This is a genomic window from Brucella sp. (assembly GCF_032066345.1).
In the GTDB taxonomy this organism is placed as follows: Bacteria; Pseudomonadota; Alphaproteobacteria; order Rhizobiales; family Rhizobiaceae; genus Brucella; species Brucella pseudogrignonensis.
Map to the genome: position 1 here is coordinate 173,015 of NZ_DAMBKZ010000003.1, position 192,790 is coordinate 365,804.

The window sequence follows — 192,790 nt, forward strand, 5'->3', positions numbered from 1 at the left end:
GCCAATCTCTGGGCTGACGGCGCTGTCATGCTGGGCAAGCTCAACATGGACGAATTCGCCATGGGCTCGTCCAATGAAAGCTCCTATTACGGCCCTGTGAAGAACCCTTGGCGTGCGAACGGCTCAGATGTTGATCTGGTACCGGGTGGCTCTTCAGGCGGTTCGTCGGCAGCAGTCGCTGCACATCTCTGCGCAGGTGCTACGGCAACCGATACCGGTGGCTCGATCCGTCAGCCAGCGGCTTTCACCGGCACTGTCGGCATCAAGCCGACCTATGGCCGTGTTTCGCGCTGGGGCACCGTTGCTTATGCATCCTCGCTTGATCAGGCTGGCCCGATCGCTCGTGATGTACGCGATGCCGCGATCCTGCTCAAGTCGATGGCATCGCTCGATCTGAAAGATACAACCTCGGTTGATCTGCCAGTGCCGGACTACGAAGCAGCTATCGGCAAGTCGCTGAAGGGCCTCAAGATCGGTATTCCGAACGAATATCGTATCGATGGTATGCCGGAAGAAATCGAAGCGCTCTGGCAGAAGGGCGTCCAGTATCTCAAAGATGCTGGAGCGGAAATCGTCGATGTTTCGCTGCCGCACACCAAATATGCGCTTGCTGCCTATTACATTGTGGCACCTGCGGAAGCCTCGTCTAACCTCGCACGTTATGATGGTGTGCGTTACGGTCTGCGCGTACCGGGCAAGGATATTGCCGATATGTACGAACAGAGCCGTGCTGCAGGTTTTGGCAAGGAAGTGAAGCGTCGTATTCTGACCGGAACCTATGTTCTGTCGGCGGGCTATTACGACGCATATTATCTGCGCGCTCAGAAGGTTCGCACACTGATCAAGAAAGACTTTGAAAATGTCTTTGCAAGCGGCGTTCATGCAATCCTGACGCCTGTTACGCCTTCCGCTGCGTTCAGCATTGGCGACAAGGAACTCGCAAATGATCCGGTCAAGATGTATCTCAATGACATCTTCACCATCACGCTTAACATGGCCGGCCTGCCGGGCATCGCGGTTCCTGCGGGCCTCAATGATCAGGGTCTGCCGCTTGGTCTGCAGCTGATCGGTCGCCCGTTTGAAGAAGAAACGCTGTTTCAGGCTGCTGGCGCAATTGAGCAGGCCGCAGGACGCTTTACACCGAAGAAATGGTGGTAAAATCTGAAGTTCTCATTCGCCGTGCCCGGCTTCGATCCGAAAATCGAGATCGATTTTCAGGGGGATCGAAGCCAGAATATAAAAAACTAGAGCGACCTTTGTGCGTCCAAGTGGACGCACAGCGCTCTATGACCGGCGAATTTGTTCTTATGGCTGAAATCGCGGTGCGCGCATGGCAAACCGCAGCGCGCGACATTGTGCTGACGGATGAAAGCCGGTCGGAACTCCAGGCCAAATTCCTGCGCGATTTGCGCGAGAATGCCGACGGTGTTTTGTTGGCGGAACGATGCGGCGAAATATACGGTTGGGGCGCTCGCGTCCCGAAATCAAACTACATTTCCGACCTTTGGGTTGATCCCACGCACCATGGTCAGGGCGTAGGCGGCGCATTGCTTGGTGCGCTGATGGCGCAGATTGTTCTTGATGGTTTTGCGGAAGCTGAAATCGGCACCCATGCCGAGAATTCTCCAGCAATCGGGCTTTATGAAAAAGCTGGATTCAAGACCTATCACCGCAGCGAAGAATGGTCGGAGAGTTTTGGTCGCAAGGTTGAAAAGGTCAGAATGCAGGTAAAGCTTTAGGTGAGCATTGCCATTTCAAGAAAAGCTCCTATCCTCTTCTATAGCAACTATTTTCAGGAGGAGGGGCACATGTGGATCATGCTTACGGATGTCAGTGGCGAACGGGTTGCAGTGAACTTCAACCACGTCCTGTCATACAACGCTTACGGTACTGGAACCCGTATCGTTACGCTCAGCGCGGACCTGACATTCTTCGTTAAAGAGTCGACCGAGGAAATCGAAACCAAGCTTGGCATCGACGTCAAGAATTGAGTATTTGCCGCAAAAGATTATCCATTCCCCTTAAAAAATTGGGGGAATGGTGAAGTTCGAATCTCTTCCGATCTTTCGGAAAGCTCAGGATCGGAAGAGATAAAGTTTAAATATCCAGTTTTTCCACAAAAGCGGCACGATCCTGAATGAAGCGGAAGCGGGCTTCCGGTTTTGTACCCATCAGATCATCAACAGTGCTGCGTGTTTCATCGATATAATCTTCATCGACATGAACACGAAGAAGCGTGCGCTTTTTCGGGTCCATAGTCGTTTCTTTCAACTGCTCGGCGCGCATTTCGCCAAGGCCTTTGAAGCGGCCTATTTCGATTTTGCCACGTCCGGTAAACATCGTGCGAAGCAGCTCGTCCTTGTGCGCGTCGTCACGAGCATAGGCGACCTTGCCACCCTGGCTCAGACGATACAGCGGCGGGACTGCCAGATACAGGTGGCCGTTGCGGATGAGATCCGGCATTTCCTGATAGAAGAACGTGATGAGCAGCGATGCAATATGCGCACCATCCACGTCAGCATCGGTCATGACGATGACGCGATCATAACGCAGATCGTCTTCACGATAATTCTTGCGCGTGCCGCTACCCAGCGCCTGCACGAGATCGGCAATCTGCTGGTTGGCTGTCAGCTTCTCACGGCCAGCACTGGCAACGTTCAGAATCTTACCGCGTAGCGGCAGGATCGCCTGATTAGAACGATTGCGTGCCTGCTTGGCGGAGCCGCCAGCCGAGTCACCTTCGACGATGAAAAGTTCTGCACCTGCTGCAGCATTCTGCGTGCAGTCTGCAAGCTTGCCCGGAAGGCGCAGTTTGCGCGTCGCGCTCTTGCGGACGGTTTCCTTTTCCTGACGACGACGCAGGCGCTCTTCCGCGCGATCGACAACCCAGTCGAGCAAGCGGGATGCTTCCTGTGGTGAAGCTGTAAGCCAGTGATCGAACGGATCGCGGATGACATTTTCCACGATACGCTGCGCTTCAACGGTCGCAAGCTTGTCCTTGGTCTGGCCGACAAATTCTGGTTCGCGAATGAAGACCGAGAGCATAGCGGCTGCCGAAATCATCACGTCATCGGTGGTGATGATCGAAGCGCGCTTGTTGTTAGTTAGCTCCGCATAGGCCTTGAGGCCACGTGTCAATGCAATGCGCAATCCTGCTTCATGCGTGCCGCCGTCGCCCGTCGGGATCGTATTACAATAGGAATTGACGAAGCCGTCACCACCATACCACGACACGGCCCATTCAACGGCACCATGCCCGCCCTGCTTTTCGGTGCGGCCCGAGAAAATCTCGCGCGTCACCTGATGTTCTTTGCCGAGCGAAGCAGAGAGATAATCCTTGAGGCCGCCGGGGAAGTGGAAAACAGCCTTTTCCGGTGTTTCCTTCTTCGGGTCGAGAAGCGCGGGATCGCAGCTCCAGCGAATTTCTACGCCGCCAAACAGATAAGCCTTTGAGCGCGCCATGCGATAAAGCCGGTGCGGATCGAATTGTGCGGTTTTGCCGAAGATATCCGGGTCAGGATGAAAGCGAACGCGCGTACCACGACGGTTGTGGACTTCGCCGACATCTTCAAGCCCGCCCTGCGGAATGCCGCGCGAAAAACGCTGGCGATAAAGGCGGCGATTGCGCGCGACTTCGACTTCCAGAACATCGGAAAGTGCGTTGACCACCGAAACACCCACGCCGTGCAGACCGCCGGAGGTTTCATAGGCTTTGCCGTCGAACTTACCGCCTGCGTGCAGCTTGGTCATGATGACTTCAAGCGTCGATTTTCCCGGCACCTGCGGGTGCTCATCAACCGGAATGCCGCGTCCGTTATCGCTGACGGTCAGAAAGCCTTCGGCGTCGAGATTGACTTCAATGAAATTAGCATGGCCTGCAACGGCTTCGTCCATCGAGTTATCGATGACTTCCGCGAAGAGGTGGTGCAGGGCTTTTTCGTCGGTGCCGCCGATATACATGCCGGGGCGCAGACGGACGGGCTCCAGCCCCTCGAGAACGCGAATGGATGAGGCGTTGTAATCATCCGCGCCTGATGAAACAGGTGGAGCCTTGGTTGCAACAGGGGCTGGCTTTGGTGCAGATGGTGTCGTTGCCGTTTGCGCAACAGGCGTCGATGCAGGAGCCTTTTTGGGCTGCTGCTCCATCTGCCGTTCACGGGCATTGTTGACTACTCTGGAAAAGAGATCGTTGCTGTCGTCCATCTTTGTCCGAAAAGCTTTCTGTCTGAAACCGAAAGAACCGCCCCCACTGAACGGCACGAAATAAAGTTAGCTGCGAATCACACAGATAATGCCACGGGAATACCCGCAATGCGAACAAAGTTCGCCTTACGTTCCGCTTTTGCCCGAAGTTATCAAATGGTTTTGCTCGTAGCGAAGCCGATTTGCACCAGAAACATGGCGAAAGTCAAACCGGGCGCTTTTCTTGCGTGAATTAAGATGGAAACGGGCAGGCCATTCGCGTAAGCGCAATGGGAGTGAGAAAATTGCGAGTAGTGAGATGCAGGGCAGGGTAGCAGGCGGCACAGAAGCGCACGTAAAGGGCATGGCGATCATGGTCCTCTCGGTACTGCTGCTGCCTCTAATGGATGCCATCGGCAAATGGCTTGCCATGATGGATAATATGCCGCCGGCCACTGTCACCTTCATGCGCTTTTTCATTCAGTCAGTGCTGATGTTTTTCGTGTTGATCGTCATGAGTGGTTTTGCGTCTTTACGGACCGCGCATCTTGTCGGCAATCTTGTGCGCGGCGCGCTGATGGGCTTTGGCGGAACGTGTTTCTTCACCGCCGTCAAATACATGCCTCTGGCAGACGCCATGGCTGTGTTTTTTGCTGAACCATTGATCCTGACTCTGCTTTCGGCCGTCTTCCTGAAGGAAAAAGTCGGCTGGCGTCGTTTTAGCGCTGTGGGTATCGGTCTGATCGGAACGATGATCGTTATTCAGCCAAGCTTCGAAATTTTTGGTGCGGTTTCCTTGTTGCCTCTCGCAACCGCCGTAACTTTTGCGATTTATCTGATCCTGAACCGTAAATATGGCGCAAAGGAAAGCCCGGTCGTCATGCAGTTTTATGCTGGCATCGGTGGGGCAGCGCTGGCAGGATTGGCGATGGTATTCGGCACAGGTTTGGGCATTGAAGATTTGAGTTTTGCACTGCCACATAGCCTGCAGCCCTGGCTGCTTCTGCTTTTGCTGGGTACGATCGGTACTGTCAGTCATCTGCTCGTGGTGCAAGCATTCAAACTCGCACCGGCATCTATGCTCGCACCTTTCCAGTATCTGGAAATCGTCAATGCAGTTCTGGTCGGTTTGATTGTGTTCGGCGATTTTCCGACGCCGTCCAAATGGTTCGGCATCGCGATTATCGTGGGATCAGGTTTCTATGTCTTCATGCGCGAGCGGCGCGTGAAGAGCGTCTAATTATTTGGGCTGGCGAGGTCCAAAGACGTTTTCGAAGGCCTTGCCCAACGCAACATCGACATCGCCCATCGTTACCGGAAGGCCGAGATCGACGAGGCTTGTCACACCGTAATCTGCAATGCCGCACGGAACGATGCCGTCAAAATGTTCGAGCTCCGGCTCGACATTGATGGCAATGCCATGGAAGCTCACCCAACGGCGCAGACGGATGCCAATAGCAGCAATCTTGTCTTCGCACATGCCACCATTGGCAAGCAGCGGCTTTTCCGGACGGACAACCCAGACGCCAACGCGATCTGCGCGCCTTTCACCTTTGACATTGAACTGCGCGAGCGTTTCGACAATCCATTGCTCAAGCGCAGTCACAAATGCGCGCACATCTTCACGGCGCCGCTTCAGATCGAGCATGACATAGGCCACACGCTGGCCGGGACCGTGATAGGTATATTCGCCACCGCGTCCGGTGTTAAACACGGGAAAGCGATCCGGTGTCAGCAGGTCTGCTGATTGAGCACTGGTGCCGGCCGTATAGAGCGATGGATGCTCGACGAGCCAGACGAGCTCGTTCGCCGTTCCTTCACGAATAGCTGCAACGCGCGCTTCCATAAAAGCGAGCGCTTCGTCGTAATCCGTCAAACCGTCCGATATCAGCCAATCAACGGGCGGTGAGTCGGCCATGACTGGGAAGAAGTGCGTTTCCTTCTCCTGCGCGGTGACTTCGGATTGTTCGGAAAAAAGAGCAGAGCTATCGTTCATGATCGCAGCATATGGCGCTTTTTATGCTCTACCGCCAGATGTCAAAATGCCTCTACGCGAAAGCATGATGTCAGGTGATCGTTGGGCCTGCGCTCATCCTATGATCAAAGCCCGGAAATACATCGGCCGTGATCGGCGCGAGCACATTGATTTTCAAGCCTGTGGGATCAAAGTCGATGTCGCAGCGTGCCTTGAGTTCTTCGGCAAGAACAAGTCGGATAAGCCGCTGGCCAAAGCCGCGTCGTGAAGGTCGCGTAACGGAGGGACCATTGGTTTCCAGCCAACGCATCTGGAATTTCTTTTCGCCCTGATCATCGACAATATCCCAGCTGAAATCGATGCTGCCGTGCTCATTGGACAGGGCACCGTACTTCACCGCATTGGTTGTAAGCTCATAGAGACCGAGAGAAAGCGAGACCGTTACCCGGTCACTTACAAAGAGCGAAGGGCCACTCATGCGGATGCGATTGCCAAAAGTTCTGTTAAACGGAGCCAATGCCGTATTGGCGATCTGCGTAATCGTTGCGCCACCCCAGTCATCTTGCAACAGCATGTCATGCGCCTGGGCCAGCGCATGAAGGCGCTCGTTGAACAGCTGGCTTGCCTGTTCGGAACTGTCTGCATTGCGTAAAGTCTGGTTGGCGATGGATTGCACCATGGCCATAGAGTTTTTGAAGCGGTGGGAGATTTCCCTCGTCACCAATGCCTTGTCAGCTTCGGTCTGCTTGCGTTCGGTCACATCCAGCATAACGCCAAGCAATGTCGGATTGTCGCCGAGCAGCGCTTTGGCTCGTGTTTCCACCCAGATTGTCTGCCCGGTTCTGTTTACGATCCGATATTCCATGGAATACGGCTCGCCAGTTAAAAAAGCAGCTTCCGTCTGTTGAATCACCGACATACGATCCTCAAGCGCGATCAGCTCAAGAATCTGGTCAAAATTGATGTGTTCGTCGTCCCTAAAACCAAAAATCCGGCGGCACTCAGCAGAACCGGTCACGCTCCCTGTCTTCAGATCACGGGTCCAATAGCCGATATTTGCGGCATTCACGATGTAATCAAGATAGTTCTGATGCCGTCTGGTCTCACTGGAAAGCGTGTCACGCTCTTGTTGCAGCTCAACCAAACGCTTTAGCTCGAGCGTGACATCGAGTTGTGTGGAAACGAAATGCTGGATTACACCATCAGAGCTTCTGACTGGTGAAATATGCAGCCGGTTCCAAAAGGCTTCGCCGGATTTCTTATAGTTTAATATGTCGATATCGATTGAAGTGCCCGCTGCAATTGCTGTTTTTATTGCAATCACATCATCTGTATTGGTTCCAGAACCTTGCAGGAAACGGCAATTTTGGCCGATCACCTCATCTGTCGAATATCCCGTCAGCAGCAAAAAAGCTTTGTTCGCAAAGACAATTGGGTTGTCGGAAAATTGCGGATTGGTGATGAGCATAGGTGTGGGTGTATTTTCTACAGCCGCCAGAAAAGGATCGGCTTCTTTGGAAATCATGTCTGCAGCATAAAATCTGGATGCTTCCAACTCAGTTGACACGACAAACCCCACCATAAACGCGCTGTTACGACGCCCATCACCCAGGGGCAAAACTAACTGATAATGTGAACCATGGCGAACAAAATCGATTTGAGACTTAAAGCAGTTCCAGCAAAAGTGGGAACCGGTTTTGCGTCGGATAATGCTTAAAAAAGTTCACAGCGGTCCCTGCGGTTCAGTCTTAACTGGAACCGCCGTAAGTATGATTGGGGGCAACCTGACATAGGTCTCAACTCACGAGATTGCTTTTCCCTAAATCATGCCAATCACTTGTCAGATGTATAGGGTGCTATATATTCCTCACTATCATTCAGCACACGTTCATCTAGCATCGATAATGATGTGTGCAGTTGAACTGGAGAACAAGATGATAAACACCTTGAAGAAAATGATGGTTGGCTTAGTCGGCGCAACTTTTATGATCGGTGCGATGGCGCCTGTCTCTGCTGCTCCGGTCCTGCCAACTGCTCAGGTTGTTGATGCTAATAACGTCATGCAAGTGCGTGACCGTTGGGACCGTCGTGGTCATGGCAATTGGAACGGTCATCGTCCCGGTCGCCCTGGCTGGAATGGGCACCGTCCCGGTCCGCGCCCGGGTTGGAACCATCATCGCCCGCGTCCAGGTTATTGGAATGGTCATCGCGGCTATAACCACTATCGCCATGGCTATCGTCGTCATAATGATGGCTGGTGGTATCCGCTGGCAGCTTTCGGCGCTGGAGCAATCATCGGTGGTGCAATCGCTCAGCCAGCACCTCAGCCGGTTTACCGCGCTAGCAATAGCCATGTTCAGTGGTGCTATAACCGCTACAGATCATATCGCGCTTCGGACAATACGTTCCAGCCATATAATGGTCCGCGCCAGCAGTGCTATTCGCCTTACCGCTGATAGAAGTCGAAATCCGAAAAAACAGCCGCCTAAAAAGGGCGGCTGTTTTCATTTGAAGGTCAGATTATACCAAGACCATATTTGTGCGATTAGCCGCCGCGCTGGTCATAGCCTTCAACGTCGTCGCCAGTCATTTTATGATGTAAATACTGTTTCAGGCGGTCAATTTGCTCCGCACTCCAGCCATCCACATCGGCGACTTCGATCCAAGCATCGACATAATGTTCGGGTGCGTAAACGTGACCGTGTCCAATAGGCGTTGCGGTTGCAAACGCCATATCCAAGGCCAGCTGCAGCATGGTCACGACTGGATACCAGCGTAACTGTGGTGAAACATCGGGACCACGCGGTTCGTTCATCCAGTCCGGCTGGCGGTAGAAAGAATGGCTGTCAAAAAACACGACTGCATCGCTGGCATATTGCAGATAGACGATGCGTAGCGGTCCCCAACGGTCGCCGTTTCCAGGTGCCTCACCATTCTGGTTCATAAACCGAGCAAAAGAGCCGTCTTTGAAGACCGGCAACCATTCCGGAGTGTCAGGATTACGGTCGCGCGTGATTTGCTTCCAGTCGCGGCTAGGGAAGGGAGGACCGCTCCATAATGCGCCGTTGATCGGGTCTGCCAGCATTTCGAATAGCGAAACTGATTTCTCGGAATTCATCGCCCCGAGGCTTAAACCATAGAGATAGAGGCGAGGTCGTTTATCTTTTGGCAATGCCTTCCAGTAGTTGTAAACGGTGGTGAACAACGCACGCGAGGCCTCAGCGCCATATTCCGGCTGAAACAGAAGGGAAAGCGGGCTGTTGAGATAGGAATATTGCATCGCGATGCTGGCGACATTGCCATCGTGAAGATATTCGAGTCCATCCATGGCCGCAGGATCGACCCAGCCGGTTCCTGTGGGAGTAATGATTACCAGGATCGAGCGATCAAATCCGTTTTGTCGTTTGAGTTCATCCAATGCTCGCTCAGCACGCTGCTTGGGGGTATCTGCAACATTCAAACCCGCATAAACGCGGATAGGGTCAATGGCCGGGCGTTTTGTGAACGATGATATTTCAGCGCCCGTTGGACCCGACGACACAAATTCGCGCCCTGCTCGGCCAAGCTCATCCCATTGAAGCAGTGATGCAGCACTTCCTGTTTTATCAGCCGCCAAAGGCTGGGGGCGATCAGGCTCGATTAGCGCGTCATATTCGCGAAACGAACGATCAAGCACTTCGAATGTGGATTGGATCAACAGGCCGTTTGCGATTGTCCAGATGAGGACAACGGTCACTGCAACACCAATGACGTTAGCTACTCTGCGAGGTACGACACGGTGTATTCGTGTAGAAATAAATCGGCCAAGCCCGATAAGACCGCGTGCCAAGAGCAGAAGGATCAAAAAGGTTATTACAGCTAGTCCGCAGACGCTTGCAGGATAGGCGCTGGGCACTGGCTCCATGCCCATCACGGCGCGGACTGAATTTTGCCAGCCGGCCGAAAAATAAAGCGCAGCTATAGCAACTGCAAGACAGATAAGGCCAACGAGTAAATTAACACGGCTGCGCAACCATTCCCCCGGCTCGGGCAGCTCCAGATAGTGCCAGACCCAACGCCAAAATACGCCCAGGCCATATCCAGAACCAAATGCGACGCCGCATAATATGCCTTGCATGACATAGGTCCGGGGAACAAGGCTTGGTGTCAGTGCCGCTGCGAACAATAAAGTTCCGAGTGCAAGCCCTATGCCAGATAGGGAATGCCTGAATCGATAGAATGCATTGGCAACGAAGGACATGAAAAACCAAAATGCTGGAATGAGTTACACCCGTGAGCCTACAGTAACATTTCAACAACAGGAATCGCTTTTTCAAAGCTCGAAATTTTTGGCTAGTTCGTCAATTCCGACGCGATTCTTTGTCGTCTTGGATGGGCGGGCGCGGAAATTTTGTTGATAAATGCGCTTTTTGACGGTGGAAAATCGGCGGCGCACCCAGCTTATCGTGGAAATCTGCCGATTGGTGTCGTTTTTTTGAATTTATGTTGAAGAAACTTGATTTTATGGTGTTGACCATTCTGAAAGTCGCCCGTATGTTCCGCCGCACTTCCAGGGACGATTTGTTCCCCTCTGGGAGCGCGTAGCTCAGCCGGTAGAGCAACTGACTTTTAATCAGTAGGTCCAGGGTTCGAATCCCTGCGCGCTCACCAAAAATCTCCAACAATATCAAATGTTTGAGTTCGGTGTGGCATCACAGTCCATGTGCCGCAAATGTTCAGGAATTTCCCAGAAAAACACGCATTTTCAGGATTGCACGGGGAATCGACGGCACATGGTTTGACACATGGCACATGACTTAAGCGGCGTGCTCTGCTTCCAGATTTTCCATCCATTTTTTGAGACTGGATCGACGAGCAGCAACGGTGCCACCGAGCTTAAAGCTAGGCATAATTTTATCGTAGACCAGCCGATAAGCTTGGCGCCTTGTGACGCCTAGATACTTGGCGATAGGCTCAACGCCCATCAGCAAATCAGCTTCGTTATCGTTTTCATGATGCATGTTGATTCCTCACTTTTCTTGATTTTTTTGGAACAAAGATTCCGGGTCGGCGTTATCGCGGCGGTTCCCCAAAACTGAGGAAATTGAGATGACGCCGCAGTTCGCAATGGCAGCTAACTTCTATTATCTGGACGAACAGCCAAATGGTCTTTGGGCCGTAAAGGAAACCGTCAGCCAGAATCCGGTTTCGCTCAATGGGCAGCTATGCTGCTCGCTTAAGAAGCGCGATGCCGAAGAACTGATTGATTACCTCAACGGATTGGATGAGGCGCTAGCGGCTTAGTGGGCTATTGACCAAACGGGATTTGAAATTAAACTTCGTCTCGTGATTGGAAAGTTAGTCCACATGGAGGGTAGTGGCATGGCTGACCTTAGATATGATGTCCGCAGAGAGCAGGACGGTAGCTGGACGGTTGTTAACACAAACAATGCTCTGCCAGCAGCCGTGAATGGAACGCTGCTTCACGATTTGTCAGAGGACGAAGCTAGCGAGATGGCTTATCTGTTTAATAACTGCGACATTCGATGGAATAGGCATCCGATACGTCATCATTAGTTCTGACTAGTCGCTTACGAATTTCTGTGACTGGCAACGCCAGCTCAATGCGCTCTTGGTTGCGGAATCTATTTCGCAACCAACTTTGTAATTTGTTTCTGTTTCGTTCCTGTTGTAATTGCCACCTGACAGGAGAGCGGAATGAGCTACATCAGCACGAACAGAACGATTGGTGAGTGCATCAAGTACGGATACAGGATCACGGCTTACTGCAATGGCTGTCATCACAACGTTGCGCTGGACTTGCCCGCTCTTGCTGAAAAGCTTGGTGCGGACCACGGAGCAATGCACAATGATCTTGTTCCAAAGCTTCGTTGTGTTGAATGCAGAGGTAAGAATATCGGCATTATCCTCACGCATCAGAGCGCCGAGGTTGAGGGCATGGCGAAGTTCCCGAAGTATTAGGGTCATTCGCCACCGCCTTTCAGGGTTTGGCGGCCTGCTCTTGTGATTGATAGAAGCCCTCGACCCATACGGATATTCGACCATTTAGCCAGCCGCAGTTTTACGATCTGCGCGGGCAGTTCTTCACTTGTAGTGAAGAACTCGGATCTATCCTGTAGTGATTTCAAGAGCTTCTTTTGTGCGGCGGTCAGCTTCATTCTGCCTTCTCCCCTAGTGGGCTGGCGTTGAGGGCTTCGATTATCTCCTTCGCAACCCTGCCAACATCGTGATGGGTGAACTTCCAACCCAGAAACTTCAGACGGTCATAGGCAATACGCAGCGCTTCTGCTTGTGTTCGGTCTCCGTACGCCACCTTCTCGATCAGTTCCTTACTCGCCATGGCTGGACCTCCCGCGAACAACGATTTGCGTTTTGGTGCGATAGATATAGAGCGAATAATCAACGCAGTCCTTGGTGAAGGCCACGCCATTCCTAAGCCCCATTCGATCCGGATATTGACGTACGAAATGAACCGCTAAGTTGGCCGCATAGGCCAAATCATGCTCATCAACGTTCACGAGCTTAATCGTTGCCATTTGCTGCCTCCTGTCGGGCGCGTGAGAGCTTCAATGAGAGCGTCGGCATTGATGACAGCAACACGGGCATGGTCATGCGCGTCTCGCAATGCGCATTGAATGCCGTCAGCCTCGATTATCGCGGCCATGAATTTAACGGCAGCGTAAGCGCGAAAAGTCATGCCTACGCTTGGTTCAATGCCGTTGTTGTCCCCGCCTTCAAACGGGAATGCTGGTCTGTCTCTCATTCCGACGCTCCCGGTGAGGCTGGGAGGCGGTCATTGTTAAACATTGTGATATCTCCACAACCTTGAAACCTGGCTTCTCCAGCTTATCTGTCTCGCATAGCAACAAACTGCTGATGCCATGCCGATATTTCATTTTGACAAGCGGCAAGAGCCGGATGGAACATGGACCGTCGTTAAGCTCTCAACGGGCGAACCTGCGAAGCTGAACGGCCAATTCTGTTGCAATCTCCGGCGCGATGAAGCCGAAGAGATAACCAGTTATCTTAATCTGTTGGCGGACCCTGACGAGCCGCTGCCTTGATAGATCGCACCTCATCACCAACGACAACGGCCCGACCTGTTGCCGCCAGACGGCGAGCAACGGGCAGGGGAACCCCAGTGCTTCCAACAGAAGCCCGGCCTATGCGCTGCGGGCCTAGCCGCAACGCGTTGAGATAAGCAGCGTCGATACTGTTGCCGCGACTGTCTGGGACGAGCGCGTCCATCACGCCGCCCTCCGCCTGAAAGGACGGCGATTGTCATTGGCCGGGCGCACGCGGCGCATACGGAACTGCTCGCCCGTTTTGCGCGAGACTTCATATGCAATGTCTTTGATCTTTGCGGCAGTCGCCGGGTCGCTCACGCGATACCAACGGGCAATCGAAAGGATTGCTGCTGCTGTGGTGCCCTGAGCAATGAACTCGTCGGCGGTAAGGATGTGCGTGTGTCTGTTAGACATGAATAAATGCTCCTCGTGTGGTTTTGGTAAGCGTGACGACCCGTGGCGTGAAAACGCTCGGATCGTCGATGGTTGGAAAATTCTGGGGCGCTACGCCCCGTCGCTATCTTTCGCGGTAAATCATGTGACGCCGAGGCCCACTGCGCCCACAACAACGCAAAATCCGACAACAACCGTCATCTCAACGGCTTCGCGCGCTGCGTATCGTATCCAGGGCATTGGGCGAGCGTGCTTCTTTGCACGGTGGTCGGGACGACGCATTGGTTCGTCACTGCCTGCGCGATGCACTTCGGTGTGCAGCTCAGGTTCCATATCGGCGAGCATTTCCAGCAGGGCGCGGTTCATCACGCAGCCTCCGCCAGCTCGGGGTCTTCACTAGCGACAGTCTCAACGCTGGCACCGGCCTCGCGGAGTTCGGCGAGAAACACATCATGGTTGGATGTGGCGATCGCGCCACTTGTCTGGAAAACTTCGTATGTTTCGCCTGGGCAGAGCTTGGCGAGGCGCGTTGCCTCCGCCAGTGCTTGCTCAAACGACCCGTGTTCATACGGTAGGGTAGTGGCTACGCTGACGCGGCCGGTTAGTTTGCCGCGGCGGAATACAAAGAATCCGCCGCCGATTACTTCGTTAATGCGAGGTGCTGGCGATCTTCTTCTTCTCGGGGTTTTCGCGTTCGTCATTGGGTTACTCCTCGTGTTTGGTTGGTTCAGCAGATCGAGCTGGTGAGGCTGTCTTCGTGCTGTTCTGTCACCTATATATGCTTATCAGTCACCGCATGTCAACATCAATGATGACAAAAACACATCGAAGAAACTCACAGGGTTAGCCAAACATGAAGAATGTTCTTGAAATGTTCTCATTATGATGGAATCATAATTTCAGTGTTAAGGGTGTGAGGTGTCATGTATCCGCTGTTTGTCGTGCAAGGATTTACTGCGTGCAGGTGGGGTGTAATCCCTGACACTCCGATCCAGGTTGATACGGAAGATCATGCGCTGAGGCTGGCTCATCGCTTGGCGTGCGAAAAGCCTGCTGTCCTTGCTTTATATAGATGGAATAATGAGACGCAGATCATCGCAGCTATCGGCCGGGTACCTGATAGCGCGCTTGAGGCCGTAGTTAATGGCTAGTCTTTAACGGGTGTTGTATTTCCCAACAACGCGATGGCAGACAGGCCAATCAGCGCGAAATTCCTTGAATTCCTTATGCGGGTTGTACTGTTCCAGCATCCATTCTCGGTCATTGAAGCCGACGAGTCGCTTGATGATCGCTTCGTTCTCGTCCATTGCGCTTGTGTGATAAAGAATTACGTCTTCATCGCGAACTGGCGGCAAGTTAGGGTTTACGAGTGCAGTTTCGCCTGGTCGATAGGCGGGAACCATTGATTCCCCAGATAATAGAAGGCCGTAACCACCCTTAACGCCCTGCAGGACTGCAGGCATTTTCATATAGCTGATTGGATCAAAGGTGATGATGACGTGTCCATCGCCGCCCTTCGCCGCAGCGTACACAGGCAGGCCTCGTTCTTGGCTTACGAGCTGATCGCCGGGGATTGGTGTTGGTGTGAACGTATCAGAAGTTGGTTTCACTGACGTCGCAGTCATCTCGCCGTTGCCAAAGGCAAGCCAATCCTCATTAAGATCCAGCGCGCGAGCCAGGCGGGCAACAAACTCAACGCTGGCCCCACGCTTCCCGCCTTCCAAAAGACTGATCGACGACTTGTCGCGCCCAATAAGGGCGGCAAGGTCAGCCTGGCTCATTCCTTTAAGGTCACGCGCCAAACGAAGGCGCCGCGCGAAATCTTTGTCCATGTTGCGCTTTTCGCATATTGTTGTGAAAATGTAACGTGCGAAAATGTCACCGAGTGTTGACATAGATGCGAATTTGTCATATATAGGTGCCATCAACCGGCGCATAAGACGTTGGATAGTTCGAAGGAGGGCCTACCTCATGATGCCAGAGAACATCCTCCCAAGGATATCGGCACTCAATAGATAGAAGCCGCGCTGAAGCGCAATTGAAACTGAGGAGAGAGCAAATGACCAATTCCGCCGAAAGAAGCGAACCGGCTCTCGTTGAGGCGCCGCCTTAGACATACCAGGGACACTGGTCGCTTAACCGCGGCCGGTGCTTTCGGCGTTTCTGAATGTCGAGAGATTTATAGGACGGCGTTGTGAGCCGGCACCACCCGCTGCTCCGCCGTCCTCGTAATACCCCGGCTTACACGAGGAGGGCTTGCGCCACTTCTACACCGGGGGTTCCTTCGCGAGTACCACCCCGCGCAGGACAACAGATGGCTTCACCAATGCCATTTGTCAACCAACACCAAACACGAGGAGAGCATGAAAGATTATGAAACCATAGAAGAAGTGCATCGAATGCACGAGGTGGGCGCCAACCCGACTGAAATCGGAAATGCGCTTAGCCTGCCGAGATCGACGGTAGCTTCAATTCTCCGCCGACCGATCCCAAAACCTACAGCCGACCGCATTGTCGTGCGGTGTGTTTCTAACGGTGGCTGGTCCACGGCCAATCACTGCGTCAGTTATATCGCAATGCCACGCATTCGTGCGCTGGAAGCCGCGAACGATAACTTCGAGCCGGGCGCAATCGCAGCCTGAGCCACGTTGGCCCGCATGTGCAGGCCACAGATCAACCTCCTGACAGGAGGAATATCAATGAAATCTCATAACTTGCGTGAGCCCCACAAGGCTTACGAAACCAAATTCACGCGGACTGGTGAGCGGGACACGACAAACCGCAAGCCTTATCGAACAGTCGCGCAGAAGCAGCATGCCCGCGACACTGCCGTCCTTAAAGACGGTCGGTATGTTTCTAACGCACCTGTGTCGTTCAGTAGAACGAAGCGGGGTGCAGCGTGACTTGCGAATGTGGTGACTGCTGGGATCTGCCCGGCTCAATTGTGACCCACAAGCTGACAGGCTGGAAGGGGATCATTATCGGAGATCGAGACGGCTGCATGTTCCTCACAGTGCGGTTCTGGATACCAGGTACCGGCCTTGGGACGATCGAGGTTTCGCGCTTCGAAGTTGAACCACCGGCCCTCAATGGCGACGGCGGTGGCGGCTCTGAGGTCGTAACAGAAGAAGACAATGTCATTCCGGTCGACTTCACCAAGGGCGTGAAATTGACAAAATCAACAAAGACGAGGGGAGTAGCTTGATGGGTAATGTGAAAGTTGGAGATAAGGTTAGAAGCCTGGTAACACAGATCGACGTTCGCGCAGGCGGACTTTACGAGGTAAAAACCGTCGATGGTGGTGATGTTTGGGTCATCGATGACGTTGGCGACAACTGGTATTTGGCGTCAGATGAATTTGAAACTCTGCCTGTAGTTGCGAAGGCGCAGACATTCAAGGTCGGTGATCGGGTGCGTTTGACTGCCAATGAGGGCGATGGTCGGTATAGCGGTTCCATCGGTGTCATCGAGAAAATCAATAATAATTATGCGCGCGTATTGTTCGATGCGCCCTTTACTGGATGGGGAGAAACAGGGCGCAATTGGCACGCACAATTATCTGACCTTGTCGCCGCCCCCCTCAAAATCGAAGCAGGCAAATACTACTGCACGCGTGATGGCCGTAAGGCTGGGCCATTGATGGCACGAAATAATGATTCATATGCATTTGCTGCTGATATAGCCGGTGATATCGGGATCCGCATCTTCCAGAAAGACGGTGTTCACGGCTCACGCTGGATAGGCAATGAGCCAAATCTCGACCTCATCGCCGAATGGGTCGACGAGCCTGTCAAAGCTGCTGCACCTGTTGCAAACCCCGCCATCGTCGCGCTGATTGAAAACGGCCAGCCAAAGCCGTCGGTGGCGCCGTTCCTTCATGCAAATGAAACGTTGGCCGCAAAGGAAGCAACGCGTCTAGCCGGTATCCATAAGGGCCAGGAGTTCGGCGTTTACGTGCTGACGCAGAAAGTTAGTGAGCCTGCACCATCCTATAAGCACGAATGGCAACGGTTCGCTGCGAAAGGCGAGAAGATTTCAGCGATCAAAGAGCTGCGATCTGTGACGGGTCTCGGGCTTAAAGCGGCAAAGGATGCCGTCGAACACTGGATCGCGCACGACGAGCCGTACTCGCGCATCGCCGCCTAACCAGCAAATCCCACCGTTAGACCAACCAGCCCCGCTGCAATCGCGGCGGGGAATGAGGAGGTATTATGCTCAGATTTAATAAGGGCGGTGCCGAATGACGGCGCCCTTCAAAGACTACATCGGTGAGGACGACCGGATCTTGTCCAGCGAAACTACGCTGGGCCTTGGTGATCGCTTCGTCATGGGGCTGGCAGTTGTCGCGGCTTTAGCGCTGGGCATCGGCTTTTACTCATGGGTGCTGTTGTGAACGCCGTCACGCCAGCCGGTAATGGCAACGGGAAGATTGCACGTTCGTTGGCTCTCACGGGGTTTACCCTTGGGCTTTTACTGGTCGTGGCAGGCTTCATTTTCTGGAACGCAGTGCTGCCTTTCTACGGCCTGCTTTATTTGTGGGGTGGCCAATGACCTACCCACGGTTTCCCACGCTGGCCACATCGGCGCCAGTCTGGCTGATCGGCTCGATCATCCTGCTGGCCATGATGATCGTCATTCAACTTACCCACTAACCACACACGAGGAGTTACTTATGGCTATCAGCCTATCAAGCCTCAAATCGACGAAGAGAAACGACCCGCCGGTCATGCTTTTGTATGGCGTCGACGGCATCGGCAAGACCAGCCTTGCATCTGAGTTTCCAGATCCGATTTATCTGGCCACAGAAGGCGAGCGTCCGCCATCTGATATCGAAATGGCAACGCCAGGCACAATTAAAAGCTTCGAAGATTTGCTCAACATTATCGGCGAACTGCTGACTGTTGAGCATGATCGGCGCACCGTGATTATCGACAGTGCCGACGGCCTCGAACCGCTTGTCTGGGCTGCGACATGTGCCCGCCTTGGTATCAACAGCATTGAGGAAGCTGGGTTCGGTAAAGGCTACGTGGAAGCCGACAACGAATGGAATGAGCTCATGTCTGCCCTGTCTGCGCTCGCTCAAGCCGGCATTTATGTGGTCATCCTCGCTCACCCCGAGATTGTGCGCTTCGACAGCCCGACGACAGATCCATATTCGAGGTACCAGCCGAAACTGCACAAGCGCGCTAATGCACTTGTTCGAGAAAAGTCTGATGTTGTGGCGTTCATGAACTACCGAGTTTCCATCAAGGAAAAGGAAGTCGCGCGCCAGACAAAGGTCGCCCATGCCGAGGGCGGCAAAGAGCGCCAGATCCATCTGAATGAAGGCGCAGGCTTCAACGCCAAGAACCGGTATTCAATGCCCGACGCCGTTCCATACCGCAAAGGGCAGGGCTTCACCGAGCTGGCGAAGTACTGGCCGGACACGATGCAGGAGGTTGCTTGATGGAAAAAGCACTAGCTGGACTGGTTACCGTTGCCGCCATTCTTTTCTTTGCACCGCTGATCGGCGTTCTCTTTGGCGCGTTTTCGGGATGGGTTGTCGGCTTCTTCTTCACTGAAACAGTGCAGGCATTCCTCACCGCTTTAAGCATCAATGCTGGACACATGTCACTTTGGCAGATCGGCGCTGCGCTTGGCTTCATCGGAGGGTTTGTCCGACCCACCGTGTTTCGCGCAAAGTCTTAACCTGCGCATTCACCACACCACCAACACGAGGAACTAACACATGGCGAGACTTGGAACGGCGTTTGACGCCACCCAACACGACACAACGCAGTCGGACTATTCCGAACTGCCGAACGGCACATACAAGATGGAAATCGAGGCGGCCGACGTGGTGCCGACTTCGACCGGCAGCGGCACCATTCTGAAAACAACGCTGAAGGTGCTCGAGCCCGCTGAATATGCTGATCGCAAGCTGTTCAACAACTACAACATTGAGAACAAGAACCCGACCGCTCAGGAAATTGGTCAAAGGCAATTTGCCAGCCTTTGCCGCGCGCTCGAAATGTCTTCGGTAGAAGACACCGACGATCTGCTCTTTAAGTCGTTCACGGTGCGAGTAGCCCTCGGCAAGCCTTCAAAGGACGGCCAGTATCCGGCGCGTGCCGAGATCAAGAAATACTTCTTCCCTGACGAAAACAACGTGCCTGAGCCGAGCATTGACGCTCAACAGCCTGCGGCGGCAGCGCAGCGATCAGCCAATGACAACCGCCCTGCAGCGGCAAACAACAACAAGCCATCGCAGCCTGCAAAAGCTGCGGGAAGCCGTCCTTGGTCTAAGTAAGCACCAAAAAGCTGCCGGTGCTTTCGCGCCGGTAGCCCACCGAACCAACACGAGGAGTTTTTATGGCTTACGAATCCGAGCGCAGACAGATCGATGGTGCGCTTCCGATACGCTTCGACGGTGCGTTTGTTGCTGGTGGCGCAGTCACAAGCGTCTTTACCGGGACTGACATCAATGACGTTGACTTGTATTTCAAATCTCGCCGCGCATTCGAGCGAGCTATTTATGACGCATATGAGGAAGGCCTATGGTGCGTGGCTGCCAGCAAGCGCGCCGTGACCTTCACCGATCAGAGCAACAATATTGCTCAGCTGATGTATTTTGACTTCTTCCCAAGTGCCCAGTCTATTTTTGACGCTTTTGACTTCACCATCTGCATGGGCGCGGTGGATCTGGATGCAGGCGCCAACAGCCCAGATTCCGGATTTACCTTTCATCCTGACTTTCTGAAGCACAACAGCCAGCGCTTTCTGAAATTCAATGCTGGCACTCGCTATCCACTCGCGTCAGCTACACGCGTCCTGAAGTATCAACAGCGTGGCTACACGATAGGCAAAGGCGACATTATGAAAGTTGCCTTGGCCGTTCGGGGTGTGAAAATTGAAACTTGGGAAGATCTGAAAGACCAGATCGGCGGCGCGTATGGTGACAAGGTTGTGTTGGGTAATGAGGACAAGCCCTTCACCATTGAGGCGGCTATCGAGGCACTGACTGTTGACGATGCCGAAAGCGAACCATGGGTGCAACCGGCCAACGATAACATGCCGGGCAGTGCCGAAGCGCTGCTGAACCACCTTGCCGATCTCAATGGCATCGAATTTGTTCCGCCTGAGCTTGACGAAGACGGCTGGCCTCTAGCAGCCAAAACTAACCACGGCGCGGTCACCAGCCGCGCCTAAACCACCAACACGAGGAGAAGCCCATGCGGGTAACGCTTGACCGAGCGCAGCTTGCGCACGCCTTGTCGACAGTGACAAAGGCAGTTGAGGCCAGAACGACAATCCCAATCCTTGGCAACGTGCTCTTGTCCGCGGACAAAGGACAGCTGAGCATCACAGGCACCAATCTTGACTTGGAAATCAGCACCATCTTGCCGGTTCTGGATAGCCAGGACGGCACTGTCACGGTTGCAGGTAAGCTACTTCTGGATATTGCGAAGCGCGCCACAAGTGACATTAGCTTGGAATCCGACGGCAATCATCTGATCGTTAAATCTGGCAAGAGCCGTTTCAAGCTGGACACGCTGCCAGCCGCTGACTTCCCGTCCTTCAATCACGGAAGCTTCGATACCACGATCGAAGTGGATCTCGCTTCGCTCGTGCAGACAGTCCAGTTTGCGGTCAGTACCGAAGAAACCCGTTATTACCTGAACGGCGTATTTCTGGAAGCCAAGGACGGACATATCGTTGCCACAGCGACAGATGGGCATCGTCTCGCGTCAACACGCATTGAACAGGAGGCCGCGTTTGCTCCGGTCATTCTGCCTAACAAGCTGCTGTCATTGCTGCCGACAGGCGTAGTGTCGGTTTCGCTATCGTCAAACAAAGTGATGGTCGAAAGCGGTTCGACTGTCATCGTGTCGAAGCTCGTCGACGGCACATATCCGGATTACGAGCGCGTTATTCCAAAGCCATCGGAGCGTTTCGCTACGCTGTCGGCAAAAGCATTGCGCGAAGCGGTCGGCCGCACATCAGTTATCGCCACCGAGCGTGGTAAAGCCGTTCGGTTCTCATTTGCTTCGGATGCTCTCACGCTGAACGTCGCTAATCCGGATCGCGGCGATGCAACTGAGGAGATGGAGGTCAACTTCAGTAGCGAGCCGCTGACGATCGGCTTCAATGGTCAGTATGTCACGGAACTCATGGCAGCGTTTGGTGCGGATGAAGTCACCATGTCGATGGCGGACTCTGGTTCGCCTGCGCTGATCACGTCAACCGGTCGGCCGGGATACAGGTGCGTAATTATGCCCATGCGCGTGTAGGACAATGGCTCCACTCCCCAAACCACAATCGACAACAGTCGGCGCGATCTACGCTGCTTACGAGGCCCAGGCAAAATCCTGGGACTCGTGGGGCATCAGCGTGGGCGAGGCGGGCGCAGAATGCGACAGGGCGCTTTGGTATGGCTTCAGGTGGGCTTCCGCCCACGAGGTGCACAGCGGCCGCCAGCTGCGCTTGTTTGAAACGGGCAACATCGAGGAAGACCGGCTGGTCGCTGATCTCGAGCGCATCGGCGTCGACGTTTACGGGCAGCAAGACAAGATCCGGCTTGTGTCGGGCTTTGTGCGCGGCAAGTGCGACGGTAAGGCAATGAATGTGCCGGAGGCGTCGAAGACAGAGCACCTACTAGAGTTTAAATCGAGCAATGCCAAGGGCTTCGCGCTGATTGTTAAGGACGGCTGCCAGAAAGCAAAGCCGTTGCACTATGCGCAGTGTCAGCTTGGAATGCATGCCTTCGGTTTAAGCCGGTGTCTTTATCTCGTCTCGTGCAAGGACAGCGACAGTCTCTATTCAGAGCGCATCGAATACGATCTGGAATTCTGCCTGCGATTGGTAGCGCGCTGCGAACGCATCGTGTTTTCGGACATACCGCCGAGCAGAATTAGCGAAAACCCGGAGTTCTTTGGATGCATGTTCTGCAAGCACAAAGCTGTCTGCCATCATGAGGCACAGCCGCGCGTGAACTGCCGCACATGCCTTCATGCTCAGCCTGAGAGCGGCGGCGATTGCCATATCTCATGCGCACGATGGGCAAAGCCTTTGTCGATCGATGAACAGCGTGACGGGTGCCCAGCGCACTTGTATCTGCCGGGCATGGTGAATGGTGAGCAGATCGATGTCGATGAGGACGCAGAAACGATCACTTATCGCATGAAGTCGGGAGAGGTTTGGGTTGATGGTGAGGGAAGGAAGGCGGCGTGAGTAAAAAGGCACGACCAATTTGCCCACTTTGTGACGAGAGAGCAACGCGTAGTGAAACCCGTTTCGGTATCCGCCATGACTGTTGTGGGCTTTGGTCATGGGGAAATAAGCCTCTCGCTAATGCTGAGACCCACGCGGCCCGTCGACAAGCGCACGATGTCTTTGACCGCCTTTGGAAAACTAAATCGCTATCACGGGGAGAGGCTTATCTTGCTCTTTCTTGGGCGACAGGCTGGCCCGAACCCGAATGCCACATGATGCACATGCCAAAAGAAATGGCTGCACAAGTGCCCGCCGCTGTCGCAAAGATTTGGAAGGAATTACAACAACATGGCACTTCGATACTATCAGCGCGAAGCTGTTGATGCCGTTTTTGACTACTGGAAGGAAGAAGCGGGCCATCCTTTGGTTGATATGGCCACAGGCACTGGTAAGTCGATGACGCTAGCCACGTTATTTCAGGAGTTAATCACCGGCTGGCCAGACATGCGTCTCTGTTGTGTTACCCATGTCGTGGAATTAGTCGAAGGCAATTTCAAAGAATTGCTCGGTATCGCTCCATTTGCACCTGCTGGCCTTTATGCATCAGCGCTGGGGCAACGAAGTGCGCGTGCACAAATCCTGTTCGCTCAACTCCAGACGGTCTACGACAAGGCCAGCCAGATCGGTCACGTCGACGTTCTTGGCATCGACGAAGTGCATCTGGTGCCGAACGACGCCAACACAATGTATCGACAGTTCATTGACGCTCTACTAGCGATCAATCCTGAAATGAAGATCGTCGGCCTCTCTGCAACTCCGTATCGCCTAGATAGCGGACGATTGGATGAAGGAGAGGATCGCCTTTTCGACAAAACTGTTTACACCTACGGCATTCGCGAGGGAATTGACGATGGCTATTTGACCCCCATCACATCGAAGCCGACAGAAACCAAACAGGATACGTCTCATGTGCCGATGCGGGGTAATGACCTTGCAAAGGGGGCACTACAGAAAGCTGTGGATCGTGACGATCTCAACCGTCGCATTATTGAAGAGGTTTTCGACACTGAAGGACACCGCCGCACGAGCCTTTTCTTTTGTGCCGGTGTTGAGCACGCCACCAACGTCAGGGATATCATTCGGCAGGCGGGACGGACATGCGAAGTGTTACATGGCAAGACGCCTCGCGGCGAGCGGCGAGATATCATTAACGCTCTGAAGAACGGCGAAATCTGGGGCGTCAGCAACGACAACGTAATGTCGACTGGGACGAACGTGCCGCGAATTGACTTGATCGTGGATATGGCTCGCACGAAATCGGCTAGCCGTTACGTTCAGCGAGTGGGACGCGGTACGCGCATCATATATCCACCTCGATTTGATCCAGAAGCGGCGACAGCAGATGAGCGTAAAGCAGCGATTGCGGGCTATCTGAAGCCAAATTGCAGATACATGGACTTCGCTGGTAACATTTCCGAGCACGGACCAGTCGATATGATTGAGCCGCACAAACCAACCAAGGGCGATGGAACCGCACCGATAAAAATCTGTCCTGGCTGCGAGGAGCAGCTGCATGCGTCTTTGCGTAGATGTTGGTGCTGCGGCCATGAATTTGAAATTGATGATACACCTAAGCTTCAAGAGCGCGCAACGGATGCACCTATCATCAGCACTGCCGAAGCAGAATGGCGCAAGGTAACCGGAAGGACGTTTCACTTTCACGAAGGTAAGGGCGACAAGCCACCGTCGGTCAAGTGCAGCTACATCGCGGGCTATACGCAGATCAATGAATGGCTTTGCCCTCAGCATACCGGTTTCGCACAAACCAAGGCGCATCGATGGTGGACACAACACGGAGGCCAGCGGCCGTTTCCAAAGACGGTGATGGAATGGCTCGAACGTCAGCGTGAGTTGCTCACCACCGACGAAATCAGCGTCGTTCCGAATGGCAAATACTGGAATGTGAAAGACGTAAGGGCAGGAACCGCGGCCGATAACGACAACGTTCCGGAGTCTGCGAACGACAATGTGTCGGTAGGCCTTTCGGAGATGCTGGACGACGAGATTCCGTTCTGAAGCAAGCCCCAAAAACAAGAAAGCCCGCTGCACTGGGAGGAGGAGTGTGCAACGGGCTGATCTGGAAAGCGCGACTGGGAGGAGGAGTGCCGCGCTTCGAGTTCAGCCTCTGGGAGGAGGAGTGAGACTGAACAACCCGAAGATAGGTAGCTGGTATGATGATTACAATGGGCGATGATGCACATCAGTTATGCAGCATATGCATGGCCCTAAAAATGGAAAACCGCCCGGCAGCGCAGAAGCGCGCGCAGGCGGTCTTGTCCTCCCCGACGACGATCGTTTAGCAGTATTGATTTAGTAAAGCAACAAGTACCGATAAATACATAATCCCACAAGGTTAGTGGTATTTGATTTGTTCTTATGAGTACATGAATGGCCCAGCGTTCTTCTTCAGAAAAGGCCCGTATCGCGCTTGGGCGGGGGGCTTGGGTCGCGCGATACGGGTGCCGTCCTGCGAACAGGATGCCGATATTAAATAGGTACGAGCGCTGAATTCGGAAATGACAGTTTGTTGCAGTTGCAAATTGTTAGTGCAGCAACCAAAAAAGTCGCCCTGCAGCGAGGGCTGTCAGAGCGACTGCGTACGGCGCCCCCACCCGGAAGCCAATACGCAATTCAAACGTAACATCAAAGGCATGCAAGTAAAGTTACATTTACTTTAGATTCCTATTGCACCGACTGACGACCCCACCACAATGAGCATTACCCGGCCTCACCAGCCAACCACACGAGGAGCACAAATGAAAAATCCTGACACTGAAACATACGATCCGTACAACGCCACAACCACAGCGCAGGCAGGCCACAACAACCCGCCGACTTCCCTGTATGAAGAGATCAAGCAGGAAATCGAAGACCTGTTCGACGAGGCGAAGAACTTCGCGGACGGCGAAGAGATCGACAATCAGGCGTTGGCAGACGCTGTGACTGAGTTGCACGATAAGCTTCACGATGCTGGCAACCGTGCCGATACCGCTCGCAAGACTGAAGCCAAGCCACACGACGATGCGAAAGCTGAAATCCAGGCGCGCTACAATAAGCTGATCGGCAACACCAAGACGTCAGGCAAGGGCAAGGTCGTGCTCGGCAAGGAAGTGCTGCAAGGGCTGCTGACTCCATGGCGCAATAAGGTTGCCGCCGAAAAGGAAGCTGCTGCCAAGGCAGCGCGTGAAGAAGCCGACCGCGTAATCCGCGAGGCGCAGGAGGCAATTCAGGCGAGCGCGGGCAATCTGGAAGCTCGCGAGCAGGCCGAAGAACTGGTCAAGGAAGCCAAACAGGCTGAACGGTGGGCTAAGCGTGAAGACAAGGCGGCAACGACTGGCACTGGCCTTCGCTCTGTATGGCATTGCGATCTGGTTGATGAAGGCGTGGCTTTGGATTGGGCATATGGCCGTGCGCCGGAGCGTTTCAAAGCTGTCGTGCAAGCAATGGCCGAGGAAACCGTACGCGCCGGTATGCGTCAGGTGCCGGGCTTTAATGTGCGAGAGGAAAGGGTGGCGCGGTGAGGGTATCGGTCTTTAGACTTTAAGATCGTATTGGGCGCGATAATGGTCGCGAACTTCTTCGAATTTGTGAAGAAACTCTCTCGAGGCCGCTGAAATTGCAGGGATAGCGCTCCAACCATCGTCTTGCGTCACAATCCTGACGTCAACGTCGAAACCCAGCGCGATCAATCTCGATTTGATAATTTCTACCAATTCATCAGCGGTCTTCAATTCTTTAGTCATGGCAACTCCTAACTAAAAATTAAGTCTATCACACACCCCGCCAGCCACCAACTGGCGGGTTACCACACACGAGGAGAGAATGAATGCATGCACCGCTACCCAGCGGGCCTTTCGGCTGCGTCCTTGCGGACCCGCCTTGGTCTTTCAGAACATATGGTAAAAAAGACGTCGCGCCAGCACGAGGTCGCCAGCCTTACGGCGTGATGTCGCTCGACGATATTAAAGCGCTGCCTGTCGAACAGGTCTGCGCTCGCAACTGTTTGTTGTTCATGTGGACCGTTTCCCATCTGCAGGCTGCTGCAATCGATGTGGCTGCCGCATGGGGCTTTAAGCCCGTCAGCGTTGCTTTTGTCTGGGACAAAGGCCGCATGGGCATGGGGTATTGGACACGGCAGGAAGTCGAAATCTGTCACCTGTTCAAGCGAGGTATGCCTCGCCGTCTATCGAAAGGCGTGCGCTCCCTTATCAAAGCTCCACGCCGCGAGCATTCCCGCAAACCAGATGAGCAATACGGACGCATCGAGAAGCTGGTTGACGGTCCTTATCTCGAACTCTTCGCGCGTCAGGCGTGGCCAGGTTGGTCTTCATGGGGCAACGAGTCTGAGAAGTATTTGGCCGCAAACGACAATCTGGATTTGCTAGGGAGGGTGGCTTAATGGCGAAACTCACGAAGGCTCAAGCAAAGGCGCACTCTCAAGCAGTTGCCCTCCTTCAGCAAGAACGATTGTCGGAAGACGATAAGGAATTCGTATATCGCAACTGGAACGAGGGCGCGAACCACGTAAACGGCGCAGCTGGTGCTTTCTTCACCCCATTCGATATGGCGTTTGATTTTGCGATAGATGCTGGCGGCGGTCGCATTATTGACCTGTGCGCTGGGATTGGAATGCTCTCTTACGCAATTTGGCAGCGTAGCCGTTTCAACGATAATAGGCCGCAAATTACCTGTGTAGAGCGTAATGCCGAGTATCTTGAGGTCGGGAAAAAGTTGCTGCCAGAAGCAGAATGGATTCACGCTGACGTATTTGATGTTCTCGATATGGGACTGGGGCACTTCGACACTGCGATTAGCAACCCTCCGTTCGGAAACATCAAGCGGACCAGAAACTCTCCGAGATACAGCGGCAAGGATTTCGAATTCCACGTAATTGATATTGCGTCCCACCTAGCAGACTGCGGCACGTTCATCGTCCCCCAAATGTCGGCAGGCTTCAATTATTCCGGACGGAATAGCTATGAACGTCAGACCAGTGGCAAAGCCGTTAAGTTTCAGGAGTTGACCGGTCTGCATTTCGATACAGGCTGCGGCGTCGATACTGCCTATTTCATCGATCAGTGGAAAGGCGTCTCTCCAATGTGCGAGATCGTTTGCGTTGAATTTACAGATACGCCAGTCGTTGCCGCGAAAGCGCAACCGGCGAACGACAACCAACCGCTTGTGCAGCCCAGCCTCTTCGGTGACGCAGCATGACCCATCCAGATCAATGCCACATCTGCTCCCGCCACGCCGTAGGGCTCGGCGTGCAGGGGCACAAAGAACCGATCCGCTGGCTATGCAAGGAATGCGCAGACATTGCCGAGCATATCCGTACCCGCCGCAGGCTAGATCCGTACGAACAGCGCGCGCTTGATACCGGCGTTGAGGCGGTTGGGGAATTTTTGCAGTCCATACAGAAAACCGACCTTGCTGAGTGCGACGAGCTGGAAGCACGCATGCTGGTCAAGGCCGCATGGGAAGGCTGCGGGCGAGGGATGCGGGAAGCTTTAAAGGAGGCTCCGTTTTAGGAAAGGCGCCCTAGTTCGTCGACGGAGGCTCAATCGATGGCATTCTACGAAGCAGAACGTCGTTATATTCCGCCCCGTCTCGACCATGGTGGACGTTCCTATGACAAGTCGGACAAAGCGCGATCACGAATGCAGGATCATCAGGGCCGCCATCACTCACTCGACGAATATGATGAGGTTCTAGATACGGTTGGCCATTCACTCGTATAAAGGGTGCTTCGCAGCCACAACCTTCACAATGACCGTTGGCCCGAGCAAGGACGTAATCTCTAACATGCCGGCTTCGCTCATAGATCGTTCGGATTGATGCCTTACCCTCGCGGATGCCGGCGGCTTCTTTTGCAAGGAGCCGCATGGCAGCGAGGTCGGCTGTCGGTGTGGGTTGATCATCCTCGACTAACTCTTCAACAATGTTTTCTAAGTTTCGGAGTTCAAAAATGATCGCTTTACGCATGTCATTGTTGCGATCGGGTGATTGTCCCCATCGCCAGCCTTCACAGATAAAGCCACCCCGAAAAACTAGGTCTTTGCCTTTTCCGAGGTTCTCGAAAAGTAGAAGGTCGTTGCCTGATGCGGCGTGGTCGCGAATGGCTTTGTTTCCACGTACCATTTCCATATCGCCGACCTGGCCCTCGCCATAGTAGTCAAAACGACCATCTGGAAGATGCTGATCTTCATAGCCGTAATGGCTTCCAGCTTTGCCGGTGATGATGAAGATTACATTGTGGCCGGACGGAGTGATGATGCCGCCCTGCCGCTGGCCGGCAAAGTGTTCGTGGATGTCCTTCCGGCGATTGTACTTCCTACCGACGATAAAACCCAAAGTCATGCTGCCCCCGATTCAAACATCAAGATCAGCATTACATTATCGTTGAAAAGTGTGCCAGCTCGTCAGGAAGCCTGACGCTTTGCCTCGAGCGTGTTGAGAAGGTCGCTAAGTTCCTTGGCATCGCGGTAGTTCAGACCTACCGCCTGCCTTGATCCCATTTCGACTAGCTTTTGAGCTTTCTGATCAAACACTGACCAAGTGTCGTTTACTCCGTTCGATGTCTTGTAGCGTCCACCGATGTACCGTCCACCCGTTAATGTCGATCTGCTCATGCGAGTCCTTTCAAGGAACGAATCAATTGAAAACAATGAGTACAGCTATGGTTAATTCAGCGCAACCTTTGGTCAATGATGCTGACCCAATGCTCGACGTCGCGCTGTCGTTCGCACACCAGCAATGGCCAGTCTTTCCCTGCCGCCATCGCGACGAAGAATATGTCGATCAGGACGGTTGTATTGAGATCCTCGCCACCAAGACCCCCCTCACAAGCAACGGGTTCCGTGGCGCGACGCTCAATGAGCGCATCGTTCGCGAATACTGGCGCCGCAATCCATCTGCTATGATTGGCGTACCAACCGGTGCGCCGATTGGCGCATGGGTTCTTGATATCGATCCGAAACACGGCGGTGACGAAACGCTTGCATCGCTGGAGGCCAGCCATGGCGAGCTGCCAGCGACGCTAACAGCGGAAACCACGAGCGGTGGCCGTCACTATTTCTTTCGTCACCGTCAGGGCGTTCGCAACCGCGGCGCGCTTGGCTTAGGCGTCGATGTGCGCGGTGACGGCGGTTATGTCATTGCGGCCGGGAGCGTGCCGGAGGTTGGACTGCCTTATCGCTGGATATCAGAGCAAGAGCCAGTCGACGCGCCAGACTGGTTGCTGGAACTGGTACTGCCGCGCTCATATGAAAGCACGTACACCGCAGCGCCGTCTGTCGGTGGCAAGATCAACGACCGCTATGTCGAGCGTGCGGTTCAATCAGAGCTGGACGATCTGGCGCTTGAACCGATGGGCAATCGCAACAACCGGCTGAACGACGCGGCATTCCGTTTGGGCACCCTCGTCGGAGCGGGCGCTCTGGCTGAATCCGAAGCGCGCGCTTTGCTACAAGACGTAGCCAGAGGCTGGGGCCGCGATTGGCCACGCTGCGTCAAGACCATCGACAACGGCCTTGCTGCTGGTGCCCGCAGCCCACGCAGCGTGCCGCAAAATGACAACGACAACACACGTCTGGTCGATATCAGCCGCATGATCGCCAATGGGCTGGCCAAAGCTGAGGCGCGCAGCGACGTTGTTGCCGAGCAAGTTGCGGACTTCGATTTATCTGTAAGCGAAGCGGAGCAAACTACTGAAAACAAACGTGCAATCATTGCAACGCCTTTTGTCTGGAAAGACCCGTCGACGCTTCCACGGCGCGAGTTTGCGTTTGGTAAGCACTTCATTCGCAAGTATGTTTCAGTGACGGTCGCGCCGGGCGGTCTTGGCAAAACTGCTAACAGCATCGTCGAGGCATTGGCCATGGCATCGGGTAAAGCTCTGAATGGCACTAAACCGCCGAAGCGTCTAAAGGTCTGGCTTTTCAATGCCGAAGATCCGCGCGACGAACTTGAGCGCCGCATCATGGCGGCATGCATTCATTTCAATCTGAAGCCAGCTGATATCGATGGACATCTGTTTCTGGACAGCGGCCGAGAACAGGAATTGGTCATTGCGATCGATGACAAGAAAGGCGTGCGCATTCAGGAGCCAGTCGTCGAAGCTGTCGTCGAAACGATCTCTGAGCTCGGCATTGACGTGATGATTGTTGACCCGTTCGTGTCGACGCACCAGGTCAATGAAAACGACAACGGCGCAATCGACAAGGTGGCCAAGCTTTGGGCGCAGGTCGCTGACCGGACGAACTGCTCAATCGATATCGTGCATCATCTGCGTAAGGTGAGCGATCGTGAAGCGACAGTCGAAGACGCTCGCGGTGCTGTGTCCCTGATCGGTGCGGCGCGCTCGGTGCGTGTGCTCAACCGCATGTCGGAAGCGCAAGCCAGTGAGGCAGGCCTTACACACGAAGCGCGATTTTCATATTTCAGCGTGGTCTATGGCAAGTCGAACTTGTCGGCGCTTTCGCACAAGGCTGACTGGCGCAAGCTGGAAAGTGTGGCGCTCGGGAATGGGCAGGGACTGACCAAGCCTCAAGACCATGCGCCGGTCGTGACGTCATGGGCATGGCCGACAAGCGAGGAAGTTGCAGAAACGCTGACCGAAGACGAACGCGACGCAATCCGGGGTGTCGTTAACGGTGGCATGTATAAGCCGGCGCCACAGGCCAAGGATTGGGTAGGCCGTGCAGTTGCGTATGCGCTGCAGCTGGACGTCGACGAAGAGGCCGACAAGAAGCGCGTCGGGATGATCACCAAGGCGCTGTTCGCGGAGGGCTTCTTAATGAAGGTGGAAGACCGCGACCCTGTTCAGCGTAGGGCCACGACGTTTGTTCGAGCTGTATAATAGTGTAGCCTCAAACGAGTGAATCGTGCGGGGCTTTAAAGATGAATATAATTTGGACGATAGTACTATCTAGTCTTACAGCGATGGTCGTTCCGGCGGCCGTCGCTTTTGTGTTTAAGGATATTATTGCGAAATGGATTGGTGGAAGATTGCAGCACGGTTTTGATGTGAAGCTAGCTGAACTAAACGGGCGCATTAAAGCTCAGCAGGATTCCCATACAGCCTTGCGGACTGGGGCGCTTTCCGTGCTTTCTAAGCAGCATGAATTGCTGAATGAACGCATAAGATTGGCTTGCGAGAATTTGTGGGCAGATGTGCAGTATGATAAGAAATATGATTTCTTTTTGCATACAATGTCTAGGGTAAATTTTAGTAAAACAGTTGAAATTTTAAATAAGAAAAATGATGAGGCTAATAAAATTAAGTTGTTTTTTGATACTATATGGACATCATCTGGAATTGATAAATTGCAAAAAGATGAGAGGGCAAAAGTGAGCATAGATAGGATTTATATCCCTGATGATATATATTCTGCTTATGTTGCGTATACGTCTATTTCATCTCATGTTGTTGCTAGAGCAATGATGGTGAGGAATGACTTGCCTCCGACTCTCGTAAAGGAGAAGGAGGATACAGCCAAAGCAATCAAGGTGGCCTTGCCAGACAGAGCAGACTTTGTAGACCGTTATGACTTAGAGTCATTTGTATACCTGAGAGATGACTTAGAGCGTTTCATGCTTCAAAAGATTTCCGCAACACTTATGGGTCCGACGCGCGCTCTAACAGTTGTGCGCAGTTCCGCCGAGGTAATGAACGAAGCGATAATCAATGGAGTTGGAACTCCACCTGATGTGCCAGAATCAATATTCAAACCGCTGTGATACAACTCGATGGCACAATCAAAATACAACCATAGGTAACGCGTAAGTCATACTGCGTAAGTCTCAAAAAACCTAAAAAGACTTGCGCAAAAGCACGCTGCTTTTAGTGCGTAAGAGTTCTTATATAGAAACTTACGCACAAAGCGCGCAGCGCGTAGTTCTATGCGTTTGAGAACTACGCACTTTTTAGAAAATTTCCTGATTGAAAAATACAACCTGATTTGAGGTTGGTTGAAATTTTGCCGGTTGCGCTTGACCGACCTGTCACTCCCACCATGATGTGAATTGTCAGCCCACCAAGCTGACGAACCATGAACACGAGGAGAGACCATGACACGAAGACGTGCGCTGAAAGGCGCGTCATCCAGCAAGCTCGAACCAAGCAAGCTCAAATCTACAGCCGGCACCAAACCAGCAGCAAAGACAAAAGCCACGACGCAAACCGTCCGCATTAATGGCGTCCGCACGATCATCACGACACGCGATGGCAAGGTGACTACAAAAGCAGCCCTGCCTCTGGAATGGGAACTGCAAGCTGCACAGGTCCGGGCATTACGCAGATTGCCAGAATACGTTCACACAGCGAGAGACGTGAGGCCAGGAACATTCACACTGGCTGGAGATCAGAACGCAGCTAAGCGTGGTCTTAAGGCAAGAGCCGAAGCATTAGCGGCAGGACTGACGCCGGGAGAAGCAGACGTCCGGATCTATCTCTACGGTGGTGTACTGCGGCAGATTGAAAACAAGGTCGGCAAGGCCAAGCTCGAACCAAGTCAGATAACCCGCCATCCATTACTTGAAGCTCTTGGCTTTCCCGTCGTGGTCGTCAGGGCTGTCACCGAAGACGATGCAGCAGAGCAGGCAGTGATTCTGGTTAAAGGCTGGCTGCTGGAAGCTTCGAACGAAAACCAACCAGAACCACACGAGGAAGCAGCATGACCAAATCAACCCGTCATGGATCGCTATCTGAGCAGCTTAAGGCGCTAATGGCGTACCGTAATCGCCCTGAAGAAGAATATGAGCCCATGCAGACGAACTGGTCTGTTACACCAGCTGCGAACGACAATGATCCTGAAGAAGTTGCTGACATGGGTTTCGAGCGTAAGCGTCTCGTCACACCATCGGTGCAAGCCATCATGGAATGTGTTGCAACCGGTGAAGTGGAAACAAACGACCGTGGCCAGACTGTAAGTATCGGTCGTTTGCGTTTCAGCGACGGCAACCAGACAGAGGTTGGTTACGTGCTGGGAATTGATGGTGACGTCATCCAGGCAGATATCAGGATGCCGACCGGTTCAATGCTTGGCTGTCGTGACAAAACGGATGTGCAGTCAGGCGGCAGTGCTGATCCACGGCACATCGTCGACAGCAATCACTATTTCGCAGCTACGCTGGATACTCAACCATCCCGTTACATTCCTTCAAAGAAACGTCGCAATGGGCAGAGTTTTACAGCTGAGCAGTCAGCAAAGACGCTCGCTGAAGCTTACGCGAACACAGACATGTCAAAGGTCACATACACTCGGTATCCGAAAGGCCTGCCGTGCGGGTCGCCAAAGGTAGCTGATAGCTTCCTTGGTATGCGAAAGACAACATGTGCAGGAGGCGGAGGAGAGGCATGGGAAGATACGCTGTCAGCAATGATCGAACGCAATGTCTGGTTTGATGCGTTACAAGATTTGAAGGACAGGGATCGAGACATCCTTGACGCTGCAATGACGGCGAAGAACTTTACCAGTGTGTCGCCCGGTGGAAGTGATCGCGGCGCACGGAAGCGCGGACGTCGGGAATTGTTAGCCGCCAACGATAATCTGGCAGCAGCAATCAAAAAATACGCAGCTTAGGTTCCGATTATACGATCTCACGGAGAGTATAGTGAAGGGGTTCAACCGCATAGCGGTTGCCTCACACTGTTCCGTGCGCAATGGCGACGGACCCGAAGACATGCTGCAGTCAGGTGCAGTCTCTGAGCTTCGGGTAACTACCCGACGATAGTAGAAAGCACATCGACCCCAGTGGCTTTGCCATGCGTCGCTTGCGCTGTCGTCAATCTGACAAGCAAGCGCAATCCCCTGCAGTCAACGGCTCGCAGACATAGGTAGTGCACGCCTGCATTGCGCTTGCCAATCTATTCAAATCCCCGGCGCCGTTTCTCCTCCGGCAGACGGGATACGGCGGGTTGAGCTCATTCCTGTGGGCTCCCCGCCGATCAATAAAAGGAAGGTTGGCATAGCGGCTTAATGCAGCGGGTTGCTAACTCGTCGGGCGGCAACGTCCCGTAGGTTCAAATCCTACATCTTCCGCCATTCATAGCAGGATAGAGAAGCAGCATCTCATCTGGTTCATACCCAGAAGAATGCCGGTGCAAGTCCGGCTCCTGCAACCAATTGATCTGTTCTAGGGCGTGGCCCGCGAAATCGCCTTTGCGGTTGCAGATCATCCAAAACGAGACCGGCAAAGCTTCGTCGTAACCTACGGGAAAATTATCAAAAGGTCTGAACTGAATAGTTGTTGAGGGAATAAGATCCTCTCTCTACTCGGATAAAAAGCGCAACTTCTAAGGGTAAGTTGTAATCACTGTTGTAAGCTAGAAAGCCGAAATAATCGGTGTAATTCCAACCTGGTATAATTCGACGTAAATCACGAGCCGTAAATGGTTCTAAAAGGGTTCCATCGACGTACACGGCAGTTAGAACGAGCTGATAGGCGTTCTTCGCCGAAATTTTCATCATACAATGGTATACATAATCACCAAACTAGCAAGCAAACCTAAGTCCGCGCTCATAAAAAGGGGCGATCCAGCTTAGAGTGATGTGAAATGCGGCCACAAAAAATCCTTTGAATCGGCTCGTCGGGGCGTTTTCATTTGAGAAAAGGCAGGCGGTAAACGCCTACCTCAAGTTCGTATCCGGCAGTATTGTGCAAGAGCTTTAAATTATTTCTTTTGCTTCTCGGTATCTTTGATTTGGGTGGTGAAGCCACCTCCTGTTTTGCTTGCAGACTTCTCAGCAGATGCTGATTTATCCTTCTTCGGTTTGCGCACTTCACGATTACTGCGTACTTGGCCTTTTGCCATGACGGAAACTTTCTTGTTCAGAGCGGATTGTTCCAAACCTGCACAGATATCCGTTCAGGTCATTTTGCTCTAATTTAAGCCTAGCACCTATGCCTTGCGCCCGTACGATAATTCGACAGTTCAGGCCGTTTTGTTTGGAATGAGTATAGATTACCTGCAAGCATCGGCGCGCGATCTAAACGTATTTGTCAATTGAAACTGCTCATTGATAAGTCCCCTGCTTTTTGCCGGATCTCTATGTTTGGTTTCACACTATGACACAACGCACATGGCTCCGCCTCTATAAGACTGCCCGTTGGCAACGAATGCGCGAGCGACAACTGACCGAGCAACCGCTTTGCATGTTCTGCTTACGGGTTGGCGACGTCGAACCAGCGACGGTTTGTGATCACGTCATCGCTCATAAGGGCGACGAGTTCCTATTCTGGGATGCAGGCAACCTCCAGTCACTATGCAAGACATGCCATGACAGAACCAAACAGCGTTTGGAGCGAGGTCAGGACATCGTGACCTTCGGGGCCGACGGGTGGCCGGTTTGACCCCCGGGGGGCACGAAAAAGTCGACGAAGGTCGAAAACGCCGGAACGGCGAGGGTCCACAGCGCACGCATCCACAATTCAAAATATGACCCCTGTGAAGGATTTATGCCATGGCGAGGCCTAGAACGCCTCGCGCCAAGGGGGCAGTCGAGGCAAGCGATAAGAAAAACCCACAGCGCTTCAAAAACCGCACCGATGTCAAGGCCGATGGCCCGCTCGGCAATCCTCCCGCATGGTTGAAGGATACGCCGGAGCTAAAGGCCAAGGCTGCATGGAAGTTGTTTGAAAAAGAGCTTCCGTGGCTGAACCAGTCGCACCGCACTCTGGTCGGTATGGCAGCCAATATTCAGGGCCGCATCATGGCTGGGCAGGAAGTTGGCGTGCAAGCGATGAACTTGCTGCGTCAGATGCTTGGCCAGATGGGTGCAACGCCTGCGGACGCTTCTAAAGTTGCGACTGGCGACGACGGCGATGAGAAGGACGATCTGCTTGACTGATATGCCTGCGCTGGAGCGTGTGAGCGCTTACGCGCAAGCTGTCCTTGACGGCACTGAGATTGCAGGCCCGCACGTTCGGAACGCTTGCCAGCGTCATTTCGACGATTTGGCGACAGGTCATGAGCGCGGGCTCTGGTTTGATGACGAGGAAGCGGATCGTGTGTTTCGTTTCTTCGAAGAGCGCTTGAAGCTCTCAGAAGGCCAGTTTGAAGGCAAGCCCTTTAAGCTACATGCATCACAAGCCTTCAAGCTTGGTTCGCTGTTCGGTTGGAAGCGTGAAGACGGTTCCCGTCGTTTTCGTCGTGCGTACATCGAAGAAGGCAAGGGTAACGGCAAGTCTCCATTCGCTGGCGGTGTCGGTCTATTTGGATTGATCGCCGACAAGGAAGCTGGCGCACAGATTTATGCCGCCGCTGCCAAGAAAGAACAGGCAGGGATTCTATTTCAGGACGCTGTGAAAATGGCCCGGGCTGCACCTGCATTGATGCAGCGTGTGAAGTTCAGCGGCGGTATCGGCCGAGAGTTCAATATCGCGCACCACAAATCGCAGTCATTCTTCCGTCCGATCTCAAAGGATTCAGGAAAGTCGGGTTCTGGTCCTCGTCCACACTTCGCGCTTTGCGATGAGGTGCACGAGCATCCTGACCGATCGACGATGGAAATGCTTGAGCGTGGCTTCAAGTTTCGTCGTCAACCGCTGCTTTTGATGATTACGAACTCTGGCAGCGACAAGAATAGCATTTGCTGGGAAGAGCACGAGCACGCAGTACGGGTTGCAGCCGGGACGCAGACGCCAGACGAGGTGTTTAGTTACGTCGGTGAAGTCATCGATGATACAACGTTTGCATGGGTTTGCGCGCTCGATAAGGGCGATGATCCTCTGAACGATCCGACTTGCTGGAAGAAAGCTAATCCACTTCTCGGTGTGATTCTGACGCACGAATATCTGGCAGGCGTTGTTGCTCAGGCAAAACAAATGCCTGGCAAGCTGAACGGAATCCTGCGCCTGCACTTTTGCTGCTGGACCGATGCCGATAAGGCATGGATGCCGCGTGAGACTGTCGAAAGCGTCATGGACGACTTCGACCCAGAAGAGGACCACGCTGACAAGCCTGTTTTCATGGGCGTCGACCTTTCCGGCAGTAAGGATATGACTGTTCTTGCCTGTGTGATTCCTACGGGTTTCATGGAAATGGAACGTGATGACGGAGATACCGTCAGTCTGCCGACCTTTGACGCGTGGGTTGAGGCTTGGACGCCACAAGAAACTCTGCAAGCCAGAGCGCAGGCCGACAAAGCGCCGTATGAACTATGGGTGCAGCAAGGCTGGCTCAATGCTACGCCTGGTAAACGTGTCCGATATGACTTCGTTGCAGCGCGTCTCCAACAGCTTGATCAGCAATTCGAAATCAAAGCGATTGCTTACGACCGCTACGCTTACGACAAGTTTCGCGAAGAGGTAGACGCGCTCGGCATTGAAGTCGACCACGTTGCCCATCCGCAGGGCGGTAAGGTCAGGGCTAAGCCTGAACCATCCAAGGTCGAAGCCGCTAAAGCCGCTGGCCTGCCATCTCCGCAAGGCTTGTGGATGCCGGGTTCAGTGCTGGCACTAGAAGATATGATCATCGACGGGCGCATCCGTTTACGGCGAAACCCGGTGTTGATGACTGCCCTCATGGGCGCCACGTTCGATCACGACCCGCAAGAAAACCGCTGGTTTGTAAAAACGAAAGCTTCGGTTCGTATCGATGCGGCGGTAGCTTTGGCGATGGCTATTGGTGCTGCGATGGACACTCCGATTGAGCCAGAAGAAAACCTCGATGACTTTATCAATAACATGGTCGTCATCGCCTAACTAACGACGGAGCGAATATGGGCTTCATTGATCGATGGGTCGGAAAGCCCATCAAGCTCACCGACGGCGAGTTCTGGCGAGGTTTCTTCGGCCTTGGAACGACTTCAGGTGAAACAGTCACTTACGAAAAAGCACTTGAGCTTGATGCAGTCTGGGCGTGCGTAAATCTCGTAGCGAACTCCGTTAAAACGCTGCCATGCAACGTGTTCAAAGACGACGGCGTCACAATCGATCGTGAAAACGTTCTGTACGAACTGCTCCACGACATGCCCAATCTCGACGACACCGCGTCTGATTTTTGGGCCATGGTTGCGATGTGCCTTTGTCTTGACGGTAACTTCTTTGCAGAAAAGAAGATGAACGGCGGTCGACTTACGGCTTTAAATCCTTTTCATCCTCTCGCAGTCAAGGTTTGCCGCGACGACAGGAACAATCGATACTACGAAGTGACTGAAACCTCCAAAGGCAAGTCAGGCACAATCCGTCGTATCAGCGAAGACAAGATGTTTCATGTCCGCGGCATGGTCATTCCCGGCTGTGATCGCGGTCTTTCGCCAATTGGCGTTGTCCGGAACACTGTCGGCAACGCACTTGCGGGTGAAAAGACGGCTGGCAAAATGTTTGCCAACGGCATGCAGGTTGCGGGCGTTCTTTCATCTGACCAGATCCTAAAATCAGAACAGCGTAAACAGCTTGGTGAAGTTCTTGGCCAGTTTGCTGGGTCTGAAAAGGCCGGCAAGATTGCTGTTTTGGAAGCTGGGCTTAAATACCAGCAGCTAACGATCAATCCTCAAGACGCACAAATGCTAGAAACGCGACAGTTTAGCGTTGAGCAGATCTGCCGCATCTTTGGTGTGCCCCCTGTTATGATTGGCCATGCTTCGAACGGGACGACGACGTGGGGCAGCGGGATTGAGCAACTGATCCTGCAGTTTACTAAGACCTGCCTCACTCCTTTGCTGCGCAGTATTGAATCAGCAGTCTATCGCGATTTGCTGGACGCAAAAACGCGCAAAACGACTGTCGTGAAGTTCAATATGGAAGGCTTGCTGAGAGGCGATAGCCAAGCGCGCGCTGACTTCCTGCAGAAGATGGTCAATAACGGCATTTATACGCCGAATGAAGCTCGATCCTATGAAAACAAGGCTGAAATGCCTGGCGGTGACGAGCTCATCGTCAATGGAACAATGCAACCTTTGCACGGCATCGGCCACAACGGCGGACCATCGCTTGATGGCGCGCCGGACACGCGCGCTGCTTAAGGATACTTTATGAAATTCGAACACATTTTGACAGCCTTTGAGGCTGAACCGTGGGCGATTCAGCGCGAAAAACTGGCAGTCCTCGCGGATATTATCGCAGCTCGTGCTGCCGGTGATAAGTTTGTGACGTCTGAGTTTGCTGCTGCTGTTTCTGATGCTCGGGCGAAAGAGATTGCGGAAACCGACGGTAAGGTTGCAGTAATTCCCGTTTACGGGGTCCTTTCTGACCGTATGGACATGTTTTCTGCGATGAGCGGAGGCACTTCGTATGCCGGCATCAAGCGGCAGCTTCACAAGGCGCTGTCTAATGACGATGTAAAGGCCGTCGTGCTTGACGTTGATAGCCCGGGCGGTTCCGTTCCCGGTACCGACGAGCTGGCCACCGAGATCCGCAAGCTACGCGGTGGCGAAAAGCCGATCATTGCGCAGGTCAACAGTCTTGCCGCAAGTGCCGCATACTGGTTGGCATCGTCCGCTGACGAAATCGTTGTTACGCCTTCGGGCCGAGCTGGTTCGATCGGTGTCTACACCGCGCATGATGACATTTCGGCAGCTTTGGATAAGGCGGGCGTTAAGCGGACGTATATTTCCGCGGGCAAGCACAAGGTCGAAGGCAACGAAACCGAGCCGCTTGGCAAGGAAACACTGGCGTATATTCAGGAAAGCGTGAACCGTTCGTATGAACGCTTCCTAACAAGCGTTGCCGATGGTCGCGGTATCACAAAAGCCCGTGTGGAAGCTGACTTCGGTCAGGGCAGAGTTTTCTACTCTGAAAAGCTTATCGAGCTGGGTATGGCTGACCGTGTCGCAACGCTTGACGAGACACTGGCACGCTTTGGCGCCGAAACCGAGCCAGCATATGTGCGCCGAGTGAAAGCATCTAACGCCGCAAAGGCCGATGCAGCCACGCTTCTTGCCTCGAAAATGGCAACAGGCGAACAGATTACCAAACGCGAATTCGAGAATGGTTTGAAGGGTCTTCTAAACCTATCGAATTCTGAGGCAGAGCGGGCCGCTCGGCTCTACCTCAAGGAAGGTCAGGGGGCTCCTGACGTCGAGACGGATGCTGCTGCTTTGGCAGCCCTAAACCGGCTTTTGGCCGAAGCAAACACACCACTCTTCAAAGATTAAGGAGCCACACATGGCTGATAATGTACTTGCCGATAAGATCGGCGAGCTTGGTACTTCGCTTGCCTCCATCAAGGAACAGGTTGGCAACCTTGCCGTAGACTTTACGTCGAAACTTGCTGCTAACGGCGAGGTTTCTGCTGAGCTCAAGGAAAAGACAGACAAGGCCCTGTCTGAACTCGGCGACATGACCACGCGCCTTGGCGATCTCGAAAAGCGTGCTGCGCGTGAAAAGGAAGAAGGCGCGAATGAACAGAAGTCGCTGGGCGATCTGGTTATCGACTCTGCCGATTACAAGGCTGGCATGCTGACAGGTTCGTCTCGCGGTTCCATCAAGGTGACAGCAGATCGTGCTGCAATCACTTCAGCCAACACGACGGTAGGCGCTGGTCGTAGTCAGGGCACTTCACTCGTTCCGGGCGCACGCGTGCCGGGCATCTTTGGTCTGCCAGAGCGTACTCTGACGATCCGCGATCTCGTGCTTCCGGGTCAGACTTCTTCTAGCTCTATCGAGTACGTGAAGGAAACCGGCTACACGAACAATGCGGCTCCTGTCGCTGAAACGACCGCAAAGCCATATTCGGACCTGACGTTCGATATGACTTCTGCGCCGGTTCGCACTATTGCTCATCTGTTCAAGGCTTCGCGCCAGATCCTGGACGATGCTCCGGCTCTTCGTTCCTATATCGATGGCCGTGCTCGTTACGGTCTGCGCTTTGCGGAAGAAAATCAGCTACTCAATGGCTCTGGTACTGGCCAGAACATTCATGGTCTGGTTCCGCAGGCAACCGCGTTCAATCCGGCGTTCGCCGCAGAGAATGAAACCGGCATTGACCGACTGCGCCTTGCGATCCTTCAGGTCGTACTCGCTGAATACCCGGCAACGGCATTTGTCCTCAATCCAATCGATTGGGCAAAGATCGAGCTGACCAAGGATCTTGGCGGGAATTACATCATCGGCAATCCGCAGGGATCGTTGACGCCAACTCTCTGGAACCTGCCAGTGGTTTCCACTCAGGCTATGGCTGCAGGTGAATTCCTCACTGGTGCGTTCAGCTTCGCTGCACAGATCTTCGATCGTCTCGATATCGAAGTGTTGCTGTCGAGCGAGAACGTCGACGACTTCGAAAAGAACATGTTCACGATCCGCGCGGAAGAGCGACTGGCATTCGCCGTCTATCGTCCAGAGTCGTTCGTAACCGGCGACGTCGAAGGCGCTTAATGGGGGACGGGGAGCTTCGGCTCCCCTTTTCCAGATTGGAGAGAACATGACTGATTTTTTAGAAGTTAAAGCCCTAAAGACTTTTGCGCTCGGCAAAGAGCTAAAAACCCGCAAGAGCCCGCCGTTCAAAGTTGAAGCTGGTGAAGCTCGACAGTTGGAAGCGCAGGGACTTGTCGCGCTGGGCAGTAAGACTGACGTGATTAAGGAAGCGGACGGCGGCGCGCCAGAGAATGGCACCAAGCCTAAGCAGAAGGCGAAATTAGATGGCAGTATCGACAAAGACGCGTAAGAGGCGGGTAGCCAGCTACATCGGCGCCGGGGTCGTTATCCCAAATCCTCAGCCCGAACCGGAGCCGGAAGTACCACCTGAAGGTGGTGGCGATGGCTCTGATTGATCTTACTGTATTCAAGCGTCACCTTCGTGTTTTTCACGACGACGAAGACGACGAGCTGACGCTTTATCTCGTCGCCGCAGAAAATGTGGTCACTGAATACCTCGATCGCGAGGTCGTAGCGGCGGGTCAAACGCCGTCACTTGCTGACGGCATCGTCATTAATGCCGCTATTTCGGCGGCCATTCTGCTTGTCGGTGCAGACCTTTACGAAAATCGCGAGCCTGACACCGCATCCAGCGGAGACGCAGTTTTGCCGAGACATGTTCGAGCGCTGCTCTCGGCGTACCGAGTTTGGCGGGAATAAATAGTCAGCGCGGCAGAGAGAATGGGCAGCCAATATTGGCTTTTGCCCATTTGTTCCAAACATTCTCAAAACGATCATGCGGAAAGGCCTGCCGGTCTTTGTAAAATGATGCATCGGCATACAGAAGCTTGGTTCTCAATAGCTCCATCATGAAGTTCAGAAGCAAGTGCTTCCTTTTTGTGAGCAAATCGACGACTGGTTCATCTAGATCGGATTCAAAAAATTCACCTGCTTTGTTCGGCAGGTCAAAAATCCTGACGCGCACAAGATGCCTCATGATTGGATCTGGATTCAATCTCCAGACTGATCCACCCGGCCGATCGTAAAACGGCTGAGTATGTTGATGATTGTCGATGACTGCTTCGCAGCATGTAAGAATATTGTTGACGATGTCGGAAAATACGTCGGTCACAACTGAAGTATGTGTGCTGTTCGGCAAGCTAAGAACAAGATTTGACCATCCATGCTTTCTGACAAGCAAGGAAATCTGAAACTCATCAAAAATTTCGTTTTGTTCTGCAATCATCGATACACGCGCGCGGCTGATTGGCGTTTGAATTTTGCTCTAACCGCGCTTCTCCAGTCTTTGCCGCCATATGATCAGACTCGTTCTTTGCTGTCGAGCGAAGGAGGGAAAAATGCCCCACGTCCGCTTCTCCGAAGACTTCGACTGGAAGCCACTCCCGCAAGTCACGATTGCTTATAAGGCTGGCTGGTCCGGCCTTGTGACAACACCGTGCGCAAATTCTGCCGTTAACGCCAACAAGGCTATGCGTCTGAAAACCCCGAAAAAAGGTGAGAAGGATGGCGAAACGTAAGGGCGCAGGCGCGCTCAACAACATCGTCGTCTTTCAACAGCGTGAAGCGGTGCGGGACGAAGGCGGTGGCACTAGCCAAGATTGGGTAGACAAGTTCGAAACTTCTGCTCGTTTACAGCCACGCCTAGGTTCCGAAACGGACATTGCGTCCCGTACGCAGGGCATCCAGCCGTATACGCTCGTTGTCAGAAGCGAAACGCGAACAAGGGGCGTTACGCCGTCTTGGCGGGCTAGGAACAAGCGAACCGGTGTTCTTTACGAGATCCAGTCATGTGCCAACCCGGACGAAGTTAATCAGTACATCGAAATGCGCGCTGTCGTGCAGGGCGGTGGCTGATGGCTATCGGTGCTCGTATTCTGGGGCTTGCTAAACTCGAACAGAAGTTCAAGCGCTTGCCGAAAGTCGCTCGCGACATGGTTCGCGGGGCTATGGAGCAAGGTGCCGACGGTATCGTCGACATGATGAAACGTCGTGTTGCTGAAGATGACGGAGCACTACGGGAAAGCATAGGCTGGACGTGGGGTAAAGCTCCAAAAGGCAGCATGGTGATCGCGACAGTCGAAGCTAGCCTTGCAGCTGATTGGACGATCACGATCTATGCAGGCAACAAAGAAGCTTACTACGCGCGCTGGGTTGAGTTCGGCACCGTAGGATTTGCCAATAAAGGCATGTTTCCAGGCACAAAGAATCCCGGTCAGGGAAAGCAGCCATTCTTCTACGTGACGTGGCGGGCCAAAGATAAAGAAACAAAACGCCGTATTCGTCGAGCCATCACCAAAGCAGCGAAAACAGTAGCCGCAGGAGGCTGATGGATGGACCCTGTATGGGAACTTCAAACCGCGATCTATGCGAGGTTATCGCAGAATGCCGCGCTGACAACGCTAATCGGCACGGACAAGGTCTATGACAACCCTCCCGCAGATCCGAATGGCAACATACCGGCCGCAACGTACCCGTATGTTTCATTCGGCAGCGCTTCATCTTCTGATGACAGTGCCGATTGCGTTGATGCGGTTGACGTCACTTTTCAAATTAATTGCTGGTCGTCTCTTCCAAGCCAAAAACAGGTTCGGCAAATCGCCGACGCTGTCACCAAGGCACTTAGACGATGGGAACCCCCACTTACGGTAAACGCTCTCGTCACATTCGACCCTTGGCGCACCGACTATATCCGCGCTCCCGGCGTCAATCAGGCGTCACTCCAGTACACGGCCGTGATTGAGACGCCGTAGCCCGCACAGTCGGATTTCACCACTTATTCTGTTGTAAGGTCGCCATAGGCGGTCTTTTTTGTTGGAGGCCGCATTGGCTCAAGCAACGACTATCAAGGGCGGCAAATTCCGCGTCCTTATCGGCAACGATGCCGACCCAATTGTATACGAAAACCCATGCGGCTTCACGCAGCGGTCTATTACAATCAACAAGGGCCTCGAAGAGGTCAATGTTCCTGACTGTACCGATCCTGATAAGGTCGATTGGGTTGGGCGAGATGCAACCAGCCTTTCGATGAGTATCAGTGGTGAAGGCGTACTTGCCGCTGAAAGCGTCGATGTTTGGCTAGATGCGGTCGACAGTCTCGAATCCATTCCAGTGAAGGTAGAGTGGGAATTCCCTGCAAAAACCATTACGTGGACCGGCTTCATGCATGTTGAAAGCATTGAGGCGGGCGCAACCAACGGCCAGCGCGCAACGCTGAATGTCAGCTTGCAGTCTGACGGTGTTATGGTTCGTACGTCTACCCCGGCTACACCATAATGAGCCGTGACGCATCGATCGAACTAACCTGGGCGGATGATGATTACACCTTCCGCCTTGGGTGGAGCGAACTCGAAGCACTTCAGGAGGCCTGCGATGCGGGCCCCTGGGTTATTCTTGAGCGGCTTCACAACAAGCAATGCCGGTCTGGTGAGATTGCTGATGTTATCAGGCAGGGGCTCATCGGTGGCGGTTTGAAGCCGCCTGAAGCCACAAAGCTGGTTCAGAGATACGTCAAAGAGCGTGTGTCTGATTTGGCTGAGAATCTCTTATTTGCGATAGCTATTTTGCAAACCGCCCTTCAGGGAGCGCCTGACGAGCCATTGGGGGAGCCGGGGGCGGCAAGTCAGGAGGGGAACAACTCGACAGTCTCCCCAATGGAAAGATCAGATTTGCCGCAATCTACGGAAACGGTGCAGTCCTAGGATTTACGCCGCAAGACGTTGGGAAAATGTCTATGTGGCAATACATGGCTGCGCTTGATGGTTACATCAAAGCGAATACGCCAGACGAGCCCGGTAAGCTTTCAGAAACCGAGAAAGACGATCTTTGGGATTGGATTAAGGCTGGGTGATGCTGGCCCTTACCAATACTTTACGCCGATGTTTTTGTCATGCCAAGGCCGTCCGACTGTGAAGTTTAGACACCGGTCAACTTCGCCTCGGGCTTTGGCAAAGCTATCAGCGCGACCGTCGGGGCTGCCTTTCTTCCAAGAATTCAGGGCTTTTACCCAAACATCGCAATCGGCCTCGTAGTCCCTAAGCGCTTGCTCTGCGCTAGCTGAACGCGCTGCGGCAACATACTGCGCACCACGATATTCATTCCAAAAATAGTAGCCGACGAACGCTATAATCGCGATGCAGGCTGCACCAATCAATAATTTCATCAGGCTCCCCAAGCTCGCATTCGTGCGGGCTTTTTCTTATCAGGACATCGTTGAGTATGGCAAGAACCGACCTCGAAAGTCTGGTTGTTCAGCTTTCTGCTGACTTCAAGTCATTTGAAAAAAGCCTGGCTCGCGCCAACGATGTTTCTAATCGCCAATTTAACGCGATTGAACGTCGCGCCCGCCAGATGAACAAGAATCTGGATAGTATTTTCACACGCTCATTTAGTGGACTTACGGCACCGCTCGCCGGAATAGGCGCCGCGCTGGGTGTCGATCAGCTTCGCAAGATGACTGATACGTGGACGGATATGACGTCCCGCGTCAACCTTGCCGCAGGATCGATCGATAAGGGCACGGAGGTGATGGGGCGTCTCGGTGAGATGGCTCGCCGTACCTATTCGGATCTTTCACAGACTGCTGAAAGCTATCTCTCTAATGCCACAGCCCTTCGTGAGCTCGGCTACAATACTGATGAATCTCTGAACTACACCGAGGCTTTAAACAACGCTCTCGTGGTGTCAGGAGCCAAGGGCGATCGAGCTGCACGAGTTATTGATGCGCTCGCTAAAGCTATGGCGACTGGTAAGTTGCAGGGCGATAACCTCAATACCGTGATTGAATCCGGTGGCCGCGTTGCGGAAGCGTTGGCAGCTGGACTTGATACGACAGTTGGCGGCCTGCGCAAGCTTGGCTCGCAGGGCAAGATCACTGGTAACGACATTGTTCGCGGCCTCTCGAGTCAGATGGAAACGCTTCGTAAGGAAGCCGCCGACATGCCTGCCACGATCGGCGACGGCTTTACACTTCTGAATAATGCTCTTCTCCAGTACGTTGGCAATGCTGACAGCGCAGCTGGCGTATCTGCGAAGATTTCCGAAGCACTGGTCATGATTGCTGACAACTTCGACAAGATCGCAGATGGCGCTTTGCAGGTTGCCGCGGTAATTGCGGGTGCTTTGGTTGGTAGATCGCTCCTTGGCATGATCCGTACGCTCGGGACCGCTGGCGTGGCTCTTGGCCAGTTCAGGCAAGCTTTAGCTGCTGCAAGCACAATGGGCGGTTTGGCTACAGCCTTCGGTGGCCTTGGTGCCGCTGCTGGACCTGTAGGCATGGTCATTGGTGGCGCGGTTGTTTCGTCGCTTATTCTCTACAATTCAACAGTCGGCGAATCGAGCCAGGGAGCCACGCTATTTGCTGAGCGGCTAAAGAAGGTTGAAGAGGCTGCTAAGGCTTCGGGTCAGGCTGTAGAAGCGGCGGCCAATAGTAACAATGCTTATGCAGAAAACTCGCTGACGAAAGAAGTTGAGGCCGCCAAGAAGGAACTTGAAGACGCAACAGAAGCTGCGGTCAACATGTTGGCCTCTTTTGCTCAAGTGTCGTCGATGAGCCTCATCACTCCAGAGCAGTATGGTGAATTGGCTCGTCTTCGTGATGGAGTAAACGAAGGCACTGTTTCGGCAGAAGATGCCAAACAATCGTTGTTCGCTATGGCGAACGCTGACTACAACTTTCAGGAAGTTGCGGACGCAATTGGCCCGATCCTTGATCGTTTGGCTATGGTTTCTAGCGCTGCGCGTGGCGCTGCAGCTGACCTAGCTGCTGTGTCTGGCGCTCGTGCGGTCATCGAAGATCGCTCAACGCGTTCAGCCAAGGATCCATACATCATGCAGCGCGAAGCTGCGAATGAGTATGAACGCGACCAGCTCCGCCTAGCTGCTCTTAGCAAGAAAGAACACACGCTCGAAATGGAGCGGCAGAAAGTTCGCGACGCAGCAACTAGAGACGGAATTGCTCTTGAAGAAGATGCGATTAACCGCATCGCGAAAGCCAATATTGCAGCACAGGAAAGCCGCACAGCTGAAGGCAAAAAGCCGAAGAAAGAGAAGGCGGTCCAAAAGTCCACGGATCAAAAGATTGATTCCGATATTCAAGCTGTAAAAGATAGGACGTCCGCGCTTCAGGCCGAAGCACAGATGGCTGGATTGTCTTACCAAGAGCAGGAAAAGCGGCGTATATCCCTTGAATTGGAGCAGGCAGCACTAGCTAAACTCAGAGATGAAGCGATAAAGAAGGGGCAAACTGACCTTTCGAGCATCAAGCTTTCGTCTGATCAGGTCACAAAGATCGATGCAGTTTCTGAGGCGTATGCGCGTCAGGCTGACGAACTGCGCAAGATACAAGAGGCGCAGGATAGGGCTGAACATGCGGCTGCTGAGTTTGCCGATACGATAAAGTCCGGTTTCGTGGGCGCAATCACCGGAGCTAACAGCCTTCAGGATGCACTTAAAGGCATTCTCAGTAAACTTGCAGAAATGATCCTGAATAGCGCATTCGACAAACTATTCAACGGAGCCTCGTCGTCTGGTGGATGGCTCACTGGCATTATGAAATCTATCGGCTTTGCTGACGGCGGTGGCGTCAAAGCGGCGACAGGCGGCTTGATCCGTGGCCCCGGTGGACCTCGTACAGACAGTATTCCAGCGCGTCTATCTGACGGTGAGTTTGTTGTTAACGCCAAAGCGACCAAGCAGAACAGATCATTGCTTGAACGTATCAACAAAGGGCAGTCTTTGGCACTTGCAACCGGAGGGATGGCGACACTACGTGCGCCCTCAATGTCCATTCTCCGGTCCTCTTCTGCATTCCATCAAGCGCAGGCGGGCGGAATTGCTGACGTGCGTGTTTTCATGGATCGCGACGGAAATTGGCAAGCCGAGGTTGAGCGTATTTCACAGAGATCAGTCAAGCAAGGTCTTGTGACATACGAAAAGGGAAGCACCGTGAGAACGGCAAGGGATCTTCGTCAGGTTAGTTCGAGAGGAATGGCAAAGTAATGGCTGAACTTCTCCCATCTGGTCTTCGATATGAAGTGACATTCCCTGTACTCAATCGTTCGGTTTCCATGTCAAAATATGGCGAGCGGGCGATAGCATTTATCGAGAATGGTGATCCCTTTTGGACGTGGACTGCAAAGGTCATCAAGATGTCCAATGCTGACCGAAATCGGCTTGAGGCATTTATTGATCGCTGCCGGGGTGGACAGGTGACAGTGCATTACACGCCCAAGCACGTTTGCATTCCGCAGGCTTATTGGGGCGATCCAAATAATCCAGCAATCATTGGCAATCCGACACTCACAGCCATCAACGGCAATACAATTACCCTCGGAACTATCGTTGTCGGATTAAAGCTGAAAGCGGGTGATCTGATAGGGTTGTCGAATGGCGATTATAACCTGATCGTTCGAGTCGCTGCCGATGCGACAGCAGTCACAACAAACTTGCAGGTTCGGATCGAGCCCTTTCTGCCTTCCTACATCACGACAGGTTCAGTGGTGCGATTGAAAAATCCGATCATGAACATGCGTCTAATGCCGGGCAGTTGGAGCATTGCGGAGGGTAAATTCCCCGAGGCAACCTTCCAACTAGTGGAGGTTCCGAAATGACAGAGCCGTTGCACGAAGCAACTCGGACGTGGATGAAGGACGGAGTGACTGTTCTTGACAGTGACGAAATTTACATCGCTTGCTCGGACACTGATGATTACCATGCTGAAAACACTCAGCGTCAAACTGAAGTCCAGAGAATACGGGAGGGTGAAGTTATCGCACGAATGTGGTGGGTCCGTTAGACAAGAGGCTCAGGATATTCTTTTGCTGCTCCCAGTGCTCTAAGCACCGCAGCGCGGCCATTGAAGTCGATATCGTTTGGCGGCATCTTGTCGAAAGCGCTCAACATAATCTCTTGTACATTGTTGGCTCGGAAGATCGCTTCGATCATTTGATCGACATATTCAGCTCCTCGTTCTTTGTTGATCACCCTCAGGGCCTCCGACAGAGCAAACCTCAGATAGAGGTGCTCGGCTTTAATCTTGTCACTCATACTTTCCTCCCGGGTAATGCCCTGCAAGATGATTAAAACTTCCAAGATTGGAGAAAACAATGGAAAAGAACAAAAAGGCGGACATCAATCCGCCAGTTTATGGTTTTTTTGACCAGATCAGCCAGAACGTTGTTTCACTTCTGAAATGGCTTCAGCCGAAGAGCTACTAACTCTGAAACTTCTGCAGGAGCTTTGTCTATTATCTTCTGCACATCGGCTGAGCCAAAAATACCCTTCTCAATTAGCAGGGCGATTATCATAGAGGTGGTGTAATACTCCGAGCCGATTGAGAGCCGAACTCGCAGTTCGTGTGGCGTATCTTTCGGATATTCCTTCATATCAAGCCTCCCTTTTTGTTAGGCTGCCATATAAGCCGATAACAAAAAGAATGGCGATCCTGACTGAAGTTGAGCCTATTTCAGCCGCGGGAAACCTTTGAAGCGTTCATTTTTGTCGCCCGGTGTTTCACTGTGATAAATCATACGTACTTTTCCGAGGATTTTATCCTTCGGTAACGGTCCTGACGTGAAGCGGCTATCGTCTGAATTATCTCTGTTATCGCCCATCATAAAATAGTGGTTCCCCGGGACATGAAAGACCTCTGTGTTATCGCCAAGTGAGTCATCATTCTGGCTTACAACGATATGGCTTTCGGAATTATTTGGCGCGAACTCACGAAAGAAAGTGCAACTTTGTTCCGTACCAAACACGTCAACCGGGCAGTTGATATCGGGAAGGTTGTCAATCTTCACCAACTTAAGAGGTTGATCGTCGATGTAAACAACACCTTTCTTTATCTGAATTTTCTCACCGGGCAGGCCAATAACCCGATGTACAAAGATAGTGCGTGTATCATTCGTATTTTTCGTGCTGATGATAATATCGCCCCGCTTGACAGATTCATCCTCAAGGTAAGTGCTGGATCCAATAAGGTCGCCCATTATCAAAGTCGGATACATACTATTACTTGGTACGACATTATTATAGACCTCTGCCATCGCAGCCATAGGAATGAAAGTAATCATAGCCACCAATAGTGAGCGCATGTGGGTCATCTCCGATTTTCTGCCACCCCCCTTTAATCTTACTACGATTGAGAAATTACAACCCTATTCGGAGGCTTCATGGCCTTTCCAGCACGTCTTCAGCAGCTTCTAAACGAGGGCAGAGGCAAGATCGCTTCTGCCGTCAAATTCGAGTTTGGCACTGGCACATATGGCTTCTTCGCGGGCAAGGGCAGTATCGATTATGGCGGTTTGACCTATCACGGTAATACGCTGATTGATATTGACGAACCTGTCTATGCGCTTGGAACAGCGGCACAGCCGATCACAATGAAGCTGCCCGCAAAGGCTGACTTTGGCCTAACACCGGACAAGCTCGGTTTGATCGAACAGGAAGATTACAAAAACCGTCCTGTCACATTTTACGACTTCTACTTTGACCCGGACAACAATGCCTTTCTTCACGCTGAGGCGACCTTCTACGGCTATGTGGATGTCATTGATCATCGCGAGGAAGGCGACGAAGTCTGGCTGGAGGGGCATATTGAAACCGGCGCAGTCGATAACTTCCGTGAAGGGTATCGATATGCATCGCATGAGGATCAGCAACTCGTTGCACCGGGCGACATGTTCTTCGAATATGCAGCAAGGATCAAAAATGAATTCTTCAAAATCAAATTTGGCTAGGGTGCCTGGTTGGGACCGGGCGGTTGAAGATCTTGCCTCTCAGCATGTAAACATTTTGCCAGAATGGGGAACATCTGACTGCCTGATGTCTGCGGCCGATGCGATCAAGGCGGTTACTGGGATTGATCCACTCTCGAAGTTTCGCGGGAAGTATCAGACTGAGGCAGGTGCTGCGCGTAAGATGCGCCAGAACGGCTGCGAGAACGTCAAAGATGTGTTCGAGACCTATCTTGGCCTTGAGCCTGTCAATCGCCTCTCGGCGCGCCGTGGCGACGTTGGCGTCATGAAAATGAACGGTGAGTATGTTGCCGGTTTCATTTGCAGCTCTGGCTTTGCAGTCAAACAGCCTCACGGGCTGACATTTTTTCCGGTTACGGAAATCGAGCAAGCCTACGCCGTAGGCGAATAACAGCACCGACAATTTGCAATGACCAAGGCTCGCACTAGTTGCGGGCCAGCTTTGTTGCATTCATTTGCAAGGTTTATCTCATGCCATTTCTTGCGCCTGTCGCTGCTTGGATCGGCGGAATTGTCTCGAGCGTGGCAGCTTGGGCTGCGGCTAGTCCAATTCTTGCTGGTATCGCACAAACAGCTTTCGGCATTGCGCTGAAATATGCGGTCAACGCCCTTTTCCCGCCAAAGACACAAAGCCGTGCATCCGAGCTGGAAACTCAATATGGCGCGAACATTCCGCGCTCAGTCATTCTCGGTACATGCGGCATTGAAGGGCATCATATCTACCGGAATAGTTATGGCTCTGGTGGCCGGCTTATCCAGGACGTTTTTGCTCTTGCGAGCTTTCGCATCACAGCCGTTCCGCGTGTTCGATACAACGGCGCATGGCGCGTGCTGGCAGAACAAGATGCTGATGGTTATTGGCTGGTTCCGAACGAAGGCACGAGTGGCGATGACCATGACAACTTGCGCGTCAAATTTTACTACGGCACTATGGATCAGCAGGCCGATGCGACACTGATTAATCGTGCGCGTCCCGCTGGCCGTTGGACCGCTAACCACCGTGGCGCAGGCGTTGCTTATGCGATTGTTTTCTCCGAACTGCGCAAGAACGGCGATGGCCTCACTTCTCCGGCAAAGTTGCTGTTCGAAGTCGTCGGCGCTCCTCTTTATGATTGGCGGAAAGACAGCACGATGGGCGGTTCTGGTCCTCACCGCTGGGATAATCAGAACACTTGGGAATACAGCGATAATCCCGCGGTTCAAATTTACAACCTAGAACGCGGCTTCTTCAATGGTTCTCAGCGCATGGTTGGCAAAGCCGTTCGCGCAAGCCGACTACCTTTGGCAGAATATACGCAAGCTGCGAACATCTGCGACGAAGTGATGTCCGACAACACGAAACGCTATCGGTCAAACGCAATCGCAAAAGACGGTCCCGGTGCCAACCACGATGCGAACCTCACGCCAATTCTGGAAGCGATGTGCGGTTCTTGGGTAGAGCGTGTGGATGGTGAGTTCCCGATTGCTGGCGCGCCACAAGCTATCGTGGCGACCATTACAGACAATGATGTCAAGAAAGGCGCACCGCTCCGCATGAGCGTAAAGAGAAAGCGGACTGAACTGATCAATACGGTCGCTGCATCTTATATCTCAGCAGAGGATTTCTATGAAACGAAAGACGCCGCAACTCGCATCGACACAGGCGCTTTAGCAGAAGACCGCGAAACGCTTGCCAGTGCTATCCCGTATGGTGCTGTCACCGATCCTAAGCAGGTTGACCGTCTCGCAGATATTGCCATTCGGGGCGCTCGCTATCAGGCGTCTGCCGAGATTACCGTTCATCCGAAGTTTCTTGATATGATCAAGGAAGGGCGGTGGCTTCGTTGGAACAGCGCGAAGTATGGCGACAGGACGTTTCAGGTTCTCACGCGCCAGCTCGGCGGCATTAATACCGATGGTGCGCGTGATATCTCAATTGCGTTGCAGCAGATCAGCAACGGCGTTTTCGATCCGACAGCGTATGAAACCAACCCTCCGAATATCGTGGTTGTTCCTCCGCCTCACTATCTTGCTGAGGTCCAAAATTTCGATGTTCTGCCGATTATCGTTAAGGCGGATGGAGGCGGGGAGCTTCCGGGCGCACGTCTTCTCTGGGATCCGATTGATGATATTTCAGTGGTTGGCGTCGATATTGAATATTGGCCTGCCAATGATCCCTCTCAGGTCTTCAGGAAGTTTGTGACCTGGGATGTTATCAATGTGCCGATTGTTGAAGGGCTGACATCGCTCACGGACTGGTTTGTTCGAACCCGACTTCGTGTTGACAACGGGCGCTCTGTGGCTTGGTCTGCGGCAACACCATTTCGTACACTTAATGCGAATAACGGTAATCCCATCGATTATGATGGGCTGGCGGATGACCTGAAAGGCTATCTCGGCTGGATTGGTCCGCAGATGCGCGAAATCATCCGTCAGGCGGAAGAACTCGCAACAACGACATCTGACAACCACAATGCGAACTATGCAGATATCCAGCGCTTAAGCCGTCAGCTTACCAGCACGTTCAACGGTGCGCAGGCGAGCTGGCAAGAAGACATCCTCGTCGCAACTGGTCCAAACAGTGCAATAGGTCAGCAGCTTATACGCATCAATGCGCAGCTCTGGGATAATACCGGCGCTAGCATCGTTCAACTTCTTCAGGCCAGAGTTGATGGTGTTGAAGATGAGGTTGAAGCTCAAGCAACGGCAATCACCAGCCTCACGACTGTTGTGAACAATGTCAGCGCAAATGCGACATTCAGAATGGCAAGCTCGGTTGCGCCGTCTGGCTGGAATTCTCGTATCGGAATGCAAGTCGAAGGCGGGACAGTTGGCGACTGGAAGAGCGCAGGGCTTTTTCTGGACGTGAACAGTACACAAGCTCGCATAGCGCTGATGGCTGCACAGATTGTTTTCACCAACGGCGCGGAGTTCTTTCACCCCTTCGTCATTCAGAACAACGTCATGTATGGCGAAGGCTTCGTCATGGACTGGGCGAAGATCGTTAATGTCTCGATCGAGTGGGCGCAAATTCAGAATGCCGTGATCAACAATCTGATTGTCGGAACAAGCAATCTAGACTTCAACGCTGTGACGGCGACGACTGACACGTCGTATAATATCAACACGTCAGCCAATGACGTTACCCTAAGCTCATTCGTGATCAATAGCCCGCAAGGCAACACGATTTTGCTGGATTGGTTCATCAATGCATCGTTGAGCATTATCGGTGGTTCGACACAGTCAACAACTACGATCTGGTTGATCAATACCACTACAGGGGCTGTCATTCGACAGTTCAGCTATGGTCTCACCACTGGTCAGAGTACAGCTGTATCCATCAACACGGCGGCTATTGATAGCAGTGCTGTTCGTGGAAACAATACCTATCAGGTCAGAAAGACCAACAACCAGAGCGGAACGAACTTGAGCGGTTCAGGAAATCTGAAATCGCTCGTCTGGAAACGCTGAACGTCTCAATCAAACAATCTGACTAACCAGACCGTGCTTTTGCATGGGGAGGCAAATCTATGGCCGTTTTACCTGATTACGTGTCCGGAACGATTACCGTCACACAAGGTGACGTCAATTTTACCGGCACCAATACGCTTTGGCGAACGATGGGATTTCGCGAGGGTGATACTGTGCAATTGCAGGGCTTCACAGCGATCATCAAAGGAACAAGCGAATTCGGCAATCCCATCGACAGCAATGTAGCGGGTCAGTTCGTTGAGCCTTGGCCGGGACAGAGCGGAACATTCGCGTACCGCATGCGCTTTTTGCCAGATGGTGCGAGATTTGCAGGGAAGTCTACAAACCTTATCGAACTTCTCGGTAACGGCGTCCTGGCAAATCTTGCTGAACTTGGCGTCGAGGATGGCAAAACACCAGTTGGCAATGCAGCTGGGCAGTATGAGCTGAAGCCAACATCAGGCTTCGGCATCCAAGACCCTACTGGAAGCCTTGGTCAAATCGCCGCTTTAACGCTGGCTGCAAACAAAGCTCTCGCTACTGACGGCAGCGGCAATGCTCAACAGATAGATCTCGGAACACTTGGCCGCGCATTGTTAGCTTTAGCCAATGGGACAAGTGCACAGTATGTCCGGGCTGATGGCACTTTACAAACGCTCAACGCTGCTACGGTAGGCTTGGGAAACGTCAATAATACTTCAGATGCCAACAAGCCAGTAAGTACAGCCACACAGACCGCTTTGGATGATAAGTACAGCAAATCTGGAGGTCAGCTTTCTGGTAGTATTACCATGAAAGTCAATGAGACTTCAGGAACAACAATAAGATTATTCAATGGAAATACTGCCAACTATGGCTTTTATATCTTTTTTGATCACGGGGGTGGTGTTGCAGACAATGGATTGAAATTCGCCCATACGTTTTCCGGTGTAAGAGCGACGCTCACGCAAGCTGGTAATTTCAACATTGTCGGTACTCTTTCAAAAGCTGGTGGAACCTTTTTAATCGATCATCCTCTTGACCCCTTCAATAAGAACCTGCGTCACGGCTTTGTTGAAAGCACGGAATACGTCAACATCTATCGCGGTATGGTCGATCTTGTTGATGGTCGGATGATCATCGATATCGACGCGGCGTTTGGCATGACCGACGGTACATTTGCAGCGCTGAATTCTGACGTGATGGTTACTTCACTTCAAAACCAATATGGACCTGACCGAGTTTGGGTGGAAGCGCCAGCCGAAAGCGGCAAGTTCACTATCGTCTGTGAAGATGAGCACAGCACTGCAACGATTGCTTGGATGGTGACTGGGCGTCGTAATGATGCCTTTGTGCGATCTGATCTTGATCCGAATACCGACAGCGAAGGCCGGTTCATTCCAGAATTTGACAAGGAGGATGCATAATGTCGGTAACCCAACAAATTCCAGATTTGTCAGGTTTAGGAAAAAAAGGTCTGCCGATGCATTATCAAGCATTCGGTATTGAGCCGCCGATGAAGACGGTTCCTGTTGAAGATGGGGAACCTGTCACTAAACACCCTGGCCTTAACCCGGTTGACATTTACCGCCTCGAAATTCAGTCGATGATCGACGCCAAGGCCAGTGAACGCCAGTACGACAGCGGCGCGACCTTGGCGAGCTACGTGAACTCGACAATTGAACAGTGGGCCGCGGAAGCCCAAGCCTTCGTCGGGTGGCGTGATGCTGTCTGGGTCTATGCACTGGCCGAATTGGACAAGGTGCAAAAGGCGGAACGTGATCAGCCAAGCGTCGAAGATTTCTTGGCAGAACTTCCCACTTTCGAATGGCCGGAATTTATAACTACTGCTTGAGCCGATCTCAGCTGAACTTCCGGCGGAATAAAAGCCCCAACAGACCCCCATCTGCCGGGGCTACGCAGTTCGATAGTCACGTCTCTATATTGACCTGCGCCAGTAGAATTTACACTGGCACCAAAACAAAGAAAACCCCGGCACGTATTGCGACCATACCGGGGCTTAGTGCGCTGAAGGTCTGATATTCACCAACGCTCGAACAGAATAACAAGGCTACCACAAAAAGAAAACCCCGAACGACGGTAGGTCAAATCCGGGGCTGCACCTCCGGCAACTATGACGGGCGGCCTTTGGTGCGGCTTCATAATCTCATAATAATGCCAAAAGAAAAGCCCCGGCGTGTTGAATGAAGGAAGCACGAGCCGGGGCTGCACCAAGACAGCTTGCGGACAATCTCAGCGCAAAATCTCAATAACAAATAACGCGGAAAAGAAAACCCCGACCGGTGTTGAGTTCGGTCGGGGTAGTACACTTTGATGGACCTGGAGGGGTTTTCACTGCGTACCAATTATAAGGTAAGTCAGCTGCTGTCGCTTTGCCAGCGCGCATCGCATCACTAATTCTTTAACATCGAAACGAAAAACCCCGGCGCTTCCACTCGATGCACCGGGGTGCCGCACCATTCAAACGCAAAAAAACGGTGTGCGTGAAAAGATTAGCAAACTTATCTGAAAAGAAAACCCCGGCAGGATCGCACAACCATGCCGGGGTTGCGTTCAAAAGCAATTATCAGGACCCGTTGAACGCAGCCTCTAAATTAGCAACGCTATACAAAAAGAAAAGCCCCAGAGGCGCTTGAAATCTCTGGGGCTAACCCCGGCAGGCGGGCAGCCATGAACCGGGGTTACTCACTGGTGCAACTCGAGCAATGCTTCGATCCGGTGAATAACAAAGATCTAGTGTCGCACATCTCAGCGTCAAGCGTTCGATACTAAAAACCCCAGCCGGAGGGAACCAACTGGGGTTACTCACTTTGCATTCAAGCGGGGGCTGTGATGCTGTGAACAGATGGAAAATTAGCGTTCATTCTCTCAACGTCAAGAGTTGAAAAGTAAAAAGCCCCAGCTCGTGGGTATCACTACCGAGCTGAGGCTCTGCATACGACCTGTCTGCGGTGACGTCCTTATGCATTAGCATCTTCTCATAAAAGTTCTGCAATGCAATGAACGGTAGCGTACAGAGAGGTGATAGTTTCAATCTCGCTGTACCCACAAAATCACGAGACATAGTAGGCCGAACCCTGCCATCGATATTGCCAAGGCCATATTGATAACGCTGATCCAGTCCATGATCCCCTCCTGATACAAAAGACGATGCTACAGTTTGCAGTTGAAGTGCACAAGTCGTGCAGCGAACGAAACCACACCCAGAAGTTGATGGCCGAGCAATAAAAAAGCCCCGACGAGAGGGATCAAGTCGGAGCTTTGCGCTCAGCAGTATTTGGCAGACCGTCTTTGCGCCACCTCATCATCTCATAAATCCACGCCTAATCAATGTACGACACCGTACAGTTAGGTGCATTTCCTGCCGAGGGCCGTACCAAAACTGCGTGCCATCCGCATATACAATTCCAAGGACAACAAATGAACAAAACAACGTTCTTCGCGTATGCGAGGCGCGCGCCTTTTGGCGGCCGTTTGAGCCAGGCTCAGGTTGATGGCACATCGGCTATCTTGGCCGAAGCCGAGCGCCGCAATCTACCCGACGAGCAGATTGCTTATATTCTTGCAACGGTCTTTCATGAGACAGGCGGCAAGATGCAGCCTGTTGTCGAAAATCTGAGTTACACCAGTGCGGCGCAAATTCGAAAGACATGGCCGAAGCGTTTTTCGTCGATCGCGGCAGCCCAGCCGTTTGTGAAGAATCCGCAGGCCCTTGCGAATAAGGTCTACGGCGGTCGCATGGGTAACGACAGCGTTAACGACGGCTGGACTTATCGCGGACGCGGCCTGCCTCAGATCACTGGCGAAGACAATTACAAAAAGTTCGGCATTGCCGATGCACCAGAGAAGGCGCTGGAGTTAGCCACGGCAATCCGCATCCTCTTTGAAGGCATGGTGTTGGGCAAGTTCACGGGCCGCAAGCTGAGTGACTTTTTCGGTAAAAGCAAAGCAGATCCGGAAGGTGCGCGTGTCATCGTCAACGGCACCGACAAGGCCACGCTGATCGCCGGCTATTACCGCAACTTCCTCGACAGTCTGATTGCTGCGCGGGAAATGAAAGCCGCTGCTCCTGATGACGCCAATCCTGACGACGTGCCGTTGCTCAAAGATAAGACGGTGCAGACCATTGTCGCAGCAGGTGGCGGTACGTTTTTGACCGGCCTTATCAGCGCCGTGTCGAACCCGTGGGCATTCCTAACCGTTGCGCTTGTGCTCGTCGCCATCGGTGGCGGCTTCTGGCTGTGGCATACGGGAAGGCTCGAACTGAAGAGGGTGGCGGCGTGACGTGGCTTGCAATCATAAAGGCACGCATGACAGGCTACGCCGTGGCAATCGCTGCGGCGCTTGCTGTCCTTGTCAGCGCTTATCTCAAAGGACGGTCTGACAGCAAATCAGTCCAGACCGCGCGCGACGCACAATCCGCAACCAAAGCAAGGAAGATAGAAAATGAAGTCAGCCGTCTTGATGACAGCGCTGTTGACGCTCGGCTTGCTAAGTGGATGCGCGACAAGCGGTAACTATTGCGACGTGGCGCGGGCGATATATGCCAGCCATGACGACACGTCAGAAACCAAACGCCAGATTCTGGCCGAGAATGAGAAAATGGAAAAGCTGTGCGGGGTACGGCCTTGAGTTCAGTTGCCCAAAGGCTCAGTCACTCCTGGGGTTTGCTCTTTCGGCACGAACGCCCGTCTTTCTTCGTACTTCACAATGAAGACTATAGCTGCCAATGCAACAACCACCGGCACCGCGATGCATAAAACCCGCAGAACCGCACCGAAGATTTCGCCAATCAAACTGTTCGACACCTGTCTCATGCCGCAATCATATCAGCAAAGACCTTAAGCGAACACAAAGGGGCACATTAACTATGTTTAATCTAGAGAGAAACGAAGCATGACCGGGCCTGAAATCATGGGCGTTGTCGGCTTCATCGTGATGCTGTTTGGCTTTTTCTTTGGCCTTTGGAAGTACGTCGACAGCAAGATAAACGCCGCGAGAAACGAAACAGCCGCCAAAGCTGACGCAGCCACAGCGCTCGCCGCACTAACGCGGCAGGAGCTGTCAGATTATAAACTGCGCGCGGCCGAAACCTTCGCGACAAAGGCCGGGATGCAGGAACAGACGTCGCAGATCATGCGCGCAATCGAAAGCGTTGCAAACCGCATTGATGGACTCACCGAGCGCATGGATCGTGTGTTTGAGCAGAAGACGACTAGGGCCAGGGGGTGAGAGGATACGTGTACGAAATGAACAAGAATGTACGTTCTGTTGGCATTTAAATGTACAAACTAACTTGACGGGCCCGTCATACAGCATTACTTACATAATCAGTTGAGCGGCTCCGTGTGCGTTTGGATCCTTCTGCTCTTGGTGTGTTCGAAAGAACATGAGCGTTGAAACGGTCGCAAATCGGGACGAGTTACCAAGCTCTTAGACAAGGTTCGCTCTTGTCAGCCCTCACTAAATTATCTTTTCCAACATATTTTTAGGTTTCGTTCAGCTCGCTTGGCGATTGCTGTAGTCACGCTCCAGATTTTTAGATCTTCATCCCAGAGACAGATTACTTGGTGAATAAGTTGGTCTCTATGCCGTTGGAATACAACCTTACCGTCATCTTGCACGCCGAATTCGTCGTATTCTTCCGCTACAAATCTAACGAAATCAATAATTTCATCAAAACCTAACTTCTTAAAATGTTCAACCCTTTGCTTGCTTTCTATGTGGGCCAAACCAAATCCACCGTTTCTGCCCTCAACTCCATTTAAAAGTTTAATAACTCCAGCAGGTATTCCTGCTGCCTCAGCTGCTTCTGGAGATACAACGCCCAAATCACCTTTACCATTGCGGGTGAAAACTGTACGCTTTTCTTTTGGTAAGGGCACTACGGGCCCAACAATCACGTTCATTCAAATAGCCCGCTTTAGTTGTATATAAGTGATATGACACCAAGCGGGGGTGCGTACAATCTATAAGAATGTATTTGAAGCCCGTTAGCCACAGCTTGTGAGTTGGCAATAGGTTAAAGGCGAGAATACTACGTTCGCATCATTCTCGCCGTCACACTTGACGCCTCTTTCACTTCCACCACAATGACAAACTGCGGGCCACCAACCCGCAAACCAACCAACACGAGGAGACTGTATGTCCAATGACAGACAGCGGGCGAACACGCGCCTTTCAAACCAAGAACTAACCCGCCGTGTTGCTGCTTATCAGCAGCACGGCACGATAACGAAGGCCGCTGCGGCTTGTGGCGTCAAGAAGTCTGCATTCCACGACAGTATTAAGCGCGCTGCTGAGCTCGGGTTGATGGGCCCGAAGGAAACGCTGCCCGGTTATGCAATCAAAAGCCTGACCGAGACACCTAACGGCACCTACATGCGCCAGACTAAAGAGGCTGGCCCTGTTTATGAAGCGACTGCCGGTTTGGCCGTTAAAGGCAAGACGACGCTCGTTAACAGCGAAGGCCGCATCGTCACGCAACACATCATGGAGCGTGCGGACGCCGACCAGCAGCGGGCTGCAATCACGGCCATGGTCGAAGCGCTCAAAGAAGACCTGCCGCGCGTATCTATCATGCCTGCTCCGAAGGGCTGTCGCGAGGATTTGCTTAATCAGTTCACAATCACAGACAACCATTTTGGAATGATGTCTTGGCGCGAGGAAACTGGCAGCGATTACGATCTGCGGATTGCCGAGCAGCTATTGCTTGATTGGTTCTCTGCGGCTGTAGCGCAAGCGCCTGACGCTCACACGGCCATTCTGGCACAGCTCGGCGACCTGATGCATCACGATGCACTTGAAAGTGTCACGCCTGCCCACAAGCATGTTCTGGACGCGGATAGCCGCCTGCAGAAAGTCATTCGCATTGTGATCCGCACGATCCGCCGCATAATTGATATGCTGTTGCAGAAGCATGAGCGGGTTCATGTAGTAATGGCGTCGGGCAACCACGACCCAGCCTCATCTGCATGGCTGCGTGAAATGCTGGCCGTAATGTATGAAGACGAGCCTCGCATCACCGTCGATAATTCACCTTCGCTCTATTACGCTTTCGAGTGGGGCAGCACGATGCTTGCCTATCACCACGGGCATAAGCGCGGTGTCACGAATATCGAAGGCACAATTGCTGGCATGTTCCGTGGAATGTTTGGCCGCTCGCTTCACGCCTACGTGCATCTAGGACACAGACACAGCGACGATGCCAGAAAAGGCACGCTGATGTATGTCGAGCAGCATGAAACGCTCGCGGCACCAGACGCTTATGCAGCTGGCGGCGGGTGGCTGTCAGGCCGATCAGCAAAGCGAATAACCTATAGCAAGCAGTTCGGTGAAGTCGGTCGCGATATTCTCCGGCCTGAAATGGTCGCTGGGAAGTATGCGGCGGCTAATGATAATGCGGCAAGCGAGAGGAGGGTTGCTTGAATACTGATGATATTTGGGATTCAGCACGGTGCGAAGCGGAGGGGCAGCTTGGAAAGGCGGCGATTTCGGGATTGCCGTCTGAATTCATCGCCAACAATCCGTATGCCATCGGCACGCAAGAGGCTGAGGAATACGAAGCCGCATTTGAACACTTCATAATGTCTGGCCTTGGCTACTAACCAACCACGCCGCCCAACAAGCGGCGTTTCACCACAACACGAGGAGAGAACATGCTTGAAGAAGCTGAAGACAAAGCCGCGCGAGCGGCTGTTGAAGGGCGCCCCGACGAAGGCCCTGTCACGCGCGTTACGCTGCGGGCTGACGGAATCGTACTCGGCACTAAAGGCGACGACGGTATCTGGATAGACACATATTTCATAAACACTCGGCCGCCCGTCGAGCAGCCTGCCGACCTCATCATCATCGAAACACCTTACAGCGGCGACGTGGACGGCAACATAGCATATGCACGAGCGTGCCTCTTAGACAGCCTGCGGCGAGGCGAGGCACCGATTGCTAGCCATTTGCTACACACACAAGTGCTGGACGATATGCAGCCCGATGAACGGTCCTTGGGGATAGAGGCAGGCCTTGCCTGGTATAGCGTGGCGACGAAATGCGTTGTTTACACTGATCGTGGTATCAGCGGCGGAATGAAGATGGGCATCGATCGAGCGATGCAGCACGATGTGGCAGTTGAGTACCGAAGCATTGAGAATAGGGCAGCGGCGTGATGGGCGAAAATATTGCAGCAATTAAACTTGAGCGTCACATCGAGGAGAGAATTGCAGCAGCCGTCCTTGCAGAAAGGCAGCGATGTGCTGCGATAGCGATCTGCGTATTCGACGATGAGGATGCGTGGTCGGATATACATAGAATTGCAGGAGGCATTATTGCCGAAGCCATTATTGAAGGAGAGACAGCATGAACCAATTCCATGTTGGGCAAAAAGTGGTCTGCATCGATTCAGTCGTTGGCTTTGAGCAATACCTCGAGGTGAAGGAAGGCGAGATTTACGAGATCGAGTGGATCGGACCTTTTGAGCATTATATTCATGGCTCTTATATCGGCGTTCGTCTCAAGGGTGTCGATCGCGGTACTTGCCCGCAGTTTGGTTATGAAAACCCGCCTTTTGCAGCGCGACGCTTCCGACCGCTTGTGGAAGATAAGCTGTCAGCGTTGCGCGGATTGCTTGCTGGCGGGCCTCTGACAGAGAGCTTCGAAGAGCCAAAGCGTAAGGTGAGGGAGGGTGTATGACGCCAATCAAATCCGACGGCGGTTCAACTAGCTATTATGAGCTGCCCGATGGCGCGAGCGAGCTAAACGACCTTATTGAGCACAAAGGCATGTCCTTTGCGCTCGGCAACATCTTTAAGGCTTGCTATCGTTTTGGCGAGAAAGACGCAGCCAGCCGCCTTTACGATCTGAATAAGATCATATTCTTTGCCGAGAGATTGAAGGCGCTCGAACTGCGCGCCAAAAATCGCACGGCTATAATTACAACCTAAGTTGTTTTAACCACACGTTAACCCTGATAGCATTTACTAAGTTGGCTGGCTGATCCAATCCGTACCGATCCCTCCCGCCAGCGAAAACCCAAAAAAACCCGCTCAGATCATTCACTGGGCGGGTTTTTCGTATCCTTGCAATAAAATAACCCTACCGAGGCAGGTCAAATTATCAGGTTACTTTTTCGGTGGGCCAACGCGATCGAGCAACTTGTAAACGATCTCAGCACAGTCATTCATTGACTCATCCTCAGAGCATTTCACATCTACCTTGAAGCCCTTATCCTCAACTCGAATGTGTGCTGACTTTTCGGGAGGAGGCGGACCTCTGTGTGGCGGAGGTGGTGGTGGCGTGCCCGGCGCTTCTGCAGATGGAGGTGCAGGTGGCTTAGGAGGCTCCTGCGCTAGTGCAGCGCTTGAAATCATAGTGAGTGCAGCGGCAGCAATAAGAACGTTCTTCATTGCATTACTCCTAGGGGTGTTTGCGCAAGAGAAACATGCGGACGAACCTTAGGTTCCTAGGCGAGTTGATCATATTTTTATGATTGCTGCCTGCAATAAAAAGCCCCGGCACGTCTCCCAACGTCACGGGGCTGCGCACGTGGGCATGACCCGTATTCCTCCACGCGGCGCGGCGATAATTTATCAAAGAGAATTATCGTTGAAAAGTGTATTTTAACTCTGTTGGACCGTGCCAGAGATGCGATGCCTGAATAAAACTAACCCCGCTTTGGCGGGGTTTTCTGTTTCATACGCTTTGTTATTCCATGTCAGGGATCTCGCCAAATTGGAAAATAATGGCTGGAGGTCCATATTCACCAATATCTGGGTCGGCTTCCCGGCTCCAGGCAACAATCCCTGAATGTTTACCTTCGAGGCCTGTCGCAGCTTTCATTGCGCGGCCTTCGGTCTCAAACGACATGGGATCGAATGCAGGAACGAGCTCACCGTCATCATTCTTATCAAAGGCAGCAACCACGATCAGACGCGCATTAGCCATTTAGGTCACTTCCCGTTGGTATCTTTGTCGAGATCGGAATTATCGCGGTTCGACGGTCCACCTGCTTTTTTCGAACCTTTGGCTTTACCTGTTTTAGGCTCTACTGGGCGGACAGGGGTGTTCGTAAACTTAATTGCCATGAGTCTTTCTAATTCGTCTTCGCTTCGGATGTTCTTATAATGTTCTCATTCTGCTCGAGAGTCAATTGGCGTTATCATCGCTAAGATATCACTTAGGAAACGCGCCGATGAATGTTCGAATGGGATTATGTTCGATGCCATAGCCAGTTTTGCCGCGATTGCATATCGACTGGCCGGAATTCGAGGGTGCAGATATCCAACTCAACAACAAAAAGCCCCGGCACGAGAGGTGTGATCGAGTGGCCGGGGCTGCGCTTCGCCTGGACCCAGCTTCCTGTCACGAAGCGCGGCAAAATTTTATCAAAATGATCTCGTTTTGGAAGAGAAAAAAGCTCATAAGTCTACACGCACATACGCGGATTATTTCTCTTTTTTCTCGACCTCATCCAACTTTCTTAAGAGTTCATCGAACTTGTCTGCTGCATTATGCTCTGCAGCGTGAATTTCTACTAACCCAAGGCCGATTGCTCGACCTGCTTCAGTCAGATGAACGTTTTTAAGTGATTTGGTCTTTTTGGCCGCGTGAATTAGTTCTCTATGGATAGGCATCAGCATGCTTTCAGCTGGAGGGCGCGGGCTAAACGTCCAGCAGAAAGCTTTGTTCCAAACTAAAAAAATAGTTAGCTAATTAACCTGTTTTGGACCAGTTGGCGTTATCTAAGTCCATATTCAAAAACTCTTTCGAATGCTTTTCTGCAAGCCTTGCAGCTAGTTCCGCACACTTTTCCATATCTCTAAGTCCACCATCGTACAGTTTGATGATAGTCTCTGCTAAGTGCGCTTCATCGTATTCCCTGCCGCTTTCTTCCAACATAATGGCGGCAATTGAGAAGCAACCTCTCATCGCTTCCAGTTCATCAGGGGCATACACTTTGCTGGATTGACTAAACAATGGCATCTTATCCTCCTCGGGATAGCGGAAGTCTCCTGTCCATTTTTACGAGCGAAAGTGCATACTGATACTTAAGGCGTAGCATATCAACCTTTATGTGCCTGAGTGACTAATTGCTCGGATCGGTTTGCTCCTATCATTCCATCAAAACAGGCTTCCTTGCCCTTCCTTGTTGTCATTACTCGGTGTCAGGTCGATCAAGTCGGTATCCGGCAATGGCTTCTGCATTACCTTCGCTTCATCCCATGGCGCACGTAACCAGGTATCTATTTCCTCAGTGGTGCGCAGAATGACCGGCATTGCCTTGGGATGAACTGGCTTAACCACGGCGTTAGGTTCGGTGGTCAGGAAGCCGAATAAATCGACCTCGACCGGCCCTTCTTTTTTCTTCCTCACGCCCTTCCATGTCGTCCAGATGCCCGCAAAGGCAAAGAGCGACTTTTCGTCGTTTAGAGCGAACCAGTGCAACGGCTTACGTTTCGTCTTTGGATCTGGCTCTTGTCCATATTCGGAAAATGATGTGGCTGGCACAACGCAGCGGCTTTCAACGCCTTGCCAGCGTCGCCAATGAGGGGAGGTGAGGTTACGAATGTTTGTCACGCCGCTGTCAGCTTCGCCCTTCACGTACATAGGCGGCGTCGGCATTCCCCACCGAAGATGTGCAAGCTCGTGCTCACCATCTGCCATGTTGCGCAGGACCGGGGCTGGGTAGTCTGGATAGACATCTAACTGCGGATCAACACGGTTCGTTATATCTCCGAACTTCGGAAACAGACGGCGCATGGCCTCATGTGTTGTGGTTATATTATAAAGATTGCACATGCGCTCCTCCTGCCGAAGGGAGGTAGCGCGCAATCTATCGCCGTCCAGCTATGTTGAAATACGGCATATGTCGTATGGCGCTCTAAATGGAATTGCCGTCCTCTGGATCTGGATGGCGCAACACGCCTGCGCGTTCATATTTGTGTTTCAGGCGAATTGCTGGCGAGGCCAGTAGAGGAGGGCATAATGAAAATCATTGCGATTTTAGCAATCGGATCAATCATGGCGTCGGGGACTGCATTCGCAGCTGTTCCACCGTCCTCGGATATCAAGCAAACCGTCAAGCAGGATCAGGCATCTGGGCCGGTATTCGCTGGCGGACCAGGCAGAATGCTTTCCCCATCCATCCCTCGTGGAGGCAAAGGCATTTATATACGATAAACGTCTAAAGTCTGCCTCGTTAATTCGAGGCAGGCATGCCTTTCACTTCCGTCCAGCTAGCGCGTCTTCACCTTGCTGCTTGTGTTCGTAGCAGAACCACAGCTGCCCAAACTTGGTTTTGTATCCGTAGGTGCCCCAAGCTTCGCATCCGTCCGCGTCACACCAATGCTCAAACCTTTTAATGCTTGTTCCAGCGACACCGCTTTCAGACTTATATCCGGACATATTTACCTCGGCGCTCTAAAAACAACGAACTCACTTTGCCCTTTCACAGTGCAAGCTCTGCATCTAAGTTTCCATTGCTGAGTTTTGAGAAACTCATTGGGCCCGATTTTTCGGCTAATTTCACCAATGTTCAAGTCTCGAACATGGCCGCACCTTGCGCAAAGGCCGCAGAGAACAGCCCACGGCTCCAGGTCGGCTATGCAAGTGAATTCGCCAATTTTCTCATAAGACGTAGGCCTGGGCATGCTGATTACCGAACGACGGTCCGTTCCCAATTACCATCACCAAATGGCTTGCCGCCGTGACGCCCCATGAAGACGCTCATTCGCCTTTCCGATGGAAAACTGAATACGCAGAAGTCGATACCCGACTTGCGTGCCATGCGGTGAGGTAGGCGAGCACCAAGCCGGCCGGCATCTCGGTGAACTTCACGTCGAGCGCATTTCAGTGCGTACGCTTCTGGAAGAGCAACTTGGAACGTTTTCATCACGCAGCCCTCTTGAAAGAACTGCCACGCTGGCCGTGGGTGAGAGCAAGGCGCGAAAGCTCAATTTCACGCGCTAGGAAATCTCGGTCTTTTAAAAGCGCTTCAATTGACGCACGAACGTCGCCCTTGTGGTAGGCTAGTACCAGATCTATCTCAGCGTCGTAGTTTCCCGAAACTCCATTCATGGCGCTCTCCATCGTTGAATTGCCACCCGTCAATGTTCTTGTTATGTTCTAGTTTTTGTGAGATGTCAATAATCCTGGTTAAATTGCAGCCGCGTGTGCCATGCGGTATCATGTGACGCGATTATCAGGAGATCATTTTGGCTAAAATTAAGAAGCGTTCGTGGGAAAACGCGAGCGGAAAACACGAAGCTTGGCAGTTGGATTTCACTGACAGGCATGGGAAGCGTCATCGAGAACAGTATGCAAAGAAACGCGAAGCCGAAGCTCGTCTTTCTGACCTTGTGACTGCGACAGGTGCCGCGACATACAAAGAAGCAGCTCAAAAGACGACGGTTGCTGACGTATGCGTTGATTATTATGAGGAGATGGAGAAGCGCAACAAACGTGGTGAAAGCGTTGTTCAGTCGTATCTCCGCACCACAAAACAGCACATCGATAATTGGATTGATCCAAAAGAGGAAAGCGCTGTTGGCTTCACCAAAGGAATCGGAACCAAAACACTGTCGGAACTGACGACGGCGGACGTGATAAAGCTTAGGAATGAAATGCGCGATGCTTCAGCCGGCGTTGTCACGACACGGCGTGTTCTCGGAACGCTGAGTCGTATTCTGAAACATGGCGTTGAGACGGATAAGGTGGGCGTCAATGTCGCCAAAGGTGTTCGAGTTATTGGCAAGCGCGATGAGGCCGGAGATAAGGTAACGCCACCTTCAAAGGCAGCTCTCGCTAAGATCCTTAAGAAAGCTGATGACAAATTAGCGCTACGAATCAGGTTCGCTGCTTCGTCAGGCCTGCGAGCTTCCGAGCAATGGGCGATACGTTGGGTGCATCTCGATCTGAAAAAAGGCTTCGTCTCGGTCGAAACGCGCGTGGATGCGTACGGTGAATTCGACACGACGAAATCATCTGCTGGTCGTCGCACTGTCCCGATCGGGAAGGCGATGCTTGAGCAGTTAAAAGCTTGGAAGGGTGAAACGAAGCACAGCGCGCCTGACGACTTCGTTTTCACTGACAGCACGGGCGGCTTTGTACGTCATACCAATTTTATGAAACGCGATTGGAAGCCGACGATCGAGCTGGCAAAGGTTGAAGCTATCGGCTGGCACGCTCTTCGACACTTCGCTATTTCGACTTGGATTGAGGCTGGCCTTACACCCAAAGCGGTGCAGACATTGGCCGGTCATGCGAGCTACGCAATCACTATGAATCGCTATGGCCATCTCTTCCCCTCAGACGATCATAAAGCCGCGTTCGACAGGATTGCGGAAACTCTCGCGTGATGATAGTTTGGCACATGAATGACACATCATGGTTATAAAGCATTGAAAAATAACACTTGATATACTGACTTTTAATCAGTAGGTCCAGGGTTCGAATCCCTGCGCGCTCACCATTTTCAATGACTTAGCAAACTTTAAGACTAGCTGTTTTACCTTTATTTTTTTATTTTAAACTTGTTCGTCAGTTTATTTGCTTAGCTTTACCCTCCTTCGAAATATTAGTTGCTACCCCAATCAATGGGTCGCGAAGCTTTGCGATACCGCCAGCTGTTAATCTACTTAGATTGCGTATGATTGTTTGGAGAATGATCATGCGCTTAACTTTAAAGCTTTTTATCATTTCAATTATTGCAATTTTGAGCGGTTTTAGCAGCCCTGCTTTCGCAGGAGTGGTGAGTTGCAACATCGTTCCGTTAGAAGGAACAGGTGCTCTGAGCAAAACTGTTACTCGGCCTGCTTGGCGCATTAAACCAGAACTGCCGGCATCGGAAGATTTTCCCTGGTATCCGCCTGCAAAGTCGCCGCAGCTTTATCAGTTTGATTGCTCTGACAATCCCAAGGGTAAACCGTTGTCTGGAGTTTCACCAAACATTCCTGTTCTCCAATTGAACAGGAAATAGCTCAGAGCAGATTCTGGTGCTCGGCTCTCGCATTTGTCGCAGTGACAATCCCGCCAAGGGATGAGATGAGCGATTATGAGCCTTAAAGCCAGAATTATCGGCGATAAATTTGAAGCTGCCCTTTGGGTGGCCTCAATTGCGCTCGTCATTCTGTTTCAGGGCATCGTAACATCCTATGCTCAGGCCTCGATGGTTGCATGGTCCAATGGTCCAACCGCAATCATCTGCTCGATCCATAACAATCAGGGAACGAGCGACGACGCGCCACTCAAGGATCTGGCGCGGTCCTGCTGCTCGACGCTTTGTCAGGCTGCGTGTGCCATAGGCACAGGTCTTGCGGCTCAGACGCTTTCATTTGCCTATCACGCCGTTTTCATTCCCTCGCACCATGTCGTGCGACTTGCGGTTCTTGGTCCACCGGATCATGTTGCGGAAACACATCTTCCCAGAGGCCCGCCCGCATTTTCAGCTCAAGCATGAATCAAATCCGACGTTACGTAGTTTTCGCGCATTCTAAGTGAGGCGCGATCGCGTGGCGTCCGGCTGTTTCACATAGGCTGGAGATGCCAATGTTTTCTATTCGTTTATTCGCAGATGCTGCACGATATGGGGTGCAGCTATGACAGATACTGTATTGTCGAAGCCCAAGTCCCGTTCTGCTGAGGCAACGCGCGTTGCCAGTTCAAGCTTGAAGGCTTTCATTACACGGCTGCACTTTTATGTCGGGCTGTTTGTGGGCCCGTTCATTCTGATTGCAGCGATTACGGGCACGCTTTACGTGCTGACGCCACAACTCGAAGATATGATCTATCGCGACCAGTTGCGCACGTCCTCTCTGGGGACCGTGCAGCCGTTGGCGGATCAAGTTAAGGCTGCGCGCGATTTTATCGGTGACGAACCAAGGCTCTTTGCTATGCGGCCATCAACCGGTCCGGGCTGGAACTCGCGTATTATGTTCAGCGAGCCGGGTTTGGGTGAATCGGAAAGTCGAGCGATTTTCGTTGATCCGATCACGCTGGCGATCAAAGGCGATCTCGTCGTCTATGGAACGAGCGGTATTTTGCCGTTGCGCGCGTCGATTGACTATCTGCATCGCAATCTCATGCTCGGCAATTTCGGGCGCTATTATAGCGAGCTTGCTGCTTCCTGGTTGTGGGTCGCCGCACTTGGCGGGGTTCTGCTCTGGTGGTGGAAGCGTGATGTTCGGCGCAATGCAAAGGCGAATGAGAACAAGCACCTACGCACCCGTCGCCTGCACGGACAGATAGGAATCTGGATCGCCGTCGGACTGGTCTTTCTTTCGGCAACGGGTATGACCTGGTCGCAACTGGCTGGTGGTCGGATTGATGACTTCCGTGCCGCTGTCGGATGGATCACGCCATCTGTTTCGGTGGCACTTGATAAGCCTGCTGTCGCGGCTGATCCCCATGCTGAACATCACGATCATGCAGATCATCAGGATCATGATGCTGCATCTGCAACGATTGACTATATTGGTCAGCTGGACGCCGTAAATCTTTTGTCGCGACAATCCGGCCTTGAATCGCCGATGCTGGAAATTCGACTGCCGCGCAATGCCGATCAGGCCTGGCTGGTTTGTGAATATGATCGTTCATGGCCAACGCAGGTCGACACGATTGCAATCGATCCGCGCGATATGCAGGTCATCAGCCGGGCCGATTTTGCAACCTTCCCGATCATCGCCAAGCTGATCCGCTGGGGTATTGATTTGCATATGGGTGTCCTGTTTGGCGTCGCCAATCAAGTCATCATGACTGTGCTGGGTTTGGCGCTGATCGGCACAATCATCTATGGTTATCGCATTTGGTGGCAGCGACGTCCGCCCGCGGGCAGCACACCGCGGACACTGATCCAGAGCTGGCTCTATCTTGGCATATCGCAGAGGTTCGTTGTTGTGCTGATTGCGGCTGTCATCGGATGGACCTTGCCGATGGTCGGTCTAAGCCTGTTGGTATTTCTGGCTATAGATTTGGTGCGCTGGAAACTGGCTACAATCGCCAAAATCTGAATTATAGAGGCACCGGCCTTGGCCGGTGCCTTTTATGAGCGTTAGCTCGCAGGGCGTGGCGGCAAGCCTGCGCGTGCCCGCATTTTGTCGAGCAGTGCTGCTGCAATCGGTTCATAGTTTTCATCGAAGTGATGCCCGCCCGACAGCTTCATCAGGTCAGCGCCTTTAAGCTCCGGCGCGGTGCAGGCGGTATCGTCTTCCTCTTCGCCATAGACGCAGACAACGCGATCAAGCGGAATTGTCGTGATGGCTGGAACAACGTCTTTGTCGCCATCCATACCAAGCCAGCCTTCAATCGAAACCTGGAATGTTGTGGTTGTTTCGACGCCAAGGAGCCCGATCATTTTCGTGCGATCCTGCAGCGCAGGATCGAGATATTTCCACGCAAAGGGGAACGTATCGGCACCAAAGGAATAGCCCAGAACTGCGACTGGCAGCTTGCCGGTTGGATCGGCTTTCTGGATCATGGCAGTTGTATCCCGGGCAATTTCTTCCGGTGTCCGTTCCGACCAGAAATAGCGCAGAGAGTCAACACCGATGACATGAACACCATGGGCCTGCAGCCACTCGCCAATTGATTTGTCGAGATCACGCCAACCGCCGTCGCCGGAATAAAACACAGCAACCATATCGGCATTGCCATTCTTTGCAGGCAGGTCGACGATTGGCAGAGCCTCGTTTTTTGCGTCCTGATCGGCCATGGCAACGACGTTATCGACCGCCATCTTCATGCGTGCCGGGAAATCTGGCCCGGATTGCAATACAGCAATCTTCTTCTGACGCGCTTCAACCGGGTTGTTTACTGGCGAGCCTGTCGGCCCGATAACCAGCGTTGGGGCAGGCATGTTGGCATTATAGCCATAGATAAAGCCGCCTTCCGGTGCCTTATTGGCTTCTGCTGCTTCCGTGCATGAAGGCAGAAGCGTTTTCGCAGGCGTTGGGTCGAGCGAAATGGCCCCTGCGATAGTTGCATCTGGCGAGTCCGATGCGGCGGCGTAAGCAATCGTTGCACCCTGACCAATGCCAGTAACGACGGGATGGAAATAGACATCCAGATCAAGCCCGCGCAGGGCTTCCTTGGCAATCGCCTCGAAATCGGAATCGAGGTAGTTGCACTCGCCATCTTCCTTGTCGAGCGCCGCACGCCAAGGGCCAAGCTCCACGGGCAATACGATGATGTTGCGTGCCAACATCGCATCCATATAGCTACGTTCTTTGTCGCCAATACCGTTCTCATCGCTCAGGAGAATGGCAAGGCCAACTGGATCGCTTTTGGGCATATAGACCGGAATGTTTGAAAGCCGCTCGGCGCTTGCATGAATGACAGGTTCGTCTGCATTGAAGAACTGCGCCCACTGACGGGCAATCTTGCCCGGATGAAGTGCGGCATAGGCACCAGCGCCACCGATCAGTGCCAGCCCAAGGACGGTCAAAAGAATGCGTCGCTTCTTCATTTGCGGATGAACTCCAGAGGGTTGCCGTTGATCAAGGTTGTGGCATCGATAAGAGTACGTGGTGTTTCAAGTCCGCCGGGACAGACCATATAGTGCGGCGTCCAGATCGGGTCGAACTTCTCTTTGAAGGCTTTGAGGCCATCAAAGTGATAAAGGTCTGCACCTCGACGATAAATGAAAGACCCGAAGCGGTTCCATCGCGAAGCGAGCCTGCTGCGGTTCAGGCCGGAGAGTGGCGCCGCACCCAGATTGAACCATTTATAGCCCTGATCCTTGCTATACATAAGCAGCTTGGCAAAAAGCGCGTCCATCAAAAGCTTATGGACATTGGGCATATAACGCATCAGATCGACGGTGATTTCGTATTTATCAGCGCCGCGCCAGAGATTGGCGAAAGCCACGATCTCGCCATCCTTTTTCAGAACGGCCACATCAAAGCGCTTCATGTAGTCATCATCGAAGTAACCGAGTGAGAAGCCTTTTTCGCTGCCGGACTTATGATCAAGCCATGCATCCGAAATTTCACGCAGACGCGGCACCAATGGAGGCACGTCTTTAACGCCAATGACTTCAAAGGTCAGTCCGTCCTTATCAACCTTGCGATCGGCATAACGGAACGGCTGGCGACGAGGGCCTTCAAGCGAGAAATCAGTCAAGTCGACGCGAGCGACTTCGCCGAGTTTCAGTGCCACCAGCCCCATATCAAGAAACAGCGGCAGACTTTGTGGGCCAACGCCGTAAAAGACTGTGCGTAGAGCCATTCGGTCGGCAAGGCCATGGAAGGACCAAGCAAGTTCCTTGGCTGCCTGTGCATTGCCGATAGGCTCACCCAGCGCAATCAGGCTGCCGCCAGACTGCGCATACATGATGAAGGCGCTATCATCAGGAGCGAGCATGAATTGCTTGTCACCAAGCATGGCAAGAGCTGCATCCGTATGCGGGCAAGCGGCCACAAGCGCGGGCACCGCTTCAGGAATGGAATAATCGCGCTTGCGTTTGCGCTGGCTGTGCCGGTTGATGATGGAATGAAGGCCAACAGCTGCCACCACCGCGAAGACGAGAACTGTCGCCCGCAAGAATCGCGGCGCGTTGTCGTTCCAGGCAAAATCCCACCAGAGATCGTTGGAATATTCGACGTGGCGATAAACGAAGAAGCCCAGCCATGTTGAAACGATAACAGTGGTGCCGACGGATGCAATCCAGCTCCAGCTCAGTTCAAACGGGCCGGAGATCGGGCGGCGATAGAATGAATCGCGGAAGCCCCATAGGGCGAAGGCAAAGACGCAGAGAATAGTCGCCTCTTCCCAGTCGAGACCCTTGGTGAGTGAGAAAACTGCACCGAAAAGCAGCAGTGCTAGTGCTGCAATCCAGGCGCGCTCCAGCCGCTTAAACAGGCCGCGTGCCACAATGAGCAGGGCAACACCAACCAGACTTGCAGCAAGATGCGATGTTTCGACAAAAAACTCAGGCACAATACCTGAAAGAATTTTGGTCCGGTTATGCAGATCTGGTGTGGCTCCTGAAACGAGCAGGATAATGCCGCCGAGGAAAATGATACTGGCAGAAAGGCCGGGAATGAGAGGTTCGACAAGTCGCTTGGCAAACTTGGCTTGTCGGCCAAGCATTTGTCTGCGGCGCATAGCTTCCCAGATAAGCAAACCAATCGTGGCAACAACGAGCGGCATGACCGTATAGATCACACGATAGGCGAGAAGCGCTGCGATCGCGTCGGGTTTTCCGCCAATGCCCAGGCCGGCAATGATTGTCGCTTCAAATGCGCCGAGCCCACCCGGTGCATGGCTGGCAATGCCAAGCACGATAGCAATCACATAGACCAGTGCGAAAACCGCAAAACTTGGAACCGCATCCTGAGGCATAAGCACGTAAAGAGTTGCTGCTGCTGCGCCGACATCAACAAGACCTGCGAAAATCTGGGTGATTGCACCCTTTGAGTTGGGCAGGCGAAGGCTAAGCGAGCCGATGCGTAGCGTCCGCTGACCGTGCGAAAGCCAATAAATCAGCCATGTGATGCCACCCAGAATGACGATGCCAGCAACAATATCGATGCGCGAGTCGATGGTGGAAATCCATGGCACATCTTGTGGGTCGATAAGCAATGCTGCTCCGACCATGATGATGAGTGCAAACCAGATTGCAAACCATGACGTGCCAACAATCTTGCCAATGTCGGCAAGGCTTATGCCTTCGGCTGCATAGATGCGATAGCGAAGCGCGCCGCCGGTGAGCAGTGAGAAGCCTATTGCATTGGAGATCGCATAGCCCGCAGCGCCTGCGACTGCCGCGATACGGCGCGGAATCTGGTTGGGTGCAATCGTATCAACCGCGACCACGTCGTAAAGCGCCACCGCTGCGTAGCTGAGCATTGTGAAGAGAACGGCGAGGCCGATAGTGGACCACGAAAAGCTGTGAAATGCTTCAAGCGTATCCTTGCGAGACGTGTTCTGAAGAAGGTTTTCCAGAACATAAATTGCCAGCAGAGCGATCGCTATACCGGCGACAGGAAATAGAAAATGTTGGTATCGCCTTAGCCAGCCAAATGACGTACTCGGTCCGCTGGTTACTACGGTAGGTTCATCATCATCAATTAGGCTCATAGGAGCGTCGTCCAGTTGGAGCAATCTAAAATCGCGCAGTGATCCTGATTTAGGGCGAACTTATGTTCGAGCGAGATGCCGCATTGAAAATACTAAAAGTAATGTCGAAGTTAGACGATATAGTTGAGCGAAATGGTTTTTGCTGCAAGCGCTTTGAACAGAGTGGGGAAAGAAAGCTCAATTTCTTCTAACTTTGATCAAAAACAAATGAATAGAGCTATTTATCTGTATCAGATAAAACCAGGTTCTATGTGAAAAATGAGGTTTTGGTGCTTAGTGTTTCTTATCTGACGGCTGCCGGTGCGGGTGCGCTGTCGTTTCTTTCGCCCTGTGTTCTGCCGCTTGTACCGCCTTATCTGTGCTATATGGCGGGCGTGAGTGTTGAGGACTTTCGTGCCGATAAAGAATCACGGATTGCTGCCGCCCCTTCGCATCGTCGTTCGCTAGCTTTTGCGGCTATCTGCTTTGTACTCGGTTTCACCACTGTTTTCGTCGCGCTTGGCGCGGGAGCTTCTTCTATCGGCGCATTCCTGCGCATGTGGCAGCAGGAAATCGCAATGGTGGCGGGCGTCGTCATCATTCTGATGGGCCTGAACTTTCTTGGTGTTCTGCGTTTTTCATTTCTGTCACGCGAAGCACGTTTTCAGGCGCGCAGTGCGCCTGCCACGCCTTTGGGCGCTTATGTCATGGGGCTGGCTTTTGCGTTTGGATGGACGCCTTGTATCGGCCCGGTTTTAGGCCCGATCCTCACTTTGGCAGGCGGCAGCAGCACTGTAGGCGAGGGTGCAGCACTGCTTGCGGTCTATTCGCTTGGGCTTGGTATTCCGTTTTTGATCGCAGCGCTTTTCTCTGGCGCGTTCATGCGGTTTTTGTCCCGCTTCCGTGTGCATCTCGGCAAGGTCGAGAAAGCGATGGGCGTTCTGTTGATTGCTGCAGGTATTCTTTTCCTTACGGGCGGAATGCAGTCTTTCTCATTCTGGCTGCTTGAAACCTTCCCTGCATTGGGCAGACTTGGATAAAGAGCTGTAAGCTTCCATATACGCTTTGATGCTATTGAGCAGAGAAGCCTTCAATCATTTTGGACGATACAATGACAGACCGTACCTGCCTTTCCATCGTGCTTGCCGCTGGCGAAGGCACACGCATGAAGTCGAATTTGCCAAAAGTTCTGCATCAGGTAGCAGGCCTGCCTTTGGTCTCTCATGTGGTCAAAGCCGTACAGGGAACCGGTAAGAGCGACGTTGCGCTGGTCGTCGGACGTGGTGCTGATGAGGTGCGCGGCGCTGTCGAAAAAGTTGCCGATGCTGTTTCTGCTTTCGAGCAGAAAGAACGTCTTGGTACGGCGCACGCAGTTTTGGCTGCGCGTGCAGCGATTGAACGCGGTTATGATGATCTGCTGATCGTCTTTGGCGATACACCGCTTATCGAAGCGCATTCGTTGCAAGCTGCGCGCAACAAGCTTTCAGAGGGTGCCGATGTTGTCGTTATCGGTTTCCGTCCCGCGAGCCCGCATGGCTATGGTCGCCTGATCGAAGAAGGTGGAAAGCTCACCGCGATCATCGAGGAAAAAGAAGCGAGCGAAGCGCAGAAGAAAATCGGTTTCTGCAATGGCGGACTTATGGCCGTTCGCGGAAGCCACGCACTTGCTCTTCTCGATGCGGTTGATAACAAGAACGCCAAGGGCGAATATTATCTCACGGATATTGTCGGCCTTGCTCATGACAAGGGCTTGAATGTCGTAGCGATTGAAGTGCCGGTTGACAATGTGATTGGCATCAACAATCGCGCCGAACTCGCTGAAGCTGAAAAAATTTGGCAGAACCGTAAGCGTCAGGAAATGATGCTTGCCGGTGTGACGCTGATTGCGCCTGAAACCGTGTTCTTCTCGCATGATACGCTGGTCGAAGCTGACGTTGTGATTGAGCCAAATGTCTTCTTCGGACAGGGCGTGCACGTGGGGTTTGGTGCACTGATCCATGCTTTCTCACATATTGAAGGCGCGAAGATCGGCGTGAGTGCTGAGATCGGACCGTTTGCGCGTTTGCGTCCGGGTGCAAATCTTGGCGAAAAATCTAAAGTGGGTAATTTCTGCGAAGTGAAGAATGCGCAGGTCGGCAAGGGCGCCAAGATCAACCACCTGACCTATATTGGCGATGCAACCGTTGGAGCGTCGAGCAATATCGGCGCAGGCACGATCACCTGCAATTACGACGGCTATAACAAATATAAAACCGTGATCGGCCAAAACGCATTTGTTGGCTCCAACAGCTCGCTTGTTGCGCCCGTATCGATTGGTGATAATGCCTATATCGCATCCGGCAGCACGATCACGGATGATGTGCCTGCGGATGCTCTGGCTTTCGGTCGTGCGCGACAGGAAACCAAAGAAGGTCGGGGAAAGATCCTGCGAGAGAAGTATGCTGCCATCAAAGCGGCTAAAACCTCTTCGAAATAAACCACCAACAGATGATTGAAACGGCAGTCCTTTGGGTTGCCGTTCAGCGTTAGAATCTTTAAATCGCAAATCAATGCGTGAATCTCGGATCTGGAGCACCCTATGTGTGGAATTATCGGCATTATCGGCAATGACGAAGTCGCACCGCGTCTGGTCGATGCGCTGAAGCGACTTGAATATCGTGGTTACGATTCTGCCGGTATTGCTACGCTGCTAGATGGCAAGCTTGATCGTCGCCGTGCGGAAGGCAAGCTGGTCAATCTGGAAAAACGCCTTGCAGGTGAGCCGCTTCCGGGCGTTATCGGCATTGGCCACACTCGCTGGGCGACCCACGGCAAGCCTGTTGAGCGCAATGCGCATCCGCATATCACGCCACGTCTGGCCGTTGTTCATAACGGCATTATCGAAAATTTTGCCGAACTGCGCACCATGCTTGCAGCGGAAGGCTACAAGTTCGAGACAGAAACCGACACCGAAGCTGTCGCACATCTCGTGACGCGTGAGCTGGAAAAGGGCAAGTCGCCGGTAGAAGCCGTGCGCGATTGCCTGCCGCAGCTGCAGGGTGCTTTTGCTCTCGCTTTTCTGTTTGAAGGCGATGAAGAAACCCTGATTGGTGCCCGTCAGGGACCACCACTGGCTGTTGGCTATGGCGAAGGTGAAATGTTCCTCGGCTCCGACGCTATCGCGCTTTCGCCGTTCACGGATACGATTGCTTATCTCGAAGATGGCGACTGGGCCGTGCTGACCCGCAAGGGCGTGACCGTCTATGATGAAAACAATGTAGAGGTTGAGCGCACGATTCAGAAATCGCAGACTGCAAATATGCTGGTCTCGAAGGGCAATCATCGCCACTTCATGCAAAAAGAGATGTTCGAGCAGCCGGAAGTGATTTCGCACACGCTCGCCAATTATCTCGATTTCACTACCGGCAAGGTGCGTCCGGAAGCAGTCAGCATAGATTTCAGCAAGATTGATCGTCTGACGATCTCTGCTTGCGGTACGGCTTTCTACGCAGCTTCGGTGGGTAAATACTGGTTTGAGCAGATCGCACGTTTGCCAGTCGACAGCGATATCGCTTCGGAATTCCGCTATCGCGAAATGCCGCTTTCAAAAGATTCGCTCGCGATGTTTGTTTCGCAGTCTGGTGAAACGGCAGATACGCTTGCTTCGCTTCGTTATTGTAAGTCACAGGGCCTGAAAATCGCCTCCGTGGTCAATGTCACTGGCTCGACCATTGCGCGTGAATCGGATGCTGTGTTCCCGACGCTTGCCGGTCCTGAAATCGGTGTTGCATCGACCAAGGCTTTCACCTGCCAGCTGTCGACCATGGCATCACTTGCTATTGCTGCTGCTAAAGCACGCGGTGCGATTGATGACAAGCGCGAGCAGGAGCTGGTGCGCCAGCTTTCGGAAGCTCCGCGCTTCCTTAATCAGGTTCTCAAGCTTGAAGACCAGATTGCTGCCGTCTGCCATGAGCTGGCCAAGGTTAATCATGTGCTTTATCTCGGCCGCGGAACATCCTTCCCGCTGGCGATGGAAGGTGCGCTGAAGCTCAAGGAAATTTCCTACATTCATGCCGAAGGCTATGCGGCTGGCGAACTCAAGCACGGCCCGATTGCGCTCATCGATGAGACCATGCCGGTTATCGTCATTGCACCGTCGGATCGTCTTTATGAGAAGACCGTTTCCAACATGCAGGAAGTGGCAGCACGCGGCGGTCGCATCATTCTCATCACCGATAAGAAGGGTGCTGCGGCAGCGAGCCTTGATACGATGGCGACCATCGTTCTGCCGGATGTGCCTGAGTTTATCACGCCGTTGGTCTATGCCCTGCCGATCCAGATGCTCGCTTATCACACCGCTATTCTGATGGGTACAGACGTCGATCAGCCGCGTAATCTCGCAAAGTCAGTGACTGTAGAATAAATTAAAACAATCGCTTATCTGGAAATTTTGACAGATAAATAGAAAAGGCCGCAGCGATGCGGCCATTTTCGTCTTTAATTTCGTGCATGTCGTTATCGGAAAACCGGTTCCCACTTTTCCGCGACATGCTTTATCCTGCGCGTAGCAGACGAATGGCCTCATCGCGACCGAAAAGATAGAGCAGAACGCGCAGTGCCTTTCCGCGTTCGCTTTCAAGGTCGGGGTCGCTGGTCAACACATAACGGGCATCTTTGCGGGCGATTTCCAGCAGGTCTCCGTGTGCCTCAATCGAAGCAAGACGGAAGCCTGGTGTACCGGATTGGCGGGTGCCAAGCAGCTCGCCTTCACCGCGCAGCTTCAGATCTTCTTCGGCGATGCGGAAACCGTCTTCCGTTTCACGCATCACCTTGAGACGCGCCTGTCCGATTTCACCAAGCGGACCTTTATAAAGCAGAAGACAGGTGGATGGTTTGTCGCCACGTCCGACGCGCCCGCGCAGCTGGTGCAATTGGGATAGGCCGAAACGTTCCGCATGTTCGATGACGATGATCGTTGCATCCGGCACGTCGACGCCAACCTCAATGACGGTGGTGGCGACGAGCAGCCGTGTTTCGCCCTGCTTGAAAGCGCGCATGGCTTCGTCTTTTTCAGCACCATTCATGCGGCCATGGATGAGGCCGATCTTGTTGCCAAAAACAGATTTGAGCGATTCAAAGCGTTCTTCGGCGGAAGTCAGCTCTACGACTTCGGATTCCTCAACGAGTGGGCAAATCCAATAGATCTTCTGCCCTTCGTGAACGGCCTTCCGAATACGCTCGACAAGTTCGCCCATGCGTTCCATGGGCAGAATGGCAGTGGTAATCGGCTGGCGTCCGGCGGGCTTTTCGGTGAGCTTGGATACATCCATATCGCCAAATGCGGTCAGAACCAGCGTGCGTGGAATAGGGGTTGCCGTCATCACCAGCATGTCGGGCGCGCTGCCTTTTGCCGTCAGCATCAGACGCTGATGCACGCCGAAACGATGCTGCTCGTCGATGATGACGAAGACGAGATCGTGATACTCGACCTTCTCCTGAAAAAGCGCATGGGTGCCGATAACAATATCGACTTCGCCGCTTTTCAAGCCCTCAAGCACGGCATTGCGTTCCTTGCCTTTTTCGCGACCTGTAAGAAGAGCGGCTTTCAGCCCAACCTTTTCTGCCAGAGGCGCAATGGTTGCAAAATGCTGCCTTGCCAGCACTTCCGTAGGCGCCATCAGGGCAGACTGACCACCAGATTCCGCAGCATGTGCCATCGATAAAAGGCCCACAACCGTCTTACCTGAGCCGACATCGCCTTGTAGCAGGCGAAGCATACGCTCAGGCGATTTAAGATCGGTGATGATTTCGCGAACCGCCTGATCCTGGCTCCCTGTCAGTTTATAGGGGAGGTGGCGCATGATTTCAGCAACGATGCGGCCATTGCCTTCCAGCGGACGCCCTGAAAGGCGGCGTGTTTTGGCACGCACGAGAGCCAGCGCAAGCTGACCCGCCAGAAACTCGTCATAAGCCAATCTGCGCCGCGTAATGCTTTCAAGCGCAATATCGCTGGGGTCTTCCGGCAGATGCATCGTGTTGAGTGCGTCTTTGAAAGCGGTAAATCGTTCGCGTGCAATCAACGGCCCGTCAATCCACTCGGGCAGCACCGGCACGCGTGTCAGAGCTTCTTTCATGGCGCGGCCAAGCGTTTTGGAAGAAAGCCCAGCCGTCAGCGGATAGACGGGTTCGACCATGGGCAGATTGGCTGCATCTTCAGGGCTTGCGATATAATCCGGATGTACCATCGAGGCACGCCCGTTGAACCATTCGACCTTGCCAGAAACGATTACAGTTTCGCCTTCGGGCAGCATCTTTTCAAGCCAAGGCAATTGCGCATGAAAGAATGTGAGGATGATTTCGCCAGTATCATCATGCGCAATTACGCGATGTGGGACATTGCCGCGTCCACGCGGTGCTGGCTGATGCTGATCAACCATCACCTCAAGCGTGACAATCGCGCCTTCCTGCGCAAAGGCTACCCCAGGGCGATTGCGCCGGTCGATCACACTGTGAGGCGGCAGGAAAAGAAGCTGGCCAACTTTTGGCTCGGCTCCGGGCACATCTGTGCCTAAAAGTTTGCCAAGCAAAGCTGCCACTTTCGGGCCAATGCCGGAAAGTGAGCGGACGGAAGCGAAAAACGGATCAAGCACAGACGGACGCATGGCGGGGAGCATTAACTGCTTTGCTTTTCTGTGCAAGCCTTTGAAATGGTTTTGTACTATTTTTGTTCTTATTGAGGAAACAGGTTCCCTCATCGCCAACAGATGCTATATACCGGCAACATATTTGTTAACGGAGCGCTTAAACAATGACTGGCAGCACACTTGCGGCAGGGAATCTTGATGTAAGGCGTCGCAAGCTTCTGTTCCGCGCCTGGCATCGCGGTATGCGCGAGATGGATCTGATCCTCGGCCAGTATGCCGATCAATATCTTCCAGACTTCACCGATGCACAGTTGGATGAGTTTGAGCAGATTCTTGAGGTGCTCGACCGAGATCTTTTGAAGTGGGTGACAGGCGAAAGCGAAACATCACAGGAATACGATACACCTTTATTCCGAGACATTATCGCTTTCCGCGACCGCATAGAATTCTGAGAATAAATCCCCATGCCCGTATTCAGCAAATTTGGTCTTAAAACCGGCCCAAGCGTTAAAAATGGCAAGCATATCGTTATCGACGGCGTAGCCGATGGTTTCGAGGCTTTTTGTCTTGCGCGTCTGGTCGAAGAGATCGGAGAACGCGGGCCTGTCTTGTATATTGTGCGCGATGGCCAGCGCATTGCTGATCTGGAACAAGTGTTGAACTTTGTTTCGCCCGATCTTCCTGTGCTGCATCTGCCAGCATGGGACTGTCTGCCATATGATCGTGTGTCGCCGGGGGCTGATGCATCGGCGCGCAGGCTTGCGGCACTGGCTGCCTTGGCATCGCTCAAGAAAACGCCGCATCCAGCTGTCATTATCACCACTGCCAACGCCATTCTGCAAAAGCTGCCACCGCAGGCCGCCATCGCCGAGCAGGTGATTTCCGCACGCCCCGGTAATCAGCTCAATATGAATGATCTGAGTGCACGGCTTGAGCGTAACGGCTTTGAGCGTGTCTCGACTGTGCGTGACATTGGCGAATATGCTGTGCGCGGTGGCATTCTTGATCTTTATGCGCCGGGTTCAGAAGAACCGCTGCGGCTCGATTTCTTTGGCGACACGCTCGAAACAATCCGCGCGTTCGATCCGGCATCGCAGCGCACCACAGGCGCGCGCAAGGAATTCGTGCTTCAGCCTATGAGCGAAATTTCGCTCTCGCCGGATATGATCAGCCGTTTCCGCAAGAATTACGTGGCGATGTTCGGCGCACCACAGCGTGATGATGCGCTTTATCAGGCGATCAGCGAAGGGCGTCGCTTTGCCGGTATGGAACACTGGCTGCCGCTGTTTTACGACAATCTCGAAACCGTATTTGACCATACGGGCGACATGCCGGTTGTGTTCGATCATCTGGTGCATGAAGCGCTGACCGAGCGTCATACGATGGTCGTCGATCATTTTGAGTCGCGTCTGCGACAGTCCGAAGGCAAAGAGCCGGGCAGTGATGCTGTGCCGTATAAGCCGGTTAAGCCGGAAGCGCTTTATCTGACGCCCCGCGAAGTTGAAGCAATTGCAGAAACGAATGGTCTGCGCATTGATCTGACACCGTTCGGCACACCGGAAGTCTCAGGCCGCACGGTTGTTCATGCTGACGTTCATAAAGGTCGCAGTTTTGCGGAAGAGCGCGCTGCGACCGATGTGAACCTGTTTGAAGCGGCGGTGAAATATATCGCCGATCTGCGCGTGGCTGGCAAAAAAGTGCTGGTGGCCGCATGGTCGGAAGGTTCGCTCGACCGTCTCTTGCAGGTGTTGGACGAGCACGGCCTTGAAAAGATCGAGACGGTGGATCGCCTTTCCACCGTTAAGGCACTGTCGCGTGACAAGATCACGGCTGCGGTTCTTGCTGTTGAAAGCGGGTTCGATGCAGGCGATCTGGTTGTCGTTGCCGAACAGGACATTCTGGGCGATCGCCTTGTACGCCGTTCCAAACGACGCAAGCGCGATCAGGATTTCATTTCGGAAGCGGCTTCGCTTTCGGCTGGCGATATCGTCGTTCACGTCGATCACGGTATTGGTCGCTTCATCGGTCTTAAGACAATTACGGCTGCAGGTGCGCCGCATGATTGTCTTGAAATTCATTATGCGGGCGATGATCGGCTGTTTCTGCCAGTTGAGAATATTGAGCTGCTCTCTCGCTTCGGGTCGGAAGGATCGGAAGCTGTTCTTGATAAGCTTGGCGGTGGCGCATGGCAGATGCGCAAAGCCAAGCTTAAGAAGCGCCTACTTGAGATTGCCGGACATCTGATCCAGATCGCAGCTGAACGACAGATGCGTGGCGCGCCAGTCATGCAGCCGCCAGAAGGTCTTTACGCAGAATTCGCAGCGCGTTTCCCTTATGATGAAACCGAAGATCAGTTGCGCGCCATTGATGCCATCACGGACGATCTCGGTGCAGGCAAGCCAATGGATCGCCTCATCTGCGGTGACGTTGGTTTCGGCAAGACGGAAGTGGCGCTTCGCGCGGCGTTCGTTGCAGCCTTGAGCGGCTTTCAGGTGGCTGTCGTCGTACCGACCACGCTTCTATCGCGCCAGCATTTCAAGACTTTCTCGACGCGCTTCCATGGTCTTCCGGTCAATGTCGCACATGCATCGCGTCTTGTCGGTACCAAAGAGCTGGCCGCTACGAAGAAGGGTCTTGAAGACGGGACCGTAGATATTGTGGTTGGCACCCACGCACTGTTGGGCAACTCTATCAAGATCAGAAATCTCGGCTTGCTTATCATTGACGAAGAGCAGCATTTCGGTGTGAAGCACAAGGAACGGCTCAAGGAACTGAAGTCGGACATTCACGTCCTGACGCTTTCCGCAACGCCGATCCCACGCACATTGCAGCTGGCTTTGACAGGCGTGCGCGAGCTTTCACTGATTACGACGCCACCGGTCGACCGCATGGCCGTGCGTACCTTCGTATCGCCGTTTGATCCGCTGGTGATCCGCGAAACATTGCTGCGTGAACGTTATCGTGGTGGCCAGAGCTTCTATGTTTGCCCGCGCATTGCCGATCTCACAGAGATCGAGGAATTCCTGAAGGACCATGTGCCGGAACTGAAAGTGGCCGTGGCACATGGCCAGATGGCGCCGGGTATGCTCGACGACATCATGAATGCCTTCTATGACGGGCAATATGATGTGCTGCTGTCGACGACCATCGTGGAATCGGGCCTCGATATTCCGACGGCCAATACGATGATCGTGCATCGCGCCGATATGTTCGGTTTGGCGCAGCTTTATCAGTTGCGGGGACGTGTTGGTCGCTCCAAGCAGCGTGCTTTCGCGTTGTTCACACTGCCTGCCGGTCGCACGCTGACGCAGACTGCCGAGCGCCGCCTCAAGGTTCTGCAATCGCTCGACACACTTGGCGCGGGCTTCCAGCTAGCAAGCCATGACATGGATATTCGCGGTGCGGGCAATCTGCTTGGCGAAGAACAATCCGGTCACATCAAGGAAGTGGGCTTCGAGCTTTATCAGCAGATGCTGGAAGAAGCGGTTGCAACGCTCAAGGGCACCATTGAAGTCGAAGACAGCCAGTGGTCGCCGCAGATTGCTATCGGTACGGCTGTGATGATTCCGGAGGCCTATGTGCCGGATCTGCAATTGCGCCTTGGCCTGTATCGTCGTCTTGCAGACCTTGAAGAACCGCAGGAAATCGATGCATTCGGCGCAGAACTGATCGACCGTTTCGGACCAATGCCGGAAGAAGTGCAGCATCTGCTCAAGATCGTTTACATCAAGGCACTCTGCCGCCGCACCAATGTCGAGAAGCTCGATGCCGGTCCGAAGGGTGTGGTTATCCAGTTCCGCAATGCAACTTTCAACAACCCTGTTGGGCTGGTGAAGATGATCGGCGAGCAGGGCTCCATGGCCAAGATCAGACCAGATCAGAGCATTGTTTTCATTCGCGATTGGGCTACGCCCGAAAAGCGTCTTAATGGCTCGGCAGTCATCATGACTCAGCTGGCCAAGATTGCTACCGGCAGTTAAACAGTTAGCTATTAAACACTGAGGGTTCAGTGCCACTCCCCGGCTCTGAAGTTTAAAACGGAGAGAACTTTGATGCTAAAGAATGCTTTGCGCGTTTCCTGCGCCGCTGCAGCACTCCTATTTGTTTCTCAATCGGCTTTCGCTTTGTCTACGCCGAATTGCAAGGTTGAGACGATTGAGCATTTCGTCAAGACTTTCAGCCATGATATTTCGATTCAGGAAGCCAATACCGCAAAGACCGTCATCTTTGAGAGCTTGGATATGGAAGCCGATCCGGAGCCAAAGAAGGTCAGCACCGAAGTTCCGCTCGCTGATGTTGAATGGCCGGTGATGCCAGATGTGGAAACGCTGGCCGGAAGAAAGAAACAGGCTGAGTACAAAGACGGTGAAAACGGCAATAAGATTGTCGTAATCAAAGGCACCGACAATGGCGAATATATGGAATTTGAATTTGCCAAGCAGCCGTGCTGGACGCTGGTTCGCGTATCAGACGAAAGCATGTAAGCATTTGCTTGATATTTAAAGAAAAAGCCCGCGCATCTGAATGAATGCGCGGGCTTTTTTGTTGCTTATTCGGGTATCAGCGGTCTTCGGAAATGCCAGGCTCAAAACCTTCCGCTGTCTGCTGAATAGCATCAGCAAGAGCGGAGGCTGATTGCGCACCCATGACGGCATATTTCTGGTCGATGATGAAGCACGGAACGCCGCGCACCCCGATACGGTTTGCAGTGTCGATTTCTTCGCGGATCGTGGCCTTGTCGGCCTCGCTTTGCAGGAGGCGGGCAACGATCGGTGCTTCCATACCAACGCTTGCTGCAGCATCAATCAACACTTCATGGTCGCCAATATCCTGTCCCTGCTCGAAATAGAGCGAGAATAGTCGGCCAACCAGCTTGTCCTGAAGACCGGGCCCGGCCTGTGCAGCCCAATGGATCAGACGGTGAGCATCAAGCGTATTGGGCGCGCGCGTAATGGCTTCAAAATCGAAAACAATATCGTTCTCTTCGCCAAGCTCAGTTAGCTGCTTGTGAATGTCGTCAATTTTCGAGCCGGTACCGAATTTTTCGCGCATATAGGCCTGACGATCCTTGCCCTGTGGAGGCAGAGAAGGGTCGAGCTGATAAGGACGCCAGCGAACTTCCGCGTCAACTTCGGGCGTCAATTCAAGTGCCTGTTCCAGCCTCTTGCGGCCGAGGAAGCACCATGGACAAACGACATCAGACACAACGTCGATGGTGATTTTTCTTGTGGTCATAAGGTGCTCCGTTCGGCAAGCAGGCGAACTATCCTCCAGCTTGCTTATCTTTATAGATCGAAAATGTAGGGTGAATTACGACGCGATCAACTCAGTCTATTTGCTCGCCTGCCACCAGGTTGGCAACTGATAGCCGTAAAGCGATGTTTTCTCCGGATGTCTGATCCGATCCCACCGTGCCACCCACTGATAAGGCAGGTAATAGAGCGGGATGTAATAATCACCGGAGATGAGAATGCGGTCGAGGGCACGCACGGCACTCACAAAATCATCGCGTTCCCGCGCCGCAAGCATCGCTTCGATCATCGCATCGACTGCCGGATCGGATACGCCGGGATAGTTGAAGCTGCCTTGTGCATCGCGTGATGCAGAGCCCCAGCGCATCCATTGCTCGTTGCCTGGTGATAGCGAGCCCGTGAGGGCACCGAGGATCATGTCGTAGTCGAATGTCTGCAAACGCTGCTGATACTGTGCGTCATCAGCGGTGCGAATTTCGGCATCGATTCCGAGGCGGGCGAGGTTGCGCTTATAGGCCAGTGCTACCTTTTCCTCATCAGCCGAACGTGTCATGATTTCAAACTGGAATAGCTTGCCAGATGGATCAATCGCCTTGCCATGCTCAAACGAGAAGCCGGCATCTATCAGCAGTTCATAAGCTTCCTTGGCCGGGCCGCGATCATGACCGGTGCCGTCGGTGGTCGATGGATGCCACGTTCCTTCCAACACATCCTTGCGAACAGCATCAGGGAAAGCAGCGAGAAGCTTCCGCTCGCGCGCATCAGCAGCTTTACCTACCGATGACAGATCTGAGCCTTCCCAGAAACTTTGCAGGCGTTCATACTGACCCGCAAAGAGATTGCGATTGGCCCATTCAAAATCGAACAGAAGCCCGAGTGCCTGTCTGACGCGACGATCTTCGAACACTGGACGGCGTGTGTTGAAGACGAAGCCAAGCATATTTGCTGGCGTTCCCTTCTCGAAGTTTTCTTTAACGACTTTGCCTTCCTTGACTGCCGGGAAGTCGTAGGATTTTTCCCAGCGTGTCGGATTGGCATCGATGAATACGTCGAGAATGCCCTTCTTGAAGGACTCAAACAGCGATGTCTCATTGCGATAATACTCAATTGAGATCGTGTCGAAGTTATTCAACCCATGCTGAACTGGCAGATCCTTGCCCCAGTAATCCGGGTTGCGCTTATAGGTGATGCGCTGGCCGGGCTGAACGCCAGAGACGGTGTAAGGGCCGCTTCCCACTGGAGGCTTGAGTGTCGAATTGCCAAATGTCGCTGGATCGATTGCGTGCTTGGGCAGCACCGGCATCGTTCCGGCAATCAGCATCGGAAACTCCCGATCGGATTTGTCATTGAAGACAAAGCGCACGGAGCGCTCGCCGGTCTTTTCGATTTTCTCGATCCGGCTCATTCGATTGTTGTAAGGCGGACGGCCTTTTTCCGTGAGAATGTCGTAGGTGAAGATGACATCCTCAACTGTTACCGGTTCACCATCAGACCATTTTGCTTTTGGATTGAGCGTGAATTCGACCCATTTGCGTTCCGGGTCGATCGCGACCTTCTCTGCAAGCAATCCGTAAAGCGTGAAAGGTTCATCGCGTGAACGCTGCATCAGCGTTTCGTAGACCAGATTCCCGAAATCGGCATCGCTGAAAAGAGCGCGCGCGGTTGTACGCATACTTTTGAGAACGAACGGATTAAGGCTGTCAAACGTTCCGACAACACCCATACGCAGCGCGCCGCCTTTTGGCGCGTCGGGATTGGCATATAGAAAGCTGGTGAAATCAGCAGGCAGTGCCACGTCGCCATGCATTGAAAGTGCATAGTCTGGCGCTGCACCATTTTCGGCCTTCGCTGGAGCGATGCTGGCGCAAATGCCGATAAGGCTGGCTAAAGCTGTGTTGCGGAAAAGAGCAAACAATCCAGTCAACTTTCTCGCGTCCTCGTTCAACTTAATAGGTTCATTGTAAATAAGTGTGAAATCTTAGTATCGATTCGTGTGGCGAAATTAGCATGAACCTTGAGTTTGTGCGGATTAACAGCGTGTCTGACGCGCGACAGTGCAGATTAAAACAAAAAATATGACGTATTTTGCTGGTTGAAAGGCTTCGACCATCTGGATTCATATCAGAAGTCGTTGTAACACGACGCCCGGAATGGGATGTTAATTCCCAAAGGTCACGCTGTTGCCGCATTTTCTAATCAGTGACGGTCTATCGCTGACTCAACCAGAGACGGAAGATCATAGCGTTGAAAGGAACCTGTTGATCATGACCAGCACGAAGACAATCGCTGCCGCATCCGCATTTGCTGGCGCGTTCGCCCTGCTTGCCTCCGCGACGATGCCTGCAGCTGCACAGCAGCCGCCTCAGGGTTGGTTCAAGGTTTGCTCGAAGCAGGAAGACAATGACATCTGCAACACGCAGAACATTATCACTGCAGACTCCGGCCAGTTGCTGACCGCAGTTAACCTCATCGAGATCAAGGGCAAGATCAATCGTAAGATTTTTCAGGTCACTGTTCCAATCGGCCGCCTGATCCCTGCTGGTGTCGGTCTGCAGATCGACAATGCCAAGCCAACCAAGCTTGAGTATGGCATTTGCTTCCCGGATCGCTGCATTGCTGAAGCTCCGCTTTCAGACGATCTGATCAATGCGCTGAAAAAAGGCACGAAGGTTACGCTGACTTCGGTCAACTACCAGAACAAGCAGAACCCGATTCCAGTTGCTCTGACCGGCTTCTCGGCAGCCCTTACCGGCCCGGGCCTCAAGCAGTCTGAACTCGAAGAACGCCAGAAGGAACTTCAGGACGCTGTTGCAAAGCGCCAGAAGGAATTCGAAGAAAAGATGAAGGCTGAACAGGCCAAGGCAAAGGGCGCAGCTAACTAAGCTGCTCTATTGCAATGAATCGAAAAGGGCGCTTTTTAGCGCCCTTTTTGTTTGTGCATTTGATTAAGTGATCCGAGTAAATACCCGATTTTATTTAATTGGCGTGCAGCTTCACGCGGTACGACCCGTTATCAAGCTTGTCGAACATTTCACTGATCTGCGGATGACGCAGCGGCTCATCGCTCAGATCCGGTACGAGGTTTTGCTCAGAGACATAGGCCACATATTCGGACTCCGAGTTTTCTGCCAGCAAATGATAGAACGGCTGATCGCGGCGCGGCCGGGTCTCTTCAGGGATGGACTCATACCATTCCTCGGTGTTCGCAAATTCCGGATCGACATCAAAAATGATCCCTCGGAAAGGAAACAGTCGATGCTTGACCACCTGTCCGATCTGAAACTTAGCGTGCGTTATCTGTGTCATACCCATGAGACATATGTAGTTCACCGCGCGCTGAATTAAAGCTGCGGGAGGTTTCAGGTTCGGTTATTGAGGCGATTTATTATTTTGTCGCGCTTTTCCCGCGATTAGGGAGTTTCGGAAGCCGCGGCAACAGCTGAGAAAAGCCGCTCCCAGGGCGCAAGCCTTCGCGCATGAAGAATGCGCGGAGTGGCGCAAAAGAGCGCAGCATTTCCAGGCCAACGCCGCGTGCAATCTGTGCTGGCAGCATAGGCGAGAGCAGCGAACGGTTGAGTGCATCCACCGAACCTGTGCGGGCCAGAATATCTGGACGACGGCCACGATCATAAGCGCGGATCACACGGTCCGAACCGGGGTCCGATGGATCGCTTGCAATGGCCTTGATCAGTGTTTCGACGTCGCGTGTGCCGAGATTAAGCCCCTGCGCGCCGATAGGCGGGAACACATGCGCTGCTTCACCGATTAAAATGGTGCGCTTTGATGCAAATGAAAGCGGCACCATTCCCGATAGCGGCCACGCTTGCGGACGGATATCAATCGTCACCTTGCCAAGCATTGATTGCATCATGTCTTCGATGCGCTGAGCGAGGGCCAAGTCATCCAATGCGAGCAGCATTTCGGCACGGCCGGGGTTCACCACCCAGACGAGACTTGAACGTTTTCCCTTAAGCGGAACCTGTGTGAACGGGCCTTCTTCTGTATGAAATTCGGTCGAGATGTTCTCGTGTTCGACTTCATGCGCAAAAGAAAGCACCACGGCCGTCTGCGGATAGCTCCAGCGACGTGTGCGAATACCAGCGGCTTCGCGCGCAGCGGAATTGCGTCCATCAGCTGCTACGACAAGACGGGTATGCAGCGTATCGCCGCCTGCAAGCGTTATGGTGACGTGATCGCCATTGTTGCGATATTCGATTGCAGGTTGCGTGATGCGTTTGATTGCAGGGTTGTTTTCAACCGCTTCCGCAAGCTTCTGGTTCAACGCTGCATTGGGGATGTTGTAGCCAAAGGCTGTTTCATCAATTTCGCCTGCGCGGAATGTTACGGCGGGGCTGCGGATGAGACGCTGCGTGGCATCGACAATACGCATTGAAGCAAGAGGAGCAGCCTCAGGCGCGATATCGCCCCAGACACCGATTTCTTCAAGAAAGCGGATAGCAGGCATCATCAGCGCTGTGGTACGGCGGTCGTTTCTGTCTGTTTCCGGACCGAGCAGTGCCGTGCGATAACCTTTGGCGCTTAGGGCCAATGCGGCCATCATTCCGGCAGGGCCACCGCCACTGATTGTGATTTCGGTGAGGGGCTTTTCTACAACCACGTCATTCATAGTGCTCTATCCCTGGCCAGAAACTTCCGGCCCAAAGCGATTCTTATCGCGTCGTATTTGTTGCCACTTAACCGCAAATGGTGGTCAAAGGCCATTGTTGCATAAGCTAAAACCCAATCTTTGGTGGAATGAGGGCGGTTTTGTCTCACGACTTACTTGCTCTTTTCGCCTTATTCGGGGAAAGCTTTGTGCAACAGCATGGCTTCCACCGATCATTCGCGTTGGAGGTCTTATCTGCCGCTTCACGCCTTGTTGGAAGATTGAAGGCGGCGATCAAGAGAAATGGCAAACGGCGTGAAAAGCAAACTGACCGGAAAACTCAAAGCCAAGAAAGTGACCGCGCCACAGGCGAAGGCATTTTCTGTTCATCTGCTCACCGCGTCCGGTTCATTTCTGGCGTTTCTGTCAATCGTGGCTGCAAGTGATGGCCGCTACACCGCGATGTGGTGGTGGCTTGGTCTTGCATTGTTCGTCGATGGCATCGACGGACCAATCGCGCGTAAGCTCGAAGTCAAATATGTGCTGCCGAACTGGTCGGGCGAATTGCTCGACAACATTATCGACTATGTGACCTATGTGTTGATACCGGCCTTTGCGCTTTATCAAAGCGGTTTCATGGGGACGAACCTGTCGTTCATATCCGGTGCGATTATCGTGGTTTCGAGCGCGATTTACTATGCCGACACCGGCATGAAGACGAAGGAGAACTTCTTCAAAGGCTTCCCGGTCGTCTGGAATATGGTGGTGTTTACGCTCTTCATTGTCCGGCCCGGAGAATGGGAAGCTTTCGCCATTGTGGTTCTGTCGGCGATCCTTTCCTTCCTGCCAATCAGCTTCCTGCATCCGGTGCGTGTGGTGCGTCTGCGCCCGCTCAATCTGACGATCTTTTTACTGTGGTGTGCCTTTGGCGCTGCAGGTCTTTACTATACGCTCGATGCGCCGCTCTGGGTGCGCGTCGGCATCACAGTGACCGGTCTTTATATCTACTTCATCGGCGCAATCATGCAGTTCTTCCCTAATCTCGGACGAACTGCTGCTGTTATCGCGGCTGAACAGGCTGCTGAAGCGAAGAAGAGAGGCTGAGGAAACCATGATCAACGCTATTCGGGTTCACCAGACTGGCGGTCCGGAAGTCCTGCAATATGAACAGATCGAGATCGGTGAGCCGGGAGCAGGTGAAGCCAAGGTGCGCCATGAGGCCATTGGGCTGAACTTCATCGACGTTTATTTCCGCACTGGGCTTTATAAGGCGGCGCAGATGCCGTTTACGCCGGGCAACGAGGGTGCGGGCATTGTCGTGGCTGTCGGCTCTGGCGTCGAAAACCTCAAGGTTGGCGATCGGGTTGCCTATGCAGCGACGCCCGGTTCCTATGCCGAAGAGCGCATTTTGCCTGCTGACAGGCTTGTTAAAGTACCTGACAGCATCGAACTGAAAACCGCTGCTGCCATGATGCTCAAGGGCATGACGGCGCAATACCTTCTGCGTCAGACCTTTGTTGTGAAGCCGGGACACACGATCCTGTTTCATGCGGCAGCAGGCGGTGTCGGGCTTATTGCTGGTCAATGGGCGAAGCATCTTGGTGCAACCGTTATCGGTACAGCCGGATCGGAAGAGAAGATCGCTCTGGCCAAAGCCCATGGCTATGACCATGTCATCAATTACCGCACCGAAAACTTCGTTGAACGTGTGAAGGAATTGACCGGCGGCGAGGGCGTGAATGTCGTCTATGATTCCGTGGGTCGCGACACCTATATGGGGTCGCTCGATGTTCTGAAGCCGCTGGGCATGTTTGCCTGCTTCGGCCAGTCATCCGGCGTTATTCCTCCGTTTGATCTCAATCTTCTCGCTCAGAAGGGTTCGCTCTTTGCGACCCGCCCGACGCTGTTTAATTACGTTGCAAAGCGTGCTGAACTCGAGAAGACGGCGAACGAGTTGTTCGATGTCGTGGCAAGTGGTGCAGTGAAGATCGAAATCAACCAGAGCTATGCGCTAAAAGATGTGCGTAAAGCGCATGAAGACCTCGAAGCGCGCAAGACGACGGGTGCGAGTATTCTGCTTCCGTAATATAGAAGCTGTGAGCACGATCCCGAAAAGTTGCGAGGCTTTTTGGATCATAAATTGCGTGAAATGAATCGGCGGTGTGCATATGTCCTCCGCCGTTTTCTTTTTGGCTTTTCAAGAACGAACTTGCTGGATAAGGTCGTTCAAAAATAACCTTGGGGAACAATGTCAGCGCCTTTATCCGACCGGCCTCTTTTGGATGTCCGCCGGCTCACTAAAGTATTTGGTCAACTCAGAGCGTGCGATGCGGTAGATCTCGTCATCGAAGCTGGGGAAATACACGCCCTTTTGGGTGAAAACGGTGCTGGCAAATCCACATTCGTGAAAATGCTGTTCGGCGCGCTCCAGCCTCTGGAGGGCGAGATCGTCTGGAAGGGTCAGCCGGTAACGATCAACGAACCAGCTACGGCAAGAAAACTTGGCATCGGCATGGTTTTTCAGCATTTCTCGCTGTTTGACTCGCTCACTGCTGCCGAAAATATTGCGCTGTCGCTCGACGGTTCGCTGTCCCTTTCCGAAGTCGCCAAACGTGCGCGCGATGTGGGGCAGGCTTACGGTCTTCCAATTGATCCGCAAGCCCATGTCGGTGACCTCTCGGTCGGTGAACGCCAGCGTATCGAAATTGTGCGCTGCCTTTTGCAGGAACCGGACCTCATCATTCTTGACGAGCCGACATCGGTTCTCACACCGCAGGAAGCTGACCGCCTGTTTGAAACGCTGGAGCGTTTGAAGGCTGAAGGCAAGTCGATCCTTTATATCAGTCATCGCCTCGAAGAGGTGAAACGGCTTTGCGACCGCGCCACTGTGCTGCGTCACGGCAAAGTCGTCGCGCATTGTGATCCGAGGCAGGAAACGGCTGCATCGCTTGCCCGCATGATGGTCGGCAACGACATCAAGGTCGTGGCACGCAGCCCGATGGCAGCTCTAGAAGCACAGGCAGCGCCGCTTTTTGAAATCAAAAACCTGTCTCAAGCTCCGCGCGGTCCGTTTTCGACTGCACTGAAAGACATTTCGCTCAGCATTAAAGCCGGTGAAGTTGTTGGTATTGCTGGCGTTGCCGGTAACGGGCAGGGCGAGTTCTTTGAAGCCATTTCGGGCGAGGTTCTGCAATCTACGTCCTCGGCGGTACGCATTCGTGGCACGGAAGCTGGCAAACTCGACGTCAGTGAGCGCCGCATGATGGGCGCAGCTTTTGTGCCGGAAGAGCGCCTTGGACATGGCGCGGTGCCAGCGCTGACGCTGACCGACAATCTTTTCCTTTCGCGCTATAAGACCGATGCGAAGGCCTTCATGCGCGGCGGCAAGTTGAAGCTTATTGCCGAAAGCGCGCTGCGCTCGGCTGCAAAGCGCATCATCGATACAATGGATGTACGCAAGAGTGCGGAAAATCCGCCAGCTTCGGCCTTGTCGGGCGGTAATCTGCAGAAGTTCATCATCGGACGCGAGCTGGACCGTTCTCCCTCTGTAATGGTCGTCAATCAGCCGACATGGGGCGTGGATGCAGGCGCTGCGGCGCATATCCGGCAGGCTCTGGTTGATCTCGCCCGCTCGGGTTCAGCCGTGCTTGTGATTAGTCAGGATTTGGATGAACTGCTCGAAATCAGTGATCGTATTGCCGTGATGAACCATGGCGCGCTTTCCGATCCAATGCCTATCGCAGACGTAACGCTGGAAAAGATTGGCCTTCTGATGGGCGGCGTTTCCGGCCCGGATCAGGCGGGGGCAGCGTGATGCGTATTGAACTCGTAAAACGTCCGCAGCCTTCAAAAATCTTTAGCGCCGTTTCGCCGTTGCTGGCCTTGGCGCTTACGCTTGTTTTTGGTGGTATTGCCTTTGCGTTGATGGGCAAAGACCCGCTTCATGCGCTTTATGTCTTCTTTGTCGAACCTCTGTTTGACGTATGGTCGTGGCATGAGCTTCTGGTTAAGGCCACACCGCTTATTCTGATCGCTATTGGTCTTTGCGTCTGTTTCCAGTCAAACAACTGGAATATAGGCGCTGAAGGCCAGTTCATTATTGGCGCAATTACCGGTTCGATCCTGCCGGTGATGTTCCCCGATCTGCAGATGTGGATCGTATTGCCTTTGATGATGCTGATGGGTATGGCGGGTGGAGCTGCCTATGCCTCCATCCCGGCGCTTCTGAAAGTTCGCTTCAACACCAATGAAATTCTTACCAGCCTGATGCTGGTTTATGTCGCGCAATTGTTCCTCGACTGGCTGGTGCGTGGTCCATGGCGCAATCCGGAAGGCTATAATTTCCCGGAAACGCGCCAGTTTAATCCAAGTGCGGTGCTGCCTGAAATCTGGAGTGCATCGGGCCGTGCCCATTGGGGCTTCATCTTTGCCATTGTTGCTGCGGTGCTGGTCTGGTTTCTGCTCGCCAAGACGCTGAAAGGCTTTGAGGTCAAGGTTATCGGCCAAAGCCCACGGGCAGGGCGCTTTGCAGGTTTCAGTCGCGGTAAGCTGGTCTTCTTTGTCTTCGCAATTTCAGGCGCACTGGCTGGTCTTGCAGGCATCGCCGAAACCTCCGGTGCCATTGGCCAGCTACGCCCTGTCATCTCACCCGGATATGGCTTTACGGCGATTATCGTTGCCTTCCTTGGAAGGCTAAATCCGATTGGTGCGATTGCAGCCGGTTTTGTACTGGCACTTTCATACCTTGGCGGCGAGGCGGCACAGGTTGCCATCGGTATCTCCGAAAAATCAGCGCGCGTGTTTCAGGGCATGATCCTGTTTTTCGTGCTCGCTTGCGACACGCTCATTCACTATCGCATCCGCTTTGTGGCGGGTCGCTCAGCAGGAAAGGCCTGATCAATGGATTTGACACAGGCAATCCTCCTCACCATCGCAACAGCTGCAACACCGTTGCTGATTGCAGCCATTGGTGAACTCGTTGTCGAACGCTCCGGTGTCTTGAACCTTGGCGTCGAAGGCATGATGCTGATGGGCGCTGTTTCGGGGTTTGCTGCCGCGCAGTTCACCGGTTCGGCGTGGCTCGGCATGATTGCCGCCATTCTGGTAGGCACGTTGTTTTCAGGCATTTTTGCTTTTCTGACACTGTCGCTTGTGACCAACCAGGTCGCAACGGGCCTGGCGCTCACTATTCTCGGCATTGGTGCCTCAGCCATGTTGGGCGAAAGCTTCGTCGGTATGCCGGGCGTGCGTCTAGGTGCGATCAGTATCCCATATCTCAGCGATATTCCTTATGTCGGTCGCTTCCTCTTCGGGCAGGATCCGATTTTCTACATATCCATATTGCTGGTGATTGGCGTGACATGGTTCCTGTTTCGCACGAGAGCAGGCCTGCAATTGCGTGCTATCGGTGACAATCACGGCTCAGCCCATGCGCTTGGTGTGCATGTGGTTCGCACGCGTTATCTCGCCGTGCTGTTTGGCGGCGCTTGCGCAGGGCTCGCGGGCGCGCAGCTGTCACTGGTTTATGTGCCTCAATGGGTCGAGAACATGTCGGCAGGGCGTGGCTGGATTGCACTTGCGCTCGTGGTGTTCGCCTCATGGCGTCCATGGCGTGTTCTGATCGGCGCCTATCTCTTCGGTGCCGTAACCATTGGCCAGCTTCATGCGCAGGCGCTTGGTTTCGGTCTTCCGTCGCAGTTCCTTTCGGCCTTGCCTTACATCGCGACCATTGTGGTTCTGGTCATCATCTCGCGCAACAGGCGTCTGACGATGATGAATACGCCTGCATCGCTCGGCAAACCTTTTGTGCCGGACAGGTAAATATGAGTTCTGAACGGCAGACCGGCTCCCACGGCCTGCCGTTTTGTTTTGAGGGTGACAACAAGGAGTGCAGGGAACATGAAAAAGACGCTGTTGGCGATTGCCACTGCAGCCAGCTTTATGGTTGGCGGGGCAGCACATGCAGAAGACAAACTGAAAGTTGGCTTCATCTACATCGGACCTCCGGGAGATTTCGGCTGGACCTATCAGCACGATGTGGCCCGTAAGGAAATGATCGAAGCTCTTGGCGACAAGGTCGAAACGACCTTCCTCGAAAACGTACCGGAAGGTGCGGATGCCGAACGTTCGATCGAGCGTCTTGCTCGCGCAGGCAACAAGCTGATCTTTACGACCTCTTTCGGTTATATGGACCCAACCATCAAGGTTGCTGCCAAGTTCCCGGATGTGAAGTTTGAACACGCAACCGGTTACAAGACCGCAGACAACGTATCTGCTTACAATGCGCGCTTCTACGAAGGCCGCTATGTGCAGGGCGTGATCGCTGCCAAAATGTCGACCAAGGGCGTTGCTGGCTATATCGCTTCGGTTCCAGTGCCGGAAGTGGTGCAGGGCATCAATGCATTCATGCTCGGCGCTCAGTCGGTCAATCCTGACTTCAAGGTCAAGGTGATCTGGGTCAATTCATGGTTCGATCCAGGCAAGGAAGCAGACGCTGCCAAGGCACTGGTTGACCAGGGCGTGGATATCCTGACCCAGCACACGGATTCGACTGCTCCGATCCAGGTTGCGCATGAGCGTGGCATCAAGGCATTCGGTCAGGCTTCGGACATGATCAAGTTCGGCCCTGAAACCCAGCTCACAGCAATCGTGGATGATTGGGGTCCATACTATATCGACCGCGCCAAGGCCGCGCTTGACGGTTCGTGGAAGACGCAGAACATCTGGTGGGGAATGAAGGAAGGCCTCGTCAAGATGGCGCCTTACACCAACATGCCAGATGACGTTAAGAAACTGGCTGAAGAAACCGAAGCCAAGATCAAGTCGGGCGACTTCAAGCCATTTACCGGTCCTATCAAGAAGCAGGACGGTTCGGAGTGGCTCAAGGAAGGCGAGCAGGCTGACGACAAGACCCTGCTCGGTCTGAACTTCTACGTCGCAGGCGTTGACGATAAGCTGCCACAATAAGCAGTTTGATGATCGAATAAGGAAGGGCGCTTGATGCGCCCTTTTTCTTTTACATCAAGGAACTAGTTGAAGTCATTAAAGCGACAGCTTCATGCCTTCATGACTGTCAACAAAACCGAGCGATTGATAAAAACGCAGGGCATCGGCGCGCGATTTATCGGTCGTCAATTGCACAAGTTCGCAACCACGTTCGCGGCATTTATCGATTGCCCACGCAATCATTTGTCGGCCTACGCCACCACCGCGTATATTGCTTGCTATACGCACACTCTCGATCTGCCCGCGCCACATGCCCTTGCGCGAAAGGCCGGGAATGAAGCTGAGCTGTAAGCAGCCGATTACTTGTTCATCCTGTTCAACCACAGCAAGCAGCTGGTTTGGGTCGCTTTCGATGGCGTTGAATGCATCAATGTAACACGCTTTCAATGGGTGGCTTGCATCTTCGCGTTTTGCTCCAAGTGCATCATCTGCAAGCATGGCAACAATCGCCGTCAGATCGGCCTGACTGGCTTTGCGGATGGATATTGCAGTATCGGTCATTGAGAACGTCCATGGGCTTTACAGCGGTTCCAGTTAAGACTGAATCGTTGGAGCCGCTGTAACTATTTGTTTTTACGCATTATCCGACGCAAAACCGGTTCCCACTTTTGCTGGAAATGCTTTAATTTGTAGGTATAAGCCTATTCGTTCACGCGCATTCCCGAAACCCTTCATAAACAAAAAGCCGGAGCGTAGCCCCGGCTTAAAGTCGTTCATTCAGGCTATTTTACTCAGCAGCGTCGGCAGGTGCTGCATTGAGCATGCCGTAGCGTTCTTCGCCAATCTTAGCGAGAAGATCGAGCTGCGTTTCAAGGAAGTCGATGTGGCCTTCTTCGTCAGCAAGCAGTTCGTCGAAAAGCTGCTTGGAAACGTAATCGCCGAGTTCGTCGCAAATCTCGCGCGACTTCTTGTAGGATGCGCGTGCATCATATTCACCAGCCAGATCGGCTTCCAGAACTTCCTTGACGTTCTGGCCGATGCGCAGCGGAGCAACCGTCTGAAGGTTTGGATGACCTTCGAGGAAGATAATGCGGTCGATCAGCTTGTCAGCATGCTGCATTTCTTCGATGGATTCTTCACGTTCCTTCTTTGCAAGACGCGTGAAGCCCCAGTCGTTCAACAGACGATAGTGCAGCCAGTACTGGTTGACGGCGCCGAGCTCGAGAAACAGTGCCTCGTTAAGCCGCTCGATGACCTTTGGTTCGCCTTTCATTCCAAGAACTCCCGAATTTTTCTCGTAGAGAACGTACACGATCCATGAACTGGATGACGTTTTCGTCCATATGGTTGCGACGAAGATGGTATTCTTCGGTAACCCTTATGATGGTTTCTACGACGTTTGGGAAGCAGCCACAGCAACGGCCGCTCTTGGACATGGCGTTATAAACGGTGCCAGGGACAATCAACCGCCAGCAATCTTCATCGAGAAGTTGTATGACGACGGCTTCGATGTCTTTATCAGTAATAACATTGCAGCTGCAGACTAGCATGAGCAGTAAACTCCGGCATCTGCAATGCGATGTGAAAGTATATTATTCACAATACGGTTGGAATAAACCCGTTCGTTGCCTGCGAAGGCATCAGAAATACAGCTGTCAGCTGCTATATTTATTTGCACGCGCGCTTGGCGCAACTCTGAACCGAACAATGGTTCCTCCAATTGCAGGGGTTAAAGGCCCGAACATCAAAGGTAAACTTCGATAAGTCTTTATAAAACCCACCGAATTAAGTCAGGTTATGGCTTTTGTGGGGTGGTTCTGTCAAATTTTATGTTTTTGAAACGTTCTAAAAATCAATAAGTTAGAATAATTCTAAATATGAGTTAACAGCCCATCTTTAAACATTAATTAGCATTTTCACCTGCTCAAAACGGGGCCATTTTGACCCCGTTTCAACTTTATGTGCCATTTCGCCGCACCGTGTGGAAAACACACTCAGACGAGCGATCAGATGCCTTCAACAGCCTCGAATCCCTCAAACTGAGGTGGCCCGGCATAAAGTGGCTTACGGTCGCCTGCATTGCGATGCGCGTTACGGAACTGCTCTGATTTGGTCCAGAAGACAAAATCTTCACGCGTTTTCCAGACAGTGTGAGAGGAGTAAAGCGTATAGCCTTCTTCTTCATTTGTCGCGCCACGCAGAAGGTTGAAGCTTTCGAAGCCCGGAAGCTCGGCGAGCTGGGAATCGCGGTTTCTCCAGACGGTTTCGAACTCGGCTTCGTTGCCGACGATAACCTTGAAGCGATTCATTGCGATGAACATTGCTGATCCTTTTCTTTGCAAAGATGGACTGGCTACAAAAATTCGTCAGGACAATCGCACAGATGATCTGTCGTGTCCTGTCGGTTTTCCGGCGAGTGCGGTGGTAGGGCCCGCACTCGCCGCGTCGTATCTCGGGATATGAAGGCCACAGCCGCGGTCAGAGTTGGGTGGACTTCGTAGACACGACGATTGGTTTCCGGGAGGCAACAACCTCCCGGATGTGATTAGAACTTCTGCGTCAGCGACAGCTTGAAGTAGCGGCCAGCTTCCGTGTAACGCTCTGAGATATTTGTGACCGTGCTGACGTTCATCGCGTCATAATAACCCTTATCGAAGATGTTATAGACGCCAGCCTGCAGGCGTGTGCCATTCAGCTGCTTTGGTTCCCACCAGCCGGTGAGATTCACAACACCGTATCCAGGAAGTCTACGCGTAGCGCTCCCCGCTCTGGTCGAAATGGTCTGGTTCAGGTAGGCGGCAGCAACCACACTGGTGTCAACGCCCCAGGTCTCCGCATTATATCCAACGCCGAATACGCCCTTGAACGGTTGCGACGATGACAATGCGATATCGTCGTCAAGGTTCATTGCTTTGGAATAAGCAAGGGTACCATGGACATTGAAGCCATTGACGAAGTTATGGTGCGCTTGGACCTCAATACCAGCGATGCGAGCCTTGTTCAGGTTACGGAAGGTCGTCAAGCCGTCTGGATATTCGTCGGTTGGGGTCGTTACAGTATCGATGAAGTTATTATAACGATTTGCAAAGACGGTGATTTTACCGCCGGAATCCTGATCGCCGAACTTGGCGCCTACATCAATGCCATAACCCGTTTCCGGCTTCAGGTCGGGATTACCGATAGTTCCGTAGCTTGCCGAAAGATACGTCACATAAAGCTGATCGATCTCAGGCGCTTTGTAGGTCGATGAAATCTGCGCGAAGAGTTCGAGAGCAGGCGCGGCTTGCCACGAGAAACGGATTTTTGGTGATACGCGGCCGTCCGAATTATTATCATATCCGCTGATCGAGTCCGGCTCATACTTGAACCAGTCGAAGCGCAATCCTGGCGTGATTGCGAACGGAGTATCACCGATTTCGATGCGATCTTCAGCGAACAGGCCAAGACGATAGGAATCTACATCCGGTGTATCTGATTGATTAATATGCAGGAATGCACAGGTTGGGTTCTGAACACCGCGAATACAAGCATCGTCACCGGTAAACGACTGGGTGCTTTTGCCGATGCTGAAATCACCACCAACAGTCAGCGAGTGATTGAGAATCCCAGTGTCGAAACCGAGGTTTGTGTAACCACTTGCGCCGTAGCGTTCATCCTCCAGCTTATAATGGCGGCTGAAAGGACCTGCGAGGGCGCCTTTGCGTATGGTGTCTGTACCATAAGAGCGCGTCATCTTTTGCCAGTAAACAGTTGCCCAGGCATTGTTTACAAGGCCATCGCCTTGGCCTTCATAACGATAGTCGAGCGATACACGATCGCGATCGTTTTTGCGGTTCTGATTGTAATCGCGATTGTTGTAGGTCGTGCCTGCGTCCGAATTCAGATTGGTGTCTGAATCATACCGATTGCGCTCGGCTGTTATGCCGATGGTGTGACCGCCTTCAAGCTCCTGACGTAGCTTGAACATCAGGTTGCTGCGGTCGTAATCTTTAGGATCTGCCTCGGTGCGTGCTGCGCCATATCCGCCGACGTCACCCGTTCCGCGAATTTCATGGCCGCGCTTATACGAGCCCTGAAACAGAACCGAGGTGTTCTGAATCTTCTGTGCAACCGCGCCAGAGCCGATGAAGGATCGGTCGGAGCCGTCGTAAGTCAGCTTTGCAATGCCACCGAATGCTTTGCCCGGAGCGAGCAGGTCTTCCGGTTCCAGTGTTCTCAGCGCGATTGCGCCGCCCATAGCGCCCGAGCCAAGACGGCTGGCATCTGCGCCGTAAAGCACGTCAAATGTGGAGAGAGCGGAAATATCATATGCATCGCTGCTGCCACCGCTCACATCGGTACGGATGGCTGCGTCGAGATAAGGAATAGGAATGCCGTCGATTGTCGTGAGCACGCGATCATCCTGAAGACCGCGAATGTTCACGCTACCGGTCGTAGCGCTGACGGCGAGGCCAGGTTCCAGCGTGTTGGACAGGTCCCGGACGGAATCAATGTCCTTCTTGCGGATTTCGTCAGCGGTTGTGACGTTTGCCAAAGGTGTATCGGAAACCGATCCCTTTGTGCCGCGAGTGTTCTTGATAACAATAGGTTTCAGCTCGACGCCGTTGTTGTCAGTCGCTGCAGCTTGTTCCTGCGCGTATGCATTCGACGTCATTGCCAGAATTACAACAGCGAGACCTGTGCTCGCCAGAAATGACCGCGTCTGTTCCCCGTTTTTCGCCCGCATTGCCTTGGTTTCTCCTGAGGCCAAAGGAAGTCTCCCGCGCCCAAAGGGGAGCAAGAAGATCAATTGTTACAAATGGTTAATTTCTCCTCATCCCGAGAGGAGCATTTGTGCTGGCTGGAAGGGACAACCTTCGGGCTTGCGCTGGAAAAAACAAGATTTAAACTTGACTCGTTTAATCCAGTAAGGCAGTGATTATAAAACATGACTTTCGATGTCAACTAATGATTTGTTTGGCATCCGGTCAGTTCACAAGACGGCTCCATAACTGGTGCAGAGGCAATAAAATGAATAGGCGAATCCATATCGACATGCAGGTGCGGTTGCCGCGTGAACGCGTCTCCAGCCGCATGCCCGAAATTCAATCCCGTCTTGAAACGGGCGGACAAGCTAAATCGCACGTTTCTGAACAGTCCTACGAGCCGCAGCTCAAAACTTATGGCAGCCGTGAACTCTTCAACGGCTCTCGTGAAGTGGCGATAGAGCACGGCGGCTCTCTCTATCGTTTGAAGATCACCCGTCAAGGCAAGCTCATCCTGAACAAATAGGCAAACAACAGATGACGACCCAGACCAAGCCCTCCCCAGAGCAGATACTCAAGGCACGGGCAGATAACCCGAAAATGCGTGAACGTGATTTTGCGCAGAGCCTCGGGATATCAGAGGCCGATTTCATTGCGGCTTACACCGGTGCAGATGCTGACAGCTCGATCTCCGCTCGCCGTATTCGCGCAGATGTGGAAACCTTGCTCAAACACGCCCCTTCGCTTGGCGAAGTCATGGCGTTGACGCGCAATGAAAGCGCTGTGCACGAGAAGATCGGTCCATTTGAAAAGACGATCTGGGGACCGCACGCGTCGCTCACACTCGGCAAGGAAATCGATCTCCGCATTTTCCCAAAGCACTGGGTGCATGGTTTTGCGGTTGCCAAGCTTGATGGCGAACACGTTCGCCGCAGCCTTCAGTTCTTTGATGCATCGGGCGAAGCCGTTCATAAAATTCATCTGCGTCCAGCTTCTAATCTGGAAGCCTACGAGCAGCTTGTTTCTGAACTGTTGCTCGATGATCAGACGCCTTCGATTGAAACAAAGCCTGTCGCTGCCAAGGCAGAAAAAGCCGATGTTTCGGCTATCGATGCCGATGCGTTCCGTGAACGCTGGGGCGCACTCACCGATGTTCATCAGTTTGTCGGTCTTCTGAAAGATTTCGGTGTTGATCGTCATCAGGCCGTGCATCTTGCTGGGCAGGATTTCGCATGGCGCGTTGATCTGACTGCTGTCGAAGCGATGATGAACCATGTCGTTCAGGAACAGATTCCAATCATGTGCTTCGTTGGAAGCCGTGGCTGTATCCAGATTCACACCGGCAAGATTGCCGAAATCAAGACAATGGGTCCATGGCTCAATGTGCTTGATCCGACTTTCCATCTGCACCTTCGCGCCGATCATATCGCCAATGCCTGGGTTGTTCGTAAGCCAACCAAGGACGGTCATGTCACTTCGCTTGAGGCTTATGATGCCAATGGTGAGCTGATTATCCAGTTCTTCGGTGAGCGTCACGAGGGCGAAGCGGAACTGGCTGACTGGCGTATGATCGCGGAAAATCTGCCGCGCTTGCCGCAGTCGAACGCTGCTTAAAGAACAGGCGGATAACTCCTTGTTTTGATGTGTATTCCGGATGTTTTTTCCGTTCAGAATACACACTAAGCCCAGTTTTATATGCACGTCATCATTGGAGAACGAGTTAGCTCGTTTCCAGGGCGTGCTTTAGGGAAGCGGAACATGTCAATCATTTCATCAAGCATCGGTCGTTGCGCGGCGCTGGCGGTTATTGTCGCTTCTGTTGCTTTTGCCGGAGCCGCAAAAGCCGATACGGTTGAGAAAATAACCGATACGTCACGTCTGGTGTCCATCGGCGGTTCTGTCACCGAAATCGTCTATGCGCTTGGCGCGGGCGATAAGCTCGTCGCTCGTGATCAAACCAGTAGCTATCCGGAAGAAGCTCGAAAGCTTGTTGATGTCGGCTATATGCGCCGTCTTTCGCCAGAAGGTGTTCTTTCAGTCAATCCTACGGGTATTTTGATGCTTGAGGGCAGTGGTCCTCCAGAAGCGCTTGAAGTTCTGAAAAAAGCTTCGGTTCCGATGGTTGTTATTCCTGAAGAGCATACCGGCGAAAGCGTGATTGCCAAGATTGAAGCTGTCGGCAAGGCGCTTGGTCTGGAAGATAAAGCCAAAGCGCTCGCAGCTGACGTATCGCGGGATCTGGAAGCTGCGCAGAAAATTTCAGCAAACCAGAATCCGCGCAAGCGCGTGCTGTTCATCATGTCGGCTCAGGAAGGGCGCATTATGGCGTCCGGTACGGGCACAGGTGCCAATGGCATCATCACCCTTGCGGGCGGTGTGAACGCAATCGACTCTTATCAGGGTTATAAGCAGCTCACCGATGAAGCCGTTGAGAAGGCTGCTCCTGATCTGATCCTCACCATGAATATTGGTAAGGACAGCGTTCAAAAAGAGGATTTGCTGAAGAATCCGGCTCTCGCCAATTCGCCTGCTGGACGCAGCGGTAACATCGTGCAGATGGATTCACTCTACCTGCTCGGCTTTGGTCCACGCACAGGCGCTGCCAGCCGTGAATTGTCTGAAAAGCTCTATGGCAAGCAGGCTGCAAACTAAAACATATGCCTGTCGAGCATCATTGCTGGCAGGCATATCGCGGAAACCCGCAATAAGGACATATCGAAATGACCAGCCAAGACCGCGTGGCAAAACCCGGGGGCTTTGCCGTGCGTGATCAAGCCAACGATAGTCATGTCGGAGATCGCTCCGCGCGCGCTCGTTTGGCTATCGCAATTCTCGCTGTTGCGCTTTGCATAACCGCACTGTTCAGCCTGACTGCGGGCGCTTCCGACGCCTCTGTCATGAGCGTTTTGCGGGAACTGGTTTTTGGAACGCAAGAAAGTGCAGACGCATTCCGGCGTGACCATCTGATCATTATGGAAATTCGTCTGCCGCGCATCATCATGGGAATACTGGTTGGCGCTTCGCTTGCCGTTTCCGGTGCCGTTATGCAGGGCTTGTTCCGCAATCCGCTTGCTGATCCGGGACTTGTTGGTGTTTCCGCAGGTGCCAGCCTTGGTGCGGTTTCAATGATTGTCTTGGGTGGAACAGCACTTGCTCCGCTTTATCTGTTGCTCGGTCTTTACGCCCTGCCTCTCGCTGCATTTTTTGGTGGCCTGATAACCACGCTTATCCTTTATCGCGTGGCGACGCGGCGCGGACGCACCTCTGTCGCAACGATGCTTCTGGCTGGTATCGCGCTTGGCGCTCTGACAGGTGCTGCCACTGGCGCTCTCGTCTATATTTCTGATGATCGACAGTTGCGTGATCTGACCTTCTGGGGGCTTGGCTCGCTTGCGGGTGCGACATGGGGCAAGATCGGCACGGCTGGCCCGATTATCATGGTCATACTTTTTGCGACACCGTTTCTGTCGCGGGGTCTTAATGCGCTCGCGTTGGGTGAGGCGGCAGCCGGCCATCTTGGTATTCCTGTGCAGCGGATTAAAAACGTCGCAATCGTAACCGTTGCTGCCGCGACTGGTGCGACAGTCGCAATATCCGGCGGCATCGGCTTTATCGGCATTGTCGTGCCGCATATGCTGCGCTTGAGCATTGGTCCTGATCACCGTTACTTGTTGCCTTCCGCAGCATTGCTCGGCGCAATCATGCTTTTGCTTGCAGATGCGGTAAGCCGTACCATTGTTGCACCTGCCGAATTGCCGATTGGCATCATTACGGCTGTGTGTGGCGCTCCATTCTTCCTCTGGATATTGCTGCGCCAGCGCGGCGTTCTTGATCTGTGAGGCGCGAAATGATCGAAACCAAAAACCTAAGTGTTTCTATCGGCAATAAGCCGATTATAGAGAATATCAATTTTGTCGCGCGTCCTGGCGAAGTGACAGCAATTGTTGGGCCTAACGGTTCCGGTAAGACGACGCTACTGCGCGCGCTTTCTGGTGATATTACTTATACGGGTTCTGCTTATCTGGATGGCGAGGTTTTTGCAGGGATCAAGCCCTGGCGCATGGCTGCACGCCGGGCTGTGCTGCCGCAAGCCAGCGCTTTGTCGTTTCCTTTTACTGTCCGCGAAATCGTCCATATCGGTTTGACGGGTGGTTTCAGCGGCGTAACTGGTGCAGAGCAGGAGAAGTTGCCCGATCTTGCATTGCAGAAGGTTGATCTCGCAGGCTTCAGCGGCAGGCTTTATCAGGAGCTTTCGGGAGGTGAACAGCAGCGGGTGCAGCTTGCACGCGTGCTTTGTCAGGTCTGGAAGCCAGTCGTGGATGGAAAACCGCGTTATCTGTTCCTGGATGAGCCTATTTCGAGCCTCGATATAAAGCATCAGATCACGGTTATGGAAATTGCACGCGATTTCGCGGCCGCTGGTGGCGGCGTGATTGCTATCCTTCACGATCTCAATCTGACTGCCATGTTCGCTGACAGTATCGCTGTCATGCACAAGGGCAAACTTGATACCATTGGCACGCCACAACATGCGCTGACTGATGATCGGTTGGAGCGGGTTTATGAGTGCTCTCTAAGGGTTGGTGTACCGCCAGCGCAAGGCGTGCCATTCGTGTTGCCGCAATCGGCCTATGCCGCGGCACTCTGAAAAGTTTGAGACAAACAAAAAGGCTGAGAACCTGCCCGGTTCTCAGCCTTGTTTTATTCAACCACGCTGCAAATCAGCTGGCAACACGTTCCGCTTCGAGATCTTCATCAAGACCGAGCAGCACGCGAACATTTGGACGCGCCTTAACCAGATCCGAGATGCTATACTTCATCAATACGCCGAAGAACGCATTGAGTGCTTCACGCAGGGCTGAGTTAAGGCCACAGCTATCGACAAGCGGGCATTCTGTTGCGTCGTTCTCGAAGCATTCTGCCATGGCGAAGTTTTCTTCAGTCACGCGCACGACATCGAACAGCGAAATATCCTTGGCAGCGCGTCCGAGACGCACACCACCGTTACGGCCGCGTACAGTCTCAACCAGTCCGTTTTCGACAAGTGGCTGCAAAATCTTGAAGAGGAAAAGCTCCGAAACGCCATAAGCGCGGGCAATTTCCGGAACGCGGCTCAGTTTGCCGTCATTGGCGGCACAATACATAAGCATGCGAATGGCATAATTCGTCTGACGAGTAAGACGCATTGATTATTCCTTTCAGCACATCCTCAAGCCTTCCTTATGGACCTACCCACGGAAAACTCTGCTTTTGGTTACGTCACAACCCCATCAGGCTCCTCCGGAGCACGGAGATTTCAGGGATATGTGCCAAGCGAGTGCATTCACTTCGAATCCACTTTAGAACTATTCTTAAAATATATGAAGTGTTTTATCACCTTTAAAGGGCAAAAAAGCACTTCATTTCATCACGTCATCGCGATTAGATAATCCGGGCAACACTTGCCTTACTGGCAAACATCAATCCATTCAGCCGAAACAAGCTCGGCCATTTTCTGCGGTGCGATCCGCACTGCACTGTTTGTAGCCCCGGCGGCCGGAACGACTTCCTCGAAAGTCTTGAGCGACAAATCGCAATAAACGGGCAGGGCGCTAGGCAATCCAAACGGGCAAACACCACCGACCGGATGACTTGTTTCATTCAAGACGCTTTCTGCATCCAACATGCGCGGCTTGGTTCCGAACTGGTCCTTGAATTTGCGATTATCGATACGCGCATCTCCCCGCGTCACGATAAGTATGGTCTGATCTTTCGCTGCAAATGACAGTGTCTTTGCGATCTGTCCCGGTTCGACACCATGCGCCTCGGCGGCGAGGGCGACTGTCGCCGTACTGGTTGGCAGTTCAATCACTTCGATTTCGGGTGCCTTGTCTGCGAAAAACGCCTTGACCGATTCCAGGCTCATACGTTCCCTTTTCTTTATGACTATTATTCTCAAGTTTATGCTTCATTAACCTGAAGAGCAAGGCTATCAGTCATTTAATCGAGGATGACATCAAGTGGCAGATTGACGCTGCTGTTTGATAACGATAAAGAGGCGTTCATATCTGCTTCGTGCAGATGCGGAGGGGTGGCCGAGCGGTTTAAGGCACCGGTCTTGAAAACCGGCGTGCGAGAGATCGTACCGTGGGTTCGAATCCCACCCCCTCCGCCATTTTCCCCATTTCTCAGCCGTGTATCGAGCGTCTTTCATAACGAAATACGTCATCTGACGTATGTGCCGGTTGCTGGTCTCCAACTAAGGTCGCGCTGGGTTGTGCGTGTCGCGCGCCAGCATGATCTCCGAGTAACGACTCATGGCGCGTTTGGCTTCAGCCAATATTGGAGGGCGAAATGAAAACGATTTCACTAACGACGATTGCATCATTAATGATCGCAAGTTCTGCGCTGGCTGCCGCACCTGCGAGTATTGAGACGGTGTCTAAAGCTGAAAAGCAGGGGAACGAAACTTTGATTCAATTGGCTGTAGGCAAAAGCCGGCCGGGAACCATAACCGGACCAGCTGGTGGACAGCCATTCCTTGGCGGAAGAAGCATTTTTGGTTAAACTATCGCAGGCTCGTGTAGCATCTTATGCGACGAGCTTGCGCTTTCTCTTTTCTAAGCTGTTTTGCTCTCGCCAAGCGGCAGGGTTTGATGAAGTGACACGGCGAAACTCTCGATTGAAGTTAGACTTCGTTTGAAAGCCTGATTCCAACATAATCATCGTCACTGACATTTCGGTTTCCCGTAAAAGTCGGCAAGCCTCGGCAATACGAAAGTCATTGATATATTGCGAAACGTTCTTGCCGGTTAGCCGATTGATACCGCCCGATATTTGACGCGTTGGCAGACCGACTTTTCGCGCCAGCCGAATAAGCGTTAGGTTTTCATCCAGATAGAGCTTGTTCTGTGCGAGGATGTTTTCGACGCGAGCCAAAGTATCTCGGTCTTGTTCGATATCATTCTTGTCGAGGGGGCGCTCATCCAGACCGGATGCAGCGGGCTGAGCGCGGCTTGCGACCAGAGCCGTGAGTGCCACAAACAGGAGCCCAAGAAGATTGGCGTTGCTCACAATCAGCGCCGAATTTCTGCCGTTTGCCCATTCAAAATCCATCAGAATTGCAAAGTCGAATAAAGCAGAAATGCATAATGAAACAGCCGCAATTATCAACGCTCGATGAGCAGAAATTGCACTGTCAAATCGTGCTTCATCCAAGGCATCAGGCCCGGCGCGTGCAAGATTAAGCAGAGCAATAGCAAAACCAACGAACAGGATAATCAGGGCTGCGTCCAGCAATGCAGGCACAATGAGCAATATGAATATTGTCGCTATCGGGAAAGCCGCGACTTTCCAGAGATTGCGGTCGCTCAAACGCTTGTTATCGTTATGTATTAGGCTGCGAAAGCTCGCGTAAACAAGCGGTGGCAAGCAGCTAGCGATAATCGGCATCAGATAGCGGACTTCCTCGACGCCATAACCCCAGCGAACACCAACGGCTGCTGACTGCACGGCGCACAAAGCGACCAGCAGTTGGAACGGGTTGCCTGCAATCGCTTTATCCTGATTGCGCCACATGGCAATCAGAAGGATCAGCTGAAGAAGGGCAACGACAAAGGGTAATGGTACGAAAATCAAAAGCGTTCTCGCGATTTAAAGGGCGAAAGATCGCCGATCAATGATCTATATCGCGATTCTGGACGACCTGAATCGTGATTTAGAACGCCGGATCGGAGGATACTTGAAAAACCTGGCTCATCTTGCAAACACGGAGATACAAGATGAGCAACATTCGTTTTATTTGGTCGAGCATCGCACTCGGTGCGACCCTCTTCAGTTCTGCTGCGATGGCCGGAGAGGTTGGCGTTCAAACTATTGAAGTGCCCTCTGCAATGCGGGGGCAAAACCTGGCAGTAACGATCTGGTATCCCGCCTCGGGTGGAGGTTCGCCCGAACTCTTTGGTGACGATAGAATTTTTAAAGGAACAAAGGCTGCGAAAGATGCATCACTTGGCAATGGTCGCGTTCCTCTCGTCATTCTCTCGCATGGTTCGGGTGGGCGCGCTGAAGCCATAAACTGGCTTGCGACAGATTTAGCAAAGGCGGGCTTTATCGTTGCCGGACCTGACCATCCGGGCACGACTTCAGGCGACTCGCTGCCCGATGAAACGCCAAAACTGTGGAAGCGAACTGACGATCTTTCGACTGTTATCAGCTATCTGACCGCAAACGCAGACTGGAAGCCTCATATCGATGCAGAACATATCGGCGTTGTCGGGTTTTCGCTTGGTGGTGCTGCGTCGCTAAAACTTGCTGGTGCTCGCACAAATCTCGAGGCTTATGCCAAATATTGCGACACTTACACGAAGTGGGATTGCGCATGGTATGCTGGTGGTCGCGGCTATGCCAAAATGGAGCCGGTATCACTGCCAAAGCTCGATTTGCGCACCGTTGATAAAGCGGCTTTTGAGCAGTCCAATCTTGATGAGCGCGTCAAAACCGCGGTGCTTGTCGATCCGGGGATGGCTCAAGCCTACAACGAAGATAGCCTCAAGAATATCAAAATCCCTTTGAGTTTTATCAATCTGGGTAATGAAGGTGAGGTGCCTTTATCAGTCAAAGCTGATGAAGTGGCCGCGCTGGTGCCAGGCAGCTCTTATGTCACTGTCCGTGGAGCGGATCACTTTAGTTTTCTGCCGGAGTGTAAGGAAGATGCGCGCGCATTCCTCAAGTCGGTGGGGGAAACTGATCCTATTTGCGAGGAAACTGGCAGGGCGCGGAAAGATATCCACGCCGAATTATCGAATTTAATTTCAACAAGCCTGCAAATAACACTTAAACGCTGAGTCCCGCATCTGGCAGGGAAGATCAGTTTATTCGGCTTTTATCTGCCGTAGGATGCTGAATGGAGGCAGCGGGCAAGGCTAGTCCGCTGGCACCATTTTGCAGATGTGCCATTTCATCGAAAGCACGTTGAGCAATGGCCCATGTTAAAAACAACAGGCACATCGCCAGAACGGCGGTGACAACAGTATCCGGTTTCATGGAATTAATCGTCCTGTGACGTTGATCTCGCATATGGGGCGAAAAACAGCAGAGGACAATAAATAATAAAGCATAGCTGGCATGCGATTGATGGTCTGAGCCTAGTAATTAAAAGCTGAATTCTGTCATTGTTCTTTTATTTAATGAATAGAGTTTCAGCTTTTTCTGCGTTCGCGAATGGCTCTGACCCAAGCGTTGTTGAACAAGATCACACCGACAACCAGCGCGACCAAGCCAATAGCCATCATGCCATAAGCGACGCCCTGATCACCGAACTGTTGATATAGCCAGCCGGTTCGCTCAACGGCTTGAGCGGGTTTTCCCAGGCGCAAAATCCCCTGCACGAGGGCGCCAACACCAACGATCAACAAAAGTACACTACGGATCATGAGGCAGTCTCAGTCTGATTATGCGTATTGCGGTAGAGAGGCACAGCTAAAGCCTTCACGGCTCAATATTATGACGCTGTTGGGAAATACCTCGGAAAAACTGGAGCGGGCGAAGGGATTCGAACCCTCGACCCCAACCTTGGCAAGGTTGTGCTCTACCCCTGAGCTACACCCGCTCGCGCCAGTCTTCTCTGAGAGAAGTCGTTTCCGTTAGGCAGGCGGTATATGAACCAACGGAATCCGGATTGCAATAGGGAATTTCATGTGTCGACTAAGATAATTCAAAAGATTCACAGGCTTGTTCATTTTTGAGTTTCATATCACCAAAATCTTGCCGGGGTGTTTAGCGCTTACGGCGCGAAATGCTGATGATTGATGCAAAAGCCGCGAATCCAGCAGCAACAAGCAGGATGCGAGGTATGTTGTTGATGCCCCAATGCGAGAGCAAAAATGCAACGAATGCAGCACCAAGCGACTGACCAAGCAAGCGAGCCGTTCCAAGCATACCGCTTGCAGCGCCACTTCTTGCGCGTGGGGCCGAGGTTATAATCATGCGATTGTTCGGAGCCTGAAAGAAGCCAAACCCGATGCCGCAAATCACCATGCGCCAGCAGATATCGACCACGGACGGTTGTTCTGGCAGCGTTCCGACCAGTGCAAGCCCGGCAGCGAAGAACACAAGCCCAACCAAACCAAGCGTGGCAGGCGAATATTTGTCCGAGAACTTGCCGGATAACGGCGCAACGATGGCCAGGGCAATCGGCCAAGGCATCATCAAAAAGCCAACCTCGATGGGTTGGAAGCCATAGACGTTCTGAAACAGGAATGGCAGCGATATGAATGCCATCATCTGTGCGAGAAAGGACATGATTGAGGTGCAGAGCGACAGGCTGAACACTGGGATACGCAGAAGATCAAGCGGCAGCAACGGGTTGGTCGTCTGCATTGAGCGCCGTATCAGCCATGTTGCTGCGACCGCGCAACCGATTGCCTGCAAGGCTAGAAATGTCGAGCTGACGCCATTGCCTGCACTATCAATGACCGTAATCAGCAGGCCGAGCGTGAAGGCAGTGAGGATAGCACTCAGATAATCGAACCGACGTGATGAGAGTTCGTTATAGGGCAGGCTTTTCATTCCCATAACCACCGCCAGAACGCCGAGTGGAATATTGATGACAAAGAGCCAGGGCCATGTGAGCGAATGCAGGATGATACCTGCCAGCGTTGGGCCTATGGTCGAGGAGAGGGCCACGAAAAGCGCGTTCAAGCCGATTGCGGTGCCAAGCTTTGCTTGCGGCACCGTATAGCGCAGCAAAGCAGCGTTAACGCTCATCAGGCCTGCTGCACCAAAGCCTTGTATAATGCGTGCGATCGTGAGTGCTTCAAGCGACCGCGCAAAAACGCAGGCAATTGAGGCAAGTGTGAAGAGCGACACGCCGAGCAAATAGACGCGACGGTAGCTGTAAATCTCGCCCAAAGCTGCAAATGGCAGCAAAGTGATAACGATGGCGAGCTGATATCCGTTCACAATCCAGATGGAGGCAGCCGGTCCTGCCGAGAAATCGGCCGCAATGGTGGGAAGCGCGACATTGGCAATAGTACCGTCGATAACTGCGAGTGTGAGACCGACCATCAGGGTCGCCCACGCCCAATAAATTCTTGGCTTGGGCAAACCGTCCTGAATTGTGGACTTGTTCGGCTCTATAACTGCTTCGTGCTTCATTCAATTGACCAGTAATGCGGAATTTCAAGCAACCTTAACCCTCATGGGAAGGACAGCAAGTCATCTAGCCCAGAATTGCCCGCAGAACATAGATAAACCCCGCATTATCGCGTCAGGTAACGCTATTGTGTGCTGCTTTCGGCAGGAAGTGCCAGATTCATCACATGCGCGTAATGGCGCGGATTAAAGCTCAGATAGAGCGGACAGATGCTTGCAACCAGCACCAGATGCATGATCCAGCCCGATGCAAAGGTTCCGGTTAAATTGTGTAGCAATGCCGTTGCCACTGGGCCCAGAGCTGCGATCAGAAAGCCGCCGCCTTGCATCATCGCGGCCAGAGCACCTGCTTCTTGAGGCTTGGGCAGATGATCGAGCGAGGTAATCATGGCGAGCGCAAAGCTGCCACCAAGACCTGCGCCGCAAATCGCGGACCAGAAATAAGGCGAGAGCTGCGGTGCAAAAGCCAGACCAGCAAAGCCTGTCGCTTGCATCGCCAGTGTTAAGAAAAGCCAAGGGCGACGATCAACGCTATGTCTGGCAAGCAAGGGCAGGCCAAAGGCCGACAAAGCCTGCGCTATTGCCATGACGGCAACCAGATTGCCGGTTTCTGCCGCTTCCATGCCCAATGATTGGTAGTAAGGCGCAAGCCAGGCCACCATCGATGAATAGCCTGCGTTGACGAGGCCGAAAGCCGCCATCAGCATCCATGTTCGTGGGCGACGGAGCAGCTTTCCGGTGATGCCGGATTTTGAACCAGAGGACGCTGTTTCTTTAAGAATTGGAATAGCAGTAAGCAACGCAAGCACTGCAGGAATTGCAAGAACAGATAGCGCGAAACGCCAGTTGTGTTCAGTGCCCGCAAGCCACGGTGTCAAGCGCGCACCAAGCGCGCCGCCGCCCATAATCATTGCGGAATAAAGGCCGGTAACAGCTGCAATACTTGCTGGGAAATTTGCTTTGATCAAGCCGGGCATCAGCGCCTGTATCATCGCAACGCCTGCGCCGCACAGAACAGCGGTCAGCACGAGAGAAAAACCATCTGGCACGAAGCCCCGCAAAACAGAACCCAATGCAAGAATGATGAGTGCTGCGAACATGCTGCGGCGCGTGCCAATTATCGACTGAATGTGTGGTGCAATGAATGCGCCAAGGCCCATCAGCATCATGGGAAGGAATGTTAGCAGAGACAACATACCAAAGCCCATTCTGGTATCTGTGACAATATCGGAAAGCACTGGTCCCGGTGCGGTCAGGAATGGTCTTAGATTAAGGCCAATCAGAACAACGAGGGCGATAAGGGCTACGGGTGCGGCTTGCGTGCTGCCATTGGTTTGCTGGGTCTGCATGATGAATTCAGTCTTTTATTTCTTCTTTTCCTGCCAGCGCCGATAAAGTGCTGCATCATCGTCTGGCGAACATTGTTCAAAGTGAACGCCAGTTTGTTCTGTCACAGGCTTGGCGAGTTCCATGGCAATTTTTGCTGTCGAAAGGCCAAACGGTTCAGCCTGCTCGTTGGAATAGGCAAATATGATTTTATTGACGCCGGACATCCGCATCGCAGCGAAACACATAGGGCAGGGTTGGCCGCTCGCGTAAACGCTGCAATCATCAAGCCGAGGCGACTGCAAAACCTTGCCTGCGGCGCGCAATGCGAGAAGTTCCGCATGGGCAGTCGGATCGCAATCGGCCTGCATACGATTGACGCCGATGGAGATAATCTTGTCATCCTTTACGACAACCGCTCCAAAGGGACGTCCGCCGAGGTCGACATTGTCGAATGCAAGCGCGATTGCCTTTTGCAAGAACTCCTGGTCGTTGCTCATTTGCCGCCTGCTTTCTCAAGCATCGCAACCATGGGCGCAAAGCCGCGCTGGCGCGCATGCTGCAATGGCGTAACGCCATCATTGTCCGCGAGGTTTACATCAGCACCGGCATCAATCAGCAGTTTTACGATATCAACGTGGCGCTGACCGCCATCGCCCAGGATCACAGCCTCAAGCAAAGCCGTCCATCCGAGATTATTGACGTGATCAACCTTTACGCCTGCTTCAATCAGCGTGCGGACGGTTTCAACATGACCCCGTTCCGAAGCCGGAATGAGTGCCGTACCGCCATAGCGATTGGTGCTTTTAAGATCGGCGCCATGCGTAAGCGTGAGTTTTAGTATTTCCAGATGGCCGCGTGCGCCTGCATAAAGATAGGGGCTATCCTTAATCGCATCCTTTGCATTCACATTGGCGCCAGCTTCGATCAATGCGCGGGCAACATCGACATGATTGGCGTGTGTGGCCGCAAGAAGCGCTGTTTCACCAGCCTTGCCTTTGGTTTCAAGATCGACGCCTGTCTTGATCGCTTCTTTAACCGCAGCGAGATTTCCCGCTGAAGCGGATTGAATGAGCGGTGTTTCGGCGCGTGCGACAGCATGGCTGCCCGGTAAAACTGGTTCGGTCATGACTATTGTCCCTGCAATCAATGCCAAGGCACCCAAGCTGAATATTGTTTGACGCATCGGCGGTGCTCCTTATTCGTTGCTAAAATAGTTGCAATAAGACATATTTAGAAATTAAATGTTCAACTGGCATTCATTTGAATTATGAATACGATATTCAACCTCGATCTATTGCGTGCTTTCGTGGCTGTCGTCGACAGCCGCAGCTTCACGGCTGCAGCGCTGCAGCTGCATTCGACGCAATCCACGGTCAGCCAGAAAATTTTGCGCCTTGAAGAAGCTGCCGGACAATCGCTTCTGGAGCGGGCAAGGCATGATGTTCGGCCAACTGATGCGGGTGAAAAGCTGCTCGGCTATGCACGGCGGATGCTTCACCTCCATGATGAGGCTGCTGCTGCCATGACTGGCAGTGCGCTCACGGCAGTCTTTCGCCTTGGTCTGGCAGAGGATTTTGCAGCAAGATTGGTGACGCCGACGCTTGCCGCATTCTTGCGCGCACATCCCAAGATGAAACTTGAAGTGACGAGCGGGTTAAGCCGCGAATTGCAGAAAGGTTTTGAAACGGGCGAGTTTGATCTGGTGATGATTAAACAGAAGCGCGGTGAAACGCTTGGCACCATGCATTGGCCTGAACCATTATCCTGGTTGGAAAGTGCTGATTATCCAGTTTCAGACGTTGATCCACTGCCTCTCGTCGCATTCCCGCCAAACGGGCTTTATCGGAGCGACATGATGGAGGCGCTCGACCGTATTGGCAGGCCGTGGCATGTCGTTTTTACGAGTTCCAGCCTCGCGAGTGTTCAAAGTGCAATTGCTGAAGGACTGGGTGTCAGCTTGTTGCCTGCGCGTGTCGCACTGCCGTCGCACCGCATTGTTTCAAAAGAAGCCGGATTACCATTTGTAGAGCCGATGGAAATCGTCATCCAGCACATGGAGAATGGCCCGGATCAAATGCGGCAACTTGTGCAGATGCTAGCCGATATTGTGGGTGAATGATCGATTATTGCTTTAATAGTCAGTTTTGATGTGACTCATTGCGTCAGAGGCGCTGAATCTGTTTGACTCTACCGCAAACGCGGTGTTTTTGCCTGTTGATAGCGCTACAGAAATGCCGACAGGATAGCTCCACCACCTTCATCTCAAAGTTCCCTTCGTTTGCTGCAATCACCAGGCGGCACGGTTTTTGCTTGTTGCAGACGGGAGGCACTTTACGGGAATACGACAATGTCCAACACCACGATCACGCATAACGACGGAAATACGCTGTTTCCGATCGTCCTTTCCATCGTTGCAGCTGCTGCAACCGGCGTTCTCTGGGCCTATGCCAATCCGATCCAGCTCGTTCCGGGCGTGATCCAGTGGCGAATTTTTGCATTTCTGCCACCGCTGGTCGGCATTCTTCTGGGCCGCAAAAGCGGATTTATCTGCGGTTATCTCGGCACGGTCATTTGGTCGCTTCTGGCAGGCACGTTCATTCCCGCGCATTCGCTGATCATTGACGGCTTCATGGTCGGTCTTACTGGCCTGATTCCGGGCATGTTGTTTGATCCTAAGACGACAACGTTTAATCGCACAACGCTGATTAAAATTGCAGCAACCTGCCTTGTTGTTGGTCTTTTGATGGTTGCCGCCGTTTCGGCCAGCTTGGCTTATCTCGGCATCTTCCCATACTGGTGGGCGGTAATGTATCTCGGCCTTTCGGACATCGTTCCAATGCTGATTGGTACGCCGTTGCTGGTTGTTCCAGCCCTCAAGATTCTCAAGGGCGCTCACCCGTCCAGTTTCACACGTTTCTGATAGAGAGCAGTAAAAGTGCTCAAACTACAGAATGTAAAAGTAGGCTTTGGCGATTCCGTTCTGGCAATCGCCGAAGCCAACCTCGAAATTCGCGACGGCGAACGGCTTCTGGTTTGTGGCGCGGGCGGCAGTGGCAAGACCACGCTGCTCAACGCTGCATCGGGCATCGTTCCACGCCTCATTACCCCACAAGTCTTCGATGGCGAAGTCTCGCTCAATGGCAAGCTCATGTCTTCCATGCCAAAGGATGAGCTGTTCAGCACAGTCGGCGTCGTTTCGCAGAATGTTGAAGATCAGCTCTGGGATCTGAGCGTTGAAGATCTGGTTGCCTTTCCACTCGAAAATCGTGGACTTGCCAAGGATGCTGTTCGTGCTCGTATTGACGAGCTGCTCAACGAGCTTGAGCTGAACGCATTGCGAGGGCGGCGCGTCTTGACGCTTTCGGGCGGCGAACGGCGCATGGTTGCGATGGCTGCGGCACTTGCGGCCGAGCCGAAACTGCTTGTGCTTGATGAGCCGACAACCGGACTTGATCCTGCAGCGCGTCAGCGTCTTGTGCGGGTTCTGAAAAAGCTTGGTGCAGAAATTCCAGCCTTGCTGATTGCCGAACAGGACCCTGCATCGCTGCAGGCCGTCGTCACCGATATCGGTCTGGTTAAAGACGGTAAGTTAGCGCCCGTCGTGCCGCTTGCGTCGATCATCAACGATGTGGCTTCCTGGGAAGATGCGGGCGTTCTGCCGCCAATTGCTGCACGCAAACGTCTGGCAGATGTGAAGAGCGGCGGTGAAGTTCTTGTTTCCGTTTCAGGAATCAAGACGCAGCTTCAGCGTCGGGACGGCCAGCCGGTTCTTGAAAACGTGAATTTCCAGATCCGCGCCGGCGAAGTCGTCGCTCTGATCGGCAAAAACGGTGCGGGCAAAACCACGCTGTTTCAATCGATCCTCGGGCTTCAGAAAATTGCAGCAGGCTCAATCATCATTGCCGGCGATAATGCCGACAAGTGGACGGCTGCAAAGCGTGCCCGCTCGGTGGCTTACCTGCCGCAAAACATGCGCCGTATTCTGTTCAACATGACTGTGCTGGAAGAAGTGGTCTTTGCGATCACCGCCGCGACCCGTGCAGCAAAGGACGATGCAGTGACTGCTCGCGCAACGGCCTGCCTGCAAAAATATGGACTTGGTGGCCATGAGGAAACCAACCCATTTGCGCTTTCGTCTCGTCAGCAGGCTCTGCTGGGCCTTGCCTGTGCGGAAGCAGCAGGCGCTTCAGTTGCCATTCTAGATGAGCCGCTTCTGGCACGCGATCTCAATGGTCGTCGAATGCTGGAACTGTTCCTCGAAACGGTGCTCTCCGAAAACCGTGCTGTCATGTTGATCTCTCACGATCTGGAACTCGTGGATGATGTTTCGTCCCGCGTCATGATCCTGGATCGCGGCCATGTCACCTTTGATGGTGATGTGGATGCATCCTGGGATTCCGATGCCTATCGGGCGCTGGGCTGGCCCAAGCCGCGTGTTGTCGAGACAGGAGAAGCAGCATGAAAATCTTTTATGATCTGAACTTCTTTGTAAAGCTCGCAGCGGCATTTCTGGTCATGCTTGCGGCCTGGCTCGTGCCGGGTTGGAAATACGGTGTGCCACTGGCGCTGGTCACGGTCGCCTTTCTGGTGCTGGTTAAGGTGCCGGGCTTGCGTGGCTATCTCAAAGGTGCCGTGCTTCTGACGCTGCTTGTCATGGCAAGCTGGATTCTCAATCTCGTTCTGCAAGGCGTTGCTTTCGTTGATACTTTACCGATTGCAGCCGGCATGGCGGCGCGTCTGGTGACAACGACTGCAGCTTTCTATTTTGTGATGGAAACCAGCACGCCCGGCTCCATTCTGGCTGCTGCGAGTGCTGCACGCCTGCCGCCGATGGTGACACTCGTCTTGTCGCTCACATTCGGCATTATTCCGATGCTGCGTGAGGATTTCGAGCGTATTGCGGATGCTCAGCGCGCACGCGGAATGGAAATTGACGACGTTTCCTTCCCAATGCGTCTGCGTTTTGCGCTGGCGCGCGGCGTGCCATTGCTGGTTCAGGCTATCCGCATGGCCCACGCAATTTCGCTGTCCCTTGCCATTTATGGCTTTGACACCAAGCGGAAGCGTACAACATGGCGTAATGTCGGCCTGCTGGTCGAATCGAGACTTACAACGGTTCCAGTTAAAAATGAACCGACGAAACCGCTGTAACTGTTTGTTCTTTCGCATTATCCGACGCAAAACCGCTTCGCACTTTTGCTGGAAATGCTATAATCCCAAGGATGCAAAACGATGACTGAAGACAGCGCGAAACTCTCCGGAAACGGTCAGGTCTGGACCGTTGATGTAGCGGGCCGCAAGGTTGATCTGCCGATTGTGCCGATCAATCCGAATTTCGCTATTTCGTTGATGATGGTCATCGATCTTGGCGTTCGTTTTGGCGAACATACAGGCAAGGCGCTGGCGGAAAAGCTTGCGCCATTGAAGCCGGATGTGATTGTTGGCGCTGCGACACTTGGCATTCCTGTTGCGATTGAAGTCTCGCGGGCTCTTGGCCTGGATGACTACGTTATCTTGCAGAAATCGCCTAAGATCCATCTTGGCGATGCACTCGTGCAGACGATTTCTTCCATCACCTCTAAAGGCGAGCAGCGCCTGCTTCTCGACCGTCAGGCAATCCCGCTTCTTAAAGGAAAGCGCGTTGTCGTGGTGGATGATGTCGTTGCTTCCGGATCAAGCATCAAGGGCTCGGCAGAGCTGGTGCGCAAGGCTGGTGGCGAAGTCGTTGGAATTGGTGTCATCCTCACCGAAGCCAAGGATTGGCAGGAAGTGCTTGGCGATGATGTGAAATTGCTTCACAGCCTCGCACACATTCCGCAGTTCGATCATCAGGATGGCGAGTGGAAGCCGATACCGGAAAGCTTCCTCTAGAGACAGCCAGCATTTGGGCTCTCGCCGCCTGTAAATGGCGTTCGGGACTGTGTTTCCGGTGCTCACGTACATAAGCACGCTGCGCGCCGGTTCTCGAACCCCACCATTTTCGGCTCGATGTGTCTCCAAATCTTGCAGCCTCTATCTCTTTGCTAACGTGATCTAAGCCTCTCTATTTGAATCATAATCTTATCGGTCCTCGTTTCACGCCGAGAGGACTTATGCCCTAAAAAACGCCGCGCTCATCGCGGCGTTTTTGTGTTTTGCGCCTTGTTTCGCGCGACGGTTGTTATCCGAAATTATCCTTCGCCAGCACGCATAAATCTTTTCAGAAAGCGCGTCGAATTTCGGATTGACTGATTTTGTATCCAGGATATTGTACTCAGAAAAGTTGGGAGGCTTTTCTTTTGGCGGCTTTTGAATGGCGCAGTCAGACCCGTTTGCTGGACGAAGTTGCAGAAGCGCTTCGTGAGAGAATTTATGCGGGCGTTTATGCGCCGGGTGCCATTCTCCGACAGGAACATATCGCCGCCGAATTTGGCATTAGCCGCACGCCATTGCGTGAAGCCTTGCGTGTTCTGGAACGTGATGGGCTGGTTATCCACTTGCCGGGCAGAGGCGTTCGTGTGGCCTCCGCAGATCTCACACGCCTGATTGATGCTTATGCTGTGCGAGAAGTTCTTGATGGCGTTGCTGCACGTTTTGCGGCTGAACGCGCAACAGATGAGGACATTGCAAAGCTGCGTGCCCATGTCGCCGGTCAGGCAACGGTTGTCGATCCATGGGACCCGAAAGCTTATACGCAGACGAATGTCGATTTTCACATGGCGGTGATGAACACGGCGGGCAACGCCTCGCTGATCGCATTCGTTCCGTTATTGCGCATGACATCGCAGGTTTTCGCGCCATCTTTTTCGTTATCGGTAGACCGCGCACGCGATGCAATTCGCGAACATGGAGCAATTGTTGAAGCCATCGCTTCGCGTGATGGGGAAGAGGCCGAGCGGCTGGCGCGGGCACATATCCGCGCAACCACGGCAAGACTGGAGGCGGAAATGCCTCTGCGGGAGAATGAAAATGAAGCATGAAAACAAGTCGGGTGGCTCAGGCCTTCTTCGTTATGGCAATTTCATTGGCGGTCAATGGCAGGACGCTTTGGGTGGCGAGCACATTACGCTTCGCAATCCTTCCGATGGTAGCGATCTGGCTCTCATCGCGCGCGGCACGAAAGCCGACGTCGATCTGGCTGTGGCTGCAGCCCGTGCCGCACTTTCCGGTGAATGGGGCAAGTTGACCGCGACCGAGCGCGGTCGTGTCTTGCACCGCATTTCAGAAGAAGTGTTAAAAAACATCGACTTGTTGACTGATCTTGAATCGAAGGATGTTGGCAAGCCTGTAACTCAGGCGCGCGCCGATGTTGTGGCGCTGGCCCGGTATCTTGAATTCTATGGCGCATCCGCCGACAAGGTTCATGGCGACACGCTGCCTTATCAGAATGGTTTCACCGTTCTGTCGATCTATGAGCCGCATGGCGTCACGGGCCATATCATTCCGTGGAACTATCCAATGCAGATTTTGGGTCGCAGCCTCGGCGCAGCACTGGCGATGGGCAATGCTGCTGTGGTCAAGCCTGCGGAAGAAGCCTGCCTGACCATTCTGGAATTCGCAAAGATTGCTGAGAAAGCCGGTCTGCCGAAAGGCGCACTCAATGTCGTAACCGGACTTGGTGCAGAAGCAGGTGCAGCACTTTCGGAGCACCCGGACGTGAACCACATTTCATTCACCGGATCGGTGCGTACAGGCGAAGCAGTGCAGGCGGCAGCCGCAAAAAACACTGTTCCGGTAACGCTGGAGCTTGGTGGTAAGTCTCCGCAGATCGTTTTCGCGGATGCTGATCTCGACCGTGCCATTCCGTTCCTCGTCAATGCAGGCATTCAGAATGCCGGCCAAACCTGCTCGGCATCCTCGCGCATTCTGGTCGAACGCAGCGTTTATGAAGATGTTGTGGCTCGCATGAGCGAACGCTATCGCGCGTTGAAGGTTGGCCCGGCAGGCGATGATCTTTCTGTCGGTCCCGTTGTATCGCAGCGCCAGAAGGCGATTGTTGACGGCTATCTTGATCTTGCAAAGGAAAGTGGTCTGGCGATTGCGGCGCAAGGTGTGTTGGTGGACGATGCGCCGGAAGGTGGTGCTTATGTACTGCCAACACTGATCCGTGATGTGCCTGCCGACCATCGTCTGGCACAGGAGGAAATTTTCGGTCCTGTTCAGGTCATTCTACCTTTCGATACCGAAGAAGAAGCCATTTCGATTGCCAATGGGACTTCATATGGCCTCGTCTGCGGGATTTGGACCAATGATGGCGGACGCCAATTCCGTTTGGCCCGCGCTATCCATTCCGGTCAGGTATTCATCAATAATTACGGCGCTGGCGGCGGTATCGAATTGCCATTCGGCGGCGTGAAAAAATCCGGACATGGCCGTGAAAAGGGTTTTGAGGCGCTCTACGGATTTGCCTCGCTGAAGACGATTTCCGTGTATCACGGCTGAAATAGCATTTTCAGGGAAAGTGGGAACCGGTTTCCCGTCCGAAAATGTGCTGAAGTTAGAATTTGGGAGAATTGCAGTGTCGCTTGAAGGTAAGGTCGCGCTCATCACTGGAGCAGGTTCGGGGTTTGGTGAGGGCATGGCAAAGCGCTTTGCCAGAGGCGGCGCCAAGGTCGTCATCGTTGACCGCGACAAGGCAGGTGCCGAGCGCGTCGCAGGCGAAATTGGTGATGCAGCACTGGCGGTCGCTGCCGATATTTCCAAGGAAGCAGATGTTGATGCAGCAGTAGAAGCCGCACTGTCGAAGTTCGGTAAAGTCGATATTCTCATCAACAATGCTGGCATCGGCCATAAGCCGCAAAATGCTGAGCTGGTTGAGCCGGAAGAGTTTGATCGCATTCTTGGCGTCAATGTGCGTGGCGTTTATCTGATGACGCGCAAGCTCATCCCACATTTTAAGGGCAATGGTGCCAAGGGAGAGGAATGCGTCATTCTCAATGTCGCTTCGACTGGCGCAGGTCGTCCGCGCCCGAATCTCGCTTGGTACAATGCGACCAAGGGCTGGGTGGTTTCTGTGACCAAGGCGCTCGCTATCGAGCTTGCACCGGCGAAGATTCGTGTGGTTGCTTTGAACCCGGTTGCGGGTGAGACACCGCTTCTCACCACCTTCATGGGCGAGGATACCGAAGAAATCCGCAAGAAGTTCCGCGATTCCATTCCGATGGGCCGCCTGTTGAAACCTGATGATTTGGCTGAAGCTGCGGCTTTCCTTTGCTCGCCTCAAGCCTCTATGATCACCGGGGTTGCGCTCGACGTCGATGGCGGGCGTTCGATTTAAAAAATTGATAAGGGGAGCCAAAGAGAAACGATGAGTAAACTGCTGAAAGCCGGGCTGATTACGGCCACGATGCTTGCATCGATCAACGGTGCCTTCGCAAAGGATACGCTGGTGGTCGGCGAAGTGCTGGAACCGCCGGGCCTTGATCCGACGGCAAATGCTGCTGCCGGTATCCGGCAGGTTACTTATGCCAATCTCTATGAAGGCCTGGTTCGTATCGTCGAAGACGGCACTGTAAAGCCACAGCTGGCCGAAAGCTGGACAGTTTCTGACGATAAGAAGACTTACACCTTCAAACTTCGTCAGGGCGTGAAGTTCCACGATGGGACGCCATTCGATTGTTCGGTTGTGAAGTTCTCCTATGAGCGTGCGGTGGCTCCAGATTCCACCAATGCGCAAAAGGGTCTTTTTGAACCAATCGCCAGCACCGAGTGTCCTGATCCAGCGACTGCAGTTGTAACGCTGAAGCGGCCAACCTCGAACTTCCTGTTCAATATGGGGTGGGGCGACGCGGTTATGATCGCTCCGAATTCGGCAGCCGATAACAAGACCAAGCCTGTTGGAACGGGTCCGTTCAAGTTCAAGCGCTGGGTGCAGGGTGATCGTGTCGAGCTCGACCGTAACCCGGACTATTGGGGCGAGCCAGCAAAGCTTTCTGCGGTCACTTTCCGCTTTGTGAGCGATCCTTCTGCAGCAGCCGCTGCAATCCTTGCCGGCGACATTGATGTCTTCCCAATGTTCCAGGCACCGGAATTGATCAGTCGCTTCAAGAGCGATGATAAGTTGCAGGTCGAAGTCGGTGATACTGCAGGCAAAGTTCTGCTTTCGCTTAACAATGCCAAGGCTCCATTCGACAATGTGAAGGTGCGTCAGGCACTGGCTCATGCCATTGACAGCAAGGCGCTGATCGAAGGTGTCTATTCCGGTTTTGGTACGCCAATCGGCTCGCATTATGCGCCGGTCGATCCGGGTTATGTCGATCTTTCGGAGACCTATCCGTATGATCCGGCAAAGGCGAAGCAGCTGCTGGAAGAGGCGGGTGTTCCGGCTGGCACGTCAATAACCATCACGCTTCCACCTCCGGCCTATGCGCGTCGCGGTGGTGAAATCATCGCGGCCATGCTGGCAGAAGTGGGCATTCAGGCCAATCTCGTTCCAATCGAGTTTGCACAATGGCTGGATCAGGTATTCAAGCGCTCGGATTTCGATGCCACGATCATTGCACATACCGAAGCGCGTGATCTCGATATCTATGCTCGCGACAAATACTACTTCAACTACAACAACCCGGAATATAAGGCGCTCTACAAAGCCTATGCCGAGGCCGGTAGCGACGAAGAACAGCTCGAACTGGTGAAGAAGCTTCAGGAAAAGCTTGCTGCAGACGAGCCGAATATCTTCCTCTATGCGCTGCCAAAAATCGGTGTGTGGAATAAGAACGTCAAAGGTCTGTGGAAGAACATGCCGATCCCGGCTGATGATCTGACACAGGCTTACTGGGCCGAATAAGAACATTTCCGCCCCGACTTTTTTGGCGGGGCGGTTTTACGCGAATAGCCGTGCAGCGATAACAATCAAGGGGCTGCGGCACGGCGAGAAATGGAATGTGGAGTGAATGGCGTGAAGCGCTCATTCCTGCATTATTATGACGCACAATCTAGTCCGACAGGCCGGACAAGTTTTCGGGATTGTGCTTAGGAGGTCGCCTTGCTGGCATATATTTCCGGGCGAATAGTTTCGCTCTTGCTTACGACGCTTGCGGCCTCCGTCATCGTCTTCCTGTTGATGCAGGTGCTGCCGGGCGACCCTGCCGCAGTTATCCTCGGTATCAACGCGCAACCTGAAACACTGGCAGCGCTTCACAAACAGCTCGGCCTCGATCAGCCGCTTTGGTGGCGGTATCTTTCGTGGATTGGCGGTTTTCTGAAGGGGGACTTCGGCACCAGCTACACCTATTCCGTGCCGATCAGTGAATTGCTCGGACCACGCATTATGGTCACGCTGCCGTTGGCGCTTTTGTCCATGGTTCTGTCGGTCGCGGTAGCTATTCCCGTGGGCGTTTATGCGGCCTCCAAACGCGGCAAAACCGGCGATGTGCTTTCGATGGGTGTGGCGCAGGTGGGTGTCGCTATCCCGAATTTCTGGCTCGGCCTGCTTTTGATCCTGCTGTTTGCTTTGCAGCTTGGCTGGTTTCCAGCTTCTGGCTTTGCTGGCTGGGAAGGTGGATTCTGGAACGGTATCCGCTCGCTGTTTCTGCCCGCGCTGGCTCTTGCCCTGCCGCTTGCCGCTATTCTTGCCCGCGTGACGCGTTCCGCCGTCATCGAAACGCTGGGTGAGGATTTCGTGCGGACCGCGCGCGCAAAAGGTCTTACCCGTAACGCGGCACTCTGGCGCCATGCGGTGCCAAATGCGCTGATCCCGGTTGTCACGATTATTGGCCTGCAATTCTCATTTCTGTTGGCTGGAACGATCATCATCGAAAATGTCTTCAATCTTCCCGGCCTTGGAAGGCTGGTGTTTCAGGCAATCGCCCAGCGCGATCTGATAACGGTGCAGTCGCTGGTGACGCTGCTTGCGGCTTCCGTGATTACGGTCAATTTCATTGTCGATCTTGTCTATGGCTTCATTGATCCGCGTCTTTCGACGGGAGGCAGCCGATGAGTGAGGTTCAGACAATTGCAAAGCCAAGCCGTTTTCGGACGCTGTTTTTAAGCCGCAGCCTTGTGATCGGTTCGCTTGTTACCGCTATTCTGGTGGCTATGGCTCTCGTCTCCTATTTCTGGACGCCTTATTCACCCACCGCCATGAACTTCCGCGACAAGCTGCAGGGGCCGAGCTTCAGTCATCTGTTCGGAACGGATAATTTCGGTCGTGATGTGTTTTCCATGATTATGGTCGGTGCGCGAAATTCCATTGCCGTGTCGATTATTGCTGTGCTTGTTGGCGCGGGTATAGGTATCCCTCTTGGTGCCTTTGCTGCAGCGCGCGGTGGATTGGTCGATGGCTTTGTCATGCGTATGACCGATCTGGCCTTTGCATTTCCGGCGTTGCTGACCGCAGTCATTATCACGGCCATTTTTGGCCCCGGTGCGGTCAACGCCATGATTGCAATCGGTATTTTCAATATTCCCGTCTTTGCCCGTGTTACGCGTGGTGCATCGCTTGGGCTTTGGAAGCGCGAATATGTGCAGGCAGCGCGTTGCGCAGGGCGCGGCGATATCTCGATCACGCTGCTGCATGTTCTGCCCAACATCAATCATGTGCTGATCGTACAGGCGACTATCCAGTTCGCACTCGCCATCGTGGCGGAAGCAGGTCTCTCCTATGTGGGGCTTGGTACACAGCCGCCAATGCCGAGCTGGGGCAAGATGCTCAACGATGCACAGACCTTTATCTATGATGCGCCATGGCTGGCGATCTTCCCCGGTCTTGCCATTACACTCGCAGTCCTTGGCCTCAACATGCTGGGTGACGGTCTGCGCGACATACTTGATCCGCGCGTAAGGAGGCAGAGATGATAAGAGCTTTGCCAAAAACACCTCTTCTTGAAATGGACAATATGTCTGTCGAGCTGCCATTTGGCACGCGCACTGCAGATATCGTGTCGGGCATTACATTAACCCTCAACCGTGGTGAACGCCTGGGTGTTGTGGGTGAATCTGGCAGTGGCAAGTCGATTACCGCGCTTGCTGCCATGGGCTTGCTGCCTGACCGGATGCGCGTGCGCGGAACCTTGCGTTTTGATGGGCAGGATCTGGCAAACAAGCCAGAAGCCGAACTCTGCAAAATGCGCGGTCGTCGCATGGCGATGATCTTTCAGGAGCCAATGACAGCGCTCAATCCGGTTAAAACCATTGGTGCGCAAATTGCCGAAGGCCGCCGTCTGCATCTTGGCGAAAGCCGCACTGATGCCGAACGCAAGGCGCGTGAGTTGCTGGATCGCGTGGGACTACCTGCACCACGCTTTAATCTCGATCTGTATCCGCACCAGCTTTCCGGAGGGCAACGCCAGCGCGTGATGATCGCCATGGCGATTGCCTGCGAGCCTGATCTGTTGATTGCTGATGAACCGACCACGGCGCTCGATGTCACTGTTCAGGCACAAATTCTTGATCTCATGGATGAGCTGATCGACGAAACAGGCACAGCGCTGATGCTCATTACCCATGATCTCGGCGTTGTGTCGGAAATGACCGACCGTATCGCAGTGATGTATGCCGGGCGGATTGTAGAAACGGGGCGAACCGAAGCCGTGTTCAATCGTATGGCGCATCCTTATGCGCGGGGGCTGTTTCAGGCTTCTCCACATGGGGCTAATCTGGTTCGCGATCATACGAAGCCGCGTCAGCGCCTCGCTGCAATTCCCGGTGTTGTACCGGACCCGCTGGCCCGCCCGCCATATTGCAGCTTTGCTGATCGCTGCGCATTCGTTGAAGGCGATTGTCGAAAACTCATTCCGCCGCTCGATCTGATCGGTGAAAGCGAAGGCATTGCCCATCGCGCTGCCTGTCTGCATCCACGCGATGGCGAGGTGCTGGTATGAGCAAGATGATTTTGCAAGTTCGTGATGTCGTGCGTGAATATCAGCTCCCGCGCCCATCATTCCTTTCAAAGCCGGGATCGTTACGCGTTCTCCACGGTGTCAATGTCGAGATCGAAGCAGGGCAAAGCCTTGGTATCGTGGGCGAAAGCGGTTCGGGAAAATCAACACTTGCCCGTGCTGTGATGGGGCTGGAACGACCGCAATCTGGCCAAATCCTTATCAATGGTAAGGATATCTACGCGCTTGACCGTTCTGGCCTGCGTGAAGCGCGTAAAGGTTTTCAGGCGATCTTTCAGGACCCTTATGGTTCGCTCGATCCGCGCCACACGGTAAAGCGGATCATTTCGGAGCCGATTGTTTCACTGGAGCGCGGGACAAGCAGCAAGGAGCGTGATGAGCGCGTGGCAGAAGTGCTGGAAGCTGTCGGCCTCCCAAAAGCATCTGCCAAAAAATATCCGCATGAGTTTTCCGGGGGGCAACGCCAGCGTATCGCTATTGCTCGCGCCCTGATTACCAAACCGGCGCTCATCGTTGCTGACGAACCTGTTTCAGCTCTTGATGTCTCCATTCAGGCGCAGGTTCTCAATCTGATGATGGATCTGCAGGAAAAGTTCGGCCTTTCCTATCTTTTCATCAGTCACGATCTCGGTGTCGTGCGCGCAATTACCGATCGTGTAGCGGTGATTTATCACGGCAATATCGTCGAGCAGGGAGAGACCAACGCGGTCTTCGACAATCCGCAACATGAATATACGCGCGCATTGGTTGATGCTGTGCCGAAGCCATTTTCGGGACGGCGCAAACGCGCCCGCAAGCTCAATTCTACAATCAAACTACCAGAATGAAATAAGGGAACGCCATGTCTTCACTTGCCGATTTGTCAGCTGTCGATCTTGTTTCTGCCTATAAGGCGAAATCGCTTTCGCCGGTTGAAGTTACGGAAGCTGTAATTGAGCGCATCGAGGCCTATGAGCCGAAACTGAATGCGCTTTGGGCTTATGATCCGGAAAACGCGAGGGCATCTGCGAAGGCATCGGAAGAACGTTGGGCAAAAGGTGAGCCCGCTGGCCCCATTGACGGCGTGCCGCTGACGATCAAGGAAAATATTGCCACGCAAGGTACTGCTGTTCCGCTCGGCTGTGCGGCACTGCCTCTCAATCCTGCAGCCGTTGATGCGCCGCCCGCAGCCCGCACCCGCGAGGCTGGTGGCGTGCTTTTGGCTAAAACAACCATGCCTGATCTCGGTATGTTGTCCTCTGGGCTTTCGAGCTTTCATAAGCTTGCGCGCAACCCGTGGGACTTGAACACCAATCCGGGCGGTTCAAGTGCTGGTGCAGGCAGCGCTGGTGCTGCTGGTTACGGGCCACTGCATATCGGTACGGATATTGGTGGCTCCATCCGCCTGCCGGCCGGCTGGTGCGGTCTGGTTGGGCTGAAGCCGTCCTTCGGGCGTATCCCAATCGATCCGGCGTTTCTTGGTCGCGTTGCTGGTCCGATGACGCGTACGGTTGCCGATAGCGCGCTTTATATGTCGGTGCTTTCCCGTCCTGATCGCCGTGACGCGATGAGCCTGCCATATCAGGATATCGACTGGATGGACCTTGATATCGATGTAGAAGGTCTCAAAATCGGCCTCTGGCTCGATGCCGGTTTTGGCGAACCAACGGGCGATGAAACACGCGCGGCGGTGGAAGCTGCAGCGAAGCTGTTCGCGGATGCTGGCGCGATTATTGAGCCGGTTGCTCCATTTCTCAATCGCACCATGATCGATGGGCTTGATCGCTTCTGGCGCGCACGTTCCTGGGCCGACGTCTCTAAAATGACGCCGGAAAATCGTGCGAAAATCTTGCCATACATCTATCAATGGACTGAAACCGCTGAAGGTTTGACTGGCGAGGAAGTCTATTCCGGCTTTTCGCAAATAGATGCGATGCGCCATGCAGCCCTTGCGGCGTCGAAAGATTTCGATTTCATCATTTCCCCAACCGCTCCAATGCCGACCTATCCGGCGGAATGGGCCTCTCCGGTCAATGATCCGCAGCGTCCTTTCGAGCACATCGCGTTTACCGTTGCGATGAATATGTCGGAACAGCCTGCAATCTCGCTCAATTGTGGCTATACGTCCAAGGGGCTGCCTATTGGCTTGCAGATTTTTGGCCAGCGCTTTGATGATCTGGGCGTGTTGCGTCTCGCCCAGGCATATGAAGATATGCGACCCGTTCAGCGTCCTTGGCCCATCATTGCATAAGAAGAAAGGCCGCGTGATGCGGCCTTTTCTTTATTTTGATCTGAGTGGCGCTCGCTCTTTATAGCGGTCGACGGCAGTGAGCTTCTGAATCAACGGCTCTGCATCGCGCCAAGGGTAAATCTCTGTACGCAGATATTCGAGTTCGGCTTCGAGTTCATCTTCATCGATTTCCGTCCACCAGGATTTCGGGCGCCCGTCGCTGCCATCAGACCAGCGGTAGCGGCGTTCTTTCAGCTTGTCCTTCATTTCAAAAGGGCTGTTTTCTGCATAAATGCGCAGGCGCGATTTCTGGCTGGCCTTCAGCAATTCTGCAAAAGGTGTCGTCTTGCCGGATTGTTCCTTCAGCACGGCGAGCAACGCCTGACAATCATCTTCTGCACGGTGGCCATTATGGAAATAGCCGCTCTGGCCGATCAGATAACCAAGCTTGGTGCCTTCAAAGCCGCGAGCCGTCCAGTCAATCTCCTTGACCGAACATGCCCAGGGCTTGTTTTCAAAGACTGGTGAAAAACGTTCCAGAAAGGGCCGATCAAAACCTGCATTATGCGCAATGATGAGATCCGCACTGCCGATCAGTGCTTCAAGCTTCGCACGCGGAATGATCTGCCCGGCGACCATCTCATCAGTAATACCGGTGATACGCGTAATATCGGCTGGAATTGGCTTTGAAGGTTCCTGCAAAGCGCCAAAAGTTGCACAAACATCACCAATGGAGCCATCATCCGCATAGCGGAAGGCCACAGCGCCAATCTCGATGATTTCTTCCTGCACAGCACTCAAGCCCGTCGTTTCAGTGTCAACCACAACCCCGAGCCTAGGAAACGCAACCGTGTCTGCATCCGGCACTGTCGGCGGTGGGTCAAGTCGCTGCAAGATACGATAGCGCCCGCTGTCTTTCAGGCGTTGGACCATTTCCGCTTCATCAGGGCCGGTCGTCTTTCCGGGTTTGGTGCGGGCAGGGCGCAGTTCTGCCTGCTTAACGTCGCCTTCGGCAGAAGGGACAAAGAGGTCGAACTGGTGGCGCATATGTTTTCTCCGCATTGGGGCTGTGCGTAGCTATAAAATGGCATTTCACGGCATGCTGACCAAGCCCTCAATAAATTTAGTAACAGGTAATGTTGGTGTTTCAGCTTGCTATTGGCGTATTTAAGTCATTTTTTGAAATCGATATTTGGGGATAAGTTTTTCCTTCGAAATTCTTTACATGATAACAGTTGCTGCGAATGCATTGATTGTAGTTATTTATCAGAAAATTATTATGTTATAATGTAGTAAATTAAAATAATACCTAAACTTTTATGCTGAATTTATTCTTGATTTAAATCGTTTATTGTCGTTTGAAGGATGTTCAATTTGATTTTCCATAAATTTTTTAATTAAACGGTATCATAGGTCGTGAAATTTGTTCCACCACTCCTGATTATATTGTTTGCGACGACCATGTCTGGCGTCTGGATGCTAGACACCAGACGCAGGCATATGTTGTTCTTCGGGCTGGGTTTTGCAACCTTTGCTGCTGGTTTGTTGCTGCAGGTTTTGCAGCTCTTACCGAGTTTGAATGCGGCAGTATTTACAGCAACAGCACTTTATCTCTTGGCTGGCCTTTTCTTCTGTGAAGCTGTCATGCTTCGGCCGGACAAGCAGTTTTCGCCTTTTGCGGGCGCATCGATTAGCGTACTGACACTGGCGGTAATAGGTTATCTGGCTCAGGTGGGGGCGGATTATAAATATATGGCCGTTGCATCCAATTTTGGGCTTGGCGCAATGATTGCCACGCTTTGTCTGCAGTCGCGGGCGCTAATGCAAGGCAAATGGATCGAGCGCACATTGCATGGTTTTCTCACGATCCTTGCCGCGCATTTCTTCCTTAGAAGCATCCTTACCGTCAAAATGCTTAGTGGAATTAGCACGACAGAACAGCTGATAAGGTCCCAATATTGGACACTGGTTACAATCTCTGTCTCTTTCATAGGTGTGTTGCTGGGTCTGGTTATTTTGGTCGTCGCAACTGCTGATGTGATTAACGAACTGCAAGCGGAGCGGGATTCAGACCCTCTCACCGGGGCTCTTAATCGTCGAGGTCTGGAGCGAGCTGCGAAGCGAAGCCTTATGGCTGCTGAGAAGAACAGGCTTGCCGTTATCATTGCTGATATTGATCATTTCAAAGCGATCAACGATGAATTTGGTCATTCTATCGGTGATCAAGTGCTTGTTGAGTTTTCATCGCTCCTGCGTTCGGCTTCGGAAAAAGGAGCCATTGTCGGTCGTGTCGGGGGTGAGGAGTTTGTTTTGATTGTGAAGGGCGGTGCCGAGCAATGCGAGATATTCGCCAATCGTCTGTGCAGCCATGTCGCTCGCTATAGTTTTTCGATGCTGCCGAACGGGCGAAGCGTAACCAGCAGTTTTGGTCTTGCGGTCATACGGGATCACGAAACGGTCTGGGATGCAGCAGCGCGTGCGGATCTTGCTCTTCTAAGGGTAAAACGGCGCGGTCGTAATCGTGTTGCGGCGGAAGGTGTCGAGTTCAAATCTGCAGGCCAGATCGACTATCTGCTCACGGCATAGTGAGCCTTTCAGCTGCTCCAGCCATACTTTCTTTTCTGAAGACGGGTGATCGTAAAGAATTTAGTTACCATAATTCTTCATGCTTAGTGCGACTTTCAAGTTAGCACTTTCGCCATGATTGCTTCGCTTTTCTGCCGAACTTTCATGCAAAGCGACAGCGAGAAAACCAGTTATTATTCAGGACGAGTAGTATGGCGTTCGTCACAGACACGTATGATTTTGCATTGCCACGCGGGATTAATATTCCCAACCCTTTTGTATTTAAAGGTATTTTACGTGTCGCAGCTCTGCTGGGCGCAGGTCTTCTGGCTGGAAGTTGCCTGATGACGACCCTGAGCACCGTGGAAGCTGTTCTGCCTGCTTTTGTGCCTTTGGCCCCCGCAATGCGACGTCTTCCCGCCGCAACCCCACATCAATTGGCTGTTGTCGATCAAAAAATCGGCATGGGGCATGTCATTCGCCAGCGGTTCATCGAAGCCTATACCGCTGATGCGCCATATTCCAATCTTGATTGGCGGCGCAGCAAGGTTGCTGAAGATGCTCCCATCATTGCTGATGTGGGTCCGGAAGCTGTTATTGAAGCTGAGCCTGTGGCAATGGCGGCCGTAATTGAGCCGCGCGCGGAGCGCGTTGCGCCGCCTGCGCCCGCTCAGGATGTAGTGTCGCCTGCAGTTATCGCCTCAGCGACAAGTGCTGCGCAAACTGCAGCTCAAGACTATAGCGCAAGCGCAATAGCAGCGTTGCCATCCGGTGACGCTATCCCAGTTCCGATGGCGGCACCCGATGCTCAGATCGCGCGTGCGCCGATTGAAGATGACACAGATAGCTTTCTGCCTGATGATGTGCCGTTTCCCGGTCAGAAGCCTGTAATCGACAGGCCAACTGTTACGAAGCCACAAAAGCAGGAAAAGACGCAACTGGCTTATGCGCCGCCAAGTGGGCAGACAGAGAACATTCAACGCGGCCTTTTCGGGCGTCTGTTCGGTCAGGCTGCACACAACAAGACTGCTATTTATGATATCTCTGCTGCTACGGTTTATCTGCCAAGTGGCGAAAAACTGGAAGCGCATTCGGGCATGGGCCACATGCGTGACAATCCGCGCTATGTTGACCAGAAGATGCGTGGCGCTACGCCACCGAGCACTTATAAGCTTCAGATGCGTGAAAGCCTATTCCACGGGGTCGAAGCAGTGCGTCTGCTCCCAGCCGATGGTCGCAATCCGTACAACCGCGACGGGCTGTTGGCGCACACATACATGCTGCGCCGGGCAGGGGATTCAAACGGTTGTGTGGTGTTTAAGGATTATGCCCGCTTCCTGCGTGCATTCAAACGCGGTGAAGTAAACAGGATGATCGTCGTGACGAGCATGTCGTCATCATCAAAGCCGGCGCGTATTGCATCGATCTTTTGATCTCGCATAGTGAGACCAGAGCTGAATTATAGCATTTCCAGCAAAAGTGCGAAGCGCCTCCGCAGGGAAATCAGTTCGTGGACTGATTTCTTTTTCTGCTGCAATGCGTCGGATAATGCGTAAAAGCAAACAGTTACAGTGGTTCCAACGATTCATTCTTAACTGGTACCGCTGTAAGATCAGCTCTGGCTTAAAGCATATCGCGGAAAAGTGGAAACCGGTTTTCCGATAACTTCAAGCGTAAAAAAGTGCGACACGCTCTAGTGGATTGAATTTGACGTTTGAATCCCGGCTGACACTTATGCTGTTTCAAACGTCAAATTCGAAAAATCCACTAGATATCTACATCAAACGCCAATGCTTTTATAAAGCGGTGCAGTGATGTCGAGGATCAATTCAAGAGCACGCTCCGTAGCCTGCTTGTCTTCAGGCAGTTCAAATTCTGCAAGCTCAATAGCCGCGATTTGCGACGCCGGAATTGCGGCCAGCGCATCGCGCAGCTGTGGCGCAAGCAACCCGGCTTCGATTGCATAGGCGGCTGGAATTAAGCCCGGTTCCATCACGTCCCAATCGATATGCACCCAGACAGGGCGGGTGCCGATGGCTGCCAGCAGCGTTTCTGCATTGGCAGCCTCTGGCTTGATAATCGTAACGCCCTTGCTTTCGAGCGTTTCCATTTCTTCTGGGTCAATGTCGCGAGCGCCGAAAATGACGACATTTTCAGGGGCGACATTGCCGCCATGTCCGCTATCCCAAAGGCCGCAGATACCAGCGAGCGCCATGCCGCCCATATAACCCGAGCCTGTTGTGTCGGGTGTGTTGAAATCGCCATGTGCATCGACCCAAAGAACGGTCAGTCCATCAATCTGGCTGGCTGCTTGTGGAATGGTTGCAAGGCTTGCCGAGCAGGTATTGGTAGCCAGAAGCGGTCGCCGACCCGCCTTCAATTCATCAGCAACCGCAGCAGCAAGGCCTTTGAGTGTGTCATGAGCCTGCGGCAATGCTTCACTCCAGTCATCAGAAACAGCAGCTGCAGGCGTACCCACGGTTTTGACGGAAAGGTCGTAGCGCGCTGCCAAAGCATTCGCGACCGCTAAAGCGCCGGGAATGGCGCCGGGTGTGCGATCTGCTACTCGGCCTTGAGAGGTGATGATACTGGATTTCATGCGAGTCGTCCTTGATACTTACAACTGAGCAAGCCTGCTTTTAGCGAAGAGGAGGAACCGAAGCTATCTCTTTGTTTTCCTGCAATTTAAGGCCTGGAGTTTGTTTTTGTTTCATAGACAAACAACGGAGCAGGATATGCCGTTCGCCCGTTACTCAGGATGATTGACCCAAGGTTTGTGCCGATCACGAAAATGCGTTCTCGTAATCAAAGACAAGTTGATATAAGCCTGCGCGACACCACACCCAACTTCAGCTAAGCATTTCGAGCGAAAGCGTGAACTGCCGTTTGCGTCCCGAAATGCGAAACAACCAAAGTCAGAGCGATTAAGACAAATCAATCTTTGCCAGAGCCTTTTTGGTGATGTTGGTGAAACTGATCCCCAAGCTTGCAGTTAGAAACAGGAACCGATGATGTTCAACGGTTTTCGGCTTTTTGTGCCCATATTGGCCGGTGCCAATCTTCGAGATCGCCTTATCGGCAGTCTGGGCGCATTAATCGGTATATGCCTGACGGGGCTGATAACCGCACTCGTAATGGGCAGGAGCATCGAGCTTCCGCTGATCGTCGCACCGATTGGCGCGTCGGCTGTGCTGATATTTGCTGTTCCTGCAAGCCCCTTGGCGCAACCATGGTCGATCATCGGTGGCAACGTAATCTCAGCTCTCGTCGGGATAACGGTTGCGCGCTTCGTCGGCAATCCGTTGATTGCCATTGGCCTCGGCGTTGCTCTTGCTATTGCAGCCATGTCGGTTTCGCGTTGCCTGCATCCGCCCGGCGGTGCCGCAGCCCTGACAGCTATTATTGGCGGATCGAGTGTTACCGATCTCGGTTATCAATTTGCTTTTATACCGGTCGGTTTGAATTCCGTATTGCTGGTTGCTCTTGGCATTGCGTTCCATAAATTGGCTGGGCGAAAATATCCGCATGTGCCAGCGGCAGCGCCTGCCAATACACACAAGACCAGTGACCTTCCTGCGCCCTTGCGCGTCGGTTTTACGTCTGACGACATCGCCACGGCGTTGAAAGAGGTGGATGAGACTTTTGATATCGATCCGGGGGATCTGGATCGATTGCTCAGGCAGGTGGAGCTACAGGCACTCATTCGCACGCACGGGACAGTGGCTGCGAAAGATATCATGTCGCGCGATGTTATCAGCATTGCAGAACATGATAGTCCGGATGAGGCACGGCGCTTGCTGCTTGAGCACAATATCCGCACTTTGCCTGTCATTGGTGAACAAGGAAAGCTGCTCGGCACCGTTGGTCTGCGGGAGCTCAACAACTCAGCTGCTGAGGTCGGCGCGCTGATGATTGAAGCGATAACGGCACAAAAGGACGAGCCGGTCGTAAAGCTGGTGCCATTGCTGACAGATGGTCGTTCCCACGCTGTCATCGTCACGGATCAGGATAATGTTGTTCAGGGACTTATTTCACAGACGGATTTGCTGAGCGCATTGGCTCGCTCATTGCGGTTTCAGGAGCCGGAGCAGCCGAAGAAGCGTAAGTCGCGTCTGCACCTTTTACGCGGTGCTGGAATTTAACCTACAAGCCCAGCCAGCTCCCATCGGAGCTGGCTTTTTTATGTGACTACGCCGCTTTACACCTGCGTTTCGTCGGTGTTGATACGGTCTGGCCGCCGATCCGCCGGTCCAGACAGAAACAGATCACACCTATTCTGCCCGCATCAGATTCTGAAGGAGTAGAGAATGCGCGGCGCGGATATTTTGGTGCAAATGCTGATTGGCTACGGCGTTGAGACGATTTTCGGGGTGCCGGGCGATACAAATGTGCCACTCTATGAAGCACTGCAGCAGCGTGAAGGCGAAATCCGCCATGTTATGGCCCGCGATGAGCGCTCGGCTGGTTATATGGCCGATGCTTATGGTCGCTTTTCCAATAAGCCGGGGGTTTTTGAATGTCCGTCGGGCGCAGGCGCCATGTATTCGCTGCCACCCGTTGCTGAATCAAACGGCTCGTCCATCCCTGTCATCCTGCTGACCATCGACATTCCGCTGCCAGGCGAAGGACGAGGTGTGCTGACCGAGCTTGATTGTGCCAAACTCTTTGAGCCAGTGACGAAGCTTTCCGTACAGGTAAAATCAGCCGAAAAGCTGCCCGAAATCATTCGTCGCGCTTTTCGTGTGGCCTGCTCTGGCAAGCCGGGCGCCGTGCATCTCCAGATACCCGAGGATATGTTGCTTGCCGAGGTTGATCCGGCGCGGATATCGCTGCATGCCGAAGAAGAGTGCAAAACATTCCCGGCTTATCCAACGCTTCCGCCCAGGCAAAAACTTCATGAATTGCTGGAGCTGATTGCCAAGGCCGAGCGCCCATTGATTGTTGCAGGTGGTGGCGTCAACCGCGCCCATGCCGGTGGGCTCATCACCCAGCTTGCCGAACGTTACGGCATTCCCATGTGTACGACGATGACTGGGCAGGGCGCGATTGATGACGATCATCGTCTGGCCATTGGTGTGATCGGGGACAACGGTTATCATCCTCATGCCAATTGGGCGCTGGAACATTCTGATTTCACATTGTTTGTCGGCTCTCGCATCGGTTCTGTGGTTACAATCGGCTGGACCTTCCCGAAGATCACACTCAACAGACGCCTCGCGCAGATTGATATCTCGCCTGAAATCATGGCCAATAACTATGAAAACCTGCTCTCCATTCAAGGCGATGCGTTGTTGGTTCTGGACGAATTGCTGCAGGTCGAGCCGACAATTGAGCCTGAGAAACACGAAGGCTGGATTGAGGAGCTGAATGCCCATCGCCGCGAATTCTGGGAACATGCCGAAGAAGCTCTCAGCGATGAGCGTGTTCCCTTGCGTCCGGAACGTGCCGTGCGTTCGTTTAACGAAGCACTGCGCCAATCGGGAACACCAGCACTGATTTACTCGGATGCTGGTACGCCGACACCCTATATGACCCGTTTTCTCAAGATCAACGATAGTGAAACACGCTTCGCCATTCCCCGCGCTTTCGGCGGCTTGGGTTCAGCTCTGCCCGCAACAGTCGGTGCGTGGCGCGCCGACCCTAACAAGCGACCGATTGGATTATTCGGTGATGGTTCATTCGGCATGACAGTTGGAGAGCTTGAAACATTGGTGCGACTGCAAGTGCCAGCAATTCTTGTTCTTTTCAACAATGGGACGTTTGGCTGGATCAAAGGCCTGCACCGTCTCAAAGGGCACAATCAATGTTTTGGCGTGGATTTTCTGGCGCCAAAAGGACAGGCAATTGCTGAAGCTTATGGACTGAAAGCCTGGACTGCCAAGACTGCTGATCAGCTCGATACTGCGATGGCGGAAGCGTTTGCCTGGAAAGACGGCCCTTGCTTTATCGATGTCCATGTTGAATCGATTGCCGACCGTGTGCCGCCGGTCTATTCGTGGCTCTTAAAACGCGGCGAAGACCCGCTCAATCTCAAGCCCGTTGAGCGTTCTTACGCCTGAACCTGCGACGCCGCAGACAAAGAATGTCTGTGGCGTTTTGCTTCTGCAATAAACCCATCGCGGAACAGGCGCACATTTTTTGATCCCTGACGCGCCTGCGCTGCACAGAGAAAATAGCTTTCTCCAGATGTTTGCACACGATCAAGTGCAAGCTTGAGTTTTCCAGAGCGCAACTCCTCCTGTACGAAAATTCTGGGCGCAATGGCGAGCCCCATACCTGCCACGGCGCATTCGATAATAACGTCATGCGTTGGCAGACGCGGACCAAAAATACGCTTGTTGTAATGGATACCCGCACCGCGCAGCCAGTGCAGCCAAAGGCTTGGCCTGTTCGAATTCTGAATCAGCGGAAAATCGAGCAACTCGACGTCGCCGGCCAGGCCTTTTTCGGGCACAACATCCGGTGAACCTATCACCACAAGTTCTTCCGGGAAAAGCAGATGGCTGCGGACATTGGACCAATTGCCGATGCCACGCAGAACTGCCAGATCGAGATCAGACTTGCTCCAGTCATGATCATGGGAGCAGGGAAACACTTCAAACCAAATTTGCGGATGTGTTCTGGCGATGGTGCTGATTATGCCCGGTGCCCATTTCCGCATCAATGTTGGCGGCAGCCCGATCTTGAGCAGGCTTTGCGTTTTATAGCCGCGCACCGCATCCATCGACACTTCTTCAAGCTTTGCAAGAATGCGCGAGACTTCCTCGTAATAGCTCTGCCCTTCTTCCGTCAGAACCAGACGCGGCCCCGCACGCTCAAACAGTTTAAGCCCCAGAAAAGATTCAAGATTCTGAATCTGGCGGCTAACACCGCTTTGCGTCATGCCGAGATTTTCGGATGCACGCGTGAAGCTCAGATAGCGCACGGAAGCATCAAACGCATGGAGTGCTGAAAGCGAGGGAAGAAAGCGGCGCATCGGGTTTCCTTCAGATTTAATCATGAGTTTAAGTCATGCTTAATCCAATTTTCAATGCTTTTATTTGATGAGAAAGCGCCGCATTCTCATTGAAAAATAAATATAAGGGAACACGATGGACTACGGTGATAGTATCGACCGAAATCTGGTCAGTATCCTGGAAGAAAACGCGCGTCTGCCAGCAAGCGAGCTGGCACGGCGGGTAGGCCTTGCCCGGTCGAGCGTTCAGGAACGCATTGGTCGCCTTGAGCGACGCGGCGTTATATTGGGCTATCGCGCGATCGTCCGCCGTACAAAGGACGACAACAGCATTTCCGCCTATCTGTTCATCACCGCCTCGCAGCGCATTGTGCAGCGTCTGTTTGCAACATTGCGTGCCTATCCGGAGATCCTGACTGCTGATGCCATCAGCGGACCTGCCAACATATTGTGCCGGGTTCATGTCGGTTTTCTTGAGGATCTTGAGGCTTTGATTGAAGAGCTGGCGCAGATCGAAGGGATCGAAAACGTCAGTTACTCGGTGGTACTTTCCAATAAATTCAATAGAGAAAGCAGCCTGGCGCATTCCAGCGCGCAGTAATGCTCGGTTCAAAAAGAGGGAAACAACAATGAATAGACGTGAGTTTATCCAGACAACGCTTTTGGGTGGCACAGCGGTCATGCTTGCACCTGGACTTTCCTGGGCTGTTGACGGCGGTGCTACGCTGAAAGCCATCAAGGATCGGGGTGCGTTGCGCATTGGCGTGTTTAATGGCACCGCTCCATACTATCAAAAAGACCTTGCGACGGGAGAATGGGCAGGCTTTTGCGTTTCCATGGGCAAAGACCTTGCGGAATATATCGGCGTGCCGCTGGAAATGGTCGAAACCACCTGGGGTAATTCCGTCATGGACCTGCAGGGCGGCAAGATCGACATCATGTTCGCATTGAGCAACAATCCTGAGCGTGCCAAGGCTGTCGATTTTACCGAAGCCATGATGGATAACGTCTTTACCATCATTACGAGCAAGGATCGTGAGATCAAAAACTGGGAAGAGCTGAACAAGCCGGAAATCCGTGTAACGGTTGATCTAGGATCAACACAGGATCTCTTCGCCCGCAAGACATTACCGAATTGCACACTCGTTGCGCTCAAAGGAGCGGATGAAACGATCATCGCGCTGCAGTCGGGCCGCGCTGACGCAATCGTGCAGGTTGCGTTAATGTCAGTTGTCACCACGCACAAGCTTGGCAGCAAATACAAGGTCTTCGTTCCTGAGCCACAGGATAGCCAGCCCACCACAATCGGCGTGCGCAAGGATGCAAATGGCGAGTTCCGCGACTACGTCGATGTCTGGCTTAAAAAGCGTCGTGAAGAGGGCAAGGTCAATGAATGGATCGTCAACAGCCTTTCGCTAGTGGGCGTGCAGCCATCAGACTTGCCGCCAACTTTGAAGTTCTGACGCGTCAACCATCATGCAGCATCAGCAAGGATCACTCGGTGTCATCATGCTTGACACCGGCTTCCCGCGTCCGCCTGGAGATGTCGGCAACCCGACATCATGGGAGATGCCGGTAAGGTTCAAAAAGGTTAGCGGAGCATCGCCCGACAAGATCATTCGTCAGGGTGGTGCCGGGCTGATCGAAGATTTTGTCATTGCTGGCGAGGCTCTGATTGTTGAAGGATGTAGGGCGCTCGTTACTTCTTGCGGCTTCATGGCACGCCATCAGAGCACTTTAAGCGGAAAACTGTCGGTGCCAATTGCGACCTCCAGCCTGCTTCAGTTGCCGATGGTCAGCGCATTGGTTGGCCCGCGGCGCACCGTGGGAGTAATCACCTATGATGAAGCAAGCCTTGACGATGCAATCTTCGCTGCCTGTGGTGCCAGCATCGGCACGCCAAGGATTGGTATGCCGGGCGGTGGTGCCTTTCGCGAGTTGATTGAAGGCAGCGGAACTTATGATCGCTCGGCTCTCGAAACTGAAATTACAAAGGCCGCACAAGAGCTGAAGTTACGCGAACCCGATCTTGGTGCCGTTGTTCTTGAGTGCACAAACATGCCGCCATTTGCACAGGCAGTCGCAAAAGCATGTGGCTTGCCGGTGTTCGATGTCCTGTCGTTGGGGCATTGGCTGTTCAGCTCAACGTCTTCCCGTGCCTTCGCCGGGATGTCAGAAAGAGTGAATTAATGGACTATCAATGGGACTTTTCCGGCCTTTGGCAGTATCGGGGATTATTCCTCCAGGGCCTCGCCTATACAGTCGGTTTTACGATTATAACCGTCCTCTCGGGCATATTCGTTGGAACAGTCTTTGCTCTTGGCAGGCTTTCCGGCAACAAAATCATCACCGTGCCCATTATGACGGTTGTTGAGATATTTCGCTGTACGCCGGTGCTGGTGCAGTTGGTCTGGTGCTATTACGCACTTCCCATGTTGATTGGTTTTGAAATTTCGCCTGCGATGGCGGCTTTCATTACGCTTACCTTCTATGGTGCTGCATTTTATGCGGAAATTATTCGTGGTGGCATTGTTTCCATTGATGCAGGCCAGTGGGATGCAGGGCGTGCAATCGGTATGCGCCGTGGCCAGCTCATGGGCAAGATCATATTGCCGCAAGCACTCCGCCGCATGGTGCCGCCACTTGTCAACCAGTCCGTGCTTCAGCTGAAAAACACATCGCTTTTGTCGGTGCTTGCTGTGCCTGATCTTCTTTATCAGGGCCAGCTCGTAACTTCGGCTACCTACCGGCCGCTTGAAACCTACACCCTGATTGCAGTGCTTTATCTCGCAGTTCTCTTCCCTCTGACACGGCTCGCGCATGGGCTGGAAGGCAGGCTGAAATGATGAGCCTGATGAAGCAAGCAAGCCTTGTGGAGATAAGCCATGAATGCTGAACCGATGATCGAAGTGCGTGGGCTGAAAAAGTCTTTCGGCGACATCGAGGTGCTGCGCAATATCAGCCTCACGGTCGAACGCGGGCAGGTGGTTGCGCTTATCGGGCCAAGCGGGTCCGGCAAATCGACATTGCTGCGCAGTCTCAATCTGCTTTCGCTGCCAGACGCGGGTTACATCGCAATTGGTGAGCAGAAGATCGATTTCTCGTCCGGGAACGTGTCGCTCAAGGACAAATATCTCGCGGCATTCCGCGCCAATACCGGGATGGTGTTCCAGAATTTCAATCTGTTTCCCCATATGAGCGTTCTCGATAACGTTATGATCGGGCCGGTCACTGTTCTCAAACAGGACAAGAAGGCTGCCCGCGAACTGGCTATGGAACTATTGGAAAAGGTCGGCCTTGCCGCCCGTGCGGACGCCAGACCAGAACAGCTCTCTGGCGGACAGAAGCAGCGTGTTGCGATTGCAAGGGCGCTCGCCATGCGCCCCGATGTGATGCTGTTTGACGAGGCAACATCGGCGCTTGATCCGGCATTGGTCGGTGAAGTTCTGGCGGTCATTCGGCAATTGGCCGAGCAGGGTATGACGATGATCCTTGTGACCCATGAAATGGCCTTTGCTCGTGATGTCGCGGACAAGGTCATCTTCATGCAGGACGGTTACGTCGTTGAAACCGGTGATGCCCGTCAGGTGATCAATGAGCCGCATGAAGCCGCAACCCGAGAGTTTCTGAGCCATTTCCACGGCGGTCTCGCATAAATGCACGCGCAGAACGGATAAATGTCATGACAGGCAATGTTATTGTCGTCGGGGCTGGCATTATCGGCTCCACCACCGCTTTGCGGCTCGCTGAAGCCGGTTTGAAAGTAACACTGTGCGACGGCTCAGAACCGGGCGGCGAGCAAAGTGCAAGCTACGGAAACGGTGGCTGGATCAGTCCGGCTTCGATCATTCCCATGAGTATGCCCGGCCTGTGGCGACAGGTTCCCGGATTTCTGCTTGATCGCAACGGGCCACTGACCCTTGACTGGAAATCGGTTCCAAGGCTGACACCATGGCTCATGCGTTTCCTGCTCGCAGGGGCCACAAAATCGCGGGTGACAAAAACTGCGGCCAAGCTCAACTGGCTGCTTAATGATGGACCAAAACGCCATCTCGAGCTGGCCAGCAAGACTGGGCAGGAACATCTCATCGTGCAGAAGGGCCTGCTTTACGCCTATCCTGATCGTGCAGCCTTTGAAGCTGAAGCGCTTAGCTGGCAGCTGCGCCGTGATAACGGCGTTCTGTTCGACGAATGGCAGGAAGCAGAACTGCGTGAACGTATTCCGGCGCTTGGAGGCAATTTTCGCTTTGCCATTCATGTGCGGGAGGGCGCCCATTGTCTGGATACCGGAACCTATGTTGCGGGTATCGCCACACAGGCGGAAAAAGCGGGCGTTCATCGGATCCGCAAGAATGTCGTCAGGGTGCTTACCGGTGTTTCGCCGCGTGTTGTCTTCGAGAACAGCGAGAGTATTGCTGCCGATCATATCGTGCTTGCGGCGGGCATTCATTCCGGGAGTATCATGCGTGATCTCGGCTTATATGTGCCGATGCAAAGCGAGCGCGGCTATCATGTAACCTTGCCGATGGCCGAGCTTCCCTTTGATATCCCGATCATGCCGAGCACCGGGCGGATGGGCAATACGCCGACCAATATGGGTTTGCGTCTATCCGGTCAGGTGGAGCTGGCAACGGTGGAGAAAGCGCCCGACTGGCGGCGCTCGGAGGTGCTGCTCAAGCACGCATTGGCGAGCTATCCCAATCTGGCAAAACAGGATCTGCAGCATCTCAAGCTTTGGATGGGGCATCGCCCGTCGCCTGCAGATGGCGTTCCCGTAATAGGTAAACTCACGCAGCATCAGGGGATCGTTGCTGCCTTCGGTCACGGTCATATAGGGATCGCTGCAGCGCCCAAAACGGCCGAAATCGTTCTCGACGCAATCAACAACGTACCCCCGTCAGACAGTGTTTGCGCCTTCTCGCCAGCACGCTTCGGCTGTTAATTATCCCGAACTCTAAGGAATGAAACTATGATGCTTAAAGGTGGCTTCACCAATTATGGCCAGCAGATAGGTGTGCTGATGCTGGACACGATTTTCCCTCGTCCTGCTGGTGATATCGGCAATGCACTGTCCTATGATTTTCCTGTGCGTTACAAGACAGTAAAAGGTGCACATGCCACCCGCATCATGGGCAACAATCCTGATCCAAAACTGATCGAACCATTCATCAATGCGGCACGCGAACTCGAAGCGGAGGGCGTACGCGCCATTACCACAAGCTGTGGTTTTTTGGGGCCGTTCCAGAAAGATATTGCCGCAGCGGTCAACATTCCGGTGTTCACGTCATCATTGATGCAGGCGCCGATTATTCACGCCATGCTGCCACCTGGCAAAGTCATCGGTGTGTTCACTGAGCGAGCACATCACATGAATGATGCACATTTCAAAGGCGTTGGCTGGTCGTCCGATGTTATCCCCGTGCAGGTGCAGGGAATGAAGCAGAATGCCGAGTTTCCGCAGACCTATATTGAAGGTCGCGATTACCTCGACACGGAAGTGCTGAAGGAAGAAATGCTGGAGATGACCCGGGAGTTTATGGCGAGCTGTGAAAATCCGGGCGCTATTCTGTTTGAATGCACCAATATGTGCCCGTTTTCATCGTATGTTGCGGCGGAATCCGGCTTGCCTGTGTTTGATATCAACACGCTGATCAACACGTTCTATCTCGCAGCCAATCCACGTCGTTACATTTAAAACCCTTTTGAATTCTGATTGCAGCGGCAATGTATTTTTAGCCGCTGCGAACGCTCTAAAACCATTTTCATAGAAGCTGACGGGTTGGGCAGGCTTGAAGCAGGCCGTTTCAACATATTCCACCGCCACAGAATAAATTTGCCACAAACCCTACAATTTCAGTCGACTAATCTTTGAGATTTCGTCCCGAAGCCGAGAAACTATTCGAGGCCGGTCCATATTCGTGCGCGTTGCGCGGAAGGGTCCGCCCCAATGCGATGCTCAGCGAAAGTGGATGTGCCGATGCCCTATCAGTTAAGCCTTCTCGACAAGAGCCCGGTAGCACAGGCTGGTAGTGCGGAAACCGCTCTTGCAAATACCGTTTCTTATGCTCAGGCTGCCGAACAGGCGGGCTACAAGCGGTTCTGGGTTGCAGAGCATCATCATGCAGATGAACTGGCCGGGCCTTCGCCCGAGGTGCTTGTTTCTTATCTTCTGGCATCGACAAAGCGGATCAGAATTGGTTCTGGCGGCGTGATGCTGCAGCATTACAGCCCTTACAAAGTTGCCGAAAACTTCAACCTTCTCGCGGCACTTGGGCGCGGGCGCGTTGATCTCGGTGTCGGCAAGGCGCCGGGCGGACTTCCGTTATCAACCAAGGCGTTACAGCAGGAAACGAGCGGCGAAAAGCGCCTCGATTTCAATAGCAAGCTTGAGCAGCTCAGCGCGTTTCTTGGCGGTGATAAAATCGCTTCCGGTCCATTTGAAGGACTGGCCGCAACACCTAAACCACAGATATCTGCGGAAAAATTTGTGCTTGGCGCAAGCCCGGAGAGCGCGTTGCTTGCCGCACATTCCGGCTGGGATTTTGTCTATGCCGGACATTTGAATGGCGATACTGCCAATCTGCAGAAGACGTTCGACGCCTATCGCAATGTGACTGGAAAAGTGCCTGTTCTGGCGCTTGGTGCGGTCGTTGCCAACAGCCAAGACGCGGTTGATGCCGCGGTCTCGAAAATTAAAATCTTCAAGGTTCATCTCGCCTCCGGACAATCAGTTTCAGTTGGCACACAGGAGGCCGCCGCCGAGTTTGCGCGGCAGGCTGGAGAGTCTGATTACCGGGTTGAAGAAAAGCATCCAAATGTGCTCGCAGGCTCGGCAAAGCAGGTGAAGCAGAAGCTCGATGAGCTGCACGAGCAATATGGGGTGACGGAGTTTGTGCTCGAGTTCCCCGCCGTTTCACATGAGCAAAGATTAGCTGCCATCGAAAGCCTCGCAGGCGAACGTCTGGCTATTGCCGCCTGATCCAAAGCCGCTGGCTATAGGGAGTACCTCAAATGAGTTCCAAGCAGATTAGATTCGGTGTGATGCTGCAGGGTGCAGGCGGACATATGAATGCCTGGAAACATCCATCCGGGCCGGCAGATGCCAGCGTGAACCTCCAGTTTTTCATTGATGCGGCACGCAAGTCTGAAGAGGCAGGCATCAGCTTCGCCTTCATCGCAGACGGGCTCTATATCAACGAGATTTCCATTCCGCATTTTCTCAATCGCTTTGAGCCTTTGACTGTCCTTTCGGCGCTCGCAGCGAACACGAAGCGCATTGGCCTCGCAGGCACGGTTTCGACGTCCTATAGTGATCCGTTTACGGTTGCACGACAGTTCGCATCGCTTGATCTCATCTCAGGCGGGCGTGCGGGCTGGAATGTGGTGACATCGCCGCTTGAAGGGTCAGGCCGCAACTATGGCAAGCCACATCCCGAGCACGCTCTGCGTTATGAAATCGCCGATGAATATCTGGAAGTGACCAAAGGTCTTTGGGATTCATGGGATGAAGACGCCTTCGTTCGCGATCGTGAGAGCGGACAGTTTTACAAGCCGGAAGGCTTTCATCGGCTCGATCACAAGGGGCGCTTCTTCTCGGTTGAAGGGCCGCTCAATATCCAGCGCTCACCTCAGGGCCAGCCTGTTATCTTTCAGGCCGGTGCTTCCGAAGCAGGTGTCGGACTTGCGGGCAAACATGCCGACGCCGTCTTCACCAATGCGGTTACCATCAAGGATAGCCAAACATTTTATTCGCAGATCAAAGCAAGTGCGGTTGCCCATGGGCGTTCGCAGGACGATGTCGGCATTTATCCGGGCATCGGCCCCATCGTTGGACGAACCGAAGCTGAAGCCGAAGAGAAATATCAGGCGATCCGCAATCTCGTAAGCATCAACGAAGCGCTGTCCTATCTCGGACGTTTCTTCGACCACCATGATTTCACCGCCTATGATCTCGATGAGCCTTTCCCTGAACTTGGTGACGTCGGCAAGAACAGCTTCCGTTCGACAACCGACCGCATCAAGCGGGACGCGGTTGCTAACAAGCTCAGTCTGCGTGAAGTGGCGCTGAATGTGGCCACACCACGCACGTCTTTCATCGGCACGGCAGAGAAGATTGCCGACGAAATCATTCTCTGGAAAGAGCAGAAGGCTGCCGACGGTTTCATCCTTGGATTCCCGGTAATTGCCGAAGGGCTGGATGATTTCATTGCGCATGTTCTGCCAATTCTGGAAGAGCGCGGATATCATGAAGGCAGCTTGAAACACGATACGCTGCGCGGAAATCTCGGGCTTGAGCATCCGCAGAGCCGTTATGCGAAGCCCGTTGAAAACAATGATGCCGGAAGTCACCGAAAGGGTGCGGCATGAATATTCAGCGGTCGCCAGACGTAAACCGTAAACTGGAAATCGAGGCAGGTCTTGCCTCGTTTATCGATGAGTTTATCGCTTTGCGTCGCGACATTCATACCCATCCGGAACTGGCTTTCAAGGAAACCCGGACGTCTGCTCTGGTGGCAGATTATCTGAAGCAATGGGGCTATGACGTTACAACCGGTGTTGGCGGTTCTGGCGTGGTTGGCACATTGAAGCGTGGCAACTCGAACAAGACCATCGGCATCAGGGCGGATATGGACGCCCTGCCGATTACTGAGGCAACTGGCCTTGATTACGCAAGCAGAAATTCCGGTGTGATGCACGCCTGTGGCCATGATGGACATACGACCGTTTTGCTGGCTGCGGCCCGCTATCTCGCCCAATCCGGTCGCTTTTCCGGCACGGTGCATCTCATTTTCCAGCCGGCTGAGGAGATCGGGGCCGGCGCCCGACGCATGATCGAAGACGGCCTCTTTGAGCGCTTTCCGTGTGACGCCGTTTATGGGCTGCATAACTGGCCTGGTGTCCCTGCAGGAAAGTTCGGCTTTGTCACCGGCCCGGCAATGGCATCGGTAGACCGGGCAAGAATTCGCGTGAATGGACGTGGCGGTCATGGTGCCGAACCACACAAATCGGTCGATCCTGTTGTGGTTGCTTCATCCATTGTTCTGGCCTTGCAAACGGTGGTCGCGCGCAATCTCGATCCGCTTGACATGGGTGTGGTGACGGTGGCCTCCATTCATGGCGGCGATGCGTTGAATGTCATTCCGGCGCATGTCGATCTTGGCATTACCATCCGCTCGTTCTCGCAAGCTGTACGCGAAGAGTTGCGGCGGCGGATTGAAGCCGTCGCGCGTTCACAGGCCGAAAGCTTTGGTGCTGTTGCTGATGTCAATTATCAGTGGGGCTTTCCTGCTTTGATCAACGCAAAAGCCGAGACGGAATTTGCGCGACAGGTCGCGCTCAGCACTTTCCCCACCGGCACAGTTATCGAAGATTTCCGTCCGCGCACGGCAAGCGAGGACTTTGCCTTCATGCTTGAACAGAAGCCGGGAACGTATTTCTTCGTCGGCAATGGCGACAGCGCGGGCCTGCATAACCCCAATTATAATTTCAACGATGAAATCCTGCTTCCAGCCGCGCTGTTTTGGGTTCGGCTGACCGAAGCCTCGCTGATCTGAGATTGCACGATTTCTTCAACATGGATGGCCATCATGGCGGATGAATTTCTCTACACTTCAACGACCGATATTCGTGCAGTGCCGCTGATCGAGGCACTGACAATCGAGTATGACACGCGCTACGGCACCTATTTCAATGAAGAGGGTGCAGCAGCCGAAATGAACAAATATCCGCCGGAAGCCTTCGCGCCTCCGCACGGCAATTTCCTGCTGTTGCTCCGTGATGGCCAGACAGTCGGTGGCGGTGCATTCATGCGCTATGACGATGTGACAGCCGAATTCAAGCGCATCTGGACGCATAGCGATCTGCGACGGCAAGGTCTTGCTAAAAAGGTGCTTGAAGAGCTGGAAGTGCAGGCACACCGTCAGGGTTACAAGCGCGTTTATCTGACCACTGGTTTTCGGCAGCCAGAAGCCAAAGAGCTGTACTTAAGAAACGGATACACAGCGCTTTTTGATGTCTCGACAGACCCGGAAATTTACGGGACTTTGCCTTTCGAGAAGAATATCGAAAACATCAGACAAGTTGATTTTAACTCTTCCGATACGACTGCAAAGCAGGCGGTATTTGGCTAAGTAAATGCCGTGGCGTCAGGGTGGGTGTTGTAGAAAAAACATCCACTGTAGCCTGTTTAAATAGACTTATTTGTTTTGAAACTCGACGCCTCATCTCCGAAACTCAGGTCGAGTGACTTCCATGACAGACACGTCTGCAGTGAGTCATAAGTTAAATGGCAATTCGGAGCAGCGTTGATCATGGCTATTGCTACAGATTTTGCGGGTACGGACAGGGAGGCAGGCTCTCGCGTAAGTCCCGGCGATTTCAAACATTATCGCATCGTTCCGGCACGTTATCCGGCCCGCGTCGTTGGCACGATCCTGGCCGCAGGCCTGATTATCGCCGTGCTGCAATCGGTCATGACCAACCCTAAATGGGGCTGGCCGGTCTTTGCAGAATGGTTTTTGTCAGAGCCCGTTCTTGTCGGTTTGATGCGAACGCTGTGGCTGACAGCACTTGCAACAGTACTGGGATTTGCGCTGGGAACCGCGCTCGCGCTTGCTCGCGTTTCACGCTCGCCGCTACTATCCGGTCTTTCCTGGGCCTATATCTGGCTGCTGCGATCCATTCCACTGATCGTCCTGCTTCTTGTTCTGAACAATCTCGGCTATCTATATGAAACTGTTAGGCTTGGTGTTCCTTACACGGATATCACTTTTGCCGAATATCCAACCGTTCAGATCCTCAGTCCGTTCGCTGCCGCTCTTCTGGGCTTGAGTCTCAATCAGGCTGCGTTCTCGTCCGAAATCATCCGTGGCGGCATTCTGTCTGTCGATCAGGGGCAGCTCGAAGCTGCCGCCGCTCTCGGCTTGCCACGACGCAGACAAGCCTTCCGCATCGTGCTTCCGCAGGCCATGCGTACGATCCTTCCAACGGGCTTCAACGAAATCATCGGCCTCGCTAAAGGCACATCGATGGTCTACGTGCTCGCGCTGCCGGAACTCTTCTATACGGTGCAGGTCATCTACCGCCGCAACCTCGAAGTCATTCCCCTGCTTATGGTCGCAACCGTCTGGTATCTGATCATCATGACGGTGCTGTCGATCGCGCAATATTACATCGAACGCCATTTCTCGCGCGGTGCATTGCGCAATCCGCCGCCAGCCATTCTGACACGCCTTTTCGCTCGTTTCGTTCCAGCAAAAAGTCCCGTATCGAGCAAAGCGGAGAATGTTGCATCGAGCGAACAGGATTCGCGGATTACCGAAACACTTGCTGTCAGCGGGTTCACCGGCACGCGACGCGGTGCGGTGGATATTCACGGGGTATCGAAGAGCTTCGGCAACAATCTCGTTCTCGACAATGTCAGCCTGCACATCAAGCCCGGTAGTGTGACTGCAATCCTCGGCCCATCGGGTTCGGGCAAGTCGACATTGCTGCGATCCATCAATCATCTGGAGCGCGTGGATGACGGCTTCATCTCGATTGATGACGAACTGCTGGGCTATCGCCAGAGCGGCAACACCCTCTACGAGTTGAAAGAAAAAGACATTCTGAAAAAGCGCGTCGATGTCGGCATGGTGTTTCAGAACTTCAATCTCTTCCCGCATCTGACCGTGCTGGAAAACATCATCGAAGCACCGATGATTGTCCGTGGGTTGAGCCGCGATGCCGCGACCGTGATTGCAAAACGCCTGCTTGCCCGCGTTGGTCTCAGCGAAAAAATCAATGCTTATCCGCGCCAGCTTTCCGGCGGTCAGCAACAGCGTGTCGCCATCGCCCGCACTCTGGCACTCAATCCAAAAGTCATCCTGTTCGACGAACCGACCTCGGCGCTCGACCCGGAACTGGTTGGTGAAGTGCTGGATGTGATCAAGGAGCTTGCACGCTCTGGCACCACGCTTGTCATCGTAACCCATGAGATCGGCTTTGCCCGTGAAGTGGCGGATACGGTGGTGTTCATGGAAGAGGGCCGTATCCTCGAAACCGGCAGGCCAGAGCAGCTGTTCAATGCGGCAACACATCCCCGAACCCGGGAGTTTCTCGCAAAAGTCCTCTGACGCCAGAACACCCGCTTTGTTAAGCGCATTCCGAAAACGGGTTCTCACTTTTCGGGATGCGCTCAGGATCCAAACCACAACTCCCGACACTTACGATTGCCCTGACGGGGCAGTCGACAGGGATTGTTTGTCCAAAATTCAGATTATTCTCAGGAGTCATTCAATGAAATCGGTCAACTACAAGAACGCAATATTGGGCAGCTTTCTGGCAGCAGCAACGCTGTTCAGCGCGCCAGCCTTTTCCGCAGAGCTTGATTTTAGCCCGGAGCAGCCAAACCGTCTGCGCACGGAAAAGAGCGAAGCCGTCGTCAATGCCGTTCCCAAGGATTTCAAGTTTGTGCAGGACGGCAAGTTCGTCGTCGGCATTAATCCCTGGGTGCCTCCGATCAGCACTTATGCAACGGATGCAAAGACTGTCGTGGCTTTCGATCCCGATCTTATTCAGCTGGTTTCCGATACATTGGGTCGTGAGCTTGTGCTGGTGCCAATCGCCTGGGCGGATTGGCCGCTTTCGCTCCAATCTGGCAAGTTCGATGCGGTTATTTCAAATGTGACCGTAACCGAAGAGCGCAAGGAAAAGTTCGACTTTTCAACGTATCGCAAGGATGAGCTTGGCTTTTATGTGAAGGCCGACAGTCCGATCACGTCGCTGAAAGAGCCGAAGGACATTGCGGGTCTCAAAATCATCACCGATCCAGGCACAAATCAGGAAAACATCCTTGTGCAATGGGATAAGCAGAATGTTGAAGCGGGCCTGAAGCCTGTAGAAATTCAGTATTACGACGATGATGCCGTCAAGAGCCTAGCTATTGATTCCGGTCGTGCGGATGCGGTTTTCAGCGTCAATGCAGTGCAGGCCTATGCTGCATCGCAGCACGGCAAAACCAAGCTTGTCGGCACAGTAAGCGGCGGCTGGCCGCAGACGGCCGAGGTGGCAATCACCACACGCAAGGGCAGCGGTCTGGCCGATACGCTGACGCTCTCGCTCAATGAACTCATCAAGAACGGCAAATATCATCAGGTGCTTGAGCGTTGGAGCCTGAGTTCAGAAGCCGTTGATGAGGCCAAAACCAACCCTGCCGGATTGCCGAAAAGCGGATCGTAAGATCCGCTCGTAACAGGGTGAAATCTAAAGAAATCAGGTCATTACACAGAGTTTTACACTCAAGGAGATGGGAATATGACTTATATCAGAAAAGCGGGATACTTCACTGCAGGCCTGATTTCAGGGGCTTTGCTGATGACCAATGCTGCATGGAGTGAGGGCAGATTTGATCTCAGTCCAGAACAGCCAAACCGTTTGCGAGTTGAAAAAATCGATAAGCGTATCGATGAGGTCAAGGACTTCAAATTCGTCAAAGACGGTGTTCTGACCATCGGCATCAGCACCAGCGGGCATCTGCCGCTGCACGACTATGCATCAGATTCCAAGACCGTCATCGGCTACGATGTCGATCTGGCACAGATCATTGCCGATAGTCTCGGGCGCGATCTGGAACTGGTTTCGGTTGCTTGGGCCGATTGGCCTCTTGGGCTTGCTTCGGGCAAATTCGACGCCGTGATTTCCAATGTCACCGTGACGGAAGAGCGGAAGGAGAAGTTCGATTTCTCCACCTATCGCAAGGATGAGCTTGGCTTTTACGTCAAGGCTGACAGCGCGATCAAGGAGCTGAAACAGCCCAAGGACATTGAAGGTCTCAAGATCATCACCGATGCAGGCACCAATCAGGAAAAGGTGCTTTTGGAATGGGATCGTCAGAATGTTGCAGCCGGTCTGAAACCGATTGAGGTGCAATATTACGACGATGACGCGGTCAAGGATCTCGCCATTCAAAGTGGTCGTGCCGATGCGGTGTTCAGCGTGAATGCGACGCAGGCCTATTCCGCTGGCATCAATGGCAAGACCAAGCTGGTTGGCACGGTCAGTGGCGGCTGGCCGATCACCGCTGAGATTGCGGTCACAACGCGCAAGGACAGTGGGCTTGCAGCTCCACTGACCAATGTTCTCAACGATCTGATTGCAAGCGGTGCCTATACCAAGGTTCTTGATACCTGGAGCCTCGGACCAGAAGCCATCACCGAAGCCAAGACAAATCCACAGGGCCTGCCGAAAAGCGGTTCGTGAGGGGCTGGGCTGGCACATGAGGGGACGCATATGCCAGCCCGCTTTAGTTTACACAAATGGAGAACGGTTCATGAGAGCAGGTGCTCTGTTAGTTGCTGCATGGGCGTTGGTAAGCGCTTCATCCCTGCCGGCCTTTTCGGAGGATGATTTTGATTTATCACCCGAGCAGGCTGGTCGCATTCATGTGCAGAAAGATGCCAAGGCAATTGCGGCCATCCCCGCAGATTTCAAATTCGTCACGCCGGGCAAGCTGACTGTTGCCGTTGCGCCAGGTGGTCCGCCGCTGGCGGCCTATGCCACAGATGCCAAGACTGTTGTGGGTGCGGATGCAGACTATGCGTCTGCGATTGCGGAAAGCCTTGGGCTCGAACTTGAAAGTATTCCGGTTGCATGGATCGATTGGCCGCTGGGTCTCGCATCAGGCAAATATGATGCTGTGATATCCAATGTTGGCGTAACGGAAGAGCGCAAGGAAAAGTTCGACTTTTCGACCTACCGGCAAGGCCTGCATGGCTTCTTCGTAAAGGCCGATAGTGGCGTTACCTCCATCAAGGAACCAAAGGATGCGGCAGGCCTTCGCATTATCGTGGGTGCCGGGACCAATCAGGAGCGCATTCTGGTCAAGTGGAGCGAAGAGAATGAGAAGGCGGGGCTGAAACCGCTGGAACTGCAATATTACGATGACGAAGCTGCCAGCCTTCTGGCTCTGCAATCCGGTCGGGCTGATGTAATCGTGCAGCCCCACGCGCAGCTCGTGTTCATCGCCTCCCGCGACAAGAATATCAAACGCGTTGGCACGCTGAGTGCGGGTTGGCCGGATCGCTCGGATGTGGCGATTACAACGCGCAAAGGCAGCGGACTTGCCGATGCACTTACCATTGCCACCAACAGCCTGATCTCAAGCGGAGACTATGCCCGCATTCTCGACCGCTGGCATCTGGAGGAAGAGGCTCTCAAACAATCGGAGACCAACCCGCCCGGATTGCCGAAGTTCAAATAACATTTCTACGCGCATCCCGAAAACCGGCTCCGACTTTGCGGAATGCACTCACATATAAAAGGATAAAACGTGCCAAAATCGGTTGATTATTTCTTTTCCATCGGCTCGCCCTGGTCATATCTCGGGCTTGATACGCTCGAGGAACTGGCAGAGCGGCATGTGGTCGAAATCAAGCCATATCTTGCGACCGTCATCGAGGAAAATGGCGGCATCTTTTCGCGCAATCGTCCGGAAGTCCGTCGCGCTTATGGCACGCAGGATCTCAAGCGCTGGGCCAAGTTTCGCGGCAAACCGCTTTTCATTGATGATCGCCCGGCTCTGAGTGATCCCACACCTGCTTCATTCAGTGTGATTGCGGCTTACCTTGAAGGTCAAAACTGGCTACAGCTGACACGCGTACTTCAACATGCGTTTTGGTCTGAGGCTAAGGATATTGGCAAGCCGGAAGTCCGCAGTGCGGTTGCGGATGAAGCCGGTTTCAACGGTCAGTATCTGGTTGGGCGCGAGAATGATCACGACGTTCAGGCCAAATGGAAATCGGATCGCGAACGTGCCGTCGACAAGGGTGTGTTTGGTTTTCCGACCTATATTTACGATACTGAGACTTATTGGGGACAAGATAATCTCGGCTTTTTGGCGAGCCATCTTCGCGGAGAAACCTATTAAATTCAAATGGCTGCATTAGAAACTTCAGATAATGCAGCCAGTTGCTATATCGGCTGTCAGCGAAGCGCGTATCCACCATCCGGATAAAGGTTCGATCCGGTCACAAACCTGTTTCCCATCAGGTAAAGTACGGTATCGGCAATCTCGGATTCAGTGCCTGGTCTGCCGACAAGCGAATTTTGACGATAGTGTTCATAGGCCATTTCGCGTATTTCCCGCGGACGATTTTGCCAAAGATGGCCGTCGATTGTACCGGGTGAAATCGTGTTCACCCGGATGGGTGCCAGATCAATCGCCAACCCGCGACCGAGCCCTTCGATTGCACTGTTGCAAGCTGCATAAACTGCGCCACCCTTGATTGGTCTTGCGCTGGCTGCACCCGCCATCAAGGTGATCGAACCAGCCTTGTTGAGATGCGGAACAGCGTGTTTCACAGCCCAGTATTGGCCCCAGAACTTTGAACGAAACGGGCTTTCAATTGCCTCTATGTCGTCGCTGTCGAGGCCGACCACAGTGTAAGTGGCCGCCGGGACGAACAGATGATCGAAAGCGCCGATTGCTCTGAAAAATGTCGCGAGAGATTGAATGTCGGAGGTGTCGACTTCCAGTGCGGTTGTTCTCTCTCCCAGAGTTATAGCAGCCAGTTCAAGTCTTGCAGGATCGCGTGCGCCTATAAAGACCTTGCCGCCGGCTTCTACCGCCTTCTTTGCAACGGCAAACCCGATCCCGGTACTTCCACCAATCACGACGATTGTCTTACCTTGCAGTGCTTCTGACATTGCTCATCCTTCACAGCTCTGAAATTGTGTGAAAGGCAATTTATCATGGAGAAAATTTCGCACTTCTGGCATTATTTATATTCAATCACGACAAATATTATCGACAGATGATTTCAAACGAACGGTTCAACGGTATCAGAGCATTTGTTCAGGCTGAGCAATCGGGCAGCTTCGCGGCTGCATCAACCGTATTGGGCCTGTCGCAATCTGCGGTCAGCAAGTCTGTTGCTCGGCTTGAAGATCGTCTCGGTGTGCGGTTGTTTCATCGCACGACCCGCAGTCTAAGCCTGACCGACGAGGGGCGCGTTTATCTTGAAAGTTGCCGTCGGGCGCTTGAAGAGCTTGCGAATGCAGAAACTGCACTTTCTTCCCGCATAGCTGTTCCGTCAGGACGGGTGCGGATTAATCTGCCGGATTTGTTTGGCCGGAAATGCGTGGCACCTTTGTTGATGCAGCTCGCACAAGCCCATCCACAGCTGCATTTTGAAGTGTCATTTGAAAACCGCGTCGTGAACCTCATCGAAGAGGGGTACGACCTTGCGGTGCGGATCGGTGATCTGCCCGATAGTACGGATCTGATTTCTAAACGCGTGGGTCAGCAGGACATCATCATTTGTGCATCCCCCTCTTACATATCGGACTATGGTAAGCCTTTGAAACAGAGTGACGTTCAAGAGCATTTCTGCGTCACGCAGTTTCGTGGTGGGCGGAATGAACCATGGGTCGTTGTAAACGAGCATGGGGAAAAGGTTCGATGCGATATCCGCGCGAACCATAGCTTTGCTGCTTTTGATATGATCGTCGATGCGGGTATTGCTGGCTTGGGGCTTGTTCAGGTACCCCGCTGGCTGGTCGAAGACAAGCTCTTGTCCGGCGCATTGGTTCAGGTTTTGCCGGATATCAGAACGCCTTCGTTGCCGATCCATATCATATGGCCGGGCGGGCGTGTTCTCGCGTCACGCGTGAGAGCAACGATTGATATAATTGCTGAAGGCTTGCGGTAGATCGCGCCGCGCTCGACAGGCGCGGCGCCGCTTAATTTTACTGGCTGGAGAGGCTGTTTCCAGCTGGGGCACCAAGCTCAAAGAGCTTGGAACCTTGCTCGCCATCGATCTCCCGATAACCAATGATCCGAAACCATTTAACGACATCAGGACGGTCAAGCCAGCTTCTGGAATGTATCGGACGGTCGCCGGAAAGCGCCTGAATTTGCTTTATGTGCTTCCGGCAAAAGCGGACGGATCGCGCATTGAAGAAATCTTCCTTCGCTGCAAACAGGGTATCTGTTCCATCATCCGCCTCTTGCCAGGCAATGATCGCCACGACCTTGTCGTCTTCAATCAGTGCATGTGCGCGTCCTTCGCGCAGGTTCATGGTAAGGTTATCATAAGCTGATCTTACGTCTTTCCCGGCCGCGATATATTCTGCTGCCATTCGCTCTGAAAGGTCGTGAAAAACGCTTTCCAGATCACCAACACTTGCCGTGCGTGCTTTCATCTTTCTGACCTCCCTTGGTTATTTTCCTCCGCGCCGAAAGGGGTAATCTGATTATCCCAAGGCTGATCGGATCGATATCTTCAACGTCAAAACGCTGAAGCCGGTTCCATTTTGAAAATATGCCATGTTGGGTTTGTCGATAAAACCCAATAAAGCCAACGCAAGATATTGGGATGGAGTCTAACATTGCTCTGTGACGGGCGCTTAGCACGATGATCCGTGAATCACGGAAATATGAAGCGCAAATTCCTTGAGTGGCGCAGGCTGCGCAATCATATTTCTTAGCTCAATGAGTACGTAGTCGTAAAATCACCGATCTGACAAACGCTCATCGAGAAGCGCCCACCTCATTTCGCAATAGCCTCAGGAACAATCAATTGAACAAGTCTCTTCATCTTACGGCGTTTATGCGCCCTGTAAGCCTGCATACTGGTGCTTGGCGATATCCCGGTGCCTATGCCGACGCGAATTTCAATTTCGAGCATCTGAAGGCTTTCGCCCAGAAACTTGAAGCGGCGAAATTCGACGCATTTTTCATGGCGGATCATCTTGCTGTCCTCAACATGCCGGTCGAGGCACTGAAGCGCAGTCATACGGTTACGTCGTTTGAACCATTCACGCTGCTGTCAGCTCTGGCTGCGGTGACTGACAAGATCGGACTGGCGGCGACTGCTTCCACCACATTTGACGAGCCTTACCATATTGCCAGACGTTTTGCCTCGCTTGACCATATTAGCCAGGGGCGCGCAGCGTGGAACATCGTCACGACGTCCAATCCCGATTCAGCGCTTAATTTCGGCAAGGACGAGCATGTCGAGCATGGCGAACGTTACAAGCGTGCGCGCGAGTTCTATGATGTTGTAACGGGACTTTGGGACAGCTTTGCGGATGATGCATTCATCCGGGATCAGGAAAGCGGCATCTTCTTTGATCCATCCAAGATGCATGTTCTGGATCACCATGGCGATGATTTCAATGTGCGTGGACCACTCAATATAGCGCGTCCCGTACAAGGATGGCCGGTAATTGTTCAGGCTGGTCAATCAGAGCCGGGTCGCCAGCTAGCGGCAGAAACCGCTGAAGTGGTGTTTTGTGCGCCGCGAGACATTGTTGAATCAAAAAAGCTTTATGCTGATTTGAAATCACGGTTGGCCGCAGCCGGTCGCGCGCCATCGTCGTTGAAGATATTGCCTGCAGCCTTTATCGTCCTTGGCGATAGCCTTGAGGAAGCCAAGCAGAAGCGTGCGAAGCTCGATAGTCTTGTTCACTATGATAGCGGTATCGCATCGCTATCGATTGCTCTTGGTCATGATGTATCAGGCTTTGATCCAGACGACTATTTGCCTCAAATTCCTGAAACCAATGCAAGCAAGTCGGGCAGGGCGCAGGTGCTTAAACTGGCCGAAGAGGAAAAGCTGACTGTCCGTCAGCTCGCCCAGCGTTACGGCGGCTATTCGGGTCTTGCTTTCGTCGGAACCGTCGAAAGCGTTGCCGATGAAATGCAGAAATGGCTGGAAGAGGATGCCAGTGACGGCTTCACAGTTGTATTCCCCTTCCTTCCGCAAGGCCTTGATGATGTGGCGGAAAGACTGGTGCCTGAGCTACAGCGCCGTGGTATCTTCCGCACCGATTACGAGGGCAGCACACTGCGTGAACACCTCGGCCTCCCACGCCCTTCAAACCGCTTTTTTGATGGCAGCTAAGCTGTCTGAACTCTGAACCGATGTCGCGGGATGGATCGGTATTTTCAAACCGAGATTGTCCCGCAATGTCGGACCATCATAATCGCTGCGGGCAAGCCCGCGGCGACGAAGCTCCGGCAACACCAGCTCGGCAAAGTCTTCCAGACCTGCCGGGAAGATAGGCGGCATCACATTGAAGCCATCCGCGCCATAGGTTTCAAAACGCTCTTCGAGCGCGTCAGCCACGTCCGTCGCCGTGCCGACGATTTGCAAATGACCACGCGCGCCCGCAACCCGTAGATAAAGTTCTCGAATGGTCAGATTTTCGCGCCGCGCCAATTCAAACAGAAGCTCTTGTCTGCTTTTGCTGCCTTGAGTTTCCGGTAACTCCGGCACGGGACCGTCGAGATTGAACTGCGAAAGGTCGGGGCCGGACCAACCCGAAGACAGAATATTGAGCCCCACAGACGGGTGAATGAGGTTCTGGAGCTGATCGAACTTATCCTGAGCCTCCTGCCTCGTGCGACCAACAACCGGAAAAATGCCCGGCATGATTTTGATATCGTCGGCATCACGGCCATAGTGCGCTGCACGCTGTTTGACATCTTTGTAGAAGGCTGAAGCTTCCTCAACAGTCTGCTGTGCCGTGAAAACAACATCTGCACTTTTTGCTGCCAGTTCCCTTCCAGCCGCCGATGAACCGGCCTGCACGGTCACCGGATGCCCTTGCGGGGAACGCGGCACATTCAACGGTCCCTGAACTGAGAAGTGCTTGCCTTTGTGATCAAGCACATGCCGCTTGTTAGGGTCGAAAAACCGTGCCTGCTCCTTGTCATAAAGAAAGGCATCATCTTCCCAGCTGTTCCATAGCCCCGTGACGACATCGGCAAATTCTTCCGCCCGTTCATAACGGTCGGCATGTTCATAATGACGGTCGAGATTGAAATTGCGCGCCTCAAAGTCGCTGGCCGAGGTCACGAGATTATAGCCTGCACGACCACCACTTAAATGATCAAGCGAGGCAAATTTTCGCGCAATGTGAAACGGCTCATTGAAGCTTGATGAGGCCGTTGCAACAAGACCGATATGGCTGGTGACAGCCGAGAGTGCAGATAAAAGCGTGAGCGGCTCAAACTGTGCTACATAGCTGTGCGCTGTGCGGCTCAGAATTTCGAGATTGTCGCCGCGAGTTCCTGCACCATCGGCAAGAAAAAGCAGATCGAATTTGGCTGCTTCTGCCAGCGAGGCAACGTTGCGGTAATAGTCGAAATTAATGCCAGCATTTGCAACAGCATCCGGGTGCCGCCATGCCGCAATATGGTGGCCGACCGGATAGACGAACAAGCCAAAACGCAGAAAACCCTCACGCTTTGCCATATCAGGCGCTCCGGGCCTGAGATGGTGTTGCAACGGATAAAGCTGGCAGTTCCAGATTGGCGCGGAAGTCAGAACCGATATAATCCGTATCAATCAACGACCGGCGTCGAAGCTCCGGGATCAGACCATTTAGAAGCAAATCTTCCTGATCGGGATTGCCAATGCCGTGCAGTGTTAGAACGTCAACAGCACCCGTATTGAAGCGTTCTTCAATCGCATCAACAAGTTGTTCCGGCGTACCCGCAATCGACCAGTGACCGGTTTCCTGTGCCTCAATAATCAACTGACGCAGGGTCAGACCTTCACGCGCATAGCGGCGGAAGACTTCAACACGGCCCCGGCGGCGGTTAATGCTGGTGACTTCCGGCAGCAGGTTTTCCGGTAGAGACTTGTCGAGCGGCAGATCGCTCAGATCAATATGGCCGCCGAGCATATCTGCAAGTTTGACACGTCCCTGATCATAATCGATTGCCTCATGCTTGTCTTTCAGACGGCGAGCAACATCGGCTTCCGATGAGCCAATCAGCGAATGAAGCGAGTTCATGATGAATGGCAGATTGTTGGCTCGGCCAAACTGTGCTGCTCTGCGGCGCAGCTCGGTGGCAAAGGCCACAGCATCTTCGAGCTTCGGCTGCGACGTATAGACGACTTCAGCATAGCGGGCGCCAACGGTGATGCCCGCATCGGACTGCCCCGCCTGAAACTGAACCGGACGACCCTGCGGCAGAGGTGGCACATTCAGTGGCCCTTCTACGCTGAAATGCTTGCCACGATAGTTGATGGGGTGAAATTTTTCCGGGTGGACAGAGATATTACCCGACGCTTTGCGGGTGATCGCATCACGTTCATTTGCATCATAGAGCGCGTTGACGATCTCGATAAATTCCGCAGCACGTTCATAGCGCTCTTCCGGACTTGGCAGATCGCCGCCGAAATTCTCTTCGCCGACCGAAGAGGTCACGGCATTCCAGCCCGTTCTGCCACCGCTCAAATGATCCAGCGTTCCGATCTGGCGTGCGAGATTATAAGGATGCAAAAATGTTGTTGAGACGGTCGCAATAAGCCCGATATGCGATGTGGCATGTGCCAGCGCTGCAAGCGCGATAACCGGGTCTTGCGTGCCGGTGGTGCCTGCAAGACCCGCCGGGTCAAGTTGCAGGAGGTCGGCAGTAAAAAGACCGGTGATTTTCTCGGCTTCAGCCTTCTTTGCCAACTCTATCGCGCGTTTGAACCCAAAGGTCTTGTCCTGGTCATTGTCCGCGGAAACAACGTTGCTGGCACCGAACAGGGTTTTCAAGCGGCGGGTACGTGTTCTGGTCATGGAAGTATCCTCGTGTTTTATGCCGCGCTTATCGTTGGAACGGCATCCAGCAGGGCGCGTGTGTAATTGTGCTGTGGTTGGGAAAAGACGCGTTCAACAGCGCCGCTTTCAACGATGCGACCGTCCTTCATCACCAGAACGCGGTCTGTCAGATGATGGACGACACCAAGGTCGTGGGAAATGAACAAAAGCGATGTGCCTGAAGCTGCTTGTAGCTCGGCCAAAAGGTCTAGCACCTGAGCCTGCACCGATACATCAAGCGCGCTTACAGGCTCGTCGGCGACCAGCAATTTTGGGCGCGGTGCAAAGGCACGCGCGATGGCGACACGCTGGCGCTGGCCGCCCGACAATTCACGGGGATAGCGCTTGAGAAACTGCGCCCCCAGACGCACGGCATCCAGCACTTCCACCACGCGCTTGCGGCGTTCATCACCATAGATATGAACGGAATCAAGGCTTTCACCGACGATCTTTTCAACCGTGTAACGCGGATCGAACGAACTGAGCGCATCCTGCGCAATCAATTGCATATGCGCACGTTGTTCGCGGCGTTGCTCCTCACGCAGATTGCTCCAGAGCCTGCCATCAATATGTACAGAACCCTGATCGGGTTCTGTAAGGCCAAGCACAATCTTTGCGACAGTGGTTTTGCCGGAGCCGGATTCCCCAACAATGCCGAGCGCTTCGCCAGCTTTCAACGAGAATGAGACATCATTGACGGCCAAAGGCGTGTTGGCTTTGCCATAATGTTTGAACAACCCTTTGGCTTCCAGAACATTGGTGCTCTCATCGATACGCTTTGCTGGTAGGGCCACCCTGACTTGCGGTTGGTGCGACTGTGCTGGCGATAGCCGGTAGCCGCGCGATCCGGCCGACGGTACGGCTTCAAGCAAATGTCGCGTATAGGCTTCCTTCGGCGCATTGAGGATCTGGTTAGTCGAGCCTTCCTCAACGATGCGGCCATTGTGCATGACCAGAACGCGATCGGCCAGCCGTGAGACAACAGCAAGATCATGGCTAATCAACAGAAGTGTGTGTCCCGCCCGGCGACGCTCGGCGAGAAGATCGAGGATTTGCTTCTGAACTGTCGCGTCAAGCGCTGTGGTCGGTTCGTCGGCGATGAGCAGTGACGGAGAACGGGCAACCGCTGTTGCGATCAGTGCGCGTTGCCGCAAACCGCCGGAAAGCTGATGTGGATATTGCAGCAATCTGCGATCAGGGTCGGGAATGCCGACCGAGCGCAGCAATGCCTTGCTGCGATCCGTGACATCCGGCCTTCGGAAGAAGCCCTTGACGCCGAAGGCATCGGAAAGCTGTTGCGAGATACGACGTAGCGGATCGAGCGAAACCAGCGCATCCTGCAGGACAAAACCGATCTTGTTGCCACGAAGACCGCGCCACTCCTTATCGCGGTAATCAAGGACACTCAGACCATCGATCTCGAAAAGGTCAGCCTTGACGATAGCGCTTGGGCCTGAAAGTCCGATCAGTGCTCGTGCGGTCACTGACTTGCCCGAACCGGACTCTCCAACAAGCGCTACCGTCTCACCGGGGTGAATGGTCAAATTGATGCCTTCGACGACTTTGACCAACTGGTCATCGCGTTGAAAGCTGATGGATAGATTGCGGATTTCAACAAGGGGCGTTGTCATGACTGCCTCCGGCCTTCAAAGGCAAGTTGCCAGCGCCGTCCGAGAATGCTGATGGAGATAACGGTGAGTGTGATGGCCAGACCGGGCCAGACGCCAATCCACCATGCAACACGCAGATAATTGCGCGCTTCTGAGAGCATCGCGCCCCATTCGGGAGCTGGCGGCTGCGGTCCCATGCCAAGAAAGCTCAAGCCCGCAGCACTAATGATTGCTGTGCCAAGCCCGATTGTTGCAAGGATTGGTACCTGCGCAATGGCGTGGGGCAATACGTGCCGCAACACGAGGATATGACGCTTCAGCCCAAATGTTTTCGCCTGCTCGACATAACCGCTTTGCGCAATAACAAAGGTCTGCGCGCGCACAACGCGGGCGAAACGCGGAATGATGGCAACCCCAAGCGCAAAGATCAGATTGACGGTGCCCGGACCCGTAAACGAGATGAACACCAGCGCCAGCAGAAGATCGGGAAACGAAGACACCACGTCAAGAAAACGGGAAATTGCTTCATCAATCAGGCCGCGCGATAGTCCAGCCAGCAGCCCTAGAATGGAGCCAGCGATAGCACCGATAGCCACAGCACTAAAGCCGATCAGTACCGAATAGCGCGCACCGTGAACCACGCGTGAAAACACGTCGCGGCCCAAATGATCGGTGCCAAACCAATGTTCTGCTGAAGGCGGCAATTGTGCTTGTAGCGGATCGGCCAGCAACGGATCGGCTGTTGTAAGTAAACCCGGCCAGAGCGTTGCAACGGCAATGAGCGTTAAAAAGAATGATGGCAATGCAAGTGCCGGGCGCGAAAGGACCAATCGGGCCAGATTACGTAAGCTTGTACCAGCCGGTTTTGCCGTCGAGTGCGTTTCAAGTGCGGGGGTGACACTCATGATCTATCTCCGGCCTTCGGTTCTCAGGCGCGGATCAATCAGTAGATAGAGCACATCAACGATGGTGCTCATCACCACATAGATAAACGCCGAGAAAATAGCGACAGCCAGCACCACCGGCAGGTCGTGATAAAGCACTGCATCAACGGTAATGCGGCCAAGACCGGGACGTCCGAACACGGCTTCGGTAATAACAGCGCCTGAAAGAAGTCCACCAATCAGCCAGCCGGTCAGTGTCACTGCGGGCAGCGATGCATGGCGCAAACCATGTCTCAAACGCAGCACAAGATTGCTGGTCCCCCAACTGCGCACAGTCAGCGCAAAGGGTTCTTCCAGTGCGCGTTCCAGACCTTCGCGCAAAACCTGTCCAATCACCGCGCCTAAAGACAAACCAAGCGATAGAGCTGGAAGAACGAGTGCTGCGAAATTCCTGTCCCCCGACACCGGAAACAGCTTGAGTGTGAAGGAGAAGACGAAGAGCAGAACGATGCCAAGCCAGAAGGATGGCGTTGAAATCAGCACAAGTTCTGTGCCCGCAGCAATTGAACGCGGCAGCTTTTTACCGGCTGTCAAAACAGCGCTGCCCACAGCAAAGACGATTGCCACAAAGAGCGCGGCACCCGCGAGCTTTAGCGTCGGCCACATCTGCGAAAACAACAGCTGTGAAACGTCTGTCTGCAGATAATAGGAACGGCCAAAATCGCCATGCAGAATACGTCCGAGATAGGACAGGTATTGCATGAAAATGGGATCATCCAGACCCCATTCTGCGCGAATGGCAGCTTCAACTTCAGGCGTGCGTAACTGCTCGCCAATCAGAATGCTGACGATGTCGCCGGGTGCCAAATGGACGCTGATGAAGCTCAGGGTGATTGCCGCCCAAAGAACCAGCAGGCCTGAGCTTATGCGCAGGGTGATTTGTCCCGTAAGGCTGTTCCGCGGAACTCCGAAACGCCGGGGCAACCAGCTTGCGGGTGCGCGACCGATGGTCGTGGTATTTTCAGCATCCATGATCTGTAGCTCCTCTGTGCCGAAGTCCGCAGGACGGCGTGTTTATTCGCTGCGCCAGATGTCGTAAGCGCTTTCAGGAAGTTGCTTGAATGGGCGGAAGCTGATGCCTTTGACATAGCTTGCAGCTGCAACCTGATCTTCAGGCTCGTACAGCGGCAAGGCATAGGCCTGATCCAAAATGGCGAAGTTTTGCAGCTTGCTATAAAGCTCAAACCGTTTGGTCTGATCGAGCGTTGAGGCGGCTTCATTCAGCCATTGCGCTAATTCAGGTGCTGAAGCGCGGCTGTAATTGATGTAACCGCCCTTATCGAGTGGCAGGTAATGCAGCTCGATATCGATAGCGTCGGTTGGCGTGTTGGAATTGGCAATCGAACCAAATTCGCCGGTCTTTCGGCGATCTGTGTAGGTTCCGGCATCCACATAAACGATTTTGAGATCAATGCCCGCACTCTGACGTGCCTGCGCCTGCAAAGCCTGCAAGAGAACGTCGCGCTGGTCACGCACTGTTGCCTGTGCCTGAATAACTTCGATGGTCAGCGGCTTGCCATCCTTGGTGCGGAAGCCTTCCGCATTGCGTTCGGTCCAGCCCGCTTCATCAAGAAGCTTGTTGGCAAGCTCTGGATTGGCACCGTACTTTCCTTCGATGCTTTTATCGTAGAACTGCGGATCAATAGGCGAAGTGATGCCCCATGCGCGGGTGCGTTCCCCGCGATAGACAGACTTGAGAACGGCATCGACATCAATGGCTGCAACCAGCGCTTTGCGAACATTCAGCTCCTGCGTTGGCCCCCATTCGACATTGAGGAAAAGCGAATAAGGTGTGCCGGTATTCAAGGCCGTCTGATAGGTGAAATCAGGATTGTCCTTGAACAAGGCCGCATCATTGCCGGAAACACCTTCAATGACATCAACCTGACCAGACGTAAGGGCGCCGGTTCTGACCGAGGACTCGCCCAGGAAACGGTAGGTCACTTCATCCAGATAGGCTGGACCCTGATGAGCAGCATTTGCTGGTGCCCAGTTGTAATCCGGGTTTTTTGCGAAGTTGAGTTCCTGTCCTTTGGCATAGCGCTTCAAAATGAAAGGACCGGTTCCTGCAATCTGAGGTCCGCCGGATTTGATTTCGTCTGATTTGAATGCCGCGGGCGAGAGAATTTCCAGGCTGGCAATATAATCAAGAAATGGCGCGTAAATGCCTTTGAGCGTGAAAGTGACGGTGTTTTCGTCAAGCGCTTTCGCTTCTGCAATGCGCGACACTGGCCCGGTGCTTGTGCTGCCGGAATAGGCCGGGTCTTTGAGCGCCGTAATGTTGGCTACGACCGCTTCCGCATTGAATTTTTCGCCGTCCGTAAACTTCACATCATCGCGTAGCGTGAATGTGTAGGTTTTACCGTCGTCCGAAATCTTATGATCTTTCGCAAGCCAAGATACATAACCGCCGTCAGCGGTGCGTGCGAGCAGCGATTCATAAGCATTGCGCAGCAGAAGTTTGGTTTTGTCCTGACCATTGAGTTGCGGATTGAGCGTTGCAGGCTGGGTTTCAACGCCCCAGACCAGCTTGCCACCTTCAACGGGTTTGGCATCTTCCGCGAATGCGATTTTTGGCAGTGCGACCGCTGCGAAAACTGCGGTTCCGAGTGTTAGAAAATATCGGCGATTAAGCATGTATCGGTCTCTCGTAAGAAGGATGAAATTAATCTTGAAGCCAGATGTCGTAGGCGTTTTCCGGAAGCCGCTTGAAAGGGCGGAAACCAATGCCTTGAACGCGGGATGATGCGACGATTTGATCGGCAGGCACGTAGAGCGGCAGGCCATAGGCCTGTTCGAGCAGCGCAAAACGTTGCAATTCTGCGTAAGTCTCAAAGCGCTTTTGGGGATCGAGCGTGGAAGCGCCCTGATCCAGCCATTGGGAGACTTTGGGGTCTTCTGTTCGGCTATAGTTGATCGAGCCGCCCTTATCGCGTGGCAGATAATGGAAATAGATGGTGACGCCGTTTTCTTGCGTCGTGGTCGAGTTTGGAATGATGCCGTATTCGCCGTCTTTCTGACGGCTGGAATAGGTGCCCGCATCGACATATTGCAGCGCAATATCGATGCCCGCATTTTGCCGCGCCTGTGCCTGTACCGCCTGTAACAGAATATCCCGCTGGTCGCGCACGGTGGATTGTGACTGCACAACCTCGATTGTCAGACGTTTGCCGTCTTTGGTGCGGAAGCCGTCGGCATCGCGTTCCGTCCAACCCGCGTCATCGAGAAGCTTATTGGCAAGTTCTGGATTAAACCCGTAAGTGCCTTCAATCGACTTGTCGTAAAAGTCTGTGTCAGCGGGCGTAAGAATGCCCCAAGCACGTTCGCGTTCACCGCGATAAACCGACTGAATAATGCGTTCGACATCGACGGCAGCCAGCACTGCTTTACGGACATTGACGTCGGAAGTGGGTTCGCGGGTGATGTTGAGATAGAGCGTATAAGGCGTTCCGGTGTTGATTGAAGTTTGGTAGCTAAATTCCTGATTATCTTTGAAAAGTTGCGCATCGTTGCCGGAGATACCTTCTGCGGCATCAATCTGCCCGGAAGTAAGTGCGCCGATACGCACTGAGGATTCAGGCAGGAAACGATAGGTCACATCATCGAGATAGGCCGGCCCTTGATGCGCGGCATTTTGGGGCGGCCAATTATAATCCGGGTTTTTAACGAAGCGGATTTCCTGACCCTTGATATAACGGTCGATAACAAAGGGGCCGGTTCCTGCGACTTCTGTTCCACCAGCCTTCAGCTGTGTAGACTCGAATGCTTTGGGCGAGATCAGTTCAATGCCTGCCGCACCATCCAGAAAAGGTGCGTAAACGCGGTCGAGTTTTATAACGACAGTTAGTGGATCAACGGCCGTTACTTCACTGACACGCGCGACATGGCCTGCGCTGATGCTTCCTGAATAAGTAGGTTCTTTGAGTTTGCTAAAGTTGAGAGCAACAGCCGCTGCATCGAATTTCTCACCATCTGAAAACTTCACGCCGTCGCGTAGTTTAAACGTGTAGGTTTTGCCGTCGTCAGAAACTTCATAGCTCTTGGCGAGCCACGGCACATAACCGCCCTCCGGTGTGCGGGCCAAAAGGGATTCATAGCTGTTGCGCAAGATGAGCTTGGCTTTGGCCTGACCGTTCAAATGGGGGTTAAGTGTGCTTGGCTCTGTCTCCACACCCCATGTGAGAGAACCACCGCTGACGGGTTCAGCATTTGCTTTGGCCGAAGTGATTTCGGCTCCAGCAGCGATGATCAGAGTAAGGGCGCTGGCGCCAGCCAGGAAAGCTCGTCTTGTTACCACGTTGAATATCCAGTGTCGGGAAATTGGGAGAGTTTATGCCGCGATTGCCGGGCGATTATTGGCGAGCAGCTCAATGGTTTTGAGACGATGGCTACCTTCTGAAACAGGACAGTCGACAACGAACTCGGCGATGCCCAACTCCCGGTGCAGGCGTTGAAGTTCATTGTGAACATGCAAGGCTGTGCCACGGATCACACGAGGCGTGCGCTCTTCGATGCTGTATTGTGTGGCACCGGCCTGTCGCACATATTCAAGCGCCTGTTCGTGACTGCCGACATTGACCGGCTGCAGGCCCTCGACCGCAACACGGAAGCGACGAATATCGCCTGCCAGTTTTTCCGCCTCGGCATCGCTCTCAGCAACAATAACGCTGACCGCTAAAATGGCAGGGCGGTTCGTAATTGTCCGATAGGCTTCGACCGCTTCTTTGATCGCTGCCGGATCGCCCTGAATATGTCCGGCATAGACGAAGTTCCAATCGATCTGCGCCGCAAGTTCAGCACTTTCGACGCTCGCACCCAGCAGGAAACGTTCAGGTTTTTGCGGCGGAACCGGATAGGCGGCAATGCCGTTTTCATCATCTGATTTCTCTGAACCATGATCGAGAAAGCCATCAAGCTCTGCAAGTTGCTGTTTAAAGGATGGTTTTCGGTCAGGGTCATAAGCCCCTTGCAATGCGCGGGTTGACAGCGGCAAGCCACCTGGCGCTTTTCCGACGCCTAAATCGACTCGTCCCGGGGTAAGTGATGCAAGCAGATTGAAGTTCTCAGCGACTTTATACGCGCTGTAATGCTGCAGCATCACACCGCCCGAACCAATCCGGATATGATGGGTATGAGCCAACAAAAAGCCGATCAGTACCTCTGGTGACGAACTGGCAAGCCCCGGTGAGTTGTGGTGCTCTGCCACCCAGAAACGATGAAAGCCTGCGGCTTCTGCTTTCTGCGCAAGCTTTATCGTGCGGGTCAGCGCCGCCTGGGCTGCTTCGCCGTCATGAATGGGACTTTTATCGAGAAAACTGAGCGCGTAGGGCATTTGATCCTCACCAACAACTTCAATGAGGAGATAATCTATGTTTTTTGTAGAATATTAATCGAGCAACGATCTTCCAATATTTGCACGCTCATTAAACGTTCATGCCGTGCAAACGTGCGAGCAAAGAGGCACCGTTAAGGAGAGATACTGTTCGATGGCAGCTTTATGCTTCCACTCAACACAAGTCGGACAGGATTTGTTTCAGCGGAGGCTTTCTATGGTTGATATTATTGTCCAGTCTTCTCTTTTGGACCCGGCGGCACAGCCGCTTATTGACGGTCTGGTTCATGAATATGACAGCCGTTATGCGAATCTGGACCGACCGGGCGGCGCACGCACAGAAATTCTGCGCTATCCCACAGAGGCATTTGCGGCGCCGCTTGGCGGTTTCCTGCTGCTTCAGCGCGATGGGGAAACCATTGCCGGGGGTGCCTATATGAGCCACGACGATGAAACCGTCGAACTCAAGCGTATCTGGACGGCATCGCATTTGCGTAGGCAGGGACTGGCGCGCCGTATCGTTTTGGCGCTTGAAGAAAGTGCCGGTGAACTAGGTTACACGCGGGCCTATCTCTCGACGGGCTTTCGTCAACCTGAGGCCACAGCGCTTTACATTTCGCTCGGCTATCGCCCGCTCTTCGACACTTCTTTAGATGTTCAGCAATATCGGTCGTTGCCTTTTGAAAAGCACATCGGCACCAAGCTAGGCCAGCAAATCTCCTCGCCGCTCTATCCCGCATCGGCCTCATTTGAAGAGGCAACGCAGCGCGTGCAGGAACGTAAGGCCGTGCAGGAAGCAAAGATACTTGCTCGGCTTCAAAGCTATCGCGAAACCGCTGCGTGAGAAGGGAAACAAGCCATGCCCCTTTCACATATCGAACATTTCGCCTTTCTCATTCCCGGCAGTCATCACGAGAATGATCCCGCACGGGGTTTAGAGGACACACTTCAGCTTTTCGAACATGGAGAGCGACTGGGATATGACAGCGCATGGGTGCGCCAGCGCCATCTGGAGCGCGGCATTTCATCTGCCGCTACCTTCCTCGCTGCCGCTTCGCAGCGAACAAAACGCATCGGTCTTGGCACTGCGGTCATCCAGCTTGGTTATGAAAACCCATTCCGGCTGGCCGAAGATCTTGCAACTGTGGACCTGCTGTCGAACGGCAGGCTGAATGTTGGCGTTTCAGTTGGTGCGCCGCCTTTTGCGCATCTTATCGCAGATTTCGTCGATGCTGCTCCCATCGCTGATTACAGTCATGCGCGTGCAGAAAAACTGGCACAGGCCCTGCGGTCAGAGCCACTTTCGGGCGAGACCGAAGCAGGCAATGCCGCTGGAGCGCAAATCCCGCGTTTAAGACCCTTTGCCAAAGGGCTGACCGACCGCCTGTGGTATGGCGGTGGATCACAGAATTCAGCACGTTGGGCGGGGCAGGCTGGGTTTAATCTTCTGACGGGAAACATTGTCAGCGGTGAGAACACGGACGATTTTCTGATAGCCCAAAAAGCTCTCATAGAACGGTTCCGTCAGGAATGGGTGCATGAGCGTGCGCCGCGTGTCGCACTTGGCCGGGTGATCCTACCCACGGACAGCGCAAGCCCCGATGCGCGCCGTCGCTATGCGGAATTCGCCGCCGAACGCGACAAGCGAACGGGTTTCGCCCATGGTCCGCGCCGCACTTTGTTTCTGCCCGATATTGTGGGCACGACAGAGCAAATTCTGGAAACTTTAGCAGCCGATCCTGTTCTCCCGCTTGTCTCCGAGTTTCGGCTGGAGCTGCCTTACGAATTTCACGCCGAGGATTATGCGCAAATTCTCACAGACTTTGCGCGGCTTCTTCCTGCCTCGGGCGCAAGCAAGCCAGAGCTGAGCGTCGTTCGCGCTGGCTAGTTATCCAATCCATTCAATGACGATCGGAATACAATCATGACGCAGTCTAAAACCCTGCTCTTAGGCGTGGGTATCAGCGCCGCAACCGCACCTCAAACGAGCCTCAAGCAATCGCGGCAGTTCTGGACCGAGCTGACAAAACCGTTCGATGGTGCATTTGCATTTCTGACACTGGAAGATGAGTTCGCAGACAAGGGCGGCGATGGGCTGGATGCCATCTTGCTGGCAAACTGGCTTGCACCGCGTCTCACCAATATTGGTATCATCGCTGGTGCGCCGGTCAATTTTCTGGAACCTTTTCACGTTTCAACAGCCATTGCGACGCTTGATTATGTCAGCGAAGGGCGTGCTGGAATGCTTGTGCAGCAGCTCACAAAACCGCGCAATCTGGAAGCCAGCAAAGCGCTGGGTGCGTTGAATGGTTATCCTTCACTTGATCAACAGGCGCTTAAAACGGACACTCAAGACGCAATCGAGGTTATCCGCAGGCTTTGGGATAGCTGGGAAGACGATGCAGTTATTCGCGATAAGAAAACGCAACGTTTTCTTGATGCATCCAAACTGCACTACATCAACTTTGAAAACGAAATTTTCCGGGTTCTTGGGCCTTCAATCACCCCGCGTCCACCGCAGGGCCAGCCGATTGTAGCCACCACACTTTCAAACCTTGATGAGCTTAATGTAGCCCGTAATGCGGATGTGGTTTTTGTTACAGCGGATGAGCAGCTTATCAGGGCTGCTGGCGTATCCGTGCATGATCGCGCGGCGCCGTTTGTCGTCGCCGATATCGCGCTTTCTGACAAGCTAAGTGTTCAGGAAACGATTGATGCCGTTATCGAGAACCAAGCATGGGGTGCTTCGGGCATAAGGTTGCTCTTGTCTGATCCGCAATCGCAAAGCGATTTCGTTCTCAAAGAACTGCTGCCCGCATTGCAGGCTCGCAAGCTTGTTCACAACGGCGAGGGCACCACGCTGCGGGCGCGGTTTGGTTTGCCTGAAGCAATCAATCGTTATTCAACAGCCGCTTGAGCGAAGGAACCGGGAAAATGACAAAGCTGAAGCAGGTTATTCTCGGAGCGCAGTTTCCGGGCGTCAACAATTTCACCGTATGGAGCGATCCGGCAGCGGGTAGTCAGATCGAGTTTTCTTCGTTCAGGCATTTTGCTGAAACGGTTGAGCGCGGCAAGTTTGATTTCATCTTTCTTGCGGAAGGCTTGCGTGTGCGCGAGCAAAAGGGAAAACTTCACGAGCTTGATGTTGCTGGTCGGCCCAATACGCTGGCCATTCTCACCGCACTCTCTGCAATCACCGAAAATGTGGGCCTTATCGGGACGCTAACAACCACATTCAACGAACCCTATGCGCTTGCGCGGCAGCTTGCGACTTTTGACACTCTCTCCGGTGGGCGTGCAGGCTGGAATGTGGTGACATCACCGGGTGCATTTACTGGCGCGAATTTCCGGCGAGGCGATCATCTGCCCTTCAAGGAACGCTATGAGCGTGCGCGCGAATTTCTTGATGCCGCGCAAAAAATCTGGACTGGAGGTGATTTTGCTTTCAAGGGCAAGCATTTTGACATTGCTGGTCACTCAGATCCGGCACCGCTACCGCAAGGCGCGCCCGTTATTGCGCAGGCTGGCGACTCGCAGGAAGGGCGCGAGCTTGCCGCAAGCCACGCCGATGTCATCTATTCCCGCCATGGTACACTGGAAGCGGGGCAGGAGTTTTATCGCGATGTGAAGCAGCGTTTGGCTCATTATGGGCGCAGTCCGGATTCGCTGAAAATCTTGCCGGGCGCCAATTTCGTGTTGGGCGATACGCAAGAAGATGCGGAAGAAAAGCTGCGCGAAATCCGTCTGCAGCAGGTCAGTCCGAAATCTGCCATTACGTTTCTGGAGCAGGTATGGAACCGTGATCTTTCAAACTATGATCCGGATGGACCACTTCCGGAACTGGAGCCGGATGTTGCACACGAGCAATTGGCTCTCGGGCGCGCCAATCGTTATGATGACCGCGTTGATACGGCGCGTGCATGGCGCGAGCTCGCTGAACGTGACAAACTCAGCATCCGTGACCTGGTCATTAAGGTTACAGCGCGTCAGCAGTTTGTTGGCACGCCGCAGACGATAGCGGACGAAATCAACGCCTATGTGCAGGCTGATGCAGCCGATGGGTTCGTGTTTGCGCCGCATCTTACGCCTGGAGGCTTCGACGAATTCGTTGAAAAGGTTGTACCGATCCTTCAGCACAAAGGCGTGTTCCGCAGCGATTATGCCGGAGAAACATTGAAAGATAATCTCGGCTTATCAGCTTAACAGCCAAGAACAATAAGCAGTGGCGCGTAATTGCGCCGTTGCTGGTTCTAATTTTCTACAAAATCAGTCGAATATAGAAAGCTCATTCTCGGCCAATCTGTCGAGCGCTGCTACCGTGTGGCGGATTGATAAATCTGGAGTAATAAACAGACATGGGATCAACGGTAACATATCTCCGCGAGAGTATTCCGCAGTATGTTGAAGAGCCTGTAGATATCGAGGTTTCTCCAGGTGAACTCAAGGCCGCTATGCGACAGCTAGCGGGTGGGGTAAGCGTTGTTACAGCGGGGTTTGACGAAGGACGCACGGGCGCAACGGTGACGTCAGCGACGGCACTGTCTGTCGATCCTCCAACAATCATCGTGAACATCAACCGTGGTTCGTCGGTCTGGCCGGTGATCAGCCGCCACAACCATTTCTGCGTAAACATTCTGTCTGCTGGTCAGCAGGCTATTGCGGACCGTTTTGCAGGAAAAGATGGCGTGAAGGGCGCTGCCCGATATGAGGGCGCTGCTTGGTACGCTCTCGAAAGCGGCGCGCTGGCGTTGCATGGCGCGTTGGCTTCGGTCGATTGTGCGGTTGAGGACGTTATTGAGCGCCATACCCACGCTATCATTATCGGACGGGCACTGAAGATTGTGACCGGCGGCGGTGAGCCGCTTCTTTATCACGGCGGCGGTTATCGATTGCTCGGGCTGTAATTTAGTTTAAATAGATAATATAAAAAGCCGAAGAATATATTCTTCGGCTTTTGCTTTTTTGAAATTATGGCAAAATTTAAAAGAAATAATTTTCAACTGTCTTTATAATTTTAAATATCAATTCCTGACATTATTTTAATTATATAAATAAGTTCAATCATCTTTCTTTATAAGCAGGGTGATTGCATGACTTCCGAAAATAAGAAATCTTATCTATCTCGGCGTGCTTTTCTGGGGGCATCCGCAGTTGGGCTTGGTGCGGCAGCCATTGGTGGCTCCGATGGCTTTGTGCGCAAGGCATTCGCACAAAGCACCTCATCTTCTCCGAGAGTGATCAAGCTGGCCTGGGGGCAGACGGCTGTGTGTCAGTCGCCAATTTCGGTCGCGCTCAAGAAAGGCTTGTTTGAGAAATATGGCCTGACTGTCGAACCGGTCAATTTCTCTGGCCCAACCGATCAGTTGCTTCAGGCAATTGCCACCGGCAAGGCAGATGGCGGCATCGGCATGGCGCTGCGCTGGCTTAAGCCATTGGAGCAGGGGTTTGACGTATCGCTGACTGTCGGAACGCATGGCGGCTGTATGCGCCTACTGGCAGCACCCGATTCAGGCATCAATTCGATTGCTGATCTGAAGGGCAAAAAGGTTGCCGTCAGCGATCAGGCAAGCCCGATCCGCAACTTCTTCGCCATTCAGGCGGCCAAGCAGGGTATCAATCCCGATACCGAAATCGAATGGCTGCAATATCCGGCTGATCTCTTTGCGGAAGCCCTGAAGAAGGGTGAAGTGCAGGCTGTGGCTGGCGATGATCCGCACGCCTTCCTCCAGCGCGAGCGTGATGGTCTCAAGGAAGTCGCGACCAATCTTGATGGGCAGTATGTCAATTCTGCCTGCTGTGTGCTGGGTCTGCGCGGAAGTCTGGTTCGTGATGAGCCGGAAGTTGCGAGCGCCTTGTCGCGTGCAATCGTAGAAGCACAGGCTTGGACTGCAGCGCATCCAGATGAAAGCGCTGAAATCTTTGCGCCTTTCGTTCCGGGCAATGTCTCTGCAACGGACGTGGCGCGTATCCTGCGCAGTCACACGCATGACCATCATTCGACGGGTGATGCCTTGCGCAAGGATGTCGCTCTGTTCGTGGATGAGCTCAAGATCATCAATGTCATCCGGCCAAATACCAATACGGATGCATTTGCCGAAAAGATCGTCGCCAATGTCATCACCTGACACAATTTATATCTCGTCCAAGGACGACGCGCGGGAGGCTCTGCCCTCCGCGCTTCGTCGCTCGCTATGGCCGTTTGTGGCGGTGATCGCCTGGGCTATCGTCAGTGCGATTTCCGTCTTCCTTCCCAATGTGGTGATTGGCTTTGCAGAGCCGCTTTATGTTCGTGAAACCAATGGCTTGTTCATCGGCTGGACAATCCTTCTGGCAGTCGGTGCAGCATTGGTTGCGGTCTATCCGGCATTTGGCAAAAGGCTGGTTTACTGGTCGCCATGGCTGACGGCTCTGGCGGTGTTTTTTGGTGTTTGGGAATTGCTTACGGCCAAGTTTGCCTGGCTCCCTGTGCCGTTTTTCCAGCCGCCTTCGTCTCTGCTCGAAGTCTATCTCGATGATTGGCCGCGTCTGCTCGACAGCCTGTATAACTCGTTCAAGCTGCTCGCTTCGGGTTTTGTGCTTGGTGCGATTGCTGGTTTTCTGACAGGTGTTTCCATCGGCTGGGTACAGGCAATCGGCTATTGGGTTCATCCGGTGTTGCGGTTTCTGGGGCCAATTCCATCGACTGCACTGCTACCGATGGCATTCTATTTCTTCCCGTCAGGCTTTTCAGCAGCAGTCTTCCTGATCGCGCTTGCAACATGGTTTCCGCTTACGGTTCTGACATGGTCGGGCGTGGCGAGTGTCGATAAAGCCTATTACGATGTTGCCCGCACTTTGGGCGCCAGTCAGTTGTTCCTGATCCTGCGCGTCGCAATTCCTGCAGCATTGCCGCATGTTTTTGTCGGTCTTTTCATGGGGTTGGGTGCATCTTTCTCGGTGCTGGTCGCCGCCGAAATGATGGGCGTCAAGTCTGGTCTCGGCTGGTATCTGCAATGGGCGCAAGGCTGGGCGGCTTACAACAATCTCTATGGCGCGCTCATCATCATGGCGATTGTGTTTTCCGGTCTGATTACGCTGCTCTTTACGGTGCGTGATCGCGTTCTGACTTGGCAGAAGGGGGATGTGAAATGGTGAATGCTGCCCTCAAACAAACGCCTGCCGCCTCCGCTGATGAAAGCCGTGGCTTCCACATTCGGGTTGAGAATGTAAGCCATCGCTTTGGTCTTGAAGGCAAGTCATTGCCGGTTCTCAACCACATTGAGCTTGATGTGCAACCGGGTGAATTTGTTGCCATTCTGGGTCCATCGGGTTGCGGCAAGAGTACGCTTTTGCGGCTCGCTGCCGGTCTGGAGCCGCCAAGTGAAGGGCGGATTCTGGCCGATGGCGAGGAAATCCTCGGTCCTAATCCGTCGCGCGTGGTGGTCTTCCAAGACCCCACACTTTATCCATGGCGCACGGTGCGGGATAATGTGGCTTTGGGGCTCCAGGCGCGTGGCGTGCTGAAAACTCAGGGACACCGCATCGATGAAGCGATTGAACTGGTGGGATTGTCGGCTTTTGCCAATGCCTATCCGCGCCAGCTTTCGGGCGGCATGGCGCAGCGTGCAGCCTTGGCGCGTGCGCTCGTCAATGATCCGAAATTGCTCATTCTGGACGAGCCATTGGGGAAACTCGATTCCCTGACGCGGCTTGCCATGCAGGCTGAGCTTCTGGATCTTTGGCAACGCAACGGCTTTACCACATTGCTCGTCACACATGATGTCGAGGAAGCGCTTTTCCTTGCGCAACGGGTCATCATCTTTGGCAACCGTCCGGCAAGCATCGAAGCCGAACTTAAAGTGGATCTCAGCTATCCACGCCATCGCGGCGATCCGCGACTGGCGGAACTGCGCAGGCAGGCGCTTGCGCATCTTGGGTTGGATGCCGACTGGTAAAATCAGGAAAGAAAAATGTTCAAAAAAGCAATTCTTACAGCGGCCCTTTTATTGGGGTCGATGACGCAACTTTATGCTCATGCGCATCTCGCACAATCCGAGCCAGCCGAAGACGCTGTGCTCAATAAAACGCCTGCCATTGTTTCCATCGAATATACCGAAGCGCTGGAACTCGGCCTTAGCAAACTTGTCCTCAAGGATGAGAGCGGGGCAACTATCGAGACCAGTAAGCCTAAACATATTGACGGCAACACAAAGACGCTCTCGGTCACACCGCCAGCTTTGAAGCCGGGTACTTATACGGTCGAGTGGGGCGCTGCATCGGTCGATACGCACCGCACCGAAGGCGCGTTCAAATTCAAGATTGCTAATTAAGGTTGCCGGGCGCAATGACTGGAATTGATATCGTCATTGCGCTCGTGCGATGCCTCAATCTTGCGGGCCTCGCAATGCTCGCAGGGGCGCTATTTTTTCGCATTTTGCTTGTTCCACGCGGAATAAGTGACGGCAAACTTGCGTCTTTTGTGAGAATTTGGTGTCAACTTTGTGTCTATTCTGTAGCTATCAGTGCTTTTGGACTGGTTCTGTGGGTGCCACTTCAGTTCTCACTGTTGTCTGGTGCGAGTAGTTTTTCTGATGCATTCGCCTTTTTCCCAAGCGGACTTTTAGGCACGGCCTTCGGCATTGCATCGTGCCTGCGCGCATTGGCAATCGTGTTTGCTGCCTTGCTTCTGCCGTATGCGGTAAAGTCTCAAGCCATCCGTATCCTTTTGTTTTTGATAGCTGTTTTCGCGCTTGGTCTTCAGATGCGCATGGGGCACGCTGCAGCATCTGATACTATCTGGCTACCGCTGGCGGTTTCTGCGCATGTGATTGCAGGCGCGCTATGGTTTGGTTCGCTGCCTCCGCTCTATCTTCTTTTACGCGTTTCGCGGGATGAAGGTTTGCAGGCAGCACAGCGGTTTTCGCTATATGGCATTGTTTTTGTTGCAGTTCTTGTTGTTGGTGCCGCAATTGCAGGATGGCTTTTGACAGGTGGTTTGCCGGGGCTGGTTGGTACCACTTACGGCAGGATCATGATCGTGAAGATCGCGCTTCTGGCAGCCATGCTGACACTTGCAGCACTTAATCGTTTCTGGCTGAGCCGTGATGGTAGCAGCGGGCGGGGACTTGGTTATGCGTTGATCCTCGAAGGAACAATTGGTCTTGTAGTGTTTCTCGCGGCGTCACTTCTCGCGACACAACCGCCCGGCGTTCATGAAGACATCACCTGGCCTTTCGCCTATCGTTTGCGCGACAATATTCTGGGTGACGCGTTTCTCGTCGATGCCGCATGGCGGAGCTTTAAGCCACTTCTGCTGGCATTTCTAATCGGTATTGGGTGTCATTTTCTGCCTAAATGGCGATGGCAAGCTATTGTTATCGCGGCAGTTATCGGTTTCGTTTGGTTCCAGCCACCACGCATCGGATTGTTTCTTCAGGATGCTAATGAAGCAAGTTTTCTGCGCTCGCCCACATCCTATACGTCCATCGCAATTGCGCGGGGCGCTGTGGCTTTCGGAGGCAATTGTGCCTCCTGTCATAGCAATGACGGGCGCGGACGCGGTGAGCAAGCAACGGGCGATCCGGTATGGCCACCCGATCTGACAGCACCATTGTTTGCGGATCGCAGTGACGGCGAAATCTTCTGGACGATCATGCATGGCAAGGAGTTGCAAGACGGTCGGCAGTCCATGCCCGGTTTTGAAACAATGTTGGATGCGAAAACCGCGTGGTCGCTAGTGGATTATATCCGCACGATTGCGTCTGCCCGAACGATCAGTATGCCTGCGCCTGATGGTGCGGTTTACCCGGCTGCAAGCCCACGGATTACGATCTATTGCGGGGCTAGACGGCATGAGGTCGGTCGGCAATCCGACAATTTCTGGCTGCTTCTTCTTAAGGGTGAACAGCTTGAGGCCTTTGCTGTCGATAGCAATGGCATCACGGCACAATGCGATGTTTCCGACCAGACTGCGGCTGTGGCTATTCAGCTTCTGACACCAACTGCCGATGGAGCGAGCTTTCTCGTAGATCAGAATGGCTGGATACGTTTTCGATGGTCAGGGCATGAAAGGTTAGAACCTTCAATTCTTGAGACAGCAATCAGCAAGGCTCGTGCGAATCCGGTCAGCCTATCGAATAGGGGACATCATTCATGATGATCCGAGCAGCGTTGCTACGCGAATATAGTTGCAAAGAGGCCTCCTGCAATGGATTGCAAATCTATGTGCCGGGCGAACTAAGTGAATAATTTTCTTAATAAAATTCGGCGGTTGGTGAAAATTAGACGCTGAATTTTGATGCCTGTTGGCAAAAGGGAGTGGATCATGGGTAACATACGCAATGGCTTTTCGGAGCTTGTCGGCAATACGCCTCTTGTTGCTTTCTCACGCCTTCAGAAAAGCAATGACGTTTCTGTGCGGCTTCTCGCAAAAATCGAATATCTCAATCCCGCTGGCAGCATCAAAGACCGTACAGCATGGGGGATTATTCGGGATGCCGAGCGTACCGGTAGGATTAAGCCGGGTGATCTTCTGGTAGATCTGACGAGCGGAAATACCGGCATTGGTATTGCGGCTGTTGCTGCCGCAAAGGGCTATCGGACGAAGTTTTACCTGCGCGATACGATCAGCGAAGACAAAATCAATATCCTGCGTCAGTTCGGGTCTGAAATCGTGCTGATCGACAATGACGAGCTGCTGGAACCGGGAGCGCTGCAAAAGGTGCTTGATCGCATTCGCAGCGAAAATCCGGGCGCTTACTATACGGGTCAGCGGTCCAATCCTGCCAATCCGGCAATTCATTTTGAAACGACCGGCCCGGAAATCTGGCAAGACACGGATGGCGAAGTGGACATTTTGGTCAGTACCGTAGGCACTGGCGGGACCATTTCAGGGGCGGGAAAATACCTGAAAGACAAGAAGCCATCCCTTCGTATCATTCTTGTCGAGCCGACGGCAGATTCTGTGCCTTCTGCCGATAATCCAAAAGCCGAAACCATTGAAGGTGTTCACAAAGTCACCGATATCGATGAGACCATTCTGCCTGAAAACTACGACAAGGCTATTGTCGATGAAATCATTGCTGTGACGACGGAGCAAGCGCGCCGTGCCGCATTATCGGTTGCACGGGAAGAGGGCTTTCTGGTTGGTACGTCTTCCGGAGCAGCGATTGCTGCGACCCTTCAAATTGCAAAGCGCCCGGAAAATGCAGGGAAGACCATCGTTGCCGTTCTGCCTGATAGCGGAGAGCGCTATTTGTCACTGTTTCGAGAACCAGTCATAGCGGATTAGGGGCTGGTTCGATCATAATTAAATTAAACAGAAAATATTGAGCGAGTAGTCAATATTATATAATTTATATCAGTTCTTTTTGTTGAAACAATAGAATATAATTTTGTTTAATTGTGTAATTATATCAATTCTGAATATTATTATATAAAATATTATTTGTCATATATTTTACAATAATTAGATATAATTGCCTTAATCGAATTATCCCTCTGAAATACAACGATTTTGTTTATTGTTAGTGGGGATAATTATGATTCTGAAAAACACTGTAATTGGTTCGGCATTTGCTGTTCTTGGGGTGACACACGCAAATGCAGCCGATGCAATTGTAGCGCCGGAGCCAGAGGCTGTAGAATATGTGCGTGTCTGTGATGCTTACGGAGCAGGCTATTTCTACATTCCGGGAACGGAAACCTGCCTGCGTATCCATGGTTATGTTCGTTACGACCTGAGGGGAGGCGATAACGTCTATTATCGTGGTGCAGGCATCAGCCGTGCTCCGGACGGAAGTGCTTATAATCTGAGCCCGCGTGGTAAGTCCTATGATACCTGGACGAATAATACGCGTTTCACATTACGCACATCGACGGCTTCCGAAACGGAGCTTGGTACACTTTCGACCTTTACTGAAACCCGATTCAATTTCGGTAATGGTGTGGATGCCGGAACGACGCTCAATCGTGCGTTTATCCAGCTTGGCGGTCTGCGCGTGGGCCTTGATGACACGGCATTCTACACATTCACCGGATATTTCGGTGACGTGTTGAATGACGACGTTATCAGTGCTGGTGGTTATCGTACCAATCAGATCAGCTACACTTTCAAGGGCGGCAATGGCTTTTCGGCTATTATCTCTCTTGAACAGGGTAACAACGTCGATGTCGATTGGAATGGCGTGATTGATGACTACACACCACATGTCGTTGCTGGTTTGAAATATGCGCAGAGCTGGGGTTCGATTGCAGGCGTTGCAGCTTATGATGCTGTCAACGAAGAGTGGGCCGGAAAGGTTCGCCTTGATGTTAATGTAACCGACCGCTTCTCGGTCTGGGTGCAGGGTGCATACAAGTCGAACGACGATCATTACGTTCATTACGATGCAAGCGGTGCCGTTGTTCACGATGGTGGCAGCAGCACTTATCGTGGCGTTCGTGTGATTGACAGCTTCTACGGAACGTGGGGCGGTGATTGGGCCGTTTGGGGTGGTGCTAAATTCAAGGCTACCAACAAAGCGGTCTTCAACGTTCAGCTGGCCTATGAGGATGCGGAAACTTTCGCAGCCAGTGCAAACGTTGCTTATCAATTGGTTCCTGGCTTCACCATCACGCCTCAGATTTCCTACACCAAGTGGGATGACAAGAACTCGATCCTGAAAGGTCAGGATGCCTGGCAGGGCGTAGTTCGCTTCCAGCGTTCATTCTAAACTTCATTCAAGATTTGCGTAATCGATGCAGTGGCGGCTCCGGCTGCCACTGTTGTTTTAGCGCACAGGCGAGGGTGGTTTTTCCAGCCATCGTGTTTTTCAAAGGGCTGAAATTTTACATAGCTAAAGGCAATTAGCCTGCTGTGCCTCGTTTTCGCCGCTTGAGAGAGACTACAATGACCACCAAATCGTTATTCGTGAACGCTATTGATAGGAGATGTGATTACGATGCAAACTCAGTCCGATTATCAACACTCTTCATCATCAGGCTACGGCGAAGGCGCACAGGCACGAGGAACAATCGCGTCGTTGCTGGCTGCCGTTGAAATAGCAAAACAGACTGCAAATGAAAGTCTGCGCCGCGCTCAGTCGGCTCCTTTGCCGCACATTGCCGATAATACGATATTCATCGCATTATTCGAGCGTCACCTATCAGATCGTGAAGCCCTATTTTCCAGAATTCGCCAGCTCGACGATGCAAAGGCGTCTTTCAGGGCTTGAGCATAACGAGCAATTCATTCCATAATTGCCGCATAAATTGTAGCATTTCCAGCAAAAGTGCGAAGCGGTTTTGCGTCGGATAATGCATAAAAACAAACAGTTACAGCGGTTCTAACGATTCATTCTTAACTGGAACCGCCGTAATGAGCAAAAATTTGGTAAGCAGGAAGAAGTGTAGTGACTGATTTTGCATCCAGAATGACGCTGACTGAGGAGTTGGTCTCGCTGAGCATTCGGGCAGAAGTGGATCGAGGGCCGGAGCCAAACAGGATTCCGATAACTGATCTGGACGTGCAGGCACTTTCTGAAAAACTTTATCATGAAAGCGGCGATACGCCTCTGTGGGTGTTCGCTTATGGCTCTCTTATCTGGAAACCGGATTTTAATGCCGTTGATTGGCGTTACGGCGGCGTGAAGGGATGGCACCGTTCGTTCTGCCTACGACTTACCCGCTGGCGTGGCACGCAAAGCCAGCCTGGGTTGATGCTCGCGTTGCGACGCGGCGGCAGCTGCAACGGTATCGTGTTTCGGTTGTCTGAAGAGGATCGGCTTGGCCAGATTCAGCGCATGATCCGCCGCGAGATCAGCTCTATAAGTGATGCTTCCAGTATCCGCTGGGTATCCGTCGATACACCGGACGGGCCTGTGCGTGCTTTGACGTTCTGGGCTGGACCACGCGGCGACCGCGTTTTGAACGGCTTACCGCTGGAATGTGTAGCAAGCACTTTGGCGCGAGCATGTGGGCATATTGGTTCCTGCGCGGAATATCTTTATCTGACCGTCAAACATCTGGAAGAAAAAGGCATTCGCGATCGCAATTTGTGGAAGCTTCAGGAACTGTTGGCAGCTGAGATTGCGACACTCTATGAGGTCAACGCCAAAGCATCCGCATGAGCGGTTTGGCCGTCAATACGCGTGAGCCCGAACACCTATCCCTTCCGAATGTGACATTTGGTCTGTAACGATAGACTATTAATCCGCTCGATTTAGTGCAAAAGCAGCATTCATCGGATCGGCGGAGGTTCCATGCTCACAAAAAAGGGGAAATACGGCCTCAAAGCATTGGCTCACCTTGCCTTGCTTGCTCCCGGCGAGAGCGCATTCGTTGCCGAGATTGCCGCCAAAAACAATATTTCCAAGAAGTTTCTCGACGCGATCCTGCTGGAGCTGCGTAACGATGGCATTTTGCGGTCGAAGAAGGGGCCGGGCGGCGGCTATAGTCTGGCAAAACCTGCCAGTGAAATTAATATCGGGCAGGCGATCCGCGTTCTGGATGGTCCACTCGCACCTATTCGTTGCGCCAGCCGAACAGCTTATGAACCTTGTGAAGACTGTGAAGATCACAAGGCTTGTCAGGTTCGCCGATCAATGCTGCTTGTTCGCGAAGCAATTGTCGGCGTTCTCGATGCCATGACGCTTGAGCAGTTTGCTCGCAACGGCGGCCTTGAAAATGACGGAACTGCGCCTGAATGGGCACAGCTCACGGCCTGATCTGGATCACTTCCGATAGTTGATCCTGTAAGTCAGACTACCTTCAGTAACCTCTTCAATTTCAATAATAATATCACGTATTTCTACGGTCGTCTGATCTTTCGGAAAAGAGAAGGTCTGGCCCGATGCCGGGTAGTTCAAATCTGCGATTGAATAGCCGCGGACTTCAAACTGCATTTCGCCATTTTCAATGCCGAGGAAAGCAATATCGTAGATCGTTCCACTCTCGTCCGGGCTGTAGTCGCCAGCCTTGGGCAGCGCTAGCCCTTTTCCGTAATCACGGGGCGGGATGATTGGATTAGCTGAGAGGACAAATTGCGAGCGCCCGAACGTATCGGTTTCTGGTGCCGGCTGTTCCTGAGACTGCACTTGCGGAGCGGCTTCGACTGCACCAGCGGCCGGACCAGCAATTCCGCTGGCGATTGAACTGCATAGAATGGCTGCAGTAAATGATGACGTCAGGATCAGTGAGCGCAGGACTTTATTCATTTTGCGAACTTTCATGCTCAGGGTCTGATGCTGTCGCTATCGGCGAGGATCGACGACGGCTCGCAATAAAGCTTGGCAACTTCGGTGTCTTTGGTCTCGTTGGTGAAGGCATCAGTCGAAGGATAGACGCGTATTTCACCACTCTTGATGACGCTTGAATCGTCTTTGTCTTGCGTGACAACGAAAGCATAAACATAGTCGCCGCGAGCATAGCCTAGTGCCATGGTCAGATCGGTCGGATGATTGATATTGGTGTCTTTGGTCGAAAACCAGGTGCTGTCGGTTTCAAAATAGAGCTCGGCTTTTTCTGTGCCTGCCGCGTAGGTGTAGTAGGCCTCCTTCTTGTCCGGATTGGCCTTCGGATCGGCAAGGTGGCAAAACTCCGCACGCGCATTTCGCTCTGGAATATTGCACGCAAATTGGGTCTGCCACGGAGGAATACAGTTTGCTGCAGCTGGCAGCGGTATTAGTGCGGCCAAAGTCAATGCAAAGCATATCTTCATGAAAGATCCCCGAATGCGGTCAATCTCTACCGCATCGCAAACCTCCACAGATGAGTCAATGTGTTACGCTGTGGACAATACTCAATTGACCGCGCTTCGATCTTCCGTCTAGTGTCGGCTCAGATGAGGCACCTGGTGCCGGGGCGGGCTGTTAAGAAAGATATCTGATGAATCCAGCATGGACCAAATGGCTTATTAGTTTCGTATTTGGTGTTCTGATAGCGCGCTTCGGATTTGGCCTCATGGCCCCTCTGGTAATGATGCTTTCCCCTGAACGGACGGTCAATCCAGATGGTCTCGATAGTGTAATTATCATCCAGCTGGTCGTTCAGTTTGTTGTAGTGGTGATCTCCACAATCCTGTTGTCGCGGCTGGCAAGTCGCAAGCTGCAAATTGGATGGGGTTGTCTTGTTCTTGGTGCTGTTATCCTGCTTGGCCTGCTTGCCACGCTCTTCATACCGGGGTCGGATTTTGGGTCGCTTGAGGATAATGGTGAAGCCACTGCATTTTTCTTCTGGCTGTTGATCCTCGTGCTGCCAATGTCGATCGGCGGGGGACTGTTGGCCGTTATTGGCTGGATTATGATCCAGCGCGGACGAAAAGAGTTGCCGCGCGGGTAGTTTAGGCAAGTCACGATCTGCATATCTGTAGACCAAACGCCAATTTGTTGGGAAATAATCCACTATCTGCTTTGACTATTGAGCGATTACTGATTGACATCAATCTGTTGAATCGTATTGCAATAAATAAGTTGAATGGCAGATCAGAGTTTTTGGACGGTCGGATGCTTTATGATCCGAAATGAGAACCGCTCCATATTGATGATATTAGAGCGCCGGGCGTCTTGATGGGTGTCCAAAGGTCGCTCTAACACTTTAAAATCAGAGCATGATTTTACCTTAAACTGATCCAGGTTTAAGGAATTATGCTCAGCGGAATGGGGACTTTCGAATGCGTCTGTTGGGTGCGGTTCTTATCGCGAGTTTCATCGCGTCCAATCTTCCAGCCCATGCCGAATTTGAGAGGGAACTCGGCCCACTCGCCTCGGCAGGGTCTTCACAAATCATTCAGGGATGGACCGGAACCAAACAAGACGGTTGGTTTGTCCTCAACAATCAGCAGGCAGGCGGAACCGAGCAGACATTGGTGGTTCAAGCCGGGCCAGCACCTGCCGAAGGTCGTGCTACCAGCGTTAGGATTGCAATCAATTCTTCCAAGCCCGGTGCTTCGCTGGGGCTAATTGCGACAAATCCTGCGAATAGCGCCATTTGCCTGATGGAAGTGATTGCCGATAAGAGTGCCAAGCTCTTCTGCATGGAGAACGGCAAGCGCCAGGACATTGCTACCATCCCGAATGCAGCCAAACTTGACGGCACGGATGTCATCGAAATGGTCGATGTACCCGGTGTGACGCGGTTTCTTCTCAATGGAAGAATGATTGGCGACGTTCAGGGTTCGGCAGCGCTTGGCGCGCAGATCGGCATCATGGCCTATGACACCGGCGTATTTGCGATTACCGATTTCAATATCACATCGGATGGCCAGAATGTGCCTACCCAGCCGGTCACCCCAAGCCAACGAACCGGTGGAGCGCCGCAGACTGCTGATACCGGCGCGCAAACTGCGCCCCAAAATGGCGGCAACGCGCCTCAGCCCGTAGCAGGCTCTGGTGCCCCCTCAGGTCCGCTGCCGGAGTTTGGCGGCGACAGTGGCCGTATCGCTGCAGTTTATTACGGATTGGTGCGCAGCATTTTTGCGCATGAATTCGGACATGCGCTGATTGGAGAATTGCAGCTGCCATCGACTGGCCCCGAAGAAGATGCTGTCGATATTTATTCTGCTTTGCAGATTGTCGAACCGACAATGTATCCGTCCGGTGACAAAGAAATCGACGATATGGCTATCGGAAGCGCGAGCTATGCAGCGCTGCAGTGGTATTATAGTGGCAAAATCAATGAGATGAAGGGCAGCTCACCTTCTCCGTGGCAGGACGAGCATACAGCCGATCTCAAGCGCTTTCGTAATATGCTTTGCATCATGTATGGCGGCAATCCAAAGGTTTTCAGCTCGATTGCCGACGGCGTAAAGCTGGATGAGCGCACTCGTTTTCGCTGCTCTGACGAATTCAACAAGCAAAATCGTGCATGGCGTAAGATTCTTGCCCCTCACACACGTTCTGGCGAATGGCACCCGGAAGGCGAACAACCTGCCAATGCGGCCGGTGCAGCGATCAAAACGGTCTTTCAGCCATCCTCACGTAGAGTTGGCGATTTCTATGCCAGTAAACTTTCAAGCGCTTTGACAGGCTATTTCGATAACTTGTCCCAGACTTATGTGTTGCCGCGACCTTTAACAGTCACGTTCCGCGACTGTGACCAGCTCAACGCATGGTATGATCCGAAAGAAGGATCGATCACCATGTGCTACGACCTGTTCGAACATCTGGCGGTCATGATTTCCGATGTTGAAATGGGAAGTGCTCCAGCAGATTCTGCAGGCCAGCAACCAACTAATGCTTCTGCACCAGCTTCTGGTGGCGCGGCAGGTGCAGTCGTTGATGAATTGCGCGATGATGGCGTTGCGGCGAGCATGGTTCTCTTTCAGTCGCCTTATACCGGCCCAACACCCAACAAACATGCCAGGGCTACAATAATCACAACCGTTGAGGTTGCCAAAATCATCGCGAATGGCCGTAAAACCCTGTTCGTTGATACCAGCGGTCTGCAGGAAACCATGCAGAATGCCTTTTCTTTGCCGGATGCCGGGCGCGATGGAAGCGTTACAGATAGTCTGCAGGAAGCGCTCGACGAATGGCTGAACGAAAAAGCTGGCGGAGACAGAAGTGTTGGCGTGGTATTTTTCGGCAAAGGTATGAACGACCGTTCGTCCTATAATGCCGCATTGCGCTCTGCCACACTCGGCTGGACGACGTTCTGGTATCGTGGCGGACTGGAAGCATGGACAGGAAATGGCTTGCCAGTGAGCAAGTAATTTCTGCGGGTTGATTGTTGATCTCTGTTGATGCAATTGTCGTAATTATATTGCATCAACGGTAATGAACGAATGAACGAGCTCAAAGCCCTCAAGACGTTTCTGCTGGCAGCGGAGAAGCGCAATTTCGCGCAGGTTGCGCGAGAGCTGGATATGACGCCCGCTTCTGTAACGCGAACCATCGCAGCGTTAGAAGAAGAGCTTGGCGTTCAGCTCTTCGTGCGAACGACCCGACAGGTTTCGCTCACGACTGATGGGGCTGTTTTTGCAGCGCGTATCGAACCAGCAGTCAACGCGCTGGAGACGGCGCGACTTGAACTCATGAATGTTCATAAGGCTGATCAAGGGCGTTTGCGGATCAATGCGCCGATGTCACTCGGCCAACAGGTCCTTCCACAAATACTCTCTGCTTTTCGGGATGTTTATCCAAAGATCGAGATTGAATTATCGCTGACCGACCAGATGCTCGACATTGTCGAGCAGGATTTCGATCTTGCGATCCGCATTTCCGGTGCGCCGTCGGATAAATTCACGATCTGGCGCAAGATCATTGAAATCAAACGCATTTTGGTGGCTGCACCCGGTACGCCATTTATAGATGTCGCGTATCCGGGCGAGCTGACATCAGATGGATGTCTGGGCTACAGCTCGGAAAGTCGGCGTGAAAACTGGGCTTTGTCGGATGGAAGTTCGACGGTCAATGTTTCTGCCGGGCGTATGATCAGTGCCAATAATGGTGAAGTGTTGGCCAATATGGCAGCAGATGGGGCAGGGGTCGCCATGCTGCCTGTGTTCATCGTGGCTGAACATTTGCGCACGGGGCGTCTCGTGCATATCCTGCCGGAATGGTCGCCGCCGCAACTTTGGCTTACGCTTTACTATCCGCCATTCCAGAAGTTGCCGCCGCGTATTGCGGCTTTCTCAGATTTCTTTGAGCGCGAGATCAAGGCAATTGTTACCCGGATGATCTGACGTCTAATAGCATGTGTCAAAAACAACAAAAGGCGGAGCCTGAGGGCTTCGCCTTTTTGTATTCTACCGGCT

General features: G+C 53.1%; 204 protein-coding genes and 5 tRNA genes (1 of these 209 only partly in view). 141 read left to right on the plus strand and 68 right to left on the minus strand.

Going from position 1 to position 192,790, the window contains the following annotated elements:
- The 3 genes from gatA to RT142_RS05460 all read left to right on the plus strand — a co-directional run.
- On the plus strand, positions 1-1,158 hold the 3' portion of the coding sequence (gene gatA / locus RT142_RS05450; protein WP_112806186.1) for an Asp-tRNA(Asn)/Glu-tRNA(Gln) amidotransferase subunit GatA. The gene continues 324 nt to the left of window position 1, outside the view; 1,158 of the gene's 1,482 nt are visible here — the last part of the coding sequence; the start codon falls outside the window, past its left edge; the stop codon is at positions 1,156-1,158.
- 128 nt (positions 1,159-1,286) lie between these two features.
- Positions 1,287-1,739, plus strand: a complete 453-nt coding sequence (locus RT142_RS05455; RefSeq protein ID WP_112806022.1) for a GNAT family N-acetyltransferase — start codon at positions 1,287-1,289, stop codon at positions 1,737-1,739.
- A 69-nt stretch (positions 1,740-1,808) separates the two neighbouring features.
- On the plus strand, positions 1,809-1,991 hold the full coding sequence (locus tag RT142_RS05460; RefSeq protein WP_007878664.1) for a hypothetical protein: 183 nt from the start codon (positions 1,809-1,811) through the stop codon (positions 1,989-1,991).
- 106 nt (positions 1,992-2,097) lie between these two features.
- Here the strand turns inward: RT142_RS05460 and parE are convergent, their stop codons facing one another.
- On the minus strand, positions 2,098-4,203 hold the full coding sequence (gene parE, locus RT142_RS05465; protein WP_313027824.1) for a DNA topoisomerase IV subunit B: 2,106 nt from the start codon (positions 4,201-4,203) through the stop codon (positions 2,098-2,100).
- 298 nt (positions 4,204-4,501) lie between these two features.
- On the opposite strand from parE, the gene RT142_RS05470 reads away from it, so the two are divergent.
- The gene (locus tag RT142_RS05470; protein WP_313027825.1) at positions 4,502-5,422 is read left to right on the plus strand and encodes a DMT family transporter; all 921 of its coding nucleotides are present in this window, start codon (positions 4,502-4,504) and stop codon (positions 5,420-5,422) included.
- Here the strand turns inward: RT142_RS05470 and lipB are convergent, their stop codons facing one another.
- Positions 5,423-6,100 carry a lipoyl(octanoyl) transferase LipB gene (gene lipB / locus RT142_RS05475; RefSeq protein ID WP_235819199.1) on the minus strand — a complete coding sequence of 226 codons (678 nt, stop codon included), beginning with the start codon at positions 6,098-6,100 and terminating at the stop codon, positions 5,423-5,425.
- Between the two features lie 148 nt (positions 6,101-6,248).
- Positions 6,249-7,682 carry an HWE histidine kinase domain-containing protein gene (locus RT142_RS05480; RefSeq protein WP_313028018.1) on the minus strand — a complete coding sequence of 478 codons (1,434 nt, stop codon included), beginning with the start codon at positions 7,680-7,682 and terminating at the stop codon, positions 6,249-6,251.
- 409 nt (positions 7,683-8,091) lie between these two features.
- On the opposite strand from RT142_RS05480, the gene RT142_RS05485 reads away from it, so the two are divergent.
- Complete coding sequence (locus RT142_RS05485; protein ID WP_007878670.1) at positions 8,092-8,613, plus strand: BA14K family protein; 522 nt, start codon at positions 8,092-8,094, stop codon at positions 8,611-8,613.
- A gap of 89 nt (positions 8,614-8,702) precedes the next feature.
- Here RT142_RS05485 and RT142_RS05490 read toward each other — a convergent pair whose 3' ends face one another.
- Positions 8,703-10,397, minus strand: coding sequence for an alpha/beta hydrolase (locus RT142_RS05490; RefSeq protein WP_112806016.1), 1,695 nt, complete (start codon positions 10,395-10,397; stop codon positions 8,703-8,705).
- A 334-nt stretch (positions 10,398-10,731) separates the two neighbouring features.
- Here RT142_RS05490 and RT142_RS05495 point away from each other — a divergent pair.
- A tRNA-Lys gene (locus RT142_RS05495) sits at positions 10,732-10,807 on the plus strand.
- A gap of 146 nt (positions 10,808-10,953) precedes the next feature.
- Here RT142_RS05495 and RT142_RS05500 read toward each other — a convergent pair.
- Positions 10,954-11,157, minus strand: a complete 204-nt coding sequence (locus RT142_RS05500) for a helix-turn-helix domain-containing protein (protein ID WP_112808702.1) — start codon at positions 11,155-11,157, stop codon at positions 10,954-10,956.
- Between the two features lie 88 nt (positions 11,158-11,245).
- Here RT142_RS05500 and RT142_RS05505 point away from each other — a divergent pair, with 88 nt between their 5' ends.
- The gene (locus tag RT142_RS05505) at positions 11,246-11,440 is read left to right on the plus strand and encodes a hypothetical protein (RefSeq protein WP_231194993.1); all 195 of its coding nucleotides are present in this window, start codon (positions 11,246-11,248) and stop codon (positions 11,438-11,440) included.
- A 279-nt stretch (positions 11,441-11,719) separates the two neighbouring features.
- Here RT142_RS05505 and RT142_RS05510 read toward each other — a convergent pair whose 3' ends face one another.
- The 10 genes from RT142_RS05510 to RT142_RS05555 form a co-directional block, all read right to left on the minus strand.
- Positions 11,720-12,124, minus strand: coding sequence for a hypothetical protein (locus tag RT142_RS05510; RefSeq protein ID WP_313027828.1), 405 nt, complete (start codon positions 12,122-12,124; stop codon positions 11,720-11,722).
- Entirely contained in the window at positions 12,121-12,315 is a 195-nt protein-coding gene (locus tag RT142_RS05515; RefSeq protein ID WP_313027830.1) for a hypothetical protein, read from the minus strand. The genes RT142_RS05510 and RT142_RS05515 overlap by 4 nt, the downstream gene beginning before the upstream one ends.
- Positions 12,312-12,497 (minus strand): hypothetical protein, encoded by a 186-nt coding sequence (locus tag RT142_RS05520; RefSeq protein WP_313027831.1) that lies wholly within the window; start codon positions 12,495-12,497, stop codon positions 12,312-12,314. The genes RT142_RS05515 and RT142_RS05520 overlap by 4 nt, the downstream gene beginning before the upstream one ends.
- Entirely contained in the window at positions 12,487-12,693 is a 207-nt protein-coding gene (locus RT142_RS05525; protein ID WP_313026917.1) for a hypothetical protein, read from the minus strand. Before RT142_RS05525 ends, RT142_RS05520 begins: the two co-directional genes overlap by 11 nt.
- Positions 12,672-12,920: a hypothetical protein gene (locus RT142_RS05530; RefSeq protein WP_313027832.1), complete on the minus strand. Its 249-nt coding sequence runs from the start codon at positions 12,918-12,920 to the stop codon at positions 12,672-12,674. The genes RT142_RS05525 and RT142_RS05530 overlap by 22 nt, the downstream gene beginning before the upstream one ends.
- Before the next feature lie 263 nt (positions 12,921-13,183).
- On the minus strand, positions 13,184-13,405 hold the full coding sequence (locus RT142_RS05535; protein WP_313027834.1) for a hypothetical protein: 222 nt from the start codon (positions 13,403-13,405) through the stop codon (positions 13,184-13,186).
- Positions 13,405-13,638: a hypothetical protein gene (locus RT142_RS05540; protein WP_313027835.1), complete on the minus strand. Its 234-nt coding sequence runs from the start codon at positions 13,636-13,638 to the stop codon at positions 13,405-13,407. Before RT142_RS05540 ends, RT142_RS05535 begins: the two co-directional genes overlap by 1 nt.
- A 120-nt stretch (positions 13,639-13,758) precedes the next feature.
- The gene (locus RT142_RS05545; RefSeq protein WP_231194978.1) at positions 13,759-13,983 is read right to left on the minus strand and encodes a hypothetical protein; all 225 of its coding nucleotides are present in this window, start codon (positions 13,981-13,983) and stop codon (positions 13,759-13,761) included.
- A complete protein-coding gene (locus RT142_RS05550) occupies positions 13,983-14,318 on the minus strand; it encodes a hypothetical protein (protein ID WP_313027837.1) in 336 nt (111 codons plus the stop codon). Before RT142_RS05550 ends, RT142_RS05545 begins: the two co-directional genes overlap by 1 nt.
- 453 nt (positions 14,319-14,771) lie before the next feature.
- Positions 14,772-15,449, minus strand: coding sequence for an XRE family transcriptional regulator (locus RT142_RS05555; RefSeq protein WP_313027838.1), 678 nt, complete (start codon positions 15,447-15,449; stop codon positions 14,772-14,774).
- A gap of 531 nt (positions 15,450-15,980) precedes the next feature.
- Between RT142_RS05555 and RT142_RS05560 the strand changes: the two genes are divergently transcribed.
- The 15 genes from RT142_RS05560 to RT142_RS05625 all read left to right on the plus strand — a co-directional run bounded on the left by RT142_RS05560 (position 15,981) and on the right by RT142_RS05625 (position 26,390).
- Positions 15,981-16,259 carry a hypothetical protein gene (locus RT142_RS05560; RefSeq protein ID WP_231194973.1) on the plus strand — a complete coding sequence of 93 codons (279 nt, stop codon included), beginning with the start codon at positions 15,981-15,983 and terminating at the stop codon, positions 16,257-16,259.
- 57 nt (positions 16,260-16,316) lie between these two features.
- Positions 16,317-16,520 (plus strand): hypothetical protein, encoded by a 204-nt coding sequence (locus RT142_RS05565; protein WP_113499174.1) that lies wholly within the window; start codon positions 16,317-16,319, stop codon positions 16,518-16,520.
- A complete protein-coding gene (locus RT142_RS05570; protein WP_313027839.1) occupies positions 16,517-16,822 on the plus strand; it encodes a hypothetical protein in 306 nt (101 codons plus the stop codon). The genes RT142_RS05565 and RT142_RS05570 overlap by 4 nt, the downstream gene beginning before the upstream one ends.
- Positions 16,822-17,763 carry a ribosomal protein L7/L12 gene (locus RT142_RS05575; protein WP_313027841.1) on the plus strand — a complete coding sequence of 314 codons (942 nt, stop codon included), beginning with the start codon at positions 16,822-16,824 and terminating at the stop codon, positions 17,761-17,763. The genes RT142_RS05570 and RT142_RS05575 overlap by 1 nt, the downstream gene beginning before the upstream one ends.
- Positions 17,764-17,857: 94 nt before the next feature.
- Positions 17,858-18,010: a hypothetical protein gene (locus RT142_RS05580; protein ID WP_162761746.1), complete on the plus strand. Its 153-nt coding sequence runs from the start codon at positions 17,858-17,860 to the stop codon at positions 18,008-18,010.
- On the plus strand, positions 17,995-18,168 hold the full coding sequence (locus RT142_RS05585) for a hypothetical protein (protein WP_313027843.1): 174 nt from the start codon (positions 17,995-17,997) through the stop codon (positions 18,166-18,168). The genes RT142_RS05580 and RT142_RS05585 overlap by 16 nt, the downstream gene beginning before the upstream one ends.
- A 121-nt stretch (positions 18,169-18,289) precedes the next feature.
- Positions 18,290-19,063, plus strand: coding sequence for an ATP-binding protein (locus tag RT142_RS05590; RefSeq protein WP_313027845.1), 774 nt, complete (start codon positions 18,290-18,292; stop codon positions 19,061-19,063).
- Positions 19,063-19,305, plus strand: coding sequence for a hypothetical protein (locus RT142_RS05595; RefSeq protein WP_094544780.1), 243 nt, complete (start codon positions 19,063-19,065; stop codon positions 19,303-19,305). Before RT142_RS05590 ends, RT142_RS05595 begins: the two co-directional genes overlap by 1 nt.
- Before the next feature lie 40 nt (positions 19,306-19,345).
- Positions 19,346-19,906 (plus strand): DUF669 domain-containing protein, encoded by a 561-nt coding sequence (locus RT142_RS05600; RefSeq protein ID WP_313027847.1) that lies wholly within the window; start codon positions 19,346-19,348, stop codon positions 19,904-19,906.
- Between the two features lie 62 nt (positions 19,907-19,968).
- A complete protein-coding gene (locus RT142_RS05605; RefSeq protein WP_313027848.1) occupies positions 19,969-20,805 on the plus strand; it encodes a hypothetical protein in 837 nt (278 codons plus the stop codon).
- Between the two features lie 23 nt (positions 20,806-20,828).
- A complete protein-coding gene (gene dnaN, locus RT142_RS05610; RefSeq protein WP_313027849.1) occupies positions 20,829-21,887 on the plus strand; it encodes a DNA polymerase III subunit beta in 1,059 nt (352 codons plus the stop codon).
- Between the two features lie 4 nt (positions 21,888-21,891).
- Entirely contained in the window at positions 21,892-22,827 is a 936-nt protein-coding gene (locus RT142_RS05615) for an oxidoreductase (RefSeq protein ID WP_313027850.1), read from the plus strand.
- Positions 22,824-23,192: a zinc-finger-containing protein gene (locus tag RT142_RS24350; protein ID WP_409558567.1), complete on the plus strand. Its 369-nt coding sequence runs from the start codon at positions 22,824-22,826 to the stop codon at positions 23,190-23,192. The genes RT142_RS05615 and RT142_RS24350 overlap by 4 nt, the downstream gene beginning before the upstream one ends.
- A complete protein-coding gene (locus tag RT142_RS05620) occupies positions 23,158-24,885 on the plus strand; it encodes a DEAD/DEAH box helicase family protein (RefSeq protein WP_313027851.1) in 1,728 nt (575 codons plus the stop codon). The genes RT142_RS24350 and RT142_RS05620 overlap by 35 nt, the downstream gene beginning before the upstream one ends.
- A gap of 740 nt (positions 24,886-25,625) precedes the next feature.
- Positions 25,626-26,390, plus strand: coding sequence for a hypothetical protein (locus tag RT142_RS05625; RefSeq protein WP_313027853.1), 765 nt, complete (start codon positions 25,626-25,628; stop codon positions 26,388-26,390).
- A 12-nt stretch (positions 26,391-26,402) separates the two neighbouring features.
- Here the strand turns inward: RT142_RS05625 and RT142_RS05630 are convergent, their stop codons facing one another.
- The gene (locus RT142_RS05630; RefSeq protein WP_094544614.1) at positions 26,403-26,612 is read right to left on the minus strand and encodes a hypothetical protein; all 210 of its coding nucleotides are present in this window, start codon (positions 26,610-26,612) and stop codon (positions 26,403-26,405) included.
- 83 nt (positions 26,613-26,695) lie between these two features.
- On the opposite strand from RT142_RS05630, the gene RT142_RS05635 reads away from it, so the two are divergent.
- From RT142_RS05635 to RT142_RS05645, 3 genes are read left to right on the plus strand one after another with little or no spacing between them, the layout of a single operon-like run.
- Positions 26,696-27,268 (plus strand): MT-A70 family methyltransferase, encoded by a 573-nt coding sequence (locus tag RT142_RS05635; protein ID WP_313027856.1) that lies wholly within the window; start codon positions 26,696-26,698, stop codon positions 27,266-27,268.
- On the plus strand, positions 27,268-28,083 hold the full coding sequence (locus RT142_RS05640) for a methyltransferase (protein WP_313027857.1): 816 nt from the start codon (positions 27,268-27,270) through the stop codon (positions 28,081-28,083). Before RT142_RS05635 ends, RT142_RS05640 begins: the two co-directional genes overlap by 1 nt.
- Positions 28,080-28,397, plus strand: coding sequence for a DUF6511 domain-containing protein (locus RT142_RS05645; RefSeq protein ID WP_313027859.1), 318 nt, complete (start codon positions 28,080-28,082; stop codon positions 28,395-28,397). Before RT142_RS05640 ends, RT142_RS05645 begins: the two co-directional genes overlap by 4 nt.
- A 10-nt stretch (positions 28,398-28,407) precedes the next feature.
- Here RT142_RS05645 and RT142_RS05650 read toward each other — a convergent pair whose 3' ends face one another.
- Positions 28,408-29,226: an HNH endonuclease gene (locus RT142_RS05650; protein WP_313027860.1), complete on the minus strand. Its 819-nt coding sequence runs from the start codon at positions 29,224-29,226 to the stop codon at positions 28,408-28,410.
- A 62-nt stretch (positions 29,227-29,288) separates the two neighbouring features.
- Positions 29,289-29,498 (minus strand): hypothetical protein, encoded by a 210-nt coding sequence (locus RT142_RS05655; protein ID WP_024898821.1) that lies wholly within the window; start codon positions 29,496-29,498, stop codon positions 29,289-29,291.
- A gap of 47 nt (positions 29,499-29,545) precedes the next feature.
- Between RT142_RS05655 and RT142_RS05660 the strand changes: the two genes are divergently transcribed.
- The 6 genes from RT142_RS05660 to RT142_RS05685 all read left to right on the plus strand — a co-directional run bounded on the left by RT142_RS05660 (position 29,546) and on the right by RT142_RS05685 (position 34,993).
- The gene (locus tag RT142_RS05660) at positions 29,546-31,726 is read left to right on the plus strand and encodes a bifunctional DNA primase/polymerase (protein WP_313027863.1); all 2,181 of its coding nucleotides are present in this window, start codon (positions 29,546-29,548) and stop codon (positions 31,724-31,726) included.
- Between the two features lie 41 nt (positions 31,727-31,767).
- Positions 31,768-32,607 carry a hypothetical protein gene (locus RT142_RS05665; RefSeq protein ID WP_313027865.1) on the plus strand — a complete coding sequence of 280 codons (840 nt, stop codon included), beginning with the start codon at positions 31,768-31,770 and terminating at the stop codon, positions 32,605-32,607.
- A 330-nt stretch (positions 32,608-32,937) separates the two neighbouring features.
- Entirely contained in the window at positions 32,938-33,546 is a 609-nt protein-coding gene (locus RT142_RS05670) for a VRR-NUC domain-containing protein (protein WP_313027866.1), read from the plus strand.
- Positions 33,543-34,451, plus strand: a complete 909-nt coding sequence (locus RT142_RS05675) for a hypothetical protein (protein ID WP_313027868.1) — start codon at positions 33,543-33,545, stop codon at positions 34,449-34,451. The genes RT142_RS05670 and RT142_RS05675 overlap by 4 nt, the downstream gene beginning before the upstream one ends.
- Positions 34,452-34,825: 374 nt before the next feature.
- A tRNA-Ser gene (locus tag RT142_RS05680) sits at positions 34,826-34,913 on the plus strand.
- 5 nt (positions 34,914-34,918) lie between these two features.
- A tRNA-Met gene (locus RT142_RS05685) sits at positions 34,919-34,993 on the plus strand.
- A 549-nt stretch (positions 34,994-35,542) separates the two neighbouring features.
- On the opposite strand, the gene RT142_RS05695 is transcribed toward RT142_RS05685, so the two are convergent.
- Positions 35,543-35,683, minus strand: a complete 141-nt coding sequence (locus tag RT142_RS05695) for a hypothetical protein (protein WP_170289491.1) — start codon at positions 35,681-35,683, stop codon at positions 35,543-35,545.
- 254 nt (positions 35,684-35,937) lie between these two features.
- Between RT142_RS05695 and RT142_RS05700 the strand changes: the two genes are divergently transcribed.
- From RT142_RS05700 to RT142_RS05735, 8 genes are all read left to right on the plus strand, one after another.
- On the plus strand, positions 35,938-36,222 hold the full coding sequence (locus RT142_RS05700) for an HNH endonuclease (RefSeq protein WP_237854244.1): 285 nt from the start codon (positions 35,938-35,940) through the stop codon (positions 36,220-36,222).
- A gap of 110 nt (positions 36,223-36,332) precedes the next feature.
- Positions 36,333-36,719, plus strand: a complete 387-nt coding sequence (locus RT142_RS05705; protein ID WP_313027870.1) for a hypothetical protein — start codon at positions 36,333-36,335, stop codon at positions 36,717-36,719.
- A gap of 1 nt (position 36,720) precedes the next feature.
- Positions 36,721-38,574 carry a terminase TerL endonuclease subunit gene (locus tag RT142_RS05710; RefSeq protein ID WP_313028020.1) on the plus strand — a complete coding sequence of 618 codons (1,854 nt, stop codon included), beginning with the start codon at positions 36,721-36,723 and terminating at the stop codon, positions 38,572-38,574.
- Between the two features lie 17 nt (positions 38,575-38,591).
- Complete coding sequence (locus tag RT142_RS05715; RefSeq protein ID WP_313027872.1) at positions 38,592-39,836, plus strand: phage portal protein; 1,245 nt, start codon at positions 38,592-38,594, stop codon at positions 39,834-39,836.
- A gap of 9 nt (positions 39,837-39,845) precedes the next feature.
- The gene (locus RT142_RS05720; protein WP_313027873.1) at positions 39,846-40,967 is read left to right on the plus strand and encodes a S49 family peptidase; all 1,122 of its coding nucleotides are present in this window, start codon (positions 39,846-39,848) and stop codon (positions 40,965-40,967) included.
- Positions 40,968-40,977: 10 nt separating this feature from the next.
- A complete protein-coding gene (locus RT142_RS05725; RefSeq protein ID WP_094544629.1) occupies positions 40,978-42,186 on the plus strand; it encodes a phage major capsid protein in 1,209 nt (402 codons plus the stop codon).
- 46 nt (positions 42,187-42,232) lie between these two features.
- On the plus strand, positions 42,233-42,475 hold the full coding sequence (locus tag RT142_RS05730) for a hypothetical protein (RefSeq protein ID WP_231194915.1): 243 nt from the start codon (positions 42,233-42,235) through the stop codon (positions 42,473-42,475).
- A 92-nt stretch (positions 42,476-42,567) separates the two neighbouring features.
- The gene (locus tag RT142_RS05735; protein ID WP_313027875.1) at positions 42,568-42,885 is read left to right on the plus strand and encodes a head-tail connector protein; all 318 of its coding nucleotides are present in this window, start codon (positions 42,568-42,570) and stop codon (positions 42,883-42,885) included.
- A 4-nt stretch (positions 42,886-42,889) separates the two neighbouring features.
- Here RT142_RS05735 and RT142_RS05740 read toward each other — a convergent pair whose 3' ends face one another.
- A complete protein-coding gene (locus tag RT142_RS05740; RefSeq protein WP_313027876.1) occupies positions 42,890-43,411 on the minus strand; it encodes a hypothetical protein in 522 nt (173 codons plus the stop codon).
- 112 nt (positions 43,412-43,523) lie between these two features.
- Between RT142_RS05740 and RT142_RS05745 the strand changes: the two genes are divergently transcribed.
- The 7 genes from RT142_RS05745 to RT142_RS05775 all read left to right on the plus strand — a co-directional run bounded on the left by RT142_RS05745 (position 43,524) and on the right by RT142_RS05775 (position 46,033).
- Positions 43,524-43,703 carry a hypothetical protein gene (locus RT142_RS05745; RefSeq protein WP_313027878.1) on the plus strand — a complete coding sequence of 60 codons (180 nt, stop codon included), beginning with the start codon at positions 43,524-43,526 and terminating at the stop codon, positions 43,701-43,703.
- Positions 43,690-44,040 carry a phage head closure protein gene (locus tag RT142_RS05750; protein ID WP_313027880.1) on the plus strand — a complete coding sequence of 117 codons (351 nt, stop codon included), beginning with the start codon at positions 43,690-43,692 and terminating at the stop codon, positions 44,038-44,040. The genes RT142_RS05745 and RT142_RS05750 overlap by 14 nt, the downstream gene beginning before the upstream one ends.
- Entirely contained in the window at positions 44,040-44,513 is a 474-nt protein-coding gene (locus RT142_RS05755; protein ID WP_313027881.1) for an HK97-gp10 family putative phage morphogenesis protein, read from the plus strand. Before RT142_RS05750 ends, RT142_RS05755 begins: the two co-directional genes overlap by 1 nt.
- Before the next feature lie 3 nt (positions 44,514-44,516).
- Complete coding sequence (locus RT142_RS05760) at positions 44,517-44,936, plus strand: DUF3168 domain-containing protein (protein ID WP_313027883.1); 420 nt, start codon at positions 44,517-44,519, stop codon at positions 44,934-44,936.
- A 73-nt stretch (positions 44,937-45,009) separates the two neighbouring features.
- Complete coding sequence (locus RT142_RS05765) at positions 45,010-45,459, plus strand: phage tail tube protein (RefSeq protein ID WP_113499239.1); 450 nt, start codon at positions 45,010-45,012, stop codon at positions 45,457-45,459.
- Entirely contained in the window at positions 45,459-45,884 is a 426-nt protein-coding gene (locus RT142_RS05770) for a gene transfer agent family protein (protein ID WP_313027885.1), read from the plus strand. The genes RT142_RS05765 and RT142_RS05770 overlap by 1 nt, the downstream gene beginning before the upstream one ends.
- Positions 45,885-45,910: 26 nt before the next feature.
- Positions 45,911-46,033, plus strand: coding sequence for a hypothetical protein (locus RT142_RS05775; RefSeq protein WP_313027886.1), 123 nt, complete (start codon positions 45,911-45,913; stop codon positions 46,031-46,033).
- Between the two features lie 9 nt (positions 46,034-46,042).
- On the opposite strand, the gene RT142_RS05780 is transcribed toward RT142_RS05775, so the two are convergent.
- Positions 46,043-46,345: a hypothetical protein gene (locus RT142_RS05780; RefSeq protein WP_313027888.1), complete on the minus strand. Its 303-nt coding sequence runs from the start codon at positions 46,343-46,345 to the stop codon at positions 46,043-46,045.
- Positions 46,346-46,401: 56 nt separating this feature from the next.
- Here RT142_RS05780 and RT142_RS05785 point away from each other — a divergent pair, with 56 nt between their 5' ends.
- Entirely contained in the window at positions 46,402-49,182 is a 2,781-nt protein-coding gene (locus tag RT142_RS05785; RefSeq protein WP_313027889.1) for a tape measure protein, read from the plus strand.
- A complete protein-coding gene (locus RT142_RS05790) occupies positions 49,182-49,793 on the plus strand; it encodes a hypothetical protein (protein WP_313027891.1) in 612 nt (203 codons plus the stop codon). Before RT142_RS05785 ends, RT142_RS05790 begins: the two co-directional genes overlap by 1 nt.
- Before the next feature lie 181 nt (positions 49,794-49,974).
- On the opposite strand, the gene RT142_RS05795 is transcribed toward RT142_RS05790, so the two are convergent.
- On the minus strand, positions 49,975-50,229 hold the full coding sequence (locus RT142_RS05795; protein WP_313027893.1) for a hypothetical protein: 255 nt from the start codon (positions 50,227-50,229) through the stop codon (positions 49,975-49,977).
- Between the two features lie 413 nt (positions 50,230-50,642).
- Positions 50,643-51,275: a signal peptidase I gene (gene lepB, locus RT142_RS05800; protein ID WP_313027895.1), complete on the minus strand. Its 633-nt coding sequence runs from the start codon at positions 51,273-51,275 to the stop codon at positions 50,643-50,645.
- A gap of 78 nt (positions 51,276-51,353) precedes the next feature.
- Here lepB and RT142_RS05805 point away from each other — a divergent pair, with 78 nt between their 5' ends.
- The 7 genes from RT142_RS05805 to RT142_RS05835 all read left to right on the plus strand — a co-directional run bounded on the left by RT142_RS05805 (position 51,354) and on the right by RT142_RS05835 (position 59,905).
- Positions 51,354-51,920: a hypothetical protein gene (locus RT142_RS05805; RefSeq protein ID WP_313027896.1), complete on the plus strand. Its 567-nt coding sequence runs from the start codon at positions 51,354-51,356 to the stop codon at positions 51,918-51,920.
- Positions 51,892-52,329 carry a DUF6950 family protein gene (locus RT142_RS05810; protein ID WP_409558568.1) on the plus strand — a complete coding sequence of 146 codons (438 nt, stop codon included), beginning with the start codon at positions 51,892-51,894 and terminating at the stop codon, positions 52,327-52,329. The genes RT142_RS05805 and RT142_RS05810 overlap by 29 nt, the downstream gene beginning before the upstream one ends.
- 80 nt (positions 52,330-52,409) lie before the next feature.
- Positions 52,410-55,388, plus strand: coding sequence for a hypothetical protein (locus RT142_RS05815; protein ID WP_313027899.1), 2,979 nt, complete (start codon positions 52,410-52,412; stop codon positions 55,386-55,388).
- 59 nt (positions 55,389-55,447) lie between these two features.
- Positions 55,448-56,794 carry a hypothetical protein gene (locus tag RT142_RS05820; RefSeq protein WP_313027900.1) on the plus strand — a complete coding sequence of 449 codons (1,347 nt, stop codon included), beginning with the start codon at positions 55,448-55,450 and terminating at the stop codon, positions 56,792-56,794.
- Positions 56,794-57,222 carry a hypothetical protein gene (locus RT142_RS05825; RefSeq protein WP_313027902.1) on the plus strand — a complete coding sequence of 143 codons (429 nt, stop codon included), beginning with the start codon at positions 56,794-56,796 and terminating at the stop codon, positions 57,220-57,222. The genes RT142_RS05820 and RT142_RS05825 overlap by 1 nt, the downstream gene beginning before the upstream one ends.
- 1,586 nt (positions 57,223-58,808) lie before the next feature.
- A complete protein-coding gene (locus tag RT142_RS05830; protein WP_313027903.1) occupies positions 58,809-59,672 on the plus strand; it encodes a chitinase in 864 nt (287 codons plus the stop codon).
- Positions 59,669-59,905 carry a hypothetical protein gene (locus tag RT142_RS05835; protein ID WP_313027905.1) on the plus strand — a complete coding sequence of 79 codons (237 nt, stop codon included), beginning with the start codon at positions 59,669-59,671 and terminating at the stop codon, positions 59,903-59,905. Before RT142_RS05830 ends, RT142_RS05835 begins: the two co-directional genes overlap by 4 nt.
- 117 nt (positions 59,906-60,022) lie before the next feature.
- Here RT142_RS05835 and RT142_RS05840 read toward each other — a convergent pair whose 3' ends face one another.
- Complete coding sequence (locus RT142_RS05840) at positions 60,023-60,205, minus strand: hypothetical protein (RefSeq protein WP_007878800.1); 183 nt, start codon at positions 60,203-60,205, stop codon at positions 60,023-60,025.
- A 79-nt stretch (positions 60,206-60,284) separates the two neighbouring features.
- Between RT142_RS05840 and RT142_RS05845 the strand changes: the two genes are divergently transcribed.
- Positions 60,285-60,620: a hypothetical protein gene (locus RT142_RS05845; protein ID WP_007878801.1), complete on the plus strand. Its 336-nt coding sequence runs from the start codon at positions 60,285-60,287 to the stop codon at positions 60,618-60,620.
- 236 nt (positions 60,621-60,856) lie between these two features.
- On the opposite strand, the gene RT142_RS05850 is transcribed toward RT142_RS05845, so the two are convergent.
- Positions 60,857-61,297: a hypothetical protein gene (locus tag RT142_RS05850; RefSeq protein ID WP_313027907.1), complete on the minus strand. Its 441-nt coding sequence runs from the start codon at positions 61,295-61,297 to the stop codon at positions 60,857-60,859.
- 235 nt (positions 61,298-61,532) lie between these two features.
- On the opposite strand from RT142_RS05850, the gene RT142_RS05855 reads away from it, so the two are divergent.
- The 6 genes from RT142_RS05855 to RT142_RS05880 are packed head-to-tail and all read left to right on the plus strand — an operon-like array spanning position 61,533 to position 64,324.
- Complete coding sequence (locus RT142_RS05855) at positions 61,533-62,816, plus strand: oxidoreductase (protein WP_313027909.1); 1,284 nt, start codon at positions 61,533-61,535, stop codon at positions 62,814-62,816.
- Positions 62,813-62,995 (plus strand): hypothetical protein, encoded by a 183-nt coding sequence (locus tag RT142_RS05860; protein ID WP_313027910.1) that lies wholly within the window; start codon positions 62,813-62,815, stop codon positions 62,993-62,995. The genes RT142_RS05855 and RT142_RS05860 overlap by 4 nt, the downstream gene beginning before the upstream one ends.
- Positions 62,996-63,046: 51 nt before the next feature.
- The gene (locus tag RT142_RS05865) at positions 63,047-63,550 is read left to right on the plus strand and encodes a hypothetical protein (protein ID WP_313027911.1); all 504 of its coding nucleotides are present in this window, start codon (positions 63,047-63,049) and stop codon (positions 63,548-63,550) included.
- Positions 63,547-63,744, plus strand: coding sequence for a hypothetical protein (locus tag RT142_RS05870; RefSeq protein WP_409450183.1), 198 nt, complete (start codon positions 63,547-63,549; stop codon positions 63,742-63,744). Before RT142_RS05865 ends, RT142_RS05870 begins: the two co-directional genes overlap by 4 nt.
- Entirely contained in the window at positions 63,741-64,073 is a 333-nt protein-coding gene (locus tag RT142_RS05875; RefSeq protein ID WP_007878808.1) for a hypothetical protein, read from the plus strand. The genes RT142_RS05870 and RT142_RS05875 overlap by 4 nt, the downstream gene beginning before the upstream one ends.
- Entirely contained in the window at positions 64,070-64,324 is a 255-nt protein-coding gene (locus RT142_RS05880; protein WP_313027913.1) for a hypothetical protein, read from the plus strand. The genes RT142_RS05875 and RT142_RS05880 overlap by 4 nt, the downstream gene beginning before the upstream one ends.
- Positions 64,325-64,501: 177 nt before the next feature.
- On the opposite strand, the gene RT142_RS05885 is transcribed toward RT142_RS05880, so the two are convergent.
- The 6 genes from RT142_RS05885 to RT142_RS05910 all read right to left on the minus strand — a co-directional run bounded on the left by RT142_RS05885 (position 64,502) and on the right by RT142_RS05910 (position 68,456).
- Positions 64,502-64,786 carry a hypothetical protein gene (locus RT142_RS05885; RefSeq protein ID WP_113159104.1) on the minus strand — a complete coding sequence of 95 codons (285 nt, stop codon included), beginning with the start codon at positions 64,784-64,786 and terminating at the stop codon, positions 64,502-64,504.
- Positions 64,787-65,084: 298 nt separating this feature from the next.
- Positions 65,085-65,324 (minus strand): hypothetical protein, encoded by a 240-nt coding sequence (locus RT142_RS05890; protein ID WP_313027914.1) that lies wholly within the window; start codon positions 65,322-65,324, stop codon positions 65,085-65,087.
- Positions 65,325-65,824: 500 nt separating this feature from the next.
- Positions 65,825-66,019 carry a hypothetical protein gene (locus tag RT142_RS05895; RefSeq protein WP_313027916.1) on the minus strand — a complete coding sequence of 65 codons (195 nt, stop codon included), beginning with the start codon at positions 66,017-66,019 and terminating at the stop codon, positions 65,825-65,827.
- Positions 66,020-66,092: 73 nt separating this feature from the next.
- Positions 66,093-66,362, minus strand: coding sequence for a hypothetical protein (locus RT142_RS05900; protein ID WP_313027917.1), 270 nt, complete (start codon positions 66,360-66,362; stop codon positions 66,093-66,095).
- A gap of 138 nt (positions 66,363-66,500) precedes the next feature.
- The gene (locus RT142_RS05905) at positions 66,501-67,178 is read right to left on the minus strand and encodes an SOS response-associated peptidase (RefSeq protein ID WP_313027919.1); all 678 of its coding nucleotides are present in this window, start codon (positions 67,176-67,178) and stop codon (positions 66,501-66,503) included.
- A 1,092-nt stretch (positions 67,179-68,270) separates the two neighbouring features.
- Complete coding sequence (locus tag RT142_RS05910) at positions 68,271-68,456, minus strand: hypothetical protein (RefSeq protein ID WP_007878841.1); 186 nt, start codon at positions 68,454-68,456, stop codon at positions 68,271-68,273.
- A 137-nt stretch (positions 68,457-68,593) separates the two neighbouring features.
- Between RT142_RS05910 and RT142_RS05915 the strand changes: the two genes are divergently transcribed.
- The 4 genes from RT142_RS05915 (at position 68,594) to RT142_RS05930 (ending at position 72,385) form a co-directional block, all read left to right on the plus strand.
- Positions 68,594-69,736, plus strand: a complete 1,143-nt coding sequence (locus RT142_RS05915) for a tyrosine-type recombinase/integrase (RefSeq protein WP_313027920.1) — start codon at positions 68,594-68,596, stop codon at positions 69,734-69,736.
- Between the two features lie 311 nt (positions 69,737-70,047).
- Complete coding sequence (locus tag RT142_RS05920; RefSeq protein ID WP_146112690.1) at positions 70,048-70,356, plus strand: hypothetical protein; 309 nt, start codon at positions 70,048-70,050, stop codon at positions 70,354-70,356.
- Positions 70,357-70,431: 75 nt separating this feature from the next.
- The gene (locus RT142_RS05925; RefSeq protein WP_112808790.1) at positions 70,432-70,836 is read left to right on the plus strand and encodes a hypothetical protein; all 405 of its coding nucleotides are present in this window, start codon (positions 70,432-70,434) and stop codon (positions 70,834-70,836) included.
- Positions 70,837-70,975: 139 nt separating this feature from the next.
- Positions 70,976-72,385 (plus strand): PepSY-associated TM helix domain-containing protein, encoded by a 1,410-nt coding sequence (locus RT142_RS05930; protein WP_313027922.1) that lies wholly within the window; start codon positions 70,976-70,978, stop codon positions 72,383-72,385.
- A gap of 41 nt (positions 72,386-72,426) precedes the next feature.
- On the opposite strand, the gene RT142_RS05935 is transcribed toward RT142_RS05930, so the two are convergent.
- Both RT142_RS05935 and mprF read right to left on the minus strand, forming a co-directional pair.
- Positions 72,427-73,839: a virulence factor family protein gene (locus RT142_RS05935; protein ID WP_313027923.1), complete on the minus strand. Its 1,413-nt coding sequence runs from the start codon at positions 73,837-73,839 to the stop codon at positions 72,427-72,429.
- The gene (gene mprF / locus RT142_RS05940; RefSeq protein WP_313027924.1) at positions 73,836-76,454 is read right to left on the minus strand and encodes a bifunctional lysylphosphatidylglycerol flippase/synthetase MprF; all 2,619 of its coding nucleotides are present in this window, start codon (positions 76,452-76,454) and stop codon (positions 73,836-73,838) included. Before mprF ends, RT142_RS05935 begins: the two co-directional genes overlap by 4 nt.
- Positions 76,455-76,723: 269 nt before the next feature.
- Between mprF and RT142_RS05945 the strand changes: the two genes are divergently transcribed.
- The 3 genes from RT142_RS05945 (at position 76,724) to glmS (ending at position 80,835) form a co-directional block, all read left to right on the plus strand.
- Positions 76,724-77,473 carry a cytochrome c biogenesis CcdA family protein gene (locus RT142_RS05945; RefSeq protein ID WP_313027926.1) on the plus strand — a complete coding sequence of 250 codons (750 nt, stop codon included), beginning with the start codon at positions 76,724-76,726 and terminating at the stop codon, positions 77,471-77,473.
- A 71-nt stretch (positions 77,474-77,544) separates the two neighbouring features.
- Positions 77,545-78,909 carry a bifunctional UDP-N-acetylglucosamine diphosphorylase/glucosamine-1-phosphate N-acetyltransferase GlmU gene (gene glmU, locus RT142_RS05950; RefSeq protein ID WP_313027927.1) on the plus strand — a complete coding sequence of 455 codons (1,365 nt, stop codon included), beginning with the start codon at positions 77,545-77,547 and terminating at the stop codon, positions 78,907-78,909.
- Positions 78,910-79,011: 102 nt separating this feature from the next.
- Positions 79,012-80,835, plus strand: coding sequence for a glutamine--fructose-6-phosphate transaminase (isomerizing) (glmS, locus tag RT142_RS05955; protein WP_007878851.1), 1,824 nt, complete (start codon positions 79,012-79,014; stop codon positions 80,833-80,835).
- Between the two features lie 130 nt (positions 80,836-80,965).
- Here the strand turns inward: glmS and recG are convergent, their stop codons facing one another.
- Complete coding sequence (gene recG, locus RT142_RS05960) at positions 80,966-83,086, minus strand: ATP-dependent DNA helicase RecG (RefSeq protein ID WP_313027928.1); 2,121 nt, start codon at positions 83,084-83,086, stop codon at positions 80,966-80,968.
- A gap of 134 nt (positions 83,087-83,220) precedes the next feature.
- Here recG and RT142_RS05965 point away from each other — a divergent pair, with 134 nt between their 5' ends.
- The 3 genes from RT142_RS05965 (at position 83,221) to RT142_RS05975 (ending at position 87,540) form a co-directional block, all read left to right on the plus strand.
- Positions 83,221-83,508, plus strand: a complete 288-nt coding sequence (locus RT142_RS05965; RefSeq protein WP_313027929.1) for a succinate dehydrogenase assembly factor 2 — start codon at positions 83,221-83,223, stop codon at positions 83,506-83,508.
- Positions 83,509-83,520: 12 nt separating this feature from the next.
- Positions 83,521-87,036 carry a transcription-repair coupling factor gene (gene mfd, locus RT142_RS05970; RefSeq protein ID WP_313027930.1) on the plus strand — a complete coding sequence of 1,172 codons (3,516 nt, stop codon included), beginning with the start codon at positions 83,521-83,523 and terminating at the stop codon, positions 87,034-87,036.
- Positions 87,037-87,108: 72 nt separating this feature from the next.
- On the plus strand, positions 87,109-87,540 hold the full coding sequence (locus tag RT142_RS05975) for a hypothetical protein (protein ID WP_007878861.1): 432 nt from the start codon (positions 87,109-87,111) through the stop codon (positions 87,538-87,540).
- Positions 87,541-87,616: 76 nt separating this feature from the next.
- Here the strand turns inward: RT142_RS05975 and RT142_RS05980 are convergent, their stop codons facing one another.
- Complete coding sequence (locus tag RT142_RS05980; protein ID WP_007878865.1) at positions 87,617-88,291, minus strand: DsbA family oxidoreductase; 675 nt, start codon at positions 88,289-88,291, stop codon at positions 87,617-87,619.
- 96 nt (positions 88,292-88,387) lie between these two features.
- Positions 88,388-90,115 (minus strand): extracellular solute-binding protein, encoded by a 1,728-nt coding sequence (locus tag RT142_RS05985; RefSeq protein ID WP_313028022.1) that lies wholly within the window; start codon positions 90,113-90,115, stop codon positions 88,388-88,390.
- A gap of 457 nt (positions 90,116-90,572) precedes the next feature.
- Between RT142_RS05985 and RT142_RS05990 the strand changes: the two genes are divergently transcribed.
- Positions 90,573-91,190, plus strand: a complete 618-nt coding sequence (locus RT142_RS05990) for an invasion associated locus B family protein (RefSeq protein WP_007878867.1) — start codon at positions 90,573-90,575, stop codon at positions 91,188-91,190.
- 94 nt (positions 91,191-91,284) lie between these two features.
- Here RT142_RS05990 and hspQ read toward each other — a convergent pair whose 3' ends face one another.
- Together hspQ and RT142_RS06000 are read right to left on the minus strand one after the other, a co-directional pair.
- Positions 91,285-91,620 (minus strand): heat shock protein HspQ, encoded by a 336-nt coding sequence (hspQ, locus tag RT142_RS05995; protein WP_064321615.1) that lies wholly within the window; start codon positions 91,618-91,620, stop codon positions 91,285-91,287.
- Between the two features lie 73 nt (positions 91,621-91,693).
- Positions 91,694-92,935: a UbiH/UbiF family hydroxylase gene (locus RT142_RS06000; protein WP_007878869.1), complete on the minus strand. Its 1,242-nt coding sequence runs from the start codon at positions 92,933-92,935 to the stop codon at positions 91,694-91,696.
- 282 nt (positions 92,936-93,217) lie between these two features.
- On the opposite strand from RT142_RS06000, the gene pcsA reads away from it, so the two are divergent.
- The 6 genes from pcsA to RT142_RS06030 all read left to right on the plus strand — a co-directional run bounded on the left by pcsA (position 93,218) and on the right by RT142_RS06030 (position 99,880).
- Positions 93,218-94,018 carry a phosphatidylcholine synthase gene (gene pcsA / locus RT142_RS06005; RefSeq protein WP_007878870.1) on the plus strand — a complete coding sequence of 267 codons (801 nt, stop codon included), beginning with the start codon at positions 93,218-93,220 and terminating at the stop codon, positions 94,016-94,018.
- Between the two features lie 7 nt (positions 94,019-94,025).
- Positions 94,026-95,000 (plus strand): quinone oxidoreductase, encoded by a 975-nt coding sequence (locus RT142_RS06010; RefSeq protein WP_313027933.1) that lies wholly within the window; start codon positions 94,026-94,028, stop codon positions 94,998-95,000.
- Between the two features lie 162 nt (positions 95,001-95,162).
- Positions 95,163-96,728, plus strand: coding sequence for an ABC transporter ATP-binding protein (locus RT142_RS06015; RefSeq protein ID WP_313027935.1), 1,566 nt, complete (start codon positions 95,163-95,165; stop codon positions 96,726-96,728).
- Positions 96,728-97,810, plus strand: a complete 1,083-nt coding sequence (locus RT142_RS06020; RefSeq protein ID WP_007878879.1) for an ABC transporter permease — start codon at positions 96,728-96,730, stop codon at positions 97,808-97,810. The genes RT142_RS06015 and RT142_RS06020 overlap by 1 nt, the downstream gene beginning before the upstream one ends.
- Before the next feature lie 3 nt (positions 97,811-97,813).
- Complete coding sequence (locus RT142_RS06025; RefSeq protein WP_064321619.1) at positions 97,814-98,734, plus strand: ABC transporter permease; 921 nt, start codon at positions 97,814-97,816, stop codon at positions 98,732-98,734.
- Positions 98,735-98,812: 78 nt separating this feature from the next.
- Complete coding sequence (locus tag RT142_RS06030; protein WP_064321620.1) at positions 98,813-99,880, plus strand: BMP family ABC transporter substrate-binding protein; 1,068 nt, start codon at positions 98,813-98,815, stop codon at positions 99,878-99,880.
- A gap of 75 nt (positions 99,881-99,955) precedes the next feature.
- On the opposite strand, the gene RT142_RS06035 is transcribed toward RT142_RS06030, so the two are convergent.
- The 5 genes from RT142_RS06035 to RT142_RS06055 all read right to left on the minus strand — a co-directional run bounded on the left by RT142_RS06035 (position 99,956) and on the right by RT142_RS06055 (position 104,585).
- The gene (locus tag RT142_RS06035) at positions 99,956-100,420 is read right to left on the minus strand and encodes a GNAT family N-acetyltransferase (RefSeq protein ID WP_112805918.1); all 465 of its coding nucleotides are present in this window, start codon (positions 100,418-100,420) and stop codon (positions 99,956-99,958) included.
- 226 nt (positions 100,421-100,646) lie between these two features.
- A complete protein-coding gene (gene bfr, locus RT142_RS06040) occupies positions 100,647-101,132 on the minus strand; it encodes a bacterioferritin (protein WP_007878888.1) in 486 nt (161 codons plus the stop codon).
- Positions 101,098-101,409, minus strand: coding sequence for a bacterioferritin-associated ferredoxin (locus RT142_RS06045; RefSeq protein ID WP_083898663.1), 312 nt, complete (start codon positions 101,407-101,409; stop codon positions 101,098-101,100). Before RT142_RS06045 ends, bfr begins: the two co-directional genes overlap by 35 nt.
- 456 nt (positions 101,410-101,865) lie before the next feature.
- A complete protein-coding gene (locus RT142_RS06050; protein WP_007878892.1) occupies positions 101,866-102,180 on the minus strand; it encodes an antibiotic biosynthesis monooxygenase family protein in 315 nt (104 codons plus the stop codon).
- 224 nt (positions 102,181-102,404) lie between these two features.
- Positions 102,405-104,585 (minus strand): TonB-dependent hemoglobin/transferrin/lactoferrin family receptor, encoded by a 2,181-nt coding sequence (locus RT142_RS06055; protein ID WP_113159120.1) that lies wholly within the window; start codon positions 104,583-104,585, stop codon positions 102,405-102,407.
- Between the two features lie 284 nt (positions 104,586-104,869).
- Here RT142_RS06055 and hemP point away from each other — a divergent pair, with 284 nt between their 5' ends.
- The 5 genes from hemP to RT142_RS06080 all read left to right on the plus strand — a co-directional run bounded on the left by hemP (position 104,870) and on the right by RT142_RS06080 (position 109,252).
- Positions 104,870-105,130: a hemin uptake protein HemP gene (gene hemP / locus RT142_RS06060; RefSeq protein ID WP_039860725.1), complete on the plus strand. Its 261-nt coding sequence runs from the start codon at positions 104,870-104,872 to the stop codon at positions 105,128-105,130.
- A gap of 11 nt (positions 105,131-105,141) precedes the next feature.
- The gene (locus RT142_RS06065) at positions 105,142-106,218 is read left to right on the plus strand and encodes a hemin-degrading factor (protein WP_079212983.1); all 1,077 of its coding nucleotides are present in this window, start codon (positions 105,142-105,144) and stop codon (positions 106,216-106,218) included.
- Positions 106,219-106,362: 144 nt separating this feature from the next.
- Positions 106,363-107,256 carry a hemin ABC transporter substrate-binding protein gene (locus tag RT142_RS06070; protein ID WP_112812862.1) on the plus strand — a complete coding sequence of 298 codons (894 nt, stop codon included), beginning with the start codon at positions 106,363-106,365 and terminating at the stop codon, positions 107,254-107,256.
- Between the two features lie 68 nt (positions 107,257-107,324).
- Positions 107,325-108,443: a FecCD family ABC transporter permease gene (locus RT142_RS06075; RefSeq protein ID WP_194779345.1), complete on the plus strand. Its 1,119-nt coding sequence runs from the start codon at positions 107,325-107,327 to the stop codon at positions 108,441-108,443.
- Positions 108,444-108,451: 8 nt separating this feature from the next.
- Positions 108,452-109,252 (plus strand): heme ABC transporter ATP-binding protein, encoded by an 801-nt coding sequence (locus RT142_RS06080; RefSeq protein WP_313027943.1) that lies wholly within the window; start codon positions 108,452-108,454, stop codon positions 109,250-109,252.
- A gap of 73 nt (positions 109,253-109,325) precedes the next feature.
- Here the strand turns inward: RT142_RS06080 and rirA are convergent, their stop codons facing one another.
- Together rirA and RT142_RS06090 are read right to left on the minus strand one after the other, a co-directional pair.
- Positions 109,326-109,790: an iron-responsive transcriptional regulator RirA gene (gene rirA, locus RT142_RS06085; protein WP_007878913.1), complete on the minus strand. Its 465-nt coding sequence runs from the start codon at positions 109,788-109,790 to the stop codon at positions 109,326-109,328.
- Positions 109,791-110,050: 260 nt separating this feature from the next.
- Positions 110,051-110,509 carry a YbaK/EbsC family protein gene (locus RT142_RS06090; protein WP_194779344.1) on the minus strand — a complete coding sequence of 153 codons (459 nt, stop codon included), beginning with the start codon at positions 110,507-110,509 and terminating at the stop codon, positions 110,051-110,053.
- Between the two features lie 159 nt (positions 110,510-110,668).
- Between RT142_RS06090 and RT142_RS06095 the strand changes: the two genes are divergently transcribed.
- Positions 110,669-110,758, plus strand: a tRNA-Ser gene (locus RT142_RS06095).
- A gap of 179 nt (positions 110,759-110,937) precedes the next feature.
- Positions 110,938-111,150, plus strand: coding sequence for a hypothetical protein (locus RT142_RS06100; protein ID WP_105519485.1), 213 nt, complete (start codon positions 110,938-110,940; stop codon positions 111,148-111,150).
- 24 nt (positions 111,151-111,174) lie between these two features.
- Here RT142_RS06100 and RT142_RS06105 read toward each other — a convergent pair whose 3' ends face one another.
- Entirely contained in the window at positions 111,175-112,221 is a 1,047-nt protein-coding gene (locus RT142_RS06105; RefSeq protein WP_313027947.1) for an AraC family transcriptional regulator, read from the minus strand.
- A 143-nt stretch (positions 112,222-112,364) separates the two neighbouring features.
- On the opposite strand from RT142_RS06105, the gene RT142_RS06110 reads away from it, so the two are divergent.
- A complete protein-coding gene (locus RT142_RS06110; RefSeq protein WP_313027949.1) occupies positions 112,365-113,429 on the plus strand; it encodes an alpha/beta hydrolase family protein in 1,065 nt (354 codons plus the stop codon).
- Positions 113,430-113,451: 22 nt separating this feature from the next.
- Here RT142_RS06110 and RT142_RS06115 read toward each other — a convergent pair whose 3' ends face one another.
- The 7 genes from RT142_RS06115 to RT142_RS06145 form a co-directional block, all read right to left on the minus strand.
- On the minus strand, positions 113,452-113,628 hold the full coding sequence (locus RT142_RS06115; RefSeq protein WP_153223224.1) for a hypothetical protein: 177 nt from the start codon (positions 113,626-113,628) through the stop codon (positions 113,452-113,454).
- 155 nt (positions 113,629-113,783) lie between these two features.
- Entirely contained in the window at positions 113,784-114,017 is a 234-nt protein-coding gene (locus RT142_RS06120; RefSeq protein WP_313027951.1) for a hypothetical protein, read from the minus strand.
- A 101-nt stretch (positions 114,018-114,118) separates the two neighbouring features.
- Positions 114,119-114,193 (minus strand) — tRNA-Gly (locus RT142_RS06125).
- Positions 114,194-114,360: 167 nt separating this feature from the next.
- Entirely contained in the window at positions 114,361-115,740 is a 1,380-nt protein-coding gene (locus RT142_RS06130) for an MFS transporter (protein ID WP_313027953.1), read from the minus strand.
- A gap of 122 nt (positions 115,741-115,862) precedes the next feature.
- A complete protein-coding gene (locus RT142_RS06135; protein ID WP_313027955.1) occupies positions 115,863-117,086 on the minus strand; it encodes a cyanate transporter in 1,224 nt (407 codons plus the stop codon).
- Between the two features lie 15 nt (positions 117,087-117,101).
- A complete protein-coding gene (locus RT142_RS06140; RefSeq protein ID WP_313027957.1) occupies positions 117,102-117,563 on the minus strand; it encodes a nucleoside deaminase in 462 nt (153 codons plus the stop codon).
- On the minus strand, positions 117,560-118,192 hold the full coding sequence (locus RT142_RS06145; RefSeq protein ID WP_084479901.1) for an ankyrin repeat domain-containing protein: 633 nt from the start codon (positions 118,190-118,192) through the stop codon (positions 117,560-117,562). Before RT142_RS06145 ends, RT142_RS06140 begins: the two co-directional genes overlap by 4 nt.
- Positions 118,193-118,333: 141 nt before the next feature.
- Here RT142_RS06145 and RT142_RS06150 point away from each other — a divergent pair, with 141 nt between their 5' ends.
- From RT142_RS06150 to RT142_RS06215, 14 genes are all read left to right on the plus strand, one after another.
- Positions 118,334-119,185, plus strand: coding sequence for a LysR substrate-binding domain-containing protein (locus tag RT142_RS06150; protein ID WP_113159125.1), 852 nt, complete (start codon positions 118,334-118,336; stop codon positions 119,183-119,185).
- A 228-nt stretch (positions 119,186-119,413) separates the two neighbouring features.
- On the plus strand, positions 119,414-119,986 hold the full coding sequence (locus RT142_RS06155) for an aminotriazole resistance protein (protein WP_313027959.1): 573 nt from the start codon (positions 119,414-119,416) through the stop codon (positions 119,984-119,986).
- Between the two features lie 15 nt (positions 119,987-120,001).
- Positions 120,002-121,528 carry an ATP-binding cassette domain-containing protein gene (locus RT142_RS06160; RefSeq protein WP_313027961.1) on the plus strand — a complete coding sequence of 509 codons (1,527 nt, stop codon included), beginning with the start codon at positions 120,002-120,004 and terminating at the stop codon, positions 121,526-121,528.
- Entirely contained in the window at positions 121,525-122,217 is a 693-nt protein-coding gene (locus RT142_RS06165; RefSeq protein ID WP_112805938.1) for an energy-coupling factor transporter transmembrane component T, read from the plus strand. Before RT142_RS06160 ends, RT142_RS06165 begins: the two co-directional genes overlap by 4 nt.
- Positions 122,218-122,298: 81 nt before the next feature.
- A complete protein-coding gene (locus tag RT142_RS06170; protein WP_112805940.1) occupies positions 122,299-122,937 on the plus strand; it encodes a phosphoribosyltransferase family protein in 639 nt (212 codons plus the stop codon).
- Positions 122,938-123,344: 407 nt separating this feature from the next.
- On the plus strand, positions 123,345-124,025 hold the full coding sequence (locus RT142_RS06175; RefSeq protein ID WP_007878950.1) for a GntR family transcriptional regulator: 681 nt from the start codon (positions 123,345-123,347) through the stop codon (positions 124,023-124,025).
- Positions 124,015-125,487, plus strand: coding sequence for an aldehyde dehydrogenase family protein (locus RT142_RS06180; RefSeq protein ID WP_007878952.1), 1,473 nt, complete (start codon positions 124,015-124,017; stop codon positions 125,485-125,487). The genes RT142_RS06175 and RT142_RS06180 overlap by 11 nt, the downstream gene beginning before the upstream one ends.
- Before the next feature lie 76 nt (positions 125,488-125,563).
- The gene (locus tag RT142_RS06185; RefSeq protein WP_194779269.1) at positions 125,564-126,322 is read left to right on the plus strand and encodes a glucose 1-dehydrogenase; all 759 of its coding nucleotides are present in this window, start codon (positions 125,564-125,566) and stop codon (positions 126,320-126,322) included.
- Positions 126,323-126,352: 30 nt separating this feature from the next.
- On the plus strand, positions 126,353-127,831 hold the full coding sequence (locus RT142_RS06190) for an ABC transporter substrate-binding protein (protein ID WP_064321639.1): 1,479 nt from the start codon (positions 126,353-126,355) through the stop codon (positions 127,829-127,831).
- Between the two features lie 198 nt (positions 127,832-128,029).
- Positions 128,030-128,983 (plus strand): ABC transporter permease, encoded by a 954-nt coding sequence (locus tag RT142_RS06195; protein ID WP_007878959.1) that lies wholly within the window; start codon positions 128,030-128,032, stop codon positions 128,981-128,983.
- Positions 128,980-129,840, plus strand: a complete 861-nt coding sequence (locus RT142_RS06200; protein WP_064321641.1) for an ABC transporter permease — start codon at positions 128,980-128,982, stop codon at positions 129,838-129,840. The genes RT142_RS06195 and RT142_RS06200 overlap by 4 nt, the downstream gene beginning before the upstream one ends.
- Positions 129,837-130,865, plus strand: a complete 1,029-nt coding sequence (locus tag RT142_RS06205) for an ABC transporter ATP-binding protein (protein ID WP_313027964.1) — start codon at positions 129,837-129,839, stop codon at positions 130,863-130,865. Before RT142_RS06200 ends, RT142_RS06205 begins: the two co-directional genes overlap by 4 nt.
- The gene (locus RT142_RS06210) at positions 130,862-131,710 is read left to right on the plus strand and encodes an ATP-binding cassette domain-containing protein (protein ID WP_112805948.1); all 849 of its coding nucleotides are present in this window, start codon (positions 130,862-130,864) and stop codon (positions 131,708-131,710) included. Before RT142_RS06205 ends, RT142_RS06210 begins: the two co-directional genes overlap by 4 nt.
- Before the next feature lie 14 nt (positions 131,711-131,724).
- A complete protein-coding gene (locus RT142_RS06215) occupies positions 131,725-133,113 on the plus strand; it encodes an amidase (RefSeq protein WP_112805950.1) in 1,389 nt (462 codons plus the stop codon).
- Between the two features lie 30 nt (positions 133,114-133,143).
- On the opposite strand, the gene RT142_RS06220 is transcribed toward RT142_RS06215, so the two are convergent.
- A complete protein-coding gene (locus RT142_RS06220; protein ID WP_112805952.1) occupies positions 133,144-134,139 on the minus strand; it encodes a 3'-5' exonuclease in 996 nt (331 codons plus the stop codon).
- Between the two features lie 369 nt (positions 134,140-134,508).
- Here RT142_RS06220 and RT142_RS06225 point away from each other — a divergent pair, with 369 nt between their 5' ends.
- Together RT142_RS06225 and RT142_RS06230 are read left to right on the plus strand one after the other, a co-directional pair.
- Positions 134,509-135,678, plus strand: coding sequence for a GGDEF domain-containing protein (locus tag RT142_RS06225; RefSeq protein WP_313027967.1), 1,170 nt, complete (start codon positions 134,509-134,511; stop codon positions 135,676-135,678).
- Positions 135,679-135,869: 191 nt separating this feature from the next.
- Positions 135,870-137,090 (plus strand): DUF2778 domain-containing protein, encoded by a 1,221-nt coding sequence (locus tag RT142_RS06230; protein WP_094543614.1) that lies wholly within the window; start codon positions 135,870-135,872, stop codon positions 137,088-137,090.
- 347 nt (positions 137,091-137,437) lie between these two features.
- Here the strand turns inward: RT142_RS06230 and RT142_RS06235 are convergent, their stop codons facing one another.
- The gene (locus RT142_RS06235) at positions 137,438-138,256 is read right to left on the minus strand and encodes an arginase family protein (protein ID WP_313027969.1); all 819 of its coding nucleotides are present in this window, start codon (positions 138,254-138,256) and stop codon (positions 137,438-137,440) included.
- A 409-nt stretch (positions 138,257-138,665) separates the two neighbouring features.
- Between RT142_RS06235 and RT142_RS06240 the strand changes: the two genes are divergently transcribed.
- Both RT142_RS06240 and RT142_RS06245 read left to right on the plus strand, forming a co-directional pair.
- On the plus strand, positions 138,666-139,799 hold the full coding sequence (locus RT142_RS06240) for an HPP family protein (RefSeq protein WP_064321649.1): 1,134 nt from the start codon (positions 138,666-138,668) through the stop codon (positions 139,797-139,799).
- Between the two features lie 165 nt (positions 139,800-139,964).
- Entirely contained in the window at positions 139,965-141,716 is a 1,752-nt protein-coding gene (locus RT142_RS06245) for a thiamine pyrophosphate-binding protein (RefSeq protein ID WP_113159134.1), read from the plus strand.
- Here the strand turns inward: RT142_RS06245 and RT142_RS06250 are convergent.
- Complete coding sequence (locus tag RT142_RS06250; protein WP_313027971.1) at positions 141,707-142,633, minus strand: LysR substrate-binding domain-containing protein; 927 nt, start codon at positions 142,631-142,633, stop codon at positions 141,707-141,709. The two genes, RT142_RS06245 and RT142_RS06250, sit on opposite strands and share 10 nt — an antisense overlap.
- 115 nt (positions 142,634-142,748) lie before the next feature.
- Here RT142_RS06250 and RT142_RS06255 point away from each other — a divergent pair, with 115 nt between their 5' ends.
- The 16 genes from RT142_RS06255 (at position 142,749) to RT142_RS06330 (ending at position 158,516) form a co-directional block, all read left to right on the plus strand.
- On the plus strand, positions 142,749-143,213 hold the full coding sequence (locus RT142_RS06255) for an Lrp/AsnC family transcriptional regulator (protein WP_079212908.1): 465 nt from the start codon (positions 142,749-142,751) through the stop codon (positions 143,211-143,213).
- A gap of 28 nt (positions 143,214-143,241) precedes the next feature.
- Positions 143,242-144,075, plus strand: coding sequence for a transporter substrate-binding domain-containing protein (locus RT142_RS06260; protein ID WP_313027973.1), 834 nt, complete (start codon positions 143,242-143,244; stop codon positions 144,073-144,075).
- Positions 144,076-144,088: 13 nt separating this feature from the next.
- Positions 144,089-144,802, plus strand: coding sequence for an aspartate/glutamate racemase family protein (locus tag RT142_RS06265; RefSeq protein WP_079212906.1), 714 nt, complete (start codon positions 144,089-144,091; stop codon positions 144,800-144,802).
- Entirely contained in the window at positions 144,802-145,458 is a 657-nt protein-coding gene (locus RT142_RS06270; RefSeq protein ID WP_012093406.1) for an amino acid ABC transporter permease, read from the plus strand. The genes RT142_RS06265 and RT142_RS06270 overlap by 1 nt, the downstream gene beginning before the upstream one ends.
- Positions 145,459-145,497: 39 nt before the next feature.
- Positions 145,498-146,268 carry an amino acid ABC transporter ATP-binding protein gene (locus RT142_RS06275; RefSeq protein WP_079212905.1) on the plus strand — a complete coding sequence of 257 codons (771 nt, stop codon included), beginning with the start codon at positions 145,498-145,500 and terminating at the stop codon, positions 146,266-146,268.
- A gap of 26 nt (positions 146,269-146,294) precedes the next feature.
- On the plus strand, positions 146,295-147,554 hold the full coding sequence (locus RT142_RS06280) for an NAD(P)/FAD-dependent oxidoreductase (protein ID WP_079212904.1): 1,260 nt from the start codon (positions 146,295-146,297) through the stop codon (positions 147,552-147,554).
- Positions 147,555-147,581: 27 nt separating this feature from the next.
- Complete coding sequence (locus RT142_RS06285) at positions 147,582-148,307, plus strand: aspartate/glutamate racemase family protein (protein WP_079212903.1); 726 nt, start codon at positions 147,582-147,584, stop codon at positions 148,305-148,307.
- A 282-nt stretch (positions 148,308-148,589) separates the two neighbouring features.
- Positions 148,590-149,591: an MsnO8 family LLM class oxidoreductase gene (locus tag RT142_RS06290; RefSeq protein ID WP_313027976.1), complete on the plus strand. Its 1,002-nt coding sequence runs from the start codon at positions 148,590-148,592 to the stop codon at positions 149,589-149,591.
- A gap of 32 nt (positions 149,592-149,623) precedes the next feature.
- A complete protein-coding gene (locus RT142_RS06295) occupies positions 149,624-150,979 on the plus strand; it encodes an LLM class flavin-dependent oxidoreductase (RefSeq protein WP_112805960.1) in 1,356 nt (451 codons plus the stop codon).
- Positions 150,976-152,166: a M20 aminoacylase family protein gene (locus tag RT142_RS06300; protein WP_112805962.1), complete on the plus strand. Its 1,191-nt coding sequence runs from the start codon at positions 150,976-150,978 to the stop codon at positions 152,164-152,166. The genes RT142_RS06295 and RT142_RS06300 overlap by 4 nt, the downstream gene beginning before the upstream one ends.
- 24 nt (positions 152,167-152,190) lie before the next feature.
- Positions 152,191-152,742 (plus strand): GNAT family N-acetyltransferase, encoded by a 552-nt coding sequence (locus RT142_RS06305; protein WP_313027978.1) that lies wholly within the window; start codon positions 152,191-152,193, stop codon positions 152,740-152,742.
- 180 nt (positions 152,743-152,922) lie between these two features.
- Entirely contained in the window at positions 152,923-154,725 is a 1,803-nt protein-coding gene (locus RT142_RS06310) for an amino acid ABC transporter permease/ATP-binding protein (protein ID WP_112805966.1), read from the plus strand.
- Between the two features lie 163 nt (positions 154,726-154,888).
- The gene (locus RT142_RS06315) at positions 154,889-155,830 is read left to right on the plus strand and encodes an ABC transporter substrate-binding protein (protein WP_007878984.1); all 942 of its coding nucleotides are present in this window, start codon (positions 154,889-154,891) and stop codon (positions 155,828-155,830) included.
- A 135-nt stretch (positions 155,831-155,965) separates the two neighbouring features.
- Entirely contained in the window at positions 155,966-156,850 is an 885-nt protein-coding gene (locus RT142_RS06320; protein WP_409558570.1) for an ABC transporter substrate-binding protein, read from the plus strand.
- A 70-nt stretch (positions 156,851-156,920) separates the two neighbouring features.
- The gene (locus RT142_RS06325) at positions 156,921-157,850 is read left to right on the plus strand and encodes an ABC transporter substrate-binding protein (RefSeq protein WP_313027982.1); all 930 of its coding nucleotides are present in this window, start codon (positions 156,921-156,923) and stop codon (positions 157,848-157,850) included.
- Positions 157,851-157,919: 69 nt separating this feature from the next.
- Entirely contained in the window at positions 157,920-158,516 is a 597-nt protein-coding gene (locus RT142_RS06330) for a 2-hydroxychromene-2-carboxylate isomerase (RefSeq protein WP_313027984.1), read from the plus strand.
- 56 nt (positions 158,517-158,572) lie between these two features.
- Here the strand turns inward: RT142_RS06330 and RT142_RS06335 are convergent, their stop codons facing one another.
- A complete protein-coding gene (locus RT142_RS06335) occupies positions 158,573-159,295 on the minus strand; it encodes an SDR family oxidoreductase (RefSeq protein ID WP_313027986.1) in 723 nt (240 codons plus the stop codon).
- A 107-nt stretch (positions 159,296-159,402) separates the two neighbouring features.
- Between RT142_RS06335 and RT142_RS06340 the strand changes: the two genes are divergently transcribed.
- Positions 159,403-160,299: a LysR family transcriptional regulator gene (locus RT142_RS06340; RefSeq protein WP_313027987.1), complete on the plus strand. Its 897-nt coding sequence runs from the start codon at positions 159,403-159,405 to the stop codon at positions 160,297-160,299.
- A 37-nt stretch (positions 160,300-160,336) separates the two neighbouring features.
- On the opposite strand, the gene RT142_RS06345 is transcribed toward RT142_RS06340, so the two are convergent.
- Positions 160,337-160,792 carry a hypothetical protein gene (locus RT142_RS06345; RefSeq protein ID WP_007878990.1) on the minus strand — a complete coding sequence of 152 codons (456 nt, stop codon included), beginning with the start codon at positions 160,790-160,792 and terminating at the stop codon, positions 160,337-160,339.
- 407 nt (positions 160,793-161,199) lie between these two features.
- Here RT142_RS06345 and RT142_RS06350 point away from each other — a divergent pair, with 407 nt between their 5' ends.
- The gene (locus RT142_RS06350) at positions 161,200-162,495 is read left to right on the plus strand and encodes an LLM class flavin-dependent oxidoreductase (RefSeq protein WP_313028024.1); all 1,296 of its coding nucleotides are present in this window, start codon (positions 161,200-161,202) and stop codon (positions 162,493-162,495) included.
- Here the strand turns inward: RT142_RS06350 and RT142_RS06355 are convergent.
- The 8 genes from RT142_RS06355 to RT142_RS06390 are packed head-to-tail and all read right to left on the minus strand — an operon-like array spanning position 162,469 to position 173,079.
- Complete coding sequence (locus tag RT142_RS06355) at positions 162,469-163,851, minus strand: LLM class flavin-dependent oxidoreductase (RefSeq protein ID WP_313027990.1); 1,383 nt, start codon at positions 163,849-163,851, stop codon at positions 162,469-162,471. The two genes, RT142_RS06350 and RT142_RS06355, sit on opposite strands and share 27 nt — an antisense overlap.
- 1 nt (position 163,852) lies before the next feature.
- Entirely contained in the window at positions 163,853-165,172 is a 1,320-nt protein-coding gene (locus RT142_RS06360; RefSeq protein ID WP_112812836.1) for an NtaA/DmoA family FMN-dependent monooxygenase, read from the minus strand.
- A gap of 17 nt (positions 165,173-165,189) precedes the next feature.
- Entirely contained in the window at positions 165,190-166,824 is a 1,635-nt protein-coding gene (locus RT142_RS06365; protein ID WP_313027992.1) for an ABC transporter ATP-binding protein, read from the minus strand.
- Positions 166,821-167,708, minus strand: coding sequence for an ABC transporter permease (locus tag RT142_RS06370; RefSeq protein ID WP_313027993.1), 888 nt, complete (start codon positions 167,706-167,708; stop codon positions 166,821-166,823). Before RT142_RS06370 ends, RT142_RS06365 begins: the two co-directional genes overlap by 4 nt.
- A gap of 3 nt (positions 167,709-167,711) precedes the next feature.
- Positions 167,712-168,719, minus strand: coding sequence for an ABC transporter permease (locus RT142_RS06375; RefSeq protein WP_007878999.1), 1,008 nt, complete (start codon positions 168,717-168,719; stop codon positions 167,712-167,714).
- A gap of 42 nt (positions 168,720-168,761) precedes the next feature.
- On the minus strand, positions 168,762-170,384 hold the full coding sequence (locus RT142_RS06380) for an ABC transporter substrate-binding protein (RefSeq protein WP_313027995.1): 1,623 nt from the start codon (positions 170,382-170,384) through the stop codon (positions 168,762-168,764).
- Between the two features lie 28 nt (positions 170,385-170,412).
- The gene (locus tag RT142_RS06385) at positions 170,413-172,044 is read right to left on the minus strand and encodes an ABC transporter substrate-binding protein (protein ID WP_313027996.1); all 1,632 of its coding nucleotides are present in this window, start codon (positions 172,042-172,044) and stop codon (positions 170,413-170,415) included.
- A gap of 33 nt (positions 172,045-172,077) precedes the next feature.
- Complete coding sequence (locus RT142_RS06390) at positions 172,078-173,079, minus strand: LLM class flavin-dependent oxidoreductase (protein ID WP_313027997.1); 1,002 nt, start codon at positions 173,077-173,079, stop codon at positions 172,078-172,080.
- A 217-nt stretch (positions 173,080-173,296) separates the two neighbouring features.
- On the opposite strand from RT142_RS06390, the gene RT142_RS06395 reads away from it, so the two are divergent.
- The 15 genes from RT142_RS06395 to RT142_RS06465 all read left to right on the plus strand — a co-directional run bounded on the left by RT142_RS06395 (position 173,297) and on the right by RT142_RS06465 (position 187,763).
- Positions 173,297-173,923 (plus strand): GNAT family N-acetyltransferase, encoded by a 627-nt coding sequence (locus tag RT142_RS06395; protein ID WP_079213876.1) that lies wholly within the window; start codon positions 173,297-173,299, stop codon positions 173,921-173,923.
- A gap of 15 nt (positions 173,924-173,938) precedes the next feature.
- The gene (locus tag RT142_RS06400; protein ID WP_113159157.1) at positions 173,939-174,967 is read left to right on the plus strand and encodes an LLM class flavin-dependent oxidoreductase; all 1,029 of its coding nucleotides are present in this window, start codon (positions 173,939-173,941) and stop codon (positions 174,965-174,967) included.
- Positions 174,968-175,003: 36 nt separating this feature from the next.
- Positions 175,004-175,996, plus strand: a complete 993-nt coding sequence (locus RT142_RS06405) for an LLM class flavin-dependent oxidoreductase (RefSeq protein WP_313028000.1) — start codon at positions 175,004-175,006, stop codon at positions 175,994-175,996.
- Between the two features lie 17 nt (positions 175,997-176,013).
- Complete coding sequence (locus tag RT142_RS06410; RefSeq protein ID WP_313028001.1) at positions 176,014-177,282, plus strand: LLM class flavin-dependent oxidoreductase; 1,269 nt, start codon at positions 176,014-176,016, stop codon at positions 177,280-177,282.
- Between the two features lie 152 nt (positions 177,283-177,434).
- Positions 177,435-177,983 (plus strand): flavin reductase family protein, encoded by a 549-nt coding sequence (locus tag RT142_RS06415; protein ID WP_007879012.1) that lies wholly within the window; start codon positions 177,435-177,437, stop codon positions 177,981-177,983.
- 186 nt (positions 177,984-178,169) lie between these two features.
- Entirely contained in the window at positions 178,170-179,204 is a 1,035-nt protein-coding gene (locus RT142_RS06420; protein ID WP_024900072.1) for an ABC transporter substrate-binding protein, read from the plus strand.
- A complete protein-coding gene (locus RT142_RS06425) occupies positions 179,191-180,213 on the plus strand; it encodes an ABC transporter permease subunit (protein ID WP_313028003.1) in 1,023 nt (340 codons plus the stop codon). Before RT142_RS06420 ends, RT142_RS06425 begins: the two co-directional genes overlap by 14 nt.
- Positions 180,207-181,013, plus strand: a complete 807-nt coding sequence (locus RT142_RS06430; RefSeq protein ID WP_313028005.1) for an ABC transporter ATP-binding protein — start codon at positions 180,207-180,209, stop codon at positions 181,011-181,013. The genes RT142_RS06425 and RT142_RS06430 overlap by 7 nt, the downstream gene beginning before the upstream one ends.
- A 15-nt stretch (positions 181,014-181,028) precedes the next feature.
- Entirely contained in the window at positions 181,029-181,388 is a 360-nt protein-coding gene (locus RT142_RS06435) for a copper resistance protein CopC (protein WP_313028006.1), read from the plus strand.
- 14 nt (positions 181,389-181,402) lie between these two features.
- Positions 181,403-183,214, plus strand: coding sequence for a CopD family protein (locus RT142_RS06440; protein ID WP_313028008.1), 1,812 nt, complete (start codon positions 181,403-181,405; stop codon positions 183,212-183,214).
- 168 nt (positions 183,215-183,382) lie between these two features.
- Positions 183,383-184,348, plus strand: a complete 966-nt coding sequence (locus RT142_RS06445) for a cysteine synthase family protein (protein WP_313028009.1) — start codon at positions 183,383-183,385, stop codon at positions 184,346-184,348.
- Positions 184,349-184,598: 250 nt separating this feature from the next.
- A complete protein-coding gene (locus RT142_RS06450) occupies positions 184,599-185,771 on the plus strand; it encodes a porin (RefSeq protein ID WP_007879029.1) in 1,173 nt (390 codons plus the stop codon).
- A gap of 228 nt (positions 185,772-185,999) precedes the next feature.
- Complete coding sequence (locus tag RT142_RS06455; RefSeq protein ID WP_007879030.1) at positions 186,000-186,272, plus strand: hypothetical protein; 273 nt, start codon at positions 186,000-186,002, stop codon at positions 186,270-186,272.
- 198 nt (positions 186,273-186,470) lie between these two features.
- Positions 186,471-187,166 carry a gamma-glutamylcyclotransferase gene (locus RT142_RS06460; protein ID WP_313028025.1) on the plus strand — a complete coding sequence of 232 codons (696 nt, stop codon included), beginning with the start codon at positions 186,471-186,473 and terminating at the stop codon, positions 187,164-187,166.
- 132 nt (positions 187,167-187,298) lie between these two features.
- On the plus strand, positions 187,299-187,763 hold the full coding sequence (locus tag RT142_RS06465; protein ID WP_313028010.1) for an Rrf2 family transcriptional regulator: 465 nt from the start codon (positions 187,299-187,301) through the stop codon (positions 187,761-187,763).
- Between the two features lie 6 nt (positions 187,764-187,769).
- Here RT142_RS06465 and RT142_RS06470 read toward each other — a convergent pair whose 3' ends face one another.
- Entirely contained in the window at positions 187,770-188,252 is a 483-nt protein-coding gene (locus tag RT142_RS06470; protein WP_194779244.1) for a hypothetical protein, read from the minus strand.
- A 17-nt stretch (positions 188,253-188,269) separates the two neighbouring features.
- A complete protein-coding gene (locus tag RT142_RS06475; protein ID WP_079213864.1) occupies positions 188,270-188,755 on the minus strand; it encodes a hypothetical protein in 486 nt (161 codons plus the stop codon).
- A gap of 167 nt (positions 188,756-188,922) precedes the next feature.
- Here RT142_RS06475 and RT142_RS06480 point away from each other — a divergent pair, with 167 nt between their 5' ends.
- The 3 genes from RT142_RS06480 to RT142_RS06490 all read left to right on the plus strand — a co-directional run bounded on the left by RT142_RS06480 (position 188,923) and on the right by RT142_RS06490 (position 192,718).
- Positions 188,923-189,375: a hypothetical protein gene (locus tag RT142_RS06480; protein WP_313028011.1), complete on the plus strand. Its 453-nt coding sequence runs from the start codon at positions 188,923-188,925 to the stop codon at positions 189,373-189,375.
- Between the two features lie 331 nt (positions 189,376-189,706).
- Positions 189,707-191,746 (plus strand): DUF4344 domain-containing metallopeptidase, encoded by a 2,040-nt coding sequence (locus tag RT142_RS06485; protein WP_113484829.1) that lies wholly within the window; start codon positions 189,707-189,709, stop codon positions 191,744-191,746.
- A gap of 72 nt (positions 191,747-191,818) precedes the next feature.
- Positions 191,819-192,718 (plus strand): LysR family transcriptional regulator, encoded by a 900-nt coding sequence (locus RT142_RS06490; RefSeq protein WP_313028012.1) that lies wholly within the window; start codon positions 191,819-191,821, stop codon positions 192,716-192,718.
- The last annotated feature ends 72 nt before the right edge of the window (positions 192,719-192,790 follow it).

Coding starts and splice junctions, on each gene's coding strand:
- RT142_RS06410 (WP_313028001.1), top strand. CDS start 176,014: ATGACAAAGCTGAAGCAGGTTATTCTCGGAGCGCAGTTTCCGGGCGTC.
- RT142_RS05795 (WP_313027893.1), bottom strand. CDS start 50,229: ATGAGTGACAAGATTAAAGCCGAGCACCTCTATCTGAGGTTTGCTCTG.
- RT142_RS05910 (WP_007878841.1), bottom strand. CDS start 68,456: ATGAATGGAGTTTCGGGAAACTACGACGCTGAGATAGATCTGGTACTA.
- RT142_RS06445 (WP_313028009.1), top strand. CDS start 183,383: ATGGGTAACATACGCAATGGCTTTTCGGAGCTTGTCGGCAATACGCCT.
- RT142_RS06055 (WP_113159120.1), bottom strand. CDS start 104,585: ATGCGGGCGAAAAACGGGGAACAGACGCGGTCATTTCTGGCGAGCACA.
- hspQ (WP_064321615.1), bottom strand. CDS start 91,620: ATGGGTATGACACAGATAACGCACGCTAAGTTTCAGATCGGACAGGTG.
- RT142_RS06030 (WP_064321620.1), top strand. CDS start 98,813: ATGAAAAAGACGCTGTTGGCGATTGCCACTGCAGCCAGCTTTATGGTT.
- RT142_RS05545 (WP_231194978.1), bottom strand. CDS start 13,983: ATGAACCGCGCCCTGCTGGAAATGCTCGCCGATATGGAACCTGAGCTG.
- RT142_RS06360 (WP_112812836.1), bottom strand. CDS start 165,172: ATGACCAGAACACGTACCCGCCGCTTGAAAACCCTGTTCGGTGCCAGC.
- RT142_RS06065 (WP_079212983.1), top strand. CDS start 105,142: ATGACGACCCAGACCAAGCCCTCCCCAGAGCAGATACTCAAGGCACGG.
- RT142_RS05780 (WP_313027888.1), bottom strand. CDS start 46,345: ATGAAATTATTGATTGGTGCAGCCTGCATCGCGATTATAGCGTTCGTC.
- RT142_RS06475 (WP_079213864.1), bottom strand. CDS start 188,755: ATGAAGATATGCTTTGCATTGACTTTGGCCGCACTAATACCGCTGCCA.
- RT142_RS06205 (WP_313027964.1), top strand. CDS start 129,837: ATGATAAGAGCTTTGCCAAAAACACCTCTTCTTGAAATGGACAATATG.
- recG (WP_313027928.1), bottom strand. CDS start 83,086: ATGCTCCCCGCCATGCGTCCGTCTGTGCTTGATCCGTTTTTCGCTTCC.
- RT142_RS05480 (WP_313028018.1), bottom strand. CDS start 7,682: ATGATTTCCAAAGAAGCCGATCCTTTTCTGGCGGCTGTAGAAAATACA.
- RT142_RS06070 (WP_112812862.1), top strand. CDS start 106,363: ATGTCAATCATTTCATCAAGCATCGGTCGTTGCGCGGCGCTGGCGGTT.
- RT142_RS06130 (WP_313027953.1), bottom strand. CDS start 115,740: ATGAAGCACGAAGCAGTTATAGAGCCGAACAAGTCCACAATTCAGGAC.
- RT142_RS06170 (WP_112805940.1), top strand. CDS start 122,299: ATGACTGAAGACAGCGCGAAACTCTCCGGAAACGGTCAGGTCTGGACC.
- RT142_RS05975 (WP_007878861.1), top strand. CDS start 87,109: ATGCTAAAGAATGCTTTGCGCGTTTCCTGCGCCGCTGCAGCACTCCTA.
- RT142_RS06460 (WP_313028025.1), top strand. CDS start 186,471: ATGACGCTGACTGAGGAGTTGGTCTCGCTGAGCATTCGGGCAGAAGTG.
- RT142_RS06400 (WP_113159157.1), top strand. CDS start 173,939: ATGCCCCTTTCACATATCGAACATTTCGCCTTTCTCATTCCCGGCAGT.
- RT142_RS05895 (WP_313027916.1), bottom strand. CDS start 66,019: ATGCTGATGCCTATCCATAGAGAACTAATTCACGCGGCCAAAAAGACC.
- RT142_RS05965 (WP_313027929.1), top strand. CDS start 83,221: ATGACTGGCAGCACACTTGCGGCAGGGAATCTTGATGTAAGGCGTCGC.
- RT142_RS06370 (WP_313027993.1), bottom strand. CDS start 167,708: ATGAGTGTCACCCCCGCACTTGAAACGCACTCGACGGCAAAACCGGCT.
- bfr (WP_007878888.1), bottom strand. CDS start 101,132: ATGAAAGGCGAACCAAAGGTCATCGAGCGGCTTAACGAGGCACTGTTT.
- RT142_RS05695 (WP_170289491.1), bottom strand. CDS start 35,683: ATGGCAAAAGGCCAAGTACGCAGTAATCGTGAAGTGCGCAAACCGAAG.
- RT142_RS05505 (WP_231194993.1), top strand. CDS start 11,246: ATGACGCCGCAGTTCGCAATGGCAGCTAACTTCTATTATCTGGACGAA.
- RT142_RS05875 (WP_007878808.1), top strand. CDS start 63,741: ATGAACCAATTCCATGTTGGGCAAAAAGTGGTCTGCATCGATTCAGTC.
- RT142_RS06050 (WP_007878892.1), bottom strand. CDS start 102,180: ATGTTCATCGCAATGAATCGCTTCAAGGTTATCGTCGGCAACGAAGCC.
- RT142_RS05540 (WP_313027835.1), bottom strand. CDS start 13,638: ATGTCTAACAGACACACGCACATCCTTACCGCCGACGAGTTCATTGCT.
- RT142_RS06320 (WP_409558570.1), top strand. CDS start 155,966: ATGACCAATGCTGCATGGAGTGAGGGCAGATTTGATCTCAGTCCAGAA.
- RT142_RS06015 (WP_313027935.1), top strand. CDS start 95,163: ATGTCAGCGCCTTTATCCGACCGGCCTCTTTTGGATGTCCGCCGGCTC.
- RT142_RS06390 (WP_313027997.1), bottom strand. CDS start 173,079: ATGCCCTACGCGCTCAGTTTTCTCGATAAAAGTCCCATTCATGACGGC.
- RT142_RS05825 (WP_313027902.1), top strand. CDS start 56,794: ATGTCGGTAACCCAACAAATTCCAGATTTGTCAGGTTTAGGAAAAAAA.
- RT142_RS06220 (WP_112805952.1), bottom strand. CDS start 134,139: ATGCGCCACCAGTTCGACCTCTTTGTCCCTTCTGCCGAAGGCGACGTT.
- RT142_RS05905 (WP_313027919.1), bottom strand. CDS start 67,178: ATGTGCAATCTTTATAATATAACCACAACACATGAGGCCATGCGCCGT.
- RT142_RS05625 (WP_313027853.1), top strand. CDS start 25,626: ATGAAAAATCCTGACACTGAAACATACGATCCGTACAACGCCACAACC.
- RT142_RS05565 (WP_113499174.1), top strand. CDS start 16,317: ATGAAATCTCATAACTTGCGTGAGCCCCACAAGGCTTACGAAACCAAA.
- RT142_RS05640 (WP_313027857.1), top strand. CDS start 27,268: ATGGCGAAACTCACGAAGGCTCAAGCAAAGGCGCACTCTCAAGCAGTT.
- RT142_RS06355 (WP_313027990.1), bottom strand. CDS start 163,851: ATGGCAAAGCGTGAGGGTTTTCTGCGTTTTGGCTTGTTCGTCTATCCG.
- RT142_RS05580 (WP_162761746.1), top strand. CDS start 17,858: ATGACGGCGCCCTTCAAAGACTACATCGGTGAGGACGACCGGATCTTG.
- RT142_RS06020 (WP_007878879.1), top strand. CDS start 96,728: ATGCGTATTGAACTCGTAAAACGTCCGCAGCCTTCAAAAATCTTTAGC.
- RT142_RS05935 (WP_313027923.1), bottom strand. CDS start 73,839: ATGAAGAAGCGACGCATTCTTTTGACCGTCCTTGGGCTGGCACTGATC.
- RT142_RS06230 (WP_094543614.1), top strand. CDS start 135,870: ATGGCGTTCGTCACAGACACGTATGATTTTGCATTGCCACGCGGGATT.
- RT142_RS05645 (WP_313027859.1), top strand. CDS start 28,080: ATGACCCATCCAGATCAATGCCACATCTGCTCCCGCCACGCCGTAGGG.
- pcsA (WP_007878870.1), top strand. CDS start 93,218: ATGGCAAACGGCGTGAAAAGCAAACTGACCGGAAAACTCAAAGCCAAG.
- RT142_RS06430 (WP_313028005.1), top strand. CDS start 180,207: ATGGTGAATGCTGCCCTCAAACAAACGCCTGCCGCCTCCGCTGATGAA.
- RT142_RS06395 (WP_079213876.1), top strand. CDS start 173,297: ATGGTTGATATTATTGTCCAGTCTTCTCTTTTGGACCCGGCGGCACAG.
- RT142_RS06180 (WP_007878952.1), top strand. CDS start 124,015: ATGAAGCATGAAAACAAGTCGGGTGGCTCAGGCCTTCTTCGTTATGGC.
- RT142_RS05790 (WP_313027891.1), top strand. CDS start 49,182: ATGGCTGAACTTCTCCCATCTGGTCTTCGATATGAAGTGACATTCCCT.
- RT142_RS06450 (WP_007879029.1), top strand. CDS start 184,599: ATGATTCTGAAAAACACTGTAATTGGTTCGGCATTTGCTGTTCTTGGG.
- RT142_RS06340 (WP_313027987.1), top strand. CDS start 159,403: ATGATTTCAAACGAACGGTTCAACGGTATCAGAGCATTTGTTCAGGCT.
- RT142_RS05615 (WP_313027850.1), top strand. CDS start 21,892: ATGGCTCCACTCCCCAAACCACAATCGACAACAGTCGGCGCGATCTAC.
- RT142_RS06210 (WP_112805948.1), top strand. CDS start 130,862: ATGAGCAAGATGATTTTGCAAGTTCGTGATGTCGTGCGTGAATATCAG.
- RT142_RS05675 (WP_313027868.1), top strand. CDS start 33,543: ATGACCAAATCAACCCGTCATGGATCGCTATCTGAGCAGCTTAAGGCG.
- lipB (WP_235819199.1), bottom strand. CDS start 6,100: ATGGCCGACTCACCGCCCGTTGATTGGCTGATATCGGACGGTTTGACG.
- RT142_RS06315 (WP_007878984.1), top strand. CDS start 154,889: ATGAAATCGGTCAACTACAAGAACGCAATATTGGGCAGCTTTCTGGCA.
- RT142_RS05885 (WP_113159104.1), bottom strand. CDS start 64,786: ATGAAGAACGTTCTTATTGCTGCCGCTGCACTCACTATGATTTCAAGC.
- RT142_RS06200 (WP_064321641.1), top strand. CDS start 128,980: ATGAGTGAGGTTCAGACAATTGCAAAGCCAAGCCGTTTTCGGACGCTG.
- rirA (WP_007878913.1), bottom strand. CDS start 109,790: ATGCGTCTTACTCGTCAGACGAATTATGCCATTCGCATGCTTATGTAT.
- RT142_RS06265 (WP_079212906.1), top strand. CDS start 144,089: ATGCAGCATCAGCAAGGATCACTCGGTGTCATCATGCTTGACACCGGC.
- RT142_RS05525 (WP_313026917.1), bottom strand. CDS start 12,693: ATGGCAACGATTAAGCTCGTGAACGTTGATGAGCATGATTTGGCCTAT.
- RT142_RS05535 (WP_313027834.1), bottom strand. CDS start 13,405: ATGGACGCGCTCGTCCCAGACAGTCGCGGCAACAGTATCGACGCTGCT.
- RT142_RS05855 (WP_313027909.1), top strand. CDS start 61,533: ATGTCCAATGACAGACAGCGGGCGAACACGCGCCTTTCAAACCAAGAA.
- RT142_RS05560 (WP_231194973.1), top strand. CDS start 15,981: ATGAAAGATTATGAAACCATAGAAGAAGTGCATCGAATGCACGAGGTG.
- RT142_RS05865 (WP_313027911.1), top strand. CDS start 63,047: ATGCTTGAAGAAGCTGAAGACAAAGCCGCGCGAGCGGCTGTTGAAGGG.
- RT142_RS06075 (WP_194779345.1), top strand. CDS start 107,325: ATGACCAGCCAAGACCGCGTGGCAAAACCCGGGGGCTTTGCCGTGCGT.
- RT142_RS05820 (WP_313027900.1), top strand. CDS start 55,448: ATGGCCGTTTTACCTGATTACGTGTCCGGAACGATTACCGTCACACAA.
- RT142_RS05770 (WP_313027885.1), top strand. CDS start 45,459: ATGAGCCGTGACGCATCGATCGAACTAACCTGGGCGGATGATGATTAC.
- RT142_RS06115 (WP_153223224.1), bottom strand. CDS start 113,628: ATGAAACCGGATACTGTTGTCACCGCCGTTCTGGCGATGTGCCTGTTG.
- RT142_RS05810 (WP_409558568.1), top strand. CDS start 51,892: ATGAATTCTTCAAAATCAAATTTGGCTAGGGTGCCTGGTTGGGACCGG.
- RT142_RS06025 (WP_064321619.1), top strand. CDS start 97,814: ATGGATTTGACACAGGCAATCCTCCTCACCATCGCAACAGCTGCAACA.
- RT142_RS05500 (WP_112808702.1), bottom strand. CDS start 11,157: ATGCATCATGAAAACGATAACGAAGCTGATTTGCTGATGGGCGTTGAG.
- RT142_RS05985 (WP_313028022.1), bottom strand. CDS start 90,115: ATGCATGGCGACGTGGCACTGCCTGCTGATTTCACCAGCTTTCTATAT.
- RT142_RS06335 (WP_313027986.1), bottom strand. CDS start 159,295: ATGTCAGAAGCACTGCAAGGTAAGACAATCGTCGTGATTGGTGGAAGT.
- RT142_RS05520 (WP_313027831.1), bottom strand. CDS start 12,497: ATGGCGAGTAAGGAACTGATCGAGAAGGTGGCGTACGGAGACCGAACA.
- RT142_RS06325 (WP_313027982.1), top strand. CDS start 156,921: ATGAGAGCAGGTGCTCTGTTAGTTGCTGCATGGGCGTTGGTAAGCGCT.
- RT142_RS05930 (WP_313027922.1), top strand. CDS start 70,976: ATGACAGATACTGTATTGTCGAAGCCCAAGTCCCGTTCTGCTGAGGCA.
- RT142_RS06100 (WP_105519485.1), top strand. CDS start 110,938: ATGAAAACGATTTCACTAACGACGATTGCATCATTAATGATCGCAAGT.
- RT142_RS05585 (WP_313027843.1), top strand. CDS start 17,995: ATGGGTGCTGTTGTGAACGCCGTCACGCCAGCCGGTAATGGCAACGGG.
- RT142_RS05510 (WP_313027828.1), bottom strand. CDS start 12,124: ATGACCCTAATACTTCGGGAACTTCGCCATGCCCTCAACCTCGGCGCT.
- RT142_RS05635 (WP_313027856.1), top strand. CDS start 26,696: ATGCATGCACCGCTACCCAGCGGGCCTTTCGGCTGCGTCCTTGCGGAC.
- RT142_RS05555 (WP_313027838.1), bottom strand. CDS start 15,449: ATGGACAAAGATTTCGCGCGGCGCCTTCGTTTGGCGCGTGACCTTAAA.
- RT142_RS05750 (WP_313027880.1), top strand. CDS start 43,690: ATGGCGAAACGTAAGGGCGCAGGCGCGCTCAACAACATCGTCGTCTTT.
- RT142_RS06150 (WP_113159125.1), top strand. CDS start 118,334: ATGAATACGATATTCAACCTCGATCTATTGCGTGCTTTCGTGGCTGTC.
- RT142_RS05660 (WP_313027863.1), top strand. CDS start 29,546: ATGGTTAATTCAGCGCAACCTTTGGTCAATGATGCTGACCCAATGCTC.
- RT142_RS05630 (WP_094544614.1), bottom strand. CDS start 26,612: ATGACTAAAGAATTGAAGACCGCTGATGAATTGGTAGAAATTATCAAA.
- RT142_RS05715 (WP_313027872.1), top strand. CDS start 38,592: ATGGGCTTCATTGATCGATGGGTCGGAAAGCCCATCAAGCTCACCGAC.
- RT142_RS05470 (WP_313027825.1), top strand. CDS start 4,502: ATGCAGGGCAGGGTAGCAGGCGGCACAGAAGCGCACGTAAAGGGCATG.
- RT142_RS06035 (WP_112805918.1), bottom strand. CDS start 100,420: ATGACCGATACTGCAATATCCATCCGCAAAGCCAGTCAGGCCGATCTG.
- RT142_RS06350 (WP_313028024.1), top strand. CDS start 161,200: ATGCGCCCTGTAAGCCTGCATACTGGTGCTTGGCGATATCCCGGTGCC.
- dnaN (WP_313027849.1), top strand. CDS start 20,829: ATGCGGGTAACGCTTGACCGAGCGCAGCTTGCGCACGCCTTGTCGACA.
- RT142_RS06190 (WP_064321639.1), top strand. CDS start 126,353: ATGAGTAAACTGCTGAAAGCCGGGCTGATTACGGCCACGATGCTTGCA.
- RT142_RS05830 (WP_313027903.1), top strand. CDS start 58,809: ATGAACAAAACAACGTTCTTCGCGTATGCGAGGCGCGCGCCTTTTGGC.
- RT142_RS06240 (WP_064321649.1), top strand. CDS start 138,666: ATGATGTTCAACGGTTTTCGGCTTTTTGTGCCCATATTGGCCGGTGCC.
- RT142_RS06165 (WP_112805938.1), top strand. CDS start 121,525: ATGAAAATCTTTTATGATCTGAACTTCTTTGTAAAGCTCGCAGCGGCA.
- RT142_RS05455 (WP_112806022.1), top strand. CDS start 1,287: ATGACCGGCGAATTTGTTCTTATGGCTGAAATCGCGGTGCGCGCATGG.
- RT142_RS06435 (WP_313028006.1), top strand. CDS start 181,029: ATGTTCAAAAAAGCAATTCTTACAGCGGCCCTTTTATTGGGGTCGATG.
- RT142_RS05785 (WP_313027889.1), top strand. CDS start 46,402: ATGGCAAGAACCGACCTCGAAAGTCTGGTTGTTCAGCTTTCTGCTGAC.
- RT142_RS05710 (WP_313028020.1), top strand. CDS start 36,721: ATGCCTGCGCTGGAGCGTGTGAGCGCTTACGCGCAAGCTGTCCTTGAC.
- RT142_RS05590 (WP_313027845.1), top strand. CDS start 18,290: ATGGCTATCAGCCTATCAAGCCTCAAATCGACGAAGAGAAACGACCCG.
- RT142_RS05720 (WP_313027873.1), top strand. CDS start 39,846: ATGAAATTCGAACACATTTTGACAGCCTTTGAGGCTGAACCGTGGGCG.
- RT142_RS05650 (WP_313027860.1), bottom strand. CDS start 29,226: ATGACTTTGGGTTTTATCGTCGGTAGGAAGTACAATCGCCGGAAGGAC.
- RT142_RS05515 (WP_313027830.1), bottom strand. CDS start 12,315: ATGAAGCTGACCGCCGCACAAAAGAAGCTCTTGAAATCACTACAGGAT.
- RT142_RS06245 (WP_113159134.1), top strand. CDS start 139,965: ATGCGCGGCGCGGATATTTTGGTGCAAATGCTGATTGGCTACGGCGTT.
- RT142_RS05775 (WP_313027886.1), top strand. CDS start 45,911: ATGTCTATGTGGCAATACATGGCTGCGCTTGATGGTTACATCAAAGCG.
- RT142_RS06215 (WP_112805950.1), top strand. CDS start 131,725: ATGTCTTCACTTGCCGATTTGTCAGCTGTCGATCTTGTTTCTGCCTAT.
- RT142_RS05490 (WP_112806016.1), bottom strand. CDS start 10,397: ATGTCCTTCGTTGCCAATGCATTCTATCGATTCAGGCATTCCCTATCT.
- RT142_RS06275 (WP_079212905.1), top strand. CDS start 145,498: ATGAATGCTGAACCGATGATCGAAGTGCGTGGGCTGAAAAAGTCTTTC.
- mfd (WP_313027930.1), top strand. CDS start 83,521: ATGCCCGTATTCAGCAAATTTGGTCTTAAAACCGGCCCAAGCGTTAAA.
- RT142_RS06140 (WP_313027957.1), bottom strand. CDS start 117,563: ATGAGCAACGACCAGGAGTTCTTGCAAAAGGCAATCGCGCTTGCATTC.
- RT142_RS05730 (WP_231194915.1), top strand. CDS start 42,233: ATGACTGATTTTTTAGAAGTTAAAGCCCTAAAGACTTTTGCGCTCGGC.
- RT142_RS06270 (WP_012093406.1), top strand. CDS start 144,802: ATGGACTATCAATGGGACTTTTCCGGCCTTTGGCAGTATCGGGGATTA.
- RT142_RS05705 (WP_313027870.1), top strand. CDS start 36,333: ATGGCGAGGCCTAGAACGCCTCGCGCCAAGGGGGCAGTCGAGGCAAGC.
- RT142_RS05805 (WP_313027896.1), top strand. CDS start 51,354: ATGGCCTTTCCAGCACGTCTTCAGCAGCTTCTAAACGAGGGCAGAGGC.
- RT142_RS06405 (WP_313028000.1), top strand. CDS start 175,004: ATGACGCAGTCTAAAACCCTGCTCTTAGGCGTGGGTATCAGCGCCGCA.
- RT142_RS05890 (WP_313027914.1), bottom strand. CDS start 65,324: ATGGCTAATGCGCGTCTGATCGTGGTTGCTGCCTTTGATAAGAATGAT.
- RT142_RS06300 (WP_112805962.1), top strand. CDS start 150,976: ATGAATATTCAGCGGTCGCCAGACGTAAACCGTAAACTGGAAATCGAG.
- RT142_RS06045 (WP_083898663.1), bottom strand. CDS start 101,409: ATGCTAGTCTGCAGCTGCAATGTTATTACTGATAAAGACATCGAAGCC.
- RT142_RS06470 (WP_194779244.1), bottom strand. CDS start 188,252: ATGAATAAAGTCCTGCGCTCACTGATCCTGACGTCATCATTTACTGCA.
- RT142_RS06345 (WP_007878990.1), bottom strand. CDS start 160,792: ATGAAAGCACGCACGGCAAGTGTTGGTGATCTGGAAAGCGTTTTTCAC.
- RT142_RS05850 (WP_313027907.1), bottom strand. CDS start 61,297: ATGAACGTGATTGTTGGGCCCGTAGTGCCCTTACCAAAAGAAAAGCGT.
- RT142_RS06295 (WP_112805960.1), top strand. CDS start 149,624: ATGAGTTCCAAGCAGATTAGATTCGGTGTGATGCTGCAGGGTGCAGGC.
- RT142_RS06250 (WP_313027971.1), bottom strand. CDS start 142,633: ATGCGCCGCTTTCTTCCCTCGCTTTCAGCACTCCATGCGTTTGATGCT.
- RT142_RS05735 (WP_313027875.1), top strand. CDS start 42,568: ATGGCTCTGATTGATCTTACTGTATTCAAGCGTCACCTTCGTGTTTTT.
- RT142_RS05925 (WP_112808790.1), top strand. CDS start 70,432: ATGAGCCTTAAAGCCAGAATTATCGGCGATAAATTTGAAGCTGCCCTT.
- RT142_RS05655 (WP_024898821.1), bottom strand. CDS start 29,498: ATGAGCAGATCGACATTAACGGGTGGACGGTACATCGGTGGACGCTAC.
- RT142_RS06425 (WP_313028003.1), top strand. CDS start 179,191: ATGTCATCACCTGACACAATTTATATCTCGTCCAAGGACGACGCGCGG.
- RT142_RS05605 (WP_313027848.1), top strand. CDS start 19,969: ATGGCTTACGAATCCGAGCGCAGACAGATCGATGGTGCGCTTCCGATA.
- RT142_RS06010 (WP_313027933.1), top strand. CDS start 94,026: ATGATCAACGCTATTCGGGTTCACCAGACTGGCGGTCCGGAAGTCCTG.
- RT142_RS06415 (WP_007879012.1), top strand. CDS start 177,435: ATGGGATCAACGGTAACATATCTCCGCGAGAGTATTCCGCAGTATGTT.
- RT142_RS05575 (WP_313027841.1), top strand. CDS start 16,822: ATGGGTAATGTGAAAGTTGGAGATAAGGTTAGAAGCCTGGTAACACAG.
- glmU (WP_313027927.1), top strand. CDS start 77,545: ATGACAGACCGTACCTGCCTTTCCATCGTGCTTGCCGCTGGCGAAGGC.
- RT142_RS05670 (WP_313027866.1), top strand. CDS start 32,938: ATGACACGAAGACGTGCGCTGAAAGGCGCGTCATCCAGCAAGCTCGAA.
- RT142_RS06135 (WP_313027955.1), bottom strand. CDS start 117,086: ATGCAGACCCAGCAAACCAATGGCAGCACGCAAGCCGCACCCGTAGCC.
- RT142_RS06000 (WP_007878869.1), bottom strand. CDS start 92,935: ATGAATGACGTGGTTGTAGAAAAGCCCCTCACCGAAATCACAATCAGT.
- RT142_RS06155 (WP_313027959.1), top strand. CDS start 119,414: ATGTCCAACACCACGATCACGCATAACGACGGAAATACGCTGTTTCCG.
- RT142_RS05980 (WP_007878865.1), bottom strand. CDS start 88,291: ATGACCACAAGAAAAATCACCATCGACGTTGTGTCTGATGTCGTTTGT.
- RT142_RS05725 (WP_094544629.1), top strand. CDS start 40,978: ATGGCTGATAATGTACTTGCCGATAAGATCGGCGAGCTTGGTACTTCG.
- RT142_RS05530 (WP_313027832.1), bottom strand. CDS start 12,920: ATGAGAGACAGACCAGCATTCCCGTTTGAAGGCGGGGACAACAACGGC.
- RT142_RS06455 (WP_007879030.1), top strand. CDS start 186,000: ATGCAAACTCAGTCCGATTATCAACACTCTTCATCATCAGGCTACGGC.
- RT142_RS05755 (WP_313027881.1), top strand. CDS start 44,040: ATGGCTATCGGTGCTCGTATTCTGGGGCTTGCTAAACTCGAACAGAAG.
- parE (WP_313027824.1), bottom strand. CDS start 4,203: ATGGACGACAGCAACGATCTCTTTTCCAGAGTAGTCAACAATGCCCGT.
- RT142_RS06440 (WP_313028008.1), top strand. CDS start 181,403: ATGACTGGAATTGATATCGTCATTGCGCTCGTGCGATGCCTCAATCTT.
- RT142_RS05760 (WP_313027883.1), top strand. CDS start 44,517: ATGGACCCTGTATGGGAACTTCAAACCGCGATCTATGCGAGGTTATCG.
- RT142_RS06305 (WP_313027978.1), top strand. CDS start 152,191: ATGGCCATCATGGCGGATGAATTTCTCTACACTTCAACGACCGATATT.
- mprF (WP_313027924.1), bottom strand. CDS start 76,454: ATGAGCCTAATTGATGATGATGAACCTACCGTAGTAACCAGCGGACCG.
- RT142_RS06480 (WP_313028011.1), top strand. CDS start 188,923: ATGAATCCAGCATGGACCAAATGGCTTATTAGTTTCGTATTTGGTGTT.
- RT142_RS05840 (WP_007878800.1), bottom strand. CDS start 60,205: ATGAGACAGGTGTCGAACAGTTTGATTGGCGAAATCTTCGGTGCGGTT.
- RT142_RS06110 (WP_313027949.1), top strand. CDS start 112,365: ATGAGCAACATTCGTTTTATTTGGTCGAGCATCGCACTCGGTGCGACC.
- RT142_RS06260 (WP_313027973.1), top strand. CDS start 143,242: ATGAATAGACGTGAGTTTATCCAGACAACGCTTTTGGGTGGCACAGCG.
- RT142_RS05990 (WP_007878867.1), top strand. CDS start 90,573: ATGACCAGCACGAAGACAATCGCTGCCGCATCCGCATTTGCTGGCGCG.
- RT142_RS05485 (WP_007878670.1), top strand. CDS start 8,092: ATGATAAACACCTTGAAGAAAATGATGGTTGGCTTAGTCGGCGCAACT.
- RT142_RS05815 (WP_313027899.1), top strand. CDS start 52,410: ATGCCATTTCTTGCGCCTGTCGCTGCTTGGATCGGCGGAATTGTCTCG.
- RT142_RS05550 (WP_313027837.1), bottom strand. CDS start 14,318: ATGACGAACGCGAAAACCCCGAGAAGAAGAAGATCGCCAGCACCTCGC.
- RT142_RS05740 (WP_313027876.1), bottom strand. CDS start 43,411: ATGATTGCAGAACAAAACGAAATTTTTGATGAGTTTCAGATTTCCTTG.
- RT142_RS06080 (WP_313027943.1), top strand. CDS start 108,452: ATGATCGAAACCAAAAACCTAAGTGTTTCTATCGGCAATAAGCCGATT.
- RT142_RS06485 (WP_113484829.1), top strand. CDS start 189,707: ATGCGTCTGTTGGGTGCGGTTCTTATCGCGAGTTTCATCGCGTCCAAT.
- hemP (WP_039860725.1), top strand. CDS start 104,870: ATGAATAGGCGAATCCATATCGACATGCAGGTGCGGTTGCCGCGTGAA.
- RT142_RS06290 (WP_313027976.1), top strand. CDS start 148,590: ATGCCCTATCAGTTAAGCCTTCTCGACAAGAGCCCGGTAGCACAGGCT.
- RT142_RS05880 (WP_313027913.1), top strand. CDS start 64,070: ATGACGCCAATCAAATCCGACGGCGGTTCAACTAGCTATTATGAGCTG.
- RT142_RS06310 (WP_112805966.1), top strand. CDS start 152,923: ATGGCTATTGCTACAGATTTTGCGGGTACGGACAGGGAGGCAGGCTCT.
- RT142_RS06280 (WP_079212904.1), top strand. CDS start 146,295: ATGACAGGCAATGTTATTGTCGTCGGGGCTGGCATTATCGGCTCCACC.
- RT142_RS06255 (WP_079212908.1), top strand. CDS start 142,749: ATGGACTACGGTGATAGTATCGACCGAAATCTGGTCAGTATCCTGGAA.
- RT142_RS05700 (WP_237854244.1), top strand. CDS start 35,938: ATGACACAACGCACATGGCTCCGCCTCTATAAGACTGCCCGTTGGCAA.
- lepB (WP_313027895.1), bottom strand. CDS start 51,275: ATGCGCTCACTATTGGTGGCTATGATTACTTTCATTCCTATGGCTGCG.
- RT142_RS05600 (WP_313027847.1), top strand. CDS start 19,346: ATGGCGAGACTTGGAACGGCGTTTGACGCCACCCAACACGACACAACG.
- RT142_RS06365 (WP_313027992.1), bottom strand. CDS start 166,824: ATGACAACGCCCCTTGTTGAAATCCGCAATCTATCCATCAGCTTTCAA.
- RT142_RS06380 (WP_313027995.1), bottom strand. CDS start 170,384: ATGCTTAATCGCCGATATTTTCTAACACTCGGAACCGCAGTTTTCGCA.
- RT142_RS06120 (WP_313027951.1), bottom strand. CDS start 114,017: ATGATCCGTAGTGTACTTTTGTTGATCGTTGGTGTTGGCGCCCTCGTG.
- RT142_RS06285 (WP_079212903.1), top strand. CDS start 147,582: ATGATGCTTAAAGGTGGCTTCACCAATTATGGCCAGCAGATAGGTGTG.
- RT142_RS05665 (WP_313027865.1), top strand. CDS start 31,768: ATGAATATAATTTGGACGATAGTACTATCTAGTCTTACAGCGATGGTC.
- RT142_RS06465 (WP_313028010.1), top strand. CDS start 187,299: ATGCTCACAAAAAAGGGGAAATACGGCCTCAAAGCATTGGCTCACCTT.
- RT142_RS05460 (WP_007878664.1), top strand. CDS start 1,809: ATGTGGATCATGCTTACGGATGTCAGTGGCGAACGGGTTGCAGTGAAC.
- RT142_RS05620 (WP_313027851.1), top strand. CDS start 23,158: ATGGCACTTCGATACTATCAGCGCGAAGCTGTTGATGCCGTTTTTGAC.
- RT142_RS06490 (WP_313028012.1), top strand. CDS start 191,819: ATGAACGAGCTCAAAGCCCTCAAGACGTTTCTGCTGGCAGCGGAGAAG.
- glmS (WP_007878851.1), top strand. CDS start 79,012: ATGTGTGGAATTATCGGCATTATCGGCAATGACGAAGTCGCACCGCGT.
- RT142_RS06375 (WP_007878999.1), bottom strand. CDS start 168,719: ATGGATGCTGAAAATACCACGACCATCGGTCGCGCACCCGCAAGCTGG.
- RT142_RS05595 (WP_094544780.1), top strand. CDS start 19,063: ATGGAAAAAGCACTAGCTGGACTGGTTACCGTTGCCGCCATTCTTTTC.
- RT142_RS05745 (WP_313027878.1), top strand. CDS start 43,524: ATGCCCCACGTCCGCTTCTCCGAAGACTTCGACTGGAAGCCACTCCCG.
- RT142_RS06145 (WP_084479901.1), bottom strand. CDS start 118,192: ATGACCGAACCAGTTTTACCGGGCAGCCATGCTGTCGCACGCGCCGAA.
- RT142_RS05845 (WP_007878801.1), top strand. CDS start 60,285: ATGACCGGGCCTGAAATCATGGGCGTTGTCGGCTTCATCGTGATGCTG.
- RT142_RS06235 (WP_313027969.1), bottom strand. CDS start 138,256: ATGAAATCCAGTATCATCACCTCTCAAGGCCGAGTAGCAGATCGCACA.
- RT142_RS05920 (WP_146112690.1), top strand. CDS start 70,048: ATGCGCTTAACTTTAAAGCTTTTTATCATTTCAATTATTGCAATTTTG.
- RT142_RS06090 (WP_194779344.1), bottom strand. CDS start 110,509: ATGAGCCTGGAATCGGTCAAGGCGTTTTTCGCAGACAAGGCACCCGAA.
- RT142_RS05900 (WP_313027917.1), bottom strand. CDS start 66,362: ATGCCATTGTTTAGTCAATCCAGCAAAGTGTATGCCCCTGATGAACTG.
- RT142_RS06420 (WP_024900072.1), top strand. CDS start 178,170: ATGACTTCCGAAAATAAGAAATCTTATCTATCTCGGCGTGCTTTTCTG.